Source organism: Jeotgalibacillus salarius (assembly GCF_004405125.1).
GTDB lineage: Bacteria > Bacillota > Bacilli > Bacillales > Jeotgalibacillaceae > Jeotgalibacillus > Jeotgalibacillus salarius.
This window is the reverse complement of the sequence record NZ_SORX01000002.1, coordinates 288,358-510,094: the sequence shown is the minus strand read 5'-3', so window position 1 is coordinate 510,094 and position 221,737 is coordinate 288,358. Positions and strand designations below refer to the sequence as shown.

The 221,737-nt window shown below is 39.7% G+C and carries 231 protein-coding genes, 1 other RNA gene, 1 riboswitch and 3 other annotated features (1 of these 236 cut by a window edge); of the genes, 200 read left to right on the top strand and 32 right to left on the bottom strand.

All coding sequences use genetic code 11. The features are described 5' to 3' along the window. The first annotated feature begins 226 nt into the window (after positions 1–226). The 13 genes from nusB (at position 227) to E2626_RS05040 (ending at position 13,615) form a co-directional block, all read left to right on the top strand. Complete coding sequence (gene nusB, locus E2626_RS05100; RefSeq protein ID WP_134380336.1) at positions 227–628, top strand: transcription antitermination factor NusB; 402 nt, start codon at positions 227–229, stop codon at positions 626–628. A 19-nt stretch (positions 629–647) separates the two neighbouring features. Beyond that, positions 648–1,493: a bifunctional methylenetetrahydrofolate dehydrogenase/methenyltetrahydrofolate cyclohydrolase FolD gene (gene folD, locus E2626_RS05095; RefSeq protein WP_134380334.1), complete on the top strand. Its 846-nt coding sequence runs from the start codon at positions 648–650 to the stop codon at positions 1,491–1,493. Between the two features lie 69 nt (positions 1,494–1,562). After that, positions 1,563–2,924 (top strand): exodeoxyribonuclease VII large subunit, encoded by a 1,362-nt coding sequence (gene xseA / locus E2626_RS05090; RefSeq protein ID WP_134380332.1) that lies wholly within the window; start codon positions 1,563–1,565, stop codon positions 2,922–2,924. Beyond that, entirely contained in the window at positions 2,911–3,144 is a 234-nt protein-coding gene (xseB, locus tag E2626_RS05085; protein WP_134380330.1) for an exodeoxyribonuclease VII small subunit, read from the top strand. Before xseA ends, xseB begins: the two co-directional genes overlap by 14 nt. Continuing rightward, a complete protein-coding gene (locus E2626_RS05080; RefSeq protein ID WP_134380328.1) occupies positions 3,141–4,019 on the top strand; it encodes a polyprenyl synthetase family protein in 879 nt (292 codons plus the stop codon). The genes xseB and E2626_RS05080 overlap by 4 nt, the downstream gene beginning before the upstream one ends. 661 nt (positions 4,020–4,680) lie before the next feature. Continuing rightward, on the top strand, positions 4,681–5,274 hold the full coding sequence (locus E2626_RS05075; RefSeq protein ID WP_134380326.1) for a hypothetical protein: 594 nt from the start codon (positions 4,681–4,683) through the stop codon (positions 5,272–5,274). A gap of 69 nt (positions 5,275–5,343) precedes the next feature. Continuing rightward, entirely contained in the window at positions 5,344–7,236 is a 1,893-nt protein-coding gene (gene dxs, locus E2626_RS05070) for a 1-deoxy-D-xylulose-5-phosphate synthase (RefSeq protein ID WP_134380324.1), read from the top strand. Positions 7,237–7,238: 2 nt separating this feature from the next. Then, on the top strand, positions 7,239–8,081 hold the full coding sequence (locus E2626_RS05065; protein WP_134380322.1) for a TlyA family RNA methyltransferase: 843 nt from the start codon (positions 7,239–7,241) through the stop codon (positions 8,079–8,081). 182 nt (positions 8,082–8,263) lie between these two features. Further along, positions 8,264–8,713, top strand: a complete 450-nt coding sequence (ahrC, locus tag E2626_RS05060) for a transcriptional regulator AhrC/ArgR (RefSeq protein ID WP_134380392.1) — start codon at positions 8,264–8,266, stop codon at positions 8,711–8,713. 16 nt (positions 8,714–8,729) lie between these two features. Beyond that, positions 8,730–10,424, top strand: a complete 1,695-nt coding sequence (recN, locus tag E2626_RS05055) for a DNA repair protein RecN (protein WP_134380320.1) — start codon at positions 8,730–8,732, stop codon at positions 10,422–10,424. Between the two features lie 96 nt (positions 10,425–10,520). Continuing rightward, positions 10,521–11,510 carry a SpoIVB peptidase gene (gene spoIVB, locus E2626_RS05050; protein WP_134380318.1) on the top strand — a complete coding sequence of 330 codons (990 nt, stop codon included), beginning with the start codon at positions 10,521–10,523 and terminating at the stop codon, positions 11,508–11,510. Positions 11,511–12,037: 527 nt separating this feature from the next. Beyond that, entirely contained in the window at positions 12,038–12,814 is a 777-nt protein-coding gene (spo0A, locus tag E2626_RS05045) for a sporulation transcription factor Spo0A (RefSeq protein ID WP_134380316.1), read from the top strand. A 75-nt stretch (positions 12,815–12,889) separates the two neighbouring features. Beyond that, positions 12,890–13,615, top strand: a complete 726-nt coding sequence (locus tag E2626_RS05040; protein ID WP_134380314.1) for a glycerophosphodiester phosphodiesterase — start codon at positions 12,890–12,892, stop codon at positions 13,613–13,615. Between the two features lie 6 nt (positions 13,616–13,621). Here E2626_RS05040 and E2626_RS05035 read toward each other — a convergent pair whose 3' ends face one another. Further along, a complete protein-coding gene (locus E2626_RS05035) occupies positions 13,622–13,864 on the bottom strand; it encodes a DUF2627 domain-containing protein (RefSeq protein WP_134380312.1) in 243 nt (80 codons plus the stop codon). Positions 13,865–13,997: 133 nt separating this feature from the next. Here E2626_RS05035 and E2626_RS05030 point away from each other — a divergent pair, with 133 nt between their 5' ends. From E2626_RS05030 to E2626_RS04955, 16 genes are all read left to right on the top strand, one after another. Then, positions 13,998–16,013 (top strand): sigma 54-interacting transcriptional regulator, encoded by a 2,016-nt coding sequence (locus E2626_RS05030; RefSeq protein WP_134380310.1) that lies wholly within the window; start codon positions 13,998–14,000, stop codon positions 16,011–16,013. A gap of 1 nt (position 16,014) precedes the next feature. After that, positions 16,015–16,920, top strand: a complete 906-nt coding sequence (yqiS, locus tag E2626_RS05025) for a phosphate butyryltransferase (RefSeq protein WP_134380308.1) — start codon at positions 16,015–16,017, stop codon at positions 16,918–16,920. 18 nt (positions 16,921–16,938) lie between these two features. Then, positions 16,939–18,036, top strand: coding sequence for a branched-chain amino acid dehydrogenase (bcd, locus tag E2626_RS05020; RefSeq protein WP_134380306.1), 1,098 nt, complete (start codon positions 16,939–16,941; stop codon positions 18,034–18,036). A 43-nt stretch (positions 18,037–18,079) separates the two neighbouring features. Continuing rightward, positions 18,080–19,183 (top strand): butyrate kinase, encoded by a 1,104-nt coding sequence (gene buk, locus E2626_RS05015; RefSeq protein ID WP_424955114.1) that lies wholly within the window; start codon positions 18,080–18,082, stop codon positions 19,181–19,183. Positions 19,184–19,194: 11 nt separating this feature from the next. Then, on the top strand, positions 19,195–20,616 hold the full coding sequence (lpdA, locus tag E2626_RS05010) for a dihydrolipoyl dehydrogenase (RefSeq protein ID WP_134380302.1): 1,422 nt from the start codon (positions 19,195–19,197) through the stop codon (positions 20,614–20,616). Positions 20,617–20,640: 24 nt separating this feature from the next. Continuing rightward, a complete protein-coding gene (locus E2626_RS05005; RefSeq protein WP_134380300.1) occupies positions 20,641–21,639 on the top strand; it encodes a thiamine pyrophosphate-dependent dehydrogenase E1 component subunit alpha in 999 nt (332 codons plus the stop codon). A gap of 14 nt (positions 21,640–21,653) precedes the next feature. Next, entirely contained in the window at positions 21,654–22,637 is a 984-nt protein-coding gene (locus E2626_RS05000; protein WP_134380298.1) for an alpha-ketoacid dehydrogenase subunit beta, read from the top strand. A gap of 47 nt (positions 22,638–22,684) precedes the next feature. Beyond that, complete coding sequence (locus E2626_RS04995) at positions 22,685–23,980, top strand: dihydrolipoamide acetyltransferase family protein (protein WP_134380296.1); 1,296 nt, start codon at positions 22,685–22,687, stop codon at positions 23,978–23,980. 123 nt (positions 23,981–24,103) lie between these two features. Then, on the top strand, positions 24,104–25,732 hold the full coding sequence (locus E2626_RS04990; protein WP_166786741.1) for a methylmalonyl-CoA mutase family protein: 1,629 nt from the start codon (positions 24,104–24,106) through the stop codon (positions 25,730–25,732). Next, complete coding sequence (gene scpA / locus E2626_RS04985) at positions 25,722–27,875, top strand: methylmalonyl-CoA mutase (RefSeq protein ID WP_134380292.1); 2,154 nt, start codon at positions 25,722–25,724, stop codon at positions 27,873–27,875. The genes E2626_RS04990 and scpA overlap by 11 nt, the downstream gene beginning before the upstream one ends. Continuing rightward, positions 27,868–28,884, top strand: coding sequence for a methylmalonyl Co-A mutase-associated GTPase MeaB (gene meaB / locus E2626_RS04980; protein ID WP_244094241.1), 1,017 nt, complete (start codon positions 27,868–27,870; stop codon positions 28,882–28,884). The genes scpA and meaB overlap by 8 nt, the downstream gene beginning before the upstream one ends. 212 nt (positions 28,885–29,096) lie before the next feature. Next, positions 29,097–29,534, top strand: a complete 438-nt coding sequence (locus E2626_RS04975) for a BrxA/BrxB family bacilliredoxin (protein ID WP_134380288.1) — start codon at positions 29,097–29,099, stop codon at positions 29,532–29,534. Positions 29,535–29,796: 262 nt separating this feature from the next. Further along, the gene (locus E2626_RS04970; RefSeq protein WP_134380286.1) at positions 29,797–30,582 is read left to right on the top strand and encodes a transporter substrate-binding domain-containing protein; all 786 of its coding nucleotides are present in this window, start codon (positions 29,797–29,799) and stop codon (positions 30,580–30,582) included. Between the two features lie 217 nt (positions 30,583–30,799). Next, on the top strand, positions 30,800–31,453 hold the full coding sequence (locus E2626_RS04965) for an amino acid ABC transporter permease (protein WP_134380284.1): 654 nt from the start codon (positions 30,800–30,802) through the stop codon (positions 31,451–31,453). Next, positions 31,446–32,168 carry an amino acid ABC transporter ATP-binding protein gene (locus E2626_RS04960; protein WP_134380282.1) on the top strand — a complete coding sequence of 241 codons (723 nt, stop codon included), beginning with the start codon at positions 31,446–31,448 and terminating at the stop codon, positions 32,166–32,168. Before E2626_RS04965 ends, E2626_RS04960 begins: the two co-directional genes overlap by 8 nt. Positions 32,169–32,295: 127 nt before the next feature. Then, a complete protein-coding gene (locus E2626_RS04955; protein WP_134380280.1) occupies positions 32,296–33,270 on the top strand; it encodes an aromatic acid exporter family protein in 975 nt (324 codons plus the stop codon). Between the two features lie 47 nt (positions 33,271–33,317). On the opposite strand, the gene prli42 is transcribed toward E2626_RS04955, so the two are convergent. Continuing rightward, positions 33,318–33,416 (bottom strand): stressosome-associated protein Prli42, encoded by a 99-nt coding sequence (gene prli42 / locus E2626_RS17165; RefSeq protein WP_152614722.1) that lies wholly within the window; start codon positions 33,414–33,416, stop codon positions 33,318–33,320. 125 nt (positions 33,417–33,541) lie between these two features. Here prli42 and mce point away from each other — a divergent pair, with 125 nt between their 5' ends. From mce to E2626_RS04920, 7 genes are all read left to right on the top strand, one after another. Further along, entirely contained in the window at positions 33,542–33,964 is a 423-nt protein-coding gene (gene mce, locus E2626_RS04950; protein ID WP_134380278.1) for a methylmalonyl-CoA epimerase, read from the top strand. Then, entirely contained in the window at positions 33,957–35,507 is a 1,551-nt protein-coding gene (locus E2626_RS04945) for an acyl-CoA carboxylase subunit beta (RefSeq protein WP_134380276.1), read from the top strand. The genes mce and E2626_RS04945 overlap by 8 nt, the downstream gene beginning before the upstream one ends. Before the next feature lie 54 nt (positions 35,508–35,561). Then, on the top strand, positions 35,562–36,683 hold the full coding sequence (locus E2626_RS04940; RefSeq protein WP_134380274.1) for a M20/M25/M40 family metallo-hydrolase: 1,122 nt from the start codon (positions 35,562–35,564) through the stop codon (positions 36,681–36,683). Positions 36,684–36,806: 123 nt separating this feature from the next. Further along, positions 36,807–37,286: a chemotaxis protein CheW gene (locus E2626_RS04935; RefSeq protein ID WP_134380272.1), complete on the top strand. Its 480-nt coding sequence runs from the start codon at positions 36,807–36,809 to the stop codon at positions 37,284–37,286. A 109-nt stretch (positions 37,287–37,395) separates the two neighbouring features. Further along, positions 37,396–38,625 (top strand): DNA polymerase IV, encoded by a 1,230-nt coding sequence (locus E2626_RS04930; RefSeq protein ID WP_244094240.1) that lies wholly within the window; start codon positions 37,396–37,398, stop codon positions 38,623–38,625. 83 nt (positions 38,626–38,708) lie between these two features. Further along, a complete protein-coding gene (gene gndA / locus E2626_RS04925) occupies positions 38,709–40,121 on the top strand; it encodes an NADP-dependent phosphogluconate dehydrogenase (RefSeq protein ID WP_134380389.1) in 1,413 nt (470 codons plus the stop codon). A gap of 54 nt (positions 40,122–40,175) precedes the next feature. After that, positions 40,176–40,523, top strand: coding sequence for a DoxX family protein (locus E2626_RS04920; RefSeq protein ID WP_134380268.1), 348 nt, complete (start codon positions 40,176–40,178; stop codon positions 40,521–40,523). 33 nt (positions 40,524–40,556) lie between these two features. Here the strand turns inward: E2626_RS04920 and zwf are convergent, their stop codons facing one another. After that, entirely contained in the window at positions 40,557–42,050 is a 1,494-nt protein-coding gene (zwf, locus tag E2626_RS04915; RefSeq protein ID WP_134380266.1) for a glucose-6-phosphate dehydrogenase, read from the bottom strand. Between the two features lie 227 nt (positions 42,051–42,277). On the opposite strand from zwf, the gene rnz reads away from it, so the two are divergent. Next, entirely contained in the window at positions 42,278–43,195 is a 918-nt protein-coding gene (gene rnz / locus E2626_RS04910) for a ribonuclease Z (protein WP_134380264.1), read from the top strand. Between the two features lie 60 nt (positions 43,196–43,255). Here rnz and namA read toward each other — a convergent pair whose 3' ends face one another. From namA to proC, 3 genes are all read right to left on the bottom strand, one after another. Next, the gene (gene namA / locus E2626_RS04905; protein ID WP_134380262.1) at positions 43,256–44,278 is read right to left on the bottom strand and encodes an NADPH dehydrogenase NamA; all 1,023 of its coding nucleotides are present in this window, start codon (positions 44,276–44,278) and stop codon (positions 43,256–43,258) included. Between the two features lie 63 nt (positions 44,279–44,341). Then, the gene (locus E2626_RS04900) at positions 44,342–45,481 is read right to left on the bottom strand and encodes a glycosyltransferase family 2 protein (protein ID WP_134380260.1); all 1,140 of its coding nucleotides are present in this window, start codon (positions 45,479–45,481) and stop codon (positions 44,342–44,344) included. 60 nt (positions 45,482–45,541) lie between these two features. Beyond that, the gene (proC, locus tag E2626_RS04895) at positions 45,542–46,348 is read right to left on the bottom strand and encodes a pyrroline-5-carboxylate reductase (protein WP_134380258.1); all 807 of its coding nucleotides are present in this window, start codon (positions 46,346–46,348) and stop codon (positions 45,542–45,544) included. Positions 46,349–46,390: 42 nt separating this feature from the next. Then, positions 46,391–46,600, bottom strand: a binding site (T-box leader). A 128-nt stretch (positions 46,601–46,728) separates the two neighbouring features. Between proC and E2626_RS04890 the strand changes: the two genes are divergently transcribed. From E2626_RS04890 to E2626_RS04880, 3 genes are all read left to right on the top strand, one after another. Beyond that, positions 46,729–47,697 (top strand): MBL fold metallo-hydrolase, encoded by a 969-nt coding sequence (locus tag E2626_RS04890; protein WP_134380256.1) that lies wholly within the window; start codon positions 46,729–46,731, stop codon positions 47,695–47,697. Then, positions 47,694–48,482: an SDR family NAD(P)-dependent oxidoreductase gene (locus E2626_RS04885; RefSeq protein ID WP_134380254.1), complete on the top strand. Its 789-nt coding sequence runs from the start codon at positions 47,694–47,696 to the stop codon at positions 48,480–48,482. The genes E2626_RS04890 and E2626_RS04885 overlap by 4 nt, the downstream gene beginning before the upstream one ends. Positions 48,483–48,609: 127 nt before the next feature. Then, a complete protein-coding gene (locus tag E2626_RS04880; protein WP_134380252.1) occupies positions 48,610–49,890 on the top strand; it encodes a Y-family DNA polymerase in 1,281 nt (426 codons plus the stop codon). Between the two features lie 64 nt (positions 49,891–49,954). Here E2626_RS04880 and E2626_RS04875 read toward each other — a convergent pair whose 3' ends face one another. Continuing rightward, positions 49,955–50,170 (bottom strand): CDGSH iron-sulfur domain-containing protein, encoded by a 216-nt coding sequence (locus tag E2626_RS04875; RefSeq protein ID WP_134380250.1) that lies wholly within the window; start codon positions 50,168–50,170, stop codon positions 49,955–49,957. Between the two features lie 117 nt (positions 50,171–50,287). On the opposite strand from E2626_RS04875, the gene E2626_RS04870 reads away from it, so the two are divergent. After that, the gene (locus tag E2626_RS04870; RefSeq protein ID WP_134380248.1) at positions 50,288–50,614 is read left to right on the top strand and encodes an iron-sulfur cluster biosynthesis family protein; all 327 of its coding nucleotides are present in this window, start codon (positions 50,288–50,290) and stop codon (positions 50,612–50,614) included. Positions 50,615–50,642: 28 nt separating this feature from the next. On the opposite strand, the gene E2626_RS04865 is transcribed toward E2626_RS04870, so the two are convergent. Then, positions 50,643–51,560: an alpha/beta hydrolase gene (locus E2626_RS04865; protein WP_244094239.1), complete on the bottom strand. Its 918-nt coding sequence runs from the start codon at positions 51,558–51,560 to the stop codon at positions 50,643–50,645. A 15-nt stretch (positions 51,561–51,575) separates the two neighbouring features. Then, positions 51,576–52,478, bottom strand: coding sequence for a hydroxymethylglutaryl-CoA lyase (locus tag E2626_RS04860; RefSeq protein ID WP_134380246.1), 903 nt, complete (start codon positions 52,476–52,478; stop codon positions 51,576–51,578). Between the two features lie 132 nt (positions 52,479–52,610). On the opposite strand from E2626_RS04860, the gene E2626_RS04855 reads away from it, so the two are divergent. Genes E2626_RS04855 through E2626_RS04845 form a run of 3 tightly spaced genes read left to right on the top strand, consistent with a single transcriptional unit; the run spans position 52,611 to position 54,216 of the window. Further along, the gene (locus tag E2626_RS04855) at positions 52,611–53,318 is read left to right on the top strand and encodes a CoA transferase subunit A (protein WP_134380244.1); all 708 of its coding nucleotides are present in this window, start codon (positions 52,611–52,613) and stop codon (positions 53,316–53,318) included. Beyond that, positions 53,311–53,973 (top strand): 3-oxoacid CoA-transferase subunit B, encoded by a 663-nt coding sequence (locus E2626_RS04850; RefSeq protein ID WP_134380242.1) that lies wholly within the window; start codon positions 53,311–53,313, stop codon positions 53,971–53,973. The genes E2626_RS04855 and E2626_RS04850 overlap by 8 nt, the downstream gene beginning before the upstream one ends. A gap of 15 nt (positions 53,974–53,988) precedes the next feature. Continuing rightward, a complete protein-coding gene (locus tag E2626_RS04845) occupies positions 53,989–54,216 on the top strand; it encodes a YqkE family protein (protein ID WP_134380240.1) in 228 nt (75 codons plus the stop codon). 43 nt (positions 54,217–54,259) lie between these two features. On the opposite strand, the gene E2626_RS04840 is transcribed toward E2626_RS04845, so the two are convergent. Next, positions 54,260–55,177, bottom strand: coding sequence for an aldo/keto reductase (locus E2626_RS04840; RefSeq protein ID WP_134380238.1), 918 nt, complete (start codon positions 55,175–55,177; stop codon positions 54,260–54,262). A 110-nt stretch (positions 55,178–55,287) separates the two neighbouring features. Here E2626_RS04840 and E2626_RS04835 point away from each other — a divergent pair, with 110 nt between their 5' ends. The 15 genes from E2626_RS04835 to E2626_RS04765 all read left to right on the top strand — a co-directional run bounded on the left by E2626_RS04835 (position 55,288) and on the right by E2626_RS04765 (position 68,096). Further along, entirely contained in the window at positions 55,288–55,842 is a 555-nt protein-coding gene (locus E2626_RS04835; protein ID WP_134380236.1) for an NUDIX hydrolase, read from the top strand. A 45-nt stretch (positions 55,843–55,887) separates the two neighbouring features. After that, positions 55,888–56,484 carry a stage II sporulation protein M gene (locus E2626_RS04830; RefSeq protein ID WP_166786740.1) on the top strand — a complete coding sequence of 199 codons (597 nt, stop codon included), beginning with the start codon at positions 55,888–55,890 and terminating at the stop codon, positions 56,482–56,484. A gap of 110 nt (positions 56,485–56,594) precedes the next feature. Further along, positions 56,595–57,032 (top strand): ferric iron uptake transcriptional regulator, encoded by a 438-nt coding sequence (gene fur / locus E2626_RS04825; RefSeq protein WP_134380232.1) that lies wholly within the window; start codon positions 56,595–56,597, stop codon positions 57,030–57,032. Positions 57,033–57,157: 125 nt separating this feature from the next. After that, positions 57,158–58,045: a site-specific tyrosine recombinase XerD gene (gene xerD / locus E2626_RS04820; protein ID WP_134380383.1), complete on the top strand. Its 888-nt coding sequence runs from the start codon at positions 57,158–57,160 to the stop codon at positions 58,043–58,045. Positions 58,046–58,149: 104 nt separating this feature from the next. Continuing rightward, on the top strand, positions 58,150–59,337 hold the full coding sequence (gene deoB / locus E2626_RS04815; protein ID WP_134380230.1) for a phosphopentomutase: 1,188 nt from the start codon (positions 58,150–58,152) through the stop codon (positions 59,335–59,337). Positions 59,338–59,426: 89 nt separating this feature from the next. Beyond that, positions 59,427–60,734, top strand: a complete 1,308-nt coding sequence (locus E2626_RS04810; protein ID WP_134380228.1) for a pyrimidine-nucleoside phosphorylase — start codon at positions 59,427–59,429, stop codon at positions 60,732–60,734. 93 nt (positions 60,735–60,827) lie between these two features. Continuing rightward, on the top strand, positions 60,828–61,973 hold the full coding sequence (locus E2626_RS04805; RefSeq protein WP_424955113.1) for a D-alanyl-D-alanine carboxypeptidase family protein: 1,146 nt from the start codon (positions 60,828–60,830) through the stop codon (positions 61,971–61,973). Positions 61,974–62,094: 121 nt separating this feature from the next. Beyond that, a complete protein-coding gene (spoIIAA, locus tag E2626_RS04800) occupies positions 62,095–62,448 on the top strand; it encodes an anti-sigma F factor antagonist (RefSeq protein WP_134380224.1) in 354 nt (117 codons plus the stop codon). Next, positions 62,445–62,885: an anti-sigma F factor gene (spoIIAB, locus tag E2626_RS04795; protein WP_134380222.1), complete on the top strand. Its 441-nt coding sequence runs from the start codon at positions 62,445–62,447 to the stop codon at positions 62,883–62,885. The genes spoIIAA and spoIIAB overlap by 4 nt, the downstream gene beginning before the upstream one ends. A gap of 11 nt (positions 62,886–62,896) precedes the next feature. Continuing rightward, a complete protein-coding gene (gene sigF, locus E2626_RS04790) occupies positions 62,897–63,640 on the top strand; it encodes an RNA polymerase sporulation sigma factor SigF (RefSeq protein ID WP_134380220.1) in 744 nt (247 codons plus the stop codon). 17 nt (positions 63,641–63,657) lie between these two features. Further along, the gene (locus E2626_RS04785; RefSeq protein WP_134380218.1) at positions 63,658–64,221 is read left to right on the top strand and encodes a stage V sporulation protein AA; all 564 of its coding nucleotides are present in this window, start codon (positions 63,658–63,660) and stop codon (positions 64,219–64,221) included. Between the two features lie 3 nt (positions 64,222–64,224). Then, positions 64,225–64,650: a stage V sporulation protein AB gene (locus E2626_RS04780; protein ID WP_134380216.1), complete on the top strand. Its 426-nt coding sequence runs from the start codon at positions 64,225–64,227 to the stop codon at positions 64,648–64,650. 5 nt (positions 64,651–64,655) lie between these two features. Continuing rightward, the gene (locus E2626_RS04775; protein ID WP_134380214.1) at positions 64,656–66,110 is read left to right on the top strand and encodes a spore germination protein; all 1,455 of its coding nucleotides are present in this window, start codon (positions 64,656–64,658) and stop codon (positions 66,108–66,110) included. A gap of 82 nt (positions 66,111–66,192) precedes the next feature. Then, positions 66,193–67,521 carry a diaminopimelate decarboxylase gene (gene lysA, locus E2626_RS04770; RefSeq protein ID WP_134380212.1) on the top strand — a complete coding sequence of 443 codons (1,329 nt, stop codon included), beginning with the start codon at positions 66,193–66,195 and terminating at the stop codon, positions 67,519–67,521. Between the two features lie 215 nt (positions 67,522–67,736). Beyond that, on the top strand, positions 67,737–68,096 hold the full coding sequence (locus E2626_RS04765) for a GNAT family N-acetyltransferase (protein ID WP_134380210.1): 360 nt from the start codon (positions 67,737–67,739) through the stop codon (positions 68,094–68,096). Between the two features lie 58 nt (positions 68,097–68,154). Here E2626_RS04765 and E2626_RS04760 read toward each other — a convergent pair whose 3' ends face one another. The 6 genes from E2626_RS04760 to E2626_RS04735 form a co-directional block, all read right to left on the bottom strand. Beyond that, positions 68,155–68,691: a DUF309 domain-containing protein gene (locus E2626_RS04760; RefSeq protein ID WP_134380208.1), complete on the bottom strand. Its 537-nt coding sequence runs from the start codon at positions 68,689–68,691 to the stop codon at positions 68,155–68,157. Between the two features lie 37 nt (positions 68,692–68,728). Beyond that, on the bottom strand, positions 68,729–69,271 hold the full coding sequence (locus E2626_RS04755) for a spore maturation protein (protein ID WP_134380206.1): 543 nt from the start codon (positions 69,269–69,271) through the stop codon (positions 68,729–68,731). Next, positions 69,268–69,858 (bottom strand): nucleoside recognition domain-containing protein, encoded by a 591-nt coding sequence (locus tag E2626_RS04750; protein ID WP_134380204.1) that lies wholly within the window; start codon positions 69,856–69,858, stop codon positions 69,268–69,270. The genes E2626_RS04755 and E2626_RS04750 overlap by 4 nt, the downstream gene beginning before the upstream one ends. Further along, the gene (locus E2626_RS04745) at positions 69,852–70,919 is read right to left on the bottom strand and encodes a D-alanyl-D-alanine carboxypeptidase family protein (protein ID WP_134380202.1); all 1,068 of its coding nucleotides are present in this window, start codon (positions 70,917–70,919) and stop codon (positions 69,852–69,854) included. The genes E2626_RS04750 and E2626_RS04745 overlap by 7 nt, the downstream gene beginning before the upstream one ends. A 74-nt stretch (positions 70,920–70,993) precedes the next feature. Next, positions 70,994–71,584, bottom strand: coding sequence for an SMC-Scp complex subunit ScpB (gene scpB, locus E2626_RS04740; RefSeq protein ID WP_134380200.1), 591 nt, complete (start codon positions 71,582–71,584; stop codon positions 70,994–70,996). Beyond that, on the bottom strand, positions 71,571–72,329 hold the full coding sequence (locus E2626_RS04735) for a segregation/condensation protein A (protein ID WP_134380198.1): 759 nt from the start codon (positions 72,327–72,329) through the stop codon (positions 71,571–71,573). The genes scpB and E2626_RS04735 overlap by 14 nt, the downstream gene beginning before the upstream one ends. Positions 72,330–72,500: 171 nt before the next feature. Here E2626_RS04735 and E2626_RS04730 point away from each other — a divergent pair, with 171 nt between their 5' ends. The 8 genes from E2626_RS04730 to E2626_RS04695 all read left to right on the top strand — a co-directional run bounded on the left by E2626_RS04730 (position 72,501) and on the right by E2626_RS04695 (position 81,362). Next, positions 72,501–73,226: a pseudouridine synthase gene (locus E2626_RS04730; RefSeq protein ID WP_134380196.1), complete on the top strand. Its 726-nt coding sequence runs from the start codon at positions 72,501–72,503 to the stop codon at positions 73,224–73,226. Positions 73,227–73,327: 101 nt separating this feature from the next. Then, positions 73,328–73,882 (top strand): thiol-disulfide oxidoreductase ResA, encoded by a 555-nt coding sequence (gene resA, locus E2626_RS04725; RefSeq protein WP_279587248.1) that lies wholly within the window; start codon positions 73,328–73,330, stop codon positions 73,880–73,882. Further along, entirely contained in the window at positions 73,879–75,561 is a 1,683-nt protein-coding gene (locus E2626_RS04720; RefSeq protein WP_134380192.1) for a cytochrome c biogenesis ResB family protein, read from the top strand. The genes resA and E2626_RS04720 overlap by 4 nt, the downstream gene beginning before the upstream one ends. After that, entirely contained in the window at positions 75,536–76,723 is a 1,188-nt protein-coding gene (gene ccsB, locus E2626_RS04715) for a c-type cytochrome biogenesis protein CcsB (RefSeq protein ID WP_134380190.1), read from the top strand. The genes E2626_RS04720 and ccsB overlap by 26 nt, the downstream gene beginning before the upstream one ends. Before the next feature lie 61 nt (positions 76,724–76,784). Continuing rightward, a complete protein-coding gene (locus E2626_RS04710; protein ID WP_134380188.1) occupies positions 76,785–77,498 on the top strand; it encodes a response regulator transcription factor in 714 nt (237 codons plus the stop codon). Further along, entirely contained in the window at positions 77,495–79,264 is a 1,770-nt protein-coding gene (locus tag E2626_RS04705; protein WP_134380186.1) for an ATP-binding protein, read from the top strand. The genes E2626_RS04710 and E2626_RS04705 overlap by 4 nt, the downstream gene beginning before the upstream one ends. Before the next feature lie 329 nt (positions 79,265–79,593). Beyond that, on the top strand, positions 79,594–80,115 hold the full coding sequence (gene sigX, locus E2626_RS04700; RefSeq protein ID WP_134380184.1) for an RNA polymerase sigma factor SigX: 522 nt from the start codon (positions 79,594–79,596) through the stop codon (positions 80,113–80,115). After that, positions 80,112–81,362, top strand: coding sequence for a hypothetical protein (locus E2626_RS04695; protein WP_134380182.1), 1,251 nt, complete (start codon positions 80,112–80,114; stop codon positions 81,360–81,362). Before sigX ends, E2626_RS04695 begins: the two co-directional genes overlap by 4 nt. A gap of 35 nt (positions 81,363–81,397) precedes the next feature. Here E2626_RS04695 and E2626_RS04690 read toward each other — a convergent pair whose 3' ends face one another. After that, positions 81,398–81,646, bottom strand: a complete 249-nt coding sequence (locus E2626_RS04690; RefSeq protein ID WP_134380180.1) for a ferredoxin — start codon at positions 81,644–81,646, stop codon at positions 81,398–81,400. A 192-nt stretch (positions 81,647–81,838) separates the two neighbouring features. On the opposite strand from E2626_RS04690, the gene E2626_RS04685 reads away from it, so the two are divergent. The 8 genes from E2626_RS04685 to E2626_RS04650 all read left to right on the top strand — a co-directional run bounded on the left by E2626_RS04685 (position 81,839) and on the right by E2626_RS04650 (position 89,460). Next, positions 81,839–82,969, top strand: a complete 1,131-nt coding sequence (locus E2626_RS04685) for a YpbB family protein (RefSeq protein ID WP_134380178.1) — start codon at positions 81,839–81,841, stop codon at positions 82,967–82,969. Further along, the gene (locus tag E2626_RS04680) at positions 82,891–84,339 is read left to right on the top strand and encodes a RecQ family ATP-dependent DNA helicase (protein ID WP_134380176.1); all 1,449 of its coding nucleotides are present in this window, start codon (positions 82,891–82,893) and stop codon (positions 84,337–84,339) included. The genes E2626_RS04685 and E2626_RS04680 overlap by 79 nt, the downstream gene beginning before the upstream one ends. Next, positions 84,329–84,898, top strand: a complete 570-nt coding sequence (locus E2626_RS04675) for a CPBP family intramembrane glutamic endopeptidase (RefSeq protein WP_134380174.1) — start codon at positions 84,329–84,331, stop codon at positions 84,896–84,898. Before E2626_RS04680 ends, E2626_RS04675 begins: the two co-directional genes overlap by 11 nt. Before the next feature lies 1 nt (position 84,899). Then, a complete protein-coding gene (locus E2626_RS04670; RefSeq protein WP_134380172.1) occupies positions 84,900–85,595 on the top strand; it encodes a LysM peptidoglycan-binding domain-containing protein in 696 nt (231 codons plus the stop codon). A gap of 81 nt (positions 85,596–85,676) precedes the next feature. After that, positions 85,677–86,309: a CBS domain-containing protein gene (locus E2626_RS04665; RefSeq protein ID WP_134380170.1), complete on the top strand. Its 633-nt coding sequence runs from the start codon at positions 85,677–85,679 to the stop codon at positions 86,307–86,309. Between the two features lie 338 nt (positions 86,310–86,647). Further along, entirely contained in the window at positions 86,648–87,400 is a 753-nt protein-coding gene (locus E2626_RS04660) for a metallophosphoesterase (protein WP_134380168.1), read from the top strand. 89 nt (positions 87,401–87,489) lie between these two features. Continuing rightward, a complete protein-coding gene (locus E2626_RS04655; RefSeq protein WP_134380166.1) occupies positions 87,490–88,401 on the top strand; it encodes a MerR family transcriptional regulator in 912 nt (303 codons plus the stop codon). A gap of 99 nt (positions 88,402–88,500) precedes the next feature. Then, complete coding sequence (locus E2626_RS04650) at positions 88,501–89,460, top strand: YpdA family putative bacillithiol disulfide reductase (protein ID WP_134380164.1); 960 nt, start codon at positions 88,501–88,503, stop codon at positions 89,458–89,460. 303 nt (positions 89,461–89,763) lie between these two features. Here E2626_RS04650 and E2626_RS04645 read toward each other — a convergent pair whose 3' ends face one another. Further along, positions 89,764–90,735, bottom strand: coding sequence for an asparaginase (locus E2626_RS04645; RefSeq protein WP_134380162.1), 972 nt, complete (start codon positions 90,733–90,735; stop codon positions 89,764–89,766). Between the two features lie 84 nt (positions 90,736–90,819). Here E2626_RS04645 and prsW point away from each other — a divergent pair, with 84 nt between their 5' ends. From prsW to E2626_RS04465, 36 genes are all read left to right on the top strand, one after another. Next, on the top strand, positions 90,820–91,485 hold the full coding sequence (gene prsW, locus E2626_RS04640) for a glutamic-type intramembrane protease PrsW (protein ID WP_134380160.1): 666 nt from the start codon (positions 90,820–90,822) through the stop codon (positions 91,483–91,485). A 170-nt stretch (positions 91,486–91,655) separates the two neighbouring features. Continuing rightward, entirely contained in the window at positions 91,656–92,426 is a 771-nt protein-coding gene (gene sleB / locus E2626_RS04635; RefSeq protein WP_134380158.1) for a spore cortex-lytic enzyme, read from the top strand. A 16-nt stretch (positions 92,427–92,442) separates the two neighbouring features. Further along, positions 92,443–93,753, top strand: a complete 1,311-nt coding sequence (gene ypeB, locus E2626_RS04630) for a germination protein YpeB (protein ID WP_134380156.1) — start codon at positions 92,443–92,445, stop codon at positions 93,751–93,753. Positions 93,754–93,843: 90 nt separating this feature from the next. Continuing rightward, complete coding sequence (locus tag E2626_RS04625) at positions 93,844–94,476, top strand: flagellar brake protein (protein ID WP_134380154.1); 633 nt, start codon at positions 93,844–93,846, stop codon at positions 94,474–94,476. Between the two features lie 132 nt (positions 94,477–94,608). Next, a complete protein-coding gene (cmk, locus tag E2626_RS04620; RefSeq protein WP_134380380.1) occupies positions 94,609–95,289 on the top strand; it encodes a (d)CMP kinase in 681 nt (226 codons plus the stop codon). After that, entirely contained in the window at positions 95,286–95,867 is a 582-nt protein-coding gene (locus E2626_RS04615) for a lysophospholipid acyltransferase family protein (RefSeq protein ID WP_134380152.1), read from the top strand. The genes cmk and E2626_RS04615 overlap by 4 nt, the downstream gene beginning before the upstream one ends. Before the next feature lie 126 nt (positions 95,868–95,993). Beyond that, complete coding sequence (gene rpsA / locus E2626_RS04610) at positions 95,994–97,139, top strand: 30S ribosomal protein S1 (protein WP_134380150.1); 1,146 nt, start codon at positions 95,994–95,996, stop codon at positions 97,137–97,139. A 14-nt stretch (positions 97,140–97,153) separates the two neighbouring features. Next, positions 97,154–98,203, top strand: a complete 1,050-nt coding sequence (gene fni, locus E2626_RS04605) for a type 2 isopentenyl-diphosphate Delta-isomerase (protein WP_134380148.1) — start codon at positions 97,154–97,156, stop codon at positions 98,201–98,203. Positions 98,204–98,379: 176 nt separating this feature from the next. Continuing rightward, a complete protein-coding gene (gene der, locus E2626_RS04600) occupies positions 98,380–99,696 on the top strand; it encodes a ribosome biogenesis GTPase Der (protein WP_134380146.1) in 1,317 nt (438 codons plus the stop codon). A gap of 33 nt (positions 99,697–99,729) precedes the next feature. Continuing rightward, positions 99,730–100,776 (top strand): NAD(P)H-dependent glycerol-3-phosphate dehydrogenase, encoded by a 1,047-nt coding sequence (locus tag E2626_RS04595; RefSeq protein ID WP_279587250.1) that lies wholly within the window; start codon positions 99,730–99,732, stop codon positions 100,774–100,776. Positions 100,777–100,942: 166 nt separating this feature from the next. Then, positions 100,943–101,146, top strand: a complete 204-nt coding sequence (locus tag E2626_RS04590) for a DUF2768 domain-containing protein (RefSeq protein WP_134380142.1) — start codon at positions 100,943–100,945, stop codon at positions 101,144–101,146. A 16-nt stretch (positions 101,147–101,162) separates the two neighbouring features. Then, a complete protein-coding gene (locus E2626_RS04585; protein ID WP_134380140.1) occupies positions 101,163–101,882 on the top strand; it encodes a hypothetical protein in 720 nt (239 codons plus the stop codon). An 81-nt stretch (positions 101,883–101,963) separates the two neighbouring features. Next, positions 101,964–103,442: a stage IV sporulation protein A gene (spoIVA, locus tag E2626_RS04580; protein WP_134380138.1), complete on the top strand. Its 1,479-nt coding sequence runs from the start codon at positions 101,964–101,966 to the stop codon at positions 103,440–103,442. A 471-nt stretch (positions 103,443–103,913) separates the two neighbouring features. Further along, a complete protein-coding gene (locus E2626_RS04575; protein WP_039809415.1) occupies positions 103,914–104,186 on the top strand; it encodes an HU family DNA-binding protein in 273 nt (90 codons plus the stop codon). Between the two features lie 152 nt (positions 104,187–104,338). Beyond that, positions 104,339–104,953 carry a GTP cyclohydrolase I FolE gene (folE, locus tag E2626_RS04570; protein WP_134380136.1) on the top strand — a complete coding sequence of 205 codons (615 nt, stop codon included), beginning with the start codon at positions 104,339–104,341 and terminating at the stop codon, positions 104,951–104,953. Between the two features lie 17 nt (positions 104,954–104,970). Beyond that, positions 104,971–105,201: a trp RNA-binding attenuation protein MtrB gene (mtrB, locus tag E2626_RS04565; RefSeq protein ID WP_134380135.1), complete on the top strand. Its 231-nt coding sequence runs from the start codon at positions 104,971–104,973 to the stop codon at positions 105,199–105,201. 242 nt (positions 105,202–105,443) lie between these two features. Next, positions 105,444–106,220 (top strand): heptaprenyl diphosphate synthase component 1, encoded by a 777-nt coding sequence (locus E2626_RS04560; RefSeq protein ID WP_134380133.1) that lies wholly within the window; start codon positions 105,444–105,446, stop codon positions 106,218–106,220. Positions 106,221–106,222: 2 nt separating this feature from the next. After that, on the top strand, positions 106,223–106,936 hold the full coding sequence (locus E2626_RS04555) for a demethylmenaquinone methyltransferase (RefSeq protein ID WP_134380131.1): 714 nt from the start codon (positions 106,223–106,225) through the stop codon (positions 106,934–106,936). Between the two features lie 11 nt (positions 106,937–106,947). Beyond that, positions 106,948–107,910, top strand: coding sequence for a heptaprenyl diphosphate synthase component II (gene hepT / locus E2626_RS04550; RefSeq protein WP_134380129.1), 963 nt, complete (start codon positions 106,948–106,950; stop codon positions 107,908–107,910). Positions 107,911–108,002: 92 nt separating this feature from the next. Further along, positions 108,003–108,449 (top strand): nucleoside-diphosphate kinase, encoded by a 447-nt coding sequence (gene ndk, locus E2626_RS04545; protein ID WP_134380127.1) that lies wholly within the window; start codon positions 108,003–108,005, stop codon positions 108,447–108,449. A 99-nt stretch (positions 108,450–108,548) separates the two neighbouring features. After that, a complete protein-coding gene (locus tag E2626_RS04540) occupies positions 108,549–109,322 on the top strand; it encodes a CheR family methyltransferase (protein ID WP_134380125.1) in 774 nt (257 codons plus the stop codon). A 91-nt stretch (positions 109,323–109,413) separates the two neighbouring features. Then, entirely contained in the window at positions 109,414–110,586 is a 1,173-nt protein-coding gene (aroC, locus tag E2626_RS04535; protein ID WP_134380377.1) for a chorismate synthase, read from the top strand. A gap of 1 nt (position 110,587) precedes the next feature. After that, positions 110,588–111,664, top strand: coding sequence for a 3-dehydroquinate synthase (gene aroB, locus E2626_RS04530; protein WP_134380123.1), 1,077 nt, complete (start codon positions 110,588–110,590; stop codon positions 111,662–111,664). Beyond that, entirely contained in the window at positions 111,661–112,044 is a 384-nt protein-coding gene (gene aroH / locus E2626_RS04525) for a chorismate mutase (RefSeq protein ID WP_134380121.1), read from the top strand. The genes aroB and aroH overlap by 4 nt, the downstream gene beginning before the upstream one ends. Then, on the top strand, positions 112,044–113,126 hold the full coding sequence (hisC, locus tag E2626_RS04520; RefSeq protein WP_134380119.1) for a histidinol-phosphate transaminase: 1,083 nt from the start codon (positions 112,044–112,046) through the stop codon (positions 113,124–113,126). The genes aroH and hisC overlap by 1 nt, the downstream gene beginning before the upstream one ends. Positions 113,127–113,139: 13 nt before the next feature. Continuing rightward, complete coding sequence (locus tag E2626_RS04515) at positions 113,140–114,243, top strand: prephenate dehydrogenase (RefSeq protein ID WP_134380117.1); 1,104 nt, start codon at positions 113,140–113,142, stop codon at positions 114,241–114,243. A gap of 24 nt (positions 114,244–114,267) precedes the next feature. Then, on the top strand, positions 114,268–115,560 hold the full coding sequence (gene aroA, locus E2626_RS04510) for a 3-phosphoshikimate 1-carboxyvinyltransferase (protein ID WP_134380115.1): 1,293 nt from the start codon (positions 114,268–114,270) through the stop codon (positions 115,558–115,560). A 370-nt stretch (positions 115,561–115,930) separates the two neighbouring features. Further along, positions 115,931–117,184: a tetratricopeptide repeat protein gene (locus tag E2626_RS04505; protein WP_134380113.1), complete on the top strand. Its 1,254-nt coding sequence runs from the start codon at positions 115,931–115,933 to the stop codon at positions 117,182–117,184. Then, positions 117,177–117,737, top strand: coding sequence for a ReoY family proteolytic degradation factor (locus E2626_RS04500; RefSeq protein ID WP_134380111.1), 561 nt, complete (start codon positions 117,177–117,179; stop codon positions 117,735–117,737). The genes E2626_RS04505 and E2626_RS04500 overlap by 8 nt, the downstream gene beginning before the upstream one ends. A gap of 76 nt (positions 117,738–117,813) precedes the next feature. Beyond that, positions 117,814–118,275 (top strand): YpiF family protein, encoded by a 462-nt coding sequence (locus E2626_RS04495; protein ID WP_134380109.1) that lies wholly within the window; start codon positions 117,814–117,816, stop codon positions 118,273–118,275. Positions 118,276–118,424: 149 nt separating this feature from the next. Next, on the top strand, positions 118,425–118,934 hold the full coding sequence (locus E2626_RS04490) for a Rieske (2Fe-2S) protein (protein ID WP_134380107.1): 510 nt from the start codon (positions 118,425–118,427) through the stop codon (positions 118,932–118,934). A 17-nt stretch (positions 118,935–118,951) separates the two neighbouring features. Continuing rightward, positions 118,952–119,626: a menaquinol-cytochrome c reductase cytochrome b subunit gene (qcrB, locus tag E2626_RS04485; RefSeq protein ID WP_134380105.1), complete on the top strand. Its 675-nt coding sequence runs from the start codon at positions 118,952–118,954 to the stop codon at positions 119,624–119,626. Positions 119,627–119,662: 36 nt separating this feature from the next. Beyond that, positions 119,663–120,427 carry a menaquinol-cytochrome c reductase cytochrome b/c subunit gene (locus tag E2626_RS04480; RefSeq protein ID WP_134380103.1) on the top strand — a complete coding sequence of 255 codons (765 nt, stop codon included), beginning with the start codon at positions 119,663–119,665 and terminating at the stop codon, positions 120,425–120,427. A 114-nt stretch (positions 120,428–120,541) separates the two neighbouring features. Beyond that, positions 120,542–121,156 carry a lipoprotein heptaprenylglyceryl N-acetyltransferase LhaT gene (gene lhaT / locus E2626_RS04475; protein WP_134380101.1) on the top strand — a complete coding sequence of 205 codons (615 nt, stop codon included), beginning with the start codon at positions 120,542–120,544 and terminating at the stop codon, positions 121,154–121,156. Between the two features lie 23 nt (positions 121,157–121,179). Next, positions 121,180–121,335, top strand: a complete 156-nt coding sequence (locus tag E2626_RS04470) for a sporulation protein YpjB (RefSeq protein WP_134380099.1) — start codon at positions 121,180–121,182, stop codon at positions 121,333–121,335. A 56-nt stretch (positions 121,336–121,391) separates the two neighbouring features. Beyond that, positions 121,392–122,069, top strand: a complete 678-nt coding sequence (locus tag E2626_RS04465; RefSeq protein ID WP_134380097.1) for a zinc metallopeptidase — start codon at positions 121,392–121,394, stop codon at positions 122,067–122,069. A gap of 37 nt (positions 122,070–122,106) precedes the next feature. Here E2626_RS04465 and E2626_RS04460 read toward each other — a convergent pair whose 3' ends face one another. Then, positions 122,107–122,952, bottom strand: a complete 846-nt coding sequence (locus E2626_RS04460) for a YitT family protein (RefSeq protein WP_134380375.1) — start codon at positions 122,950–122,952, stop codon at positions 122,107–122,109. 104 nt (positions 122,953–123,056) lie between these two features. On the opposite strand from E2626_RS04460, the gene E2626_RS04455 reads away from it, so the two are divergent. The 18 genes from E2626_RS04455 to E2626_RS04370 all read left to right on the top strand — a co-directional run bounded on the left by E2626_RS04455 (position 123,057) and on the right by E2626_RS04370 (position 138,858). Beyond that, entirely contained in the window at positions 123,057–123,395 is a 339-nt protein-coding gene (locus tag E2626_RS04455) for a nucleotide pyrophosphohydrolase (RefSeq protein WP_134380095.1), read from the top strand. Position 123,396: 1 nt separating this feature from the next. Then, positions 123,397–124,197 carry a 4-hydroxy-tetrahydrodipicolinate reductase gene (gene dapB / locus E2626_RS04450; RefSeq protein WP_134380093.1) on the top strand — a complete coding sequence of 267 codons (801 nt, stop codon included), beginning with the start codon at positions 123,397–123,399 and terminating at the stop codon, positions 124,195–124,197. Positions 124,198–124,209: 12 nt separating this feature from the next. Next, positions 124,210–124,593, top strand: coding sequence for a methylglyoxal synthase (gene mgsA / locus E2626_RS04445; protein ID WP_134380091.1), 384 nt, complete (start codon positions 124,210–124,212; stop codon positions 124,591–124,593). After that, positions 124,586–125,293: a bacillithiol biosynthesis deacetylase BshB1 gene (bshB1, locus tag E2626_RS04440; RefSeq protein WP_134380089.1), complete on the top strand. Its 708-nt coding sequence runs from the start codon at positions 124,586–124,588 to the stop codon at positions 125,291–125,293. Before mgsA ends, bshB1 begins: the two co-directional genes overlap by 8 nt. Next, entirely contained in the window at positions 125,290–126,435 is a 1,146-nt protein-coding gene (bshA, locus tag E2626_RS04435; RefSeq protein WP_134380087.1) for an N-acetyl-alpha-D-glucosaminyl L-malate synthase BshA, read from the top strand. The genes bshB1 and bshA overlap by 4 nt, the downstream gene beginning before the upstream one ends. Beyond that, entirely contained in the window at positions 126,428–127,615 is a 1,188-nt protein-coding gene (locus E2626_RS04430; protein WP_166786738.1) for a CCA tRNA nucleotidyltransferase, read from the top strand. Before bshA ends, E2626_RS04430 begins: the two co-directional genes overlap by 8 nt. After that, on the top strand, positions 127,600–128,574 hold the full coding sequence (locus E2626_RS04425) for a biotin--[acetyl-CoA-carboxylase] ligase (RefSeq protein ID WP_134380083.1): 975 nt from the start codon (positions 127,600–127,602) through the stop codon (positions 128,572–128,574). Before E2626_RS04430 ends, E2626_RS04425 begins: the two co-directional genes overlap by 16 nt. A gap of 220 nt (positions 128,575–128,794) precedes the next feature. Next, entirely contained in the window at positions 128,795–129,634 is an 840-nt protein-coding gene (gene panB / locus E2626_RS04420; protein ID WP_134380081.1) for a 3-methyl-2-oxobutanoate hydroxymethyltransferase, read from the top strand. Continuing rightward, positions 129,631–130,476 (top strand): pantoate--beta-alanine ligase, encoded by an 846-nt coding sequence (gene panC / locus E2626_RS04415; protein WP_134380079.1) that lies wholly within the window; start codon positions 129,631–129,633, stop codon positions 130,474–130,476. Before panB ends, panC begins: the two co-directional genes overlap by 4 nt. 2 nt (positions 130,477–130,478) lie before the next feature. Then, positions 130,479–130,865, top strand: coding sequence for an aspartate 1-decarboxylase (panD, locus tag E2626_RS04410; RefSeq protein WP_134380077.1), 387 nt, complete (start codon positions 130,479–130,481; stop codon positions 130,863–130,865). Between the two features lie 25 nt (positions 130,866–130,890). Continuing rightward, positions 130,891–133,656 carry an ATP-dependent DNA helicase DinG gene (gene dinG / locus E2626_RS04405; protein WP_134380075.1) on the top strand — a complete coding sequence of 922 codons (2,766 nt, stop codon included), beginning with the start codon at positions 130,891–130,893 and terminating at the stop codon, positions 133,654–133,656. Positions 133,657–133,711: 55 nt separating this feature from the next. After that, complete coding sequence (locus E2626_RS04400; RefSeq protein WP_134380073.1) at positions 133,712–133,882, top strand: YpmA family protein; 171 nt, start codon at positions 133,712–133,714, stop codon at positions 133,880–133,882. 12 nt (positions 133,883–133,894) lie between these two features. Then, positions 133,895–134,362: a hypothetical protein gene (locus E2626_RS04395; RefSeq protein WP_134380071.1), complete on the top strand. Its 468-nt coding sequence runs from the start codon at positions 133,895–133,897 to the stop codon at positions 134,360–134,362. Positions 134,363–134,374: 12 nt separating this feature from the next. Beyond that, on the top strand, positions 134,375–135,568 hold the full coding sequence (locus E2626_RS04390) for a pyridoxal phosphate-dependent aminotransferase (protein WP_134380069.1): 1,194 nt from the start codon (positions 134,375–134,377) through the stop codon (positions 135,566–135,568). A 74-nt stretch (positions 135,569–135,642) separates the two neighbouring features. Next, on the top strand, positions 135,643–136,935 hold the full coding sequence (asnS, locus tag E2626_RS04385) for an asparagine--tRNA ligase (RefSeq protein WP_134380067.1): 1,293 nt from the start codon (positions 135,643–135,645) through the stop codon (positions 136,933–136,935). Between the two features lie 65 nt (positions 136,936–137,000). Then, positions 137,001–137,684, top strand: a complete 684-nt coding sequence (locus E2626_RS04380) for a DnaD domain-containing protein (protein WP_134380065.1) — start codon at positions 137,001–137,003, stop codon at positions 137,682–137,684. A gap of 14 nt (positions 137,685–137,698) precedes the next feature. Further along, the gene (gene nth / locus E2626_RS04375) at positions 137,699–138,361 is read left to right on the top strand and encodes an endonuclease III (protein ID WP_134380063.1); all 663 of its coding nucleotides are present in this window, start codon (positions 137,699–137,701) and stop codon (positions 138,359–138,361) included. Further along, positions 138,361–138,858, top strand: a complete 498-nt coding sequence (locus E2626_RS04370) for a YpoC family protein (RefSeq protein ID WP_134380061.1) — start codon at positions 138,361–138,363, stop codon at positions 138,856–138,858. Before nth ends, E2626_RS04370 begins: the two co-directional genes overlap by 1 nt. Positions 138,859–138,877: 19 nt before the next feature. Here the strand turns inward: E2626_RS04370 and E2626_RS04365 are convergent, their stop codons facing one another. Continuing rightward, positions 138,878–141,607: a PBP1A family penicillin-binding protein gene (locus E2626_RS04365; RefSeq protein WP_134380059.1), complete on the bottom strand. Its 2,730-nt coding sequence runs from the start codon at positions 141,605–141,607 to the stop codon at positions 138,878–138,880. Beyond that, the gene (gene recU / locus E2626_RS04360; RefSeq protein WP_134380057.1) at positions 141,600–142,235 is read right to left on the bottom strand and encodes a Holliday junction resolvase RecU; all 636 of its coding nucleotides are present in this window, start codon (positions 142,233–142,235) and stop codon (positions 141,600–141,602) included. The genes E2626_RS04365 and recU overlap by 8 nt, the downstream gene beginning before the upstream one ends. A gap of 147 nt (positions 142,236–142,382) precedes the next feature. Between recU and E2626_RS04355 the strand changes: the two genes are divergently transcribed. From E2626_RS04355 to E2626_RS04305, 11 genes are all read left to right on the top strand, one after another. After that, on the top strand, positions 142,383–142,757 hold the full coding sequence (locus tag E2626_RS04355; RefSeq protein WP_134380055.1) for a YppE family protein: 375 nt from the start codon (positions 142,383–142,385) through the stop codon (positions 142,755–142,757). 30 nt (positions 142,758–142,787) lie between these two features. Beyond that, on the top strand, positions 142,788–143,003 hold the full coding sequence (locus E2626_RS04350) for a hypothetical protein (RefSeq protein WP_134380053.1): 216 nt from the start codon (positions 142,788–142,790) through the stop codon (positions 143,001–143,003). 57 nt (positions 143,004–143,060) lie between these two features. Continuing rightward, positions 143,061–145,352, top strand: coding sequence for a DEAD/DEAH box helicase (locus E2626_RS04345; RefSeq protein WP_134380051.1), 2,292 nt, complete (start codon positions 143,061–143,063; stop codon positions 145,350–145,352). Further along, the gene (locus E2626_RS04340) at positions 145,339–146,583 is read left to right on the top strand and encodes a ribonuclease H-like domain-containing protein (protein WP_341785727.1); all 1,245 of its coding nucleotides are present in this window, start codon (positions 145,339–145,341) and stop codon (positions 146,581–146,583) included. Before E2626_RS04345 ends, E2626_RS04340 begins: the two co-directional genes overlap by 14 nt. Positions 146,584–146,974: 391 nt before the next feature. Next, the gene (locus E2626_RS04335; RefSeq protein WP_134380047.1) at positions 146,975–147,535 is read left to right on the top strand and encodes an SLOG family protein; all 561 of its coding nucleotides are present in this window, start codon (positions 146,975–146,977) and stop codon (positions 147,533–147,535) included. 60 nt (positions 147,536–147,595) lie between these two features. Next, the gene (gene gpsB / locus E2626_RS04330) at positions 147,596–147,919 is read left to right on the top strand and encodes a cell division regulator GpsB (protein WP_134380045.1); all 324 of its coding nucleotides are present in this window, start codon (positions 147,596–147,598) and stop codon (positions 147,917–147,919) included. Positions 147,920–147,977: 58 nt separating this feature from the next. After that, positions 147,978–148,356, top strand: an RNA gene (gene rnpB, locus E2626_RS04325) — RNase P RNA component class B. 137 nt (positions 148,357–148,493) lie between these two features. Then, positions 148,494–149,636 carry a THUMP domain-containing class I SAM-dependent RNA methyltransferase gene (locus E2626_RS04320; protein ID WP_134380043.1) on the top strand — a complete coding sequence of 381 codons (1,143 nt, stop codon included), beginning with the start codon at positions 148,494–148,496 and terminating at the stop codon, positions 149,634–149,636. Positions 149,637–149,648: 12 nt separating this feature from the next. Continuing rightward, positions 149,649–151,559 (top strand): ATP-dependent DNA helicase, encoded by a 1,911-nt coding sequence (locus tag E2626_RS04315; protein WP_134380041.1) that lies wholly within the window; start codon positions 149,649–149,651, stop codon positions 151,557–151,559. Positions 151,560–151,696: 137 nt separating this feature from the next. Beyond that, the gene (locus tag E2626_RS04310) at positions 151,697–153,220 is read left to right on the top strand and encodes a carboxypeptidase M32 (RefSeq protein ID WP_279587249.1); all 1,524 of its coding nucleotides are present in this window, start codon (positions 151,697–151,699) and stop codon (positions 153,218–153,220) included. A gap of 11 nt (positions 153,221–153,231) precedes the next feature. Further along, positions 153,232–154,002 (top strand): SDR family NAD(P)-dependent oxidoreductase, encoded by a 771-nt coding sequence (locus tag E2626_RS04305; protein WP_134380037.1) that lies wholly within the window; start codon positions 153,232–153,234, stop codon positions 154,000–154,002. A 199-nt stretch (positions 154,003–154,201) separates the two neighbouring features. Here the strand turns inward: E2626_RS04305 and E2626_RS04300 are convergent, their stop codons facing one another. Further along, a complete protein-coding gene (locus E2626_RS04300; RefSeq protein ID WP_166786737.1) occupies positions 154,202–154,654 on the bottom strand; it encodes a chemotaxis protein CheX in 453 nt (150 codons plus the stop codon). A gap of 259 nt (positions 154,655–154,913) precedes the next feature. Between E2626_RS04300 and E2626_RS04295 the strand changes: the two genes are divergently transcribed. From E2626_RS04295 to E2626_RS04275, 4 genes are all read left to right on the top strand, one after another. Beyond that, on the top strand, positions 154,914–158,489 hold the full coding sequence (locus E2626_RS04295) for a dynamin family protein (protein WP_134380033.1): 3,576 nt from the start codon (positions 154,914–154,916) through the stop codon (positions 158,487–158,489). 175 nt (positions 158,490–158,664) lie between these two features. Then, the gene (locus E2626_RS04285) at positions 158,665–159,528 is read left to right on the top strand and encodes a sulfurtransferase (RefSeq protein ID WP_134380029.1); all 864 of its coding nucleotides are present in this window, start codon (positions 158,665–158,667) and stop codon (positions 159,526–159,528) included. Between the two features lie 35 nt (positions 159,529–159,563). After that, positions 159,564–160,430, top strand: a complete 867-nt coding sequence (locus E2626_RS04280) for a 5'-3' exonuclease (protein ID WP_134380027.1) — start codon at positions 159,564–159,566, stop codon at positions 160,428–160,430. Then, on the top strand, positions 160,427–160,696 hold the full coding sequence (locus tag E2626_RS04275) for a DUF6123 family protein (protein ID WP_134380025.1): 270 nt from the start codon (positions 160,427–160,429) through the stop codon (positions 160,694–160,696). Before E2626_RS04280 ends, E2626_RS04275 begins: the two co-directional genes overlap by 4 nt. 13 nt (positions 160,697–160,709) lie before the next feature. Here E2626_RS04275 and E2626_RS04270 read toward each other — a convergent pair whose 3' ends face one another. After that, positions 160,710–161,108, bottom strand: coding sequence for a reverse transcriptase-like protein (locus tag E2626_RS04270; RefSeq protein WP_134380023.1), 399 nt, complete (start codon positions 161,106–161,108; stop codon positions 160,710–160,712). Positions 161,109–161,200: 92 nt separating this feature from the next. On the opposite strand from E2626_RS04270, the gene E2626_RS04265 reads away from it, so the two are divergent. Both E2626_RS04265 and E2626_RS04260 read left to right on the top strand, forming a co-directional pair. Further along, on the top strand, positions 161,201–161,869 hold the full coding sequence (locus E2626_RS04265; RefSeq protein ID WP_134380021.1) for a reverse transcriptase-like protein: 669 nt from the start codon (positions 161,201–161,203) through the stop codon (positions 161,867–161,869). Then, positions 161,862–162,047 (top strand): zinc-finger domain-containing protein, encoded by a 186-nt coding sequence (locus tag E2626_RS04260; protein WP_424955112.1) that lies wholly within the window; start codon positions 161,862–161,864, stop codon positions 162,045–162,047. Before E2626_RS04265 ends, E2626_RS04260 begins: the two co-directional genes overlap by 8 nt. Positions 162,048–162,133: 86 nt before the next feature. Here the strand turns inward: E2626_RS04260 and cspD are convergent, their stop codons facing one another. Next, a complete protein-coding gene (gene cspD / locus E2626_RS04255; protein WP_134380017.1) occupies positions 162,134–162,337 on the bottom strand; it encodes a cold-shock protein CspD in 204 nt (67 codons plus the stop codon). Positions 162,338–162,635: 298 nt separating this feature from the next. Between cspD and mntR the strand changes: the two genes are divergently transcribed. The 8 genes from mntR (at position 162,636) to E2626_RS04215 (ending at position 170,409) form a co-directional block, all read left to right on the top strand. Continuing rightward, a complete protein-coding gene (mntR, locus tag E2626_RS04250; protein ID WP_134380015.1) occupies positions 162,636–163,055 on the top strand; it encodes a transcriptional regulator MntR in 420 nt (139 codons plus the stop codon). An 85-nt stretch (positions 163,056–163,140) separates the two neighbouring features. Continuing rightward, complete coding sequence (locus E2626_RS04245; protein ID WP_134380013.1) at positions 163,141–164,826, top strand: formate--tetrahydrofolate ligase; 1,686 nt, start codon at positions 163,141–163,143, stop codon at positions 164,824–164,826. 172 nt (positions 164,827–164,998) lie between these two features. Then, positions 164,999–165,490, top strand: a complete 492-nt coding sequence (locus E2626_RS04240) for a hypothetical protein (protein ID WP_166786736.1) — start codon at positions 164,999–165,001, stop codon at positions 165,488–165,490. 1 nt (position 165,491) lies between these two features. Beyond that, positions 165,492–166,106, top strand: a complete 615-nt coding sequence (locus E2626_RS04235; protein WP_134380009.1) for an HD domain-containing protein — start codon at positions 165,492–165,494, stop codon at positions 166,104–166,106. Then, positions 166,103–167,977 (top strand): ABC-F family ATP-binding cassette domain-containing protein, encoded by a 1,875-nt coding sequence (locus E2626_RS04230; RefSeq protein WP_134380007.1) that lies wholly within the window; start codon positions 166,103–166,105, stop codon positions 167,975–167,977. The genes E2626_RS04235 and E2626_RS04230 overlap by 4 nt, the downstream gene beginning before the upstream one ends. 72 nt (positions 167,978–168,049) lie before the next feature. Then, positions 168,050–169,186 carry a conserved virulence factor C family protein gene (locus E2626_RS04225; RefSeq protein WP_134380005.1) on the top strand — a complete coding sequence of 379 codons (1,137 nt, stop codon included), beginning with the start codon at positions 168,050–168,052 and terminating at the stop codon, positions 169,184–169,186. Positions 169,187–169,190: 4 nt separating this feature from the next. Beyond that, positions 169,191–169,625 carry a BrxA/BrxB family bacilliredoxin gene (locus E2626_RS04220; RefSeq protein ID WP_134380003.1) on the top strand — a complete coding sequence of 145 codons (435 nt, stop codon included), beginning with the start codon at positions 169,191–169,193 and terminating at the stop codon, positions 169,623–169,625. A gap of 10 nt (positions 169,626–169,635) precedes the next feature. Further along, positions 169,636–170,409 (top strand): class I SAM-dependent methyltransferase, encoded by a 774-nt coding sequence (locus E2626_RS04215; protein WP_166786735.1) that lies wholly within the window; start codon positions 169,636–169,638, stop codon positions 170,407–170,409. Between the two features lie 234 nt (positions 170,410–170,643). Here the strand turns inward: E2626_RS04215 and E2626_RS04210 are convergent, their stop codons facing one another. Then, entirely contained in the window at positions 170,644–171,219 is a 576-nt protein-coding gene (locus E2626_RS04210; protein ID WP_134379999.1) for a YpjP family protein, read from the bottom strand. A 583-nt stretch (positions 171,220–171,802) separates the two neighbouring features. Here E2626_RS04210 and E2626_RS04205 point away from each other — a divergent pair. Next, on the top strand, positions 171,803–172,744 hold the full coding sequence (locus E2626_RS04205; RefSeq protein WP_134379997.1) for a thymidylate synthase: 942 nt from the start codon (positions 171,803–171,805) through the stop codon (positions 172,742–172,744). 11 nt (positions 172,745–172,755) lie between these two features. Next, on the top strand, positions 172,756–173,238 hold the full coding sequence (locus E2626_RS04200) for a dihydrofolate reductase (protein WP_134379995.1): 483 nt from the start codon (positions 172,756–172,758) through the stop codon (positions 173,236–173,238). Between the two features lie 66 nt (positions 173,239–173,304). Here E2626_RS04200 and trhA read toward each other — a convergent pair whose 3' ends face one another. After that, positions 173,305–173,943, bottom strand: coding sequence for a PAQR family membrane homeostasis protein TrhA (trhA, locus tag E2626_RS04195; RefSeq protein ID WP_208528126.1), 639 nt, complete (start codon positions 173,941–173,943; stop codon positions 173,305–173,307). A gap of 244 nt (positions 173,944–174,187) precedes the next feature. On the opposite strand from trhA, the gene E2626_RS04190 reads away from it, so the two are divergent. The 16 genes from E2626_RS04190 (at position 174,188) to E2626_RS04115 (ending at position 187,914) form a co-directional block, all read left to right on the top strand. Next, on the top strand, positions 174,188–175,009 hold the full coding sequence (locus tag E2626_RS04190; RefSeq protein ID WP_244094238.1) for a DegV family protein: 822 nt from the start codon (positions 174,188–174,190) through the stop codon (positions 175,007–175,009). A gap of 153 nt (positions 175,010–175,162) precedes the next feature. After that, positions 175,163–175,966 carry an SGNH/GDSL hydrolase family protein gene (locus E2626_RS04185; protein ID WP_166786734.1) on the top strand — a complete coding sequence of 268 codons (804 nt, stop codon included), beginning with the start codon at positions 175,163–175,165 and terminating at the stop codon, positions 175,964–175,966. Between the two features lies 1 nt (position 175,967). Next, on the top strand, positions 175,968–176,543 hold the full coding sequence (locus E2626_RS04180; RefSeq protein ID WP_166786733.1) for a YpmS family protein: 576 nt from the start codon (positions 175,968–175,970) through the stop codon (positions 176,541–176,543). A gap of 63 nt (positions 176,544–176,606) precedes the next feature. After that, positions 176,607–177,095, top strand: coding sequence for a peptide-methionine (S)-S-oxide reductase MsrA (msrA, locus tag E2626_RS04175; protein WP_134380373.1), 489 nt, complete (start codon positions 176,607–176,609; stop codon positions 177,093–177,095). Continuing rightward, the gene (msrB, locus tag E2626_RS04170) at positions 177,092–177,514 is read left to right on the top strand and encodes a peptide-methionine (R)-S-oxide reductase MsrB (RefSeq protein ID WP_134379985.1); all 423 of its coding nucleotides are present in this window, start codon (positions 177,092–177,094) and stop codon (positions 177,512–177,514) included. The genes msrA and msrB overlap by 4 nt, the downstream gene beginning before the upstream one ends. 94 nt (positions 177,515–177,608) lie before the next feature. Next, positions 177,609–178,109: a PTS sugar transporter subunit IIA gene (locus tag E2626_RS04165; protein WP_134379983.1), complete on the top strand. Its 501-nt coding sequence runs from the start codon at positions 177,609–177,611 to the stop codon at positions 178,107–178,109. A 143-nt stretch (positions 178,110–178,252) separates the two neighbouring features. Beyond that, positions 178,253–178,471 (top strand): YozE family protein, encoded by a 219-nt coding sequence (locus tag E2626_RS04160; protein ID WP_134379981.1) that lies wholly within the window; start codon positions 178,253–178,255, stop codon positions 178,469–178,471. Between the two features lie 98 nt (positions 178,472–178,569). Beyond that, positions 178,570–179,274, top strand: coding sequence for a purine-nucleoside phosphorylase (gene deoD / locus E2626_RS04155; RefSeq protein ID WP_134379979.1), 705 nt, complete (start codon positions 178,570–178,572; stop codon positions 179,272–179,274). Between the two features lie 160 nt (positions 179,275–179,434). Next, positions 179,435–180,928 (top strand): S41 family peptidase, encoded by a 1,494-nt coding sequence (locus E2626_RS04150; protein ID WP_134379977.1) that lies wholly within the window; start codon positions 179,435–179,437, stop codon positions 180,926–180,928. 65 nt (positions 180,929–180,993) lie between these two features. Beyond that, on the top strand, positions 180,994–181,908 hold the full coding sequence (locus E2626_RS04145; protein ID WP_134379975.1) for a CobW family GTP-binding protein: 915 nt from the start codon (positions 180,994–180,996) through the stop codon (positions 181,906–181,908). Beyond that, positions 181,908–182,162 carry a hypothetical protein gene (locus E2626_RS04140; RefSeq protein ID WP_166786732.1) on the top strand — a complete coding sequence of 85 codons (255 nt, stop codon included), beginning with the start codon at positions 181,908–181,910 and terminating at the stop codon, positions 182,160–182,162. Before E2626_RS04145 ends, E2626_RS04140 begins: the two co-directional genes overlap by 1 nt. 299 nt (positions 182,163–182,461) lie before the next feature. Beyond that, positions 182,462–183,280 (top strand): CAP domain-containing protein, encoded by an 819-nt coding sequence (locus tag E2626_RS04135; RefSeq protein ID WP_134379971.1) that lies wholly within the window; start codon positions 182,462–182,464, stop codon positions 183,278–183,280. Between the two features lie 120 nt (positions 183,281–183,400). Next, positions 183,401–184,903: a spore germination protein gene (locus E2626_RS04130; protein ID WP_134379969.1), complete on the top strand. Its 1,503-nt coding sequence runs from the start codon at positions 183,401–183,403 to the stop codon at positions 184,901–184,903. Continuing rightward, positions 184,890–185,972: a GerAB/ArcD/ProY family transporter gene (locus E2626_RS04125; RefSeq protein WP_134379967.1), complete on the top strand. Its 1,083-nt coding sequence runs from the start codon at positions 184,890–184,892 to the stop codon at positions 185,970–185,972. Before E2626_RS04130 ends, E2626_RS04125 begins: the two co-directional genes overlap by 14 nt. Continuing rightward, positions 185,969–187,063, top strand: a complete 1,095-nt coding sequence (locus E2626_RS04120; protein ID WP_134379965.1) for a Ger(x)C family spore germination protein — start codon at positions 185,969–185,971, stop codon at positions 187,061–187,063. Before E2626_RS04125 ends, E2626_RS04120 begins: the two co-directional genes overlap by 4 nt. A gap of 74 nt (positions 187,064–187,137) precedes the next feature. After that, the gene (locus E2626_RS04115; protein ID WP_134379963.1) at positions 187,138–187,914 is read left to right on the top strand and encodes an SDR family oxidoreductase; all 777 of its coding nucleotides are present in this window, start codon (positions 187,138–187,140) and stop codon (positions 187,912–187,914) included. Positions 187,915–187,922: 8 nt separating this feature from the next. Here E2626_RS04115 and E2626_RS04110 read toward each other — a convergent pair whose 3' ends face one another. Beyond that, entirely contained in the window at positions 187,923–189,284 is a 1,362-nt protein-coding gene (locus tag E2626_RS04110; protein ID WP_134379961.1) for an MATE family efflux transporter, read from the bottom strand. 103 nt (positions 189,285–189,387) lie between these two features. Between E2626_RS04110 and E2626_RS04105 the strand changes: the two genes are divergently transcribed. The 6 genes from E2626_RS04105 to E2626_RS04080 all read left to right on the top strand — a co-directional run bounded on the left by E2626_RS04105 (position 189,388) and on the right by E2626_RS04080 (position 195,305). Next, positions 189,388–190,140 carry a carotenoid biosynthesis protein gene (locus E2626_RS04105; RefSeq protein WP_134379959.1) on the top strand — a complete coding sequence of 251 codons (753 nt, stop codon included), beginning with the start codon at positions 189,388–189,390 and terminating at the stop codon, positions 190,138–190,140. Further along, a complete protein-coding gene (locus E2626_RS04100; RefSeq protein WP_134379957.1) occupies positions 190,137–190,841 on the top strand; it encodes a lysophospholipid acyltransferase family protein in 705 nt (234 codons plus the stop codon). The genes E2626_RS04105 and E2626_RS04100 overlap by 4 nt, the downstream gene beginning before the upstream one ends. A 29-nt stretch (positions 190,842–190,870) precedes the next feature. Next, positions 190,871–191,959, top strand: coding sequence for a glycosyltransferase family 2 protein (locus E2626_RS04095; RefSeq protein WP_134379955.1), 1,089 nt, complete (start codon positions 190,871–190,873; stop codon positions 191,957–191,959). Beyond that, positions 191,956–193,428: a phytoene desaturase family protein gene (locus E2626_RS04090; protein ID WP_134379953.1), complete on the top strand. Its 1,473-nt coding sequence runs from the start codon at positions 191,956–191,958 to the stop codon at positions 193,426–193,428. The genes E2626_RS04095 and E2626_RS04090 overlap by 4 nt, the downstream gene beginning before the upstream one ends. 53 nt (positions 193,429–193,481) lie before the next feature. Continuing rightward, the gene (locus E2626_RS04085; protein WP_134379951.1) at positions 193,482–194,558 is read left to right on the top strand and encodes an undecaprenyldiphospho-muramoylpentapeptide beta-N-acetylglucosaminyltransferase; all 1,077 of its coding nucleotides are present in this window, start codon (positions 193,482–193,484) and stop codon (positions 194,556–194,558) included. 99 nt (positions 194,559–194,657) lie between these two features. Continuing rightward, positions 194,658–195,305 carry an SDR family oxidoreductase gene (locus E2626_RS04080; RefSeq protein ID WP_134379949.1) on the top strand — a complete coding sequence of 216 codons (648 nt, stop codon included), beginning with the start codon at positions 194,658–194,660 and terminating at the stop codon, positions 195,303–195,305. A 32-nt stretch (positions 195,306–195,337) separates the two neighbouring features. Here E2626_RS04080 and E2626_RS04075 read toward each other — a convergent pair whose 3' ends face one another. Next, positions 195,338–195,889: a GNAT family N-acetyltransferase gene (locus E2626_RS04075; protein WP_134379947.1), complete on the bottom strand. Its 552-nt coding sequence runs from the start codon at positions 195,887–195,889 to the stop codon at positions 195,338–195,340. Between the two features lie 285 nt (positions 195,890–196,174). Continuing rightward, complete coding sequence (locus tag E2626_RS04070; protein ID WP_134379945.1) at positions 196,175–197,296, bottom strand: amidohydrolase; 1,122 nt, start codon at positions 197,294–197,296, stop codon at positions 196,175–196,177. A 150-nt stretch (positions 197,297–197,446) separates the two neighbouring features. Beyond that, positions 197,447–197,581: riboswitch (FMN riboswitch) on the top strand. 152 nt (positions 197,582–197,733) lie between these two features. On the opposite strand from E2626_RS04070, the gene ribD reads away from it, so the two are divergent. From ribD to E2626_RS04045, 5 genes are all read left to right on the top strand, one after another. Then, positions 197,734–198,825 carry a bifunctional diaminohydroxyphosphoribosylaminopyrimidine deaminase/5-amino-6-(5-phosphoribosylamino)uracil reductase RibD gene (gene ribD, locus E2626_RS04065; protein ID WP_134379943.1) on the top strand — a complete coding sequence of 364 codons (1,092 nt, stop codon included), beginning with the start codon at positions 197,734–197,736 and terminating at the stop codon, positions 198,823–198,825. Further along, positions 198,826–199,461: a riboflavin synthase gene (gene ribE, locus E2626_RS04060; RefSeq protein WP_134379941.1), complete on the top strand. Its 636-nt coding sequence runs from the start codon at positions 198,826–198,828 to the stop codon at positions 199,459–199,461. A 23-nt stretch (positions 199,462–199,484) separates the two neighbouring features. Further along, a complete protein-coding gene (locus E2626_RS04055; RefSeq protein WP_134379939.1) occupies positions 199,485–200,678 on the top strand; it encodes a bifunctional 3,4-dihydroxy-2-butanone-4-phosphate synthase/GTP cyclohydrolase II in 1,194 nt (397 codons plus the stop codon). Positions 200,679–200,690: 12 nt separating this feature from the next. Beyond that, on the top strand, positions 200,691–201,161 hold the full coding sequence (gene ribH / locus E2626_RS04050) for a 6,7-dimethyl-8-ribityllumazine synthase (protein ID WP_134379937.1): 471 nt from the start codon (positions 200,691–200,693) through the stop codon (positions 201,159–201,161). 213 nt (positions 201,162–201,374) lie between these two features. Beyond that, positions 201,375–202,664 (top strand): NCS2 family permease, encoded by a 1,290-nt coding sequence (locus E2626_RS04045; RefSeq protein ID WP_134379935.1) that lies wholly within the window; start codon positions 201,375–201,377, stop codon positions 202,662–202,664. Positions 202,665–202,732: 68 nt separating this feature from the next. Here the strand turns inward: E2626_RS04045 and E2626_RS04040 are convergent, their stop codons facing one another. Beyond that, a complete protein-coding gene (locus E2626_RS04040) occupies positions 202,733–203,008 on the bottom strand; it encodes a hypothetical protein (RefSeq protein WP_134379933.1) in 276 nt (91 codons plus the stop codon). Positions 203,009–203,100: 92 nt separating this feature from the next. Here E2626_RS04040 and dapF point away from each other — a divergent pair, with 92 nt between their 5' ends. From dapF to odhB, 12 genes are all read left to right on the top strand, one after another. After that, positions 203,101–204,087 carry a diaminopimelate epimerase gene (gene dapF / locus E2626_RS04035; RefSeq protein WP_134379931.1) on the top strand — a complete coding sequence of 329 codons (987 nt, stop codon included), beginning with the start codon at positions 203,101–203,103 and terminating at the stop codon, positions 204,085–204,087. An 89-nt stretch (positions 204,088–204,176) separates the two neighbouring features. Then, positions 204,177–204,406, top strand: a binding site (T-box leader). Between the two features lie 26 nt (positions 204,407–204,432). Beyond that, positions 204,433–204,618 (top strand) — a binding site (T-box leader). 41 nt (positions 204,619–204,659) lie between these two features. Beyond that, complete coding sequence (trpE, locus tag E2626_RS04030) at positions 204,660–206,063, top strand: anthranilate synthase component I (RefSeq protein WP_341785728.1); 1,404 nt, start codon at positions 204,660–204,662, stop codon at positions 206,061–206,063. Further along, on the top strand, positions 206,060–206,641 hold the full coding sequence (locus tag E2626_RS04025; protein WP_134379927.1) for an anthranilate synthase component II: 582 nt from the start codon (positions 206,060–206,062) through the stop codon (positions 206,639–206,641). The genes trpE and E2626_RS04025 overlap by 4 nt, the downstream gene beginning before the upstream one ends. After that, positions 206,642–207,661 carry an anthranilate phosphoribosyltransferase gene (gene trpD, locus E2626_RS04020; RefSeq protein ID WP_134379925.1) on the top strand — a complete coding sequence of 340 codons (1,020 nt, stop codon included), beginning with the start codon at positions 206,642–206,644 and terminating at the stop codon, positions 207,659–207,661. Beyond that, positions 207,662–208,438 (top strand): indole-3-glycerol phosphate synthase TrpC, encoded by a 777-nt coding sequence (trpC, locus tag E2626_RS04015; protein ID WP_134379923.1) that lies wholly within the window; start codon positions 207,662–207,664, stop codon positions 208,436–208,438. Then, positions 208,428–209,027 (top strand): phosphoribosylanthranilate isomerase, encoded by a 600-nt coding sequence (locus E2626_RS04010; protein ID WP_134379921.1) that lies wholly within the window; start codon positions 208,428–208,430, stop codon positions 209,025–209,027. Before trpC ends, E2626_RS04010 begins: the two co-directional genes overlap by 11 nt. 1 nt (position 209,028) lies before the next feature. Continuing rightward, positions 209,029–210,228: a tryptophan synthase subunit beta gene (trpB, locus tag E2626_RS04005; protein ID WP_134379919.1), complete on the top strand. Its 1,200-nt coding sequence runs from the start codon at positions 209,029–209,031 to the stop codon at positions 210,226–210,228. Beyond that, the gene (gene trpA / locus E2626_RS04000; protein ID WP_134379917.1) at positions 210,228–211,004 is read left to right on the top strand and encodes a tryptophan synthase subunit alpha; all 777 of its coding nucleotides are present in this window, start codon (positions 210,228–210,230) and stop codon (positions 211,002–211,004) included. The genes trpB and trpA overlap by 1 nt, the downstream gene beginning before the upstream one ends. An 82-nt stretch (positions 211,005–211,086) precedes the next feature. Continuing rightward, complete coding sequence (locus tag E2626_RS03995; protein ID WP_134379915.1) at positions 211,087–211,758, top strand: response regulator transcription factor; 672 nt, start codon at positions 211,087–211,089, stop codon at positions 211,756–211,758. Between the two features lie 47 nt (positions 211,759–211,805). Further along, positions 211,806–213,155 (top strand): HAMP domain-containing sensor histidine kinase, encoded by a 1,350-nt coding sequence (locus tag E2626_RS03990; RefSeq protein ID WP_166786731.1) that lies wholly within the window; start codon positions 211,806–211,808, stop codon positions 213,153–213,155. Between the two features lie 200 nt (positions 213,156–213,355). Further along, positions 213,356–216,175 carry a 2-oxoglutarate dehydrogenase E1 component gene (locus E2626_RS03985; RefSeq protein WP_134379911.1) on the top strand — a complete coding sequence of 940 codons (2,820 nt, stop codon included), beginning with the start codon at positions 213,356–213,358 and terminating at the stop codon, positions 216,173–216,175. 14 nt (positions 216,176–216,189) lie between these two features. Beyond that, positions 216,190–217,491: a 2-oxoglutarate dehydrogenase complex dihydrolipoyllysine-residue succinyltransferase gene (gene odhB, locus E2626_RS03980; protein ID WP_134379909.1), complete on the top strand. Its 1,302-nt coding sequence runs from the start codon at positions 216,190–216,192 to the stop codon at positions 217,489–217,491. A 112-nt stretch (positions 217,492–217,603) separates the two neighbouring features. On the opposite strand, the gene E2626_RS03975 is transcribed toward odhB, so the two are convergent. After that, the gene (locus tag E2626_RS03975; protein WP_134379907.1) at positions 217,604–217,738 is read right to left on the bottom strand and encodes a sporulation histidine kinase inhibitor Sda; all 135 of its coding nucleotides are present in this window, start codon (positions 217,736–217,738) and stop codon (positions 217,604–217,606) included. A gap of 162 nt (positions 217,739–217,900) precedes the next feature. Between E2626_RS03975 and E2626_RS03970 the strand changes: the two genes are divergently transcribed. The 3 genes from E2626_RS03970 to E2626_RS03960 are packed head-to-tail and all read left to right on the top strand — an operon-like array spanning position 217,901 to position 219,669. After that, positions 217,901–218,989, top strand: coding sequence for a C45 family autoproteolytic acyltransferase/hydrolase (locus tag E2626_RS03970; protein ID WP_244094236.1), 1,089 nt, complete (start codon positions 217,901–217,903; stop codon positions 218,987–218,989). Positions 218,990–219,046: 57 nt separating this feature from the next. Then, entirely contained in the window at positions 219,047–219,250 is a 204-nt protein-coding gene (locus E2626_RS03965; RefSeq protein ID WP_134379905.1) for a DUF6501 family protein, read from the top strand. A gap of 14 nt (positions 219,251–219,264) precedes the next feature. Beyond that, positions 219,265–219,669, top strand: a complete 405-nt coding sequence (locus E2626_RS03960; protein ID WP_134379903.1) for a Rok-like winged helix domain-containing protein — start codon at positions 219,265–219,267, stop codon at positions 219,667–219,669. Positions 219,670–219,678: 9 nt separating this feature from the next. On the opposite strand, the gene E2626_RS03955 is transcribed toward E2626_RS03960, so the two are convergent. After that, positions 219,679–220,467, bottom strand: coding sequence for an ion transporter (locus tag E2626_RS03955; RefSeq protein WP_134379901.1), 789 nt, complete (start codon positions 220,465–220,467; stop codon positions 219,679–219,681). A gap of 132 nt (positions 220,468–220,599) precedes the next feature. On the opposite strand from E2626_RS03955, the gene E2626_RS03950 reads away from it, so the two are divergent. Then, positions 220,600–221,463, top strand: a complete 864-nt coding sequence (locus tag E2626_RS03950; protein ID WP_134379899.1) for an ATP-binding protein — start codon at positions 220,600–220,602, stop codon at positions 221,461–221,463. Between the two features lie 9 nt (positions 221,464–221,472). Then, positions 221,473–221,737, top strand: partial view of a vWA domain-containing protein gene (locus E2626_RS03945; RefSeq protein ID WP_134379897.1) — the 5' portion only. It continues 1,649 nt past the right edge of the window; only the first 265 of its 1,914 coding nucleotides appear in the window; its start codon is at positions 221,473–221,475; its stop codon lies off the right edge, out of view.

The following is a 221,737-nucleotide window of genomic DNA, read 5'->3' as shown; positions in this document are numbered from 1 at the left end:
CGTCCGCGGAAAGCGAAGGAATGATCCGGCACGGCTTATGAAATTCAACAACCTGAAAAGACAACAGCTGAAAAAGCTGTTGTCTTTTTTAATGTTGTCGTGTAAGCGTATACCATTACTGATTTTTTAAATTCCTCTTATGTTGAGTTAGTAGGAAGCCTCATTTTATGCTATGATCTTTTTATGACATGGATATAATGCAAATAGAGAAGGAGTTTAACCTGAAATGAAAAGAAGAACGGCCAGAGAGAAAGCGCTGCAGGCGTTGTTCCAAATGGAAATGAATGAAATGACGCCGGAGACAGCGATTGATAATATTCTGGAAGACGAAAAGCACGATGATTATTTAACAGACCTGGTAGAAGGTGTGAGCGGCCATCTTTCTGAGATTGATCAGGTCATACAGAACCATCTAGAGAAATGGAAGATCGAGCGCCTTGCAAGAGTAGACCGCAACATTCTGAGAGTTGCGCTATATGAGCTTTTATATAAAAAAGATGATGTGCCTCATAATGTGGTTCTGAATGAAGCGGTTGAAATTTCAAAGCGTTTCGGTGATGAAAAATCAAGCAAATTCGTGAATGGACTTCTATCGAAGGTAGTTTCCAATTTACATTCACGTGATTGAATCACGGGAGGAAATTTGAATGTCAGCTGAAATGATTGATGGTAAAAAAATTGCTCAGGAAATGAGAGAGCAGCTTAAAGACAGAATTGCACAATTACAGGATCTAACACCGGGGCTCGCAGTTATACTTACTGGAGATAATCAAGCTTCAAAAACTTATGTCTCAATGAAACAGAAGGCTTGTGAAGCACTGGGAATCTATTCTAAATTAATTGAACTGCCCGATACTGTTACACAGTCGGAGCTGCTCAAGGTGATCCATGAATTAAATGACGATGCTAAAATTCATGGCATTCTGGTTCAATTACCACTGCCTGATCATATTAGTGAAACATCAGTCATCGAAGCGATACACCCTTCAAAAGATGTTGATGGTTTTCACCCGATCAATGTTGGAAGACTTCAGACCGGAGGAGAAGCCTTTTATCCTTGTACACCTAATGGGATTATGAAAATGCTGGAATATCAGAATGTGGACCCTGCCGGAAAACATGCAGTAATCGTGGGAAGAAGCAATATTGTTGGTAAACCGATGGGGCAGCTGTTATTAAAAAGAGGTGCGACAGTGACATATTGTCACTCTAAAACAGCTGACCTTGCAATCCATACTAAACAGGCTGATATATTAGTCTCAGCAGTTGGTGTGAAAGATTTGATTACAGCTGACCATATTAAAAAAGGGGCAGTTGTCATTGATGTCGGGATGAACCGCAATGATGAAGGCAAGCTTTGCGGAGATGTTGATTATGAAGAGTGCAGCATGAAAGCTTCAGCCATTACCCCTGTTCCAGGCGGTGTTGGTCCGATGACGATTACCATGCTGTTGTTTAATACAGTTGAATCAGCTGAGCGTTTTTCAAGATAAAATGAAGCTTCAGCTTAGCGGTTCCGGCTCAGACCCTGGAACCGCTTTTGCTTATTTGGGAGTGTTAATATGTCAACATTACGATATTTAACTGTCAGTGCACTGACAAAATACATAAAAAGAAAGTTTGATGCTGACCCTCATTTGTCCGGCGTTTTAATTAAAGGTGAAATTTCAAATTTAAAACAACCATCCAGCGGTCATATTTATTTCACTTTAAAAGACCAGAAAACCAGGATCAGTGCAGTCATGTTTTCTTCTGCATCAGGGACTTTAAAATTCAAACCGGAAAATGGAATGGAAGTGCTGCTGCAGGCAGATGTTTCTGTTTTTGAATCCAGTGGACAATACCAGCTCTATGTTAAGAAGATGGAACCTGATGGTATAGGGGCATTATACCTGGCTTATGAACAATTAAAAGAAAAGCTTCAAAAAGAAGGGTTGTTTAACGAAGAAAAGAAAAGACCACTTCCTCCGTACCCTGAAAATATTGGTGTAATTACTTCTCCATCCGGCGCAGTGATCAAAGATATTATGACAACTGCACAAAGAAGATATCCAATTGCTGCAATTCGTTTGTATCCCTGCTCTGTTCAGGGTGAAAAAGCTGTGCCTTCAATATTGGAAGCACTTGATTCAGCGAAAAAAGACAGTTCGCTTGATGTCCTGATTATTGGACGTGGCGGTGGTTCCATTGAAGAATTATGGGCGTTTAATGATGAGCAGGTAGCAAGGGAGATTGCTGCATTCCCAGTTCCGGTCATTTCAGCTGTTGGACACGAAACTGATGTGACAATTGCTGACTTTGCTGCTGACTTGCGTGCACCTACACCAACAGCCGCTGCTGAGATGGCAGTTCCCCACATTGAAGAAGTAAGAGAAAGAATTATGAGTATGCAAGTGAGAACACACAGAGCAGTAACACAGCTGATTCAGTTCCAAAAACAGCAGTTGAAAAAGCAAACAGACTCTGTGGTTTTCAGAAAGCCTGAAAAAATGGTTGAACCTCATGCTCAAAATTTAGACAGACTTAATGAACGATTATACAGGGTGAGTGCATTAACTGTTCAGAAAGCCGAGTTAAAAAGAGAGCGGCTTCATGAAAGATTAGTCAGACTAAATCCAGTAGATCAAATTGATCGAAAAAGAAGTAAGCTTGACCGTTTATCAGAAAAACTTGAAAACACGACTGCAAAAAAAGTGACCGCCGGAAGGCAGAGGTTTGTTCAGGCGACGGCTTCGCTTGAAGCATTAAGCCCGCTTAAAATCATGGGCAGAGGCTACTCGCTTGTGTTCGATCATTCCAATGAACTTATTAAAAGTAGCAGTCAGGTTGAAGCTGGAGATAAAATAACAGTATCACTTCAAACGACAGATTTAGTCTGTACAGTGAACCAAAAGGTGGAGCGTGATAATCATGGAGAAAAATAAAAAAGTTTCATTTGAAGAAGCGATGGAAAACCTTGAAGAAATCGTTGCAAAATTAGAAGAAGGGGACGTGCCTCTTGAGGAAGCAATTGATTACTATAAAAAAGGTGTAGAGCTCTCGAAGTTGTGTCACGATAAATTGCAAAGTGCAGAAAAACAATTAGCTGTGATGATGACTGAAGATGGGGAAACACCTATCGATCCAGAGGGGTCATCTGAATGAATACGCTAGAACAATTTAGCAGCACTCAAAAAAGTTTGATAGAAGAAGAGCTTATATCTGCAATTAAATCTCTTGAAACGCCAGCCAAGCTTAAGGAATCGATGCTGTATTCAGTCAAAGCAGGCGGGAAAAGAATCCGTCCATTATTACTTCTTGCGGTCATAAAAACGTTTGGACAGGATACAAAAAAAGGATTGAAAACAGCAGCAGCACTTGAAATGATTCACACATATTCACTTATCCATGATGATTTGCCGAGCATGGATGATGATGATTTAAGAAGAGGCCTTCCAACAAATCACAAGGTTTTTGGTGAAGCAGTTGCGATCCTGTCGGGTGATGCTTTATTAACAAAAAGTTTTGAACTAGTAGTCGACTCGCCTATAGCTGATCAATCTAAAGTCAAGATTATTGCGATGTTGGCAAATGCTGCTGGTGCAGAAGGTATGGTTGGCGGTCAGATGGCAGATATCGAAGGAGAAAACGCATCACTTTCCTTGGAGCAGCTTGAATCTGTCCACAGGCGAAAAACGGGCAGACTGCTGGAATTTGCAGCAGCAGCAGGAGGGGTCATCAGCGGTTTAAATGAAGATGAATTAAAAAAACTTCGAATGTATGCTGAACATATTGGGCTTGCATTTCAAATCAGAGACGATATTTTGGATGTAGAAGGAAATGAAGAAGAAATTGGTAAGCCCGTCGGTAGTGATGAAAGCCGGCAGAAAAGTACGTATCCCTCAATTCTTGGTATGGAGAAAGCAAAAGAAAAGTTGGCTTTCCACTTAACTCAAGCAAGAAAAATACTTAGAGATCTGCATCAGGAACCTGCACTGCTTGTGGACTTGGCCGATTTAATTGCTAAACGCAAAAACTGAGTATATTGCAAGACAGCAGAAAAATGAATATGTTATACTTCCCTAAATGGGTGGTGCAGTATTCTAGTCAGTCCGCCGATTCCGAAGGTGGGCCTAAAAATCCACTAAAGGGCATATCGATGAAGTTCCTGGTTTAGGCTTGAGGCGCCCAGCTTTGGGCTTTTTCTGGGAGTAAGGTTTGCGGGCGATCCACAATGGCATGTGGGCGTTGACCCGCTTACCGCGGAGGCTTTCGCTTTCGGCTGGCATAAAGCATATGCACGAAGGTGATTGTATGAACCTGTGGAAGTGATGACAATCAGCCACAGCGTAGCCTGCCTTGCGTGGAAGATGAGGGGATTATGGTTACAAAGAACACATTAGTTGGCCATTAATATGTTCTTTTCAGCCCATATGAAAGCACTTCTGCAAAAGAGGATAAGGAATCTGGATCAGGGCTGCCGAGGAAATCTCCTAGACTGTAAGTAAACGTGCTCAGGGGATTATAGTGCGGACTAAGTGGTAATCCAGTCCGGCAGCGGGTGACTCTGCCGAATTCGATTTAATGGGAAACCGCCAGTATGGCAACAGCTGGTATTGAATTGGGAAAACCTACTGGACCTAAGCCGTAATTTTAACTCTGAACATGACCACCCTTTATTTTTGTTAGGTGTGATAAAACTTGAAGAATTTCTTACATAAAACAATAAAATGGAGTGTTACGATAGCCGTTATCACAGGAGTGTTAGCGGCTATTTTTTCACTTTTATCTACAAGTATACTTAATCAGGTGAACTGGACAATTGGCTTAATTGTCGTCTTGATCATCGTCATTATCGGTGTGTTTTTCGACATGCTTGGGATTGCAGCTGCAGCAGGTGAAGAAAAACCTTTTCACGCGATGGCTGCGAAAAAAGTGTATGGGGCTAAACACGCCATCAGAATTGTCAGAAATGCAGATCGGTTTGCGAGTTTTTGTAACGACGTAATTGGAGACATAGCCGGAATTATTAGTGGTGCGGCTGCAGCAATCGTCATTATTCAGCTGGCAAATGAAATGCAGCTGGGACAGGGTTCTCTGATTGAAAGTTCAATTAATGTAGGACTGACTAGCCTGATCGCTGCTATAACTGTAGGCGGGAAGGCTATGGGGAAGTCTCTGGCGATTACATTTTCCAAAGATATCATATTCCGTGTAGGAAAAACCCTACAATTTCTTGAGGAAAAACTACACCTTGTTATAATTAAAGATACAAGGAAGATGAAAAAGAATTAATTCGGGGAATACCGGATCATTTGCACAGTAAATGACCGATATAACCTCAGACGAAAGTGAGTGATCCGGTTGGACATTAATAATATTGAAGACCCTCGTTTTTTAAAAAACTTAACGAATGAACAGTTAATCGAATTCAGTGAGGAAATCCGTACATTTTTAATCGAAAAACTATCAGCTACGGGTGGTCATATCGGACCAAACCTAGGGGTAGTTGAATTAACGCTGGCACTTCATAAGCATTTTGACAGTCCGGCAGATAAGTTTCTCTGGGATGTCGGGCACCAGTCCTATGTACACAAAATCTTAACAGGCAGAGCAGATCAATTTGATACGCTCCGTCAGTATAAGGGGCTTTGCGGTTTTCCGAAAACGATAGAGAGTGAACATGATGTGTGGGAAACCGGTCATAGCTCAACGTCACTGTCGGCAGCAATGGGCATGGCGATTGCCCGGGATATTAAAGGTGACAGTAATTATGTGGTTCCGATCATCGGTGATGGTGCATTAACCGGTGGAATGGCACTTGAAGCATTGAACCATATCGGTCATGAAAAGAAAGATATGATTGTCGTACTGAATGACAATGAAATGTCTATCGCACCGAATGTTGGCGCTCTTCACAGCGCGCTCGGCCGTATGAGAACGGCAGGAAAGTACAATAAAGTGAAAGATGATTTAGAATATCTGTTAAAAAAGGTTCCTGCAGTAGGAGGAAGATTAGCCTCAGCTGCAGAGCGAGTAAAAGACAGCCTGAAGTATCTGTTAGTAAATGGTATGTTTTTCGAAGAGCTTGGATTCACGTACCTCGGACCCGTTGACGGTCACAGCTTTGATGAATTAGACGAAAATATTAAATATGCGAAGAAAACGAAAGGTCCTGTCATTCTGCATGTGATCACGAAGAAAGGGAAAGGATTCCATCCAGCAGAAAATGACACAGTAGGTACATGGCATGGAACCGGTCCTTACAAAATCGATACAGGAGACTTAATCAAATCTTCGGCAAAAGCACCAGGCTGGAGTGCTTTAGTAGCTGATACCGTGAGAAGAGAAGCGAGAACTGATGAACGGATTGTTGCAGTAACTCCTGCTATGCCTGTTGGATCAAAGCTTGAAGGATTCGCAAGTGAGTTCCCTGACAGAATGTTTGATGTAGGGATTGCTGAACAGCATGCAACCACTTTGTCAGCAGGACTGGCTACTCAAAAAATGAAACCATTTCTGGCTATTTACTCAACATTCCTGCAGAGGGCGTATGATCAGGTAGTGCATGATATATGCCGTCAAAACCTTAACGTCTTTATCGGAATTGACCGTGCAGGGTTAGTTGGAGCAGATGGTGAAACACATCAGGGCGTATTTGATATTGCTTTCCTGAGAAGCCTTCCGAACATGGTGGTCATGATGCCAAAAGATGAAAACGAAGGCCAGCATATGGTCCATACAGCGATCAAATATGATGATGGACCAATTGCAATGAGATACCCAAGAGGAAATGGACTGGGTGTGCAGATGGACGATGAGTTAAAACAAATTCCAATCGGAAGCTGGGAAGTGTTGACTGAAGGATCTGATGCTGCAATACTTACTTTCGGAACGACTATACCAATGGCACTTGAAGCTGCAAGACAGCTTGAGAATGAAGGCGTATCAGTAAAAGTAATCAATGCAAGATTTATAAAACCTTTAGATGAAGCAATGATGAAGGATCTTCTATCATTAAATATGCCAATCCTAACAATAGAAGAAGCAGTTCTGCAGGGTGGTTTTGGCAGTGCAATGTTGGAATTTGCTCATGATCATCAGTTTTCACAAGCTAAGATTGAACGAATGGGCATACCTGACAAATTCATTGAACACGGAAATGTAGATCAACTGCTAGAAGAAATTGATCTCACTATGGAACAGGCAGTGAAGGTCATCAGATCAATCGTTCCCATGAAAGAGAAAAGAGTCTGAACATGAAAATAAAAAAACAAAGAGTTGATATTCTGCTTGTCGATCAGGGGCTTGCAGAAACACGTGAAAAAGCTAAAAGAGCCATTATGGCAGGATTAGTCTTTCATAATGAGACAAGACTTGATAAGCCTGGTGAAAAAATTCCAGAAGATGCTGTTCTGACGATTAAGGGCAAAGTCATGCCTTACGTCAGCAGAGGCGGATTAAAGTTGGAAAAAGCGCTGCAGGAATTTAATATTGATGTGAAAGATAAGTGTATGATTGATGTCGGGTCTTCAACCGGTGGGTTTACTGATTGTGCATTGCAAAACGGTGCGAGACAGTCCTATGCAGTCGATGTAGGTTACAACCAGCTTGCCTGGAAATTAAGACAGGATCCACGTGTAATTGTAATGGAGAGAACGAATTTCAGATACTTGACGCCTGCCGATTTAACTGAGGGGTTACCCGACTTTGCATCAATAGATGTATCATTTATTTCTTTAAAAATTATACTTCCTGTATTGAAGACATTACTCAAAACGGATAGTGATGTTCTTGCTCTGGTCAAACCTCAATTCGAAGCTGGACGAGACCAGGTGGGTAAAAAAGGAATTGTCAGAGATCAGAAGGTCCATCTGGAAGTAGTACGTAAAATTTCAGACTTTGCAGTTGGACAGGGTTACAATGTATTAGCTGCTTCTTTTTCACCGATCACAGGTGGTGACGGGAATATTGAATTTCTTCTGCATCTTCGTACGACTGAAGCTGAACAGGGTATGATTGCAGATCATATCAGTATTGAAAATCTTGTATCAAAAGCACATGAAAATTTCAAAAAAGTAAAAACAGAGGATAGCCAGTAGGCTGTCCTCTGTTTTGGTTTAGTGTAATTGAAGAATCCTGTTTGATGTTTAGTATAGAATCTTGTTTCATCACTCTTTTGAAAGCAATTTGACTTCATGAGTTAGTGTACAAAATGAGTTATGTACGATAAGATAACTGTATATTAAAGCATAAATATTCATACAGACGGAGTGAAGATATGATAAATAAAGGTCAACGACATATTAAAATCAGAGAAATTATTGTTAATAATGATATTGAAACGCAGGATGAACTGGTAGATGAGCTGAAAAATGCGGGGTTTCCCGTGACACAGGCGACGATTTCAAGAGATATTAAAGAGCTACACTTAGTAAAAGTACCTTTACATGATGGAAGATATAAATATTCTCTGCCTGCTGATCAAAGATTCAACCCGCTTCAAAAATTAAAAAGAACGCTGACAGACGCTTTTGTCAGAATTGACGGCGCTGGTCACCTATTGGTAATGAAAACATTGCCCGGCAATGCAAATGCGATTGGTGCATTAATAGATAATCTTGATTGGGATGAAATTCTCGGTACGATTTGCGGGGACGATACGTGTTTAATTATTTGCAGGACAGAAGATGAAGCATCAATTATTTCAAAACGCTTTATCGATATGCTTTAAACAGGGGTGATGTCATTTGTTACAGGATCTATCAATTCGTAATTTCGCCATTATAGATGAACTGTCTTTATCTTTAGAAGAAGGCTTAACGGTTTTAACCGGTGAAACCGGTGCGGGTAAGTCGATCATAATTGACGCTGTACAGTTGTTAGTAGGTGCAAGGGGTTCAGCTGAATTCGTTCGTCACGGGGAAAAGAAGGCTGAAATAGAAGGCGTTTTTTCAGCTCCTGATGGTCATGCTGTATTTAATAAATGTGAAGAATTTGGTATCGAAATTGAAGATGAAATGGTTTTGTTGAAGAGAGATATTTCAGCTTCAGGTAAAAGTTCATGCAGAATTAACGGGAAACTTGTTACCATATCTATCTTGAGAGAAGTTGGAGCGGCGTTAATTGATATTCATGGGCAACATGAAAGTCAGGAATTAATGGATGAATCTGCACATATCAATTTACTTGATCAATTTGGTTCTGAAGAAATTGCTGAAGCAAAAAGAAACTACCAGGATGTATATAGAGTTTATGATGACCTGAGAAAGCAAATCCGGTCCTTATCTGAAAACGATCAGCAAATGGCTCACAGGCTTGACCTGATACAATTCCAATATAAAGAAATTGAGGAAGCTGACCTCTCCATTAATGAAGACGAAGAGCTGATGGAAGAAAAAACAAGGCTGTCAAATTTCGAAAAGCTGTTTGAATCCCTTCAAACGGCTTATGAAGCGCTTCAAGGAGAACAGCGTGGACTTGATTGGACAGGACTTGCTATGTCTAATATGGAGCAGGCAGCTGATATTGATGCAGAATTAAAACAGGTGAGTGATACGATCAGCAGTCAGTTTTATTTACTTGAGGATTCTGCGAGAGAAATCAGACAGCACCTTGATGGACTTGAATTCGATCCGGAACGTCTTCAACTGATTGAGGACAGGCTTAATGAAATCAACCAGCTGAAAAGAAAATATGGCGCATCAATTGAAGAAATTATGGAGTATTTCTCCAGTATAGAAGAAGAAATTGAAGCGATCACAAATAAAGACTCGTCATTAGAGGATTTGAAATACAGACTTGAGTCTGTTGAAAAAGACTTGAACATTGAAGCAGATCATTTATCTGCAGTCAGAAAAAAATGGGCAGATATTCTGACAGAAGCGATTCATGGAGAACTAAAAGCCCTGTATATGGACAAGGCAGTTTTTCAGGTTCATTTTACTGAAGGAAAACCCGGTCAATATAAATCCAACGGGATCAATGAAATTGAATTTTACATTTCAACTAATCCGGGAGAGCCATTAAAACCGCTCATTAAAGTAGCATCTGGCGGTGAAATTTCCAGGATGATGCTTGCTCTGAAAACAATTTTTTCTCAGCATCAGGGAATAACGTCGATTATATTTGATGAAGTGGACACTGGTGTCAGTGGTCGTGTTGCTCAGGCAATCGCGGAGAAAATTTATTCTATTTCATCTCACTCACAAGTGTTGTGCATTTCTCACCTCCCGCAGGTTGCGGCAATCAGCGACCGTCATTTATTTATATCCAAAGAAGTTAAGAACAACCGAACTCATACGAGCGTTTTACCACTTGTTAAAGAAGAAAGAGTGAAGGAGATAAGCAGGATGATCTCGGGAGTTGAGATTACTGATCTTACCATCAGTCATGCAGAAGAGTTGATTGACCTTGCACACGCAATAAAAAAATCAGCTGTGTAAAAGCTATCCAATAACGGATGGCTTTTTTCTTTTGAGTTGCTGATATTTTTCTTCATTACGCTCAAATTATATATACAGTGGAAAGGAGGGAAGGAAATGATCAAAAGGCTGATTCTTGTCTTGTTTATATTAGGCTTTGTTCCGGCGCAGCTTTGTGCGGGTATAGAGCTGATACCTGGCGGACATTCAATTGGTATTGTTCTTGAAACAAACGGTGTTCTTGTAACAGGTTTTTATTCTCCGGAAAACGAAACATCCCCGTCAAAAAGTGCTGGAATTAAAATTGGAGACAGGATCAGCAGTGTCAACGGTACAAAAGTTCATACGGTAGATGATTTGAATAAGATCATTAGTAAGGCTGAAGCATCTGTCAACCTTGAAGTAATAAGGGATAAATCAACATTGATCAAAAGTGTGCAACCGATCAAAAAAGGGAATGGTCACTCGCGGTTAGGCTTTTATGCAAAACATGAAATACACGGCGTTGGGACATTGACTTACATTAATCCTGATAATTTAAAGTTCGGTGCATTAGGTCACATTGTTTCTGAGCAATATACAAAACAACCGGTAGAGATGAAAAAAGGAAATGTGAAATCCGCGCTTATCCGTGATATTCAAAAAAGCAGAGCTGGCAGTCCTGGTGGAAAAATTGCTTATTTTAACGATACAAATAGCATGCTCGGTGATATAAAAAAGAATGCATCAACAGGAATATTTGGTGAGCTTTACAGTATGCCTGAAAAAAGCAAGTACAGAAAAGCACTTCACACTGCAGAAAAATCAGAAGTAAAAAAAGGACAGGCAAAAATTCTGACAGTATTAAGTGGTGAAGTAATTGAAGAATTTGATATCGAAATACTGGAAACAAACGCAGAAATTCCAAGCGGTGGCACAGGAATGAAAATCCGGCTGTCAGATCCTCAGTTAGTTGAAAAGACCGGCGGCATTATTCAAGGAATGAGTGGAAGCCCGATTATACAAGGGAATCAGCTCGTTGGTGCTGTATCACACGTCATGATTCATCAACCGAACGAAGGTTATGCGCTTTATATAGAGGATATGTTAAAAGAACAGGCTTCTTAGTCTGTCAGCTTGTAGAAAATCATTGTGATTTTTTTCGAGGTTACTGAAAATATTGTGAAAAAAGTACGGTTCATTTCCGTTTCAGGCAAAAGCTTTCCGGATGTGGACCGTTTTTGGTCCCATCAGGCCGCTTTGTTTTCGACAACGGGGTATCACGGAATCCACGCTTGCACTAAAAACGAACCTGGGTTTTCCTCCAAGCAGCATGTAATGAAATGAAGATGACGCTCAGGAATCATCAGTGAGCGTCATCTTTTTGTATTTTGCTTTTCTTAAAGCATTCCTTGAATGCGGTTTTATTCAATTCAGTGTGTTCTCCAGTGATTTTGGTTTTAGTGAAGTCCATGTTAACATAAGTACATATTCGACAATATGTCAGTTATTGTTGAAATATATCGAAAAACTTAGCATTTTAGAGTATTCAAAAGAAAACTTGTTAAAATTTAAAAAAAGTCTTACAATAAGAAGGGAATTAATTCCGGGTGTCGAATACATTAAGTGAGAAATCATGATGGGGAGGAATTACAGTGGATAAAATTAAAGTTTGCATTATTGATGATAATAGGGAATTAGTATCGACGTTAGAGGCTTTTATTAACAGTCAGCCTGACATGGAGGTAGCAGGTACCGCGTTTAATGGACAGGAGTTCCTAAACATGGTTGAGGATACTGAAGTGGATGTATGCTTGTTGGATATTATTATGCCTCACATTGATGGTTTAAACGCACTGGAAAAGATGAAAGAGCTTGAACTTGAAAAAAATCCCCACGTGATCATGCTTACTGCATTTGGCCAGGAGGATGTGACTACAAAAGCACTTGAACTTGGTGCTTCATATTTTATTTTAAAACCTTTTGATATGGAAAACCTGCTGCAGGTTATCAGACAGGTCCTGGGTAAAAAAGAACGTCCACTGAATTATGCTACAAAAAGAGAGAAGACAAAAAAACCGAACCTTGATGCCAGTATTACGAGTGTGATTCATGAAATAGGTGTACCAGCTCACATTAAAGGGTACATGTATTTAAGAGAAGCGATTTCAATGGTATATCATGATATTGAACTGCTGGGCTCTATTACCAAAATCCTATACCCGGATATTGCGAAGAAATTTAACACAACCTCTTCCCGGGTTGAAAGAGCAATCCGTCATGCAATTGAAGTTGCGTGGAACAGAGGTAACGTTGATGCGATCACAAACATGTTCGGATACACAGTTTCGGCTGTAAAATCCAAGCCTACAAATTCAGAGTTTATTGCGATGGTTGCAGACAAGCTCCGCCTGGAACATAAAGCAAGCTGACAATAGGAACGACGAGCGCCGGTAACTGAACTGGCGCTTTTTTCATAGATTATTTTAAAGTGAGAGGTGATCTTCATGTCAAATATATTTGCACACAGAGGCAGTTCAGGAAAATATCCTGAAAATACGATGCTGGCATTTAAAAAAGCTGAAAAAACAGGCTGTTATGGCATTGAACTTGATGTACAAATGTCAAAGGATCGTGAATGTTTTGTCATTCACGATGAAACAGTAAATAGAACAACAAATGGCAGAGGATATATTAAGGATAAAACCTTAAAAGAAATAAAAAAATTTTCAATTAAAAGCGGTTGGCTGAAAAAAGAAAGAATCCCACTTCTGGATGAAGTGCTTGAATGGGCGCAACATAACAGCCTGATCATCAATATTGAATTAAAAAACGATAAAATCCGTTATGAAGGAATGGAAGAACTAGTTGTGCAAAAAGTTGCAAAATTTAACCTGGAGGAAAGAGTCATTTTTTCTACGTTTAATCTTCAAAGTGTCAGAAAGCTGAAAGAACTGACAAATAGTGAGGTTGCTGCTTTGTACTCAAAGAAAGGGACTAACCCTCTTTTATTGGCACAATCGACTGGCGCAGATGCAATACATGCAAATCAGCGTGTAATGACGGAAAAACTGATGAAAGATTGTCAGCAGAATGGAGTTCCGGTAAGGCTTTATACGCTGAACAAACCGGTTGCAATCGAAAAGTGGATACAAGCAGGATTAAACGGGGTTATTACCGACTATCCGGAACTGGCAGAGCAATTGAAAAAGAAAAGAGCAGTAAAAGCATAATTGCTTTTACTGCTCTTTTCTTTTAAAACGCTGCTGTACTTTGTTTTTTTTGCGATCCCTGTGAAGAAGAAATCCTCCAATAAAGCTGAGTCCGGCAAGGAACATAATCAGTCCAAGAAAAAATTGTATTGCCAGTGATGGCAACCATGCTGCCTGAAGTCCAAAAAACATATCTCTCATAAGCTTAATACCATATGCGGCAATGACGCCAGGGATTAATAAGATAATTAACGCAATTATACGTGCCATAATCTAACTCCTTAAAACGATAAGTATGTACAAACTATGCGATTAATAAAAATCATTGTCAAGGAAAAGGCTTTCATGTACAATGTAAGAGGTTGCAAGATATTGCGCGATAGATAAGGAAGGATGAAATAAATTGCAAAAAGTGCTGATTGTCGGAGCTGGGCGTGGAGGTGTCGCCTTGCTGCAAGTGATGGCTGAAAGTGATGCTTTTCAAGTGTATGCAGTTGTCGATCACGATCCGCAGGCGCCGGGTCTCACATTGGCACAGTCACTGAACATCGAAGTCGGACAGGATTGGAAAAAATACTTAAGTGATCATACAGATATTATTATAGATGTGACAGGTGATGAAGAAACATTTAATCAGCTGCGTGAAGCCAGATCCAGAAAAACTGTCTTAATTCCTGGCAGTGTAGCATCTTTAGTATATCAACTTCTGACAGAAAAAGAATCACTGATCTCTCATCTTGAACATGACTCTTACATAAGAGAACTCGCAATGAATTCTACTCATGATGGCATGATTGGGATTGACTGCGATCAAAGAATTATTTTATTCAACGACAGAGCCGCCGAGATGATTGGTATAGATAAAGAAAAAGCGCTTCATCAATCCATTTACCAAGTTGTTCCGCTCAGCGGACTTCCCAGGATCATTGAAACAGGCCGTACTGAAAATAATCAGGAACTAATGCTTGAAAATGGCACCAAGGTCGTAACGACAAGAATTCCGATGGTAAATGAATCTGGGGAGGTAATAGGTGCATTTGCCGTTTTTAAGGATATTACTGAAGTAGTCAATCTTGCTGAAGAAATGACGAACTTGAAAGAAATCCAAACGATGCTGGAAGCGATTATACAATCGAGTGATGACGCAATATCAGTTGTAGACGAGCAGGGTCGTGGACTGATGATTAACCGTGCATACACCAGGCTGACGGGTCTGTCGGAGGCAGAGGTTATCAATCAGCCAGCAGAGGCGGATATATTTGAAGGCGAGAGTATGCACATGCAAGTGTTGAATACACGCCGTCCGGTACGTGGTGTCAAAATGATCGTTGGTCCAAATAAGAAAGAAGTAGCAGTTAATGTTGCACCAATCATTGTAAACGGACAGTTGAAAGGAAGCGTTGGCGTCATCCATGACCTTTCTGAAATTCATCAGCTGACATCAGAACTTGATCGTGCAAGAAGAATTATCCGGTCACTTGAGGCAAAGTATACTTTTGAAGACATTCTTGGTAACTCTGATGACATTCAATTAGTAACTGAGCAGGCGAAGGTCGCTTCAAAGACAAACACAACAGTTCTTCTGAGAGGTGAACAGGGTAGCGGAAAGGAATTGTTTGCCAATGCCATACACAATGGAAGTGACAGGAAATATAATGCCTTCCATAGAGTGAACTGCGGCAGTATGCCAGCCGCCTTTTTACTTGAAACGCTATTCGGAACCGAATCTTCTCCAGGACTTTTTGAACGGGCCGGGGATGGGACAGTGTTTCTTGATGAAATTGGTGAACTGAGTCTTGAGGCGCAGGAGAAAATTCTTGAAGCACTCAAGTCCAGACAAATATTGAAAATAAACAGTGAAGAAACGATACCGTTTAATGCGAGAGTGATCACAGCTTCACACATCAATCTGGAACGTGCAATCGCAAAAGATCAGTTTATGGAAGAACTATATTATTACTTATCCCGGCTGACCCTTCAGTTGCCGGCACTCAGATCGCACAAACAGGATATTCCGGCAATTTGCGAAAGACTGATACTGAAATTAAATCAGTCGTTTGGAAGAGTTGTAAAAGGGATCTCAAAAGAAGCACTTGAACAATTAATGGATCATAATTGGCCAGGGAATGTCCGGGAACTTGAAAACGTGTTAAGCAGAGCGATGATTTTTATGGATCAAAAAGAAGAAATCATTGAGCAGAAGCATTTAATCCCGCTTCAAACAGAGCGTTCATTTAAGCGTGAAATGAACGGACCGCTGGCTGAACAGCTGGAAAATGTTGAAAAAGAAATCATTGAACAAACATTGAGAAAGCACGGTGGGAACAAAACCGCAACCGCAAAGGAACTTGATATTTCAATCAGGAATCTCTATTACAAGATTGAGAAATATCAGGTTGAAATTGAAAGGAGTGGATAGGTTGGTTAGCTTTGATGACATTATTAAAAAAGCGGAATCTGCAGCTGGTGCAACTGTAGCTGTTGCCTCATCAGAAGATCAGGAAGTCTTAAAAGCAGTGGATATGGCAGTTGAAAGACGATTAGCTAATTTTATTCTTGTTGGTCATGAGTCAAAAATCAACGCGATGATTGAACAATCTTTTCCGGCATTGCATCGCCATGAATCAGTGAGAATTCATCATGCTGAAAACGTACATACTGCTTCACTGGAAGCTGTTAAGCTTGTAAGCTCGGGACAAGCTGGTGTGTTAATGAAGGGTCATGTTGAAACGAGTGTGTTGCTGAAAGCAGTGTTAAATAAGGAAGTCGGGTTAAGAACTGGAAACGTCCTTTCACATGTTGCGCTATTTGAAGTACCTTCTATTAAAAGAAGTATTTTTATCACTGATGCTGCGATGAATATTGCACCAGATCTAAATCAGAAGGTTCAAATTATTAATAATGCGGTAAAAATCGCTCATGGTGCAGGATTGGAAAATCCGTCTGTAGCACCTTTAGCCGCTGTAGAAACAATTAATCCCGCCATGCAGGCCACACTTGATGCAGCAGCATTAACTCAGATGAACCGCAGGGGTCAGATTAAAGGGTGTGTGGTGGATGGACCGCTAGCGCTTGATAATGCGGTTTCTGAAAAAGCTGCAGCACATAAAGGGATTACCGGTCCGGCCGCAGGGAATGCAGATATCCTGCTCGTACCTTCAATTGAAGCAGGTAACATTTTATATAAATCTTTAATGTATTTTGGCAACAGCAAGGTCGGAGCAGTCATTTCCGGCGCGAAAGCACCAATTGTATTGACTTCAAGAGCTGATACAGCAGAAAGCAAGCTGTACTCACTTGCGCTTGCAATATGTACTTCATATTAAATTTAGGGGGCACTAACAATGGAACTATTTACTTACATGGAAAAATATGATTATGAGCAGCTTGTATTCTGTCAGGATAAAAATTCAGGGCTAAAAGCAATTATTGCGATTCATGATACAACACTTGGACCAGCATTAGGTGGAACAAGAATGTGGACGTATGATACAGAGGCAGATGCGATTGAAGATGCGCTGCGTCTTGCAAAAGGAATGACTTACAAAAACGCTGCTGCCGGTCTGAATCTTGGCGGGGGTAAAACAGTGATTATCGGAGATCCGCTTAAGGATAAAAATGATGAGATGTTCCGTGCATTCGGCCGTTATATTCAAGGATTGGCAGGCCGATATATTACAGCTGAAGACGTTGGTACAACTGTAAAGGATATGGACCTGATTCATGAAGAAACAGACTATGTAACCGGTATTTCTCCAGCATTCGGTTCATCAGGCAACCCGTCACCTGTAACAGCTTACGGTGTATACCGTGGAATTAAAGCTGCAGCAAAAGAAGCTTATGGAAGCGATTCTCTGGAAGGTAAGACTATTGCTGTTCAGGGTGTAGGGAATGTAGCATTTACACTTTGCCGCCACTTACACGAAGAAGGGGCGAAACTCATCGTTACAGATATCAACAAAGAAGCTGTTCAGCGTGCAGTTGATGAATTTGGAGCAAAAGCAGTTGAAATCAACGAAATTTACAGTGTGGAATGTGATATTTTTGCACCATGTGCACTTGGCGCAATTATCAATGACAACACGCTTGAAGTTTTGAAAGCAGACGTTATTGCGGGTGCAGCAAATAACCAGCTGAAAGAAACAAAACATGGTGATATTCTTCATGAGCGCGGGATCGTATACGCACCTGACTATGTAATCAATGCAGGTGGTGTAATCAACGTAGCTGATGAACTGAATGGATATAATCGTGAACGAGCAATGAAAAATGTAGAAAAAGTATATGATAATGTTTCACGTGTATTTGAAATTGCTAAACGTGATGGCGTTCCGAGTTACCTTGCAGCTGACCGTATGGCTGAAGAACGTATTGAAAGCATGGCGAAGTCAAGAAGTCAGTTCCTTCGCAGTGAGCACAACATTTTAAGCAGAAGATCATAATTGAATAAACCAATGCACCTGTCTGACAGGTGCATTGGTCTGTATGTCTGGAGGGAATATCGTGCAGGATCAAAATTACCGTATATTAGTCATCAACCCAGGTTCAACTTCAACAAAGATTGGCATCTTTGACAGTGAAACTGCAATTTTAGAAAAAACGATTCGTCATGATTCAGCTGTGATTGATCAGTTCGATAAAATTATCGATCAATATCAATTCAGGAAAAAAACGATACTTGAAGCGCTTGATGAAGAAGGTATGAATGTATCAAAGCTCGATGCGGTTTGTGGAAGGGGAGGCCTTCTCCGACCGATTGAAGGTGGAACATACAGTGTGAATGATGCAATGTTAAAAGATTTGAGACAGGGGTACTCTGGTCAGCATGCATCTAATCTTGGCGGCATTATCGCTTATGAAATTGCCCAGGGATTAAACATACCGTCATATATTGTTGACCCTGTTGTAGTAGACGAGTTGTCTGATACAGCAAGAGTTTCAGGGTTTTCTTTAATCGAACGCAAAAGTATTTTTCATGCATTGAATCAAAAAGCAGTCGCTCGGCGTGTGGCGAAAGAGGTTGGCAAGCCTTACAACGAATCAACTTTTGTTGTTACACACATGGGCGGAGGTATCACTGTAGGAGTTCACCATAATGGCCGGGTGATTGATGTGAACAACGGACTGCACGGGGATGGGCCATTCAGTCCGGAGCGGGCAGGAACCGTGCCGGCTGGAGACTTGGTCGAACTTTGTTTTTCAGGGGATTATTACAGAGATGAAATCATGAAGATGCTCGTTGGACAGGGAGGACTTGTCGGTTATCTCGGTACGAACGATGCAGTGAAAGTTGAACAGATGATTCAAAATGGAGATGCTAAAGCAAAACAAATATATGAGGCGATGGCTTATCAGGTTGCAAAGGAAATCGGTGCTGCCGCTGCTGTAGTCAGTGGAAAAGCAGACGCGATTATACTAACCGGTGGTCTCGCTTATGGTAAAGAATTTGTTGGACTTATTAGTAAACGGGTGGACTGGATCGCAGATGTCATTGTCCAGCCAGGAGAAAATGAACTTCAGGCACTTGCAGAAGGTGCTTTGAGAGTACTTAGAAAAGAAGAATCCGCAAAAATATATTCAGTGAATTAGGAGGAACGACCATGGCAGAAGAATATGATCTCGTCATACTCGGTGGAGGCACGGGCGGTTATGTCGCAGCAATAAGAGCTTCACAGCTGGGTTTGAAGACAGCGATTGTTGAAAAAGGAAAAATAGGCGGAACGTGTTTACACAGAGGCTGTATACCGAGTAAAGCACTTTTAAGAAGTGCGGAAGTATACGCCACTGCTAAAAATGCAGATGAATTCGGCGTCGAAATCAATGAAGCAGTGTTGAATTTTACAAAAGTACAAAAACGTAAACAGTCAATTGTGGATCAGCTTCATAAAGGTGTGCAGCACTTGATGAAGCAGGGAAAAATTGATGTCTTTGACGGTTTTGGAAGAATTCTTGGACCTTCTATTTTCTCACCAATGCCGGGTACGGTTTCTGTTGAAATGACTGATGGCACTGAAAATGAAATGCTGATTCCTAAAAATGTCATCGTTGCAACAGGCTCGAGACCACGTTCTTTGCCAGGCCTTGAAATTGATGGAACACACATTCTCAGTTCAGATGAGACGTTAGAGCTTGAAGAGCTGCCAAAATCAATCATCATTGTTGGTGGTGGTGTAATCGGGATCGAATGGGCTTCGATGCTGTCCGATTTTGGTGTAGAAGTTACGGTGCTCGAGTACGCGGACCGTATAATCCCTACAGAAGATGCTGATGTATCAAAAGAAATGGAAAAGCTTCTTAAGAAAAAAGGGATTACGATAGTAACAAATGCGAAAGTAGATCCTGCAAGCGCTGAAACTGGTGCATCAGTTGCGATTTCAGCGGAAGTAAAAGGTGAAACTGTAGAATATAAAGCTGAAAAAATTCTTGTGTCAGTCGGACGGAGTGCCAATACTGAAGGAATTGGCCTTGAAAACACTGATATTCAAGTTGAGAATGGTTTCATTAAAGTAAACAGCAAACTGCAGACGAAAGAATCTCACATTTATGCAATCGGTGATGTGATCGGCGGACTGCAGCTTGCCCATGTAGCATCTCATGAGGGCATTCATGCAGTTGAGCATATTGCAAATCTGGAAGTTGAGCCGATCGATTACAGCCTCGTTTCCAAATGTATTTATTCCAGTCCCGAAGCTGCCAGTGTCGGGCTTACAGAGCAGCAGGCAAAAGATGCAGGCCATGACGTAAAAATTGGGAAATTCCCGTTCAAAGCAATTGGTAAAGCATTAGTGTTTGGTAAGTCAGATGGCTTTGTGAAAATCATTGCTGATAAAGCTTCAAATGATATTTTAGGTGTGCATATGATTGGACCTCATGTAACAGATATGATTTCTGAAGCGGGACTTGCCCGTGTACTGGATGCAACACCTTGGGAAGTTGGTCAGACAATTCACCCTCATCCGACACTCAGTGAAGCGATCGGTGAAGCGGCTTTAGCTGTAGATGGAAAAGCAATTCATTCTTAAAGCATACAGGAGGCGAACAGAACAATGACTAAAACACGTCATGAAGAACTAGGTCTGACGAATGAAGACGTACTGAATATTTATGAAACAATGCTGATGGCAAGACGGATTGATGAGCGTATGTGGCTGTTAAACCGCTCAGGTAAAATTCCATTTGTGATCTCCTGTCAGGGACAGGAAGCGGCACAGGTTGGAGCTGCTTATGCCCTTGATATAGAAAAAGATTTTGCACTTCCTTACTACAGAGATATGGGCGTAGTCCTTCATTTCGGAATGACAGCACGCGAACTGATGCTTTCCGGTTTTGCTAAAGCTGAAGATCCAAACTCGGGCGGGCGTCAGATGCCAGGGCATTTTGGCCATAGAGAAAAAAGAATCGTAACTGGTTCTTCACCTGTTACAACTCAGGTTCCTCATGCTGTAGGTCTTGCACTTGCAGGAAAAATGGAGAAAAAAGATCTTGTCACTTTTGTTACTTTTGGAGAAGGATCTTCTAACCAGGGTGATTTTCATGAAGGTGCAAACTTTGCAGGCGTTCATAAACTGCCGGTCATTTTTATGTGTGAAAATAATAAATACGCAATTTCTGTACCGATTGAAAAACAGCTTGCATGTGAAAATGTATCAGACCGCGCTATAGGTTATGGCATGCCTGGCATTACGGTGGACGGAAACGATCCATTAGAAGTATATAAAGCTGTCAAAGAAGCAGCTGACAGAGGTCGAAGAGGAGAAGGACCTACACTTGTAGAGACTGTATCTTACCGATTGACTGCCCACTCTTCTGATGATGATGACCGAGCTTACCGTTCACCTGATGAGGTAGCGAAAGCAAAATCTCTTGATCCAATCATTACATTCGGTGCCTACCTGAAAGAAAACGGTGTTCTGAATGATGAACTTGAAAAAGAGATTAACGACCGTATTATGAAAGAAGTAAACGAAGCGACAGATTACGCAGAGCAGGCACCATACGCAGAGGCGGAATCTGCATTAAAATACGTCTACGCAGAACAAAACTAAGGGAGGATAAACCGATGCCGGTAATGTCATATATTGACGCTGTTACATTAGCAATGAAAGAAGAAATGGAACGGGATGAGCGCGTGTTTGTCCTTGGTGAAGATGTAGGAAAAAAAGGCGGGGTATTTAAAGCCACACACGGTCTGTATGATCAGTTTGGAGAAGACCGTGTCATTGATACACCACTGGCTGAATCAGCAATTGCAGGTGTTGGAATTGGAGCTGCAATGTATGGAATGCGTCCAATTGCAGAGATGCAGTTTGCAGACTTTATCATGCCTGCTGTCAACCAGATTATTTCTGAGGCAGCAAAGATCCGTTACCGCTCTAATAACGACTGGAGCTGTCCGATGGTCATCCGCGCTCCTTATGGCGGAGGCGTTCACGGAGCGCTTTATCACTCCCAGTCTGTTGAAGCAATATTTGCAAACCAGCCAGGATTGAAAATTGTGATGCCTTCAACACCGTATGATGTTAAAGGGCTGTTAAAGGCAGCAATTCGCGATGATGATCCTGTTATGTTCTTTGAGCACAAGCGTGCATATCGTCTAATTAAAGGTGAAGTGCCTGAAGAAGATTATACAATCGAAATTGGTAAAGCAGACGTTAAGCGGGAAGGTGAAGATATCACAGTCATCACTTACGGCTTATGTGTTCACTTTGCACTGCAGGCTGCGGAACGTCTTGCTGAAGATGGCTTCAGTGTACACGTGCTGGATCTGCGTACCATTTATCCGCTAGATAAAGAAGCGATTATTGAAGCGGCGTCAAAAACAGGGAAAGTACTCCTTCTGACTGAAGATACAAAAGAAGGAAGCATTATGGGTGAAGTTTCTGCGATTATCGCTGAGAATTGCCTGTTTGACCTAGATGCGCCGATTATGCGTCTTGCAGGACCTGATATTCCGGCAATGCCATATGCACCGACTATGGAGAAGTACTTTATGGTTAATCCTGACAAAGTTGAAAAAGCTATGAAAGAACTCGCTGAATACTAATCATTAAGCAATTTTAACAGAGCAAAACAATAAGGGAGGCAATTTACTTGGGTATTGAAAAAATGACGATGCCTCAGCTTGGTGAATCCGTTACTGAGGGTACGATTGAGAAATGGCTCGTGCAGCCTGGTGACACGGTCAATAAGTATGATCCAATTGCTGAAGTGAATACTGATAAAGTAAATGCAGAAGTACCATCTTCATTTACAGGTGTGATTAAAGAGCTGATTGCCGGAGAAGGAGATACGCTTGAGGTTGGTGAAGTGATCTGCTCGATTGAAGTTGAAGGCGGGGGAGCTTCTGAAGAATCCTCTGAAGAGACTTCTGACCAAAAAGTAGAGCCGGCAGAAAACCGCAATGCAGAAGAAAAGAAAACATCAGATGAGAAGAAATCAGCGCCTAAAAATACAAATGCCAGATACTCTCCGGCAGTGATGAGAATGTCTCAGGAACACGACATTGACCTGTCACTTGTTGAAGGATCAGGTAAAGAAGGAAGAATTACCAGAAAAGATCTGCAAAAGATCATTGATTCAGGTGAAATTCCGACAGCCGATTCAAAACAGCCTGAGCCGCAAAAAGTTCAGGAGCAGCCGTCACCGTCTAAACCTGCAGCTCCAAAACAGGACATTCAATCTGCACCTGGTGATGTGGAAATTCCGGTTACAGGTGTGAGGAAAGCAATTGCTGCGAATATGCTGAAGAGTAAGCATGAAGCGCCTCACGCATGGACGATGATGGAAGTGGACGTCACAAATCTCGTTCAATACAGAGATTCAATTAAAGGTGAGTTCAAACAAAAAGAAGGCTTCAATATTACTTACTTTGCATTCTTCGTTAAAGCTGTAGCTCAGGCTCTTAAAGAGTTCCCTCAGATGAATTCAATGTGGGCTGGAGATAAAATTATTCAAAAGAAAGACATTAACATCTCAATTGCAGTCGCTACTGATGACGCACTATTTGTTCCGGTCATTAAACATGCGGACGAAAAAACGATCAAAGGGATTGGCCGTGAAGTGAATGAACTTGCCGGAAAAGTCCGTGCGGGTAAATTAAAATCTGAAGAAATGCAGGGTGGAACGTTCACTGTTAATAACACAGGTTCATTCGGCTCTGTGCAGTCAATGGGGATCATTAATCATCCGCAGGCTGCGATTCTGCAGGTTGAATCAATTGTGAAGAGACCGGTTGTGATGAATAACGGCATGATTGCCGTTCGTGATATGGTTAATCTTTGTCTATCTCTTGATCACCGCGTTCTTGATGGTCTGGTATGCGGACGTTTCCTGCAGCGTGTGAAAGAAATTCTTGAAAATACTTCTGAAAACACATCTGTATATTAATAAAACACGGCCGCCAGTATAATGCTGGCGGCTCTCTTTTCATTCAGGCGTCTTTTCTTTATACTGGTATTAAAAGAATTGAAAACGATTACAAAGGGGAGGGAGCTGCTTAGCAGCATCACTATGACATTAAGAAATTCTGAATTTCCTGCCTCAACCTACGATGGATGGGTAGCGCAGGTTGAGAAAGTTTTAAAAGGTAAATCGATTGAAACATTGAATATAGAGTCACTTGAAGGAATTACATTAAAACCGCTTTATACTAATCGTCCGGAAACCGGAGACAAACATGTGTCAAGAGGTTGGAAATCAAAACCTGATTGGAAAATTTCACAACATGCTCAAGGTAAAGATCCTGATGAGTTGATACTTTTTACTAAAGAAGAATTAGACAGAGGATCAGAAGTAGCCGCATTAAGCGAAAAAGCAGCCGGTCTTTTTAATGAAAAAAAAGCAGCTGAATTTTTAACGCTTGAAAACAACTTACATATTTACATAAAACATTCAAATGGAGAACCGTGGATCAATGCCCTTCAAAATAAGGATGTGCGTGGTGTATTGGGAAGAGACTGGGGAAGTCCGGATAATCAAACGGATAAATGGTTTGCAGAAGTGATGGACATTGACAGTAGCCACCCTGAATTAAAAAGTATTATTCTTTCCAGTGTCTCTATTCACCAGAAAGGAGCCAATGCGATTCAGGAATTGGCTTATGTGATTGCCCAGGCAAGTAATGTCATTCAAGTCGCTGAGAAAAATGGATGGAGTGCGGAAAAAGTTATATCTAAAATGCATGTTGAATTTGCAGTCGGATCAGACTTTTTCCTGGAAATTTCTAAGCTGAGAGCTTTCCGTGCAGTTTGGCGCCATTTTGCTTCTTACTATCAAGTGGATACTCATGTTTCAATCGGAACTGAGACGGCTCAATTTACTAAACTCACTCAGGACGAACACACAAACATGCTGAGAAGTGGAAATGAAGCTTTTGCAGCTGTGCTTGGAGGAGCGGACTACATTTATGTCAGGCCATATGACTGCTTTAAAGATCAGCCGTCCAGACAGGCAGTGCGGGCTGCAAGAAATATTTTGCTGATTTTAAAAGAAGAAATGTTTTTACAAAAACTGATCGATCCTGCGGGCGGCTCTTATTACATTGAACACCTAACGAAGGATATTGCAGAAAAAGCCTGGGAAAAATTTTGTGAGATTGAAGAAGATGGCGGTATTACAAAAGCACGCAATGTCTTCATGGCTGAGGTACATGAGATTTGGAACAGGCGTGATCAGGATGTAAGGACGAGAAAGAATTCTCTTGTAGGTATGAATAAATACGCACCTGCACAAAAAACGACCACTGAGGATATTCCTGAAACAGCAGGTTTCTCCTGGGACCGTCTGATTCAAAAAGTGAAAAACAATGAGATCGCTAAAGTCGAGCTGCTCACTGTTGGTGAATTGAAAGACTATAAACCGCGTGCAGACTTTGTAAAAGGTGTGTTTGCAGCAGCTGGTGTTGTGCTGAATTCAAATGTGAAAGATGCAGAGGTAGTGATTGTTTGTGGTTCTGATGAAAGTTACGTTCAGAATTTGCCTTCAATCATTCAAATGAAGAAACCTGAACAAAAGGTGATCACCGCTGGTAAATTTCAGTCTGATGATATAGATGGCTGTTTATACGACGGAATGGATATGGTGTCATTTTTAGAAGATGTGTTATTCAGTCAGAAGGGAGTCAGCAATCATGAAGCCTGATTTTAAAAAGCAGTCATTTAAGTGGTCTGATTATAAAAAAGATAGTGAGATTGAAAATGAAAATGTGATGACAAACGAAGAGATTGAAATAAAGTCATTCTATACTGCTGAAGATATTCAACATGCAGAACACCTGAATGATCTTCCTGGTGCTGCTCCTTATACACGCGGTCCTTATCCGACCATGTATACGACAAGGCCATGGACAATCAGGCAGTACGCCGGTTTTTCAACAGCTGAAGAAAGTAATTCATTTTACCGCAGAAACCTTGAGATGGGGCAAAAAGGGCTTTCAGTAGCATTTGATCTCGCTACGCACCGGGGATACGATTCCGATCATCCAAGAGTTACGGGAGACGTAGGAAAAGCCGGTGTTGCGATTGACTCGGTGGAAGATATGAAAATTCTGTTTGATGGCATTCCGCTTGATAAAATGTCAGTTTCAATGACGATGAATGGTGCTGTTCTTCCGATTATGGCTTTTTATATTGTAGCAGCTGAAGAGCAGGGTGTTTCTCCCGAAAAGCTCTCAGGTACAATCCAAAATGACATTTTAAAAGAATACATGGTAAGAAATACGTATATTTATCCGCCTGACATGTCAATGAGAATCATTGCTGATATTTTTTCTTATACAGCACAGTCAATGCCGAAATTTAATTCAATTTCAATTTCCGGCTATCATATTCAGGAGGCGGGTGCACCCGCTGATGTTGAGCTCGCTTACACATTGGCAGATGGACTTGAATATGTCAGAACCGGATTAAAAGCCGGTATCCATATTGATAAATTTGCGCCAAGATTATCATTCTTCTGGGGTATCGGCATGAATTACTTTATGGAAGTGGCAAAAATGAGAGCGGCCAGAAGAATGTGGGCATCGCTGATTCAGCCATTTAACCCTGAAAACCCAAAATCTCTGGCACTGCGTACGCATTCTCAAACATCCGGTTGGTCGCTGACTGAACAGGATCCATATAACAATGTAATGAGAACACTGATGGAAGCACATGCTGCCGCAATGGGACATACCCAGTCGCTTCATACAAATGCATTAGATGAGGCAATCGCACTGCCTACTGATTTTTCTGCACGAATCGCACGCAACACACAGCTGTATCTGCAGGAAGAAACAGGCATTACAGATGTGATAGACCCATGGGGAGGTTCATATTATGTAGAATCTCTTACACAGCAGATCATGGAGAAAGCGTGGGCTCATATTGAAGAAATTGAATCTCTTGGCGGAATGACGAAAGCAATAGAAACAGGTCTTCCAAAAATGAGAATTGAAGAAGCAGCAGCTAAAAGACAGGCTAAAATTGATTCCGGCAAAGAAGTGATTATTGGTGTGAACCGTCACAGATTAGATCGGGAAGATGAAATGGATATTCTTTCAATTGACAACGAAAAGGTACGCCTGGGGCAAATTGAAAGAATTAAGCGCATGAGGGACACTCGTGATGAAGAGGCAGTCAGACAAGCGTTGAAAGCGATCACTGAAGCAGCGTCTGACTCGGGAAATCTGCTTGAAAAAGCAATTGAAGCTGCACGCCTGAGAGCAACGCTTGGAGAGATTTCTGATGCGATTGAAGAGGTGAGCGGCAGACATCAGGCTGTTATTCGCTCAGTCAGCGGTGTGTACAGTGATGCATATACAGATGTGAATGCGATTGAAAATGTGCGTGAAATGACTCAGGTATTTATGGACAATGAAGGCAGAAGGCCGCGAATTCTCATTGCTAAGATGGGCCAGGATGGTCATGACCGGGGAGCTAAAGTAATTTCTACAGCATTTGCTGACCTTGGATTTGATGTCGATATTGGTCCGCTGTTCCAGACACCGGAAGAAACGGCTGCACAGGCAGTTGAAAATGATGTGCATGTCATCGGAGTCAGCTCACTTGCAGCAGGACATAAGACGCTTGTACCGGCACTCATGAAAGAACTGAAAAAATGGGACCGGGAAGATATTATGGTCGTGATCGGAGGCGTCATTCCGGCACAGGATTATTCATATCTTCTTAATAATGGTGCTTCTGCTATTTTTGGGCCTGGTACGGTGATCCCAGCAGCTGCTGAAAAGGTAATTGAAGAAATTTATCACCGCTTAGGTTATGAGGAAGTTTCCCAGGATGAATAATCCGATTAACAGGAGAGTGTTTAAGAAAAAAGTCCAGGAACAAATTGATGTGAAACAAATAGCAGATAAAATTATTTCGGGAGACAGGGGATATTTATCTAAAGGCATTACGTTAATTGAAAGTAACGCCAGTCACCACAGACAATCTGCAAATGAACTGATTCAGCACATACTGCCTCATATCGGAAAGAGTGTAAGAGTTGGTATTACAGGTGTTCCAGGTGCCGGGAAAAGCACGTGGATTGAAGCTTTTGGTAAAACTGCTGTCAGTAAAAATTATAAAACAGCAGTCCTCGCTGTTGATCCGAGTTCTTCGCTGTCCGGAGGAAGTATTCTTGGAGACAAAACACGCATGGAATTTTTAGCGCATCATCCTGATGTATTTATCAGACCATCACCCTCTTCAGGAACACTTGGCGGTGTAGCCAGAATGACGAGGGAAACGATCCTGCTTTGCGAAGCTGCGGGATATGACCTTATTCTCGTTGAAACAGTAGGAGTAGGGCAGAGTGAAGGGATTGTCAGAGGAATGACTGATTTCTTCCTCCTGCTTTCTCTTACAGGAGCCGGTGATGAATTACAGGGAATGAAGAAAGGCATTATGGAGCTTGTGGATGCAGTTGTCATCAATAAAGCAGATGGTGCCAATAAAGAACAGGCGATGAAAACGATGCATGATTATAATCAGATTTTACGTTTTCTTACCCCTGCCACTAAGGGATGGAAGCCAAGAGCATATACGTGTTCTGCATTATATAATAGCGGCATTGAAGAAATATGGGATCTGATTTTTAGTTTTATCAGCGAAACGAAAGAAAGTGGAGAATTTCAAAAAAGGCGCAGCAGACAGGCTGTTGACTGGATGAACCAGCTGGTACAGATCCGGCTGAATGAAACTTTTTTCATAGAAGAGAAAAAAAGACAAATGAAAAATCTTGAAGAAAAAGTCAGACAACATGAGCTGTCTCCATCAGAAGCTGTAGATCTGCTTTTTGAAAAATATCAATAAACATAAAAAAGGACGGCAGATATATCTGCCGCCAAAGAAATCTAGGGAGTTTAGGGGTTAAATCTAGATCCTAGTCATTATTATTCCACCAAATTAAAATTATAAACCTGGTTAAAAATTTTTTTGATGAATATTTGAAATGCAGATAGTTGATAAAGATGTCCTGGTCATCTATGATAAACCTGTAATAACCTTTAAAGGAGAGTCGGATTATGAGCATGGATTTTAATATTTTTATGAATGATGTTGTCCGTCAGGCGAGAGAAGAAATTGAAACTGCAGGGTATCAGCAGTTGACTACACCTGAGGAAGTAGAAGAAACGCTTGAAAAAGAAGGTACGACTCTTGTAATGGTTAATTCGGTTTGCGGTTGTGCAGGCGGTATTGCACGCCCTGCTGCAGCTCATGCGATCCATTATGATAAGCGCCCTGACCGTCTGGTAACAGTTTTTGCCGGACAGGATAAAGAAGCGACTGCAAAAGCGAGAAGTTACTTTGAAGGATATCCGCCTTCATCACCTTCATTTGCATTGCTGAAAGACGGTAAAATTATTTCGATGGTAGAGAGACACGAAATTGAAGGGCATGACCCGATGTCAGTCATCGCAAATATTCAGAGCTTATTTGAAGTTCATTGCAAAGAAGTATAATCATGATTCAAAGGCCGTGCAAATGCACGGTCTTTTAAATTTTATTATCCATAATAAAATGCCTGACCATTAAGCAGACTTCTGCGAAATGATCAGGCATTTTTTTCATTAAACGCACAGAATGTATTAATAGAAAAGTCTGAATTATTTTATATTTATTCATTTTATAAAAAACTGTTGCATGTTTATAAGTTGATGATAGAATAAAAACATAATAAATATACAAAAAGTTGTATTAAAATTCGTTTTAGGGGGAACCATTATGAAAAAATTATTATTTGTATCAACACTGACAGGCGCACTTGTATTATCTGCCTGCGGCTCTGAAGAGGAACAGACAGGAAGTTCTTCAGAAGACAAACCACAATTGGTAATGGGAACATCAGCAGATTACAAACCTTTTGAATATGTAGACACAGCAAATGGAGAAGAAATTATTGGCTATGATGTAGACCTTGCCAACCTGATCGCAGATGAACTCGGCTTTGAATTCACGATTCAGGATATGGAGTTTAGCGGACTTATTACAGCACTGCAAAATGAACAGGTAGATTTTGTACTTGCTGCGATGACACCAACAGAAGAAAGAAAAGAAAATGTTGAATTCACAGATGTATATTATGTGGCACAGGATATGATTATCTCACTTGATGGTAGCAACATTACATCACCTGAAGACCTGGATGGTAAAACAGTTGGCGTTCAGCTTGGCTCCATTCAACAGGAATACGTAGACGGGCTGGCAGAGGACATGGATATTACAGTTGAAACGAGAAATCGTATTCCAGAGCTGATGCAGGATGTTGTAAACGAAAGATTTGACGCGATTATCGTTGAAAACACGGTTGCCGAAGGTTATCTGAACAACAGCGAAGAATTAACAGGTAATACAATCGAGGTTGAAGAACAGGAAGCAGGTTCTGCAGTTGCACTTCCACTGGGCAGTGAATGGACAGAGCAGTTTGATGAAGTGCTTGATGAACTGGAAGAGTCAGGTGAACTTGAAAAGCTTGCTGAAAAATGGTTCGACGCAGAAGCGTCTGAATAAAATTCTAAAAAGAGTGCTGCAGAAAAAAGCACTCTTTTGTTTTTTTAAAGAATTAGCTATGTTAAAATCCAACGTTGTTTAAGCACAACTGGTGGTTGGAGCATAAGGCGGTGACTCCTGCGCCCGGCCGCGGAAAGCGTCCGCCTGAAGCAGAAATCAACAGCCACCTTTAACAGAGTCAAAGAATGAAAGAAGTCGTCAGGAGGAACAGGCAATTATGAACTTCGAACAAATTATTCCTTCAATGCCCTATATTCTGCAGGGGATCTGGGTCACATTACAGATTGTCCTGATTGCAGGGTTACTGGGTTTTGCTATCGGTATACTATTATCTTTTTTTAAGATCGGAAGAGTTCCATTCTTAAGATGGTTTGCAGACGGTTATACATCTATATTCAGAGGAACCCCTCTTGTTCTGCAGCTGATGATCATTTATTATGCTTCTCCGCAGCTTTTTGGCGTACAGATTGATGCATATACTGCTGCTATATTATCTTTTGCCTTGAACTCAGCAGCTTATATTTCAGAAATTATCCGTGCAGGTATTCAGGCAGTTGATAAAGGTCAGAGAGAAGCAGCGATGGCGCTTGGTGTGCCTTACAATAAGATGATGAAGGATGTCATTTTGCCTCAGGGCATGAAAAATATCTTACCGGCTTTGATGAATGAATTCATTACTCTTACCAAAGAGTCGGCAATTGTGACAGTAATAGGCGTTACTGATATCATGAGAAGAGCTTATATCGTCGGAAGTGACAAGTTTTCATTTCTTGAGCCGCTGTTATTTGCCGGACTCATCTATTATTTAATGGTACTTGTTCTGACGTTTGCCGGTAAATGGGTTGAAGGGAGAATGAGAAGAAGTGATTAAAGTAGAAGGATTATATAAATCATTTGGTAAACTGGAAGTATTAAAGGATATCAATGCAGAGATTAATGAAGGTGAAGTTGTTGTCGTAATTGGACCATCGGGCTCAGGAAAGTCAACTTTTCTCCGTTGCCTCAACCTTCTTGAAGAGCCTACATCCGGTAAGATTGTAATCGGAAAAGATGAAGTAACAAGTAAAAAGTTTAATCCACAAAAGCTTCGATCAGAAGTAGGGATGGTTTTTCAGCACTTTCATTTATTTCCACACATGACGGTGCTCGGAAACGTTACTTATGCACCTTTAAAAGTGAAGGGTACAACCAAAGCGGAAGCTGACAAGCTTGGTAAAGAATTGCTGGCTAAAGTTGGCCTGTCTGATAAAGCAAACGAGTTCCCAAACAGATTATCGGGAGGACAGAAACAGCGTGTTGCGATTGCGAGAGCACTGGCAATGGAACCTAATGTCATGCTTTTTGATGAGCCGACTTCAGCACTTGATCCGGAAATGGTTAAAGAAGTGCTGGATGTAATGAAGTCACTCGCTAAAACCGGCATGACAATGATGATCGTGACGCATGAAATGGGCTTCGCACGTGAAGTGGCTGACCGTGTGATCTTCATGGATGAAGGGATGCTTGTCGAGCAGGCTGATCCAATCGAATTTTTCAAAGCACCATCCACAGAAAGAGCGCAGGATTTTCTGCAAAAGGTGTTATAATAAATCATGTTATTTTACCCAAAGTATCGATATACTTTGGGTTTATTATTTATTAACACGCTGTTATTCATTTTCTATTCAGGTTCAACTTACATTCATTCTATTTGTTAAAGGAAAGGAAGAAATAATGTTTCGTATAGGTTACCGTACTATAAAAACGGCCGTTGGTACTGCAGCTGCTATCGGTGTTGCCAGTATGCTCGGGCTGGAGAATTATGCGTCTGCAGGAATTATTGCGATTTTATGTATTCAGAATACGAAAAGAAAGTCAGTGAAAGTGTCCTGGAGCCGAATCGCAGCTTGTATCATCGCAATGGCATTTTCCTATATATTTTTTGAAGGTATTGCTTATCATCCAATTACAATTGGCCTTTTAATTTTATTTTTTATACCAACAGCTGTAGCGTTAAAAATAAAAGAAGGGATCGTAACAAGCAGTGTGATTATTCTTCATCTTTTTACAAGCAATCACATCACATTTTCATTAATTGGGAATGAATTGATGCTTCTGTTAATTGGTATCTCTACAGCGCTGATCATGAACTTATACATGCCAAGTGTTGAAAGTAAGATGGTCAATATGCAGACGCAAATTGAAATACAGTTTAAAGAAATATTTGAGCAAATGTCATCTTATTTAAGAGATACTCACTCTGAATGGAATGATGGACTTTTAATAGAAACAGAAAAATTGATTAAAGAAGGGAAAACAATCGCCTTTCAGGATGTTGAGAACCATTTTTTGCGAAATGAAAACACTTATTACTTATATTTCACAATGAGAGAAAAACAGTTTGTGCTAATTAACAGGATGCTGCCATTGCTTCAGAGCCTGAATTTCGAAGCGGAACAGAGGGAAATGATCGCTGAATTTGTTGAAGATCTGAGTACCCATATTCACCCTGGTAATACCGCTCTACTGTATTTGAAAAAGCTGTATGATATGAAGCTGATTATTGAGGAAATGCCGATGCCTAAGGAAAGAGAAGAGTTTGAAACGAGGGCAGCTCTATTTCAGTTTATTAGAGAAATGGAAGAGTATCTGCAGTTGAAGCAGTCTTTCAGAGGGATTCCTTCATCTAAAAGAAGGGCTGTAACATAAAGGAGCAGTGGAAAACCGTTCAAACGGTTTTCCACTGCTCCTGCGTTTTAAAATACAACCATTGATAGTCCGATTGCAAGCGTTGAAGCCAGCATCGCAAAAATCATCAGGTAAACGATAAAAGTTCTGAACTTGCGGTTGCGCAAAATGATTCGCTCCTTTTACAGCATATTGATTTTATTGTACACGGATCCTTGATCCTTCGCAAGTAGTGGTCAATTAAAGCTGATATCGTTACAATAGAAAAGTAGCCGTTGAAAGGAGAATGAAAATGAAAAAGACCGATCATATAGGAGTAGCTGTGAAATCAATAGAGCAGGCACTGCCATTTTACACTGAAATGTTAGCGCTTACTTTAATAAAAGAGGAAACCGTAGAATCCCAGGGAGTGAAAGTTGCTTTTCTGGATGCGGGAAATATAAAAATTGAGCTGCTTGAGCCAACTCGCAGTGACTCTCCAATTGCTTCTTTTATAGAAAAGAAAGGTGAAGGGATACACCATGTGGCTTTCGGTGTGAATCATATCGATGAGCGCATTGAAGAACTGAAATCAAAAGGACTGAAGTTTACGTCAGATGCTTCTAAGCCCGGAGCCGGCGGAGCGCAGGTAGCTTTCCTTCATCCTAAACAGGCTCACGGAGTGCTTTATGAACTTTGTGATCATTCTTATAATGGAGGCGATCAACATGAGTGATATGTTCAAGAAAATTAATGAATTATATGACAGAAGAAGAGAAATAGAGCTTGGCGGGGGTGATGAGCGTATTGAAAAGCAACACGAAAAAGGAAAGCTCACTGCGCGTGAAAGGATTGACCTGCTTTTAGATGAGGGTTCCTTCGTGGAATTAAACCCATTTATAGAGCATAGGTGCGGGGACTTTGGTATGGATGCCCAAAAAGGACCTGGTGATGGTGTTGTAACAGGATATGGAAAAGTAAATGGTCGCCCAATATATTTATTTTCTCAGGACTTTACAGTGTTCGGTGGAGCGCTGGGTGAAATGCATGCAGCGAAGATTGCGAACGTGATGGATCTTGCGGCTAAAAACAGGGCACCTTTTATTGGTCTGAATGATTCAGGTGGAGCCCGTATTCAGGAAGGGGTCGTCTCTCTGGATGGGTATGGCCAGATCTTTTACCGGAACTCGATTTATTCAGGCGTGATGCCACAGATATCTGTCATCATGGGTCCTTGTGCCGGTGGAGCGGTTTACTCTCCTGCGATTACTGATTTCGTATTTATGGTTGATAAAACGAGTCAGATGTTTATTACAGGACCTAAAGTAATTGAAACCGTGACAGGTGAAAAAATTTCCTCAGAAGATTTAGGCGGATCAAAAATACATAATTCTATTAGCGGTAACGCTCATTTCCGTGCTGAAACTGAACAGGAAACACTTGAACAGGTCAGACAGCTTTTAAGCTATCTGCCACAATCTAATGAAGAACAGCCTCCAATTGCTGATATTCCGGAAGATTCTGATGACAGACCTGATCTGGCGGATGCCATACCTTTTGATCCGCTGCGTCCATATGATGTGCGACTGGTTCTTGACCATGTTGTTGATAAAGGCACATTTATGGAAGTGCAAAAGGAATTTGCACGCAATATTGTCGTCGGTTTTGCAAGAATAAAAGGCGAAACGGTTGGTCTTGTCTGCAATCAGCCTAAAGTGATGGCAGGCGGTTTGGATATTGATTCAAGTGACAAGGCATCAAGATTTATCCGCTTTTGTGATTCATTCAACATTCCAATCATTACATTTGAGGATGTAACAGGCTTCTTCCCGGGAATTAAACAGGAGCATGGCGGTATTATCAGGCACGGGGCGAAGATTTTATACGCTTATTCCGAAGCTACTGTGCCAAAAATGACTGTTATTCTGAGAAAAGCATACGGCGGCGCATATGTAGCGTTAAACAGTAAATCAATTGGAGCCGATCTGGTTTTTGCATGGCCAAATGCTGAAATTGCAGTAATGGGTCCTCAGGGAGCTGCCAATATTATTTTTTCAAAAGAAATTGCCGGAAGTGACGACCCTGAAGCAACCAGAGCTAAAAAGATTGAAGAATACCGTGAAAAATTTGCGAATCCGTTTGTTGCTGCTTCAAGAGGAATGGTCGATGATGTGATTGATCCGAGGGAAACGCGCATCAAACTCATCCAGGGGCTTGAGATGATGAGAAATAAGCACGAGGAACGTCCTAAGAAAAAGCATGGGAACATACCGCTGTAATTAGAGGTCACTCTTCGTTATACTTATAACTTAGTATTAGATTCTGGAGGTTTTATGATGAATAAAGAAAGAGTAGTGAATCAGTTTATCGAATTAGTAAAAGTAGATTCAGAAACAAAATTCGAATCAGAGATTTCCACAGTATTAAAAAAGATTTTTGAAGAGCTTGGCTGTGAAATTGAAGAAGATGACAGCATGAATGAAACAGGCCATGGTGCAAATAACCTGATCATCACGCTAAAAGGTGATGATGCGTCAGCAGATACGATTTATTTCACATCCCATATGGATACTGTGACACCGGGTAAAGGAATTAAGCCGGAAATGAAAGACGATGGTTATATTTACTCTGACGGCTCAACCATTCTGGGTGCGGATGATAAAGCGGGAATCGCTGCCATGATTGAAATGATTCATCAGTTAAAAGAACAGAACATTCAACATGGTGACATTCAATTCATTATTACTGCAGGTGAAGAATCAGGATTAGTCGGTGCAAAAGCGCTTGACCCGAAATACGTAAAAGCAAAGTACGGTTATGCAGTTGACAGTGATGGCAAGGTAGGAAATATTATCGTCGCTGCGCCAACGCAGGCAAAAGTTAAAGCTGTGATTCATGGTAAAACCGCTCACGCAGGTGTTGCACCTGAAAAAGGAGTTTCTGCAATTACAATCGCTTCAAAAGCAATTGCTAATATGGAGCTGGGACGTCTGGATGAAGAAACAACTGCCAATATTGGACGATTTGAAGGCGGAAGTGCAACGAATATCGTATGTGACCGTGTTGACGTTTTAGCTGAGGCGAGATCACTCGTTCCTGAAAAAATGGAAAAGCAGGCTGCAGCAATGAAAAAAGCGTTTGAAGATGCTGCAAAAGAAATGGGTGGCAGTGCAGATGTTGAAATCCAGGTAATGTACCCTGGGTTCAAATTCAGTGAAAATGATCACGTCGTTCAGCTCGCACAGAAAGCTGCATCAGCAATTGGCAGAACTTCTGAATTATTAACAAGCGGCGGAGGCAGTGATGCGAATGTGATTGCCGGAATGGGTGTCCCGACTGTCAATCTTGCAGTTGGATACGAAGAAATTCATACAACAAATGAGCGTATGCCGGTAGACGAACTAGTTAAACTAAGTGAATTACTCACTCAAATCGTGAAAGAAAGCAATCGATAAAAAGCAGGGATTCCTGCTTTTTACTTTTATCAATCATAATATTATTATGTAAACTAAAATCAGTTGTTGGAATGACTCGCTTTATGGTACATTAGTATTACTAGTTAAAGGGGGATATATGATATGGATGACGGACAAAAAGTAGTCGTATTTGAATGCGGAAATGAAGAATATGCAATTTCAATTCATTCAGTTATATCGATAGAAAAAGAAGAGAAAATTACAGCAGTTCCTCACCTGCCTGCATATATGCCTGGTATTACAGAAGTGAGAGGTGAGCTGGTGCCGGTGCTGGATTTTGAGCAGATTCTATATAATCGATCACTCGTTGCCGAAGAATCAAAAATGCTGGTCTTGAAAACGGAACAGCTTTCATTAGCAGTCCGTGTAAGAGATGCAAAAGAAATTCTCGACATTCCTTCTGAACGATTTAAAGAAATAGGCCTTGCATCATATAAAAAAACGGAATATTTCACAGCAGTAGCTCAGCTGGAAAATCGTTTAATCACAATGATTGACCCTGAAATACTGACTGAAAGTCTTGAAGGAATGAAAGAAATCAGAGATTATATGCTTCAGACAGCGTCTCACGAAACAGTTTAAATTTGATGTTACGTTATATGATTACGTGTTCCTTTTACAGGAACATTTTTTTTTACGCTTTTTTCATGTAAAATTTGAGATGAACAGATTAATTGGAAGGACTGAGTTGATGAGTAAAAGCGGGAAAGTAATTCTTCATATTGATATGAACAGCTTTTATGCTTCTGTTGAAGCTGCTCATCAGCCTGAATTAAAGGGAAAGCCTATTGCAATAGCCGGTAATCCCGAAGAACGCAAAGGAATCGTCGTTACCTGCAGCTATGAGGCGCGTGAAAAAGGTGTAAAAACAACGATGCAGGTTCATGAAGCGCTTAAGTTGTGTCCGGAACTGTTGATTCTGAGACCTGATTTTACACGATACAGACAGGCTTCTAAAGCAATGTTTGATATATTAAGGTCATATACCGAAATGGTTGAACCGGTTTCAATTGATGAAGGATACATGGACATCACTGAAATAGAAGGAAATCCGATTGAACTGATCAAAGAAATCCAGGACAGAATTTTGAGGGAACTGGATTTACCATGCAGTATCGGCGTATCACCAAACAAGTTTCTTTCAAAGATGGCATCAGACATGAAAAAACCGATGGGCATCACAGTGATCCGAAAAAGGGAGATTGCCGATAAGCTCTGGCCACTTCCAATCAGAGAGATGCACGGGGTAGGTGAAAAAACCGCTGAAAAGCTCTCAGCGCTATCAATTTTGACAATCGGCGACCTGGCAGGAACCGAAGAAATGAAACTGAAATCTCTGCTCGGAATTAATGGACTTAAACTGAAGAGCAGGGCAAATGGCATTGATACAAGAAAAGTGGATCCCGAAAGTGTCTATGATTTTAAAAGTGTAGGAAACTCAACTACACTGCCACGTGACTTGACTAATCAGAAAGAACTCTTAAAAGTCATAGATAAACTGTCGGTCAAAGTAAGTGAAAGATTAAAGTCGAAACAAATGCTCGGGTATGGATTGCAAATCATGATCCGTTTCAAAAACAGAAAAACGATTACGAGAAGCCTTACACTCAGTCATCCATTATATGATCAGCAGCATATTGCAGAGCACGCCAGATCATTGTTTCTTAAACACTGGAACGGCACCCCGGTCAGGCTGCTTGGGGTAACGGTACAGGATCTTGCAGATAAAAGTCATGCCTATAAACAAATTAACCTTTTTTCATATGAAGAGGATGTTAAATATGAGCCCTTGGAAAAAGTGATGAGAGAAATTGAAGAAAAGCATGGAAAAGGAATTCTGACAAGAGGTCTGAAGAGTGCAAAAAGTCATCAGAACGCAGAAACGAGTTTCAGTAAAGATTTTTTAGATGATCATGACTAAGAGATCTTAATTAGATTTTTCAGCGTTTAATGATACAATAGTTTAGGATCAAAGGGAGAACGATTATGGAAAGGAAGTTGATTATGTCAAAACACCAGTTTGGCGTTGTTGGTTTGGCGGTAATGGGTAAAAACCTTGCATGGAACATTGAAAGCAGAGGTTTTTCAGTAGCCGTACACAACCGATCTTCTGAAAAAGTTGATGATATGTTAAAAGAATCTGAAGGCAAGCAGATCCACGGTACATATAGCCTGGAAGAGTTTGTGGATTCTCTGGAAACACCAAGAAAAATTATGTTGATGGTTAAAGCAGGTCCTGCAACTGACGCAACAATTTCTGGATTGCTGCCACTGCTTGATAAAGGAGATATTCTGATTGATGGCGGAAATACTTTTTACCGTGACACGATTCGCCGTAACAAAGAGTTAAGTGAGTATGGCGTTCATTTTATCGGTACAGGTGTTTCAGGCGGAGAAGAAGGCGCGCTTACCGGACCATCCATTATGCCGGGTGGACAGAAAGAGGCGTATGATCTTGTTGCGCCAATTTTTAATGAGATTTCTGCAAAAGTAGATGGTGAAGCATGCAGCACTTACATTGGACCGGATGGCGCAGGTCATTACGTGAAAATGGTGCATAATGGCATCGAATATGCAGATATGCAGCTGATCGGAGAATCTTACTTCTTAATGAAGCAGGTGCTCGGTCTGGATGCAAAAGAATTACAGGAAGTGTTTACTGAATGGAATAAAGGCGAACTTGACAGCTACCTGATTGAAATTACTGCTGATATTTTTAATAAGTATGATGAAGAGACAGGAAAGCCGATGGTTGACGTAATTCTTGATAAAGCGGGACAAAAAGGGACTGGGAAATGGACAAGCCAAAGTGCTCTTGATCTTGGAACACCGCTTCCGATTATAACGGAGTCTGTATTTGCCAGATTTATTTCTGCACTCAAAGATGAGCGTGTGAAAGCGAGCGAATTGCTCAATGGACCAACGCCTCAATTACCTGAGGAAGATAAAGCAGAATGGGTTGAAGCGATCCGACGTGCGCTTTATATGTCTAAAATCGCCTCTTATGCACAAGGATTTGCACAAATGCGAGCTGCTTCTGAAGAATACAACTGGGATCTTAAATTTGGAGAAATTGCGATGATTTTCCGCGGGGGCTGTATTATCCGTGCACAATTCCTTCAAAAGATCAAAGAAGCATATGACAGAGATCCGCAGCTGATGAACCTGATGCTTGACGATTATTTTAAAGAAATCGTTGAAAATTACCAGAGCGCATTACGTGAAGTCATTTCACTAGCTGTGAAAAACGGTATTCCGGTACCTGGATTCTCAACTGCACTGTCTTATTATGACAGCTATCGTACTGCAGTTCTGCCGGCTAACCTGATACAGGCTCAGCGTGACTATTTCGGCGCTCATACTTATGAGCGTGTTGATAAAGAAGGAACATTCCATACTGAATGGATTGAAGACTAAAATTCTGCCCGTCTCGCTTGATGCGAGGCGGGCATTGTAGGATGGGGAGATAAGATGAAGAGGATATACGGTGCAATTGTGTTTTACGCTGGTATTATGCATTTTTTGAAAGAAAGAAACTTCAGAAAAATTGTACCGGCATTTCTTCCGTTTAAAAAAGCCATTGTTTATATTTCAGGAGTAGTTGAAATCGTTTTGGGTGCGATGCTTGTCCTCAATAAAGGTACTAAAATAGCGGGGAAAGGGCTTGCCTTGTTTTTGGTTGCTGTATGGCCGGCAAATATTTATATGGCTCAGAAAAACTTCCCGATTGCCGGTAAAAGAATGCCTGCCGCACTCTGGGGAAGAGTGCTGTTTCAAATTCCACTGATCAAATGGTCGCTGAATATAGCAAAAAAGTAAGGCGGATTTTTCCGCCTTACTTTTTTAATCTCATTATTCTTCTACATCAAGCTCACCGATTGGCCACCATTCAAAGCCTTCTTTTTCAAGAAGCCAGTCGCTTCTCTCCGGTCCCATGGTCCCGGCAGAGTAGTTAGGGAAAGATGCATCTTTTGTTTTTTCCCAATGATCTGAGATTTTGTCAACAAAACTCCATGAATGTCTGACCTCGTCCCAATGGGTAAAGTTAGTTGCATCACCCAGAATACAGTCTAAAAGCAGTTTTTCATATGCTTCAGGTGTGTTAATTCCATCAACGCTGCTTGCCGAATAACTGAGCTTTACGCTGTCAGTGTCAATTCCCTGTGCAGTCTTCTTAGCGTTCAGGTGCAGCGTGATTCCTTCATCTGGCTGTATGTGAATGACAAGCAGGTTCGGATCAAGTGAATGTTCTTTATTATAGTATAGGTTCATTGGGATATCTTTGAACTGAACAACAATTTTAGTCGATTTAACAGTCATGCTTTTCCCTGTACGGATATAAAATGGCACGCCTGCCCAGCGGAAATTATCGATCATTACTTTTCCTGCGACGTATGTTTCAGTATTAGAGGCGGGATCTACATTAGAATTTTCGCGATAGCCTTTTTGTTCACCATTTTGATCCGGTCCATACTGGCCTCTTACAAAGTAATCATCTACATCTTTACCTTCGACAGGTCTGAGAGCTCTTAGAACCCTTACTTTCTCGCTTCTGATCTCATCAGTGCTAAGGCTGATTGGAGGCTCCATTGCCAGCAATGCAACCATTTGCAGCATATGGTTTTGAACCATATCTCTCAAAGCACCGCTTTTTTCATAATAACGACCCCGTTCTTCAACACCGAGAACTTCTGAAGAAGTAATTTGGATGTTTGAAATAAAGCGGCTGTTCCATAATGGTTCAAATAATGCATTGGCGAATCGGATGACTTCAATATTTTGAACCATTTCTTTACCGAGGTAATGATCAATACGGTAAATTGATTTTTCCGGGAATGATTGTCTGATCTGATCATTCAGGATATTAGCTGAAGGCAGGTTGTGCCCAAATGGCTTTTCAATGACCAATCGGCAGAAGCCCTTATTGTCAGTTAAGCCTTCCGATTTCAGATGGTCTGTAATGGTGCCGAAAAATTCCGGCGCCATTGCAAGATAAAATATTCTGTTACCCTGCAAATTAAACTTCTCATCCAATTCATCTGCTTTATTTCTGAGGTTTATGTATGATGAGGAGTCTTCCACATCATGAGATTCATATACACAATGTTCAATAAATGATTCAATATGGTCATGGTTACTTGAAGCAGTCATAAGTGAATCGCGAATATGCTGAATAAACTGTTCATTTGACCATTCACGGCGTCCGATCCCAAGCACTGCAAATTGTTTTTCCAGACTACCTTTCAGATAAAGCTGGTATAATGAAGGATACAATTTGCGTTTAGCAAGGTCTCCTGTTGCGCCAAATATCATAATTAAAGTTGGTGGTGTAGATGTCTGTTTCACTTTCAGGACCTCACTTTTTCTTTTCAATTCGGCTTTAAGCCGGCTGTACAATATCTAAATTGTATAGCGGCTTAAAGACAGATGCAACCTTTACGCAATACTTGAACATACATGCAGGCAGTTTTTTATGGTCTTCTGATCATCCTGTTCACCTGTAAGAAGCAAAGTCACTGCTGCGAAGGACAGCGGCTTATAACAGTGTCTTAAAATTCGGAGGTTATTTTACTATGCGTTTGCATTTTTTAGGTACCGGTGCCGGTGTGCCCGGCAAAGAGCGTAATGTTTCTTCGCTCGTTTTAAAACAGATGAATAAAAATGGTGATATATGGTTATTTGACTGCGGAGAGGCCACACAGCATCAAATTCTGCATACATCAATTAAACCGAGAAGAATCAAAAAAGTTTTCATTACCCATTTACACGGGGATCATATTTTTGGTCTGCCTGGTTTTCTCGGCAGCCGCTCTTTTCAGGGAGGGACTGAGCCGCTGACAGTGTATGGACCAGCAGGCATTGAAGAGTATATCACTACTTCTCTGCGGTTGAGCAGAACATATTTAAAGTATGATCTGAAAATTGTTGAAGTGAGTGATGGAAATATATTTGAAGAGGAAGACTTTACAATCAGTGTTAAACAGCTTGATCATGTCATCCCTTCATTCGGCTACAGGCTGGAAGAGAGAGAGAGGCCTGGCAGACTAAATGCTGAAAAGCTTAAGGAATCAGGCATTCAGCCTGGTCCGTTATATAAGAAGCTTAAAAACGGAGAAACGATTGAGTGGGCTGGTGAATGGATCAATGGCAAAGACTTCATTGAAGAGCCGGTAAAAGGAAAAATAATTGCTGTTGCAGGAGACACGAGAAAATGCGGTGCTGCGATTGAATTGGCATATGAAGCAGATCTGTTCATCCATGAGGCAACGTTTGGAAGCGAGAACGAAGAGATGGCATATGATTATTATCACTCCACATCAGTGCAGGCTGCTGAGATTGCTAAGGAAGCAGGGGCAAAATTACTGTGGCTCACACATATTAGTTCACGTTATTCAGGCGGATCCGAAAATGACCTTCTTTTGCAGGCAAGAACAATTTTTCCAAACAGCTTTATTGCACAGGACCTGCTCGAAACTGATTTAGAAAAATAGTGATCTAACACATACACCCGGATGAACATTGAGCTCATCCGGGTGTAACTGGTAACAGATTTAAAAAACCCAGCCGCGCTTATATTGTTCCGGCGGCTCAATTGAAGTGCCAAGTTCAAGTGCAGCATTTCTTGCCCAGTAGGGGTCTCTTAAAAGTTCCCGTGCAATAAAGATCAAATCTGCACGCTTATTTTGAAGAATTTCTTCTGCCTGCAGTCCACTCGTGATCATTCCGACAGCTCCGGTATCAATATTGCCCATATGCTTGATTGTTTCAGCCATTGGTACCTGGTAACCGGGAAAAACATGAATGGCAGCAGGAACCACAGCGCCTGAGCTGACATCAATTAAGTCAACGCCCTGCTGTTTCATCCATTTTGCGTATACAGCATAGTCTTCAGGCACTAAACCTTCTTCATGCCAGTCACTCGCGGAAACCCTTACAAACAAAGGACCCGTCCATACCTCATTAACAGCATCTATCACTTCTTTTAAAAATCTGTAACGGTTTTCATTCGAACCGCCGTATTCGTCAGTACGGTAATTTGATAGTGGAGATAAAAATTCATTAATCAGATAACCATGTGCCCCGTGTAACTCAATCATATCAAATCCAGCTTCTTTGGATCTTCTTGCACCATCTTTGAAGGCAGCAATGGTTTGCCTGATTTGTTCAGTCGTCATTTCTTCAGGCTGTTTCATTTTTTCGTTAAACGGGATGGCAGAAGGCGCGATAATCGGACCGTCAGTCATTGACTTTCTTCCTGCGTGTCCAAGCTGTATGGCTGTTTTAGCCCCGTTTTCTTTAATTAAATCTGTCAGTTCCTTCAGGCCATGTATATGCTCATCACTCCAAATACCGAGATCTTCATTCGATATCCTGCCCTGTGGGGTAACTGAAGTGGCTTCGAGCATAATTAATCCGGTTTGACCTGCAGCTCGCGATGCATAATGCACTTTATGAAAATTTGTCACTATACCATCCTGCTCGTGGCAGGAATACATACACATCGGTGCCATCACAATTCTGTTTTTCAGTGTGACCTCTTTTACTGTATAGGGTGAAAATAAAGCTGTACTCATTCAACAACCTCCTGTATTTACATTCCATCCCAGTATAACACCATTAAAAAAAGAGCTGAATTTTCAGCTCTTTTTCTTCAGCTCTTTAATTGGATAAATCGTTCCGCGCCACTTTACACCGCCTCTGATCAAAGTCAGCATAGCAGCTCTGATGACTGCGAAGATAAATAGAATCGCTGAAACAGGGAATAACACAGCATGCCAGCTCGAATAAGTTGTCAGCTTTCTCGTGAGTGGAATATAAACCGCCATAATGGCAGTAATCACAACCCATGCCATTGCAGATGTATAGAAGTCTGAATGAAATACAGCGATAAAAGGGAGTACCTGAGAGATGAATACACCTGTCATTGCAGCAAATGTAAACGTGTAACTGTAGTGCAATCCTGCAAAAGCGTTCTTTTCCAGCCCTTTCAAGGCCTCTTTCAAAGTAGGATACCACTCAACCCTGAGCATCGTTTTAGCCGTTGCCATTCTTTGAGAGAGGCCATGTCGTTTAACCAGCATGCCCAATTGAAGGTCATCATCCGGACGCAGCCTGATTGCCTGGTGTCCACCGGTTTTTTTATAAGCCTCTTTTGTAATCATGTTAAAAGCGCCAATACCCATCCCGCTTTTTGATTTATCCCGATTCGCTGACCACGGCCTTTTGTAATAAGAAAAGCCGAATAAGAAAAAAGCGACAAATCCTTTTAATAAAAAACTTCTGGATTGAAGGTCCGGTGAAACAGTCAGGTGATCAATCTTTACCCGATCCATATATGATACTGCTTTGGCAATCAGATCAGGTTCATATATCACATCAGCATCAGTAAACAGATATGTGTGCCCGGCAGCTGCCTGTGCCCCTTTATACAGCGCGTAATTTTTGCCAAGCCAGCCATCAGGCAGTTTGCTGATATGGATCACTCTGACTCTCTGATCCTGTGCAGCCAGTTTTTCCATCATCTTACCTGTCTGATCCGTAGAGCGGTCATTGACAAGTATCCATTCAATTTGCTGATAGGTTTGACTCAGTTGAGAACGAATACTTTTTTCTATATGTGTTTCTTCATTTCTTGCCGGTACGATCACACTGATCATACCGCTTGAACTTAATGTTGCTTCCTTTTCTAAAGCGGGCAGAATCATCAGCCCGCGATACGTATCGACTGCTATAACCATCCAGAAAAGAGCCGTTAGTGAAAGCAGTAGGAAGAGCATATTCACAGCTCCTTTTCCTCAATCGTACATAAAATTTCCAAAGTACTGCAAGTTTTAAAATCAGTGGATCTGCTCAAATTGTCTGCGCAGTCTGCCTGAATGGTCAGTTGCTTCTTTAATACATTCTGCGAAGGCATCTTTTACATGTCGGCTTTCGAGTTGTGCAATACCCGCTTCTGTCGTACCGCCTTCACTTGTAATCGCTTTTCTCAAATCTTCCGGAGAAAGATTGGATGTTTCGAGCATATGTGCAGCACCTTTTAACGTTTGAATAATAAAAGGCATTGCATCCTCCCCAAGCTCCGAAGCCGCTTTTTCCATCGCTTCCACTATATAGTAAATGTAAGCGGGACCACTTCCTGAAAGGCCTGTGACAAGATCAAGGCGGGCTTCTTCCACGCACGTAACAGAACCAATTGCAGAGAAAATAGAAAGCACTGTCACACGCTGTGAGTCTAGAATATGATCGTTAAATGAAAGTCCTGTTGCAGACTGACCGATCATAGCAGATGTATTTGGCATCGCACGTGCAATTGCAGCTTCCCCGATGATATTCTCTATAAAGCTGATTGACAGTCCAGCCAAAACAGATATAATCAGCTGTTGACGCAAGTGGGGTTGAATGGAGGCCAGTGCCTCTTTTGCATCTTTGGGCTTCATCGCTAAAATAACTACGTCTGCTTCATCCAGCAGGCTGCTTAAATCGTAACTTCTGTGTACGCCATATTTTTCAGAAAGCAGTTCAAGTCTTGCGCTGTCATTCTTATTTGTCACCCACAACTCATCATGTTCAAAGCTGCTTGCATTCTTCATTCCTTTTATCATCGCTTCCGCCATCGAACCGGCGCCAATAAACACAATTTTCATTGAGCATTCCTCCCTGTAAACATTAAAAAACCCTTCCTCCTGTAAAAGGACGAAAGGGTTCTTCCGTGGTACCACCTTAATTTGCAGACTGATCCGCACACTCTTAAAGCCGCTAACGCAGGCAAGGCGGACAGATTTCATGTCACTCCTAGGGCAGGTTCAGCGGGAAGGGAAGCTGCAGAATTTTTCAGCCGGTGAACTCTGCTCTCTATAGCGCCTGTTCCGCTTACTATTCCTTGTCATCGATTTTATTTATTATTGAGATTATGCTTAGTTTATGAAAGATTGTCAAGTCATTTTTTCTTTCACTTAACAAAGAAGCGAAAAAAGGCTACACTAGTAAAAAGTGAATAGTTATTCATTTCAGGAGGTTAATAAAAATGAAAGATCCGTTCATCCATCAGCTTACAATACCTACGCCATTCGCAGTAGGAGACGTGCATACTTATGTGTTGATCGGTGACGCGGTAACACTCGTTGATACCGGTCCCGACACTGCAGAAGGAAAAGAGGTTTTAATTACAAAGCTGAAGGAGATTGGACTTCAGCCGGAAGATATTGATCAGGTTGTATTAACTCATCATCATCCCGATCATGCCGGCCTGTCAGAGTTTTTCAGCGGTGCCAGACTATATGCTCACAAGGATGGAGAGCGCTTTTTGACCAGGAGCGCATCCTTCATGCAGTTACATGACTTTTTTTATACAGAGTTTTTCAAACAGGCGGGTCTTCCCGAACATTATTTTATATTAATAGAAAAAATGAAAGAAACGTTAAAGGCCATGGGGAGAAGACCTGCTGATTCATATTTGTCAGAGGGTGATTTGATTCCTGGGCACGGGGACTGGAAGGTGATGGAATCACACGGTCACTCCCAGGGACACATTTCACTTGTGCATGAGAGCAGTGCCGTCATTGGTGGAGACCTGCTGATTCAGCATATATCCTCTAATCCGCTGATAGAGCCGCCTTTTGGCATCAACCAGCCACGGCCGATTCCCCAGCTTCAATATAACGAATCGCTCAGTAAGCTTGCAGCTCTTCATCCTGATGTCGTTTATCCAGGGCATGGAACACCGGTATATCAGGCGTCTGAACTGATTACGGAAAGATTGAAAAAACAGCATGAAAGAGCACTTTATGTGAAATCACTTATTCAAAATGAGGAGACAACGGCTTTTGAAATCTGCAAGCAGCTGTTTCCGAAAATTTATAAAAAGCAGCTTGGTCTGACGCTGTCAGAAACAATGGGACAGCTGGATTACCTGATGGCAATTGGGGAAATTAAAGCAGCTGATATGAAAGGCCCGGCGATCATTTATAGGGCTGAAAGTGGAGTGAAGCTATGAAAAAATTAACCGGAAAAAAAGTGTTAATTACCGGTGCGTCCGGGGGACTTGGACGGGCAATTGCAGAAGAAGCAGCCAGGATGGGAGCGGACCTCATTTTAATTGCAAGAAATGAACGGAAGCTGATTCAGACGGGAGAGAGATGCCGGCAGTTCGGTGCGGGAACCATTGTGATTCGTCCGTTTGATTTGAATGAAGTAGAGGGTATTCCCATTTTTATGGAGCAGGTGCTTTCAGAAAGTGGAGGCGCTGACGTGCTCGTTAATAATGCCGGGTTTGGATTATTTGAAAAACTGGAAAATACCCCGGATGAAACAATCATTTCAATGATCAATGTAAATGTAGTGGCTTTAATGCTCATAAGTAAAGCTGTGATACCACACATGAAAGACAGCGGCGGACATATCGTGAACATTGCCTCCCAGGCCGGCAAACTTGCTACACCAAAATCTTCTATCTATTCTGCTGCAAAGCATGCTGTACTCGGATTTTCGAACAGTATCAGAATGGAAGCGGCTGATGATCACATTCTTGTCACAACGGTAAATCCGGGTCCGATTGAAACGGATTTCTTTGAAACGGCTGATACGTCAGGGCGTTATGCATCCAGTGTAAAAAGGTGGATGCTCTCACCACAGATGGTTGCGAAGAAAACCGTGGATGCTTTTTATTCAGATAAGAGAGAAATTAACCTTCCAGGCTGGATGAATATGGCTTCTAAAGCATATTCTTTAGCACCCGGAATGATCGAGCGTCTGGGCAAAAAAGGCTTTAACCAAAAATAAGCGCCGTGGCGCTTATTTTTTTGTGATTTTTTTCATGATTTTTTATGAAATGGAATAGTTTAGTTATTGTCACAAAAGGGAATCACTGCTATTATAAGAACAAATGTTCGATTTGGTGGTGTGTAAAATGGATTATGCATCTGAAAAACATCAGCGGATTTTGTGTGTAGATATGAGAAGTTTTTATGCAAGCTGTACAGCTGTTGAAACGGGGCAGGATCCTTTAAAGTGTAAAATTGCTATCGTAGGTAATCAGGAACAAAAGGGCAGTGTTATCCTGGCTGCTTCTCCGCTTGTAAAAAAAGAATTTGGTGTAAGAACAGGTTCAAGACTCCATGAAATCCCGAACAGAAAAGATATTCAGCTGATAGAGCCGGACATGGGAAGGTATCTCCAGCTTTCGACTGAAATTACCAAGCTGTTCTCAAGATATGTGCCAAAGGAAGCAATTCACGTGTACAGCGTAGATGAAAGTTTTTTGCAGATTGATGGAACATCGCGTCTCTGGGGGGATGCCAGGGAAATCGCAACACTTATTGCGGATGATATGATGAGGGAATTTGGTCTTCCTTGCGCAGTCGGGATCGGACCCAATATGCTCCTTGCAAAACTGTGTCTGGACATGGAAGCTAAAAGAAAAGGTGTAGCCGAGTGGACCTATGAAGATGTTGAGACGAAACTGTGGCCTGTTTCGCCGCTTTCTGCAATGTGGGGAATTGGCAGCAGATTAGAAAAGAAACTGAATCGGATGGGTATTTTTTCAGTGGGGGATCTCGCTGCTTATGACCTTGAACGGCTGGAAGCTGTATTTGGCGTCATGGGCAACCAGCTTTATTATCATGCCCACGGAATTGACCGATCCGAAATCGGTGCGCCAATTCTAAAGGGGCAGGTGAGTTACGGTAAAAGCCAGATTTTAATGCGTGATTACACAGACAGAAAAGAAATAGAAGCAGTACTGCTGGAAATGTGTGAGGAAGTGGCAAGAAGAGCAAGACGCCATTTCCTGGCTGCACGCACAGTACACTTAGGCGTCGGTTACAGTAAACGGGCACCTGTGCCTGCGTTTCACCGTTCTCAATCCATAGAAAAACCTACTGCAATTACGATGGAATTATATAAAGTCTGCCTGAATCTTCTGGATCAGCATCTCGCGCCGTATCCCGTACGTAAAATATCTATTTCTCTGACGAATCTCTCTGATGACAGTACGCTTCAGCTGGACTTATTTAACCCGCGAAAAAAAGAACTTCACATGCTGGGCTATGTAATGGACAGCATCAGAGAGCGCCACGGCTCAGCTTCTCTTTTAAGAGCCGTTTCATATACAGATGCCGGTACTTCCAGACGCAGAGCTGCGCTCATCGGCGGGCATAAATCCAAACAGAGAAAAAAAGCCGGAGAATAACAGCCGGCTGAATTCCGGAAAGCACTTTTCAAGATTTTAAAAGCATTTACAGAACAGGAAAGGTTTATTCCTCCAGCACTTTTTCAGCGCGCACGCAGGATTCAAATACGCCTTTATGTGAAGCGTCACAAAACGGCATTCTTTTAGAGTGACCGCATCTGCACAAAGAAAATACCTGCTTAACAGGAAATTGATTACCGTCCATGTCCACTAATTCGACATCACCCGTCACTTTTAAAGAACCATTATCCATTACTTTAATTTGCACTTTTTTCTCCATTAAAACCCCTCCACAAACGTTTATCGTAATTGATGCTACTTGAAAAGTCTGCTAAAAGCAAGATGGCGGTAGAATCGAAACAGAGATGCTATACTGAAGGAACAGGAGGCGGTTCACATGAAAATTGAAATCACAAAAATAGCGGCAGAAAAAATTGCGGACAAGATTCCGGATGAATCGGGTTATTTAAAGCTGAAATATGACACTGAAGGTACAGGCTGCGTATTAAATGGTGTTCCGATTCTCTGGTATGTGGATGAACCTGAAGAGGAAGATCAGCTGGTTGAGACAAATGACCGGCCAATATTAATAGAACCATCAAAAACAGTCTTTTATGATAAGAGTCTGAAAATTGATTACGCTGAATCGGCAGGCATGTTTCAGCTGAAGAGTCCTGGACAAACAATTAACGGGCGAATGAGTTTTAAAAATATGGTCAAATAACAAAAGCGCCTGAGCTCAGGCGCTTTTGTTATTTCGAATAAAAATGTTCCTGAAGAAAGCGATCAATCTCTTTACTGTATACTTCGGGGTTAGCCGGGTAAGACTGGGCATGACCTCCTTCTTCAGGAATGAAAAGCTTTTTAGGACCAGGTTTTAATTCATATAAAGTTTCTGTCATGTGGGATGGGATAAAACTGTCATTTCTGCTGTGGATAAAAAGAATGGGCTTGTAAATGTTGCGAACCGCAGCTTTGGGAGATACACCTTTAATAAAATAACGGTCTCTGAAAAAAATAAAGGTTCCAGCCAGGTTCAGTGCCATGTTAGAGAGAACAGCAGGGCGTGATGACTTAGTCATTAGAAAAGCCAGCTGCTCTGTCAGGTCTGAAAATGGACAATCCGCTATATAAAAAGCTGCCCGGTCCTCGATACTGCCTGCATATAAAAGCATTGTAACGGCGCCCATCGATTCACCGTGAATGCCAAAAACCGTTTGAGAACCTTCTTCCTGAAGAAGACGGTCAATCACCGCTTTCAGGTCAATTTTTTCAAAGTGACCATAGCTGGTGCTTTTTCCACCGGAGCTGCCGTGACGTCTATGATCGTAAATGACAGCATTAAAACCTTTTTCCATAAAAAGATGTACATATTTAAGAGAATTAATCTTTGTTTCTGTAACGCCATGGCAGAAAATCACAAATGGTGCATTATCGTACTTCTTAATAAAAACAGCGTGTATGTCATATCCTGCAGGAGAAGGAATATAAAACTCCTTTTTAGGAAGGCGGTCATATCCATCGGGATCAAAGTATCCTGCTTCACGCTCCCGCACTTCGATTTCAGCAGGATCTTTCAGTTTCATAAACATAATCTTATTAGATAAATAAATGCCCAGTGCTCCAATTCCCGTGGCAGCTGAAATCGCTGCAATGCTGCTTTTCTTCAAAAAGATCCCTGCTTTCTAGGAGAGTTGCTGTTTCTTATATGACTGATAATACCAGCTTGTGAGTTCACGCGATACGTGAGGCTCTACAACATCAATTGCTTTTGCAAGCTGAGTCAGGTCAATCCCTGTGTCGATCCCCATCCGATTCAGCATGTAAACAACATCTTCTGTGGCTGCATTCCCGCTGGCACCTGGCGCAAAAGGACAACCTCCGAGTCCGCCGGCAGACGTGTCAAACCTGGTGATACCGGCACATAAAGCTGCATAAATATTGGCGAGTGCCATTTTTCGGGTATCATGAAAATGCGCAGCAATTAATACTTCGGGCAGCTCTTTTTTCAACATACTGAAAAGAGCAAAAGATTCCTTTGGTGTAGCCTTTCCAATCGTGTCTGCAACACTCAGTTCATCAACTCCGCCGTCTGTCAGTGTTTTACACAAACTGAGTGTATCGGCAGGATTGATTTTCCCTTCATAAGGACAGTGAAATGCTGTAGAGATGCAGGCTCTGACATAAATGCCATCCTGCTTTAACGCCTGAATATGCGGCAGCAGATTTTCTACTGCATCTTCTGTCGTTTTATTAATATTCTTCTGGTTAAAAGTAGAGCTTACACCAATAAAGATTGCTACCGCTTTTGCGCCTGAGTCCAGTGCGGCATCAATGCCGCGTTTATTAGGCGTCAGGACGAGCGTGCCAGGGCGTTCTCCGGCAAGTCGCATCACATCTGCTGCATCCCCCATTTGTGGTACCCATTTAGGTGACACAAAAGAGGTCACTTCCATTTCCTTAAAACCTGCTTTCCATAACGCTTCTATAAATTCAACCTTTGTTTGCGTAGGTACAAAATTTGATTCATTTTGCAAGCCATCTCTGGGACCAACTTCAATTACAACTGCAGATTGCGGCAAATCCATATTTTACATCCCCTTTAAAAGTCATAGTTCCACTTTATCAGAAAAAAAGAAAGTGAAAAAGAAGGAATTGAAGCGCTTACATAGAAGTGGTACAGTATGACAATTTTTTTAGCCATGAAAGGGGTATACACAATGAAAAGAATTTATCAGTCAGCATCTGATGCTGCTGCTATTTTAAAAGATGGAGATACATTAATGGCAGGCGGATTTGGCCTGTGCGGAATTCCGGAAAAACTGATCCTGGCGATCAGAGACAGTGGAGTGAAAAATCTGACTGTCATTTCGAATAATTGCGGAATCGATGACTGGGGATTGGGTCTCCTGCTGCACAATCACCAGATTAATAAAATGATTGGATCTTATGTGGGTGAAAATAAAGAGTTTGAGAGGCAGGTTCTGTCAGGTGAACTTGAAGTAGAGCTAGTACCACAGGGAACATTAGCTGAAAGAATCAGAGCCGGGGGCGCTGGAATCCCGGCATTTTTTACACCGGCAGGCGTGGGCACACCAATCGCTGAAGGAAAAGAAATCCGTACTTTTGAAGGAAAGGAATATGTGATGGAGCGGGCTTTAAAAGCCGATGTAAGCATCGTAAGGGCGTGGAAAGGCGATCACATGGGGAATCTTGTATATAGAAAGACAGCACGAAATTTTAATCCAATGATCGCAGCAGCCGGTAAATTTACAATTGCAGAAGTTGAAGAGCTGTTTGAAACCGGACATCTTGACCCTGATCATATTCACACACCAAGCATTTATGTGCAGGGTCTATTACAGGCCGATCAGGAAAAAAGAATTGAAAGAAAAACAGTTTCTGCCGGAGGTCAAACAAATGGATAAGCAAAAAGTGAGAGAAACAATTGCAAAACGTGCCGAAAAAGAAATTAACAATGGTGATTACGTGAATCTGGGCATCGGTATGCCCACATTAGTAGCAAATCATTTATCCCAAGGGAAAGAGGTCGTTCTCCAGTCTGAAAATGGCCTGCTGGGTATTGGTAAGTATCCAACAGAAGAAGAGTTGGACCCTGATTTAATTAACGCTGGAAAAGAAACTGTTACTGCGATTAAGGGTGCTGCTTTTTTTGACAGTGCAGAGTCTTTCAGTATGATCAGAGGCGGCCATGTTGATGTGGCAATATTGGGCGGCATGGAGGTATCTGAAAATGGAGATTTGGCAAACTGGATGATACCGGGTAAAATGATCAAAGGTATGGGTGGCGCAATGGATCTGGTTCACGGTGCGCGAAAAATTATTATCATCATGGAACATGTCAGTAAAAATGGAAGTCCTAAAATTCTGAACGAGTGTTCTTTACCACTGACTGGTAAAGGTGTGGTGGACCGGATTATAACAGAACGTGCGGTAATAGAAGTTACCTCATCAGGATTAGAACTGACAGAGGTTGCTGAAGGTTTCACAGTTGATGATATTATACATTCCACTGAACCGGAGCTTCGCATTGCTGAAAATCTCAAAATGAATGCCTTCTAAGCGGGAGGGAAACGAATGAAAAAAAATAAGAATGACAGGGAAGCTGTCTTGAAAGACGCTCTGAATGAACAGACGCTTGAAAAACTGAAAATGCTTAAACAAAGTGCTGTTGAAACAGAAGAACAAAATAAAAAAGAAGCAATAGCAAAAAAAGAAGAAGATAGAAAATTGCGTGAGAAAAACAAATCATTTGAGGACTTGCTGAACGAAAGCAGCCTTGACTGGAAGAACTATAAAAAATGAGGTGCAGCTGCACCTCATTTTTTATCGTCTGTGACGCACATGATCACCTGTGTTCTGTGTACCCATCTGCTTTAGTGAAAGACTTTAACATTTCCAATTCTTCTCTTGAAAGCGGGGACTGATTCATTGCTTTAATGTTATCAATCACCTGCTCAGGAGAACTTGCTCCGGCAATAATTGTAGAAACTTCCGGATGGGCTGCATTAAATTGAAGTGCAAGTTCTGTCAAAGAACGGCCGTGAAACTTTTCAGTTAACGCAGTTAACAGTTCTTCCAATTCAGCATTGGAATAATGAACAAAACCATCCTTACCGGGACCGGCAAGCTTGTCTTTATAGTTAGGTGATAGCAATCCTTTTGCAAGAGGACCTCTTGTGATGACCGATACGTCATTTTCATTTAATACTTCAAAAGCCTGCTCTTCCGGTCTGCGGTCAAGCAGGCTGTATTGCATCATGTTGGAGACAGCAGAAGATCTTGGTGCGTACTCTCTGATCACGTTAGGTCGTATGGAAGAGAAACCGTACGCTCTGATCAGACCTTCCTGCTTCAATTCATCAAATGCTTCAATTGTTTCATCTATCGGATCGTCGAGTGTCCCGCCGTGCAGCTGGTAAAGGTCAATATAGTCCGTCTGCAGTCGCTTCAGGCTGTTCTTAACCTGTTCCTTTATGTAGAACTTGGATGGATCCCAGAACCAGCCGCTTTTATCGTCATTCGCCCGGTTTCCAACCTTGGTCGCAATAAGGACTTCACTCCTGATTGATTTTAAAGCCTGACCAACGATTTCTTCGTTGGTGCCGTAATCATATAAATCAGCTGTGTCAAAATAATTGATCCCGTTGTCATAAGCTGTTTTAATAATCTTTTCCGCATTTGCAGCATCATTCCCTAAAGACATACAGCCGAGACCGAGCAATGAGCTTTCAAGCGGTGAGTGTCCAATTCTTCTTTTTTCCATTATCATTCTCCTCTCTCTAATCATATTCTCTAATTTATCCCCATTCAAACAATGCATAAAGCAAATGCCTCTAATCATTGTTACAATACAATAAAAGAGGAGTGAATAAGGTGAAAAAATTCGAAGAAAAAACAATCTCAAACAATGTGTTATTTGAAGGGAAAATTATCAGCTTACAAGTCGAAGACGTAGAGCTGCCAAACGGTAAAACATCAAAAAGAGAAATCATCAAACATCCGGGGGCAGTTTGTGTCATTGCAAAAACGGAAGATAATAAGCTGATTATGGTTGAGCAATACCGGAAAGCATTAGAACGTTCTATCGTTGAAATTCCAGCCGGTAAACTTGAGCCCGGAGAAATGCCGGAAGTAACTGCAGAAAGAGAGCTCGAGGAAGAAACGGGTTATGGATGCAGTGAACTGACTCACTTAATTTCTTTTTATACTTCACCTGGATTTGCTGACGAGTTAGTGCATGTGTATAAAGCAGAGGGGCTTTATAAGATTGAGGATGCTCATGATACAGATGAAGACGAATTCGTTGAGTTATTGGAAGTAACGCTGGAAGAAGCAGAGGAAATGGTGCTGGATCAGCGAATCTATGATGCTAAAACGGCTTACGCTGTACAATATTTGAGACTGGAGCAATTGAGAAAACTTACATAGAGATTAACTTCCTGCATACAATGGATGTGCAGGGAGGGAAGCCGCATGAAGACCAATATCAGCAGCGCAATTTTACACTATATTTCAAAACACATGGCTTACTATACGTTTATTTTGATATTACTTTCAGGCGGGACAGCAGCAGGTGCACTTCTGGTTAACATCTATGCTCCTTTGAATATTATGCCAGCTGTTCATCTTGATACCCAGCTGAATGGTCAGATCTTTAGTGCGCTAATGATAGATTTAGTGCTCCTGTTATTTATATGGACTTCCGGTTTTACGTTGGCCGGTTTACCGATTGCATGGTTTTTAATTTATATGAAAGGCTGTCTCTTTGGGTTTGCATCTGGCATGTTGTTATATGAAAAAGGTCTCTCCGGGCTGGGACATGCTGCCATTATATTGCTTCCTCACAATATGCTGATGATGTCTGTCTATGTTGTACTGGGAGCGGAGTCATTAATATTAGCTGGCCAAATATGGAAAGGCATTGGTGCAAGGCAGCCATTCGTTTATACCATTCGTAATATGGGGACCGCATACTTGTTTTTATTGGGCGTATCAATTGCAGCTGCCGGTTTTGCTGGGATGATAGAATATTATGTTCCAGGCTTCTTAATTAAAATATTTATTACATAATAATAAGTATTTTATAATAAAGGTATAGTGTATTAATTAATAATGATTATTGTTTGCAAATAAAGAACCGTTTGATATAATATTGATGATATTGTGAGGGAGGGGTAAGCGTGGAAAACAGGATTGACAGAATTAAAAAACAACTTCATTCAGCAAGCTACAAATTAACCCCTCAGCGTGAAGCGACACTCAGGGTGCTACTTGAAAACGAAGCTGATCACCTCAGTGCAGAAGATGTCTATCTATTAGTGAAAGATAAAGCGCCTGAAATAGGGCTCGCTACTGTATATCGAACACTTGAACTGTTGTCGGAATTGAAAGTGGTCGATAAAATCAATTTCGGTGATGGTGTTTCCAGATACGATTTACGAAAGGAAGGTGCAGCACACTTTCATCATCACTTAATCTGTTTGGAATGTGGTGCTGTTGATGAAATTCAGGAAGATTTACTTGAAGATGTCGAAGAAATTGTAGAGCGTGACTGGAAATTTAAAATTAAAGATCACCGCCTGACATTCCACGGTGTTTGTCATAGATGTCAGGAATAGAGACGAAACCATGCCTTATTGCATGGTTTTTATTTATTTTTAATATAAGTATTTGTTTTTTTCCAGTTCATAAGATGACTTTGCATCATCTAACCATTAAAATAAAAGTGAAGCGGGGTGAGGGAATGAAAGAGCATCTGCAGGATTTTATACAATATATGATCGTTGAAAAAGGTTTGTCTAAAAACACGATTCAATCCTACGATAGAGATTTGAAGAGCTACATTGAATACTTAATGAAAGTTGAACAGCTTCATGGGATCTGTGATGTTCAGAGGCTGCATGTCCTTCAATTTTTTCAGCATTTGAAACAGCATGGGAAATCAGCAAAAACGATCGCAAGACATACTTCTTCAATCAGGTCGTTTCATCACTACCTTATGCGTAACAGAATATGTACACAAGACCCGACAGAGCACCTGAATACCCCGAAATCCGAAAAGACATTGCCGAAAGTGCTGAATATTGAAGAAGTGGAGGCTCTGCTGGAAAGCCCTGATATGACGAAAAAAAGCGGCTTGAGGGATAGAGCAATGCTTGAAGTGCTCTATGGAACAGGTATGCGTGTAAGTGAACTGATCAACCTGAATGCGGATGACGTGAACCTTCAAATGGGGTTTGTAAAGTGCAGAGGGAAAGGGAATAAAGAGAGAATTATTCCGATTGGTAAAACTGCATCAGAAGTCATTGAACAGTACATTCAGCAAGCCAGAAATAAAACACGCAAGCCTGGTGAACAGGCATTGTTTCTTAATCATCATGGGAAAAGACTAAGCAGACAGGGTTTCTGGAAAATTTTAAAAGGTCTTACGGATAAGGCAAGAATTGAAAAAGACCTTACACCTCATACACTCAGACATTCATTTGCAACACATTTGCTTGAAAATGGAGCAGATCTGAGGGCTGTACAGGAAATGCTTGGGCATGCAGATATTTCAACCACACAAATATATACACATGTTTCTACTAAAAGGATAAGAGAAGTTTATTCTCAGTTTCACCCGCGCGCTTAATGCCCGGTAAAATAAGTTGTCAGACTTCAGACGTATCTCTTGTCACGTTAGACATAGTATAGGTACAATAAATATAGTTAAAGTTATCGAAGGAGGAAGATTTGATGAAGGATATTCGATTTAAGCGTGTTCATCTGGTAGTAATGGACTCAGTAGGTATTGGTGAAGCACCAGATGCGGAGGCATTTAATGATAAAGGTGCTCATACGCTTGGACACATAGCAGAGCATATGAATGGGTTGAAAATGCCTAATATGGCAAAGCTTGGACTATCAAATATTGAAGAAGTTAAAGGTATTGAACCTGCTTCAGAGCCACTTGCAAAATATACTAAAATGCAGGAAGCGTCTGTCGGAAAAGATACCATGACAGGGCACTGGGAGATTATGGGTTTAAATATTGATACACCATTTAAGGTTTACCCTGAAGGATTTCCTCAAGAGCTGATTCAGGCGCTTGAAGAAAAAACCGGACGTAAGGTAATCGGTAACAAGCCGGCAAGCGGGACAGCAATCCTGGATGAGTTGGGCGAAGAACATATGAAAACCGGTGCTTTAATTGTCTATACGTCAGCCGATCCGGTTCTGCAAATTGCTGCACATGAGGAAATTCTTCCAATTGAGGAGCAATATAAGATTTGTGAAATTGCACGGGAACTGACGCTTGATGAAAAATATCTGGTCGGCCGGATTATTGCTCGACCATTCGTTGGAAAGCCTGGGGCATTCAAGCGTACATCGAACAGACATGATTATGCTTTAACACCTTTTAGTCGTACTGTTATGAATGAACTGAAAGACGAGAACTATGATGTGATCGCGATTGGTAAAATTTCTGATATTTATAATGAAGAAGGTGTGACAGAATCGATCCGTACTTCAGATAATATGGACGGTATGGATAAGCTGATTCAAACTTTCGATAAAGACTTTACAGGCTTGAGCTTTTTAAACCTTGTGGATTTTGATGCACTGTTTGGCCACCGACGTGATCCACAGGGGTATGGTGAAGCACTGGAAGAGTACGATCAGAGACTTACTGAAGTATTTGAAAAAATGACAGATGATGACCTGCTGATTATCACGGCTGACCATGGTAACGACCCGATCCACCACGGCACCGACCATACGCGTGAATATGTTCCATTACTTGTATACTCACCTTCAATTGAAAAAGGTGGGGAAATTCCTTTACGTGAAACATTCGCAGATATCGGCGCAACAATTGCTGAGAACTTTCAGGTGAAAGCGCCAGAGTTTGGCAAGAGCTTTTTAAATGATTTATTAAAATAAATTCCTCGTCATTCTGCATTCAGGGCAGCTGAGTCCCATAACGGCTGTCCTGAACGCTGACAAATAAAATTGAAATGAGGCAGCATAATATGAGAATGGTAGATATTATTGAAAAGAAAAGAAATGGTGAAGAACTCTCTACAGAAGAAATCAAATATGTCATTGACGGCTATACGAACGAATCAATTCCTGACTATCAGGTAAGCGCTCTATTGATGTCGATCTATTTTGAAGGTATGTCACAATCTGAACGTGCTGATCTCACCATGGCAATGGTAGAGTCCGGTGATCAGATTGACTTATCTGCTATTGAGGGAATTAAGGTAGACAAGCATTCAACTGGCGGTGTGGGTGACACGACTACATTAATTCTCGGACCTCTTGTTGCTGCAGTAGGTGTACCTGTTGCGAAAATGAGTGGACGGGGTCTGGGACATACAGGCGGCACGATAGACAAGCTTGAAGCAGTACCTGGTTTTCATGTTGAATTAACAAGCGAGGAATTTACCCGTCTTGTCAATGAAGAAAAACTGGCTGTCATTGGCCAGAGTGGAAACCTGACACCGGCTGATAAAAAGCTTTATGCACTTCGTGACGTGACGGCGACTGTCAATAGCATTCCGCTTATTGCTTCATCAATTATGAGTAAAAAAATTGCAGCCGGTGCAGATGCGATCGTACTTGATGTAAAGACTGGCGCAGGAGCGTTCATGAAAGATGAAGCTCAGGCAAGAGAGCTTGCAGAAGCAATGGTTAAGATCGGCAACAATGTTGGTCGTCAGACGATGGCCGTTATTTCTGATATGAGTCAGCCGCTTGGGTTTGCAATTGGAAATGCACTTGAAGTAAAAGAAGCAATTGATACGTTGAAAGGTGAAGGACCTGAGGATTTAACAGAGCTTTGTTTAGTGCTTGGAAGCCATATGGTTGTGCTTTCAAAGAAAGCCGAAACGCAGGAAGAAGCCAGAAAAATGCTTGAAGATGCGATTGAAAGTGGAGAAGCTCTGAATCGTTTTAAGGCATTTCTCTCCGGACAGGGCGGCGATGCTTCTGTCGTTGATGATCCTGCAAAACTTCCACAGGCAGCGCACAAAATCGAACTTCCTGCTAGAGAAAGCGGCCAGGTCAGCCGAATCATTGCTGACAACGTTGGTACTGCAGCGATGTGGCTTGGGGCAGGGAGAGCGACAAAAGAAAGCGAAATCGACCTGGCAGTCGGCCTGATGCTTAAAAAGAAAGTGGGAGATGACGTAAAAGAAGGTGATTCTCTCGTAACGATCTATGCAAATGACTTAACAGAAATTGAAAAAGTAAAAACAAAATTATACGAGAGTATTGAAATTTCTGCTGAAGGTAAAGCTCCGGCATTAATCGTTGATCAGGTTACAGGTAAATAAGAATGAATGTCGCAGCCCAGGCTGCGGCTTTTTTTTATGTATAAAAATAGCAGGAAATAGCAATCATAATAAAAACCTTTAAAGGGCGTGTGTGTGTTGAAGAAATTATTATGTCTGTCTTGCTTTATTATGTTTTTTTGTCTTCATTCACAATCCAGTGCTGCTGAACTTAACCTGGAGGATGTGAAGTCAGGCATTTTAGTAGACGCTGATACCGGGATGGTTTTATTTGAACGAAGCAGTAAAGAACAGCTACCGCCGGCATCTATGACTAAAATCGGAACACTGCTTCTCATAATGGAAGAAATAGAGAACGGCAGACTGACCTGGGAGGAAGAGGTTACAACAAGCAGCTTTGCAGCTGGAATGGGCGGCTCACAGATTTATTTAAAACAAGGCGAAAAAATGACAGTAAAGGAATTAGTTAAAGCGATCTCAATTGCTTCCGCAAATGATGCGTCAGTTGCAATGGCAGAACATATTTCAGGAACAGAAGAAGCTTTTTTGAAGCAGCTGAATAATAGAGTAAGCGAGCTGGGATTAAAGGACACACAGTTTAAAAACGTAACAGGATTACCTGAGGAAGGCCATGTAAGTTCTGCTTATGATATGGCAATGCTTGCAAGGGAATTGCTTGAATATGAAGAAATCACTGATTTTACAGGCACTTATGATGATTATTTAAGACAGGAGACAGACCCTTTCTGGCTCGTAAATACGAATAAGCTGATTAAATCTTATCCAGGTGCAGATGGATTGAAAACTGGCTATACAAGCGAAGCAAAATATTGCCTGACTGCTACAGCGAAGAGAGGGGACATGCGTCTGATCACCGTTATTTTTGGTGCACAGTCTTCACAGGAAAGGAATCAGCTGACAGCAGAAATGCTGAATTACGGGTTTACAAATTATGTAACGAAAACGTTTAACAAGCAAGGCGAAAAACTGGCAGAAGTCATTGTAAACAAAGGTACACCTGAAAAAATTGAAGCTGTACTCGAAAATTCATTGCAAGTCGTTGAGAAAAAGAATGAAAATGCGACGTATAACAGAAAAGTCGTCATGCAAAAAAATTTGAAAGCACCTTTAAAGCAAAGTGAAATTATAGGCTATGTAAAGGTCCTAAAAGATGATGCTGAAGTTTCGAGGGGGTTATTAGTTTCGAAGCAGCCTGTTGAAAGATCATCCTGGTCAGCATTATTTATGCGCACATGGAAAAAATCATTTTTTGCAAATTAAGTCGAAATACTACTTCTTTTTACTAGTATTGTCACCTTGCAGGATTAACAGGGTTCAATCGTGAATACTCCGGATTACAGCTGTTGGAAAAAGTTGAACAGCTGAAGAAGGAGGAGTAGTAATGGCATGCAGAGTTGAAGCTGAGGTCAAGGGAAGTGTATTACTGCTAAGGATGAGCGGGGAACTGGACCATCATGAAGTTGGGCCTATACGTAAGGAGCTTGCCGATCTTATGGAGAGTGATTCTATCAGGCATATCATTTTGAACCTGGCAAAACTTGAATTTATGGATAGTTCAGGTCTCGGCTTAATACTGGGAAGGTATAAGTATTTACAAAAAATAGGCGGAAATATGGTGCTGTGTGCGGCTACACCGACAGTAAAGCGTCTATTTGAAATGTCCGGAATGTATAAAATCCTGATGGTTGAAATTTCTGAAGAGAGAGCACTGTCAAGATTGGAGGCAGTTCAATGAAAAACAAACTGACGTGTAATTTTTCGTCTATTAGTGAAAATGAAGGGCTTGCAAGAATGATTGCTGCGTCTTTTATCGCTCAATATGATCCAACACTTGGGGAGTTGAGCGATATTAAAACTGTAGTGTCTGAAGCTGTCACGAATGCAATCATCCACGGCTATAACGAGGAAGGATTCCATGAAGTTTGTATGAGGCTTTCAATTGACAATAGAATTCTCACAATCGAAATAGAAGATCAGGGGAAAGGGATTAATGAAGTCGACCAGGCGATGCAGCCCCTATATACGTCAAGACCAGATATGGAAAGATCAGGTATGGGTTTTACGATCATGGAACATTTTATGGACAAAGTGGAAGTGCATTCATCTCAAAGTCGCGGGACTGTCGTAAAAATGGTGAAACAGCTTTCCGCTGTTAAAGCCAATTGTATGTAGGGGACCCCCGGATGAGTGTAAATTCTATTAATCATGATGAGGTTCGTGAGTGGATTAGACAGAGTCAAAGTGGAGATCAAAAAGCAAGAGACAAAATGGTCGAGCAAAATGTAAGGCTGGTCTGGTCGGTTGTTCAGCGATTTCAGCATCGTGGATATGAATTGGATGACTTGTTTCAAATCGGAGCAATAGGTCTTTTGAAAGCAGTTGATAAATTTGATCTTTCTTATAATGTGAAGTTTTCCACTTATGCTGTTCCAATGATCATTGGAGAAATCCAGAGATTCTTAAGAGATGACGGAACAGTTAAAGTAAGCAGGTCAATCAAAGAGCTTGGATACAAAGTAAGAAAAGCCAGAGAACATTTATCAGCCACCTTAAATAAAGTGCCATCTCTATCAGAAATTTCAACCTATCTTGAGGTGCCTGTTGATGACATCATTTTAGCTCAGGAGGCTTCCAAAGCGCCTTCATCAATACATGAAACTGTGTATGAAAGTGAAGGTGATCCAATTACACTTTTAGATCAGCTTGCTCAGCAGGATGACGAGTGGTTTAATCACATTGCGCTTAAAGAAGCATTGATGACATTGGATCACCGGGACAGAATGATCATATTTTACAGATATTTTAAAGACTGGACGCAATCTGAAGTGGCGAAAGAGCTGGGGATATCTCAGGTCCAGGTCTCACGTATTGAAAAAAAGGTGCTATCTACTATTAAAGAATGGCTGGAAGAAGAACAGAAGGTGTGAGAAAGGAGTTGAAGAGCGTGAAGGCTTATATTGAAATGAAATCGAAAGCATCATTGGCTGATGGTTCAATTAAACTCAGTGATATTGCAGATGTCTGGGCTTCTCCTGACCTCAAGGAAGCCCTGGAAAAAGAAGTGGTGCGACATGGGATAGACGGGCGATATTCAATCGTGACCAGTACTGATATTCAGCGGAAATATGAACTGATGTATCCTGAAATTGTCGTAACAGGCAGCACGTATACGGTCATAGAAAGAATAGAGTCAACACGCTCTTCAATCCTGCTATTAGGGCTGGTATGGATGCTGTTATTTACAGGCGCAGCATTGACAATCATGTATTTCCATGAAGATGTCAGCATGGCCGAAACACAGCTGGTCATTGTTAATATGCTTGGTACCAGTAACCCAAACTGGTTCCATATCCCTTATTCAATCGGAATTGGAGCAGGTATGCTATTGTTCTTTAACAGACTTTTAAAGAAGCGATTTAATGATGAACCGAGCCCTCTTGATATAGAAATTTTTAAATACGAAAAATCAGTTGAGGATTTCGTCAGATCCTCCGATGAAAAATTTTAAACAATGATCTCCAATGTTCTTGCTGCTTTTATTGGGATAGCGGCAGGTTTTGCAGTAGGCGGCGGATTTGTTGCTTTTATTTCAGTTCTCGGTGTATTGCCAAGAGTCATCTTATTATCATCACAAAAATCCAGGTTAAGAGTGATAGAATGGGCCCTTATAACTGGAGCGCTGTTCGGAACTTCAGTCATGTTCGTGCCCATCACTTTAAATGCTGCTATATTAACGCCTGTAGCTGGACTGTTTTCAGGAATATTTATTGGAATGATGGCAGCAGCGTTGACTGAAGTGTTAAATGTCATACCACTGATAACAAGACGTTTGAAAATTTCAGGAAGTCTTGAGTTGATTATCACGGCAATTATCGCGGGGAAAGTAGCCGGTTCGCTATTTTACTGGCTGATCTTTTTACCGGTATGGAAGGGTTGAATATAATGAATAAACTCCCTAAAAAAAATCGGGAATTAGACAGCAGGTTAAAAGAAGCCGGACTTGGTATCAGTTTTGATTTTATCGTCAGAAAAATAGATTTTGGCGATCATAGTATTAATATTTATGCGGTTAATGGATTGTGTGAAACCCGTTTTATTATGAAGGTGCTTGATGAATTAAGTGCTTTACATGAAGTTGATCGCCGGAAGAACTTCAAAGCACTTGTTGACCAACGAATCATTCATCATTCAGTGGAAGTTACGGACAAAGAAGATGAGTTAATCAGACAGGTTTTTTCAGGGTTAATTGCACTTAAAATTGATGGGGAAGAAGAATGCTTTCTCATCGATGTCAGAAGTTATCCGGGAAGGCAGCCTGAAGAGCCGGATACAGAAAGAGTGGTGCGTGGATCCAGAGATGGATTTGTGGAAAATATTATTGTTAACACTGCTCTGACTCGCAGGAGAATCAGGGATAAAGGCATGAGGTTTGAAATGCTGGAGATCGGTGAAAGGTCAAAAATGGATGTAGCAATCGGTTATATTGAGGGGATTGCAAATAAAGAGCTTGTCGATATAATCAAAAAAGAAATTGAACAAATTCATACAGACGGGTTGGTAATGACGGATAAATCTCTGGAAGAATACATTGTGAAACAGGGGTTCAACCCATACCCATTAGTACGTTTTACTGAAAGAGCGGATATCGCGGCAGAACATCTGTTAGAAGGTCATATTTGTATTTATATTGATACGTCCCCGAGTGTCATCATTGCCCCTTCTACATTCTTTCATCATGTTCAGCATGCTGAGGAATACAGGCAGTCCCCTGCAGCAGGTACAATGTTAAGGCTGCTAAGGTTTAGCGGGATTGTGGCATCACTTATTTTGCTCCCACTCTGGTATTTATTAGCGATTGACCCTTCGTTAAAGCCATTAGAATTGTCATTTATCGGTGTAAGGGAAGAAACTGCAATCCCTCTGATATTGCAAATTCTGCTGGCCGATATTGGTCTTGAATTTTTAAGGATGGCTGCAATTCATACGCCTACCCCTTTATCTACCGCAATGGGATTAATCGCGGCTGTATTAATCGGACAGATTGCAATTGATGTAGGTTTGTTCGTTCCTGAGGTTATTTTATATGTAGCGATTGCAGCGATCGGAACATTTGCGACACCGAGTTATGAATTGAGCATTGCGAATAAAACCGTACGAATATTGTTACTCATTCTAGTAGCTTTTTTTCATGCAAGTGGATTAGTAATAGGCATAACGGTTATGATCCTGTTCTTAGCACAAATGAAAGTATTTACTGTGCCGTATCTCTGGCCGCTTCTTCCGTTCAGACCTCTGGCTCTGCTGCAGATTATTACCAGAGTCCCGGTCACAAGTTCTGTACTGAGACCGATGGTAGTAAAAGCAGAGGATCGCATCAGACAAAAGCGAACCAACTAATGCATTGCATAAAAACGCTTTACTGTGGTAATGTACTTACTATCTATCAATGATATTCTGCAGTAAAGAAGGGATTAGTAGCATGCATTTTTATGGCACATCATCAGTAAATGAAAAAGGGCACTTAACCATTGGCGGCGTAGATACAATTGATCTGGCAAAAGATTTTGGTACTCCTCTGTATGTATACGATATTCATCTGATTCGTCAACGGGCGCGCGGATTTAAAGATACGTTTGAACGTCTTGGGGTATCTTCTCAAGTGGCTTATGCAAGTAAAGCATTTTCATCTATTGCAATGATTCAGCTTATTGAACAGGAAGGGCTTAGCCTGGATGTTGTGTCAGGAGGGGAATTATATACGGCACTAAAAGCCGGTTTCAATCCTGAAAAAATACATTTCCATGGCAACAACAAAAGTCCGGAAGAAATAGCTATGGCGTTAGATGCTGACATTGGCTGTTTTGTTGTGGATAACTTTTATGAAATTGAACTCCTTTCACGCATATGCAAAGAGAAAGCAAAACAGGCATCAATTTTGCTGCGTGTGACACCGGGTATCGAAGCTCATACGCACGATTATATTTTGACAGGTCAGGAAGATTCAAAATTCGGGTTCGACCTTCAGAATGGACAGGCTGAAGAAGCACTGCAAAAAACACTTGATGATCAAAGTTTTAAAGTACTCGGCTTACATTGTCACATTGGTTCACAAATTTTTGAAACAACAGGGTTTATCATGGCGGCAGAAAAAATGATTGAAAAAATGGCTGACTGGAAAGTGAAGTATCACTTTAGTGCTGAAGTATTAAACCTCGGGGGCGGTTTTGGCATACGATATACGAAAGAAGATGAACCATTGGCTCCCGCTAAGTACGTGGAAGATATCATTACAGAAGTAAAAATGCTAATGGATAAGCACCAATTAGCAATGCCTGAAATCTGGATAGAGCCAGGACGATCACTTACAGGTGATGCAGGCACAACACTATACTCAGTCGGATCATCAAAACATGTTCCTGAAGTCAGAAACTATCTGGCAGTTGACGGAGGAATGAGTGATAATATTCGCCCGGCCTTATACAATGCCAGATATGAAGCGGTTATAGCAAATCGTCCGGATGCAAAAGCTGAAACAGTTGTTTCAATTGCCGGAAAATGCTGTGAATCAGGAGATATGCTCATTTGGGATCTGCCGATTAGTGAACACCAGCCAGGTGACGTTCTGGCTGTATTCTGTACAGGGGCTTATGGATATGCGATGGCGAACAATTATAATCGAATTCCCCGGCCGGCAGTTGTATTCGTGGAGGATGGTCGCGCTGAACTGGTGATAGAACGTGAAAGCTATGAAGATCTTATTAAGCATGACCGTTCATTATCAAGATTTAAAGAAGGTTCGGAACGATGAAAAAGCAAAATGCAATGACCTTTATCTTTCTATTGATCGCGGCTGTTATATGGGGAATTATCTATTGGGTGTTTATAGTCTGAGGACAAAATTGAAAAGTTCTGCTACATTTAGTATGATATGAAACGGTGTAAGTACAAAATTAATTGAACCGGATCAACTGTTGTAAGAAGTTTTGCAGCAGGTTATTATTACAACTTGGCGAGGAGTACTTTATGTTAATTCGTTATAAAAAGTCCTTTGAGAAAATTGCGATGGGCCTGATGTCTTTTATGCCAACAGAAAAAGACATCAAACAATTACAGCAATCGATGAAGCAGTATGAGGAAGAGCGAAACTTTCAACTGTTTCTATGGAAGGAAGAAGACCTGATTGGGCTGACAGGTGTGGAGATTGAGGAACATAAGATTATACTGCGTCATATCTCAGTAAATCCTTCTCACCGTAATGAGGGGGTAGGACACCGCATAGTTGCGGCGCTAAAAGAAATGTACAGTGATAAAGAATTAGTCAGCACTTCTTATACAGAAGGATTTCTTCAAAAATGCAAAGACAGTGAAACCGCAGCCGAATAGAGCTGCGGTTTTTTTATGTTTCATGTCCATCAAGCTTCATAATTGTCTTAAAACACCGCTATTTATTAAGCTTTGACTTCATTAATAGCGCATTTTTTCTTAAAGAAATCACATCTGTACGGTCTCGCAGTCTGTGTCTGTCAACAAGTGCCTTATTTTGAGTGTTGCTGGCATCTCCCCAGTTAAATCCCCTCTTTGAACATTCTTCACTGCAAATTTTAATCAGTTTCTTGTCACTCAATGGGAGCATGACACTCTGGTAAGGGGACTCTGATAGAATTGCGCCTTCAATTTCGCTAATCATTTTTAACAGTTCATCTGTATCCAGAGATAATGCTTGAGCTTCATTAGTAAAACTGAGGATTTTTTGTTTTGATTGCTTAATCATCGTAGATGCGCCTTTAAAATTAGCTCTCCGATGATGATAGAGTGCTACAGCAAGCTGGATTAAGCCCACCCACACCGAATTTTTTTCTCCGGAGGTATGTTCCTTCCAATAATCCTCCAGAATTTCATGACATTCAAAATAGTCACGGTCACCGTGAAAGTGTACGAGGAAATTAATATAAGATTCAGGATAAGTGCTGATGACCATCACCTCCAATTTTAGTTTAGCCTACCATATCGTGTTTTCAGCTCCAAATATTTTGAAAGTACCAAACCGTAATCACCACTGCAATAATCATTCCGGTTAAATCTGCTAATAATCCAACCACTAATGCGCGGCCCATTTTTTTAATTCCAACCGCGCCGAAATATACGGTTAGTATATACAGTGTTGTATCAGTACTCCCCTGAATGACAGCAGCAAGCCGCGCAATCAAATGTTCAGGGCCAAATGTATGGGTCAAGTCTGCGGTAATACTGAGCGCAGCTGTTCCCGATATAGGACGAGTCAAAAAAAGCGGGAACAGTTCTGCGGGGACATTAAAATACAAGAAAAGAGGTGAAACAATATTTGTGATCCACATTAATAAGCCTGATGATCTCAGTACACTAATTGCAGCCATCATGCCAACCAAAAAAGGAAGAAGACTTGCAGCCATCTGCAATCCTTCTTTACCGCCGCTCACAAAAGCATCATACGCATCCGTTCTGGTTACTAATGCAGATATTAATATTGTCAGAATTAACAACGGCAATATTAACTTTGATATTAACACTACATCAATCATTTTGACTTGCCCTCAACCAATTTCCAACTGATTCTGTCATACAGAATTGCAGCTGAACAGGAGAAAATCGTTGCTATGAATGCAGGAACAACGATGTCGAGTGGATCAACGGCACCCTCAGACAGACGCATTGAAACAATTGTTGCAGGGAAGAAAGTAATTGCAGCGGTGTTCAAACATAAAAAAGTAACCATCGACCTGCTGGCCTGTTCAGGTTTAGTGTTGATTTGCTGAAGTTCTTTCATTGCTTTTACACCAAAAGGAGTAGCAGCGTTACCAAGACCAAAAAAATTTGCAGATATGTTCGTCATGATATAACCGGAAGCAGGATGATTCTTTGGCAGATCAGGAAACAGTTTTCTTATAATAGGATAAAACAATTTTGTGACCAGAGACAATAAACCTGCACGGTTCGCGATTTCCATCATTCCGAGCCACAGTGTAAAAATTGCCGCGAATCCGATTACTAATTCGACAGCCTGTCCTGCAGAGTCAAACAATCCTTTATTAACTTCATCTATTGTGCCATTAAACATACTGAAAATAATTCCGGATAGCAGCATGAAAATCCAAATTAAATTTACCATTCGAAAAGCTCCTTCATTTTCCGGATCAGGTTCTCATAAAAAGAGGGAGGCTCATAAGTAACTTTTTTTAGAGCATGATTGCTAATCATCTCATCCTGAATATACACTTTTAAACGCGGGTCAGTTCCCGGTACAATTTCATGGACGATTTTTTGACGTTCTTCATCAGTCAATGGGTACTTAATTTCTTCTTCTGATATGTATTGTATATTTGATGGTAATCCAGGAATGTGGGGAAGAGGACCCCTGGATACAATTTCGTACAAGTGATAATGATTAAAACCATTTTCGAAAAGAGAGATATGATCGTTCCAGTCGTCCGGTCCGTTAATTGTAACTGCTATAAAGGTCAGGTTTTCTTTTTTTGCAGTTGTTACAAGTGTTCTTCCAGCTTTTTTTGTATAACCTGTTTTCCCGCCGTTAGCGTGCGGATAAAGCCCTGTCACGAGACGATGCTTATTCGACCATGGATAAGCATTTTCCATTGAAGAAGTATAAGTTTTTGAAGAGAAAATCTCCCGGAATTTCTTGTTCTGAATTGCATATTGAGTCAACAGTGCCATATCAAGAGCGGTGGAGTAATGTTCATCATCCGTGTCAAGACCATGCGGGTTTGAAAAATGTGTTTGCGTCATATTAATATGAGCAGCCTCTTTATTCATTAACTTAGCAAATTTTTCAACAGATCCGCTGATATGTTCTGCAATCGCTACGGCGGCATCATTTCCTGATCTGAGTAGTAAACCGTAGAGCAGATCTTCCAATGTAATGGTATCGCCAGCTTTTAAATAAATACTGGAACCTTCAGTTGAGGAAGCTTCATTTGAAATTTTTACTTTATCACTTAATTTTCCATGAGTAAGCGCTAAATGGGCAGTCATTATTTTGGTGATACTGGCAATTTTCATTTTTTCATTTTCATTTTTACCAAAAATAACTCTGCCGCTTTCTGCTTCAATAAGAATTGCTGATTCTGCAGATACATCAATCGCGTATGCAGGTTTATACACGATAAAAAAGAGTAGGACAACTATAAGTAATTTCTTTATCAGAACCACCACCTTTTAATGTATCATTATGAAATAAAATTAAAAAAAGACCTGAACAAAAAAACTGACACGTGCTTTAGCACATGTCAGTTTTTTTGTTCTAGTCCATTTTTCAATGATTCAAAAAACAAATCGCTATCTTCTTTTTCATCTTCTTCTAGATCTTCAGGTAACGGTGGGAGCTGTGATAAATCTTTTAAACCGAGGTAGTCTAAAAATTCGTCAGTCGTTCCGTAAAGTATGGCTCTTCCTGCCCCCTCATTCCTGCCAACTTCCTTTATCAGTCCTCTCGCAAGGAGTGTATGAACAGGGCCGTCAGTTTTAACGCCCCTGACTTCTTCGATTTGAACTCTCGTTACAGGTTGTTTGTAGGCAATGATTGCCAGTGTCTCGAGCCCTGCTTGAGTTAACGAGGAAGGGGATGGCGAGTCAGCAAGAAGTTTAATATAATCAGATAAATCTTTTTTTGTAACGAGTTGATATTTTTCAGCAAAAACAGCGATTTCTATGCCGCGTGAATCATCATTCATATATTGTTCCTGTAAGGTTGACATTAAGTCAGTCGATTCAGAATCCGAAAGGTTTAATGCCTCTGAAATCTGATCTCTGGATAAACCGGCATCTCCTGCTGTGAATAAAAGTCCTTCTACGATTGCTTTTTGTTTATGGCTGTCCAACTAATGACACTCCTTCAGTACTTTTCACCATAATTTCTGAAAAATTATGGTCTTGCATAATATGAATCTCCTGCCTTTTGACTAACTCCAGCACTGCCAGAAATGAAACGACCATATGAGGTTTTTCTGCAATAGGAAATAACTCAGAAAAAGATCTGGGAGTTTTGTGTGACTTGATTGTCGTCAGGATTTCATTCATTCTTTTCTCGATAGATATTTCCTGTCGCGTGATTCTGGTCGACATCGGTTTTTTTATTTTTTTGCGCCTCATCAGTTTATTAAAAGCGCCGATTAGGTCATGCAAATCTATCTGTGTTTTTTCACCGGTCTCTACAGGCTGAGAGAATGTACTCAGATCTTCAGGCGGCTTCGTGTAATGTAAACTTCTTTCACTTTCTTTTTCTTTTAAATCAGTGGCTGCTTTTTTATATTTTCTATACTCAATCAGTTTTTCAACCAGCTCTTCCCTGGGATCATCCTCGAATGGCTGATCTTCTTCCCATTGTTCATCCTGTTTTGGCAGAAGCATTCTGCTTTTAATTGACATCAGCGTTGCAGCCATCACAAGGTATTCACTGGCAGTATTCAGCTCAAGAACACTCATCGCTTTAATATATAAAGTGTACTGCTCAGAAATATCGGCCATGGGTATATCATAAATGTCGATCTCCAGACCCTGAATTAGATGGAGAAGAAGGTCAAGTGGTCCTTCAAAAGCATCGAGTTTAACTGTGTATTCCATTATATCACCATTTTCTTAAAACAATTCTGCTGAGAACACTCAATACTGCTAATTATATCTGAACAAAACACGACTTCCAACAGTAAATCATTGTTTTACACCGTCCTCATTTGCTTTTGGCGATTTATATGACATAATGCTGTAAGAAGCAGAACATATAAAGAGGTGTAACAGATGGAGAGATTGCAAAAAGTGATTGCGCACGCTGGTGTGGCATCAAGAAGAAAAGCTGAAGAATTAATATTAAAGGGTAAAGTAAAGGTAAATGGAAAAACGGTGACAGAGTTGGGAACGAAGGTAACTCCTTCAGACAAAATAGAAGTAGAAGGCATTAAAATAGAACGTGAAAACAAAGTGTATTATCTGTTCTATAAACCCCCTGGTGTAATTTCGGCAGTGAGTGATGATAAAAACCGTAAAGTAGTGACAGATTATTTCGGTCATGTTCAGGAGAGAATTTATCCGGTAGGCAGACTCGATTACGACACTTCAGGCTTATTACTGTTGACCAATGATGGTGAATTTGCAAACCTGCTGACTCATCCTAAATATGAAGTTCAAAAAACTTACGTTGCAAGAGTTAAAGGACTTGTAAAGAGAGAAGATATCAGAAAGCTTGAAAAAGGAATGAAACTTGAAGACGGAATGACAGCTCCAGCGCGTGTAAAGGTCATTTCGGCGGATAAACATAAAGATAAAACGATCATTGAGATGACGATACATGAAGGACGTAACAGACAAGTACGAAGAATGCTGGAAGCAATAGGGCATCCAGTTCAAAAACTGAAGAGAGAGAGATATGGCTTTTTGCACCTGACAGGTTTGAATGCCGGTGAATCCAGAGAATTAACACCTCATGAAGTGAAGCAGCTGAGAGCTCTTGCTGAAAGTGGTGCTTAATACCTGATAAGTTTCACAGTTCATTCAAATACTGCACTCTAGCGGCATTGTTGTGAATGCTATAATGACAGTGAATGACCGCTTTAAAGGGGGTAGCAAATGTGAGTGATAGAAAAAAGAAGAGGCTGATCATGCGAGTCTCAATTCTTGCAGTTCTGCTGGCAGCAATATCATATACAATATACTCCAGTGTGGCTGGAGATGAAAGACTGTTAGTTAAAGCTGGTGACCAGGCACCTGATTTTAAGCTGGAAGATTTAACTGGTGAATCTCATCAGCTCTCAGATTATCAGGGGCAGGGAGTATTTTTAAACTTTTGGGGCACATGGTGTAAGCCTTGTGAAAAAGAGTTTCCGTTTATGCAAAATCAATATGAGGTTTATCAGGACCAGGGAATTGAAGTCATTGCTGTTAACGTAGGGGAGTCAGAATTCAAAGTGTCTAACTTTGCGAATGAATATGGTCTCACATTCCCTGTTGTTAGAGATGTTAACAAAGATGTTATGGATGCCTATTCAATTGGACCGCTTCCTACAACAATGTTAATCAGTCCTGACGGAGAAATTATTAAAGTGATTAAAGGTGAAATGACCGAAGAGATGGTCGCTTCATACATGGAAATGATTAAACCTGAAAGTCAGGAGTCTTCTGAATGAGTAAAATTATCTGCCAATGCGGCCATGAAAATCCTGAAGGATCAGAACTATGTCAGGCCTGTGGGAGAACGCTGACAGAAGCAGCCGCGAAAAGAAAAACGCACGATGTAATGCGATACGAAGGAATGGCCAGAAGATCACAAACGTACCATTCCTCAATCATTGATAAAATATGGAACTTTTTTTCATCAGTCAAGGTTGGAGTAACATTAATTTTCATTACATTAGTTGCTTCAGCAATCGGTACAATATTTCCTCAGGAATTCTTCATCCCTCAGAATATTCCTGCAGTTGAATATTACGAAAGCCGATATGGGATAGCTGGAAAAATCTATTACGTACTCGGCTTCCATGATTTATATGGTTCCTGGTGGTTTATGCTGTTAGTAGCAGCGATCGGGACTTCTATTATCATTGCAAGCCTGGACCGTGGTATTCCACTCTACAAAGCGTTGAAGAAACAGCGTGTAGAACGACACGACTCTTTTCTGAAGAGGCAGCGTATTTATACTGCTTATGAAGGAAATGCTTCTGATGACGTAATTGAACGTATCGGTGAAGGGCTTCGTAAAAGGCGCTATAAAGTAAAAGCTGAGAATGGACATCTTCTAGCGGAGAAAAATCGATTTTCAAGATGGGGTCCGTACATTAATCATGTTGGACTAATCATCTTCTTAATTGGTGCAATGCTCAGATTTGTGCCGGGAATGTATGTTGATGAAATTCTGTGGATTCGTGAAGGAGAAACGCGCTCAATTCCCGGTACGGAACAGGAATACTTTTTAAAGAATGATGGTTTTACTCTTGAAACATACCAGGAAGGCGATTCTGAAGTGTTTGATCAGACAATCCAGCGTACTGGTGCAATTGCGAAGAACTTCCAGACTGATGCAATTCTCTATAAAAGAGATGAAAATGCAGTAGCGGGTTCACAGGATGAATTAACGGAAGTTGATCATCATGCAATTCAAGTGAATGTACCAATGAAGTTTGATCAATTTGCCCTTTATCAAACTGATTACATTGAAAATGAACTTTATAAAATGAATTTTACAATGGATAACAAAGAAACGGGTGAGCCAGTGGGTGCTTTTACTGTAGACCTCTTTAATCCTGAAACATCAGGTGTATATGAGCTTGAAGAGGGTTACTCAGTAGAACTAACCGGCTATTACCCTGATTTCAGCGGCTTTGAAGATGGTGAACCGCAATCCGATTCTCCACTTCCTAATAATCCTGCATTTCTATTTAACATGGTCTCACCTGAACATCCGGATGGGGAAGTTGCGTTTGTGGCGATTCAACAAAACCTTGAGCCACTTGGCCCGAATGAATATGAGATCAGTTTTAATGGGATTGAAACAAGAGATCTTTCAGGTTTAACTGTGAGAAAAGATTTAACGCTGTGGATTCTTGCCTTAGGCGGAGCTATTTTCATGTTTGGTGTCGTCATAGGTGCATATTGGAATCACAGAAGGGTCTGGATCAAAAAAGGCCCGGATTCGATTTTGTATGCAGCAGGACATACAAACAAAAACTGGTATGGATTGAAAAAGGACATTGCTCCGGCATTTGAATATGCAGGACTCGATCAGCCAATGGACCATCAGGAGCTGAAAGAATCCGATAGCAGTGCGAAGGAGGAAGAAGAAAGTGGCACAACTCGCCAGCATAAGTAGCACACTGCTTTATATAGCTTTTCTACTTTATTTAGTAGCAACTGTATTTTTCGCAGGCTCCATTAAATCAAAAAAACATACAAATCAAACAGGGAAGAACAGATGGGCTACAATCGGTATTACGATTACTTTAATCGGATTCGCTTCACAGCTGGGTTACTTCATTACCCGCTGGATTGCCTCCGGTCACGCACCAGTGAGTAATCTTTTTGAGTTCATTACATTCTTTGCCATGATGCTGGTTGCATCTTTTATCATTATTTATTTCATCTACAGGTTACACATACTTGGCGTATTTGCACTGCCAATCGCATTGTTAATTATTGCATATTCAAGTATGTTTCCAAGAGATATTTCTCCATTAATCCCTGCATTGCAAAGTGACTGGCTGGCAATTCATGTATCAACAGTTGCAGCAGGGGAAGCAATTCTGGCAATCAGCTTTGTAGCAGGGCTGATCTTTCTGTTAAAAGATATTGACTTGTCTAAAGGTGGAAAACAGGCATTCTGGCTTGAGTCTGTTCTCTTCGGTATCATCCTGGTTTTAGGCTTTGTTCTTAGTGCAACAGCATTTTCGGTTGCAGGCTACGAATCAGAATTTACGTTTGTAAATGCTGATGAAGAAGAGACAACTGTGCAATATGCAATGCCTGCTCTGGTAACGCCTAATGAAGGTGAATTATTGACTGAAGGGGCATTTTCTACCGGTCTTGAAATGCATGAATTAGTAAATGCACCGAGACTGAATACAGTAATCTGGTCGATTGGTGTAGGTGCTATCCTTTATCTGTTAATCAGATTGATCACTCGAAGAACAGTCGCTGCATTGTTTCAGCCGCTTGTGAAAAAAGCCAATCTCGATATGCTGGATGAAATCGGCTATCGTTCAGTGTTAATCGGATTTCCTGTGTTTACACTTGGTGGATTGGTTTTTGCGATGATTTGGGCTCAAATCGCATGGACGCGTTTTTGGGGATGGGACCCTAAAGAAGTCTGGGCGCTTATCACCTGGCTTTTCTATGCTGCTTTTCTGCACCTCAGACTATCGAGAGGTTGGGAAGGAAACCGTTCAGCCTGGCTTGCAGTAATAGGTTTTGTTATTATTATGTTTAACCTTGTAGCAGTCAATTTAATCATTGCTGGACTGCATTCTTACGCCTAACCAATGCCCTCACGTGTAAGTGAGGGCTTCTTTTAAATACATATTTCAAGGAGGATCTTCAATGAGTGAACTTGGTCATATTCTCGTAGTAGATGATGAAGAAAGAATCCGCAGGCTGTTAAAAATGTATCTGGAGCGTGAAGGATACACAATTGATGAAGCTGAAGATGGTGAAATAGCGCTAAAAAAGGCCCTTGAAGAAGACTTTGATTGCATTTTACTTGATCTGATGATGCCTGGTAAAGATGGTATAGAAGTATGTAAAGAACTCCGTGAAACAAAAACCACACCGGTTATTATGCTGACTGCTAAAGGTGAAGAAGCAAATAGAGTTCAGGGGTTCGAAGTCGGAACAGATGATTATATTGTGAAGCCATTCAGTCCCAGAGAAGTCGTGCTCAGAGTAAAGGCACTGTTGAGAAGAACTGCAACAAGCAGCTTCGTAAACACTGATACGAAGGCTAAAGACATGATTGCCTATAACCATTTAGTCATTGACAACGATGCTCACAGAGTAACTGCTGATGGCCATGAGGTTACGTTAACGCCTAAGGAATATGAATTGCTGCTATTTCTTGCTAAAAGTCCGGATAAAGTATACGACAGAGAACAGTTATTAAAAGAAGTATGGCATTATGAATTTTTCGGCGATCTCAGAACGGTTGACACACACGTTAAAAGACTGCGGGAAAAACTGAACAGGGTTTCAGAAAAAGCCGGAAAAATGATTGTGACTGTATGGGGAGTAGGATATAAATTCGAGGTTGACGAATGAGAATCTGGAGAAGCGTAGTAGGCAAGCTGTGGATGACAATTCTGCTGCTTGTCTCCTTTGTTTTATTTATCCTGACAATACTGCTACTTGAGTTCTTTCAGAATTATCATGTGGAAGAGGTAGAGGAATCGTTAAGGTATAACGCTCAGAAAGCTGCGAGTATCATAGAAGATCATGCAGATATAAACATGAGTATTGAAATCGTGTCAGAGATATTAGATGACCCGGTTCATTCATTGGTAGAGATGGATGATGAAGTAGTTTTCTACTCAGATGAATTGAATTATCAGAGCATTCAGTCTGCTATTCAAAGCAGTAGTACCCTGAGTAATGTACAGACGGAGGAAAGAATTGTTCAGGATGAATTTTCGTCAGGTGAAGATTTCGACAACCGTTACAATAACATCATGATTGTGGGTGCACCTGTAAATGGACAGGATGGACAGGCATTGGGGGCCGTATACGTTTATCAGTCCCTGGAAGCAATTCAGGAGACTACTGAACAAACGACACGGCTCATCGTATTAGCTGCAGCAATTGCAATCATTCTCACAACAATTTTTGCTTTTTTCCTTTCTACAAGAATCACTGCACCACTCCGTAAGATGAAAGAAGGGGCATTCGAAGTAGCTCGTGGGAAGTTTGATACGAAAGTTCCTATTCTTTCAAATGATGAGATCGGGGAACTTGGTACAGCATTTAACCAAATGGGACGTCAATTGAAACACCATCTGGACGCACTAAGCCAGGAAAAAGAGCAGCTTTCAAGTGTTCTCAGCTCAATGGCTGATGGTGTCATTACGTTTAATAAAGATTGTACTGTGCTGGTTTCGAATCCTCCCGCTGAAAGGTTTTTGAAAAATTGGTACGATGAACAGGAAGGTTATACCAAGCTGGCATTGCCACCTACACTGGAAGAATTAATCATAATGGTCATGCAAACAAATGAAGAAAAAATTGGAGAACTGGAAGTGAATGGCCGTTCTTATGCAGCGATCATTAGCCCTCTATATAGCGGTCAGTCTGTAAGGGGTGTGGTTGCTGTTCTTCGTGATATGACAGAAGAAAGAAAACTTGAAACGCTGAGAAAGGATTTTATTGCCAACGTTTCCCACGAGCTGCGAACACCCATTTCAATGCTTCAGGGTTATAGTGAAGCGATTATTGATGATATTCCACAAAGTGATGAAGATAGAAAAGAAATTGCTAAAGTGATCTATGATGAGTCTTTAAGAATGGGCAGGCTTGTGAATGAACTGCTGGATTTAGCAAGAATGGAAGCTGGACACATCGTTTTAAATAAGGAAGAAGTTCTGGTGAATGAATTTTCCAAAAGAGTGTTATCTAAGTTTAAACTCGGAATGAATGACAGCGATATCCATTTACATTATCAAACTGAGCTGGATGATCATGTGAATATTAATATTGATCCCGACAGAATTGAGCAGGTGCTTACCAATTTGCTGGATAATGCAATACGACATACAAAAATTGAAGGTGAAATTACAATCAAAACAAAAAAAGATCATCATTTTATCCGTTTTGATGTCATTGATAATGGAGTAGGTATACCTGATAAAGACCTGCCGTTCATTTTTGAACGCTTCTATAAAGCGGATAAAGCCAGAACGAGAGGAAGAGCAGGTACGGGACTGGGTCTCGCGATTGTTAAAAACCTGATAGAGGCGCACAATGGTAAAATCAAAGCCGAAAGTAAGTTAGATCATGGGACCGTATTTTCTTTTTACCTTCCATATCAGCTTTGAAAAAATGATATAAAATTTAAACCATAAGATTGGCAGACGTAATGCTTCATCAGTAAATGAACCTGTATGATAAAGATTTTGAACTTTATGTCATACAAATCATTTCAGAGAAGCATACGCCTGCCTTTTTTGTATGATACCTGTTTATTATTTATTTTCACGACAGGCTTTAATCAGTATGTAAGGTCATGTAAAATGAATATGTGAAAAATATGGCTGAATTTGAACCTGGAATCTTCAAGCAGCCGCTCATAAAAAAGATCATTTTATTATAGAAACTTTTTCAGTTCAATTACGACTAATGTTATGAACGGGGGAGGAGACGGTTAATGGACTCCGTTTTTCAGAGACTTTATAAGGATTACCAGCAGGATGTTTTTCAATTTTTAATATATATGGTTAAAAATAGAGATACTGCTGAAGATCTGCTTCAGGAAGTGTTTATAAAAGTGATGAATTCTTATCACAGGTTTGAAGGTAAAAGTTCAGAAAAAACCTGGTTATTTTCTATCGCTAAAAATGTTACGATCGATTACTTCAGAAAACAAAAAACAATAAGAAACAGGGTTATGGAGCATTTTGACTGGGGAGAAAGAGAGATCTCTACAGGAGAAGCTTTACCCGAAGAAATTGCACAGCAAAACGAACAGGTTAAAAAGTTATACAGCTGTCTTGATTTTTGTACGACAGATCAAAAAATGGTGATTGTTACAAGATACATTCAGGATTTAAGCATCGTAGAAACCGCTGAAGTTCTGGGATGGTCTGAAGGTAAAGTGAAAACGACACAACACAGGGCCATTAAAAAATTAAAAGAATTAATGTCGGATGAGGAGGAGGGAGTTAAATGACCAATCACAAATGGACAGAAAAAGAGATCGAAAGTGAATTAAGGAAAATGCCCGTTATTGAAAATCAAATAAACGCAGAGGAAATTTACCAGCATGTGAAATTAAGAAAAAAAACTGGTAAGCCCTTTCCGTGGATGCCTGCTGCTGCAGGAACGGCTGCTGCAGCTCTCATGCTGATCCTGGCGCCGGGGCTCTTTAATCAGGATACTCCCTCCAGTGAACAATCATCCTCTGATATTGCTCTCACAACTTCAGAAGAGTCAAATGAAGAGTCTTCACAACAGGAACCAGATCGGGAAGAGTCATCAGAAGATCAAAGTGCCGAGGTTTTTGACTCATCCGATGCAGAAACTTCTGAAGAAAACCCTGTAGCTGAAGAAGAACAGGATTCTTCGGAAAGTAATGAAGCAGATAGTGAAATAATGACTGTTCCGCTTGAAAATGAGAATGAATCGGGCATTCTTTTTGAAAGTGACCTTAGTAACAACCAGTACTTCGAAGCCGGCCTAATAACAGAAGATGCATATGTGATACCGTTTACAATTGTTGTTTCTGATGATGACCAGGAACAATCTGCAGCTGCTTTGTATCAGCAGTGGGCTGATAAAATTGATGAGCAGGCACAAGGGTTTATCGAATATCATCCTGTCAGCAGCGATATTTCAGAAGAAGAAAACAATCTTACAGGAATGATTAACGGCCTTGAAAATAAAACCCAGGGTGCTTCAGCAGCAATTTTAATCGATGTCCTCAGAGAAACGTTTGGATCTTTTTATGATGAATTCAGAATCATAGATGAAAATAATGAAACAGCGCAGGTAGGTGAGTTTGGCGCGGTGGAGTCATATTCATTAAAGAATGATCAGAGAGGTTTTTATATATATGAAAACGAAGATGGTAGTTATTATTACGTAAAGAGCTACGAGGATTTCAATACTCCAGAAGAAGCACTGTTTGCAATTGAAGAGCAGAATCCAAACGACCGGTATTCTTCACCAGTACCAGAGAATATAGACATCCAATCTGAAGTTGCTGGCAATGAAATGATGATTTCGTTCGACGGTGAAACGAATGAACTGTCAGAAGAAGATAGAAGGCAGCTGGTTGAATCAATTTTACTGACAGCAGAATCATTTTCTATTGCCACAGTACTATTTGAAAACCTGGATCAGGATTTTTTAGAAGGCTATGATTTCGCCAATCCGATCACAGTACCGATTGGTGCAAACACTGCTTATTTACAGTAAAAAAAAGCTCCGTTTTGAGTAAACGGAGCTTTTCTTTATTCAAATTTTAATGCATCGCCATCGAAAGGCTCGTCAGCAACTTTAATCGAATCAGTAGGGCAGCCTTCAAATGCATCCAGCATATCATCATAAAGTACATCAGGTACCTCTACAGTACCATCATTGTCATCAAGAACAACGAATGCAATGCCTTCATCATCATAATCATAAATGTCAGGAGCTGCAGCACCACAAGCACCACAAGCAATACATGTATCTTTATCTACGATCGTATATTTAGCCAATTGGATTACCTCCTTGTTAAAGCATTTAAATACTGAAAAAATGTCCAATCTTTATTTTACTCGTACACGTTTTGATTTTCAATACTGAAGGGCACTTATTTTCATAATACCCGCATCCAGGACGAAGAAAACTGTTATATATTGTTGTAGAATGTTAATATAAGTCTACCAACAAAACGAAGGAGATTCTCTATGAATTATTTTGATTCTAATGCACTCGTTGGCCTCGATTTGATAAATGGCGAAAGAACTCAATCCTCTATCTATCATCTTCTCAAAGGAAAAAAAACTTCCCAGACAATTCAGGATGCACAATTGTTTGGAATTTCCCCTTTATTTCAAACTTATCCATCACTTTCAAGGGAAATCTATGATCATAAAATAAACCATCTTGAAAAAAGCGGATTAATCAAGGAGATTGAACAATCCAAATATATTGTTACCCAGAAAGGCAAAGAACAATTAATCAGGTTTTTTTCTGAGAAACAATTCATGTTTTTTTTAAATGGGTGGAAATACCACGAAATCACTTTATTATTTTGGAATAGATTAACCCTTATGGTGCAAACAACTTCAAATCTTATTCACCAGGAATTTCAGTTTTTACCGATAAACCGGGATGTTCAGTCCCAAAATTGGGTCAGACATAAGATAAGGGAATATGGTAAAGATTTATCCAATTATGCATCCGAATTACATAAAGAGCTGACCAATCTGTTAAGCGACAACTATCCGGATACACCGGAACTGATCGTTCAAAAACTATCTGGTTACGGAATGATTGGGTTAACGAATAGACAGCTTGCTGAAAAAATGAATTGTGAAATCGATGAAATTCATATGAGATTTGTGAATGGACTTCATTTTATCTTTGCTATCATTGAAAAAAATCGTGATCATTACCCGCTATTGTTCAACATGATGGAACTTCAGGTTGAAAAAGCCATTCCATACACTAAATCGACTTTAGAAACGAAAAAATATTTGTCAAAAAACTTTTCAATAGATAGAATCTCTGCAATTCGAAATTTAAAAAGAAGTACAATTGAAGATCATGTTCTTGAAGTTGCGTTATTAGATAAAAATTTCGAGATCGATCCTTATGTTCCTAAAGAAACCGCAGAGCGGATTAATGCTGTACAATCCGGAAGTAACCGCTTGAAGTATATTAAAGACGCCGTACCCGAGGCGGAGTATTTTCAAATCAGATTGGTGCTGGCCAAAACAGAAAGGGATGGACTCGCATGGAAAAACTACTTGCAGAAAAATTTGGGTATCGTTCATTCCGAACAGGACAAAAAGAAATTATACAATCAGTTTTGAATCGTCAGGATACAATTGCAATGTTACCTACTGGAACAGGTAAAAGTCTTTGTTATCAATATCCTTCTTATGTAAACAATGAGCGGGTTTTAATTATTTCACCATTGTTGTCATTAATGCAGGACCAAGTGGATCAGATTAAACTGCGCGGCGAAAAAAGAGCTGCAGCATTAAATTCTTTTTTGTCTTTTAAAGAAAAGAAATTTCTGATAGATCGTCTGGAAGCTTTTCGTTTTATATTCTTATCACCTGAAATGCTGAATTCGAAGGAAGTTTTACATAAAATTAAAGAAATCGGAATAGGCCTTCTGGTAATTGACGAAGCGCACTGTATCTCACAGTGGGGTCCTGATTTCAGACCTGATTATCTAAAGCTTGGTGAATTAAAGCGTACGTTAAACAATCCCTGTACACTTGCACTAACTGCAACTGCTACAAATGAAATCAGAAAAGATATAGCTGAAAGATTAAATTTATCGGGATGGAAAGAATGGGTTTTTTCAGTTAACCGGCCAAATATTTCTTTAGACGTTGTCAAACTGTCGAGTGTGGAAGAAAAAGAACAAAAACTGCTATCCATTGTATCAAAAGAACCATCGCCGGGGATCGTTTTTTTCTCAAGCAAAAAGAAAGCGGAGGCCCTTCAGGCTGCAGCTTCGGAACAAAATATCCGTTCAGCAGTCTATCATGGAGATATTGAAAATGACCAGAGAATTCTTATACAGCAGCAGTTCATAGCTGGTCAACTGGATTGGATATTTGCGACAAATGCTTTTGGAATGGGTATCAATAAAGAAAATATTCGCTCTGTCGTGCATTTTCATATGCCTTCTTCCATTGAGAATTTTCTTCAGGAGATTGGCAGGTCAGGCAGAGACGGGGAGCCGGCTCAATCTATATTGTTATACAGTGGCAATGATGAGTTTATTCCTCTCCAGCTTGCTGAAATAGAGAAACCGACGTTGGACCAGATTAGAGAATTTTATGTTCAATTCAAAAGGGGTAAGCCTTTTGAATTGATTCAACAGGAGCTAATGCTGTCAGATACACAACTCAGAGTATTAACATATTACGCAGAAAATCAATCAGGTACAGAGTGGGAAAAAGAAATAGATCGTGCACTTGAAAAAAGAATTGTTAGTAAGCGCCAAAAAGTAATGGAAATGAAAAGCTATATAGACACAGAATATTGCAGAAGAGAAAAACTTCTTTCTTTTTTTCAGGAGACACTCTTCGTTAATCATAATAACTGCTGCGATCTTTGTGGGCTGACTAAAATTTCTGTGTCTGAACAAAGTCAACAACAAATTAATTTCAGCTGGAAGGAAAAGCTGGATAAGCTTTTTGCAGTAAGAACAAATGACACATGATATTGAAAATTATCCGTGTCACTTATTAAAACTTGCTGTTCTTTATACGCAAATCATGTTGCTTGCACTCTCGGTATTACTGGGACTTATATTATTTGGTCAGTTATCTGACTTTACTTTAATATTTAAATTGAACAGCAAAGTAGTATTGACCGGTTTTATGATCGGTGTGTTTTGCGTTGCTGTTGATCTGATACTGATGAAATATCTTCCCGAAAAAGCGTTTTATGATGGTGGTATTAATATCCGTCTTTTTAGCTGTCTGTCCCCGACACAAATATTATTTGTCACTATGCTGATCGCGTTTAGTGAGGAATTGCTTTTTAGAGGTGTGATTCAGACACACTTTGGAATCCTGACTGCAAGCATTGTATTTATCGCTGTTCATGTACGATATTTGAAAAATATATTTTTGTTTATAAATGTTGCTATATTAAGTTTTCTTTTGGGTTTTGTGTATGAATATACCGAAAGTCTATGGTCAGTTATCATCATTCACTTTATAATAGACTATATATTAGGTATTTATATTCATTATTCTTATAAAGAAGGGGTTTAATATGAAAAGAGATCCTTACAGAGACAGGGCTGAAAAAGACCGTAAAGAAATATTGGCTTCAAAAAAAGATGATGCCCGTGAAGACAGCAATGTTAAATCCAGATTGGAATTGCACAGTAAGAAGAGAGAAGAAAAAAAATCAAACAAAAAACCGTTCCCTTTAATCGGACTTTTGCTGGCATCATTTGTCCTGCTGCCTTTAACTGTTGTATTAGTATCAATTTTTCTTTTCTCAAACAATGAGTCGAGTATTACAAATGCCACATTAGAAAATTCAAATGAGTTTCAGATCGAAAAAAATAGAGAAACCGCTTTAAGTGATAAAGCTGAACCAGTATTAGCGGGTACCATCAGCAATGATGACAATCAAGAAGGTGTTCCGGCTGAAGAAGCTGAAGAAGAGCCGCTTGAGGAAACAGTAGAAGAAACGGTTGAAGAACCGATTGAGGAGCCTGCTGAATCACCTGAAGCACCTGCAGAGGAGGAGCCGGTTGAAGAGCCAGTGGAAGAACCTCAGGATTCTTCAAATGAAGCAGGGTCGCCATCAGGTAGTACACATACTGTTCAGGCAAACGAGACATTATATCGAATATCGGTTAATTATGGTCTCGGACCTGACGGGGTTGAACAATTAAAGCAGCTGAATGGACTGGGTGACAATGAAATATATGTTGGACAGGTTTTGCAGTTACCTTAATTGGATAAAGGGTTTTATATATAAGTTATAGAATAACTATATAGACAGCTAAGCTGTAATTAATCAATTGGGGTGAATGAAATGTTTGTAAAAAGTGCGATGGTACCTGCATCAAAATGCTACACTGTTCAAGCTGATGAGTCGATTGAACGAGTAATAAATTTACTTGAGGAAAAAGAAGTGGATGCGCTTCCTGTTCTAAACGGTGATACATATGAGGGAGTTACAACCAGATACCACATTTATCAGGCGTTCTTTAAATCAGGTAAAACAAAAGAAGAATTCTATGAAACAAATCAGGCAGGAGATATTTTAACACACCAGGATAACTATTTGCAGGGAGACGAAATTTTTGAAACAACATTGTATCAGTTAAACGATTTCCCTCTCATGTCAGTAGTGGATCCTGATAGAAGATTTAAAGGAATTGTAACGAGATACGATGTTTTTAATCAGTTTAGAAGTGCATTCGGGATGCACAAAAACGGTGTGCGTATTGCATTCACTTCTGTAGAAACTGAAGGCAGAATCTCACGTCTTGCGGAAATTATCCAACAATTTCACGAATCAGTTATTTCCCTTGTCACGTTTGATGAAACTGATAAGCTTGTAAGAAGAATCGTTTTAAAAATAGAGAAGAAAGATAACTTGGAGAAGTTTTTAAAGAAACTCGAAAAATCCGGTTTCAGAATTCTTGATATAAAGGAAGATTAGTACTTAATCATTTTCCCGTCAGACGGGAAAATGATTTTCTTTTTCGCTCTGCAAAAACTGGATGCTGATTAACATTTCTGACTTACGCGCTTGCGAATCTCAAACGCCCGACAATTAGTCCCCTGCTACCTTAAACACAATTGGCGGCTGTAAAGTACAAAGGAATTCATCTAAACTTCATTTCTAAAGTCAAAGGGTTTCTGATGGAATCCTTTCTTACGTCTACAGAACTGCGGGGGTTATATGAAGACTGGACAAAATAAATGTCGTTTTCTATCTGCATCATATATAATTAGAAAATGTGTAAATTGATTTGGAAGTGAATTCAGGAGGTAAAGATGAAGTACGTATATACTGCGGCAGGTTTTTTTATTGCCATCGGGCTACTCATGATAAAAAGAGCTTTTGAAAATAACCTGGTTACCCACAAAATAAAAATTTGTGAAGAACCACTTAAACAACCTTTAAAAGTATTGTTCATATCAGATATTCACCGTCGTAAAATCTCTGCTCAATGGTTTTCATCCTTACCTGAAGTAGACATTGTGCTGATCGGGGGAGATATTACTGAAAGAGGTGTTCCTTACGAAAGGGTCAGACATAATGCGGCACTCCTGTCTCATGCAGGAAAAGCATATTTTGTTTTTGGAAACAACGATGAAGAAGTGAATAAGAACAAGCTGACTTCAATTCTTGAAAAAGAGGGCATTGTGGTACTAGAGAATGATTCAATTGAAATTGAGAGTCATCAACATATCAGCATTGCCGGTGTTGGAGATGTTAATTATCAGCAAGATAACCTGAACCTGGCTTTAAACGATATTAAAGGTGAAAACATTATTCTGTTAAGTCATGATCCCAGGATCACGCGAAAACTGACCAACGTTTCTGAAGCATCTAAGGTGAGAGTCGTATTATCCGGTCATACTCACGGAGGGCAGATCAGGTTTTTTGGATTTGGTCCTTATGACAAAGGCGGTCTTGTACACCATCATCAATTCAGTCAATTAATCAGTAACGGGTACGGTACTACATTGATCCCGATGAGGCTTGGAGCAAAATCAGAGATACACCTGATTCACTTTATTTGATATAGTTATATAAAACCTATACAGATTTTACATCTTTGTATAATAAATATATAATTAATTATCAAACAGTCTGGATCAGGAGGTTGGCCATGAAAGCTGAAGAAGGAAAATATAACATAAAAGCTGTGTCAAATATGATTGGTATACAACCTGGTACGCTGAGGGCCTGGGAAAGGCGTTATCAAATGATTGCACCAGTTCGTAATGACTCAGGGCACAGGCTTTATACAGATGAACATATCAGAAAACTTAAATGGCTGGTTTCGAAAGTAAATGCAGGATTCACAATTAGCCAGGCTGTAGCACTTTCTGATCAGGAACATGAAGAAATAACAACTATAGATAAAAACGAAAATCAGTTAACTTTGTTAAGAGAGGATTTATTAAGGGCATTAATGAAGTTTGATGAAAGTAAAGCTCATGACCTGATTAACGAAGCTTTTTCGCTTTACACCGTGGATAAAGTACTGGTTGATATTTTAGGCAGTATTTTAATTAAAATCGGACTATTATGGGAAGAGGGAAGAATCACGACGGCACACGAACATTTTGCTACTTCCATTTTAAGATCGAGAATTGGGATATTAATGCATTCTTTCCCGCAGAATAATTTTCTCCCTAAGGTAGTTGCGGTATGCTCTCCGGATGAATGGCATGAACTGGGACTATTAATTTTCACGCTCTTTATCCGTCGCAAAGGTTTCAATGTAATTTATCTGGGTTCCAGTATTAAAGAGGGAGATATTCAAACAGTTCTTGATACTGTAGAACCAAAATTTTTATTTATGTCTTGTACGCTAAAAGTAAACCTTCCGAGAGCAAAGGATCTGATAAGAGATCTGGAAAGTGAATATAAAGAGCTTGTAATTGGTTTAGGCGGACATGCAGTGAATTCAATGGATGAAGATGAAAGAGATGGTTTTGAAAAAAACCTGGTCGGTCTGAATAAAGAAGATTGGGAAGACTGGATAAGCAAATCTTTAAACATGCCTGCAAATTAATTGTGTAGTTCGTCAAAAACTCCTATTATTATAAAATAGGAGTTTTTTTAATAATCGGTTGTCATGATTATGACAGGTTTACATTGAGGAGTGAAATAATTGAAAAATGAACAAATAATCGTCATTGGTGGTGGTCCATGTGGATTGTCTGCGGCGATTGAGCTTAAAAATAAAGGTTATAATCCGCTTATTATTGAAAAAGGAAACATTGTGAACGCAATTTATCATTATCCTACTCATCAGACGTTTTTCTCATCCAGTGAAAAACTTGAAATAGGAAATGTACCTTTTATTATTGAGCAGCACAAGCCTAAACGAAATCAGGCTTTAGTTTATTACAGAGAAGTTGCATCAAGGCATGACCTAAGGATTAATCGATTTGAAAAAGTTGAGAGCGTGACAAAAGAAGGTGACTTGTTTTCAATTCAGACTGATAAAGAAAAGTATACTGCTGAAAAAGTTGTTGTTGCAACAGGATATTATGATCATCCAAATAAACTGACTTGTCCGGGCGCAGATTCAGAAAAAGTTTATCATTACTTCAAAGAAGCACATCCATTTTTTGATATGGATGTTGTAGTGATTGGCGGGAAAAACTCTGCTGTGGATTCAGCTATAGAACTCCAAAAAGCCGGTGCAAGAGTGACAGTGTTATACAGGGGAAGTGAATATTCACAAAGTATAAAACCCTGGATTCTTCCGGAGTTTGAAGCGTTAGTTAAAAACGAAGCGATTACAATGATCTTTAATGCTGAAGTAAAAGAAATAAAAAGTAAGTCATTAATTTACAATGACGGCTTCAAGGATATATCCATAAAAAATGATATTGTATTTGCGATGATCGGCTACCACCCTGATCATTCTTTAATTGAAAAGATGGGTGTTGATATTGATTATGAAACAGGCCGTCCATTATTTAATCCGGAAACAATGGAGACTAATGTGCCGGGAATATATATCGCAGGTGTAATTGCCGCCGGTAATAACGCGAATGAAATTTTCATTGAAAATGGAAGGTTTCATGGCAGACAAATTGCAGAATCAATTGAAGTCAAATAAAAAGATCCTGTGTCAAACGACACAGGATCTTTTTATTTGATTCGATTATAATTAAGGCTTTGTTAAAGTCCAGAGTGGATATTGCACAGCTGATGATTGGAGCGTAAGCCGGTGACTCCCTGCTGCAGGAAGGGACAGTCGGAACAGGCGAAGCCTGATGGCTCAGTATCCAGCCGCGGAAGCATCCGACAACTTTAAAAGAGCAAAAATTACAGCATTTTTTAAGGCTGTAAAATCCGGTATGGTGTTAATTTTTGCAAAATCCTAAGAAGATATTCGAAGTACGGCAGTGATTTACAGATGCTATTTAAACATCGCAGCAATATACTCCGGGTCATCCGACTGCGCAAGGCCAATCATCAGTTTTAAACGCGCTTTTTGGCCATTTAATCCATTTGAAAAAATGACACCCATTTTTTTCAGCTGACGACCGCCGCCTTCATAACCGTAAACATCCTGTGCAATGCCATTAAAACATCTTGAAACCAAAACAACAGGAATGTTTTTTTCTATCAAATCCTGTATTCCGCTAACGGTGCCTGGAGGTAGATTTCCCTGACCGAGTGCTTCGATAATGACACCATCAAAATTCAGGTCTGCTAAAGCACTAAAAAGTCTTGAATCCATACCTGCATAAGCTTTAATAATTGCTACATTTTTACTAAGCTCTGAAATCGAGTATTTCAAATCCAACTTAGGGGTGTGATGAAATAGAACAGCGTTTTTTGTTACAATCCCAATCGGTCCATATTGAGGACTCTGGAAAGTGGATACATTACTTGCATGCGTCTTCGTAACGTTGACGGCTGTATGAATTTCATCATTCAGCGCAACCAAAACACCTTTTCCAAAAGCTTCGTCTGAAGTAGCTACTCTTACTGCGCTGATTAGGTTATATAAACCGTCAGCACCAATCTCGTTAGATGATCTCATTGCGCCTGTGACAACAATCGGAATTGAGAGTCTTAAAGTTAAATCAAGAAAATATGCTGTTTCTTCCAACGTATCTGTACCATGCGTTATCACTGCACCATGGATACCTTTTTCCAGGTAATATTTTTCAATGATCTTTTTTAACTCCAGCATATGGTCAGGGGTGATATGGGGTGAAGGCAAGGTAAAAGGTGCCTCAACAAAAAAGTCTGCATAATCATTTAAGTTAGGTGTATGCCTCATCAGCGGATTTTCACCCTCCGGTTTTACTGATCCCGACTCATCTTCTGACATAGATATTGTTCCACCTGTATGAATAAGTAATAATGTTTTTTTTGACATATGATCCCTCCGGAACAGTTAAGTATGTAATTAGATTCTTTTACATGATACGATGAGAAAAACGGATTGAAAAGAGGCAACATGATGATCGCTCTTATTTCAGCTGCGATAGCACCCGGATTGGCTCTGCTAAGTTACTTTTATCTCAAGGATCAATATGACTCAGAGCCAATCAGAGTTGTGTTCAGAGCATTTATTTTAGGGGTTGCTGTAACGTTTCCTGTAATGTTTTTACAGTATGTCATTGAAGTGGAGACTGACTTTCAACATATGTTCTTACAGTCCTTTTTAACGTATGGACTGTTAGAAGAATTTTTTAAATGGTTTATTCTCTATTTTTTTATTTTTCATCTGGTGGAATTTGATGAACCTTATGATGGAATTGTTTATGGGGCAGCAGTCTCTTTAGGGTTTGCGACGCTTGAGAATGTGTTGTATCTGGCTGCATATGGTTTGGAAACTGCTGTTGGCCGGGCTTTACTGCCTGTTTCAAGTCACGCATTATTCGGTGTGGTAATGGGATATTACATAGGAAAAGCAAAGTTCAACACAAAAAAACAGCTATTTGTCATCGTCTCATTAATATTACCGATTATTCTTCATTCTACATATGACTTTATTTTAATCAGCAGCCGGAATTGGATCTATTATATGGTGCCTTTTATGTTGTTTCTCTGGTGGTTCGGTCTATGGAAAGTAAAAAAAGCGCATATTTTGACAGATGCACACCATAATACGAGGATATCTTAAGGACAATTAAAGCATGCGGATGCATGCTTTTTTGTTTGCCATAAAATGTGTTGAATATGACTGTTGTTGTGTATTTGATCAGGACCTTCATCCTCTAATTCAACAATATTTGAATAGTTTAATTAAATTAGATCAGATTAATATTAATCAGCATGACAGGAGGTAATGGTATGAGGAGAAAAGCTTGCTTAATGGTTCTTGTATGTTCAATTGTTTTTGGGAATGCAGCAAGTACAGGTGCTTTCAGTGGACAGGTTATTCAAAAAGGAGCATTTGGTGACGATGTGATTGAGCTTCAGGCACGGCTTCAGTATATAGGATATTACAAAGGTGAAATTGACGGTGATTTCGGATGGGGTACTTACTGGGCATTGAGAAACTTTCAGAATGATTACGGAATGGAAATCGATGGACTTGCAGGTCCGGAAACCCGACAAAAACTGATTAACGCGAGTGATTATAACGAATCTTTTGTTCAGGATAACCTGAAAAAAGGAGTAAAGTTTTCTCATTATGGCGGGACCCCTCTGGAAAATCAAGTAAAAGAGGAAGCTTCACCTAAAAAGTTACGACTGCCGAGTGGGTACTCAGAAAATGATATAAAACTAATGGCTAATGCTGTGTATGGGGAAGCACGTGGAGAACCTTATGAAGGACAAGTTGCAGTAGCAGCTGTTATTTTAAATCGAATCGAAGATGAAGCTTTCCCTAATACTGCTTCAGCAGTTATTTTCGAACCGCTGGCTTTTACAGCGGTAGCGGATGGACAAATCTGGCTTACACCAAATGACCAGGCCAGACGTGCAGTGTTAGATGCAATTAACGGATGGGATCCCTCTGAGAACGCACTGTACTATTTTAACCCTGTAACAGCTACAAGCAAATGGATCTGGTCAAGACCACAAATCAAAAAAATTGGTGAGCATATATTCTGCTTATAAGTAAGGAGAATGACGAATGAACTGGAAAAAATCGATTCTTATCCTATTGTTTTTATGTGCTTTTTCAGCCGCTGCATTTGCAGCCTATCAAAAAGGACAAACGAATGCTTTGCAAACGCATATGGAAAATCAGTATCAGCGTGCTTTTCATGAAATGACTTTTCAAATGGATCTTTTACATGATGAAATCGGCTCAACTTTAGCAATGAATGGCGGCAGAACGCTTTCCCCGGCTCTGACAGAAGTCTGGAGATTAACGTCTATGATTCATTCTGATATTGGACAGCTTCCGCTGGGGATCCTTCCATTTAGCGAAATGGAGAAGTTTTTGATGAGCATTGGTGAATTCAGCTTTCGAACCTCTGTTAGAGATCTTTCTTCTGAACCGTTAACAGATGATGAATATGAAAAGCTGGAACAGTTATATAGCCAATCGGCAGATATTCAGAACGAATTGAGAAATATTCAAAGTAAAATACTTGAAGAAAAATTAAGCTGGCTCGATCTTGAAGAGCTTATGGCAACTGAAGATGCTAAAGCACAGCCAGTCGTTGATGGATTTGCTAAAGTGGATGGAGCAGTTAAAGGATATGCTTCTGAAACATTTGCACCGACAGAACAGGAGACGGCTTCAGAACGCAGAAGACAGCTTGAGCATTTAGAGGGTGAAAAAATCACGGATAAAGATGCATTAAAAATTGCTGCGCAGTTTTCAGGAAACAAAATGGAAAATGCAAATGTCTCGCACAGTCTGGAGGGGTCACCTTATCCGTTTGTTACAGTAACCATGCCTGAATCAACATTTTCAATGGATATATCTTCAAAAGGCGGATATCCATTGTATATGATTAAGGACCGGAACATTTCAAATGCAACACTCAGCTTAAATGAAGCTGTAACTGAAGCTGAGAAATTTCTCATCAAGAATCAGTTAAAGGATTTAAAACTTGATAAAAGCCAGCAGAACGACCATAGTGCCTCACTTACTTTTTCCAGATATGTGAGTGAAGAAGATGTTTGGATATTAGATGACTCAGTGTATTTAAAAGTTGCGCTTGATAATGGTGAAGTATTAGGTTTCACGGGTTATGATTATTGGGCGGGGCACGGAGAGATTGAGATTCCGGAAGCGGAAATAACAGAAGATGAAGCGTTGGATCTGCTGCATTCTAAATTCAAAAATGAGGAAACCAGAATGGTGTTAATCAGAAACGAATTGGATGAACATGTATTCTGTTATGAATTCACAGGAATGACAAATAGTGAAACGTTCAGAATTTATATTAATGCGATTAATGGGCAGGAAGAGAAAGTGGAAAAACTTTAGAAAAACCTTCCTTTTTACGTAAAAAGGAATTGAAAATGTACTGTTCCATGAGATAATACCTATATAGTGTAGTTTAGGCGGGTGTTTTTGATGAAAATTGGAACAGTATTAACGATTGAACCGATGCATGCTTCTCAAAATGATAAATACAAAAGCAGGCTGGTTGAAATTAGTGGAGGAAAACTTTATATAGACTACCCAATCAGTATCTCCACTAATAAAACTGTATTTCTAATTGATGGAATGCAGCTGAGAATTAGTTATACAGATGATAAAAATGATGCTTTCACTTTTGAAACCGAAGTGAAAGGGAGAAAAAACGCGAATATACCAATGATTGCTTTAGAGGAACCGGTTGATGAAGATGTAGTGAAAATTCAACGCAGACAATTTGTCAGGGTGAACGCTTCAATTGATTTATCAATTAAAACGGATTCTTTGAAGTTTGTTACTGTAACTGAAGATATTAGCGCAGGTGGACTTTCTTTTATAATGAAAGAAGGCATGAACTTTCATAGTGGTGACGATCTTGAGCTTTTTCTGGTGCTTCCGATGAGAAATGGTGATACGCAATATTTAAAAGTAGCTGGAGAAATCACGCGTACTAAACAAGTAGATCGTATTCATATTGGAATGGTGAAGTTTAATGACCTCACAGCCATTGAAAGACAGCTTTTATTAAGATACACATTTGAATGCCAGTTAAAAATGAAGGAAAAATAATTTGTGTGAAGCGCTCTTTTTGGCTAAATATGCTGAAAAGAGTGCTTTTATCGTTCTGTACCCATCAGAGAATGGGTCGATTATGATACAATAATTGTGATTAAACTAGATTGAGGAGAATCGCCTGTGACTATCAAAAAAAATATACGGATTGCACTAGATGGGCCTGCGGCTGCCGGGAAAAGTACTGCAGCTAAAAAAATTGCTGAAAATTTAGGTTTTATTTATATTGATACGGGAGCGATGTATCGCACACTTACTTATAAAGCAATAAAAAATAAGGTTGACCCAAAGAATGAGCAGGAATTATATAACCTTTTAATGAATACAGTAATAGAGCTGAAACCAGGAAAAGAAGGACAACTCGTATTCCTTGATGGACAAGAAGTGACAGCAGAAATCAGACAGCAGGAAATCACAAAAAATGTTTCTGATGTAGCACTTCACAAGTTGGTTAGAAGTGAAATGGTTAGAAGACAGCAGGAACTTGTTAAAAACGGCGGCATCGTGATGGACGGCCGTGATATCGGGACAGCAGTTATACCTGATGCAGAGTTAAAAATATTCATGTCTGCTACTGCAGATGAGCGCGCAAGAAGGCGATTTGAGGAACATAAAATACAGGGGATCACATCAGACTTCGAGCAGCTTAAAGCTGAGATCGAAAAGCGGGATCATATCGATTCAACCAGAGCTGTTTCCCCTTTGATTAAAGCAAAAGATGCCATAGAACTGGACACTACTCATATGAGCATTTCAGATGTAGTAAAAAAAGTAATGACGCTAGCAGCTGATCGGAGGTCACAGTCGTGAATTTATATTCATTTGCAAGAGGGTTGGTAAAAACAGTACTTACACCTGTATACAGAATTCGTATCGTGGGTAAAGAACATATACCGGATGAAGGCGGCGTGTTAATTTGTACGAATCATATAAACGTACTTGATCCGCCAGTAGTGGGAATCACGTCCCCTCGACCTGTTTCATTCATGGCGAAGGAAGAGCTGTTTAATGCACCGGTTTTGAAAAACCTTCTTCCAAATCTTAACGCATTTCCTGTCAAAAGAGGGATGAGCGATCGTGAAGCACTCAGAAGGGGGCTTGCACAACTGAAGGATGGCAAAGTAGTAGGTCTTTTTCCGGAAGGCACCAGAAGTAAAGACGGAACAATTGGCAAAGGGCTTGCAGGAGCAGGATTTTTCGCTTTAAGATCAGATGCAGCAGTTGTACCATGTGCAATCATTGGACCTTACAAATTTGCTAAAAGACTGAAAGTAGTTTACGGGAAGCCGATTAATATGACCGAATTAAAAGAAAGAAAAGCATCTGCAGTTGAAGTGACCGAAATCATTATGAATGAGATAAAAACACTTTCCGACAATCATCGCTAAAAGTTCTCGCTTGACAAACAGGGCTATTTATTAGAAGTTAGTAGTATATTCTGAATTTATCATTAAACTGTGAATCTTTTCACAATTGATATAATTTCAGCAGTCTTGGATTAAGGAGGAGTACATATGACAGAGGATATGAACAACATCGAAGTAAACTCACTAGAGGTAGGAAATCGGGTTACCGGCACTGTAACCAAGGTGGAGGAAAAACAGGTTCTTGTAGATGTGAAAGACAGCAAGATTGATGGTATTATTCCGATTTCAGAACTTTCGAGCCTCCATGTAGAAAAAGCCTCTGACGTGGTTAAAGAGGGCGATGAGCTTGATTTAATCGTAACCAAAGTAGAAGAAGAATTACTCGTTTTATCTAAGCGAAAGGTTGAAGCAGAAAAAGCCTGGGAAGAAATGAAGCGCAGATATGAAACAGAAGAAGTTTTTGAATCAGAGGTCAAAGACGTTGTCAAAGGTGGACTCGTTGTTGATCTCGGTGTAAGAGGATTCGTACCAGCTTCACTCGTTGAAGACTATTATGTTGAAGATTTTGAAGATTACAGAGGAAAATCTTTAACATTTAAAATTGTTGAGCTTGACGAGGAAAAAAATCGCTTAATTCTTTCTCATCGTGCAGTGATCGAAGGAGAAAAAGCTGAAAAGAAAAAAGAGCTGCTTGAGAAAATACAGGCTGATGATGTGTTGGACGGTACAGTTCAGCGAATAACAGATTTCGGCGCATTTGTTGATATTGGAGGCGTGGATGGTCTGGTCCATATTTCTCAACTGTCACACCAGCACGTAGAAAAACCTTCTGATGTGGTTGAAGAAGGACAGAAAGTGCAGGTTAAAGTGTTATCTGTTGACCGTGATAATGAAAGAATTTCATTATCAATTAAAGAAACTTTACCGGGACCCTGGTCTGATATTGAAGAGAAAGCTCCAAGAGGTGCTGTATTGGACGGAAAAGTCAGACGACTTGTTTCTTACGGTGCATTTGTAGAAGTGTTCCCGGGGGTTGAAGGACTTGTTCACATCTCCCAAATCTCACATCAGCATATCGGTACTCCGCATGAAGTGCTTGCGGAAGGTGAGCAGGTGCAAGTGAAAGTGCTGGATGTAAATGTTAATGACCAGAGATTGTCTCTTTCGATTAAAGAATTGAAAGAAGACAAGGGTTCATCAGGTCATCATTATGATATGCCTGAGGAATCTTCAGGATTTCAGCTAGGTGAAATGATCGGCGATAAGTTAAAAGATTTAAATAATGATAAATAATTAGGTGAATAATTGTGAGTAGAGCGAAAAGAAAACTGGATCATATTCAATATGCTTTATCTGATAAACAATCAGGTGCAACAGGTTTTGACGATATCATTTTAGTCCACCAAAGCCTGCCTGATTGCTCTATGGATGATGTTTCTCTTCACTCTGAAGTAGGCGGACTTAAACTGAGTTCGCCTTTTTTTATCAACGCAATGACAGGTGGAGGCGGAGAGAAGACTTCCCAGATAAATGCAGCACTAGCCAGAACGGCAAGAGAAACAGGCATTGCTCTTTCTGTCGGTTCTCAAATGTCTGCAATTAAAGATAGAGATGAGCGTCATACGTATAGTGTCGTGCGCAAAGAAAATCCAAATGGCCTTATTTTTGGAAATATTGGCAGTGAAGCGACAGTTACACAGGCAATTGAAGCTGCTGAAATGATAGAGGCTGATGCGCTTCAAATTCATCTGAATGTCATTCAGGAGCTAGCAATGCCTGAGGGGGACAGGGATTTTAATGGCGCATTAGAAAGAATTTCCCGAATTTCAGAAGAACTTCATATCCCTGTGATTGTCAAAGAAACTGGTTTTGGAATAAGTAAAGAAGCAACTCAGAAACTCAATCAAACTTCTGTTGCGGTCATAGATGCAGGCGGCTATGGAGGAACTAATTTTTCCAGTATTGAAAATAACAGACAGACCAGGAAGAAGCTATTTTTCAACGAATGGGGTGTACCGACAGCAGCTTCAATCGTTGAAACAGCCAGTTCCACAAATAAAGATATAATCGCATCGGGAGGCATCCGTTCAAGTATGGATGTATTAAAAAGTTTAGTGCTTGGCGCTTCTGCAGCGGGTATTGCAGGATCTTTTCTGAAGATTTTGTCTGAACAGGGTGAAGCTGCTTTGATAGAAGAAATAAAATTTTATCAGGAAGACCTGGTCATGATGATGACAGCTTTGGGTTGTAGAAATGTACGATCTCTACATCATGCACCTGCAGTGATCACCGGAGATTTATACCACTGGCTCAGTGTACGCGGGCTTGAACCTGAAAGTTTGAGCAGAAGAATCTGATGTTGATTTTTACAAGTGTTCAACAGCAAAAGCTGATTTCCTTAAAAAGAAATCGGCTTTTGTTTGTACGGACAGTTATTGTGCATTAAATTAAATACTGATACAATGGTTCAGTCTGTATAGAACGAATAAATTGAAAGTGCACTTAAGTCAAGTGCGTAGAAGGGGTGAACGTCATGGCAAAAGCAAAGCCGGTCGTTGCGATAGTTGGTCGCCCAAATGTAGGGAAATCCACTATTTTTAACAGAGTTGTAGGAGAAAGGGTATCTATTGTGGAAGATACGCCTGGTGTAACAAGAGATCGCATTTACAGTTCAGCTGAATGGCTGAATCATGATTTTAATATTATTGATACTGGCGGAATTGATATTGGAGACGAGCCGTTTCTTGAACAGATCAGACAGCAGGCAGAAGTAGCAATAGATGAAGCTGATGTCATTATTTTTATGACTAATGGCCGTGAAGGTGTAACTTCTGCGGATGAACACGTGGCTAAAATATTATTTAAATCAAATAAACCGGTCGTTCTGGCCGTTAACAAAGTAGATAATCCCGAAATGAGAAATCAAATTTATGATTTCTATTCTCTTGGATTTGGTGAGCCTTTCCCTATTTCCGGTTCGCATGGTCTTGGGCTGGGTGATTTGCTCGATGCCGCAGCAGAGCACTTTGATAAACGTGAGATCGAGGATTATGGTGAAGAAGTGATTAAGTTTTCTTTGATTGGAAGACCTAACGTAGGGAAATCTTCCCTTGTTAATTCTTTACTTGGAGAAGAAAGAGTCATCGTAAGTGATGTTGCCGGAACGACAAGAGACGCTGTTGATACGCCTTATAAGTATGATGGACAGGAATATGTCATTATTGATACTGCGGGTATGCGTAAAAAAGGTAAAGTGTATGAATCAACAGAAAAGTATAGTGTACTGCGTGCGCTGCGTGCAATAGAACGTTCTGATGTAGTTCTCGTATTAATTGATGGCGAAGAAGGCATCATAGATCAGGACAAGAAAATTGCAGGATATGCTCATGAAGCAGGCAGAGCAGTTATTATTGTTGTGAATAAATGGGATGCAGTTGAAAAAGACGAAAAAACAATGGACAAGTTTGAAAAGTCGATCAGAGCACATTTCCAATTCCTTGACTATGCACCGGTTGTTTTCGTATCGGCGCTGACTAAGAAACGAATTCATACTTTACTGCCTGTTATCAATATGGCAAGTGAAAACCATTCAATGCGTGTTCAGTCCAGCATATTAAATGAAGTTGTAATGGATGCAGTGGCAATGAATCCAACGCCAACCGAGAACGGCAGAAGGCTGAAAATATTCTATGCCACTCAGGTAGCAGTCAAGCCTCCGACATTTGTTGTCTTTGTGAATGAGCCTGAACTGATGCATTTCTCTTACGAAAGATTTTTAGAAAACAGAATCAGAGAAGCGTTTGGTTTTGAAGGTACACCGATCAGATTAATTGCCAGAGCACGAAAATAATTAATTGTAAAGGAGCGGACTGTATTGACAAAGCTGAATATTGCAGTATTGGGAGCCGGCAGCTGGGGCACAGCATTGGCACTGGTATTAGCAGATAATCATCATGACGTAAAGCTCTGGACTCACAGAGAATCTCAGGCCGACCAGATTAATGAATCTCATTCAAATGAGAAATATCTGCCCGGTGTTACCCTGGCGGATGAAATAACAGCATTTTCAAATATCAGAGACGCTATTGATTCCACTGATATGATTGTTTTTGCCGTTCCTGCAAAAGCGACTCGTGAAGTTGCAGAACAGGTGAATCAGGTATCTGAAAATCCTGCTGTTATTGTGCACGTAAGCAAGGGGATTGAGCCCGACACCCATTTAAGAATATCTCAAATTCTTGAAGAAACCCTCACTCCCGAAGCGATGTCAGATCTGGTTGTATTATCAGGTCCCAGTCATGCTGAAGAAGTTGTTAAGCGACACCCGACAACTGTGACTGCAGCATCAGAAAACATTGAGGCTGCAAAAAAAGTGCAGGATGCGTTTATGAATCAGCACTTCAGGGTCTACACGAACTCAGATGTGATTGGCGTTGAGGTTGGAGGAGCACTGAAAAATATTATTGCGCTCGCAGCAGGCATTACAGACGGTTTAGGGTACGGTGATAATGCTAAAGCCGCCCTGATTACACGTGGTCTGGCAGAAATTGCACGATTGGGTGTAAAGTTAGGGGCAAAACCGTTAACTTTTTCAGGTTTAACTGGTGTTGGTGATTTAATCGTAACTTGTACCAGCATTCATTCAAGGAACTGGAGAGCAGGCAATATGCTTGGTAAAGGGCACAAGCTTGATGAAGTGCTCGAAAGCATGGGTATGGTAGTGGAAGGTGTGAGAACAACTAAGGCGGCCTATCAGCTCGCTAATAAGTACCACGTTACTATGCCGATCACCAGTGCGCTCTATCAGGTTCTGTTTGAAGGGGTACACCCAAAAGAAGCTGTTGATCAATTAATGACAAGGGTTAAAACGCATGAAATGGAAGACTTGGTGAACATTTTAGAAGATCAGGGAGAAAAAACCGGGGAGTAATCCCGGTTTTTTCTATTTGATCAGTTATTTGTAAACAGTGTGACAGGCAAGCAAAACCTTTGTTTTCAAAACTTGAACTTTTTCTGAAACTTATCACGGCCATCGATTGAATGTGGAAGAACTATGCTATAATATAACGGCACGTTTTGTGAAAGGGTGAGCTTAAATGGATGCATTAACTAAGATGTGGGTTTCTTTTGGTTCGATGGGATTTATGTTTTTAGCTATTATTATTATTTATATCAGCCGCTATAAAATTTCAAATAAAGTAATCAAATTTATTACTGCATTCGCAGCGTATATCTTTATGATACTTGCAGGATTAATCATGCTTTGGGTCGTTTTCAGCGGTCCTACAATGGAAGTTTGATTCGGAGGGGAAATTTATGAATAAACGTCTGGTTGTGATCATAGCAGCCATTTCAATATTTTTAACAGGGTGTATGTTTCCTTCTGAAGATAGAGCGGGGAATGAGATTGCGTATGAAGACCAGATTGAAAATGTTCAATCAGCTGTAGATCAGTATCAGGAGAACACGGGCGGGCTTCTGCCGATTAAAACGGTAGAAAATGACACGCCTGTATATCGAAAATATCAAATTGATTTTTCGATGTTGAAACCCAGATTCATGCCTGATCTGCCCGGTAATGCGTATGAAAATGGGGGAGTCTTTCAATATACACTTTTAAATGTCGAAGAAGATCCTACAGTATACGTTTTTGATCTCAGAGTAGCAGAAACGATCAGGTCGCTGCAAATCAGAATACAGGCTAACAGAGGTATTCCGTTTAAGGAGCAGATTGGGGATAATATGTACACCGTTGACTTTTCTAAGCTCGGCTATGAAGAAGATCCTGCAATAAAAAGTCCTTATACCGGAAACGAGCTCCCGCTTGTAGCAAGGGGAGATGGAACAATTTATGTTGATTACATCACAGATTTATATCAGTTGACTCAGGATAGAGACATGTCATCTTTACAGAATGAAGAAGACTTGCGGCCGATATTATTTGAAGATTCAAGTGTAGTCCCTGCTTACAGTGTTCCATATTATGTTGGGGACGACGGGGAAATTAAATACGGTAAAGAAGATGCTGGTTCTTAAAATGAAACAGTTTTTTTGTTCTTTTTGCAGCATGTCCTCATAGACTATTAGTGCGTGATGCTGAAATAGGGGGGCTTGCAGATGGAAAAACAAAACGTATTTGAACATATTGCTGAAAGAACTGGAGGAGATATTTATATTGGTGTAGTTGGTCCTGTCAGAACGGGGAAGTCCACTTTTATCAAAAAAATGATGGAACTTGCTGTTATCCCTCATATGAAAAACGCTGCAGAAAGAGAACGGGCACAGGATGAATTGCCTCAAAGTGCAGCAGGACGAACGATCATGACAACCGAACCAAAGTTTATTCCTAACCAGGCTGTAAAAATTACTGTTTCTGATGGGCTGGAAGTTAACGTGAGAATGGTTGATTGTGTTGGTTACACAATACCAGGTGCTAAAGGGCATGAAGACGAATATGGTCCCAGAATGGTCCATACACCCTGGTATGAAGAGCCAATTCCTTTTGATGAAGCGGCGGAAGCAGGTACAAGAAAGGTCATTCAGGATCACTCGACAATTGGTGTAATGATTTCCACGGATGGGACAATTGGTGAGATTCCGAGAGAAAGCTATGAAGAAACAGAAGAAAAAATTATTGCAGAGTTAAAAGAAGTGGGGAAACCATTCATCATGGTACTTAACAGTGCCAGACCACATCAGGAACAAACAGAGAATTTGAGAAAAGAGCTTCAGCTGAAATACGATATACCGGTCATCGCAATGAGTGTGGAAAGTATGAGAGAAGCGGATGTAATGATGGTTCTCAGAGAAGCGTTGTATGAATTTCCGGTATTGGAAGTGAATGTTCAGCTTCCGGGGTGGGTGATGGTCCTGGATCAGGAACACTGGCTGAGATCTCACTTTGAAACAGCAATCGGCGATGTTATACATGATATCAGAAGAATCAGAGATGTAGACAGAGTGGTTAGACAATTTGAAGAATTTGATCATGTAGACACTGCCCAATTATCAGGCATGGATATGGGTGGTGGAATTGCCAATATAGATTTACATGCTTCGGAGGATTTATACGACCAGGTGATAGAAGAGCTAATTGGAGAGCGTGTAACCGGTAAAGATCACTTTTTATCTTTAATTAAAGATTATACTGCAGCAAAAAAGGAGTATGATCAATTTTCCGAAGCGTTAAAAATGGTGCGACAAACAGGATATGGTATCGCGGCACCGGTGCTGTCAGATATGAGTCTTGATGAACCTGAAATCATTCGTCAGGGAGCCAGGTATGGCGTCAGGCTAAAAGCTGTAGCACCGTCAATACACATGATTAAAGTGGATGTTGAATCCGAATTTTCGCCTATAATAGGAACTGAAAAACAGAGTGAAGAACTTGTGCATTATTTGATGCAGGATTTTGAAGATGATCCGTTATCGATTTGGAGTTCAGATATATTCGGCAGAAGCTTAAGTTCTATTGTAAGAGAGGGGATTCAGGCTAAGCTCGCGATTATGCCAGAAAATGCTCGTTATAAGCTTAAGGAAACCTTGGAAAGAGTAATTAATGAGGGTTCTGGCGGGATGATTGCTATCATCCTTTAAGCTGAAAAACTAATACATCGATCATCTGCAGCCCGGTTTTAGGGCTGTTCTTTTGTTTATTTAAATATTATTCATGTTTGCTGCAGCGGTTATATTAAACAAATTTTTCTAATAAGTAGCGCTTCATGAACTTAAGTGTTATGATGCACTTCTGATATAGTGCAGCTTTCCTTATGATCATCTTTATTCTTTAAAAGTTGAAATAAATACAAAAACCTTGAAATCAGAGTGATTTCAAGTGTTAAAAAGGTTTATTTACCTTAAAAGAGGAGATAATAAGAAGAGATTGCCAAAAATTATCGTATTATTCTTGCTAATGTATTTTTAATATGATAATCTTTTAACAGAATTGATCTAAAACATTGATTCTATGGGCTTTTTAGCGATTATTTTAAAATCGTGAAAATGCTTTTCAATGTTCACTAAGTAACAGAGACTTGCCCATAACTTTTTTGGGAGGAGGTGAATGACGTGAACAAGACTGAACTAATTAATGCAGTTGCTGAATCTGCTGAACTTTCTAAGAAAGATGCAACTAAAGCAGTTGATGCAGTATTCGATACAGTACAAGACGCACTTGCTAAAGGTGATAAGGTACAACTGATTGGTTTTGGTAACTTTGAAGTACGCGAACGTGCAGCCCGTAAAGGCCGTAACCCGCAAACTGGTGAAGAAATCGAAATCTCAGCAAGCAAAGTGCCTGCTTTTAAACCAGGTAAAGCGCTAAAAGATGCTGTTAAATAATACATATCTTTAGCGTAAAAAACCGCACAATTTTGTGCGGTTTTTTATATGATCAATGCCTGGCGCACATTTACTGAGCAGTTGCCTTTGCGCCTCTCAAAGCCGTTGTGCTAATATGAAGTGAAATAAATGCAGCGTGGGAGGATTCAATAATGGATCATACAACTGAACAGTTAACAACTTTGACTGAAAATAATACTGGCCGGGTTGACCGGGAAAAAATAGAAACAGCAATTACAATGCTGTTAGAAGCAGTAGGTGAGGATCCTTCAAGAGAAGGTTTACTCGATACACCTAAACGTGTGGCGAAAATGTATGAAGAAATGTTCTCCGGACTCCATAGTGATCCTAAAGAGTATTTCAAAACCGTTTTTAATGAAGATCATGAAGAACTGGTGTTTGTAAAAGATATACCTTTTCATTCAATGTGTGAGCATCACCTTGTTCCTTTTTACGGCAAAGCACATGTTGCTTACCTGCCTAAAGATGGTAAGGTTACAGGGCTTAGCAAGCTTGCCAGAGCTGTTGAAACTACAGCAAGAAGACCTCAGCTTCAGGAAAGAATTACTTCTACAGTTGCCGATGCAATAATGGACATGCTCTCTCCACACGGAGCTTATGTGATTGTAGAGGCAGAACACATGTGTATGACGATGAGAGGCATTAAAAAGCCAGGTGCCAAAACAGTAACAACTGCAGCACGGGGAGTTTATGAAACTGATCATGTTTTAAGAAATGAAGTCATGACATTGTTGAAAATGGATTAATAAAGGAGTGTAACACATTGAGTGACCAAGGAAATTTCATTACAATAAAAGCGCTTGAAGATGGTGTGAATGTCATCGGGTTGACCAGAGGAACAGATACAAAGTTTCACCATTCGGAAAAACTCGATAAAGGTGAAGTGATGATCGCGCAGTTCACTGAGCACACTTCTGCTGTTAAAGTGAGAGGCAAAGCGTCTATCCTAACAGCTCATGGCGAAGTATTGAGCGATGAAAAAATAAAAAAATAATTTAAATCGTTGAAGCCGGCGAGTGCTGGCTTCTTTTGTCTTAGCAACGCGTTCGATTCTTATGCTATAATAATAAGGGTTTAACGATTTCACTGGTATTGATCCGGGAACTTAAATTTGGGTGTAAATGATCGTTCAGGAAATGATGATCTTTTTTTTCACTACATAATGTTATGATACTATTATTCGCTTTTTCTACATCAAATGTATTACATATGAACTAAAGAAACGGGGAGAAAACGATGAACTTTAAACAATCTGAACGCTGGATGAATGAAACAGTCCAGCATATATTAGACCAAATTCATCACCCGTATCTTCATGCAGCGATCGGGCAGCCGGAAATTGATATGGATAGACTGTCATTGCTTTTACTCCCCTTTTATCTGAAAAATAAATATACAGAACTGGATCAATCATACGTATCAACTGCTATTTTAATTCAACAAGCACTTGATACACATGAAAAGGTATCGTCAAACAGTGAATCTCACCGTATAAAACAACTGACTGTTCTTGCAGGAGATTATTATAGCGGTCTGTACTATAAAATCTTATCTGAGATTCCTGATATTGAGCTGATCAGAAAAATCGCTCATTCAATTGAGGAAATTAATGAACACAAAATTGAAATATCTTCTGCGCATTCATTATCCGAAAATGAATTTTTACGAAGTCTCACTAAGATAGAATCCTCAATTATTGCAAGTCTATTTAAGCATTTGGGATTCGAAGAAATGGTGCCGCTTGCAGAAAAGCTGTTGTTAATCCAGCGATTAAAGCAGGAAGAAGTTATGTTTTCAGATGGGAAATATTCAAGTCTGTTTGATTTTTTCAAACACGGAAAAAACCACATTAAATCTTCAGATTATCTTATAACATATAAAGTTTTACTGAAACAGATTTCGGGTGATATTGAATACCTGGTACAGGACCTTAAACTGCCATCATCAGTTAAAAACCTGCCCATTTTCAGTTCTTTTTATGAGAAATCGATCATTTATGCAGAGGAAGGGTAATTATGCAAACGGAAAAAGAGCAGAAAGTGCACGGTGTATTTGAAAAAATACATGGGCGCTATGACAAAATGAATTCAATTATCAGTTTCCAGCAGCATGTCCGCTGGAGAAAATATACGATGACAAAAATGCAGGTTGAACCTGGATCAAGAGCACTCGATGTTTGCTGTGGGACTGCAGACTGGACAATTGCACTAGCGGAAGCTACAGGTGCTGAAGGAGAAGTAATTGGGCTGGACTTCAGTAAAAATATGTTGAAAACAGGTCATGAAAAGGTAAAGAGCTACCCTCAGATCTCTTTAATACATGGAAATGCAATGGCATTACCCTACGAAGATAACTCGTTTGATTATGTCACGATCGGCTTCGGACTGAGGAATGTCCCTGATTATTTACAAGTATTAAAAGAAATGAACAGAGTTCTAAAACCTGGAGGGATGGCTGTTTGTCTTGAAACCTCCCAACCTACACTTCCCGGATTCAGACAACTTTACTATGCGTATTTTAAATATGTCATGCCGGTATTCGGAAAGCTTCTGGCCAAAAGTTATAACGAATATTCATGGCTGCAGGAATCAGCTAAAGATTTTCCTGGCGCAAAAAAATTAGCAGAACTATTTGAACATGCAGGGTTCACAAGTGTAGAATTCAAACCATTCAGCGGTGGCGCAGCTGCAATGCATATAGGTTATAAAAAAGCTCAAAATGTAAATTAGGTGGAACCATAATGAAATTAACCATGCTCTATTCGTTTTTGAAAACGGATATAGAAGAAATAGAAAAGGAATTAAGCCAGGCGATTCATTCTGATACGATACTGTTAAAAGATGCATCGCTTCACTTGCTTCAGGCCGGAGGAAAGAGAATCCGACCTGTTTTTGTACTGCTCTCTGCAAAGACTGGTCAATACGATATTCACCGCGTTAAAAATGCCGCTGTGGCACTTGAACTTATTCATATGGCTTCCTTAGTGCATGATGATGTGATTGACAATGCAGATATGCGAAGAGGAAGAACGACTATTCAGGCTGAGTGGAGTAATCAGGTCGCGATGTATACTGGGGACTATATGTTTGCGAGAGCATTAAATTACATGACAGTGATTCAGGATTCTACTGCCCATAGAATTTTATCAGACGCTATCGTGGAGCTATGTATTGGAGAAATTGCACAGATACAGGATAAATACAGATTTAATCAGAGTGTAAAAGATTATTTCCGCCGTATTAAAAGAAAGACCGCATTACTCATTGCTGTCAGTTGTCAGCTCGGTGCAGTAGCGGGGGAAGCAACACCTGATATTCAAAAGAAACTTTACCGTTTCGGTTATTATGTAGGAATGGCCTATCAAATAACTGATGATATACTCGATTTCACCAGCACTGAAAAAGAGCTTGGAAAACCTGCCGGAGGAGATCTTTTGCAGGGGAATATAACACTCCCGGTATTTTACGCGATGGAAAACCCTGAGTTAAGTTCGAAGATTAAAAAAGTTCATGAAGATATGTCTGATGAAGACATGCAGCATATTATCGGTGAAATACTAAAAACCGATGCGATTAAACGCTCATCAGCAATCAGTCAGCGTTATCTGGTTAAAGCACTGGAACAACTCGATGCTCTTCCTATGTCAAAAGCTAAAAAGTCCCTTAGAGACATTGCTCTTTTTATTGGTAAAAGAAAATATTAATATAGAATGAAAACGTTGCCAAAAGATGAAATGAGTGATAATCTTTTAAAGGGTCTTCTAAAGACCGACATACATAGTTGGGGGAATATGAGATGGAAAAAACTTTTTTAATGGTCAAACCAGACGGTGTACAAAGAGGGTTAATCGGTGAAGTGATCAGCCGATTTGAAAGAAAAGGTTTTAAATTATCAGCAGCTAAGCTAATGGTAATTTCTGATGATCTTGCAAAAAAACATTACGGAGAACATGCCGATAAGCCTTTCTTCGGAGAACTTGTAGATTTCATCACTTCAGGTCCAGTTTTTGCAATGATCTGGGAAGGCGAGGACGTTGTAAAAACTGCCCGCCATATGATGGGTGCTACAAAGCCTAGTGAAGCTGATCTTGGGACAATCCGAGGCGACTACGGCTTAACGGTTGGAAAAAACATGATTCACGGTTCTGACTCTCTTGAGAGTGCTGAGCGTGAAATGAATCTTTTCTTTGGGGACAATGCAGCCCTTGAGTATAAAAAATCTGTAGATGAATGGGTATATTAATTTTTGAAAAGCACCTGAGCAGGTGCTTTTTTTTATAGCATTATTTATGATGTTTTTATATAGTAGCTTATAATAGCTTTAATTGAATGAGGTGTACATATGTCAAATGATTATGCAGGTTTTGTAACTTATATCAAAGATAAAACAGGAATTGATCTGTCACTTTATAAAGAGGCACAAATGAAGAGACGCCTGACTTCTCTTTATGAGAAAAAAGGATTTATCTCATTTAAAGATTATTCAACAGCACTATCTTCCAAACATGATCTGATGGATGAGTTTCTGGATAGAATGACTATTAATGTTTCGGAGTTTTACAGAAATCAAAAAAGATGGGAAGTCTTAGAGAAGAAAGTTCTCCCGGACCTGCTGAAGAATCATTCGCAATTGAAAGTGTGGAGTGCAGCATGCTCTACAGGAGAAGAACCGTATACCCTGGCAATGGTCTTGAACAAGATGCAAAAAGGCAGCCCTGTGAAAGTACAAGCAACAGATCTAGACCGGCTTGCGATTGAAAAAGCGAAAATTGGTTTGTATGCTGAAAGAGCTTTGGCTGAAGTACCCAATGAAATAAAAAAAGAGCATTTTACTCAGCAGGGATCATTTTATAAGGTTTCAGATCAAATTAAAAAAAACGTTACATTTAAACAGCAGAATTTGCTGAATGATCGTTTTGATTCAGATTATGATTTAATCGTTTGCCGTAACGTCATGATTTACTTTACTGAGGAAGCTAAGGATGAGCTTTACCATAAATTCAGTAAAGCATTAAAGCGCGGTGGGGTGTTGTTTGTAGGCAGTACGGAACAGATTTTTAATCCGGGGAAATATGGTTTTGAATCAATCGAAACTTTTTTTTACCGGAAAATTTAAATTTGCCGGATAATTTCACTACATACGTTTTAAAAAATATGTTAGACTGTACAAATATTACTTTAGCGAGTTGAAGGGGGAAAGCGTTATGATGAGATATTTAACAGCAGGTGAATCCCACGGGCCACAGCTGACAACAATTATTGAAGGTCTTCCTGCCGGATTAGAAATTAAAGCTGATGATATTGACGAACACTTAGCCAGAAGACAAAAAGGTTATGGACGAGGAAGAAGAATGCAGATAGAAACTGACAGAGCACAGATTTTGAGTGGGGTAAGACACGGCAAAACGCTGGGTTCACCTATTGCACTGGTAGTTGAAAATAAAGATTGGACACATTGGACAAAAATTATGGGTGCAGAGCCGCTGACCGATGAAGAGGAAAAAGAAGTAAGAAGGAAAATTACACGTCCAAGACCGGGTCATGCAGATCTGAATGGCGGTATGAAATACGGTCACAGAGACATGAGAAATGTTCTTGAAAGATCTTCTGCAAGAGAAACGACTGTTCGGGTTGCTGCAGGGGCACTTGCACAAAAAATCCTTAAAGACCTGGGCATTAATATTGCCTGTCATGTCAGAGAAATCGGCGGCGTAATTGCTGAAGAATTCAAGGAATTGACAGCTGCTGAGATACGTGACAAATCTGAACAGAGTGAAGTCAGATGCGTGGATCCTGATGCATCGGAAAAGATGAAAGATGCAATTGATGCCGCTAAGAAAAACGGTGATTCGATCGGTGGAGTCGTCGAAGTCGTGATTGAAAATGTACCTGCCGGATTAGGGAGCTATGTACACTACGATAAGAAGCTGGATGCAAAGATTGCAGCTGCGATCATGAGTATCAATGCATTTAAAGGCGTGGAATTTGGATTAGGATTTGAAATGGCAAGACTCCCCGGCAGCAAAGTTCATGATGAAATTGCATGGTCTGAGGAGAGAGGGTACTATAGAAAGTCGAATCGTCTAGGTGGATTTGAAGGGGGCATGACTACAGGTATGCCAATTGTTGTAAAAGGTGTAATGAAACCAATTCCAACACTTTATAAACCGCTTGAAAGTGTTGATATTGATTCCAAAGAGCCTTTTAGTGCAAGCATCGAGCGTTCAGACAGCTGTGCAGTGCCTGCAGCTGCTGTAGTTGCGGAAGCTGTAGTAGCATGGGAAATCGCAGCCGCAATCTGTGAGAAGTTTGACAGCGACCGTTTTGACCAGTTAAAAAATGCTGTTGAAGAACATAGAGCTTACACGAAGGAATATTAATATGGAGCAGCTGACAATCCGAACAGGTACAGAATATCCTGTGTTCATTGGAGAAGATGTTCTTAAAGAAACTGGTCGAGTGATTGAAGCGATGCAACCGGCAGTCACATCAATTTTACTGTTGGTGGATTCGAATGTTTATGAATTACACAAAACGAACATTCATGACCATATCAGTTTTGATGCTTTGTTTATTTTACCCGCTGGAGAAAAAGCAAAGTCTTTTAGCGTGTATGAAGAAGCCATTGGTGCTGCCCTGGAGGCGGGTCTGGACCGGCACTCACTGATTATCGCATGTGGCGGGGGAGCGACCGGAGACCTTGCAGGCTTTACGGCGGCAACATATATGCGCGGTATAAGGTACATTCAGGTGCCTACAACAATTCTTGCTCACGATAGTGCTGTAGGGGGTAAAACGGCCATTAACCATCCCCTGGGTAAAAATATGACTGGCTGCTTCCATCAGCCTTCAGCTGTTCTTTATGACAGTATGTTTCTCAAAACACTGCCATTAAGAGAAATCAGATCAGGCTTTGCAGAGGTCATTAAACATGCATTAATTGCAGACAAAGAATTTTTAAAAGAGATCATGGAAGAAGTAAAAGATCTGGGTTCATTGAATGATGATTTTCTCCAATATGCATTAAAAAGAGGTATACAAATAAAAGGAGAGATCGTGCAGAAAGATGAACGTGAACAAAATATCCGTGCTTATTTAAATTTTGGACATACATATGGTCACGCAGTTGAAGCGTGGTCCGGTTTTGGAAAAAAACTGCACGGGGAATGTGTCATGATCGGGATGATCTATGCATTGCACCTGAGCAACAAAAAAACCGGCTTAAATATGTCTATGTCAGATTTTATAAGCTGGGTTCATTCACTTGGTTATGACATCCACACTGATGCTCCTTTTGCAGATCTGCTTGCACTCATGAAAAAAGATAAAAAGAACTTAAATAGAGAAATCCGGTTTGTCTTATTAGAGTCAATTGGAAATCCGGTTATTATGAATGCTGCACCAGATGAATTAAACAATATTCACGATACATTAAAGCGAGAGGGGGAAATATTGTGATCCGCGGTATTAGAGGAGCTACAACAACCGAAAATGACCAGGAAGAAAATGTTATCCATGCTACATTAACACTGATTGAAGACATGATTAATAAAAATAACATCGAACCTGAAGAAACTGCTTCAGTTTTTATTTCTACTACTGATGATTTAAAATCCGTATTTCCTGCAAAAGCTTTAAGAAAAATCGCAGGGTGGGAATACGTGCCTGTTATGTGTATGCAGGAAATCCCTGTGGTAGATGCGCTGCCGCAATGCATAAGGGTAATGGTTCATGTGAATACGGAGAAGAAGCAGAAAGAGATTCAGCACATATACCACCAGGAGGCTGTAAAACTGCGTCCTGACCTTATGGAAGCGCTCAGAAAGGTGGATAATTAATGTATATTAAAGATCAAGTGAAAAAACTCACTCCTTACAAGCCCGGAAAAACAGTTGATGAAGTAAAAAAAGAACTGGGTCTTAGCGAAATCATTAAGCTGGCTTCAAATGAAAATCCATACGGCTGCTCAAAACGGGTTGGTGACGAACTTAAAAATTTGTCTGATTATGCAATTTATCCGGATGGGGGCGGCTCTGTATTAAGAAATTCTCTGACTGACTTGTACCAGCTTGCACCTGAACAATTTATTTTGGGTAATGGATCAGATGAAGTGATTCAGATGATCTCAAGAGCAATGTTAGACTCCTCGAAGAACACTGTTATGGCTACTCCAACTTTTCCACAGTACAAGCATAATGCAGTCATTGAAGGCGCTGAAGTAATTGAAGTGCCTTTAGTAGAAGGGCACCACGATCTTGACGCCATGGCACGCGCAGTGAACAAAGATACTGCTGTTGTATGGGTTTGCAGTCCAAATAACCCAACAGGTGTCAGTATCAGCGAGAAAGATTTAAAAGGTTTTCTTGATCAAATACCGGACAGTGTGCTCGTCGTGCTCGATGAAGCTTACTATGAGTATGTAACTGCTGAGGATTATTACGATTCATTAAAGCTGATTGAATCATATTCAAACCTGATCGTAACAAGAACTTTTTCTAAAGCATATGGTCTTGCGGGCTTCAGAGTGGGTTATGGTATCGCACAGCCTGAATTAATTCAATCTCTGGAACCGGTACGTGAACCGTTTAATACAAATTCTCTTGCGCAGCGTGCAGCTGCAGCGGCGTTAAAAGATCAAAGCTTTATTCTTTACTGCAAAGAACAAAATAGAATAGGAATAGAAAAATTTGAAAGGTTTTGTAAAGAGTATGGCCTGAATTTTTTTCCTTCACAAGGCAACTTTATTCTTGTGCATTTTAACCAGGATGCAGATGAATTATTTGAAGCATTGATGAAAAAAGGGATCATTACCAGAAGTGGACAGGCTTTGGGGTATCCAAAGAGCTTGAGAATTACAATAGGTACTGATGAACAGGTGGATAAAACGTTAAAAGCAATTAGTGAGATCATTTCGCATTAAAGGTTGTGAAGGTATGAAAGGAAATGTATTCATTATAGGTCTTGGGCTAATTGGCGGATCAATTGGGTTGTCTATTATAAAAGAACATCCAGACGCAACAGTGACAGGGTTTGATCTGAAAGAAGAAGAGGTCAGGCTCGCAAAAGCACTAAGCGCAATAAACAAGACATCTGTGTCTTTAAAGAATGATGCAGAAGAGGCTGATTTAATCATCATTTGCACGCCTGTCAATGAAACAGAGAATCTGATGAAAACACTGGCAGGATTTAATCTGAAGTCAAGTGTCATTATCACTGACGTTGGGAGTACAAAGAAAAATATAATGGAAGCCAGCTCAGTTTTAACAAATAAAGGATATACTTTTATAGGCGGACACCCGATGGCTGGTTCACATAAGAGCGGCGTATCAGCGGCGAAGGCTTTTCTGTTTGAAAATGCATTTTATCTGCTTACCCCCGGTGATCATACTGAAAAAGAAGCGGTTGATCTGCTTAAAACATGGCTTAATGGAAGTAAGGCGAAGTTTCTTGAAGTGAAACCGGAAGAGCATGATCATATTACTGGAACGGTCAGTCATTTTCCACATATTATTGCTTCGTCTCTGGTTCATCAGGTGAAAAATAACTATCAAAAACAACCGTTAATTTCAAGTCTCGCAGCAGGGGGTTTTAGAGACATATCCAGAATTGCATCTTCTAATCCGTCTATGTGGAGAGATATCACGATTCATAATATCGATATGCTGAAAGACCTTCTTACTGAATGGCAGCAGGAAATGAATCATGTAGTCGAAATGCTTGATAAGAATAACGCACAGGATATTTATCGCTATTTTGAGGAAGCAAAGACATTCAGAGATTCCATGCCGATACTTCAAAAAGGTGCAATCCCATCCTTTTATGATTTATTTGTAGATGTACCTGACTATCCTGGGGTTATTTCTGAAATAACGGGGCTTTTAGCTAAAGAAGAAATCAGCATTGTGAATTTGCGAATCATGGAAACAAGAGAAGATATATACGGCGTTCTGACAATTAGTTTTCAAACTGAAGAGGATCGGAAACGTGGAGCTGACTGTATTTCTTCAGTAACAGATTTTGAAGTGTTTACTGTTTAATTCAATTTGCGAGGAGTTTTTACTATGAAGAATCTTCAATTTGAAAGCCCCTCTTTAAAGGGTGAAATAAACGTTCCGGGTGATAAGTCTATATCTCACAGGTCAATCATGTTTGGTGCGATCTCACATGGTGAAACAAGAGTGACGGGATTTTTAAAGGGAGACGACTGCCTTAGTACAATTGACTGCTTTCGAAAAATGGGTGTTCAGATTATTGAAAAAGAAGATGAGATTCTAATTGAAGGAAAAGGTTTTGAGGGGCTGCAGGAACCTTCAGAAGTTCTCTATACAGGTAACTCCGGAACGACAACAAGACTGCTTCTTGGCATCCTGGCAGGACAGCCCTTTCATTCTGTGATTACTGGTGATGAGTCGATTGCTAAACGTCCGATGAACAGAGTCACTGCCCCGTTAAAACAAATGGGTGCTGTAATCGATGGAAGAGAGGATGGTAACCTGACTCCAATATCGATAAGAGGCGGTAAGCTCAAATCCTTTCATTATAAGCTGCCTGTGGCCAGTGCGCAGTTAAAATCAGCATTAATCCTTGCAGGTTTGCAATCAGACGAGGAAACAGTCATTGTTGAGCCTGAAAAGACCCGTGATCACACTGAAAAAATGATCAGGCACTTCGGGGGGAGTATTCAAAGAGATGGACAAAAGATAATCGTCAATGGCAATCAGCCATTTACCGCAAAAGATGTTCATGTACCCGGGGATATTTCGTCAGCTGCATTTTTTCTGACAGCTGCTGCGATCACAAAAAATAGCAGCCTGCTTCTAAAAGGTGTCGGATTAAATGAAACAAGAACCGGTATTCTTGATGTTTTGAAAAAGATGGAAGCTGATTTTGAAGTGACACAGACCAATGCGGATGAAGAACCTGAAGGGCAGATTAAAATCAATAGCAGCATCCTTAAAAGCTGTGAAATCGGCGGAGAATTAATTCCGCGGCTGATTGATGAAATACCAATTATTGCACTGCTTGCTACACAGGCAAACGGACAAACAGTCATCAAAGATGCAGAAGAACTGAAAGTGAAAGAAACAAATCGTATAGATGCTGTAGTAGAAGAATTAAAGAAGTTTGGTGCAGACATACATGCAACAGAAGACGGAATGATCATTAATGGACCGACTTTACTGCATGGTGCAGAAGCTGACTCCAGGGGCGATCACCGGATCGGCATGATGCTTGCAGTAGCAGCCCTCATATCAAAAGGGCAAGTGAAAATTAACAATCCTGAATGTATAAGTGTTTCATATCCTTCATTTTTTAATGATCTTGATGCAGTCATACATCAAAATAATGTTTAAAAAGAAGCTGAGACAAAAAATCTCTTTTTTTAAGTTAAACAATATTTTTATTAAAATTTAAGTGCAGCGGAGCGTAAGGCGGTGACTCCAGCGCGAAGAGACGGACAGGTGAGACCCCGCAGACGCGAAGCGTTGAGGAGGTCAAATGGGGCCACAAAACGGCCCACGCGCGGAAAGCGTCCAGCCTGAAGCGCAGCGAAACGAGTAAGAGGATGAGACAGCTTTTTGTTCCATCCTCTTTTTAAATTGGGAAAAAGGGATTTGAAAAGATTTATCGAATAGTTCATTTATAAGAGGTTATATTTGAATCTGACCTCCAGTTCTCTTATTCTTTTATGAGGAATAAACGTAAACGAAAAGAGGGTTTTACATGAATCGGATACAAGAGATGATTGAACATCTTCATGCAGGAAATCTCGAAGATGCAATGAAAATATATGCCGAATTAAAAAGAACAGGTACAGATGATGAAAAATATGAGGCTGCTGAGGCTTTGTACAGTTTGGGATTCCAGGAAAAAAGTATTGAACTGTATGAAGATTTAATTGAGCTTTATCCTGAAGAAACCGAGTTGGTTATGCTGAAAGCAGAAGCTCATGCAGAACTGGATCAAATTGAAGAATCGATGGTGTTGCTTGAAGAAATAAATGAATCAAGCGAATTTTACTCGCGTGCCATGCTGTTATCTGCAGATCTTTATCAGATGCAGGGTTTACATGAGGTCAGTGAGCGAAAACTTCTTCAGGCTTATGAAGCTGAGAAAAACGAAGAGATTATCCAATTTGCGCTTGCGGAGTTTTATATTCAACAGGGCAGATTTCTTGAAGCAATCAGATTTTATAAAATGCTCTCTTCGGAGGAAATAGCTGGTGTACTGATCTGTAAGCGGCTGGGAGAATGCTACAGTGCCGGTGGTTCGTTCGAAGATGCACTTCCTTATTATGAAGAATCACTGGAGCATGAAAGAGATGCTGAAACACTTTTCCAGTATGGATTTACAGCTTCTCAGGCAGGTCATCATAGCACAGCCTCAGAAGTGTTCGAAGAGCTGATTGAAGTTGACGCTGAATATCATTCAGCATATCAGCTTCTTGCAAAATCTTATGAACATGAAGAACAAATTGATAAAGCACTTGAAGCAGCAGAAAAAGGTTTGAAAAGTGATCCGTTTAATAAAGAACTGTTTCTGACTGCAGGTAAATTAGCATTAAAATCAGGTAATGAACAAAAAGCTGAAGAATATTTAAGACAAGCAGTTGCGATCGACCCGGACTATCTTGAAGCGGCTCTGGTATTAAATAAAATCCTGTTAAGACAGGAAAAACCTGACGACTGTCTTGATGTCATCAGTACTGTCAGAGAGTCTGGAGAAGATGATCCTCAATTTTTGTGGGATGCAGCCAGAGCCTTTGAAATGAGAGAAGACTTTTCTCAAGCATTCGAAGAATATAAAAAAGCTTATGTGGTATATAATGATCATAGTGATTTTCTCGAAGATTACGGAAAATTTCTTGTTGAAGAAGGCAGACAAAAAGAAGCGCTTGAAATCTACCTTAAGCTGACTCAAAAAGATCCTACGAATGAAGTGTGGCAAATGAATGTTGAACACTTAAGACATGATTGAAGGAGGGATTGGCTTGGCCCCATCCATTTCAGCAGATGAAAAAAAAGACTTTATCAAATGGTTTTTACAGAATTATCAATTAAAAAAACGTGAATCAGTCTGGATTATGAATTATTTGCTGAGCCATGACCAATTAATAGAGAATCTGCACTTTGTAGAAGATGCACGGTACTGTCCGAGAGGAATCGTGATGTCTGCATCATGTACTGATGAAGTGCCATTCAGGTTTTACAAAGGCCATGTGATGACAACAGATGCTGAGAAATCTTTTCATGATATCCGTTTGCATCGGGATGAGGATTTATATGTTCAGCTGAATTTTGATTCATCATATTCTTCTTATCAATATGCAGCAGTATTGGAAGAGAATCCTTTTACGCCTAAAGAGATTCACCTGACTGAAAGAGAAAAAGAAATGGCAGAGCAATTTCTCTCGGACAGTATTGCTGAAAACCAGCGATCCCAGCTGATGAAAAAAATTGATGAAGCGCTAGATCATCAGGATAAAGATCAATTCCGACAGCTGACAGAAATGCTAAAAAGCCTTTCCTGAAAATATAGACAGCTTCTGCTGTCTATATTTTTTATGCTACAATTTATTAGCAATTATATAAAAAGGAGTGAATTGTGTGATTTGGAATACTAAAGATATTACTTTGTTCTTTCAGGAACAAAAATATATAGATACAGCAGTGGTGCCTCTCCTTCCTGTAAGTTTTGGGGATCAGGCTAAACAGGAAGCTGATCAGGCGGAATTTATTCCTTTGGTAACAGCACTACTTGAAAAGCAATTCAAAGGCCGCATGATGCTTTTACCGCCATTTACTTACTTCTCGAATGAAAGCACTGACCTGAAACTGCAGCGGATGAAACAATGGTCGGAAACGTTGAAGGAAAAAGGTTTCGAGCATGTTTTTCTCATTACATCAGACCCTTTTTGGAGAGAAGTCGAAAAAGAAATAAGTGCGGATTTAATTTGGCTGCCGTCTATCCCGATGGAACATATGGACGGGAAATACAAACAAAAAATCATAGAGGATCAAGTAAGCCAGCTCTTGAAAATTGTAGTCGGAAAATGGCAAACGAACTAACGTTCAAAAAAACTTCACATACTTGAAATGAAAAGGTTTAACGGATTATTGACCTTGATAATATATTGATATATCATGAATATGTCCTAGTTATATATTTGTGCGAAAAATGTCCGAAGGACTGACCTGATGGAAGAGGGGGGAAATAAATGAGTAATCAGCGTGTTTCACGTCGTCAATTTTTAAACTATACATTAACTGGTGTAGGCGGTTTCATGGCGGCAGGAATGCTCATGCCTATGGTGCGTTTTGCAATTGATCCTGTTCTAACTGCTGAAGCTGGAGGGGATTATATCTCAACTGGTACTTCAATTGATGAATTGAGTGATGTTCCAACTCGCGTAGATTTTTCTTACGAACAGAAAGACGCATGGTATACGTCTGAAGTAACTCAGACTGCATGGGTTTATCTGGATGAAAACCAGGAAGTTGTTGCACTTAATCCAACGTGTAAGCACTTAGGCTGCACGGTAAACTGGGAAGGAAGAGAAAGTGATCCTAACAGATTCTTCTGTCCTTGCCATAACGGTTTGTATGAAAAATCCGGTAAAAATGTACCGGGAACGCCACCGACTGCTCCTCTTGACATGTTCGAGACTAGAGTATCTGACGATGGCATTTTGCAGCTTGGACAAGTTGTTCCAAACACAATTGCATAGTAAAGGAGGCGTAATGGGTGCTAAATAAGATTTATGATTGGGTAGATGAGCGGTTAGATATCACCCCAATGTGGCGTGACATTGCTGATCATGAAGTTCCTGAGCACGTTAACCCTGCTCACCACTTCTCAGCTTTCGTTTACTGCTTCGGCGGATTGACATTTTTCGTAACCGTTATACAAATCTTATCCGGAATGTTTTTGACCATGTATTATGTACCGGATATTGAAAATGCATGGCGTTCTGTTTATTACCTACAAAATGAAGTAGCCTTCGGCGTAATTGTTCGGGGGATGCACCACTGGGGAGCCAGTCTTGTAATTGTCATGATGTTTCTTCATACTTTACGGGTATTCTTCACAGGTTCCTACAAAAAACCGCGTGAACTTAACTGGGTTGTAGGCGTACTTATTTTCTTCGTTATGCTTGGTCTAGGTTTCACTGGTTACCTTCTGCCTTGGGATATGAAAGCATTATTCGCAACTAAGGTAGGTATTGAAATTGCTGCTGCGACACCACTTATTGGTGAGCAGATCCGTACTCTATTAGCAGGAGATCCAAACATACTGGGTGCACAGACATTAACAAGATTCTTTGCGATTCACGTATTCTTCCTGCCGGGTGCACTGCTTGGTCTGATGGCAGCCCACTTTATCATGATTCGTAAGCAGGGTATCTCAGGACCACTGTAAAATAGCAAATCACCTGGAACAAAAGGAGGGAAAACTATGCATCGTGGAAAAGGGATGAAGTTTGTCGGAGACTCTCGTGTACCGGCAAACCGTAAACCGAATATTCCAAAAGATTACTCAGAGTTTCCTGGAAAGACGGAAGCTTTCTGGCCAAACTTTCTACTTAAAGAATGGCTTGTGGGTGCTGTATTCTTAATTGGTTTTTTATCATTGACTGTAGCTCACGAACCACCGCTTGAGAAAATTGCCGACCCGACGGATGCAGGATATATTCCTCTTCCTGACTGGTATTTCTTATTCTTATATCAACTGTTGAAATATGACTTTGCATCTGGTCCTTATAATGTAATTGGTGCTTTCGTTATTCCTGGTATCGCATTCGGTGCTTTACTGCTGGCGCCATTTATTGACCGCGGACCGGCACGCCGTCCTGGTAAGCGTCCGCTTGCTACAGGATTTATGCTGCTTGGTGTAGCTGCAACGATCTTCCTTACTTGGGAGTCTGTTGCATATCATGACTGGGAAACACAGCGCAGTCAGGGTGAAATTGTTGCTGAAGTTGAGGTTAATACTGAAGCAGAGGGTTACGCGATTTATGAACAACAAGGCTGTATTAACTGTCACGGTGAAAACCTGGAAGGTGGAGCAGGACCTGCTCTTGCTGATACAGGACTTTCGGCTGAAGAAATTGCTGAGATTGCCGTAAATGGACAAGGCGACATGCCTGCAGGCTTATTTGAAGGTTCTGATGAAGAATTACAGCAGCTTGCTGAATATCTGACAGATCCTGCAGCTGAATAATAGTAAAAGAGCCGGATATTCCGGCTCTTTTTTACTAGGTATGAAATCATAAAGTGTTAAACCGTGTGTTACGGTTCTACAAAACCCTTATTCAATCTTAGCAGAGGTGAACAAATGGTAGAGTATATTTTTTCGTGGCTGACAAATCGTTATTTTTTATGGATTTTATTTATTGTGAACTTATTTGGCACGATTTACGGATACTATTGGTATAGATTTCAGCTGGCTGACACAGAGCCTATTTTTTTAATATTTGTACCAGACAGCCCAACTGCCAGTTTGTTTTTTACAATTGTTATTTTTGGTTATTTAATAAATAAGCAATGGCCCCTGATCGAAGCACTCGCAATCATCACTTTATTCAAGTATGGAATATGGGCTGTTGTCATGAATTTTCTGACATGGGGAGTGACTGGACAGATGTCAGCTGTTGCATGGATGCTGGTTATTTCACATGCTGCCATGGCTTTACAGGGAATTCTTTATTCATCCTTTTTCAGAATAAAATACTGGCACATACTTGTTGCGGCATTATGGACTTTCCACAATGATGTAATTGACTATGTATACATGCAATATCCTGTATACTCCAGACTGTCTGAAAAGATAGAACACATCGGTTATTTTACGTTCTGGTTAAGTGTGGCATCGATCTTAGTCGCATGGTATTTTTGTATTCACCGAAAAGATTGGCAGAGAACACTACATATGAAGGGTTTTTCGGCATAGCATAGGTCAAGGAGGAATGACTTATGCAGCTGGTAATGTTATTTGTAAAGGTAGATGTCTCATTTATCCTGCTTACATTTTTTACGGCATGCTCAATCATATCAGTCCTCAGCTATGTTTCATGGCGAAAATATGACAAAGAAAAAAAGAAAGCATCTGACCGTGAACGTAACAATTGACAGTGAATTTAAATCAAAGGTAAAATTTAATCAAACAATCGTATTGGAGGGTCTGAATGGAAATCCTGATTTATTTTGCGCTAATTTTAATCCTGCCTTTATGGGCAAACAGCCGTGTTAAAAAGACTTATAAGAAATATTCTAAAGTCCAGACAACGGCGAATATGACAGGGGCCGAAGTAGCAGAAAGAATTTTGCATGAGAACGGCATATATGATGTGTCGGTCAGACCTGGAAAAGGCTTCCTCAGCGATCATTACAATCCGAAAACAAAAGAAATTGTTTTATCTCCGGACAATTTTCATGGTATGTCAGTAGCAGGAGCTGCTGTAGCAGCCCATGAAGTTGGACATGCAATACAGGATGCAGAAAGTTATGCATTTTTAAGACTTCGCCATAAACTTGTACCGGTTGCAAATTTAGGCTCAAACTTTTCATTTATCCTGATTATAGCCGGCATGCTGTTAGGTTCAATGGAATTCATGCTTGGGGGAATCATCTTCTTTGCAGCTGCAGTTTTATTTCAATTTGTTACGCTGCCGGTAGAATTTGACGCTTCATCCCGTGCAATGAATCAGATGGTGAGCACTGGACTTATCAGAAATGATGAAGAACCTCATGCCAAAAAAGTTTTAAATGCTGCGGCATTGACTTATGTAGCAGCTGCATTAGTAGCTCTTCTTGAACTAATGCGATTTATTCTGATGTTTATTGGGATGAATGGAGACGATTAAACATAAAAACCGGAAGCTGATTTACAGCTTCCGGTTTTTATGATTCTATCGGTTTTTTATTTTCGTCAAGTGTGAATCCTTCTCCCATGACATCATGAACATCTGTGACAGATACAAATGCATGAGGGTCAACAGCTGTGATGATGTTTTTTAATCTGACTAATTCATTTCGCCCGACCACACAATAAAGCACATCACGTTTTTCTTTTGAAAAATGTCCATATCCAGTCAGTACTGTTACACCACGATCCATTTCTACAGTAATCTGGTCAGCGATTTGTTTTTGATGTGGTGAAATAATCATAGCACCCCGAGCTGTATAGGCACCTTCCTGCATAAAGTCGATTACTCTGGCCCCCACAAATACAGCTACTAATGTATACATTCCTTCACGGTAATTCAGGTAAGTGACAAGGGAAAGAAATATAACTGCGGCGTCAAAAATAAACATCGTTCGACCCATGCTCCAACCTGCATATTTTTTTACCAGCCTTGCGATAATGTCCACTCCGCCAGTCGTGCCCCCATAGCGAAAAATGATCCCAAGACCGACACCGATAAAAGCACCGGCGAATAGCGCTGCAAGAAACAAATCGTTGGAAAGTGGGATCGAGAATTGATATATATAAAATAATTCTAGAAAAAGTGATACACTTAGTGTTCCGAGCAGTGTATACAAAAATGATCTTAATCCAAGCAGTTTCCAGCCAACAATAAAGACAGGTATATTCAACAATAAATTCGTTACAGAAGGCTTGAAATCGAAAATAAAGTATAATAATAGCGTAATACCTGTAAAGCCGCCTTCGGCTAAATTATTCTGAATGTTAAAATGGACAATACCAAAACTGAATACTGCAGCACCAAAGACAATAAAAAACATGTTTTTAATCTTTAATCCAAACAAATCAACACCACCTTTTTTTACATACGTTCAACATTATATGCCAGTAAACAATATATTAGCAATAACCTGGAGGGTAACAAATGGACCATAATGAATTTACGATAAAAGATATGCAGAAAGATGTTGACCAGTACATCAGTCAATTTAAAGAAGGATATTTTCAGCCATTAACGATGCTGGCAAGAATGACCGAAGAACTGGGTGAGCTCTCAAGAGAGATTAATCACAATTACGGTGAAAAACCTAAAAAGAATTCAGAAGATGACAGTACGATTGAAGAAGAGCTTGGTGATCTGATGTTTGTACTTGTCTGCTTTGCGAACGAGCAGGGAATCAGCCTGGAACAAGCACACAAAAAAGTCATGAATAAGTTCAGGACACGGGATAAAGATCGTTGGACTAAGAAGGAGGAACGATAGAATGGAGCAGGTAATTTCAGTTGTCATCGCAGGACCACGCGGGAAAATGGGTAAAGAGGCAGTAAAGCTTGTTGAAAATACACAGGGCATGAAGCTTTCGGCAGTTATTGACAGAAAGTATAATCATCAAAAACTTTCCGATATCGAAGGTTTTTCAAGTGATTCACGTATTTATACAGACCCTGAAGAGTGTTTTAAAGCAGAGCAGCCTGATGTGTTAATCGATTTAACAACGCCGGAAACAGGATACCTGCATGCTAAAACCGCTTTATTAAACGGCGTGCGTCCGGTGATCGGTACAACAGGGTTCACACAGCATGAATTGAACGAACTGAAGGATCTGTCAAAAAGCAAACAACTTGGGACAATCATCGCACCAAACTTTGCGATTGGCGCCATTTTAATGATGAAGTTTTCTCAAATGGCTGCTAAATATTTTGAAGATGTTGAAATTATAGAAATGCATCATGATCAAAAACTTGATGCCCCATCGGGAACCGGTCTGAAAACTGCTGAAATGATTCAGGAGCAGCGGAAAAGTAAACCACAGGGCCACCCGGATGAGAAAGAGACAGTTGCGGGATCAAGAGGTGGGGATATTGATGGAATCCGCATTCACAGTGTCAGACTTCCCGGTCTTGTTGCACACCAGCAAGTAATGTTCGGAGGAGATGGACAGCTGTTGACAATTAAACATGATTCTCACGACAGGGGTTCTTTTATGTCAGGTGTTAAGCTGTGTATTCATTCAGTAATGAACCTGGAAGAGCTAGTATATGGTGTGGAAAATATTATTGATTAAGGAGCTGAACTCATGAATATTGCATTAATTGCACATGATGAAAAAAAAGAAGAACTATTAAAATTTGTTGATGAATACAAAGAAGAATTTGCAAAACATGAGTTGTTTGCGACCGGCACAACCGGTTTAAGGGTTTCTGAACTAACTGGTCTTTCTATATTCCGTTTTAAGTCTGGTCCGCTCGGCGGCGATCAGGAAATCGGAGCAAAAGTTGCAAATCAGGAATTGGATGCTGTGTTCTTTTTTCGGGATCCATTAACTGCCCAGCCTCATGAGCCTGATGTATCAGCTCTCGTGCGTCTTGGTGATGTCTACAATATTCCAATGGCTACAAATATCGGCTCAGCCGTTATTCTAATCAAAGGAATTATCAGAGGAGACCTTGACCATGAATGAAACAAATATAAAAGCTGATTTTCTGGCATTTGGTGCTCATTCTGATGATGTTGAAATCGGAATGGGTGGTTCGTTGGCAAAATGGCTGAATGAAGGAAGGTCTGCAATTATTTGTGATTTAACAAAAGCGGAATTATCTTCAAATGGCACACCGGAAAATCGACTAATTGAAGCAGATCATGCAGCAGAAATACTCGGAATTCAGAAAAGGTTGAATCTGAATCTTGGGGACCGGTGTATCATCACTAATCAGGACTCAATTGAAAAAGTCGTTCGAGTGATCAGAGAAGTAAAACCTCAGGTTATCTTTTCGCCTTATTACAAAGACAGACACCCGGACCATGAGAATACTGCGAAATTAATCATCGAAGCAGTATTTTCAGCCGGAATCAGAAAATACGATACCGGCCAGGATCCTCATAAAGCGATTCATTATCATTATATGATCAATGGTATACATAAACCTGACTTCGTAGTAGATATTTCAAACTGGCAAGAACAGAAAACTCGGGCATTATCTGCTTACAAAAGTCAATTCACTCCTGAAAACGGAATCAGTACGCCTCTGACTGATGGCTATATTGATGCAGTCCTCGCAAGGGATAAAATCTTTGGCAAAGAAGTAGAAGTTTCAGCAGCAGAAGGTTTCAAGAGTGATAAGCCGTTATTATTAAATAAAGATATTACAGGTGTGCGATGAAGAAAATGAAAATTGGTATTACATGCTATCCCACTGTAGGCGGTTCAGGTGTAATTGCGACTGAACTTGGAAAGCTGCTTGCAGAAAAAGGGCATCAGATCCATTTTATAACATCGAGTATTCCTTTTCGTTTAAATAAAATGTATTCAAACATTTACTTTCACCAGGTAGAAGTAAATCATTATTCAGTTTTCCAATACCCGCCATATGATATCGCACTGGCAAATAAAATGGCTGATGTGATTGAACGGGAAAACCTCGATATCCTCCACGTCCACTATGCGATTCCTCATGCTGTGTGTGCAATTATGGGGAAGCAGATGACAAATAAGGATGTTAAGATTGTGACGACATTACACGGCACTGATATTACCGTCCTGGGTGTAGACGACAGCCTCACGAAAGCAATAAAGTTTGGTATTGAAAAATCTGACCGTGTAACAGCTGTTTCAAAAGCACTGGTAAATCAAACAAAAGAGTTGATCGCACCTGAAAAAGAAATCGATGTATTATATAATTTTCTTGATGAAAGAATCTATAGGAAAGTTCAATCAGACTATTTAAAAAAAGACTATGATATTAAAGATGACGAAAAAGTAATCATTCACGTTTCCAACTTCAGAAAAGTGAAGAGAGTGCTTGATGTCATTTCAGTGTTTGCACATATCAGGGAACGAATGCCTGCTAAACTGATCTTAGCCGGTGATGGACCGGAGATGTCAGCCGTCATAAAAAAGGTAGATGAGCTGGGCATTAAGCAATCTGTTTTATTTCTGGGTAAACAGGATAATCTCGAAGAATTGTATTCAATCAGTGATCTGATGCTTTTATTATCAGAAAAAGAAAGTTTTGGTCTGGTAGCACTTGAAGCAATGGCGTGTGGCGTGCCTTGTATCGGTACTGATGCTGGAGGCATTCCCGAGGTTATTATGCATAACAAGAATGGATTTACTTTTCCTGTTGGGGATACAGTTTCAATGGGAGAAGCAGCTGAAAAGCTTTTAAGAGATGAAGAAATGCATTCAGCTTTTTCGAGGCAGGCAGTTGTAACAGTTCAAAATGATTTCCATTCCAGTAAAATTATCAGACAATATGAAGCAATGTATTACGAGCTATTAAATGAAGGTGAGCAGAATGAATGAAATATTTCAACAGGCTCTGCCGGTTTTAAAGGAAATTGAAAGTCACGGTTTTGAAGCCTATTTTGTTGGCGGATGTGTCAGAGACTATTATTTGAATAGAGACATTAACGATATAGACATTGCGGTTTCAGCAACACCGGAAGAAATTAAAAAAATTTTCAAGCAAACGATTGATGTCGGTATTGATCATGGAACGGTACTTGTAATTCATGAAACAGGTCATTTTGAAGTAACGACTTTCAGAACAGATGGTGAATACTCCGACAGCAGAAGACCTGATCAGGTAAGCTTTGTACGATCACTCAAAGAGGACTTGAAAAGAAGAGATTTCACTATGAATGCGATGGCGCTGTCTTCGTCTTTTGAGCTGACGGATTTATTCAATGGACGCAGAGATATTAAGAATAGGGAGATCAGAACTGTAGGGTCTCCGCTTGAAAGATTTAATGAAGATGCATTAAGAATGTTGAGGGCGATCCGCTTTGTTTCCCAGCTTGACTTCAATATAGAAAAAGATACCTACCATGCTATCAGTGCATCTTCTTCAGCATTGTCAAATGTTGCAGTAGAAAGAAAAGCTGCAGAGGTAGAAAAGCTCTTAATCGGACAGGCAATGGATCGATCCTTAGCCTATGCAGTAGATACAGGATTATCAAATTTTATGCCTCCACTGATAAATGCAGAAATTACCAGGCAACTGAAAGGGAAAAAATGGATTGCGCTAAACTTTCATGAACGCATGGTACTAATTTTAATCATTGGTCACTTTAGTTCCCTTAGAGAATGTCTTTCGAAATGGAGATTTTCAAATAAACGGATTAAACTTTTAATGTTAATTCACGAATTGGTCATGATCAGGCAACAGAGAGAGTTTCTGAAAACTGATATTTATTACATTGGTAAAGAAAACGTTGAGGCGGCTGAGAAAGTGTATGCAGTGCTATCAAATCAACCGGTTAACACTGATCATATTAGTGCATGTTATTCTTCAATGAAAATAAAGAACAAATCAGATCTGGCTTTTAAAGGGACCCATCTAATCAAATGGACTGGATTAAAAGGCGGGCCATGGGTGAAAGCATGCACAAATCAAATTGAGACATTGATATTATCTGAAGAACTGGAGAATGAAGTAAGTGAAATTAAAAAGTGGGTGCAAACAAAATGGCTTCAAAAATAAGAGAATCTTTATTAGCAGCACTGTCTTCAGCTGAAGACAGTTATTTTTCAGGTCAGGAGCTCGCAGATCAGGCGGGTTGTTCAAGGACAGCAATATGGAAACATATAGAAGATTTAAGGGCATCTGGTTTTATGATTGAATCCAAACGGAAAAAAGGATACAGGCTGCTCGGTAAAGCTGATGAGTTAAATGAAAATAATTTGCTGGTAGGATTACAAACAGACAGGCTTGGAAGATCCGTTCACTATTTCGAGTCAGTAGACAGCACACAAAAAATTGCTCACAGTCTTGCTCAGGAAAATGCGCCTGAAGGATCGCTTGTCATTGCTGAGGAACAGCTGTCAGGCAGAGGACGTATGGCGCGTTCATGGCACTCTCCAAAAGGGACAGGGATCTGGATGAGTCTTTTACTGAGACCTTCTCTACAGCCTCAGAAAGCGCCTCAATTTACGCTGATCGCTGCTGTCGCAATTGTTGAAGCCATAGAGAAAACATGCGAATTGAAAGTTGATATCAAATGGCCGAATGATTTACTCATTGATGGGAAAAAAATCACAGGCATTTTGACTGAACTTCAGGCCGACAGTGAACAAATTCATTCACTGATTATCGGAATGGGTATTAATGTGAATCAGTGTGCTGAAGATTTTTCAGACGAAATACGTAAAATTGCAACTTCTCTCCACATCGAAAGTGGAAAAACATTTTCAAGAGCAGGTATCGTACAGCAAATTCTGCTGAATCTAGAGAAGTACTATCATATTTATATAAACGAGGGGTTCGAGCCGATTAAGGTGATTTGGGAAAAATATGCGATTACAATCGGACAACATATTACTGCCCGGACATTCAATAAAGAAATTAAAGGTTTGGCTTCTGGAATTACGAATGAAGGTGTATTAAAACTGATCGATGAAAATGGGGAAACACATCTGATTTACTCCGCTGATATTGAGTAGTTTTTATAGCTGAGACACTTTGTCATCTGTTATAATGTTTGTGGGCAGTATCTAAATTGAACTGCACCCTGAATTCTTTGAAATTGCACCATTCTGCCTTGATCCATTATGTGACAGGGACAGAGGACCGGAATAAACTGCGGTATCCTTCTGTCTTTCAGAAGGTTTTATTTATGTCTGCAGAGATTTCGCTTCCCTCTGAAATGAAGGAGGAGAAATAATGAAAACGACAACGGATTTTGTAAAAATGAAAAAAAACGGCGAAAAGATTACGATGGTCACTGCTTACGATTTTCCATCCGCCAAAGCTGCTGAAGAAGCCGACACGGATATGATTCTTGTAGGGGACTCTCTGGGGATGGTCGTGCTCGGTTATGATTCAACGGTTCCAGTCACAATTGATGATATGGTTCATCATGCCAAAGCAGTCAGACGGGGAGCACCAAATACGTTTGTTGTAGTTGATATGCCATTTATGACTTATCATCTCTCGCGTGAAGAGACTTTGCGATCTGCAGCCAGAATCATGCAGGAGTCAGGTGCTGACGCTGTTAAGGTTGAAGGTGCAGGAGGCGTTATACCAATGATTGAAGCATTGGTTGAAAGTGGTATACCTGTAATGGCTCACCTGGGATTGACTCCTCAAAGTGCAGGAGTACTTGGAGGCTTTAAAGTGCAGGCTAAAACTGCAGAACAGGGCAAGCAGTTAATTCTGGATTCAATCGCATGTGAAAAAGCAGGTGCATTTTCAATTGTGCTTGAATGCATCCCTCAGCAGATTACTGAAAAAGTATCAGCAGAGTGTCAGATTCCAACGGTCGGAATTGGTGCCGGCGTGCAGGCAGACGGACAAGTGCTCGTTTATCACGATCTGATTGGCTATGGTGATCATCGTGTCCCTAAATTCGTGAAAAAATATACAGATGTTTATCCTGAGATCATTCATGCAATAAAAAAATATAATGCTGAAGTAAAAAATCATGAGTTTCCTACTCCTTCACATTCATTTAATTTAAAAGAAGAAGAAAGAATTTCTTTGTATGGAGGATCAGGCTCTTGATTACAGTCACAACAGTAAAAGAAATGCAGCAAATTACTGAGAATTTAAAACAACAGGGCAAAAAAATTGGATTTGTTCCTACGATGGGATTTCTCCATGAAGGACATATGTCGCTAGTTAATAAATCCGTTGAACAAAGTGATGTCACAGTCATGAGTATTTTTGTCAATCCGCTCCAGTTTGGACCGGGAGAGGATTTTGACCGCTATCCAAGAGATATTGACAGAGATAAAAAGCTTGCGGAGGAATCGGGCGTAGACATCCTGTTTAATCCTGTGGTAAAAGAATTATATCCTGCCGAACCCTCTGTAACAGTTAAAGCCGTTACCCGTTCAGATGTCCTTTGCGGGGCATCCCGTCCAGGCCATTTTGATGGTGTTGTAACAGTATTATCTATATTGTTCAATATTGTATCGCCTGATAAAAGCTTCTTCGGTCAGAAAGATGCACAGCAGGCAGCCATTGTTGACGGTTTAGTGAAGAGCCTTCATTTTTCAACAGAAATCATTACTGTTGAAACAGTCCGTGAAGAAGATGGATTAGCTAAAAGTTCCAGAAACGTCTATTTAAATGATAAAGAACGAAAAGAAGCACCAGCCATTTATCAGGCGTTAAAAAACAGTTCAAATATTTATATTAAAAGCGGAAAAGAGCGCGCTGTTGAAATGTTTAAAAAGCATATTTCATCCCTTAACGGGGAGTTGGATTATATAGAAATCCTCACATACCCTGAATTGCAGGAGCCGAAAGATTCAGATCATCGGCTGATTGCAGCAGCAGCAGTGAGGTTTGAGCGGGCAAGATTGATTGATAATATTATTTTTACGACTGAGGAGGTATGAGTATGTTCAGAACAATGATGAGTGGGAAAATTCACAGAGCAAGAGTAACAGAAGCGAATCTGAATTATGTTGGCAGCATTACAATAGACGAGGATATTCTGGATGCAGTGGGTATGTATCCAAATGAAAAGGTACAAATCGTCAACAATAACAACGGTGCGCGTTTTGAGACATATATCATTAAAGGTAAGCGTGGCAGCGGCGTCATGTGTGTGAATGGTGCAGCAGCAAGGCTTGTTCAGGAGGGTGATGTGATTATTGTCATCTCTTATATGATGGTACAGGATGAAGTGGCAAAACATCACCAGCCAAAAGTGGCAATCATGAATGAGCATAATGAAATTGTTGAAATGATCAACCATGAACCTGAAGCAACAATTATGAGCTAGAAAACATATAAAGGCTGTGAAAGGTATGAATTCAACAAAAATAGCAGTGGTGGATATTGAAACGACAGGGAACTCCTATAAAAGAGGCGACCGCATTATACAAATTGCGGTCGTTCTGATTGAAGGCAAGCGTATTAAAAAAACGTATTCATCATTTGTAAATCCGATGCAGCCTATTCCTCCGTTTATTACGGAGCTTACAAAAATAACTGAACAGGACTTAGATGGTGCACCTGTATTTTCAGACATCGCTCCCGACATCTCAGAGATGCTGAAGGGGGCTGTTTTTGTTGCACACAATATTCAGTTTGACCTTCCATTTTTAAATGGTGAATTAACCAATGCAGGATATCGTGAATTTTCAGGAGCTGCCTGGGATACAGTAGAGCTTTCACGTGCTTTAATGCCAGAAGCAGCAAGCTTCAAACTCGGGGACTTAACTGAAGATCTTTCACTTGATCATGATCGGCCCCATCAGGCAGACAGCGATGCGGAGGCAACTGCAGAACTATTAATGAGGTTACATAAAAAAGTAATGGACCTTCCACTTTTGACTGTTGAGCAGCTTTATGAGCAGGCAAAATATTTAAAAAGTGACCTAGAGCTGTTTTTTGCAGAATGTATGAATGAAAAGAAGAATAACCTTTCTGATTTAAAACAGGACCTTGAAGTTTTTCGGGGGATCGCACTTAAAAAGAAAAAACCTATAGATTCAAAAACGTATCCTGAGTTCAATATAGAGATCGAATCTTTCATTCAGCAACTCGTTCCCGGTTATCAAAAAAGAGACGCCCAGCTTGAAATGGTCGACGATATATTGAACGCTTTCAACAACAAGCAGCATGCGATTATTGAAGCGGGGACAGGTGTTGGTAAAACGCTTGGATTATTAATACCTGCTGTGCTGAAGGTTTCTGAAGGAAAAAAGGTACTGATATCTACTCAAACCTTACAACAGCAGGAGCAGCTGCTGGTTAATGCTGAAAAAATCAATGCATTACTGGATGATGCCATATTAACTACTGTGCTGAAAGGCAGAAGTAATTACATTCATATGCTGAAATTTGAACAGTCTTTAAAAGATGCAGACCGGCAGTATGATACAGTTTTGGCGAAAATGCAGCTTTTAACATGGCTGACAGAAACAGAAACCGGTGATATTGATGAACTGAACCTGTCAGGCGGAAGTTTACTGTATTGGAATCGTATACGCCATAGTGGCTGGTATTTAGAGAAAAATCAGGACCCCTGGGCAGAAAGAGATTTTTACAGCCAATCACTTCTTAAGGCTGAATACTCTGATATTGTAATTACAAACCATGCGATGCTGGCAGCTGATAAAACAAAAGAAAAGCAATCTTTTCCAGCCTATGATTATCTATTGCTGGATGAAGCTCATCATCTTGAAGAGACGTGCAGAAAGCAATGGGGAGTAAGAGTCGACTACATGAAAGTCAAGTTTGCCATTAATCGTTTAGCAGGAAGTAATGAGGATGGTCTGGCAGAAAAACTTGAAATGATTCTCAGAAAATATTCGATCGATGCACAATTGTTAAATCCTGATAATTGGGAGCGGCTCCATCAGGAATCCGATTCATCCTTTTATCAGCTTGGTCATTATTTTAAGAATAATGTGAAGAGACAAAAAGGAATTCAAAAACATTCACTTCTCCTGAATGATGTGGATCAGGGCGGTTGGCAACATGTTAAATACAGCTTTGAACGCCTGCTGGCTGAACTGAAAGCATGTTTAAAAATCATATCAAATCAGCTTGAACAACTTGGGAAAAAGAAAAACAAACTAACTGTTCAGGAAAAAGCAGTCATTGAGGATGCAGGTTCACTTTGTATGGAATGGGAACGGATAATTGAAATGATCAGAATGCTTTTTATCAGAAAGCACGAACAACATGTTAAATGGATTGAAGGAGATTTAAGGTCAGTGCCCGGCAGCTTGATCATCGTTGCGAATGAAATGGATATAAGCAATAAAATCCAGCAGTCATTCTTTTCAAATCAATTTCCTTCTGCAGCAGTTAGTGCAACACTGGCAGTAAACGGATCTTTCAGACATTTTATTGAAGCAGCAGGGTTACGTGAATCTGCGCTTATTGTAAAACAATATGAATCGCCATTTGATTATAAAAAAAATGTCAGACTGATGGTCCCTAACGATTTGCCTGATATTAAATCTGTTACTGCTGAGGAATATGTTGAATGGATCACGGGTCATTTAGCAGTTATTGCAGAAGCTACATCTGGCAGAATGCTTGTGCTATTTACTTCCCATGAGATGCTGCGAAATACGTATGAGCTCATTAAAGAAAGCCAGCAAATGGAGGATTTCGTATTAATTGCACAGGGTATTTCAGCCGGCAGCAGAACCAAGCTTTCTAAAAACTTCCGGAAATTCGATAAAGCTGTTTTATTTGGAACGAGCAGTTTTTGGGAAGGTCTTGATATTCCAGGCGAGGACTTGTCATGTCTTGTCATGGTAAGACTGCCATTTTCCCCTCCCGATGAACCGCTGATAAAAGCACAATGGGAAAAGGCAAGAAGTGAAAACAGAAATCCTTTTCAGGAAGTCTCATTACCTAAAGCTGTGCTTCGCTTCAGACAGGGCTTTGGCAGATTAATTAGACATGAAAATGATCGTGGGATTTTTATGGTGTTTGACAGGAGACTGATCAGTACTTATTATGGCAAAGCATTCACAGAATCAATTCCTAAGCTCCGGGTAGAAGAAAAAAACCTGGATGAATGTATCTTTGACATTGAAGAATGGTTGTAGAGTGAATAAACCTGTTATACTGTTTAAGATAAAACTGAAGAAAGAAGTGAAGTAGATGGGGGATAAAATAGAAATCATTTCTACTGTCACAGTAGATCACTCAAAAGATTTATACAAAATCGTAGATACTTTAAATCGCTCTCTGAAGCGGGATGATTTAATGTTTGGTCTTGCACTTGATAAAGAAGACCAGTCAAAAGCTGTGTTTACGATTTACCGGACATAAGCGAGGGAAATTATGAAAAAATGGATGATTTTAATAGGAACTGTAATCGCTGTTTTTATCACTTGCTTTATTTTGATTTTCATGACCGCAAAGCAGCAGATTAATTCAGATTTACAAAAAGCTGAAGCGGCGGCTGAAACAGAGGGATTAAATGTACAAAACAGTTATCACTACCATGGCAGTGAGGTCTATTACGTAGTCGAAGGGACATTGGAAGGTAAAGATCAACTATTCTTTTTCCCTGAAAACCAGGAAATAGAGCCAGTTATGATAGATGCTGATAGTGGAATAAGCGAATCACAAGTATTGGAAATGCTTAACGATGATGATCAGCCTCATAAAATACTTTCTTCAAAAATTGGCATGGAACCCGTCGGACCAGTTTGGGAAATTGTTTATAAAGATGAGGATGAGCTGTTAAACTACTATTACGTAAAATTCGATAGCGGTGATTGGTGGAGAACAATCCGCAATCTATAAGGAGTGTATAATATGAAAGAATTACTTGCTAACAGAGTGAAATCATTAACCCCGTCGACGACCCTGGCGATTACTGCTAAAGCCAAGGAACTCAAGGCGGAAGGGAAAGACGTAATAGGACTCGGAGCAGGTGAACCTGATTTCAATACGCCTGATCATATTATAGAAGCTGCATACGAGTCAATGAAAAGCGGCGAGACAAAATATACGCCGGCTGCTGGTACAGTTGCTTTAAAACAGGCAGTAGCAGACAAATTAGAAGAAGATCAGAAAATTACATACAACCTTTCTGAAATATTCGTCGGCAGTGGTGCGAAACATGTTCTTTACTGTTTATTTCAAGCTATTTTAAATGAAGACGACGAAGTCATCATTCCAACTCCATACTGGGTGAGCTATCCTGAACAGGTTAAACTTGCTGGAGGCAAACCGGTTATTGTAGAAGGAAAAGAAACGAATCATTACAAAATTACAGCCGATCAAATCAAAGAAGCGGCAGGTCCCAAAACAAAGGCAGTGATTATTAACTCACCAAGTAACCCTACTGGTATGGTCTATTCCAGTGAAGAACTGGAAGAAATCGGACGTGCTTGCCTGGAAAAAGATCTGTTAATCGTCTCGGATGAAATTTATGAAAAGCTTCTGTATGGAGGAGCGGTCCATACGTCAATCGCTGAAATATCTCCAGCGTTAAAAGAGCAGACGATCATTGTAAACGGTGTTTCCAAGTCTCATTCCATGACAGGCTGGAGAATCGGGTACGCAGCTGGGAGACAGGATGTAATCAAAGCGATGACAAATCTGGCCAGCCATTCTACGTCAAATCCGACAACGACAGCCCAATTCGGTGCATTGGCTGCTTATAAAGGTCCTCAGGACGCAGTTGAAAAAATGAGATCAGCTTTTGAAAGCCGATTAAATAAAGTCTTCGATCAGGTCAACAGTATCCCAGGATTCCGTTGCATTAAGCCTCAAGGTGCATTCTATCTGTTTCCTCATGTAAAAGAGGCTGCCAAAAATTGCGGCTTCGATTCAGTTGACGATTTTGCTAAAGACTTATTGAGTAAAGCAAACGTTGCAGTGATCCCGGGTTCAGGATTTGGCTCACCGGATAATCTCCGGTTGTCATATGCGACAGATTTGGAATCTCTTGAAAAAGCAATTTCAAGAATCAGCAGTTATGTGGAAAATAAAAACGCAGATTGAACGACAAACCTAACAACTGTATAATACGTAAAGTATGAAACAATTGATATTAAATGTTCCTGGAGGGAAATCGAGTGAAAACATCTATAACTCAAGCCGGCAGTCATGTTGGAGAAGAAGTAACAATCGGTGCATGGCTGGCAAATAAACGTTCAAGCGGAAAAATTGCATTCTTACAGCTGCGTGACGGTACTGGATTTATTCAGGGCGTCGTTGTGAAAAGCGAAGTCGGAGAAGAAATTTTCCAAAAAGCTAAGTCATTGACACAGGAATCTTCAATTTACGTAACAGGTGTAATTAAAGAAGATACACGTTCACCTTTCGGATATGAAATGGAAGTAAATGATTTAACGATTATTCATGAATCAGTTGACTACCCAATCACGCCTAAGGAGCATGGTACAGAATTTTTGATGGACCATCGCCATTTATGGCTTCGTTCAAATCGTCAGCATGCAGTCATGAAAATCAGAAATGAAATCATTCGTGCTACGTATGAATTTTTTAATCAGGAAGGCTTTGTGAAAGTTGATCCGCCTATATTAACCGGCAGTGCGCCTGAAGGCACATCAGAGCTGTTCCATACGAAATACTTTGAAGAGGATGCATATCTCTCGCAGAGTGGTCAGCTGTATATGGAAGCTGCAGCAATGGCTCTTGGTAAGGTATTTTCATTCGGACCAACTTTCCGTGCAGAAAAATCAAAAACACGTCGTCATTTAATCGAATTCTGGATGATTGAGCCAGAAATGGCGTTTTATGAATTTGACGATAACCTTGAAGTTCAGGAGCAATATGTATCATTCGTCGTTCAGTCTGTCCTGAAAAATTGCCAGCTGGAACTGACACGTCTGGGAAGAGATACTTCAGTATTAGAAAAAATTCAGGCACCGTTTCCTCGTATTACTTACGATGATGCGCTTAAATTCCTTCATGAAAAAGGATTTGAAGATATTACATGGGGAGATGATCTTGGAGCACCCCATGAAACAGCAATTGCTGAAAGCTATGATAAGCCGGTCTTCATTACACATTATCCAACAAGTCTGAAACCTTTTTATATGCAGCCTGATGCTGACAATGAAGACGTTGTATTGTGTGCGGACTTAATTGCACCTGAAGGATACGGTGAAATCATTGGAGGGTCAGAACGTATTCACGACCTTGCCTTACTTGAACAAAGAATTACTGAACACAAACTCGATCCTGAAGCCTACAAATGGTACACTGAACTGAGAAAGTACGGTTCTGTACCGCACTCCGGATTTGGACTGGGACTGGAGAGAACAGTCGCTTGGATCAGTGGAGTGGAACACGTAAGAGAATCTATTCCATTCCCAAGACTATTAAACAGACTATACCCTTAACTCATAATGACCGAATAAGCGATACTTGCTTTTCGGTCATTTTTCATCAGAAAGGCGGGCAAACAATGACACATCAACTTCCAGTACAAACATGGATCAGAGAAGGCTATACGGCAATTCCTGTGATGCTGCTGAAATATTATAAAAAACTGAATTTAACAGAAACGGAGTGTATGCTGCTCATTCAGCTTCATACGTTCATTGATAAAGGAAATTTATTCCCAACCCCAGATCAAATAGCTGAAAGAATGACACTAACATCATCTGAGTGTCTTAAAATTATTCAAAAGCTCATGAAAAAAAATCTGCTTGAAATTAACGACGGGGAAGAAGAAATTAAAACAGAACATTATTCAATGGACTCCTTATGGCATGCCATCTTGACGTTAGCCGGTCAGGAGAAGTTTCAGGAAACCGTCGAACAAACAATGTCTCAGCAGACAGATCTATATACAATGTTTGAACAGGAATTTGGCAGACCTTTATCGCCGCTGGAATGTGAAACACTGGCCATGTGGATAGATCAGGATGGTCATACACCTGACATTGTTAAAGCAGCATTAAAAGAGGCTGTTATATCCGAAAAGCTGAACTTCAGATATATAGACCGTATCCTGTTCGAATGGAAAAAGAAAGGAATTAACACAGCTGCTGATGCAAAAAAGCAGGGTGAACAATTCAGGAAACCAAAACAGCAGGCTGAAAAACCTCATGAACCTGCACCTTTTTTTAATTGGCTTGAAAACTGATAGGAAGTGACTAAATGCTGACGAAAGCTCAAATCAGAGAATGTCTTGATGAAATGGAAAGCATGTTTCCGGATGCTCACTGTGAATTAAATCACGAAAATGCATTTGAACTGACGATCGCTGTTTTGCTATCTGCTCAGTGTACGGATGCTCTGGTAAATAAAGTGACGAAAGATTTGTTTCAAAAATACAAGGATCCGGAAGACTATCTGAATGTTACGCTCGAAGAACTACAAAGTGATATTCGTTCTATCGGGTTATACAGAAATAAAGCGAAGCACATACGTAATTTGTGTGAAAGGTTAATTGAACATTATAACGGAGAAATTCCTGCAGACCATAAAGAATTAACGACATTGCCGGGAGTAGGACGCAAAACTGCAAATGTTGTCATGTCAGTGGCTTTTAATTGGCCTGCTATTGCTGTTGATACACACGTCGAACGTATATCGAAAAGACTTGGAATATGCCGGTGGAAAGATTCAGTGCTGGAGGTCGAACAGACTTTAATGAAGAAAGTCCCGAAGGATGAATGGTCTGCTACACACCACAGGATGATCTTTTTTGGGCGTTATCACTGTAAAGCTCAGAGACCGGATTGTCCGAACTGCCCGCTTTTGTACTTGTGCAGGGAAGGTAAGAAAAGACAAAAGAAAGTAAACCAGGGGGTTTCATGATGAAAATTAAACTGCCTGATCAATATAAGCATCCTTTATTTTATTCTGGAGATATCAATGATATAGAATTAAATGATGATGATTTATTTTCACCTCTATATGCGGCTGATATCTTATCGTTGAATAATCAGCACAAACCATGGGAAGAAATGGAAAAGTGGATTCCGTTAATTCTGGAAGAGTGGCAAACATTATCAGAGGAAATGAAGCCTTTGTTTGAGGGAAATGCGGACCAAACATACGAGCCCATGATTAAAGGCATTTCCTTATTCTTCACGCTGCTTTACTGGACAAATGAAAAACATGTATCAGCAGTGTCGTGGGAAACTGATGTGAAAGATTTTGACGTATCTATTATGAATGCATTCGAAAGAATTCCGTTCATTATGAAACGTCCAGCCGTTTATTTTTCTTATATTCAACTGGATGAAATGTTTAAAGAACTTCATAAAACAGCAGCTAAACATGATGCAATAAAAAAAAGAAAGCGCGGTTAAACTTCCGCGCTTTCTTTTTTTATTCTCCTGAACCTTCATCAGTGGTGTTATCTGACGCACCTTCTGCCGGTTCATCCTGATTTTCGTCACCTGTATTTTCTTCAGTCTGACCGGAGTCTTCGTTACTGTTGCCTCCGCCATTACCGTTGTTATTTCCTTCGCCGTTATTGGGTTCGGCTTCTTCTTCACTGCTTTCAGTATTCTCTTCTTCAGAATTCTGATCACCCTGATTTTCATCAGTGTTTTCTTCAGTTACATCTTCATTTTGTTGTTCTTCATCTTCTTCAGTTTCTTCATCTTCCTGCGCTTCATCTTCAGATCTTACTATTTCAATATTTGTGTTTGCTGAACTGCTGCGTTCTTCATCAGCAATCGCTGTGACAGTGAACGTATATGAAGAGCCTTCCTGTACCTGTTCAATGTTTAAGCCATTTTGAGAAGTTACAGCCAGTTCACTTTCTTCTCCACCGTCGATACTCACAAGTACTTCAAACTCAACATCCCTGTTATCATTTTCATCCTGATTGTGATCCCATGTCAGCTGAATTGTGCCATTTTCTTCATTGTATTCTGCTGATAGGTTAGAAGGAGACTGAAGGTCAGGTACTACAAATTCTTCTGATACAGAAGTAGGTTCAGTTCCTCTGATAAATAATTCCACAGATTTTTGATCAGCCGGTGTATATTCACTGGCCAGTTGAACAGGGGAAGTACCTTTTTCAATTTCTACTTCCACAACACTTTCAGGCTTTTCAAAGTCTGGAGTTTCAATTCCTTCATGTACACCTCTCATAATATCTCTGAAAATATACTGTGATACCCAGCGATCTTGAGGTGATAGGTAGTTCTCCGCCTGGTTTTCTTCATAGCCTAACCAGACTGCTGCAGTATATTGAGTTGTATAACCCGCAAACCAGGAGTCAGGTGCACCATTAGAAGGTATATTGCCTGCACTTAATTGTTCTGCAGTATAATTCGTCGTTCCGGATTTACCAGCCATAGGCAGTCCGTTCACTTGAGCGAGTTCACCAGTTGAACCCGGCTCCAACACATCTTTCAGCATATCAGACATCATATATGCTGTTGAATCCTTCATTGCAACGTCTGATTCAGCCTCCAGGTTCATAGAGGAGCCATCTCTGAATTCTATGCTTGTAATTGAATGAGGTTCGTTATAGACACCTTTATTGCCAAATGCAGCGTAAGCGCCTGCCATTTCAAGTGTATTTGTTTCAGGTTCACCACCAATTGCTGCACTCTCACACAACACACCACCACAATTGTCAGCTTCAAAGTCCCAGCCAAGTTCTCTCAGGAACTCAGTACCCTGTTCCTGACCAACTTCCATGTAAGCTTTGATGGCTGTGATATTTCTTGAATCAGCCAATGCTTCTCTCATTGTCATTGGTCCTTTGAATTGGCCGTCATAGTTGTTCGGTGCAAACCCATTTGAATATTCATACGGTTCATCGACAATCGTTTGAGCAGTAGACCATTCCAGGAATTCGATAGCCGGTGCATAATCCAGCAGTGGTTTAATCGCCGATCCGGGTTGACGGGTCTGGTCTGTTGCATAGTTAAAACCCCGTTTCACTTCGTCTCCGTAACCTCGGCCACCACCGATCGCTCTGATTGCACCAGACTCAGTATCAAGCAGAGTGACTCCTGCCTGAGCCATGACACCATCCATATCAGCCGGGAACTGAATACTGCCATCGTTTAAAGTATTCTCAACAACTGTTTGTGCATTAGGATCAAGTGTTGTATTAATTTTTAATCCATCTTCATAAGGATTAACATCGTCAAGATCTTCAATTTCATCAAGTACAACATCTACAAAAGCATCGTATTTTGATTCCTCTGCAGAAAGCTGCTGCCTTGGATTACCTGATTCTTCACTGCGATCAACAACGCCATCCATAATATCGGTTTCAATTGCCTGACTCATCTCTTCTTCAGATATCTTACCGTGATTGTGCATTTGTCGAAGTACAATATCACGGCGTTCTTTAGCCAAATCAGGATTTTCATATACATTATAAGCATTAGGACGCTGAGGAAGTCCGGCTAAATATGCAGCCTGATGAACCTGCAGCTCAGAAAGGTCAGCATCGAAATAATACTCAGATGCTGTACGGATGCCGTATATTCCATCTGAATAAAAAATCTTATTAACATACATCTCAAAAATATCTTCTTTTGAGTAGTCCTGTTCCAGCTGGTAAGCAAGCCACGCTTCCTGGGCTTTACGCTCTAAAGATTTCTCCGGTGTTAAAACTGACTGTTTTATCACCTGTTGGGTCAGCGTACTTGCTCCTTCAGCGCCAAATCCCTCGGTAATATTCGCGAGGACTGCACCCATTAATCTGAGAAAATCCACTCCCTGATGCTCATAGAAACGGTTATCTTCAATTGCCAAAACTGCGTTTTCAACGAGTGGTGGAATTTCATTGTAATCAACAAATTCTCTATTTTCAGCGCCTATTCTGGCAAATACATCGCCATTCACATCCAGTATTTCAGTTGTAATCGGATCAACGAAATCCTCTTCATTAAGTTCTGGTGCCTGTGATGCATAATAAGCAAATAGGCCTCCTCCGAATAAAAGTCCGGCTAGCCCAACGATCAATACTGTAATGATAATCTTTTTAAAAATTGACCCTTTTTTCTTTTTTGTTGTTTTTTTAGAAGTCTTTTTAGAAGCCTTTTGAGCATTCCTTTTTTCTTCACGTGATTTATAATCAGCCATTATGATTCCTCTCTTTCAAAAGCTCTATAAGCAAATGATCTATAATTTTAAGATAATCTATTCTTGGTTGCAAGCCTAAAGGAATAGAATGGGAAGATGTCTCTATTTCATCTTTAGTCATGGATTTTCTCCCGCCTTGTAACATCCTTTCCCAATATCGTTTTAGATGTTCATATGGCATCAGGAAAATCTCTTCTGTGGCAGAAAATCTGATGATCACAAATGCAATGCCTTTTTGAGCAGTGACCTGGTCCATATGATCAAGCTGGTGCTGATGGAAATTTTGAAGTGGGAAAGAGGTCCGGTTTCTCGTTTCTTTTGCTTCAAAATCAATGTAATAACCGTTATAAACCCCGTTATAATCCGTGGTTGAAGCCTGTTTGAAATAAGCTTCTTTTATAACAGCTGCGCTTCTTTTTGGATAGTCCACTGTGACGATCTGAACGGGTACTGGTTTTTTATGAATGACAGCTTTGCCAGTCTGAATATAATAGTCATTCGTTTCATTTAAATCTTCTTCGAGGGTCATTCCGCGTTTACCGTGTGAAAAAGATTTTTCTTTTTTCGTTTGACTGTTTTTATTTGATTTCGGACTGAATTTTTTACCGTTAGGATAATGAAATTCCATGTGTAACACCTCACCTGAACATCATACCACAAGCGCAGTTTGCTCAAACCGTTAAGGTCTGACAATTAGACGAAGAGACTTCAATTAAAGTTACATTTCTACTGACGTTTGTTAAAATATCAGGATAAGAGGATTGAGGTGTAATAAATGACAACGGAAAACATATTGAAAATGACGATAGAACTTATTAACATCACTAACCAGGCTGATGAAGAATATAACAAAAGAAGAGAAAGTGGATTAAAAGGTGACTTTTTTAATGAAGTAAAACCATTTGCCGATCACGCAAACCTGATCGTACAAGAATGGAAATCAGCGGCTGCAGATTTTTTGATTGAATATCCAAAGAAAAACATCCATCAAAACCAGATCTTCGCTACGGCTGAAAATATGGAACTGATTGTAGTGCAGTGTTTTTTCCCTGAAACGAGCTATAAGCGGTTTAAAAGTTATATTCAGTCAAGCTTATATGTACTTGAACAATTGAAACTAATTTTAGAGAATCACTCATTGATCGAGTAGGCATATGCTATTTAAAAAAGGGGAATGCATATGTACTTCTGTCCATATTGTGGGAAACCTTTCTACTTTCAGGATGATCAGCGCCCGCATTATTCAAAAGTTAATCAGGAATACGCTAAGCCTGAAAAAGGAAATAAACCAAGGGTTGACGTTAATAATATTATGTCAACTTGTAACCAGGTAGTGAATACAGTCAGTCAGGCAAATCAATTGATATTATCTATTTCAAAAGCAGTAAAATTCTAACAGCCTTATTTGCGCTAAAGAATATATGTTCGTATAATAAGGTCGTGAGGTGATTGCATGCGTAAAAAAACGCTTAGTGAAATCGCAGAAAACTTTAAAAATAATAAAGAAATTTCAGACCAGATTATAAAATGGCATACAATTGAACCTAAGGAAGCGGTTTATGCACCGCTTCCTTCAAGTGTTCACCCAGACCTGATTAAGGCACTGGAACGAAGAGGGATCGGTCAGCTTTATGCTCATCAGGCTGAAGCCTATGAAGCTGTCATGAAAGGTGAATCAATTACTGCTGTAACGCCAACAGCTTCAGGGAAAACACTTTGTTATAATCTCCCGGTGATCCAGCAAATTATGAATGATCATCATAGCAGAGCTTTATATATTTTTCCGACGAAAGCGTTAGCACAGGATCAGAAAACAGAGTTAAATGAGCTGCTGGAGTTGGCAGAAGCATCTATTAATTCTTATACCTATGATGGTGATACACCTGCTGGCATCAGACAAAAAGTAAGAAAAGCGGGACATATTGTTATAACAAACCCCGATATGCTTCACTCTGCTATATTGCCTCATCATACGAAATGGGTATCTTTATTTGAGAATTTAAAATATGTGGTCATTGATGAACTTCATATATACAGGGGGGTGTTTGGCAGTCATGTAGCAAATGTGATGAAAAGACTCAAAAGAATATGCAAGTTTTATGGCAGTGATCCTATTTTCATCTGTACTTCAGCCACGATCGCAAATCCTAAAGAATTGGCTGAAAAACTTACAGGTAACCGTATGCAATTAATTGACCGGAATGGCGCTCCATCTGCAAAAAAACATTTTGTTTTTTATAATCCTCCCATCGTTAATCATCAAATGAATATTAGGCGGAGTGCAACGCTTGAGGTCAGAAGAATTGCCGGCATACTGCTGAAAGAGAAGATACAGACGATTGTTTTTGCCAGAAGCCGTGTAAGGGTAGAGATCATTCTTACATATTTGCAGGAGCTGGTTAAAAATGAACTTGGACCTAAATCTATTAGAGGATACCGTGGCGGTTACCTGCCTACGCAGCGGCGTGAAATTGAAAAGGGATTAAGAACGGGTGATGTGTATGGTGTAGTCAGTACGAATGCGCTTGAGCTTGGGGTAGATATTGGTCAATTGCAGGCGTGTGTCATGACAGGCTATCCAGGAACGATTGCGAGTGCCTGGCAGCAGGCCGGCAGAGCGGGCAGAAGGCAGGGTGAAGCATTGATTATCATGGTAGCGAGCTCCAGCCCGCTGGATCAGTTCGTGATTCAGCATCCTGACTATTTTTTGGAAGCTAGTCCTGAAACTGCAAGAATTAATCCTGAAAACATTATTATTATGCTGGACCATTTAAAATGTGCAGTATTTGAACTTCCTTTTGAAAGAGACGAGCTTTTCGGGGATATTGATCCTGTCGATCTGCTGGAATACTTAACGGAAGAACGTGTGCTGCATTTTTCATCTGACAGATGGCACTGGATGAATGATGCATTTCCAGCACATAACATCAGTCTGCGTTCAGCTTCACAGGAAAATGTGGTGATCATTGACCAGTCTCAAACGGCTGCACATAAAGTACTTGGAGAAATGGACAGGTTCAGTGCAATGACACTGCTGCATGATGAAGCGATCTATCTTCATCAGGGCGTGCAGTATCAGGTTGAATTTCTTGATTGGGAAGAAAAGAAAGCATTTGTAAGAGAAGTTGAAGTCGATTACTACACTGATGCAAATCTTGCGGTACAATTATCAGTTTTAGAAGAAGATAAGAGTGCAGAAACAGAAAGCGCAATTGCCTCTTACGGCGATGTTTCAGTAAGAGCAATGGCAACAATATTTAAAAAGATCAAGTTTGATACGCATGAAAACATTGGTTCTGGTCCGATTGATCTCCCTGAAGCAGAGCTGCATACAAGTGCTGCCTGGTTTTCATTGAAAGAAGAACTTCATGATATGACTGATGAAAGAATTGAACAAGGGTTAATTGGTGCAGCACATGCATTAAAAGCAATTGTTCCGGTTTATGTAATGTGTGACCCTCAGGACATCCAAATCACACCACAGGTAAAAGCAGTTCACAATCAGTTGCCAACGATTTTTGTATATGATCGTTACCCGGGTGGCATTGGTCTCAGTGAGAAAGTGTATGAATCCGGCAGCAATTTAATAGATGAAGCTGCCATGCTTGTCAGCGGATGCCGGTGTGAAAACGGGTGTCCTTCATGTGTTGGCACAGAAATTTCCTTTACCGGAGGAAAAAAAGACGCGTATGCGTTACTAAAACTATTCTCTGAGGCGATGGAGCGTAAACATGATGAGTCTTAAAAAAAAGTTAGACAGGATGAAACCTCATCTGAAACAACAACACGCTGATAAACCGGTTCAAGGGACAGATGCATTACCGCATATGGATTTATGGAAAAGTAATGATACCGATCTATTTGTTTCAGGGGATCAATACTGTTTAATCAGAGAAGTACACTTTCCGCTGGATTATAAGCATGGACATTATAAGCTTGAAGCTTTTAAACATGCTGTGGAAGCATGGAATAACGTCAACTTTAATCATTCACTTTCAGCTAAGGGATTTGCTGCTGAGGACCTGTTCTTTTTTGATACTGAAACGACAGGATTAAGCGGAACGGGCACTTCAATTTTTTTGCTCGGTTATGCCAGAGTTGATAAAGATAAAATCATAGTAAAACAGCATATACTGACAGACCCGGCGAATGAAGTAGCGCTGTATTTAAGCTTTTTGGAAAACGTCGATTACGAAATGCTCGTAACATTTAACGGCAAATCTTTTGACTGGCCACAAGTTAAATCCAGACATACGCTCATTCGCAAGCACGTGCCCAAACTACCTGAAACAGGCCATTTTGATTTATACCATGCTTCAAAAAGATTATGGAAGAGCAGTTTAAATTCTTTAAAACTCAAAAGCATCGAGGAAAAAAAGCTTGGATTTGAAAGAAAAGATGATATTCCCGGATATCTGGCGCCTGCGATTTATTTTGACTTTGTAGAAAGAAAGCACCCTGAGGGAATGTTAAAAGTCCTTGAGCATAATGAGAAAGATATTCTTTCATTAATCACTTTATATACGCACATCAGCTTTCAACTGCTCGGTACCGATGAAAGTCAGAACAGTAAAGAAAAACTCGAAACCGGAAAGTGGTTTAAAAAAGAAGGAGTAAGCAATCTGTCCGAAAAATATTTAACAGATTCTTACGAGATGGATCAGAACCCTTCAGCTGCATTCCACCTGGCGTTTGAACATAAGAAGCAGCATCAGTATCCACAAGCGATTACACTTTGGGAAATTTCACTTGAAAAAGGATTGCCAAAAGAACAGAGAGAATCTGCGATTGAAATCGCAAAATTGTATGAGCATCATTTAAAAGACTTTAAAAATGCATACTTATTTGCGATGCAGGCGATAAAAGCCCTTGATACAGAAGACTTAAAGAATGAGAGAAAACAGAAAATTCTTGGTCAAATTAAACACAGGCTTAATCGGATTTCCCGGAAAATGAGCGGAAATAATCCCAAGTAATATTTCCCGGGCAAGCGCATAAAACGACTGATTACGTTAATAATTTGAGCTGTAATATGACTAAATTCAACAAACAATTCTCTGTTCTGTCACAAAATAGACAAAAAACGATGTTTGATAGGTGGTTGTATCATTTTCAAAACAATTGTACTATTAAATTATTGAAACTATTTGGGGTTGAAAGTATGAGAAAATTACTGTTACTGTTGTTTTTCTTTGTGATTGGAGCTACTGCTTACGTTTTCTCAGCAATCGGAGATCAGCTTACTACATTATAATAAGTGATTTTGATCAGGTAAATCAGCTGAGCAATAAGCATCTGAAAGCGGCAGGATAAAAGATCCAGCCGCTTTTTTTTAAGATTAATGTATAATAAATTTGTGGTGATTATATGAAAACACTTGTCATATCAGGTTATAAAGCCCATGAAATCGGAATCTTTAAAGCGGATGATCCGGCTATCAGAATTATAAAGAAATCGATCAGGCAGCATATCATCCCTCTCATTGAAGAAGGGCTGGAATGGGTGATCGTGTCCGGATCATTGGGCATTGAACAATGGGCAGCAGAAGAGGTAATAAAATTAAAAGCTGATTATCCTGCTATTCAATTGGCTATTATTACCCCATTCTTAAAGCAGGAAGAGAAATGGAACGAAGTGAACCAGGAAGCATATAGGAACATTTTGGGGGAGGCTGATTTTGTCGCCTCTGTCTCAAATAAACCATATACAGATCCGTCTCAATTTAAGAACAGAGATGATTTTTTGCTTAACAAAGCAGATGGTTTACTTGCCATATATGATGAGGAAAAGAAAGCCTCCCCATCATTCTTTATAAAAAAAGCTGAACAGGTTCAGGAAAAGAAACGACTGGAACTAATCAGGATAAATTTTCAGGACCTGCAATGGATTGCTGATGAAGAAGCATTAAGTGATGCAGATCCTGATTGACAACTGTCATGCTTTTTGAAAAAATAAGACTACTGGATACGATAGCCGAGGTGAAAAATGATGAAGAATGATGTTGCACAATTAAGCGCAAAAGAAATACTTGAGCGGGAATTCAAAACAGCAATGAGAGGTTATAAGCCTGAAGAAGTAGACGCTTTTCTTGATCAGATCATTAAAGATTATGAAGCATTTGCTGAAAGAATTGAAACGCTTGAAAGCGAATTGAAAAAAGCGCAAAGAAGCACAGAGCCTCAGCGCAGATCCACAGTTCAGCAGACTCAGCCGCAACCAACAGTAAGTGGTACAACGAACTTTGATATATTAAAAAGACTTTCCAACCTTGAAAAAGAAGTGTTTGGAAGAAAATTATATGAAGACAGATAAAGCTGCTTGCTAATCGGCCTGTTTCACTGTATAATTTGAACTTGGCGAAACCGGTTAATTGGTCGGGCAATTGCTGCTTTACGCAGAGGAAAGTCCATGCTCGCACGGAGCTGAGATGCCCGTAGTGTTCGTGCTTCGCGAAAAAATAAGCGAAGGCAGTCTGAGTGATCAGACTGACGGCAGAGAGGATACCTAAGTCTCTTGATATGGTATGCATCTCTTGAAAGTGCCACAGTGACGAAGTTCTGTCAGAAATGACAGAAGTGGAACGAGGTAAACCCCGCGAGTGAGAAACTCAAACAATGGTAGAGGCACTTTCCCGGAGGAAATGAACGAAGGGGAAGGTCGGCATTTTGCCGGCAGATAGATGATTGCCGCTTGTCGTACGAGCTTAACAGGCGCTTGCAGTACGCTTGAACAAAACATGGCTTACAGACCATTAGCTGGTTGACCAATTTTATAAAGAGATACAAAAGGCATGACCATAAACAGGAGGTCTGCCTTTTTTCTTTCGAGCAGGATTAAATGAACAATAGAGCGAAATGATAATAAATAAACTGTATGAGGTGAAACCATGGCTACTTATAAACTTATTGCTACAGCAGCAATGGGACTTGAGTCCATCGTTGCGAGAGAAGTGAAAGATCTCGGCTATGAAACAACAGTCGAAAACGGAAAGATTTTCTTTGAAGGTGATGAACTTGCCATCGTACGGGCAAACATGTGGCTGCGGACCGCTGACCGTGTGAAAATCGTGATGGGTGAATTTAATGCCTACACATTCGATCAGCTGTTCGAAGGGACTAAATCTATTCCCTGGGAGACTTTGATGCCTGTGGATGCTGCTTTTCCGGTATCTGGTAAATCGGTGAAATCAAAGCTTTACAGTGTACCTGACTGTCAATCAATTGTTAAAAAAGCGATTGTTGAAAGAATGAAAGCTGCATATAAAAGAATGAGCTTTCTTGACGAAACCGGACCGACGTATAAAATCGAGGTTGCGATCAGAAATGATAAAGTAACGTTAACTGTGGATACAAGCGGTGCTGGACTCCATAAAAGAGGGTACCGTACTGGTCAGGGTGAAGCGCCACTTAAAGAAACAATGGCTGCAGCGTTAATTAAATTAACCAACTGGCGTCCTGACAGACCTTTTCATGATCCATTCTGTGGTTCTGGAACGATTCCAATTGAAGCAGCTTTAATTGGACAAAATATTGCTCCCGGTTTCAACCGTGAATTTATTTCGGAAGAATGGCCGATCATTCCTGCATCGTTGTGGGAAAAAGTAAGAGTAGATGCTGAAGAATCGGCGAACTATGATCAGCATCTGGAAATTTACGGTACTGATGTAGATCATAAACTGATTGAAATTGCGAAAGAAAATGCAATCGAAGCAGGCCTTGGTGATTTGATTCAATTCAAGCAAATGCAGGTAAAAGATTTTTCAGCTTCTTCAGATTCAGGCGTCATTATTGGAAATCCTCCATATGGGGAACGGATTGGTGAAGAGGAAGAAGTAGAAGAAATGTATCGTGATATGGGGCAGGTTTTTGAGCAGTACCCAACATGGTCTAAGTATATTATTACCTCTCATCCGGAATTTGAAGATCTGTACGGAAAGAAAGCAACTAAGAAACGCAAACTCTTTAACGGATTTATCCGCACTGACTATTATCAGTATTTTGGTCAGCGGCCAAAGCGTAAAAATGATTAAAGGAATGATTGAATGAATACGAAAAGTCTTCCGTTCCCTATAACGAGTGATCAGTCATTTTATGAAGCACTAGGCGACTGGATTGGAGACGTTTTTTACGACATCCTGCCTGAAAATGGGCTCGAATTGCGTGATGAACAGATTTTTATGGCGTTTCAGCTTGAACAGGCATATAAAAACAAATCTGTTATATTTGCCGAAGCTGGCGTGGGTACTGGTAAAACAATTGCATACCTGCTCTACGCAGTAGCTTATGCAAGATACACAGGAAAACCTGCCATCATTGCATGTGCAGATGAAACGCTGATTGAACAATTAGTAAAGCCCACAGGAGATATAAAGAAAATTGAACAACTGCTTGACATGGAGATTGATGTAAGACTTGCTAAATCAAGAGAGCAGTACTTATGCTTGAAAAAACTTGATGAAGCAGACAAACGGACTGAAGATGAAGCAATTGAAGATATTTATCTCCAGCTCCCTGAATTTGTTTTCGGAGCAGGGTCTATGTCTTCTTTCTACCCTTACGGAGATCGGAAAGAGTACCCTTATTTGGACGATGAGCAATGGCAGGCTGTTAATTATGACTCCCTGCAGGATTGTCTAAGCTGTGATGTAAGACATCGCTGTGGTCAGACACTACACAGAGAATACTACAGGCAGGCAGGAGATTTAATTGTTTGCTCACATGATTTTTATATGGAGCATATATGGACCAAAGACTCCAGAGTCCGGGAAGGTCAGCTTCCACTGTTGCCTGAAGCAAGTTCAGTTATATTTGATGAAGGTCACCTGCTTGAATATGCAGCACAGAAAGCATTGACGTATAAAACATCACTTCAGTCGATGGAAAAGATCATTTCTAAACTCTCCGGGAATGATGTAAGAGAAAAAACTTTACTGCTTATTGATACAATCCTGGAAATGCACGATGACTGGTTTTCATTAATCAGCCGGAGTGCAGACCGGAGTTCTGAACGAATGAAAATAAATAAATCCAAAGAGCTGATTGATGCTTCTGCTAAATTGAAACAGGCAATTGATCAACTGCTTGAAGAGCTGGTCTTTGAATCTGAAATGTATGTAATCGATGAATACGATTTAAAAATTTCGGAAGAATATCTCGAAACTGTTCTGTTTTCGTTAAAGCTTCTTGTAGAAGATGATAATGCGATTATTTGGCTTGAAGAGAACTTTGACGACGAAAGACTGGTCATCATGCCACGTATGGTTGAGGAAATATTAAGAGAAGAAGTATTTTCTAAGAAACTTCCTTTTATTTTTTCTTCAGCAACGCTTTCAGTCAACGAAGATTTCTCATACTTGGCTGATAGTCTCGGAGTGGATGATTATTCTTCCTTTACGGTAGCATCACCGTACGAATATGACGACGTAATGACAATACAGATTAAAGTAATGGATGATCATGAGAAAGCAGCGGCGATATCTGATATTGTCAATCATAATGATGGTGGTTCTCTCATTTTATTTAACAACCATGAGAACAAAGATATTTTCAGATATACAAATCTGATTGAAAATAAACAGGTGCTCTATGAAGGTGACGAAGAAATCAGTTCTCTTGTTGAAAAATTTCAGGAAGATACTGCATCCGTTCTTTCATCAATTAATCTTTGGGAAGGTTTAGATGTACCGGGTTTAAGCTTGAACAATGTCATCATCGAATCGCTTCCATTTCCGCCGGATGACCCGGTGTTTGAAGCAAAGAGAAATCATTCAGCGGATCCTATGAATGAAGTGGATTTGCCTTATATGCTGCTCAGGCTGCAGCAGGGAGCAGGCAGGTTAATCCGCTCTTCAGATGATCGTGGAAATATCACCATATTTATTTCACAGGAAGAAGAAAAATGGATTCCTGAAATTAAAAAAATACTCCCGGTAGAACCAACGGTAATTAAATAAAGCAAGTATGATTAAATTCGTATTCTTAACATAGAGAATACGAATTTTTTTTTGGTCATTTATTTCAATTTCCGAAACAAATACATTATTTTTTCAGAAAAATATGATAAAATGAGTATTGATCATTGACTGGAGGGATTAGCTTGACATTAGAAACAGTAAAACAAGACTTTAAATCACACCTTAATAAAATTTCCGCATACCAGGAAGCATTAGGATTGATTTTTTGGGATTTAAGAACCGGCGCACCAAAAAAGGCCATTGAAAATCGTTCGGAAGTAATTGGAATACTTTCATCTGAAGTATTTAATTTGTCAACATCAGATAAAATGGCGGAATACATAAACGAACTCAACGCAAATAAGAGTGAACTTGATGAACTGACTGTAAAAATGCTTGAGGAGTGTCAAAAAGAGTTTGACCGAAATCGCAAAATACCTGAGGATGAATTCAAAAAATATGTCATTCTGAAATCAAAATCAGAGAGTGTATGGGAAGAAGCACGAGAGAAATCTGATTTTTCACTGTTTGAACCATATTTAAAAGAATTGGTTGAGACGACTAAGCGATTCGTAGGCTATTGGGGGTATGAAGGAAATCCTTATAATACACTGCTGGATATGTTTGAGCCAGGCGTAACAGTAAAAGACCTGGACCAGGTTTTCGGAAGTGTACGGGAAGCCATTGTGCCGCTTGTTAAAGGAATTGAAAAGTCAACGGTTAAACCGGACACAGGTTTCGTATATAAGCATTTTCCTAAAGCTTCACAGCGGGAATTCAGTGTGCATGTTTTAAAAGAACTCGGATACGATTTTGATGCCGGAAGACTGGATGAAACTGTACATCCGTTTGCAACCGGATTAAATACAGGGGATGTAAGAATTACGACACGCTACGATGAAAATGATTTCAGAGGTGCTGTGTTTGGTACGATTCACGAATGCGGACATGCATTGTACGAACAAAATATTGATCCGGCGTTAACAGGCACTCCATTGAGTGGCGGTACATCAATGGGTATACATGAATCACAATCATTATTTATGGAAAATTTCGTGGGACGGCACCCGGAATTTTGGCGTCGACATCTGCCTGCTTTAAAAGAGTATTCTCCTGAACAATTCAGCGATGTTTCAGTTGAAGATTTCATCGCCGGGATTAACGAATCAAAACCTTCACTCATCAGAGTAGATGCTGATGAACTGACCTATGCTCTGCATATAATGATCAGATATGAAATTGAAAAAGGACTTTTCAATAATGAATTCGAGGTAAGTGAATTACCGGAAGTATGGAACAAAAAATATAAAGAGTATTTGGGTGTTGTCCCTTCAAATGATGCTGAAGGTATTCTTCAGGATGTACATTGGTCGGGAGGCTCATTTGGCTACTTCCCATCGTATGCACTGGGGTATATGTATGCTGCGCAATTTAAACAAGCTATGTTGAAAGATCTTCCACAGTTTGATGAATACATTGCAAATGGGGATATTGCACCAATCAAAAATTGGATGACTGAAAAAGTACACCGTTTCGGTAAGACAAAAAAACCGCTTGAAATTTTAAAAGAAGCTACAGGCGAGGGTTTAAATGCTGAACATCTGATTAAGTATTTAGAAGACAAATACTCAGCACTTTATCAACTGGAGCGTGCTAAATAAGGAGGGTACCCATGTTACTCCCATCATTCAGACTGGATGGTAAAAAAGCAATTATAACCGGAGCCGGAAGAGGAATCGGCCGTGCATTGGCACTTGGTTTCTCTGAAGCGGGCGCAGAAGTCATTCTGTGCTCCCGGACAAAATCTGAACTTGAACAGGTTAAAGCAGAAATTGAAAGCCGTGGAGGCAGTGCAGCTGTCTTTCCGATGGATGTCACAAGTACTGAAGAAATTAAGCAGGTTGTGGCCGAAATTTATCAGACGTATCATCAAATCGATATATTAATCAATAATGCTGGTATGAATATACGTTCTAAAGCAAGTGATGTAACTGAAGATGAATGGGTAAGAATAATGGATACAAATGTGAAGTCAGCTTTTATGATGTCACAGGCTGTCGGGACCCGTATGCAGGAAAATAATGGGGGCAGTATCTTATCAGTGTCATCTGTTGCAGGTCATGTCGCCTTGAAAACAGGAGTCGTTTACGCTGCATCTAAAGCTGCGATGATACAAATGACAAAAGTACTCGCTTATGAATGGGGAAGCAGTGGTGTAAGAGTGAATTCAATTGGCCCCTGGTACTTTGAAACACCTTTAACGAAGCATTTACTTGAAGATGAAAACTATTTAAATGACATTCTTGCGGTAACCCCATTAAAAAGAGTAGGACAGGTAGAGGAGTTAATTGGACCGGCGTTATTCTTATCTTCTGAAGCCGGCAGTTATGTGACAGGTCAGACACTCTTCGTTGATGGAGGCATGACGATTAATGGGTTTTAAAGAGTAGGGGAAACGTTCGAAATCGGTTCATGTGCGAAGGCAGTTTTTATTCTTTAAGATTTGCTTAAGAATATAGCATATTATTAAAAATTTGCCGGATCATTTCGAAGACTTATGAGAGTGATAAGAAATGGTTCGGTAAGAAAGATTGGTTTTAACCATAGTAAAAAACAGAATTCTATCAAAAGAATTCTGTTTTTTACTGTTGAATAGATACCAGGATTGAAAAATTCCCAACGCCTTCTGCTTTAAAAGGAAGGTGGATGGCCTGGGCATAGTTATGAAGCGTCGTAGATCCTGACATAACAGAGGGTGGTGTAATATCCATCTCAACTCCTTCTGAAGATATATAAGTTGTCAGGTTACCGGCAATCATATTGCCAATTTCCCCGATAAAAGAGATCAGCATATCATCTTCAAGATACATTCCATACATCGTATTACCCAGACTGCTGAAATGCTGCTTTTCCCCATCTATTAGGATATTTCCTTTAAGTTGTCCTGTCATCCCTATTAATACAGCGATTTGTTCCTGTTCATATGGTTTCGTTAATACTGATGGGTTGCTGTGTTCTATATGCACCGGCATCACCTTGCGTATAGAATGTACCATCCCATTTAACAGTTCAGTTACTACCTTTGAAGTACTCATTGTGACCTCCAACATTCATAATAGATCTATTATACCATTACTTTATGCTTATGATAGGAGAATTTCAAAAATTCTTTATACAAATATTAAAATTTATTATGGAGGCAGCCAATTATTCGATACAATATAGAGTAGAGAATATAGTTGAAAGGTTTATTTAATGATTTGTAGCTGAAGGTTTGGAGCCCGTGCTGTGAAACCCCGAAGCATAAACCTGTAACATACGTAACGCAGTAAAGAATAAAAGGGGACGGTTTAGTTGAACACACCGGATTTCATTTTACATAAAACTGAATTGATGTCGGAATTAACAGGGTTTTATAGAAAAGCGATAGATATAGGAGATCAGGAAAGAGCTGATAAGATACTTAAGCTTGCTGAAAAACTGTACCGTGAAGAAATCGTGATTGCATTTTGCGGTCATTTTTCTGCAGGTAAGTCTGCCATGATCAATCACTTAACAGGAGAAGTTATATTGCCGTCAAGCCCGATTCCAACCAGTGCTAACCTTGTTGCACTGCATGCTGGTGATGAAAAGCCGGTCAGAGTTACATTGGCTGACGATCAAATCTATGAACTTGAACCTCCTCTGGATGAAAAAGCAATAATCAAACTGGGTAAAGAAGGATTAAAAATTAAAAGGATTGATATTTGGAAAAATTCAGAGTCTATGCCTGAAGGTGTAACATTGCTGGACACACCAGGTATAGATTCTGTTGATGATGCTCACAAAAGGTCTACTGAATCAGCAGTCCACCTTGCCGATCTGCTGTTTTATGTCATGGATTATAATCATGTACAATCAGAAATGAATTTTGAATACATAAAAAATATGTCTCAGCATAATCGAAAAATATATGCAGTCATTAACCAGATTGATAAACACCGGGATGAAGAACTTACTCTCAGTACATTCAAGAATTCTGTAGAAAAAGCCTTCTATCAATGGGGAGCTTCACCTGAAAAATTCTTTTATACGTCACTCAAATATCCTGATCATGGCGAAAATCAAAGTCAACAACTAAAAGATGAAATTTCACAGATGACACGTAACAAAAAGAAACTTTTAGTTGACTCTGTATCAAGCTCTTTGGATGTACTTACATCAGAAATGCGTTCCTATCTGGAGGATGAACTGGAAGATATAACTGATGCGTACTCTACAATCATTGATGAAAAAGATGTTGAAAATAAGGAATCTTTGTATCATCAGGCTGAGAGTATAAGTGAACAGGATGTTTATTCTCTGAATGAATGGTCTGAATCCTTTGATAATGAAATGAATAAAATGCTTAAGGCCAGCTATTTAATGCCTTCAGAAGTGCGTACAAAAGCTGAATATTATCTTGAAGCGATGCAGAAAGACTTTAAAAAAGGGCTATTATTTTCAGGCAAAAAGACGCAGCAGGAAAGAGAAAACAGAGAAAATGATTTTAAAAAGAGTCTTATAGTTGTCATTGATGAGCAACTAATCTGGCATAGTAAATCACTTATTTACAGATTTTTAGAAAATGCTGGAACTGACCGTTCAGACTGGAGCGGAATAATTGAAAAAATTTCTGTAGATGACCCAGTTTCATTCATACGCAGAAATGTAAAAAGTGGAGCTGGCTTTACAGGAGAAGCGCTATTAAATTACTGTGAATCGTTAGCCGAGGATGTTAGAAGAGAAATAAAATCGCAAATGCTTCATATTAAAAATGAAATGATTCAAACGCTCGATGATGTGATTGAAGAAAATACAGTGAGAAGATCTGCAGAACATGATGCTATTATGAAAAAAGTGAATGTGCTCAAACAGTTGGAACGTTTGGAAAAACAATTACATGAACTGGAAGAGATAAAGCCTGATCAGGATTTAGAGGATAAGTGGGTGGGAAATTGGAGTGAGGAAGAGAAATCTTTTGAAACAATTTCCCGCCTTGACGGCGTATTAACAGAGACAGATCAAGAAAATGCAGCACCTGAAACATCCTATCATTTAAATTCATCAGATATTGATGAGATTCAGCTATTCCAGAACAGCCAACAGTTAGCACACGAAATAAGTAATATTAAAGGGTTTGAACAACAATCTAACATACTTTTTGAACAGTCAGAACGCTTAAAAAACAAAAAATATACCGTTGCATTGTTCGGAGCTTTCAGCGCAGGTAAATCCAGTTTCGCAAATGCGTTGCTTGGTCATAAGGTTTTGCCTGTATCTCCAAATCCGACTACTGCTTCAATCAACAGAATTTTTCCACCTGATACAGAGAATCCGGATCAGACAGTAATCGTACACTTCAAACAAGAATCAGAACTGCTTATGGATCTTCAGGAAGCATCTCAATTGAAAAACATTCAAACATTAAGTGAAATGAATGAAAAATTACCTGATGTTTTAAAGAAAAATCATGATTTAACTGAATCAAGAAAGAGTTTTATACGTGCTTTTCTTGAAGGATGGCCTGATTACAGGAATGATTTAGGAAACAAAAAATCGGTGGCTTATGAAGAATTTCAAGGGTTTGTCTCAAATGAACATCAATCATGTTTTGTTGAGGCGATTGATCTATATGCGAGTTCGTCGGTATCCGAACAGGGGATCACGCTGGTTGATACCCCGGGAGCCGATTCAGTAAATGCGCGTCATACTGATGTCTCATTCGATTATATAAGAAATTCGGATGCTATATTATTTGTCACTTATTTCAACCATGCTTTTGCCAGAGCAGACAGAGAGTTTTTGATCCAGATGGGCAGAGTTAAAGAAAGCTTTGAACATGACAAAATGTTTTTTGTTGTAAATGCGGTTGATCTTGCAGAAAATGAAGATGAAAAAAACGATGTTATTCATTACGTGAAAACACAGTTAAAGTCCTTTGGCATCAGCCACCCAAAAATTTTCGGGGTATCAAGTCTTAATGCTCTAAAGCAAAAAAGGAATTCCGGACTGCAGGAATTCGAAGACGAGTTCACTGCGTTTATTGATCAGGAACTGGATTCGATTGTAAAGAAAAATACGGCTGATTATTACGAGCAGACGATTAATCGAATGACTGCTTTACTAGAACAGTCGAGGGCTAATGAACAGGATAAAGAAAGAAGAAAGGCAGCTCTCGAACAGTTAGCCGAGGAGCTGGACAGCCATTTTGAAGCGTCTAATCTCCAAGCAGTGGAAGCGCAAGCCAGCCAGGAATTAAAAGAGTTATTGTATTATGTAAACCAGAGAGTGTTTTACAGGTTTTCTGATTTCTTTAAAGAGGCGTTTAATCCGGCTGGTTTTCACGGACAATCCAATAAAGTCGCATTAAAACAGGCAGTTGATGAACTGATCACAATGCTTTCATTTGATTTCTCACAGGAGTTTAAGGTAGTAAATTATAGACTTGAACAGCTTATTTTCCAGTCGTTTAAAACTGAGTTGAATCAGAAATGGGATGAGATCAGAAAAGTTTTTCCGGAGGGTATTAAACCTGATACTGAGATAGCGCCCGCAGATCTGCTAACGTTTAATTATACATTCGAGCAGTTAAATGAATTGGATTTTAGTAACGAAAAGTCCATTTTTAAAAACACAAAATCTTTTTTTGAAAAAAATGAGAAAAAACTGATGCAACATGCTTTAGAAGAAAAGCTTAAAAAAGTAGCAATAACTGAGCTTGAAGAAGTTTCAAATCAGCTGACGTTCTGGATGACAAATGAAATGAAGAGAGTTCAATCCATTCTGTATGACAGATGGCAAAAAGAATTGTCTTCGCAAATCGATTCAGCTATCACGAACCTAAATTCAGAAGAATATGCGACAGAGCTCGAAAAAGCTTTAAAAAGTGTGAATGCTTATGCATCATAATCCATATCATGTTTGTGCCACCTGTATTCATTTTAAATCGATAAAGATGCAGCCTGGGGAAATGATTTACTTTTGCAAACGGCTTAAATATGAAACGCAGCCACATTATACATTTAATTGCTGGGAACCTAAAGACCACGTAAAAAAACTAATGCAGAAAAGGCGGGGATTATAAATGCAGGCAGCTGTCTCACCAGAATGGTTATTCGAACAAATAGAGTTGAATCGTCCCATTTCTTTGATTGATTGCAGGTTTGATCTGATGAACCCTGATTCAGGCAGAAAACTGTATAATGAAAATCATTTGCCTAGGTCCGTATATTTTGGGTTGGATCAAGATTTGTCAGGAGGAAAACTTGTGCACGGTGGCCGTCATCCACTTCCTGATATGATAGAATTTAAAAAGAAAGTTGAAGAGGCGGGTATTTCAAATGATCAGCCGGTTGTCGTTTATGACGATGGAGAGGGAGCATTTGCAGCGCGTGCATGGTGGTTACTAACCTATGCGGGGCACAAGCAGGTCTATATGTTAAATGGTGGATACAGTGAATGGATAAGCAGACATCTTCCGGTTACCAATGTCGTCCGTGATCAGCAAAAAGGAAGATTTCAACTCGATCTTCAGGATCACCTTGTAGCAGATACTGCTGAAATAGAGAATATCGTATCCGGGAAACAATCAGCTTTACTCATTGATTCCCGGAATTATTCGAGGTATCTGGGGGATCATGAACCGATTGATCGAGTTCCAGGACATATACCAGGAGCAATTAACAGTGAGTGGATAAACAGTTTCGAAAATGGCTGGCTGCTCGATGAGGAAATGCAGGCTAAACGATTTTCTGAATGGGATAAAAATCAGCCGCTTATTGTTTATTGCGGGAGTGGTGTAACTGCATGTCCAAATTTTATTGCGTTAAAGCAAGCAGGGTTTACGAATGTTAAATTGTACCCGGGCAGTTACAGCGATTGGGTATCTTATGATCACCATGAAATTGAGTTGGGGGATTCAACCCATATGAAAAAAACGCGTAAATAATTAACTGTTACAAACTGAAGAAAAAGGTGATAACAATGAAACATGTACTATTAATCGACGGAATGGCACTGTTGTTCAGGTCATTTTTTGCAACCGCAGTGACCAATCAATTTATGTATAACCAAAAAGGGTTGCCAACCAACGGAGTTCAGGGTTTCATTAAGCATTCTGTAACCGCTGCAAATATGATTCAGCCATCGCATGTTGCAATATGCTGGGACATGGGGAAAGAAACGTTTCGAAATGAAGCTTTTTCGTTATATAAATCAAACCGAAATGCCCCGCCTGAAGAGCTGATACCTCAATTTGATCTGGTGAAAGAAATTGCAAAACAACTTGATTTTCATAATGTTGGAGTTAAGGGTTATGAAGCGGATGATTGTATTGGCACAATTGCAAGGGGAGAATCTGAGGGTAAAGTTAGCATTGTCAGCGGTGATAAAGATCTTCTTCAACTGTTATCACCAACAGTCGATGTCTGGTTAATAAAAAAAGGATTTGGAACCTATGATACATACAACCTGGACAGGTTCATTACAGAATATGAAATTACGCCAAAACAGTTTATTGATGTCAAAGGGTTAATGGGTGATACGAGTGATGGATATCCAGGAGTAAAAGGAATTGGTGAAAAAACTGCATTTAAGTTAATTCGGGAATTTGGATCAATTGAACAAATATTAGAGAATATTGATCGTCTGACACCGGGTCAACGAAATAAAATAAAGGAAGATCAACAAATGCTTCACGTATCAAGAAACCTTGCTGAGATACATTGCGATGTTCCGATCGAAGGTGCCTTTACGAAAGAGTGGAACGGGCTGCCTGAACACGCAAACGATGTGATCGAAGAACATGGGTTGAGGTCAGTTAAAAGATTTATGGAGCAAATGGCTAAATGAATCAGACATTGGATGATTTTGTTGCTGATCTTCATGCCAGAGGTTTCAAGCTTGATGATGAAGCGATTGGCTTTATATACTTCGGAAAAAAATTTACCGGTGCACAAGACCCCCTGATTAAAATGGCAATCGAAGCAACGCTGAAATGCCAAAAACGTTTCGATTCAAGTTTTTACATGTCAGTCTTAGAAGAACTCTCAAGTGAAAAATTAAAGAGTAAAAAAGAAATGACTGAGCACCTTAAATCTAAAGGGGTGCCTCTGTAAAAAGAAGAGCGCTTCAGCTCTTCTTTTTTTGGTTTAAAACCGCCTGTCTGGCAAGTTTGTCAGCAACAGTATTCTCTTTGCCTGGAATCCATTTAATAAAAAACAGATCAAATTCATCGAGCAGTTTATTCATCTCAGGTAAATAATGGGCATATTTTTTATTCTTAATGTATCTTTTTTCAACTGCTGCATAAACAGCCTGAGAATCAGTTTTACAGGAAACAATTTGATTTTTATAGGGAAGACATTTTTCAAGGCCAATAATTAAAGCCTCATACTCTGCTTCATGATTAGTCATCTCTTTCAGGGGAATGGAAAATTGAAGACTATCGTTGCCGTTTTTTACAAAAATACCTGCGCCGCTTATACCGGGATTGCCGGCACTTGCACCATCTATATACAATTCAATCATGTTTTAGCCTCCTTAATTGAAGTGTATCAGCAGTTGCGCAGAGGGACAATTCAATTGTACAATTAAGAGACTGAAGGAAAGGGGAGAGATGTATGAAGATATATTTTACTGCACTATACCATCATCCTTCAGGCGCAAAGCTTTCATTTCAAAGTAATTGGATAGCTGATAATCAGGCACTTTTATTCATTTCAGATTTTGAAAAAACGGGAAGATTTTTCAATATAACTGTTCATGATGATCTTGGCCAGCAGTGGAATATAAAAGAGTTCAAAAAAATAATGACTAAAACAGCCGGTTCAGCAAAAGATATTACTATCCATTTTGATGCTGCTTTTAATAAGTCTGATCAAGCAGCGGGTCTCGGGTGGGTGATAGATTATAACCGGGATGATGAATCGTTTGTTGAAAAGAATAACAAACAGTTAAACGGAATTACTTCTAATAACGAAGCAGAATACGCTGCATTGTACTATTCAATTGAACATGCGTTAAAAATAGCTGATGGCAATATGCAGGTTATTCGATGCAGTGGTGACGCTCTGACAGTAATCAATCAAATGAAGGGTGAATGGCCCTGCTATGACCTTGATTTAAACACGTGGGCAGAGAAGATTGATCGGCTGCTATCGTCAGAAGGTATGACTTCTATCTATTTTCACATAACTAGAAATCAGAATAAAAATGCTCATAAATTAGCTGAACAGGCAATCAATCATACAGATATAAAAAGTCTGAATAAGACTGGTAAGGATGATTAAAATGGAAAAAATGACTGCAATTTCTGAATTAGATGAGTTGATGAATACTTATTGCACAGAATGCCCGGTTAAAAAAGAGCTCAGATCCGAAAAAGGGAAGTTATATGCGCATAAATTTTGCATTTCTGAATGTTCGATAGGGCTGAAACTTAAAGAAATAGGCCGGCGGTTATCTTAAAGGCAGAGACGGCTATTTTATTAAGCCTTGAAATGTCTGCTTCACAGAAAGAAAAAATAAAAAAGCCGGCAGCTGCCGGCTTTATATTATTCCTTTTTAGTCACATTAGCGGCCTGTGGTCCACGATTTCCTTCTATAATTTCAAAAGAAACTTCCTGGCCTTCCTCTAGGGATTTGTAGCCATCACCCTGCACGGCTGTAAAATGTACAAACACATCATCGCCACCTTCAACTTCCAAGAATCCGTAGCCTTTTTCGTTATTGAACCATTTTACTTTGCCATTATGCATTTGATTTCCTCCCTGCTATTTCCCTAAAGAGATTTGCATTCAACTCCATCTCACCATCGAATGCTATTTTTACTATACACATCATTAAAAATTCAGTCAACAACAAGATTGAATTTTCAAAAATCATTCATTGACATGACAAAATTACTTGCCTGAACGCGAAACGTGTATTTGTTCAGGATGTATTATAACGTTACATTGAATCATATTTGCAAACTTGAATACAGTTGTTTCAATGAAGTCCTTATAGTACACTTTACAAGTAGAAAAAATGGTTTTATTGAGGAGGGGTCCCCGCATGCCAACGCCCAGCATGGAGGATTATATCGAACAAATTTACTTATTAATTGATCAAAAAGGGTATGCAAGAGTTTCTGACATTGCCGAAGCATTGTCGGTCCATCCATCCTCTGTTACTAAAATGGTACAAAAACTGGACAAGGATGAGTACCTGATTTATGAAAAATACCGAGGGCTTGTTTTAACCAAAAAAGGTAATAAAATAGGTAAAAGACTCGTTTTCAGACATGAACTGCTCGAGCAGTTTTTAACTGTCATAGGTGTGAAAGATGAAAACATTTATAATGATGTAGAAGGAATCGAGCATCATTTAAGCTGGAATTCGATAGACCGGATAGGAGATTTGGTTCAGCTGTTTGAAAATGATCCTGAGCTGATTCAAAAACTTAGAAAGTTACAGGAGAAAGAAGACCAATAAACCGCTGATTTAGCGGTTTTTGTTTGTTTTAAAATCATGACGACGTGTTATAATTAATGCATTACATATATAGTGGAGGCTTGTTATGACGACAAAAAAAACTGTTCCTTCAGACATTGATATTGCTCAGGCTGCATCGATGATGACGATTACTGATATCGCTGCAGGTGTTGGCCTGACTGATGAAGATATAGAAATGTATGGTCAATACAAAGCTAAAATCAAATTTGATACAATTGACAGATTAAAAACAGCTAAGGATGGCAAGCTGATTCTTGTTACATCAATTAATCCAACCCCTGCCGGAGAAGGGAAGTCTACAGTGACTGTCGGTCTCGCTGATGCGCTTAAAGCTTCCGGTAAAAATTCTATGGTTGCTTTAAGAGAGCCATCTCTTGGGCCTGTAATGGGTGTTAAAGGTGGTGCTACCGGTGGAGGTTATGCTCAGGTGCTGCCTATGGAAGATATTAACCTGCATTTCACAGGAGATATACATGCAATCACAACTGCCAATAACGCATTATCAGCATTTATAGATAATCATATTCACCAGGGAAATAAGCTTGAAATTGATCCGAGAAGAATTCTCTGGAAGAGAGTTATGGATATGAATGACCGTGCGTTAAGACAAATTGTTGTGGGGTTAGGTGGTCCTGCAAGGGGAATACCAAGAGAAGATGGATTTGACATTACTGTAGCGTCAGAAATAATGGCAGTGCTGTGTTTATCGTCATCCCTTAAAGATATGAAAGCCCGCTTATCCAATATTGTCATTGCCTATACATACGAGAAAGAGCCTGTCACTGTGGCTGACCTCGATGTTCAGGGAGCACTGGCTTTACTTCTCAAAGATGCATTGAAACCAAATATCGTACAAACACTTGAGCATACACCAGCACTGATTCATGGAGGGCCATTTGCTAATATTGCGCACGGCTGTAATTCTGTACTGGCTACTAAAACAGCACTTAAACTTGCAGACTACGTTGTAACGGAATCCGGTTTTGGTGCAGACCTGGGTGCAGAAAAATTCTTAAATATTAAGACGCGAACAACCGGTAAACATCCTGATGCGGTTGTGATAGTAGCAACGATCAGAGCTTTAAAAATGCACGGTGGAAAGCCTAAAAATGAATTAACTGATGAGGATGCAAAAGCGTTAAAGCTGGGATTGGCAAATCTCCAAAAACATTTGGAAACAATTCATCAATTCGGTTTACCTGCTGTAGTTGCAATTAATAAATTTCATACTGACACTGATGCAGAAATAAAAATATTGGAAGAATTCTGCCAAAATCAGGATGTTCCTTTTTCGTTAACTGAAGTGTGGGAAAAAGGCGGGGAAGGTGGCAGAGATTTAGCTGCAAGAGTGATTGAAGCAATTGAAGGACCTGCTGATTTTTCTTATCTCTATCCTCTTGATCTTCCTGTTAAAGAAAAGATTAATTCAATCGTACAAAAAGTTTATGGCGGGTCTGAAGCAGTCTTTTCGAAGAAAGCAGAGGCTCAAATTAAACAATATGAGGAATATGGCTGGGACAGCTTACCTGTCTGTATGGCTAAAACTCAGTATTCACTATCTGATGATCCATCGCTATATGGCAGACCTGAAGGGTTTAAAGTTTCAATCCGGGAGGTTGTACCAAAGCTTGGAGCAGGGTTTTTAGTTGCATTAACCGGAGATGTCATGACGATGCCGGGGCTTCCGAAAAACCCGGCAGCTCAAAAAATGGATGTTACAGATGATGGAAAAGGTGTCGGGTTATTTTAAAGTTATGTCAAAAGCATCCCCAAAAAGGATGCTTTTGTTTTTCCGGGGTTCTGTTTAAGTTCAGTGCCAGTTTGTAGTATAAATTTAAGGATTTAGATTTCATAAAAGTTTAATTAAATCGTTTAGTGATAATCAATATGCTATGATGACGAAAAAAGATTGTGGGGATATGATGTTTGATCCAACTGCGTTTGATAACTTAAAAACTGTACTGGAAGGTACTGTTTACGATCGTGATATAGATGGAACGATTAAAATCACTTCTCGTACAGATCAGATTGATATCGCAACCCTGTGCAGAAATTTCAATCTTACATTCCATGTAAATGAACATTCCTATGAAGCTGATATGAACCTTTATGCAGATCTCAGGAAACTTTCAGCTGAACTGCTGACGACAAATGATAGCGAAGCGGGTGCAGTCATCTCAATTATTTTTAGAAAGCACAGTGAAGAATGGACTGATAGGGATTTGAACATTCTCTCTCAACAATGGGGGGAGAGCAGGTGCTATGATATTAGAAAAATCTCTTCAAGCAGAAACCCGGATTTTTGTGAAGCCGTAGTCAGGTTTGAAAGAACGATTACTGAGGAAATGATAAGAGATATTGAGGACATGGTCTATTTTGTCATAGAAACGCTTGATTTTCTGGAGGAAAAGTAAAATGATTTCAATTTCCAATGAGCAGTTAAGGCTGACTAAAAATCTGGTGATCGGATTCTATCAGGAAGACCGGACAGGACATGACTGGGATCACATCATGCGTGTGAAGAATCTTGCTTTGAAAATTGCTGAAATTGAAGGAGTAAATAATCTTCACCTGATAGAAATGCTTAGCTATCTCCACGATGTCGGTGATAATAAACTACATTCCAGTGAACAAAAAGCTAATCATTTTTTACAGCAAACAATAGAAAAGATAGGATTTTCTGAACGTGAAATGGAATATATATTACTTCAGGTAAAGTCGGTAAGCTATCGGAACAGAGGCATTTACAATGGAAATGATGAAAGTAAAATTGTTGCTGATGCTGACAGACTTGATGCCATTGGAGCTATAGGAATCGCACGCGCTTTTACATATGGGGGAGCCAAAAGCCAAAAGCTTCACAGCCGCAAAAATAACGATGATACTGTGATCTCACATTTTTATGATAAACTTCTGAACCTGAAAGATGAGATGCATACTAAAACTGCATATAAAATAGCACTTGAACGGCACCGGTTTTTAGAAATCTTTACAGATCAATTTCTGAATGAATGGAATGGTAAAAAATGAAGCAGTGTAAAATATTAAATATCACAAAGTCTTACGGCGAAAAAAACCTGTTCCAGGACTTGTCATTCACCATTACAGACTCAGATAAAATAGGTCTGATCGGAGTAAATGGTACAGGAAAATCCACGTTGATGAAGTTAATTACTGGAGTAGAATATCCGGATGAAGGCATCATCGAACGACCTAAGAATTATACGATTAAACTGCTTGACCAGGAACCTGAACTTAATGGTGAACTGACAATAATGGAAACGATTTTTGAAAGTGATGCTGAAATTACAAAATTAATGAATCAGTATACTGCGATTATGAAAAAATATGAACTTAAACCGGAATCGGCTGAAATCCAATCTGAAATGCTCAGTATTCAGCAGAGAATGGATGAAGAAAATGCTTGGGATGCAGCTTCTAAAGCAAAGTCAGTTTTATCAAAATTAGGAATTCAAAATACGGAAATGAAACTGAAACAGCTCTCAGGGGGACAAAAGAAAAGAGTTGCGCTTGCGCAAGTCCTGTTAGAAGAACCTGACTTGCTTCTGCTTGACGAGCCTACGAACCATCTGGATTATGAAGCGATCCTTTGGCTTGGTCAGTATTTGCAAAAATACCCCGGTTCTTTATTGTTCGTCTCACATGATCGATATTTTATTGATCAGGTTTCTAATTCAATGTTGGAAATTGATAAAGGTAAGGCTTATAAATATAAAGGGAATTACCAGCGATTTATTGAAGCGAAAGCTGAACGAGAAGACCAGGAAGCTTCTGAAGAAAGAAAGAAAACAAATTTATATAAGAACGAATTAGCCTGGATGCGCAAAGGAGCAAAGGCGCGTACAACAAAACAGAAAGCGAGAATCCAGCGGTTTGAAAATCTTGAAACGTCGATGTCGAAAGAAGATGACAATGAATTAAATATTGGTGCCTTAAGCAGCAGGCTTGGCAAACAGGTAATAGAATTAAAAAATGTTTCAAAGAAGTATGATCGGGTTTTATTTGAGAATTTTAGTTTACTGGTTATTCCTGGTGACAGGATTGGGATAGCAGGGTCAAATGGCAGCGGAAAATCTACTTTAATGAACATGATCGCAGGACGTGTGAAACCTGACAGTGGGTCAGTGGAAATTGGGCAGACTGTAAAAATTGCTTATTTTTCGCAGGAGATTGAGGAAATTGATCAGCAGTTGAGAATGATAGAGTATATTAGAGAATCAGCTGAAGTTGTTGAAACAGCAGAAGGTACAATTTCTGCTTCTCAAATGCTTGAACAATTTTTGTTTCCTCCTGAATCCCATGGTACCCCAATCTATAAATTGTCCGGTGGAGAAAAGAGAAGACTGTATTTATTAAAGTTGCTGATGAAACAGCCTAATGTTTTGATGCTGGATGAACCGACCAATGATCTGGATACACAAACGCTGACTGTGCTTGAAAATTTCCTGGACATTTTTGGCGGAGTCGTAATCACCGTATCCCATGACAGATACTTTTTAGATAAAGTTACAGATAAACTGATTATATTTAAAGAGTCCGGGCCACCGGAAGTAACGCTGGATGATTATTCTACCTATTTAGAAAAGCAATTGAATCTACCTGCAGATGAGCCGGTCAAAAATCCGTTGAAAGAACAAAATACGGCAGAAACTAAAAAAGAGAAAACAAGATTATCATATAAAGAAAAATTAGAATGGGAAGAGATCACTTCTTCAATAGAGAATATCGAAGGAAAAATAGAAGCGCTTGAGCAAGAGTTAAATGAAACAGGTAGTGATTTTGTAAGAGCAGAAGAAATTAATGCAGAGCTGGTATCACTTAATGACAAATTAGAAGAATTGATTGAAAGATGGAGCTACTTATCAGAATTTGCTGAGTAAGCCCTTTTCTTCAAGTGAAAATTCTATTGTGATACAATGCAACTAGATTTGGACATAATCGGAGGGGTAAAGTTGAAAATACTTTCTATAGAACCAACACCAAGTCCGAATACAATGAAGGTCATTGTGGACGAGGCATTAGCAGGCGGTAAGAGTAATAATTACAAAAAAGATGATGCTGAACAGGCACCTGATAAAATTAAGCAACTTCTGGAGATAGATGGTGTAAAAGGGATCTACCACGTGGCTGATTTCCTTGCTGTTGAAAGACATCCAAAGGCAGACTGGGAAGCTGTCTTGCCAGAGGTGCGCTCTGTATTCGGTGAGGATGCGGAGAATGAAACAAAGGAACAAACTGTCGATGAGCATTACGGCGAGGTAAATGTTCAAGTGCTTCAATTTAAAGGTATTCCTTTGCAGATCAAACTGCTGAGTGGAGATGAAGAAAAAAGATATGGATTGCCTGATTATTTTGCTCAGGCTATGAGTAACGCGCAATTAGAAGGTGACAATGTAGTACTTCAAAGGAAATGGAAAGACTTTGGTGTAAGATATGGAGATCTGGATAAAATCGCAAATGAAGTGTCAGAAGAGATTCTTGCTTCCTATCCATCTAGCAGGGTGCAGGCAATTGTAGAAGCTTCAAGGGAAGCCGGCAGCGCACCTGTTCAAACGAGAGAACTGAAGAAAGTAACTGTAGAAATGTTAAAAGCGTGTGACAGCTGGCAGGAAAGATATCAGCTGCTGGAACAGATACCTGAACCATCTGTTGATGATATTCCAATGCTGAATGTTGCACTTGAAGATGAAAAAGTTTCAGTCAGAAGACTTGCTGTTATTTATCTGGGAATGATCGAAAATGAAGAAGTGCTTCCTTCACTTTACAAAGGGTTAACCGATAGAAATGCGTCTGTCAGAAGAACTGCTGGGGACTGTTTATCCGACTTAGGTTTCCCTGCAGCTGAAAGAGAAATGATGAAAGCTCTGGGCGATAAGAATAAACTCGTTCGCTGGAGAGCTGCAATGTTTTTATATGAAGCTGGTACTGAACAATCACTTCAGACATTAAAAGAAGCAGAAGAAGATCCTGAATTTGAAGTAAAACTTCAAATTAAAATGGCTATCGAGCGGATTGCAGGCGGGCAGGAAGCTAAAGGATCTGTGTGGAAACAAATGACCGAGGCAAGAAATCAGAGAATGGAGGAATAAATTAATGTCGATGGCTTATGAAGAATATATGCGACAATTAGTAAAACCGATGAGACAGGAACTCACACAAGCAGGGTTTCAGGAACTCAGAACTGCTGAAGAAGTTGAGTCATTTATGGAAGAATCAAAAGGTACTTCTCTTGTGGTCATTAACTCTGTCTGTGGATGTGCAGCAGGTCTTGCACGACCTGCAGTCACACAGGCACTGATTACACATGACAAAGAACCTGATCATCTGGTGACAGTTTTTGCAGGACAGGACAAAGAAGCGACTGCTAAAATGCGCGCACAATTTCCTGACTTTGAACCATCTTCACCTTCAATTGTATTATTAAAAGATAATGAAGTAGCACATTTTATTCCACGGGAAGAAATTGAAGACCATGATGTAGAAGAAATTGTAGATAACTTAAAAACTGCAATGGATAAATATTGCTAAGGGATCAGCTGTGATCATTACTACGTCCGGAAGACCCGGAGAAATCACGTATCTGAATGTAGTCAAAGCGCAACAATTTTTTTCTGATGCGATATTTATAGAAAGAGATAAGAGATCTATAAAACAATTGCAGGAGCAGTTTAAAGACTTAATTCTTGTTGCCGGTGAAAATAGATTTGAACTATATACGATGGAATCCAGTGATCCATTTTTTTATCATCCTAATTCAGCATCATTCAGAATTAAAAGAATGATCAAAGGTGAAAAAGATCCGCTCATAGAAGCAGCGGATCTTTTGCCTGAAGATCGTTTTCTGGACTGTACGGCAGGTTTGGCGTCAGATGCACTCGTTGCATCCTGGTTTTGCAATCAGCCAGTAACGGCAATTGAATCGAAAAGAGAAATTGCATTTATAACTGCTCAGGGTTTAAAGTGCTTTCAGCATAAAATTGATGATATTAATGCTGCCATGCGTAAAATAAATATACATAATGAGCATGCAGACTCCTATTTGAAAAACTGTCTTAGTGACAGCTTTGATGTCGTTTATTTTGACCCGATGTTTCATGAAGCAATACAATCTGAAGGGCTTTCGCACATGAGGGAATTAGCTGATTACGACGATGGACACCTATATGATAGCGTTCAGGAGGCAGTTAGGGTTGCAAGAAAAACTGTTGTGTTAAAAGATCATTTCCGGTCAAATCGATTTCATCAGCTCGGCTTTGAACGAATCATCAGACCTTCAACAAAACAGCATTACGGTGTGATATCAGTAAAATAAAAAAGAGGCTGAGACAAAAACAAACTTTTTTGTTGAGTTAAACAATATTTATATTAAAATCTAAGTGTAGCGGAGCGTAATGCGTGACTCCAGCGCGAGGAGACGGACAGGTGAGACCCCGCAGGCGCGAAGCGGTGAGGAGGCTCACCGCCGGCCGCGCGGAAAGCGTCCGCCTGAAGCGCAGCGAAACGAGTAAGAGGATGAGACAGCTTATGTCCCATCCTCTTTTAAAAGTTAATGTATTTGTTCTGATCCAAACTTTGCCGGGGTATCTTTACCCCAGTAAACATCTGCCAGTTCATGGTGAGTTTCAAAACCATCTTCTGCAGTGTGATAGTGGAAGTTAAATGTATAGCCTTCGAGGGGAGGGCGGTCTTTTCTTACATGAAAATATAAAATTTCATCATTGGATTTCAAATCCATAATATGAAAAATTCTTTCCCCTTCACCCTTGCCAATTACAGGAGATATGGCTAAATCAGCAATTTCTTCTTCAGGATATGTATGTACAAGATCCAAAATGATTTCTTCTATTTTCGGCAGCACTTCTGATTCAAAATCAGTTTCAATTCTTGGAAGAATTCTGTCACCCAGTTTCGTAGCTGTAATTTCCCTGGCTTGCGCAATTAATTGTTCTGCTGATTGTTCTCTGTTTAGTGCAGGAATCGTGGTGATTTCCAGCATATCTGTTGAGAGTTCGTGGTTTTCTGATTTTTGTGTATTCCAGGCAAGTAAATCCTGTGGAGATATCAGTCCGAAAGTAAGGATTGATATAAAAACGACGAATGATTTTTTAATCCAGTTAGGCATTTCACTTTTCCTTTCAATAAAGAATTCGCTAAATCAAGTTCTGCGATGGACTACTAAAGTTAAATCAATTATACTAGAATACGAAAAGAAAAGCTCTAGATTTCTAAATATTTTCCTTAGGGGGTAAATGCTGTGGAAGAAATTATGATCGGACTCGGATTTCTATTAATGCTTGCATACTTCGTATACTTACAATTTGCTGAATAATAAAAAGCTGGCCAATGCCAGCTTTTTGTTTATATTCATGACGATACTATATTCCGGTGTTGTCTATGCACTGTTGGTGATTGTAGCGTAAGGCGTTGACCCCTTGCGCCAGGCCGAAGCAAAATCAATAGCAAATTTTACTGAGCTATTTAAATAAAAGCTATGTTAAAGTCCAATGTTGTTTTAGCACAGATGGTGATTGCAGCGGAAGGGGGACGACTCCAGCAGGATAAGCGTGACAGGTGAGACCCCGCAGCGCGGTACGCGAGGAGGCGAGGGTGGCGCCATAAAACGGCGCACCTGCGGAAAGCGTTCCCCCAGCAGCGGAAATCAACAGCCACCTTTAACAGAGCTTAAATTAAAGGAGAGCTTTCAGATGAAACAGTATCATGAATTACTGGAACATGTACTAAAAAGTGGCACTGAAAAAAGTGACAGAACCGGTACAGGCACATTTAGTTCATTCGGACATCAAATGAGGTTTAATCTTCAGGAAGGCTTTCCGCTTGTCACGACAAAAAAAGTGCCATTTAAACTCATTGTCAGTGAATTGCTGTGGTTTATTAAAGGAGATACGAATATTAAGTATCTTTTAAAACATAATAACCATATTTGGGATGAGTGGGCTTTTAAAAAATGGGTGGAATCCGATGTTTACAACGGTCCGGATATGACTGATTTTGGTTTGCGGAGCTTGAAAGATGAAGAGTTCAAAGAAATGTATAAAGAACAAATGAATATTTTTCAGAAAAATGTATTAAATGATGAACAATTTGCAAACAGGTTTGGAGATTTAGGGTCTGTTTATGGAAAACAGTGGCGCGAATGGAATAAATCGAATGGGGAAACGATTGATCAACTTCGGGAAGTGATATCATCTATTAAACATTCTCCTGATTCGAGAAGACATATAGTAAGTGCATGGAACCCTGAAGATGTTCCAACAATGGCACTGCCTCCATGTCATACTTTATTTCAATTTTATGTTGCAAATGGTAAATTATCTTGTCAATTGTATCAAAGAAGCGGGGATTTATTTCTTGGTATCCCATTTAATATCGCCAGCTATGCGCTGCTGACTCATCTTGTCGCGAATGAATGCGGATTAGAGCCTGGAGAATTTATTCATACAATTGGTGATGCACATATCTATTCCAATCATATCGATCAGGTACAAACACAGCTCAAAAGGGATTTCAAAAAATTGCCATCTCTTAGTATCACTGATGACAAGTCAATTTTCGATCTGGAACCTGAGGATATAAAAATTAAAAACTACAATCCGCATCCAGCCATTAAAGCGCCAGTAGCCGTATAAGGAGGAAAAATATGATTTCAATGATCAGCGCACACGATTTAAACAGAGTCATAGGCAAAGATGGTGAAATGCCCTGGCATTTGCCGGATGATTTGAAATATTTTCAAAAGACTACGTCTGGTCACAGTATTCTGATGGGCCGAAAAACGTTTGAATCAATGAACGGTCCATTAAAAAACAGGAAAAATATTGTTCTGACCAGGAACAGTGATTGGAGTCATGAGGGAGCAATAGTTGTTTCTGAATTAGAAGATGGATTAAAACTGCTGAATGAGGCCGATGAAGGCTTTGTGATCGGCGGCGGTGAAATTTATAAGATGGCGCTTGCAAAAGCAGATAGGTTATACATTACACTCATTCACGAAAAATTTGATGGTGACACTTATTTTCCGGATTACTCAGATGATGAGTGGGAATTGATTTCAAATGTGAAAGGTGAAAAAAACGAAAAGAATCCTTACACGTATGAGTATAGAATTTATGAAAGAACATAAAAAAACCTCCGGAAAATGCTTCAAAAGTCAAATTTCAAGACTTTTTTCGCAATTCCGGAGATTTTTTTAAGCATAAAAGTATACGCAGAAATACATAAAAGCACTGCCTGCTATAACGAATAAATGCCAAATCGCATGATTGTAAGGCAGTTTTCTCCACACATAGAATATGGCACCGATTGAATAAAATAATCCGCCGGTAAGGAGTAATCCAAACCCTGCAGGAGAAAGTTCATTGTATAAGGGCACTGCCGCAATAATAATTAACCAGCCCATTAATACATAAAACAGTGTTGAAATAATCTGGTAGCGGTCAACAAAGTAGCATTTAAAAACAATACCGGCTGCAGCTAAGCCCCATACCAGACCGAAAATCGTCCAGCCGAGCGGGTCACGAATCGTAACGAGTACGAAAGGTGTGTAGGTTCCTGCAATCAGGAGGTAAATGGCTGAATGGTCCATAATGGCGAACAAACGCTTTAATTTCTCTGAGCGTACACTGTGTAATAATGTTGAGCATAAATAAAGTATGAGCATCGTTGAACCGAAAATCGCAAAACTGACGATGTGCCAGGCCGTACCTCTTTCAACAGCTGCTAAAATAATCATTACGAGAGCAGGGATTGACAGCAAAAAAGCTGCTCCATGTGTAATTGCATTCCAAAATTCTTCTCTCTGGTCTTTAAAGTCAAAAGTATCCAATATCTTTCTCACCTCGAATGTAACTGTTTATGTTATTGTACTTCTATAATAATATTCAATCAATGACAAATGGTTTTACTAAAGTTAATTATAAATATTGTTTCTGTAAAATAGTGTTTAAAATCGCTTCGCATCAACTCGATATGACAATTGTCACTAATTTATAAAAAATACTTTAAGTATTAGGATATTCAACTAATAGTTTGTATAATAATACTTAAGATATCAATGGATGAGGGGTAATTTGATGATTAAAATTGTAACTGATACAACTTCAGATTTAACTAATGATGAAATAGAAAAGTATGGTATTACAGTCGTTCCGTTAACTTTATTAATTGATGGTGAATCCTATTTGGACAGGTTTGAAATCTCACCTTCAGAATTTATGAAGAAGATGGCGAATTCTAAAGAATTACCTAAAAGTTCTCAGCCTTCAGCAGGAGCATTCAAAGAGGTTTACGATCAGCTTAGTGAAGATGGTTCCGAGGTGATTTCCATTCATATGACCGGAAAGATGAGTGGGACTGTCAGGTCTGCGGAAAGTGCAGCAGAATTAACAGATACGAAAGTAACTGTGATTGACTCAGGTTTTATTTCAAGAGCGCTTTCCTATCAGGTTTTAGAAGCAGCAGAAGCAGCCGCTCAGGGGAAGTCAGTGGAGGAAATCCTGGAAATAGTGAAAAAAGTAAAAGAGAATTCTTCACTCTATGTTGTAGTCGATACATTGGATAACCTGGTGAAGGGAGGAAGAATAGGGAAAGGCAGAGCGTTTTTAGGATCACTTCTAAATATCAAGCCTATTGCTTCACTCGCTGGCGGAGAGTATACTCCTGTATCAAAAGCCAGGAATCATACACAGGTTGCAAAGTATTTGAGTTCTCAATACGAACAGGAAACACAAGGTAAGATAGTGAAGGAAGTCAGCATTGTCCATGCAGACGGCATGCCACTGGTTGAAAAGGTGAAAAGTAAAATTAGTCAAGATCCATTTGTCAGTGAAACTACACCGGTCATTTCAACTCATACCGGTAAAGGTGCTATTGGTTTTATGTTTTATTTTGAATAAATGTAATCTTTTATCATCAAAACTTAATATTGTTCAATATGAACTGTGTCCGGAAGGCGGGCACAGTTTTTTAACAGTTCAAGTGAGTGCGAATTGTTTGAACCTGTTTTTGTAGTGATATAATGTGAGTAGAGTATGAGGCAGGTGTATATGATGAATAAAAAGATTTTTGTAATCTTCAGCGTTGTTTTTTTATTAATATCCGGATGCAATAATGTGTCGTCTGAACAGAATGTAAGAGAAATAAAACTGGATGACAAAATTATGCCCGACGATGAATTTTTTCCGCAACCACTTAAAATTGTGTCTTTAGGAGATTCGTTGACCCAGGGTGTAGGGGACAGCCAAAAATCCGGGGGGTATGTCCCTTTATTAGAGACACGCCTTGAAAGTAAAAAAAATATAGGAGAAGTTGACATCCTTAATTTTGGTAAAAGAGGGAACCGCTCAGATCAGCTTTTATCAAGAATTGACAAAGAAAATGATATTCAAAATGCGATTGCTGCATCTGATGTTGCGATCATTACAATTGGTGGTAATGACGTGATGAAAGTTGTGAAATCAACTTTTCCTTCATTAACTTTTGAAAATTTTGAAGGCGCAAGACTGAGCTATGAAGAAAATCTTACTGAAATACTATCAAACATAAGAGAAATCAATCCCGAAATATCAATTGTTCTTATGGGCATATATAATCCATTTTTTATTTTTTCAGCAGACGTAAAAGAAATGAAAATGATTGTTGATACTTGGAACGATTCAGGTAAAAACATAATAAACGATTATGATCAAACTAATTATGTTGATGTAGCCGATATATTCAGACAGTCTGACCAGAACTTATTGCATACTGATTATTTTCATCCGAATGATGAAGGATATTCATTAATCGCTGAAAGAATAGAGATGGGCGTCTTGGAGGTATTAGATGCGGACAGCAGTCAAGGAGATGAATAACATGAAAAATCTTTGGAAAGTTTTGTTTTTTAGCCTGCTATTACTTGTATTAGCAGGTGCAGCCGTTTTTGTATTCTTATTGTTTAGGCCGGTAGATGGGGAACAGGCGAATGCAACGCCTGCTGCTCCCCCTGAATCAAGAGCTGAATTTGAAGTCATAACAAATAGAGAAGATTTAACTATTGTAGCTAACAGGTTTATCCAAGAAGAACTGGGTGGGTCCATCGATTATTCAGTATTATTTGATGAACGTGTTAAGCTTAATGGAGAAATTCCAATCTTCAGTACGAGTATAGACTTTCAAATGTCTTTTGAAGCTAATGCCCTTGAAAATGGGAATTTACTATTAACTCAAGAAAGCCTTTCGCTTGGCGCAATTGATCTTCCAGTATCCAGTGTTTTAAAATTTATTGACGATTCATATGAATTCCCAGAATGGGTTGTGATGGAGCCTCAAAACCAACAGATTGTGGTTCAAGTTACTGAAATCGATGTTGCACAAGGATTAAATGTGAAGACTAATCAATTTAATCTGGAAGAAGATGAAATTTCATTTTCAATTTATGTACCACAATAATAGGAGTGATCATAAGTGACTAACTATGAAAAAGCAACTTTTGCAGGAGGGTGCTTCTGGTGCATGGTAAAACCATTTGATCAGGAACCCGGCATACATTCTGTAACCTCAGGATATACTGGCGGTCATACAGAAAATCCGACGTATAAAGAAGTTTGCAGTGAAACTACTGGACATCGTGAAGCTGTGCAAATTATTTTCGATCCACAGGTTTATTCATACGAAAAGCTATTGGAGATTTTTTGGGTACAAATTGATCCAACAGATGAAGGTGGACAATTTTTTGACCGGGGAGAATCTTATAAAACAGCAATATATGTTCACACTGAGAAACAAAGATTACTTGCAGAAGCTTCAAAAAATGAACTTGAACAAAGTGGAAAATATAACAAGCCGATTGTAACTGATATTTTTTCTGCATCTGAATTTTACCCTGCCGAAGAATCTCACCAAAATTATTACAGTAAAAATCCAGGTCACTACCAGGCTTACTATACTGGATCGGGTAGAAAAAGAATGGTAGAGCACAATAAGGAGAGATTTAATCAATGAAGAAAAAACTAAACGAATTAAATAAAATGCAGCTTGAAGTCACTCAAAACAATGGAACAGAACCTCCTTTTAAGAATGAATACTGGGATGAATTCAATGATGGCATCTATGTAGATATCATATCCGGTAAACCATTATTCAGTTCAAAAGATAAATACGATGCAGGTTGTGGCTGGCCGAGCTTTACAAAACCAATTGACCTGAATGACATTAGAGAAAAAAAAGATACGAGTCATTTTATGGTTCGGACTGAGGTCAGATCAAATGAAGCTGATTCACATTTAGGTCACGTTTTTAACGATGGACCCGGTCCTGACGGTTTAAGATATTGCATCAATTCTGCAGCAATGAAATTTGTTCCGGTTCATGATCTGGAGAAAGAAGGATACGGAGAATATAAAAACCTTTTTGAGGAATAATACTTGTGAATATATGAACAATTTGATAGACTGCTTTATGCGAAAGTTTAGTGGGAAGGTATTTTGTCTATATATACATGAGGAGAGTGATTAGATGTTAAAAAAATTATTTGGTAAAAAAGAAGAAGCACCAATAGACGTTGAAATTAAGTCTCCGATTACAGGTAATCTTTTATCCCTAGAAGAGGTGCCGGATCCTGTATTTTCTCAGAAAATGATGGGAGACGGCGTAGCAGTTGAACCAACCGATGGAAAAGTCGTATCTCCAATTGACGGGGAAGTGGTTCAGGTATTTCCAACAAAGCATGCAATCGGTTTGAAAGCCAAAAATGGAGCAGAAATTCTGATTCATATCGGACTGGAAACTGTTTCGATGGATGGAAAAGGGTTTGAAGCGCATGTGACTGAAGGTTCGAAAGTAAATGCTGGCGATCCGCTCGTTACATTTGATCTTGAACTAGTACGTTCAGAAGCTAAAAGTATTATTACACCGGTGATTATTACGAATGGTGATGACCTGGCAGGTATCGAAAAGCATTCAGTAGATACTGTCCAGGCTGGTCAGGACACAGTTTTGACCGTTTCATCTAAATAAGGTACAGGCTGTTCCTCAATTTATGGGGAACAGCTTTTTTAAGTGAATTGGCGGGATCATACTTGTTTCGACTTAACCATACATGTTAAATACCGATTAATAGAATAGACTAGCAGATTCCATGACGAATAGGAGGGAGATAGGTGAGAACGTTTTATCATTTTGTATTAAAATACAGAGAACCTGCACCAAGAAATAACAAAGAAACATTGGCAAATAAAATATACGAAGATAACAGTTTTCCGAGAAGATCAAGCGATTACAACGAAATTAGTCAGTACATCGAAACGACAGATGATTATTTTTCCCTGGCTGTGGTCTTTGATGATTTGTGGGAAGAATATCGAACAGTTATTAAGTAGAAAAAAACTTAGTAGCAACTCCGAATCATAATAAAAAGTTGAAATGTAGAATAAAAAAGGCTACAATAAGGCTTCATAAAGGATAGGGAGGAAATAACATGAGTATTCATATTGGTGCAAAAAAAGGCGATATCGCTGAAACTGTATTATTACCTGGTGACCCATTAAGAGCCAAATATATAGCAGAAACTTTTCTTGAGGACGTAACATGCTATAACGAAGTGAGAAATATGTTCGGTTACACAGGTACATATAAGGGACATAAAATTTCAGTACAAGGTACTGGAATGGGTGTACCTTCAATTTCGATCTATGCAAATGAGCTGATTGAAGAGTATGGAGTTAAAAACCTGATTCGTGTAGGTACTTGTGGCGCTATTCAAAAGGATGTTAAAGTACGTGACGTCATTCTTGCAATGACTGCTTCAACTGACAACAATATGAATCAAAGAACGTTTAAAGGTGTTGATTATGCACCAGCAGCTGATTTTGGTTTACTAAAAAATGCTTTTGATGCAGGTTCTGAAAAAGGCCTTAATCTTAAAGTGGGTAACGTATTTACTGCTGATATTTTTTATGATGATAACGCAGAACATGAAAAATGGGCACAATACGGTATTTTAGCAATTGAAATGGAAACATCAGCTCTTTATACGCTTGCTGCTAAGCACAATAGAAAAGCACTTTCGGTACTTACTGTAAGTGATCACATCCTGACTGGTGAAGCTACATCTTCTGAAGAACGTCAGGTAACGTTTAACGATATGATTGTTGTTGCATTAGACGCTGCAATCGCAGAATAAACTTTTACCGGCTGTGCAATGGCGCAGCCGGTTTTATTTCCCTATTCAAAATACAAGGAATCTAATTTCGACATATTTTTGAAAGTTTATATTTTGCTTTTACTGAATACATAAAGCTGTTAAGATAAAATAGGCGGTTTGATCAGAAAGTGGTGAAAAAATGGATAACGAGCATCAAGATGTAACGAAAGAAGAAGCAAAAGAAACATTGTCTAACTATGTAAACATAAAAAAATTTCATTTCGTGATGCTGCTATTCTTCACTGTCTTAGCAACTGCAGGAATCTCTATTTTTGCATTATCATTTGGGGATGAAAAAGCAGTTACGGTAGGAGTGCAGGAACGAACTGAATTTAATAAACTTTATGAAGCATATGATTCGATTCAGGAAGATTACTTCCTTGAGTTTAATGAAGACGACCTGATTAATGGTGCCATTAATGGGATGGTAGATTCACTTGGCGACCCATATTCAGATTATATGAATCAGGAAGAAACAGCTCAATTTAATGAGAATATTACTTCAAGTTTTCAAGGAATCGGGGCAGAGATTCAATCAATGAATGAACTCATAACGATTGTTTCGCCAATTAAAGGATCCCCGGCAGAAAGAGCTGGTGTATTACCTAATGATAAGATTCTTGCTGTTGACGGAGAAAGTATTCAGGGTATGAGCGCCTCTGAAGCAGTCATGCTGATCAGGGGAGAAAAAGGTACTGAGGTTACTCTGACGATTCAGCGTCCTGGCGTTCAGGAAACAATTGACCTGACAATTACCAGAGACGATATTCCATTAGAAACTGTTTATTATGAAATTGACGATCAAAATGTCGCAACAGTTCAATTGACAAGTTTTTCAGAAACGTCTTTTGATGAGCTGACTGAAGCACTGCAGGACTTAGAATCACAGGGTATGGAAGCACTTGTTTTAGATCTCAGACAAAACCCGGGTGGACTGTTACCTCAGGCGATTTCTGTAGCTAATCTATTTGTGCCCGCAGGTGAGACAATTGTTCAAATAGAAGAAAAGAATGGCGAAAAGCAGGTGATTGCTGCACAGGAAGGCGATAAAGTAGAAGTGCCAACTGCAGTAATCATTGATGAAGGAAGTGCAAGTGCTTCAGAAATTGTAGCAGCCGCGGTAAATGAAACAGCAGACATTCCTTTATTCGGTAAAAATACTTTCGGTAAAGGTACCGTTCAGACTGCAGAAGATTTTACGGATTCTTCTAATATGAAAATTACAACAGCACGTTGGTTAACTCCAAATGATAATTGGGTTCATGAAGATGGTGTTGCTCCGACCACTGAAGTGGACATGCCGGATTATGCAAGCTTACCTTATTTAAATATCGATACAGCGCTGGAAGAATCAATGCTTTCAGAAGAAGTGAAAACTGCAGAACAGATGTTAAAAGCGCTTGGATTAAATCCCGGTAACATTGATGGATTATTCGACGAAGATACAGTCAACGCAGTTGAGACGTATCAGGAAGAGAATGAGCTGGAAGTAACCGGTATAATTAATGCTGAAACATCTTCTTCTATCATGCTTAGCTTACGCGAGCAATTGGAAGAGGAAGATCCTCAGGTTAACAGTGCAATCGAGTATTTGATTGAAGAAGCGAATATCCAAACAGATGAAGCTTCCTAAAAAGTAAGTGAAAAACTTTAAAAACCTGGCCATCAATGGCCAGGTTTTTTTGAAGGGATGATTAGATGAACAAAAAAATTCCAGTATACTTATTATCAGGTTTTCTAGGCAGCGGAAAAACAACTTTATTAAAAAGATTGATTCAATTTGAAAAAGAGGAAGGCAGGACACCTGCAGTATTGATGAATGAAGCCGGAAAAGTCTCGATCGACTCTGAAGAAATGGATAAAGATATCCCTTTAGCAGAGCTTTTAGATGGCTGTATTTGCTGTACCATTCAGGACAAATTAGAAAGTCAGCTGCAGCAGCTTTTATTCAATGGTGGCTTTGACACACTGATAATCGAAACGACAGGCGTTGCTCATCCCGTAGAAGTAGTTGATTCAGTTTTATCTCCATTGTTTGCCGATAAATTTGATTTTAAAGGCATTATAACGACTGTTGATGCGCTTCAATGGGAAAAAAGAGACCAGCTCTCTATTCAGGCTTTACAGCTCTTAAGAGAACAGATTAAATTCGCAGGTCTGATTCTATTAAATAAGACAGATTTAATTTCAGAGAATAGAATTCCATATATATTAAATGAAATTCAATCGATCAGTTCCTCAAAAATTTTATTGACCCAGCAGGCAAAAATAGATCAGGAGACTCTTAAACAGCTGACTATTAAGGATCAAAGCGGTGCCTCTAAAGTCAGGGTTAACCAGGAACTTGATTTATCAGTAGTCGTTTATACATTCTCAAATAAAATTGATCGGGCAGCTTTTGAAGAGTGGATGAGAGATCAATCTTCTTATGTTTACCGGATGAAGGGTTTTATTCCTTTCAAAGATGAGTATTATCCGACATTGGTCCAGTATTCATATGGAATGCCACTGTTTTTTGAACAGGATATCAAAATGACACCAAATTTTGTTGTTATTGGAGAAAATTTAGATAAAGTTCAAATAGAAAATGGTTTAAGGGCACTAGAAAATTGATGAATAAGCTTTCATTGTTCACTCTGTATTCTTCTCTTTGGTCAAATAGGACGTTTAAAACATTTGAACATATGGAAAAGACCATTATCAGTGAGTGGAACGATGAGAACACTCATCCGCGTGTGAGAAGGAGGCCTGAAGAAAAATATCAAATTACTATTCAGCTGATCAGGCAATCTGATCTTAATGAAGAAGAACAATATGTACTGATTGATTATTTGGACATGCTTTTTCAACAGAATTTTAACAATTGAAAAGAATACGTCATAAACGTTAAATAAACGTAGATCAATGATCTTGTCAATCATATTATATATGTAATGATTTCCGCTAATACGGCCTGGATAGCAATCTTACCATAAGATGCTAATCAGGCTGTTTTTTTAAAAACCTTTACTTCACAAGGTTTTATCTGAAAACAATAGAATATGGATTTGATAATTTGGAAGATTCTTCTTTTAACACTAGACTTCCATTTGCTTCCGTAATTGTTACAGCTGATCTGATGGTAAGATGATTGTGTCGAGAGACAAAACATTTTTGGAGGGATATTATGTTTGGTAAAGTATTAGTATCAGCAGCAATTATTTTCTCACTGTTTCAGGTTCCAGCAGGAACTGCCAGTGCACATTGGGAAAAATTCTCTTATTATGACTTCTTTGAGGATTTTATGAAGCAGCATAATATAAAAGTGCAAGATCAAAAGATTTATATATACCATAATGGGGAAGTATTGAAGCAGGAAGAAGCCGCACCGGTTGAAACTTCACCCGAAGTAACACCTAAAGAGTCAGATGACAGTGTAAAGGTACCTGAAAAAGAGAGCACACCAGCTGAAGCACCAGAAGCGGAAGAAGTGACTCCAGTTGAACCTTCACCTGAAGCAACAACTCCAGACAGTGAGGAAGTAAATGTTCCAGAACAAACAGAAGAAGAGAATACACAAGCTGACACAGCAGTCGAAGAAACTGGCACACCTGCTGTTCAACAGGAGCTTGGCAATTTTGAAGCACAAGTAGTTGAATTAACGAACCAGGAAAGAAGTAAATATGGTTTGCCTGCGCTAAAAGCGGATGTTGACCTGTCTGCGGTAGCGGAAGAAAAGTCTGCCGATATGGCAAGAAATCAATATTTCTCACACACAAGCCCGACGTATGGTTCTCCATTTGATATGATGAAATCATACGGTATTGACTACCGTTCTGCAGGAGAAAATATTGCAATGGGTCAGCGAACGCCTGAACAGGTCGTACAAGCATGGATGGATAGCGAAGGTCACAGACAAAACATTTTAAGCACATCATATACACATATTGGTGTTGGACATGTTGAAAACGGTAACTACTGGACTCAGATGTTTATCGGTAAATAAGTCGAATTTCACCATAGGTAATGACAATATATTACTCCAAACAAAAAACTCTCCATTTTTGGAGAGTTTTTTGTTTAATTTTTTCAGCTATAGACATACTAGCTTCAAGGATGTGTCTATATGAAAAAAGATCAAAAAAGGTTCAAAAAACTACAGAATATTAACCAATGTAAATCTTTTAATGAACTAATAGAACAAATCGATTTCAGTTCAGGTAATTCTGATGATTTAACGACAATCGTTTTAGATTATCTGGATAAACAGACCGTTCTGCTCTATTATGAATCACTTGTAGATACGAATAAACAGAGTAATCTACTTGAATGGATCAGTGAGATGTTCTGGAAAACTGATGAATTTCCGGATACGATTGATGTGAAAATTCAACCATCGGATCTTTCATTTACTGAAGCGATAGAATTCCTTCTAGATGGGGAAACTCTGTTGATATCCGATGATTCCGGGATATGGAATATAACCAGTATAAAATCGTTAAAAGTTTTTCAGCGTTCAATCCAGGAACCTAAAAATGAACAAATAGTAAGAGGGTCCCACACAGGGTTTAATGAAAATTTAATTGTTAATTTAAATCTGGTCAGAAGCAGACTAAAAAGTCCTCATCTGATCATAAAGTATTTTTCAATTGGTTCTCATTCTCATAGAAAGACCGCATTGATATATTTAAACGATCTTGCAGATCCTATGCTTGTTGAGGAATTTACGATGAGACTTAATGCAGTAGATGTAGATCTTGCATTTAGTGTTGGTTATATAGAAGAGTTCATTGAAGACAGCAACTACTCTCCGTTTCCACAGTTTTTGAATACAGAAAAACCGGAACGTACAGCTGCTAACTTAATGGAAGGAAGAATTGCCTTCATGATGGATGGTTCACCTACCTGTCTAATTGCTCCTGTTAATTTTTTTACTTTCTATCAGTCTCCAGATGATTATAACGGGCGATTTCTTGTAGGAACCTTTTATCGATTGTTAAGGATAGCCAGCTTTTTAATTGCATTATTACTACCGGCAATTTATATTGCTACAATCAGTTTTCACTTTGAAATAATACCTGAGGATCTCACCTTACCTGCAAAAAGAGCTGTACAAGACATCCCGTATCCACCACTGTTTGAGGCCTTAATACTGGAACTGACAATTGAATTAATACGGGAAGCAGGAATCAGGCTGCCAAATCCAATCGGACAGACCATAGGCATCGTTGGAGGTCTTGTAATCGGAGATGCGGTAGTCAATGCTGGGTTTATTTCAAACCTGATGGTCATTGTCGTTGCATTAACAGCTATTTCTTCTTTTGTAGTACCTTCTGTAGAAATGAATACTGCAGTCAGAATATTAAGATTTCCATTTATGATATTAGCATCATTGTTTGGGTTTACAGGAGTTGCAGCAGGGATAATCATACTCATCGTACATCTGATTAAGCTGGAATCTCTTACAACTCCTTATTTATCGCCAATCGCCCCTTTTCACGTGTCGGGTATTAAGGATACATTTATCCGGCTTCCCGGATCAAAACTGGATACAAGATCTGCAGATGCGCATCCATTAAATCGCAAGAGATTTGGAAGAAACCGGTGGTGGAAGCATGCAAAAAAATAAAATAACGGGATGGCAATTGTGTTTCTTAACATTACAAACCCAATTAGGGATTTCTGCTTTATCCATGCCAACCGACATCGCTGCTGAAGCCGGACAGGATGCCTGGATTTCAATGATACTTGGCGGATTGACTGTACAAGGAATCATTATCATTTATATATGGCTTATAATGAGATGCAAAACCGTTTCTTACTTTGATTTTTTATCGATGGTATATGGGAAATTTCTCGGAAAAATGCTCCTGTTATTCACAATTCTTTATTTGATATTTATGCTCTTAATGGTTATTTCATCGTTTCAGCAATTGATTACAGACTGGATTAATATTTTCACGCCGACATGGATGATCTTATTGTTATTACTCATTCCATCACTGTATTTGGCGATAGACAATATCACACTGATTGCCAGGTTTTCAATGCTGATCTCTTTTTTTATTCCAGTGTTATTGATTGTTATCCTTTTCGTATATGCAGCGCCTCAGTTTCTATATTTACTACCAGTGGGGTCAGAAGGATATAAAGCGATAATTAAAGGTGTTGTTCCAGCAGTAGCTGCATTATCAGGATTTGAAATGATATTGTTTTTCTCGCATTATATTAAAGAAAATAAAAGATCAGAGTTAAAAAAAGGATTGATTGGTTCCGGTATCGTTACATTCATTTACATTTACCTGATCATATCAGTTCAAGTGTTTTTTTATATTGATGAATTAAAAATTGTTCCTTACCCGGTTCTTTATATCATGAAAGCATTGAGCCTCATGATTATAGACAGAGTCGATATTTTATTTCTGACCTTCTGGATTATTATATCAACTGCAGTGTGTATAAATTACCTATTTGTAACGGGAACAGGTGTTCAATCGCTGTTGAATTTAAAAACCCATAAATACGCTGTAGTGGCGATCACTTTTATTGTTTTTGTCATTTCAATTTTTATAGAATCTAAAGTGGAAATCAATATGATCCAAAATCAATTATTTTCTATGCTCTTGGTTTTTGCGGTTTTAATACCAACACTTACACTTATGGTCAGTTTTTTGAGAAAGAAGGTAGGAGATAGTTGAAAAGATGCGTGTTTCTATTAGGATGTATTTTTCTGCTGACTGGTTGCTGGGATCAGAATTTACTTAAAGATGTACAACTAATTTATACAGTTGGCTATGATGTATTGGAAGACGGATCAGAACAGACTACTACAGTAGCGCCACCTGTTGACGAGACGTCTGAAGAAGTAAATATTATAACAACAAATAATCATACTGTCCGGGATAGCAGATATCATGTGGATACAGTCGTGGCAGAGCATGTAGATTTTTCGAAGCTCCAGGTTGTAATATTAGGAAAAGATTTAGCGGCAGATGACATTTATCCATATATAGATGTTATTTTCAGAGATCCAAAGCATCATCTCAATGCAAGAGTAGCAATGACAGATACATCTGCAAAAGAATTACTGAATTATCCTGTTGAGTCTCAAAAAAACAAGTCTGAATATTATGCTGGACTGCTGGTGAGCTCAGAAATTATTGATGTTATTCCCAAGATGACTTTACAGAATGCATGTACAATATTGTTTGATCCAGGTATAGATTTATTTATGCCGATGCTGATTTACAGAGAAGAATTAAAAAGGGTAGAGGCAGTGGGTACATCACTTTTCAGTAAAGATAAATATACCGGGGTTTATATGGACCAGGAACAAACCACTTTGTTCAATGTATTGAGAAATAAAACTGACAGAATCGTGCGTCTGACTAAAAGATATACAGATGATCAAAAGCCTGAAGTCTCCAATTGGATGACCCTTGAATTCAAAAATACGAAGAGTAACCTAAAGCTGAAGCAAAACCCATTCAGTCTTTCTGTAGAAATAAAGATGAATGGAGCAGTTGCAGAGTACGGGCCTGATCATCTCGTCGGAACAAAAAAATTAGAATCTATTGAAGCATGGTGGGAAAAAACAATAAAAGAAGATACAGAAGCTCTATTTGTATTGCTGCAGGAAAATAAATCAGATGTTTTGGGACTCGGTAGAATGACGGCTGCACTAATGCCTGAAGAGTGGGAGGAAAAAGAATGGCATCAAAAATTCTCAGAACTGCCCGTCCAGGTCGAAGTTGACGTTTCTTTATCCAGTACTGGTATTATCGATTGAACGTGTTAATAGTTGCTTTCCCTTTTCTTTTGCTCTTACAATGATGATAAGAATCTTGTGTGGAGTTGAAGCCAATGGAGAAAACAGTATTAATTACAGGTGGGTCTAAAGGGATCGGAAAATATACAGCCAAGCATTTGGCTTCAAAAGGGTACAGAATTATTATTAATTACAGATCCGATACAGATCAGGCAGAAAAATTCGCAGAAATTTTAAGCACAATCAGTAAACAGGACTGTGTAGCAATTCAATCAGATATTGCCTCTAAAGAAGGAAGTCTTTTATTAATCCAAAAAATCAAAGAAAGACAAATTGAAAAAATCGATATTTTGATTCACAATGCAGGTCCATATATACCTGAGAGAAAGAAAATGACAGATTATTCTTTTGAAGAATGGGATCATATGATCAATGGAAATTTAAACGCTGTATTTTATCTTTCAAAATACATTGTTCCTATGATGCGCGAAAATCAGTGGGGAAGAATTATTACTTATGGCTATGACAGAGTAGACAGTGCGTCCGGATGGATGTATCGATCAGCATTTGCATCTGCAAAAAGCGGTCTGGCTTCATTTACAAAAACGATCTCATTAGAAGAGGCAGAAAATGGCATTACAGCTAACATGGTTTGTCCTGGTGATATTGAAGGATCATGGAAAGAACTGAGCATTAGTGATGCAACTGGATCGGATGACCATGAAAATCCTGTTGGCAGACCGGGAACCGGTGAGGATATTGCAAGAGTCATTTCATTTTTAATTGAAGAAAATTCAGGATTTATGACTGGAGCGATCATTCCGGTTACAGGAGGAAAAGATGTATTAGGAAAAATTTTTCGACAGCAATAAGCTCCCGGTTATAAACCGGGAGCTGTGTTCATTTTTTTGCGCTGAATAATCGTCATTCGAATCGTTAATGTGATTGCACCTGCTGTAAGGCCTGCAATTAACCCAATCCAATAGCCAAAGTAAGTCCACTCTGTATAATTTGCTAGCAGGTAACCAACAGGAAGTCCGATGACCCAATAAGAGATCATGGTCATAATCAGTGTGATATTAACATCTTTATACCCTCTTAATACGCCTTGAACCGGTGCCTGGATGGCGTCAGATAATTGAAATAGTACGGCAAATATTAAAAACTGCGCTGTCAGGTTAATGACTTCCTGATCCGTGACATATATACTTGCAACAGAGTCTTTAAATACATAAGTTAAGATACCACCTGAAGCAGCAATTAATACTGCTACAGTTACACCCAAATAGCTGTATGTTCTGGCATCTTTCATTCTTCCTGCACCAGCTTCAAAGCCTACTACAATTGTTAACGCCATTGAAATACTGAGAGGGATCATGTAAAGAAATGATGAGAAATTCAAAGCAGCCTGATGTGCAGCTATAACTTCAGTTGAATAAACACTCATGAGTAGCGTTACTGCAGAAAAAATACTCGTTTCAAAGAAAATGGCAAAGCCGATCGGAATCCCGATTAACAGGATTTCCTTCCATTTTGAGTAGTCAAATCTGGATTTTTCGCTAAATACCTGATATTTATTAAATGGCCGGTTTCGATGAACGATCACAATTGAAATTGCACAAATCAACCAGTATGTAATGGCTGATGCGATCCCTGCACCAACCCCTCCTAAAGCTGGCAGGCCAAGCTTTCCAAATATTAATATATAATTAAAAACGACATTGATTGGCAGTGACATTAGCGTTACATACATGGTGACACGCGTAAATCCGAGTGCATCTATAAACGATCTTAAAACATTGTAAACAAAAAGCGGAACGATCCCAACGGATAATGCTGCAAGATATAGTCCCGCAACTCTCCTAACTTCGCTATCAATATTCATAAATGAGAGAATGGGACCTACCAGGAAGATGCCGATGATTAAAATAATGACCGCCATAATGACTGCCAAATACACGCCTTGAATCACTGTGTTTTTAACATATTTTTCTTTTTTAGCACCAATGAGTTGCGCAACAATTGGGGTCACTGCGAGCAGAATGCCTGATAAACCTGTGAATACAGGCATCCATAGAGACGAACCTATTGCAACGCCTGCCAGGTCTGCAGTTGAATATTGCCCCGACATAATCGTGTCGAAGAAATTCATTGCGAACAAGCCTAGTTGAGTGACCAGAATTGGAATCAGTATGATTGAAAATTGTTTAAGTTTTTGTTTGAGACTATAAGTTTGCTCCATAAAGACCCAGCTCTCTTTCTACTTCACTTTAAATTAACTATTAGTGACTAGCTCAGAGAATTATAACATAACTATTTATATAACAGTTTCGGAAGGTGATGTCATGAATCGTGTATGGAAAATATTTTTACTCTGGTACGCAATCGGAGTCATTTTAGTTGCTTTCGACTTGTTGCCTCCATTTTTAGAATGGGCGAATGCAGTGTTTTTATATCTTGCTGGAATTCTGGCTATTTATTATTCAACAAAAGTAATGGGGACAGTCAGAGGACTGACAATAAGTGCTTTAATCATGGCATTTACAATGTGGGCTGAGTCACTTGGAGTTAAGTATGGGATTGTGTTTGGAGCTTATCATTATGAGCAGGACTTCGGAATTCAGGTTTTTGGTGTTCCTCTTACGATCGGGTTCGCATGGGTAATGGTCATATTTACTTCACTCAGCTTAATGATCAGGCTTCTTGGCAAACCTAAAAGTCTGATGAAAGCATTATTTTTTGCTTTTATGACGTCGCTTCTGGCTGTATGTATGGATTTGATCATAGACCCTGTTGCTTATCAGGCGAAACAGTATTGGGTGTGGGATGATACAGGGCCATATTATGATATTCCAACTCAGAATTTTATCGCGTGGTTTTATGTTTCTTTCATAATACAATTTATTGTTTATTTTCTGGCTGTTGATAAATCGGACGAGCTTTGGACAAAAAGGACAAAGTGGCTTTATTTTATGATGATCATCATGTTTGTGATTACAGCACTCGCTTACCAGCTGTTCTTAGCAGTGATTTCAACGGCGCTCGGATTACTGGTAACCTATCTTGTTTATTTATTTTTCATCAGGAGGATCCGATGAACAACAAATCTAATAAAACAGAACTGCTACTCGGAAACTATTTGACCTGGCAATTAAAAAAACATTTTTATAGAGTGTATATGAAAGATCATCAAAAAAGGTCGACAGCTGCTAAGCTTTATATTATGAACCACTCCAGCTGGTGGGATGGACTAATTGTATTTTATTTAAACAGATATTATTTAAAAGAAGATGCGTATGCGATGATGAGTAAAGATGGGATTGAGAAGTTCTCATTTTTTTCAAGGATCGGGGCATTTGCGGTTGATCCTGATTCACCGAAATCTTTAATTAAAAGTCTGCAGTTTGCTGATCAGAAATTAAAACAGGAGAAATCCATCTGGATATTTCCTCAGGGAAAAGAAGAGCATTTGGAAAAACGCCCTATTTCTTTTATGAATGGTCCTGCCTATCTTTTAGATAAAAATCAGCATGTGGAAATTATTCCGGTCGCTGCATATTATACTTTTCGTCATGATCAGCGCCCGGAGTTATTTATTTCAATTGGAAGCTCTATAGATCCGAATGAGTTAAAAGGGATGGACAGAAACGAGAAAAGTCACTATATGCGTTCTTGCTTAGAAGAATCTATTAATGAAGTTAAAAAAGATGTGATTAATGAAGAAATTGACCATTATAATATTTTCATGAAAGGTTTTAAAACCTCCAGTGAGTGGTTTGAAGTATTGAAAAGAAAATAAAGGCGGTCATCTGCAGGAAGGTTGAAAACATGATTGTACTCATACTTATATTAACGTTTTTTCTATTTATGACCATCATTAATATTTTTACCATGCCTCGTTTAAACCGACATTTAAATGATCATTCAACTAAAATATCTTTTTTGTTACCGATGAGAAATGAAGAGACAAATGCTGAAGAGGTCATAAAGTCTATACTGGCCTCTTCACACACGAATAAAGAGATCATTGTATTGAATGATCAATCAGAGGACGAGACTGCGAAGATACTTGCAAAATTCGATGATCAAATCAAAGTGATAGAAGGAAAGCCTCTTCCGGAAGACTGGGTCGGAAAAGTTTTTGCATGTCATCAGCTGAGTGAAGAAGCTTCAGGTGATTATTTCTGCTTTATTGATGCAGATGTAAGATTGCATCCCAATGCGATTTCACAGGCACTAAATATATTGAACAAGAGGGGTGCATCGCTTATTACTGGTTTTCCTCAATTTCCGACTAACTCTTTATTAGCTAAGCTGCTTGTTCCTCTGCAACATTTTTTTGTGTTCTTTCATCTGCCCAACATAGTCGCCAATCATACAAAAATACCTGCTTTTACAGCCGCGCATGGTGCATTCATGTTATTTGAAAAAGAAGCATATTTAAATTCAGGTGGTCATAAAGCTGTCAAGAATTCACTTGTAGAAGATATTCATATAACGAGGACACTAAAAAAAAATGGCTATAGATGCATTTTGAGTAACATTTCAAATGGTGTTACGTGTGATATGTATGATACGAATAAAGAAGTATGGGAGGGTTTTTCAAAAAACATTTTCACTGGACTTGGCCGATCATTAATGGCTTCAATCGCTGTCTCTTTGTTTTATCTGTGCTTTTATTTCTTGCCACTGCCACTTGCAATCATCGGTCTCATTAATGGGGATTGGATATGGATATTGCCTCTTCTAATTATATTCTTACAAACTTTTCTGATCGATTCAGCAACCGGGCAATCTAAGGTCCATTTTATATATATGCCTGTATCTGCAATTGCTTTAGTCATCCTGCTCATATCATCAATCATTAAGAGCATAAATGGAAGCGGATATACGTGGAAGGGGAGAATCTACCGTTGAAAAACATTTGTATAATAGGGGCCGGTCTGGGTGGACTGGCATGTGCGATCAGACTTCAATCCAGTGGATTTAATGTAACGTTGATCGAAAAGAATCAGCATCCTGGTGGTAAAATGATGCCCGTCAAGCTTGGTGAATACCGTTTTGATTTTGGCCCCAATACAATCACGATGCCATGGGTTTTTGAGGATGCGTTGAAGAATACCGGCTTTGATTTAAAAGATTACTTGACTTTTATCAGACTGGAAAGACATACAAAAAATATATTTCCGGATGGAACTGAGTTTATCCAGTCGGTTCATCCTGATGAAGTGATAAAGCAACTTAAGACGCTTGATCCCTATGCGGCTTTGCATTACTGGGATTACCTGAAAGAGATTGAAAGGCTCTACAAGCTCTCAGAGAAAGCTTTTTTTCCTAAAGCGATTACCTCTCTATCTGACTTTCTCGATCCAGCGATGGCAAATGCATTTATGAGAGTCAGACCCTTTGAAAAAATGTGGCGATTTAATCAAAAATACTTTTCAAACTCAAACATACAGAATGTCTTTAATCGCTATGCTACATATATCGGTTCATCACCATATCAGAGTCCTGCTACTTTCTCTATGATCGGCTACCTGGAAATGGTATCAGGTGTTTTTACCGTAAAAGGAGGAAATACGAAAATCGCTGAAGCATTTGAAGATGTATTTAAACGTCTCGGCGGTAACATTTCTTATAATGAAGAGGTAATGGAGATATTAATAAAAAATAACAAAGCATATGCGCTTCAAACTCAAAATGGTAAAATGCATCACTTTGATCAGGTTGTCGTAAATGGGGATTATGTCACTTCAACTAAGAATCTCATTAAAGAAAGTGACAGACCCGGACTTTCAAATCAAAAACTTGATCACTTTGAGCCATCGATTTCTGCATTTGTCATACTGGTGGGTCTCAAAACATTTCAGGATAATATTCACCATCACCAGGTTTATTTCCCTGTGGATTATCGCAAAGAATTTGAAGATATATTTGTTCATAAAAAAATGCCTGAGGATCCTACAATTTATATTAGCCATAGCGCATATACAGATAAGAACATTTCAAAAGGAAGTAATTTATTTATTCTGGTAAATGCGCCAGCTAATCACATTGAAAACGTTGACTCATATAAAGAGAAGATTTACCGTACACTTGAAGCAAAAGGAATTCCAATTACTGAGCAGTTGGAAGCTGAAAAAGTTTTTACACCAGACTCATTAAAACACCTCTTTCACGCATACAAGGGATCAATTTACGGCATTTCATCAAATTCGATGAAAGATGCTTTTTTGAGACCGGGAAATAAAAGTACAATCATAAACAACCTATATTATACTGGCGGTTCTACTCATCCTGGCGGGGGGTCACCAATGGTTGTAATGAGTGGGCTGAATGTAGCAGATTCTATTATTAAAGCCGGAACCTCTTTTCGTTCTGAGTGATTCAGGTATAATAGAAAAAGTAACAAATTTTCAGATTGGAGTAACATAATAAAATGAAGAAAATATTATTTACCGGTGGAGGTTCAGCTGGACACGTTTCAGTGAATACTGCACTCATTCCGGAATTTTTAAAAAACAATTGGCAGGTATCCTACATTGGTTCACATGATGGGATAGAAAAAGATATTATTACTAAAAAATTCTCTGAAGTTCCTTACTACAGTATAGCCAGCGGAAAACTCAGAAGATACTTTTCGGTTAAAAATTTTACAGATCCTTTCAGAGTGTTGATAGGGACTTTACAGGCGTACTTGAAGATTAAAAAAATCAAGCCTGATGTGATTTTTTCTAAAGGTGGTTTTGTATCAGTACCGGTTTTACTGGCAGCGAAAATGGCGCGGGTGCCAGTAGCGATTCATGAATCAGATGTAACACCGGGACTTGCTAATAAGCTGGCCATGCCATTTGCAACGAGAATCTACACGACCTTCAAAGAGACGCTTCAGTATGTGCCGGAAGAAAAATCAGCATGTGCAGGTGCGATTATCCGCGAGGAACTTTTTCAGGGAACAAGAGACAAAGGAATTGCTTTTTCAGGTCTGGATCAGACAAAGCCAATTATTTTAGTGATGGGAGGAAGTCTGGGGGCTAAAGGAATAAATACGACTGTACGTAATGCACTTGATGAATTAACCGGGCATTACTCTGTCATTCATTTATGCGGAAAAGGAAATGTGGTTGAAAACCATAATCCTGATTACATACAATATGAATTTGTTTCAAATGAGCTTCCGGATTTGATCGCGGCATCAGACTTAGTTATCTCCCGTGCAGGTTCAAATTCTATTTTTGAATTTCTTGCATTAAAAAAACCTATGATTCTCATCCCGCTTTCCAGAGAAGCCAGCCGGGGTGATCAGATTCTTAACGCCAATTCATTCGTACAGCAAGGTTTTGCTTTGAAGCTTGAAGAAGAAAATTTAACAACAGAAAGCCTGTTGACTACTGTAAGACAACTAAGAGATCAGCAGTGGGAGATGATTGAAAAAATGGAGGCAGCACCTCCGTCATATACAATTACTCAGATGGCAGAGGAAATTTCTCAGCTTGCTAAAAACAACGGACGTTAATTAGTCCGTTGTTTTTCAATTATCCTATTATTTTCGACTCGTTTATCCGGTTTCAGAAAGGGAAAAGGATAGCATTAAGAAAATCGGAGGAGATTTTAAATGGATGTTTTAGTAATTGGAGCAAATGGAACAACTGGAAGACTGACAATTGATAAATTGGCGAGAAAAAATAAGTACTACGCAAGGGGAATGGTTAGAAAAGAATCACAATTTGAAGAAATTGAAAAATTGGGTGGGCTCCCGGTACATGGAGATCTGGAAGATGACTTTACAAATGCTTATGATGAAGTAGATGCTGTCATTTTTGCAGCCGGATCGGGTGGGCACACAGGACCTGATCAAACAAAAGCAATTGATGAAATAGGCGCAATAAAGGCGATTGATCTAGCAGTCGAAAAAGGAATAAAGAAGTTTGTTATGTTAAGCGCAATCGGTGCAGGAGATCTATCTTCAATGGATATCGGCGATGACATGAAAGCTTATTATGAAGCAAAACATGCTGCAGACAAGCATCTTGAAAAGAGTGGATTGAATTATTCAATCATCAGACCAGGTCTTTTAACGAATGAACAGGAGACCGGGAAAATTAGAGCAGCTGAAATGCTCGAAAATCGTAATGGTGAAATCACACGTGGTGATGTGGCTGCAGTACTAGTATCCGCGTTGGAACATGAAAACTTGATAAACAAAGCAGTTGAAATATTGAACGACGAAGAAGATATGATTACTGCTCTCAATAGGTCATAAAAAAAATCACCGGGATTAATTCCGGTGATTTTTTATGCTTCGAGCGCATTTTCAGCTTCATCCTGATTGCGCATATGAACGAGCGTATATAAATCTTTCGTAATGACATATAAATTAAAAAGATTCTCTTCTTTATTGATTTCATCATACAGTGTTTTATTTGTCTCATTAGCAGAAACAACATAAGGTAGTTTTTCTGCAGCTTTCTGAGATCTGACATTGGCTTTTCTAATACGAAGATAAATATTTTCAATTCCTAAGTCATAAAAAAGCTCACTAAAAAAAGCTTCTTTTGCTGCTTGGTTGTAACCAAGTCCGTGATAAGGTTTGCCGAGCCAGGTGCCAAGAAAACCACTATTATTTTGCATATCAAATAGACTGATCGTACCTGCAGGACAGCTCCATTCGTCTAAAATGGTTCGGGAAATGATCTCACCACGTTCTTCAGCTTCAATCATCTGTTTGATCATGAACATGAGTTCTTCTGAAGAAGATGCTTTTTGTCTGACATAAGGATATACGTCGGGATGCGTCATCAGTTCGAAAAGCGCCTGGCTTTCGTGTACGTCTCGCTTTTTTATCATGGTTGTGCCCTCCTAAAAAAGGGCAGTATCCTGAACGGATCTGTGGTATACCACCCTCGAAATTTTTCATTGCGTTCATAAAAAATTCCGGGGTGGGAATCGAACCCACTAGAACCAGTTTAACAACTGGTGGCGCACCATTTGCCTTCCCTCCATAATAGACTCCTGTGACAGTCTTATGGCATCTTTGTATCGTATGCTTCTTCTACATCTTTGCATTTAAATCATACAAAATAATTTACAGTTTGAGAATAGTTTTTTTGCCTTATTTCAAAAAAAATTTTTTCAATTTTGGTAGACTATTTCACCTTTAATCATTGTGAAAACGGGCGCGGCCATAAAGTGAAGAGGATGCTGACTCCAGAGAACTAAATCTGCTTCTTTTCCAGGTTCGATACTGCCGGTTTTCTGATCAATTCCCAGGTTTCGTGCCGGGTTTATGGTGATCGCCTCCAGAGCTGCCTGAATCGATAACCCTTCTCTGACTGCGATGGCAGCACATACATTCAAATATTGAATCGGTGTGTAAGGATGATCCGTCGTGATTGATACTTCAATATCTGCATCAGAGAGAACCTGATAAGTCTTCCAGGATTTATTTCTCAATTCAACTTTAGATTTCCTGGTGAATGTTGGACCAACACAAACCTTTGCACCTGACCTTTTAACCTCTTCAACAATTAAATGTCCTTCGGTACAGTGCTCTATGCGTAAGTCCAGATCAAACTCTTCTGCCAGGCGGATCGCTGTCACAATATCATCTGCACGGTGAGCATGTATTCTTACTGGTATTTCTTTGTTTAGCGCTTTTTGAAGTGCACTCAGACGCAAGTCATTTGTACCGTCAAAGTTTTTGGCTAAATAGAGCTGTTCTCTCAGCATACCCATGATTCCCATCCTGGTAATTGAGTCATTGGATCCATTAGAATGCATACGCTTAGGATTTTCACCCAGCGCCATTTTTAAGCCTGACTCAGGGTTAACAATCATGGATTGAACAGTTTTCCCATTCGTTTTAATAATAGCGGTGATTCCTCCAATTACATTCGCACTTCCCGGCAGCACATTTACCGTTGTAACTCCATGAGATCTGGCATTCACAAAACCTTCATCCAACGGGTATACACCGTCAATTGCCCTGATGTGAGGTGTCATAGGTTCTATCGATTCATTTGCATCATTACCAGCCCATCCAGTCCCTTCATCATACAGTCCGAGATGCGTGTGGACGTCTATTAATCCGGGTGTTAAATGCTGTCCTGAACAATCGATTACTGTTGCGTCCGCGTGACCTTGAATCGTTTCGCTAACTTCTTTTATGATTCCATCCTCAATTAACACATCTCCATATTGAATCATTGCAGAGGTGATTGGATATACGACTGCATCCTTTAATAAGGTTTTCATCGGACAGCCTCCTTTTAAAATTATTCGTAATCTAATATTACTTTAAGAATTTATAGGAGAAAAGAATTTTCAGAAAGAATCATTGAAAAGAACACTGTTTACTTTACAAATGTAAGAGATATCCGACATAATAGTAAGACAATCGAATATCGTACCTTTCGGGGCAGGGTGGAATTCCCTACCGGCGGTGATGAGAGAATGCTCTTAGTCCGTGACCCGGTGTTACCGGTGGATTTGGTGAAACTCCAAAGCCGACAGTTAAAGTCTGGATGGGAGAAAGGAAATGCGTTTAAACGAACAATTTGAACGCTTATTTCGTTATGACTCAAACTCCCTGAAAATCCGGGAGTTTTTTTATATTCATTTATCGATCATTAAAACTTATGACTTCTGATTGAACGTTCATATACAGGTTTTATTTACGGGAGTTGATTTTTTTGCATGAAAAATGGATGAATACTGCGATCAATCTTGCTAAAGCTGCACAGGGACAAACATCACCCAATCCGGCTGTTGGCAGCGTTGTCGTTAAAAATGGCAGAGTGGTTGGAATGGGTGCTCACCTTAAACCCGGAGAAGCTCATGCTGAAGTTCACGCCCTGACTATGGCTGGTGATCTTGCTGAAGGAGCAACAATTTATGTAACACTTGAACCATGTTCTCATCACGGGAAAACCCCGCCTTGTGCAGACCTGATTATTGAAAAGAAACTGAGAAAAGTCGTGATTGGCAGTGTTGACCCCAACCCTAAGGTAGCGGGTGACGGGATAAAAAAGTTAAAAAACGCAGGAATCGAAGTTATGACAGGTGTCTGTAAAGATGAAACGGATCAGTTGAACGAGTATTTTTTCTATGCGATTAATGAAAAGAAACCTTTCATCACATTGAAGACAGCGATGTCTCTCGACGGAAAAACTGCATCTAATAGCGGGCACAGTAAATGGATTACGGGCCCTGAAGCTAGAGTTGATGTTCATCGAGATCGCCATCTGCATGATGCGATCCTTGTTGGCGTAAATACCGTAATTAAAGATGATCCTTCACTTACTGTCAGGCTGATTGAGGGTGGAATCTCCCCAATAAGAGTCGTGCTGGATACAAACTTATCAATTCCAGCGAATGCCGGATTACTGCACGATTCAGCAGCACCCGTTTTCATCATTTGCGGTAAAAATGCTGATGTGAAAAAAGAAGAATATTTAAATAATCTGAACGGCGTAACTGTAAATAAACTGAATACTGAAGCAGTTGATATTAAAGATGTTTTGACATCATTGTTTAATTCCGATATTCATTCAGTATATGTTGAAGGCGGAAGCGAGGTGCACGCTTCTTTCATTCAGGCGAGAGCAGTAAACAGAATGGTTACTTATATTGCGCCAAAAATGATAACCGGCCGTCTTGCTAAAGGTGTCGTAGGAGGCAGCGGCATTGAAACGATGGAAGACGCTTTCGAACTGAAAATTGACAGTGTTGAAATGGTTGGGACTGATATGAAGGTAATTGCTACACCTAAGGGAGATGAATAAATGTTTACAGGTTTAATTGAGGAAGTAGGAACAATCCATAACCTTCAAAAAGGTAAAAATTCGATGATATTAACGATTACCTGCAGTAAAGTGATAAAAGATGCGGGGATTGGTGACAGTATATCGATTAATGGCGTGTGCCTTACTGTAACCGAACTGGCAGATCATCGATTCTCAGTTGATGTAATGCCTGAAACGATGAAATCCACTACGCTGCATGAATTAACAAAAGGCTCAAAAGTAAACCTTGAACGTGCCATGGCTGCAGGTGGACGATTTGGAGGCCACTTTGTATCAGGCCATGTGGATGGAACAGGTATCATACAGTCAATGAAAAAAGAAGAGAATGCCATTTATATATACATTCAGGCACCGGACGAATTGATGAAATATTTTATGATGAAGGGATCTGTTGCAGTAGATGGTACATCATTAACGATATTTGATGTTAAAAACAATGCGTTTATGATTTCCCTTATACCTCAAACAGCAGAGGACACGATTATCGCTTCTAAATCCCCCGGCAGTAAAGTTAATATTGAATGCGATATGATCGCTAAATATGTACAAAATCTAATGCAGCCTCAGCAAAGCGGTATTGATGCAGCATATTTAAAAGAAAATGGGTTTATGTGAGTGACATAGTAGGAGGAAGAGACATGTTTAACACAATAGAAGAAGCATTAGAAGATTTAAGAATTGGAAAGCCGGTCATTGTAGTAGACGATGAAGACCGTGAAAATGAAGGAGATTTTATCGGTTTATCGGAAAAAGCGACTCCTGAAATGATTAACTTCATGATCACCGAGGGACGTGGCCTTGTATGTACACCTATTACGGAAGAACGGGCTGAAGAACTGCAGTTAAAACCTATGACTGATACAAATACTGATTCCCACGGCACTGCTTTTACTGTCAGTGTGGATCATAGAGACACGACTACGGGGATCAGCGCCCCTGAACGTGCGCTGACTGTTAGAGAATTAATTAACGAGAAGGCCAACCCGGCAGACTTTAAAAGACCTGGGCATATCTTTCCGCTCGTGGCAAAAAAAGGCGGGGTGCTGAAACGTGCAGGACATACAGAAGCTGCTGTTGACCTGGCATTACTCAGTGGTTCAAAGCCGTCTGGTGTCATTTGTGAAATCATTAATGAAGATGGCACAATGGCAAGAGTACCTGAATTGCAAAAGATCGCGAAGAAATTTGATCTTAAAATGATTACGATTGAAGACTTGATCGCATTTCGAAGAATGAAAGAACAGCTTGTAAAAAGAGAAGTTGAGACATTTATGCCGACTGAATTTGGTGAATTTCAAGCTGTAGCCTATACTGAAATCCTGACCGGTCAGGAGCATGTTGCCCTTGTAAAAGGTGATATTAAAGCCGGTGAACCGGTTCTGGTAAGAGTGCACTCAGAATGTCTGACTGGTGACGTGTTCGGATCAAACCGCTGTGATTGCGGACCTCAGCTTTATGCTGCACTATCTCAAATTGAGCGTGAAGGCAATGGTATCCTGTTGTACATGAGGCAGGAAGGACGCGGGATCGGACTTGTCAACAAACTGAAAGCCTATAAGCTTCAGGAAGAAGGTCTTGATACGGTTGAAGCAAATCATAAGCTCGGGTTTGCTGCAGACCTTAGAGACTATGGTATAGGCGCACAGATTTTGAAGGATCTCGGCGTTACAAAAATGCGCTTATTAACAAACAATCCAAGAAAAATTGCAGGAGTAAGAGGATACGGACTTGAAGTAGCAGAACGTGTAGCAATACAAATGCCAACTAAAGAGCAAAATGCGAAATACTTAGAAACAAAAAAATCTAAACTTGGACATATGCTTAATTTATAGGAGGAATTTATGATGAAAAAAGTTTACGAAGGACATTTATCTGGATCAGGACTGAAAGTAGCAATTGTAGTGAGCAGATTCAATGAATTTATTACAGGCAAACTACTAAGCGGTGCTGAAGATGCGCTTAAAAGACATGGTGTAGAAGAATCAGATGTATCAGTTGCCTGGGTACCAGGTGTATTTGAAATTCCGGTTGTAACACAGCGACTTGCTAAGTCAGGAAAATACGATGCAGTCATTACACTAGGTACAGTTATCAGAGGAGCTACACCACATTTTGAATACGTGAGCAGTGAAGTATCAAAGGGTGTTGCTAAAGTCGCACTTGATGAAGGTATGCCAGTGATTTTTGGTGTACTGACAACTGATACAATTGAACAGGCGATTGAACGTGCAGGTACAAAAGCCGGTAATAAAGGATGGGAAGCTGCCACTGCGGCAATTGAAATGGCAAGCTTGTTCAAAAGAATGGACGTATAAATCATATTTATCAACCGTGCAGGACCATTTCTCCGCTTTCCGCGAAATGGTCCTGCATTTTTATAATGTCGTCAAAACAGGGCTAAAAATTTTATTGCATAAGTGAATAAGTGATGACAGATAGCTGAATCCGTCGTATAATGTACACTTGTGGCTCGCCGTTTTGCGGTTTGAGCGGGTAGGGAGAGGGCGCTTGCAAAGGCAGGCTATATAATGAAATCAGGAGGATTTTTCGAGTTAGAACAACATGGCACTTCAGTAAGAAAAGAAGTGACAGCAGGTGTGATCGGATTTTTTACAATCGTGTATATCGTAGCAGTAAATGCACTGATTTTGTCTGAATCCGGGATGCCTTTTGAAGGCGCTGTGATCGCGACGATTGCGGTAAGTGCATTGGGATGTATTCTCATGGCGGTGATTGGAAAGGCACCAATCATCCTTGTTCCGGGAATGGGAATCAATGCAATGTTTACTTACACCCTGGTCCAGTCAATGGGCTTTACGTGGCAAGAAGCATTGACCATCGTTACATTTTCAGGAATACTTTTTATTGCAGTTGCCTTCACGAAACTTTCAGGAGTGTTGAGCGAAGCAATTCCCCAGTCGTTAAAAGATGCAATTACAGTAGGACTTGGTTTCTTCCTATTGCTCATTGGGCTTGAAAAAGGAGCTTTGGTCATTCAGGGAGAAAATTCGATTCTGGCTATTGGTCATTTTAATGAACCCCAGGCGCTGGCGACGATTATTACGCTTTTATTCGCTCTCGTACTATTCATCAAGAATGTACCCGGTCATTTTCTGTGGACGATTCTTTTCGGGACCGGTCTTGCTTTTATCATGAACATTACACCTGATAGTGCGGGCAGTTCGAGTATAACAGCGGACTCTGTAGTCTGGTTCCAGCTATCATTTGAAAGCTGGCTTCAAATTCCATTTTGGATTGCAGTTTTTTCCATGACAATGGTTCTTGTATTTGAAAACATTGGTCTGGTCCATGGACATACTGCATTTATTAAGAGACCTGAAAAATATTCAGGTGCACTGAAAGCCAATGCATTATCTGCATTCAGCTCAGGGCTTCTTGGGTCAAGTCCAACAGTTTCAACGGTTGAATCAACTGCAGCAATGGCAGCAGGCGGTCGTACGGGGTTAACATCGCTTACTGTAGGTGTATTATTCATCGCATCTGCAGCGTTTATTCCTTATATGGGATATATTCCGGATCATGCAATCGCACCTATCCTGATGATTATCGGGATTCTGATGATACAACAGATGAGACATATGAATATGGAAGATTTCACTGAATCCATTCCATCGATTATGCTGATCGTCATGATTCCCTTTACTTACAGTATTGCGGATGGTATCGCGATTGGTTTCATTCTTTATCCACTATTAAAATTTGTGACTGGCAGATGGAAAGAAATCACCACGCCACTACTCATTATCTCAATTTTATTCCTTGTGTATTTTATTCTTCATTTCTTACCGGGAATTTGATAAAATATAGATCATTAACGGGGCTGTCATTTGACAGCCCCGTTAATTTAGCTAATGAATAAAATTTATCATTCAGCAAGCTCCGGTATAAACTTCTTCTGGATTTTAATATATCTTTTCATTTCAGCTCCAAGTTTTCCTCTGATCCCTTTATACGGCGACGCAGCTGCAAGATGAGCCGGAGATGGAAAAATGCCAATGTCGTTCATTTCAACATCAACCACGCCAAGATAAACTATTTCTTTTAGCCATCTGATTTGAACTTCTACACTGATCAGATAACCTCTTTCTATTTTCGTTACTTCTATCAATTCAAATCGAAACTTCACATCATCCTGATTCAATCATGATCCTCCTCGCACCGAACAAGACTGATTGCATGAAAACGCAATTTATGGCATTGTATTTAAAACAATGTATTTAAGGAGTTGTCGTGATGATACCAGCAATTCAGTCTCATGGTTCTAAAAACAATTTTATCATAATAGATGAAAAAGATATTCCATTCCAGACCTCAGATCTTTTAAGAGAGAGCTGGACAAAAATATTATGTGAAGATACGCAAACAGATGGTATTCTGTTTATTTCAGATAGTTTGAGCGCACAAGCAAAAATGAGGGTATTCAATTCAGATGGATCAGAAGCGTCGATGTGTGGGAATGGACTAAGATGTGCAGCGAGATATATTGCCGAACGGGATCAGTTAGACTCTTTTCAAGTAGAAACGATGAAAGCACACCTTCGTGTCGAACAGGTCGATGAGTTATATGGTGACATACCAACTTACTCAGTAGAGATATCACCTATTCTATTTAACCTTGATTCACTGCCGCTTCGCCTCGAAGAGAAAAGCGAGTTAGTGCTTGAGCCGGTTCCAGAGTGGGAAAAGGATTGTCTTTTTACAGCTCTTGCTGTACCAAACCCGCATATTATTACAAATGTTCCAGTAGATTTAATTAATTCCGATCATCAGGAGAAGCTTGCTTCGTCTTTCAATCACAACAATCAGTGGTTCTCTGATGGTGTAAATGTCAGTTACGTAGTAGAACTGGATGAAGGAGAATTTTTTGTCAGAACTTTTGAACGCGGTGTCGGGTTTACGAATGCTTGCGGTACTGCGATGTCTTCTTCAAGTCTGGTCCAGGTACTTGCCGGTAAATGGGAACCGGGTGTCCCGATCAATATTTTCAATGATGGAGGCCGCGTGAAATGTGTGATTCATAAACAAAATGACCATTATGACCATATTGATTTAATCGGAAATGCAACATTTACTCATCATATGAAGTTAAAGCTTACAGATACAGGGGAAGCTTATCTTCAATCAATCACAGAAACGGGCGAAGATCATTTGTATGAAAAAATGGCAGAAGCGTCCAGAGACTATTTAAAAAAGAAAGCTCCGGCACTAAACATTCGCTAAAACGAACAATTCAGATTTGTGAAAAAAGTCGACACTTTTGGGTTGACTTTTTTTCTAATCACCTTTATTATCAAAAACAATATCATTTGTTTAACGCGATGAAGGAAAGTAGTAACACTGATTTCTTTTCAAGAGAGCTGGTGGTTGGTGAAAACCAGTAAAGAAAAAGTGCGAATGGATTCCCGAGCACCTGTCTGAACAATAAGTAGGAACAGGCGGTTCGTCACCGATAGCTGACGGCGGAGACATAACGTCCCGCAACGAGTGGGTTTCTTATTGAAATCAATGAAGGTGGTACCACGGGCTTCCCGTCCTTTTTTACAGGACAGGAAGCTTTTTTATATGGGGAAATCGATGATCAGGAAGAGTATGCAGTGAGCACAGAACAGAGAGCCTGCGGCTGGTGGAAGCAGGACTGTAGCACTGTCAGAATGGACCTGTGAGTGAATACGGCTGATGCCCGATACAGCATAATGAGAGGGAGTATACACTCCAAAAGAGGTGGCACCGCGGTTATGAACCGTCCTCCGTACAGATTATTTCTGTGCGGAGTTTTTTTATTCTTAGAAGAGGTGAGAGAGTTGAGAACAGAAGAGAAGAGATATGCAGTAAAAACAATTGCAGGAGACGCATTGACGCCAATTTCAATTTTCCAAAGCATACATGGCAGAAAAAAATGTTTACTGGAAAGTTCATTAAAACATGAGGAATCAGGTAGATACTCATTTATTGCCGCAGATCCATTTGCTGAGTTAATAGGGATCAATGGCCAGGCGATATTTGAGTACCCGTCTAATAAACAGAAGCCTTTTGATGGAAAGCCAGTTTCTCTGTTAAAAGAGCTAATTGAACAATATAGAATTGATACGAACGAAAGCCCGGTAGCCGGTGGTGCGATTGGTTATATCGGTTATGATGAGGCTGCATCGTATGAAGATGTAGGAAAAACGCCTGCTGATAAACTGAACATGCCGGACACACACTTAATGTTATACAGCACCATTATCAGTTACGATCATAAAAGACATGAAGTGACGATCTTTACGTTTGATCCTGATCAAAGAAATTCAGCTGATGAATTGGAAACAAAAATAGATGAGCTGGTCAGCCAGATTTTTGATTTCAGCAGAGTCAGTCTGCAGCCTGAGCAAACTGAAATTTTGCATTATCAATCCAATATGGCAAAAGAAACGTATGAAAAACATGTAGAAGAAGCAAAAGAATATATTCGTGCGGGTGATATTTTTCAAATTGTACTTTCTCAAAGGCTGAGTGCACCCTTTAACGGATCGCCATTTTCATTTTATCGGAATTTAAGAAAAGATAATCCTTCGCCTTATATGTTTTATATAGATTTTGAAGATTATATTGTGTTAGGTGCGTCACCTGAAAGTTTAATAAAAGTGAATGACAAACATGTAACAACAAACCCGATTGCCGGAACCAGAAAAAGAGGCAAAACCGAACTGGAAGACCAGCAGCTTGCAGAAGAACTATTAAATGACGAAAAAGAATGTGCTGAGCATAAAATGCTCGTAGATTTAGGAAGAAATGATCTTGGCAGAGTTTGTGAAACAGGGTCAATTACACTGTCGAAATTTATGGTCATTGAGAGATATCAGCATGTCATGCATATTGTGTCAGAAGTAAAAGGAATTTTAAAACCTGAGATAAATGGTTTAGACGCACTAATCGCCGCTTTACCGGCAGGTACTGTTTCGGGAGCACCTAAGATCCGTGCGATGCAGCTGATCAATCATTTTGAACCGGTAAAACGAGGCGTATACGCTGGAGCTGTCGGATATGCAGGCTTCAATGGCGCACTTGACTTTGCGCTTGCAATCAGAACCATGGTCATTAAAGATCAGACAGCACATGTACAGGCAGGGGCGGGTATTGTGTATGATTCAGTGCCTGAAAGTGAATATGAGGAAACATTAAATAAAGCAAAATCGCTGCTGGAGGTGGGACGATGATTGTGTTAGTTGATAATTATGATTCGTTCACTTATAACCTCTACCAGTATTTAAGCGAATATGATGAGGTAAAAGTCATTAGAAATGATCAGTTTACAATAGATGAGCTCAGAGCTTTAAACCCGGATTTAATTGTCCTTTCACCAGGACCCGGACACCCGGATGAAGCCGGAAACTGTATTGAAACAGTTAAAGTACTGGGACCAAAGATCCCAATTATCGGTATTTGTCTCGGACACCAGGCAATTGGTGCAGCATATGGCGCGAAAGTGATCAGAGCTAAAAATATTATGCATGCGAAAGAGTCAGTCATTCAACATGACAGAACAGATATCTTTGGTCAGGATGAAGTCATTCGTGTGATGAGATACCATTCTTTAGTGATTGAACAGGAAAGCTTGCCTGATTCGCTAAAACCGATTGCTTTTTCAGCAGACGATCAGGAAATTATGGCGGTGATTCATCATACTGACCCTGTATTAGGTCTTCAATTTCATCCGGAATCAATTGGTACTGATCACGGTAAGAAGTTGCTGAAACAATGCACAGATTTTATTACAGCGAGGGAGAGAGTTTAGATGAGACAGTATATTGAGCTAGCAGAGCAGAGCATTCACTTAACCGAAAGTGAAATGATAGAAGCAGGAAGACTGATGTTTGATCATGAAACGAACCAGGAAGACATTCAGCGTTTTCTGCTGGCATTGAAAGAAAAAGGTGAGACTTCTGATGAGATCAGCGGACTTGTGATGGCAGTGAAAGAAATCGCAGGCTCTTATGAAACAACAGCAGAAAATATTATTGATAATTGTGGTACCGGTGGTGATGGATCGCAAAGTTTTAATATTAGTACATGTGCTGCATTTGTGATCGCCGGTGCTGGGATTCCTGTAGCAAAACACGGTAATAGAAGCATTTCGAGTAAAACGGGAAGTGCGGATGTGCTTGAGCATCTCGGTGTAAGACTTGATTTTAATAAAGAAGAAGCAAAAGAATTGCTTGAAAAATATCAGATCACTTTTCTATTTGCACCACATGTACACAGTGGAATTAAAAATGTAATGAAAGCCAGAAAAGCTCTAGGTGTTCCGACGATATTTAATTTGATCGGTCCATTGACGAACCCGGTAAATCTGTCTTCTCAAATGATTGGAATATATCGTAGAGATATGATTCATACAATGGCGCTTGCGATGAAGAAAACCGGAAGAAAACGAGGCGTAGTTTTAAACGGTGCCGGCCATATGGATGAAGCATCTCTTGCGGGGACGAACTACCTTGCACTACTGGAAGGTGATGAAATAAACGAATTTACACTACACCCTGAGGAGCTGGGCCTGTCAGTCATTCCGAATGAAGAAATTAAAGGCGGAGATTCAAAAGAGAATGCTGAAATTTTGTTATCTGTGCTGTCGGGAGAAGACTCAGTTTACCGACAGACAGTCGTGCTTAATGCAGGGATCGCTTTATTTGCATCTGGAAAAGTAAAGTCGATTAGAGACGGGATCACAGAAGCAGAGAAAAGTATTGATTCAAAATCAGCATTGGATAAGTTAAACAAGCTGATCGATTTCAGTAAGAAGAAAGCGGTGGTCTAATTGACAATTCTGGATACAATTATCGAAAAAAAGAAAGAAGAACTAAAAGATTACCCGTCAGTTTATTCGACTGACCATATAAACCCGCTCCCATTTCATATTCATAACAAGGATTACATGGGTGTCGTTGCAGAAATCAAAAGGGCTTCCCCATCAAAAGGACTCATTAATCCAGATATGGATCCGGTTGTCCAGGCAAAAATTTACGAGGAAAATGGCGCGTCTGCCATCTCGGTACTGACAGATGAATCCTTTTTCCAGGGTTCTTTTGATGACTTGAAAGCTGTTGCTGAAGCGGTTAATATTCCGGTTCTTTGTAAAGACTTTATGATTGATAAAAAGCAGATTGACAGAGCAGCAAATGCCGGTGCATCGATCATCCTGCTCATTGTCGCTGCATTAACAGACGAGGAGTTAAATGAACTATACCAGCACGCTAAGTCATTAAAATTATCCGTGCTCGTAGAAGTTCATAATCAAGATGAACTTCAGCGTGCTCTTCGTGCGAATGCAGAAATTATTGGTGTAAATAACCGTAACCTTAAAACGTTTGAAGTAGATCTGAAAATAAGTGAAAAGCTCGGAGAAATCATTACTGAAGCTGGATTATCTTTTGTCAGTGAGAGTGGAATTTTTTCATCTGAAGATGCAAAAAAAGCTGCAGATACAGGTGCATCAGCTGTACTGGTAGGCGAGTCATTAATGAAAACAGATAAACCTGGAGATTTGCTGAAATCTTTACAGGTTCCACTGAAGCGTGATCTGCATGCTCGTTAAAATATGTGGACTGATGAATCGTGAAGATGTTGATGCAGCAGTCAAGAGTGGTGCAGATTATGTAGGCTTTATATTTGCTGAAAGTAAACGAAAAATATCATTTGAACAGGCTGCTCATATAAGCAAGGATGTTCCACCTTCCGTGTTAAAAGTTGGAGTCTTTGTTAATCCAACACTTGATGAAATTCAGCAAGCTGTTGAAACAGTAAAGCTGGATCTGATTCAACTTCACGGAGAAGAAACACCGGATTTTTGCGACTCAATGCCAAGACCTGTTATAAAAGCTTTCAGCATAAGAGACCAATCGGATATTGTCAGCATGCAATTGTATCAGGTGAAGCATATTCTGGCAGATGCACCGGGGGCGGATTACCGGGGAGGAAGCGGCCACACATTTGACTGGTCAATTCTAAAACAGACTGATCAGCAATTTATTCTTGCCGGGGGATTAACACCGGAAAATGTTTCAAAAGCTATCAGTGAAACATCACCCATTGGTGTTGATGTCTCGAGCGGTGTAGAAACGAATCTTCAAAAAGATCATTCAAAAATACATGCATTCATAAAAGAAGCAAAGAGGAGCTGTTAGCATGACAACTTATACTCAGCCGGATCTCAATGGACAGTTTGGACAATTTGGCGGTCGTTTTGTACCTGAAACACTGATGCAGTCAGTCATTGACCTTGAACAGGCATACAGAGATGCAAAAGAAGATCCTGATTTTCAAAAAGAACTGAATCACTATTTGAAAGACTATGTTGGCAGAGAAACGCCGCTTTATTATGCTGAAAATCTGACAAAAAAAATAGGCGGTTCTAAGATTTATCTTAAAAGAGAAGATTTAAATCATACCGGTGCGCACAAAATTAATAACACAATCGGTCAGGCGCTTCTGGCTGTTAAAATGGGGAAACGGAAAATTGTCGCTGAGACAGGTGCAGGGCAGCATGGCGTTGCAACTGCTACCGTATGTGCCCTGCTTAATTTAGAATGTGTCATTTTTATGGGAAAAGAAGACATTAGAAGACAGGAATTGAATGTCTTCCGAATGGAGCTGCTCGGCGCTAAAGTCGAATCAGTTTCTCAGGGAAGCGGGACATTAAAAGACGCTGTCAACGAAGCAATGAGATACTGGGTCGCAAACGTTGAAGATACACACTATATCATCGGTTCTGTGCTGGGACCTCATCCATTTCCTGAAATGGTACGTGATTTCCAGAGTGTAATTGGAACTGAAACAAAAAAACAGATCATTGAAAAAGAAGGACGACTCCCTGATGAAATCATTGCCTGTATTGGTGGTGGAAGCAATGCGATCGGGATGTTTTACCCATTTATTAATGAGTCAGATGTTAAATTAACAGGTGTTGAAGCTGCAGGTTCGGGTGTTCATACGAATAAACATGCTGCAACGCTTACTGCCGGCGAAGTTGGCATTTTGCACGGATCAATGATGTACCTGCTGCAAAATGAAGATGGACAGATACAGGAAGCACATTCAATATCTGCCGGCCTTGATTATCCGGGCGTTGGTCCTGAACATAGTTATTTACATGAAATTAAAAGAGTGAAATATGAGTCAATCACGGATGATGAGGCTCTTGAAGCACTTCAGCTGCTCTCAAAAACGGAGGGAATTATTCCTGCACTAGAGAGTGCTCATGCCGTATCAGAGGCTGTTAAGAAAGCAAAAAATGGCAGTGCTGAAGACATCATTGTGATTTGCTTATCAGGACGCGGGGATAAAGATGTTAATACAGTTAAAGCAGCGCTGGAGGATGAAAAATAATGGGAAAAACGGATATCAAACATGCAATTGAACAAATCAATGAACAGGGATCTAAAGCATTTGTTCCTTATATTATGGCCGGTGATCCCTCAATTGAGGAATTGAAAGACCAATTAATCTTTTTGCAGGAAAGCGGTGCTACTGTCATAGAACTTGGTATCCCTTTTTCAGATCCTGCAGCCGACGGCCCTGTTATACAGGAAGCCGGGAAACGGGCATTGAAGAACGGAGCCTCACTTCATAAAGTTCTCGAGGCACTGACTTCATTAAAAGATGTACTTACCGTTCCAATCGTTTTAATGACGTATATTAACCCTATGTATAAATACGGCTTAAATAAAGTCTTCACTGATATTGAACAGGCAGGAGTATCAGGCTTAATCATACCTGATCTGCCTTATGAGCAGAATTCCCTGATCAGTCAATATATCAGTCAAACTGACCTTGCATTGATTCAGCTTGTTACTTTAACCAGCCCGGAATCCAGGATTAAAACATTAGCAGAAGCTTCGGAAGGCTTTCTTTATGCAGTATCCGTTACGGGGACCACTGGAGAGCGCGCAAATATTAGTGACAAACTTGAGAACTTTATTAAACGGCTTAAAAACTACAGCTCAGTACCTGTCCTGGCAGGATTCGGGATTTCAACTCCTGAACAAGTAAAGGAAATCTCTTCATTTAGTGATGGTGTCATTGTTGGCAGTAAGATTGTTGATTTGCAATTTAAAAAACAACAGAAAGATATAGAAAAACTGATACATGCAGCAGTTAAATAAAGAACATTAACCGGTTTCCTGTGAGGAAACCGGTTTTTGATATAGAATAGAATGTACAATCACTTTAAAAGGTGGCGGTCAGATGGAAAATCGTATTTTAGTTATAGAAGATGAAAAGAACCTGGCAAGGTTTATTGAGCTAGAATTAAAGTATGAAGGATATAAAGTTGTAACAGAGTATGATGGAAGAGACGGATTAAACAGAGCGCTCACTGAATCATTTGATTTGATTCTGCTGGATTTGATGCTTCCGTCACTCAGCGGGATGGAAATCTGCAGAAGAATCAGGCAGTCTGAAGATATGCCAATTATAATGATTACAGCTAAAGACGGTGTCATGGATCGGGTATCGGGTCTGGACAGTGGAGCAGACGATTATATTGTGAAGCCGTTTGCGATAGAAGAACTGCTTGCGAGGATGCGTGCGTTAACCAGAAGAACAGGAAAAGATACTCAGGATACTCTGAATCATAAGGACCTGATCTTAAAATCAAAATCATACAAAGTGGAAAAAGACGGTGAAGAGATTCCTTTAACAAAAAAAGAATTTGATCTTTTAAAAATGCTGCTTGAAAATAAAGATATTGTCCTGACGAGGGACAGGATCATTGAAAAAGTATGGGGCTATGATGCCGATGCCGAAACAAATGTTGTCGATGTTTATATTAGACACCTAAGAAATAAGATTGACCCGGATCGGCCTTCTGAATATATTGAAACTGTTCGTGGAACCGGTTACGTGATAAGAACATGAATAGACTAAGTGTTAGTTGGAATAAACTATCTATCAGGTGGAAATGGATGCTATCAGCTTCAGCAACAATTTTTCTTGCATTCACATGCTTCAGTGTCATATTAATTGTCGCGATGAGTCAGTGGATGATTCAGGAGGAAAGAAATACGCTGACAGAGGTTCTGACAGATTTGAAAGATTTTTATGAGAATAGAAACCCTCTCGTTACAACTAACGAAATTAACGAAGGGAGAGAACTGGCAGAACAAATTTATGAAAGAGGTCAAGTCATTCATTTTTATAATGAGGATGGTTTTGAAATCTATCAGATTCAGCGTTCTGAAACAAACCTCTCAGTCCCTTTCATCCGGGTATCAGATACAGATATTTCCAGAGAAAGACTAAATGGCACTTCAGCTTTGGTAGGCAGAACGCCTGTAAACTCTAATGGGTTTAGTGGATATATTGAAATTATACATCCACTGAATGCGTATACAGCTCAATTAAACTACATGATTTTTTTATCAATGATTCTTCTGATTGCGGCTCTCCTATTCAGCTCATATGCTGCATATCTTCTATCAGGTTCTTTCATCAAGCCGATTACACAGCTCGGGAGAACGATGAAAAAAACACAGGAAGAGGGTTTTCAGCGCCAGCTCCCAGAACCTGCTTACCAGGATGAAGTAGGAGGGTTAATCGAAATATTTAACGATATGATGGCAGAACTTGAAAAAAACTTTATCAAACAAAAACAGTTCACTGAAGACGCTTCACACGAAATGAGAACACCTCTGCAAATTATTGAAGGTCATTTGAACCTCATTCAGCGATGGGGAAAAAAGGATCCGGATATACTCGAAGAATCGCTGGAAATATCTTTGCAGGAAATAAATCGTATAAAAAAATTAGTAAGTGATCTGCTGATGTTGTCCAGGGCAGACAGAGAGCTGCAGCTTGAAGAAGTAGTACCTGCCGATTGTGACAAAGTGATCATGGAAACTACGAATAAAATGAAGGCAATATATGAAAATCGTGAATTTGTAGTAGAAACAACCAAAGGACAAGCGTCTATAGAAGCCGGACATCTCGAACAAATATTAATTATTTTTATTGAGAACGCGGTTAAATATTCTTCTCAAGATAAAAAAGTATTGGTAACAGGTATTAAAAAAAGTGAGAAATATGAGATTACGATTGAAGATTATGGAGATGGCATACCCGAAGAAAACCTTCCATTTATTTTTGACAGATTCTACAGAGTTGAGAAGTCACGAAGCCGTGATATGGGTGGTAATGGGTTAGGATTATCTATCGCTAAAAGATTGCTCGAAATGTATGGAGCAGATGTTAAAGTTGATAGTAAGCCTGGACACACTGTCGTAAAATTAAGTATTTTGTCAGCTGAAGAGGGGTGAAAAGCTCCTCAATATCGAGTTTGTATTCATTTTTTAATGCATAAAATTTTGAAAAAATCGATCGAAACGCTTTAACTCGTTCCTTTACAGTGATAAAATGGCTCTGTAAGCGTTTTAGCTCTCTATAATTACTATATTTACATAGCAAATCCCCTTATGACGATTAAGGTGATTTGTCCAATACGTTGGAGGTTTTCAAAATGAGAAAACAGTCGGAGCAGCAGAATCCATCAGAGTTAACTTTTTCAGGCCCAAACCTGGGCTATATGATGGAAATGTACGACCTTTATCAAGAAGACCCATCTCTTGTTGATGAAGAATTACAGCAATATTTTAAAGAAAATGGCTCTCCGTACAAAGAGAAGTCGAAACAATCCGAAGTAGCGATTGAAGGAACTGATTACAGCAAAGTAATTGCTGCAGTTCAGCTTGCAGAAAATATCCGTTCTTACGGACATCTTGCTGCTGATATAAATCCGCTTCATGACAAGAAGAAAGACACAGAAAGAATTGACCTGGAGAGTCACAACCTGACTAAGGAAGACTTAGAGAAAATTCCGGTTGATGTTCTGATTGAAAATTCTACTGATGAAGTAACGAATGGATATGAAGCCATTGAATATTTAAGAAAAATGTACACGAAAACAATTGCTTTTGAATATTCACATGTCCATGATCGAAAAGAGAAAAAATGGCTGAAAAATTACATTGAATCCGGTTCACTGGACGCAAAGATTCAGGATGAAAAGAAAAAAAGTATCTTAAAAAGACTTGTAGAAGTAGAAGGATTTGAAAGTTTCGTTCACAAGACGTTTGTCGGACAAAAACGTTTTTCTATCGAAGGTTTGGATACAATGGTTCCACTGCTGGATGAGATCATTCAATTTACGGTCGAAAAAGGTGCATCATCTATTAATATTGGTATGGCACACCGAGGCCGTTTGAATGTACTTGCTCACGTACTGGAAAAACCTTATGAGATGATTTTTGCTGAGTTTCAACACGCTCCAAGTAAGGATTTGATTCCGTCTGAAGGCTCTACCGGCATTACATACGGTTGGACAGGAGATGTGAAATACCACCTTGGAGCTGACCGGAATGTCAGCAAAGACGAAGCAAAAACGCGTGTAACTCTTGCAAACAACCCGAGCCACCTTGAAGTAGTAAGTCCAATTGTAGCGGGGTATACAAGAGCTGCTCAGGAAACTCGCACGAGTGCAGGGATACCTGATTTGGAAGAACAGGCTTCTTTGGCTATTATGATTCACGGGGATGCAGCATTTCCTGGACAGGGTATAGTTGCAGAAACACTGAACATGAGTCAGCTGAGAGGCTACCATACAGGCGGATCGATCCACATCATTGCTAATAATATGATTGGTTTTACAACTGAATCATTTGATTCGAGATCTACAAGATATGCCTCTGATACTGCAAAAGGTTTTGAAGTACCGATTATCCATGTTAATGCTGATGATCCTGAAGCATGCCTGGCAGCAGCCATTATGGCAAGTAAATATCGAGCGGAATTTGGTAAAGACTTTGTAATTGACCTGATCGGCTACAGACGTTTCGGTCATAACGAAATGGATGAACCAATGGTCACAAATCCTGATTTATATCAGTATATTAAAACACATGATAATGTTCGTAAACTGTATCAGGAAAAATTAATTTCTAATCAGACTCTGTCTGAAGATGAAGCTGAAAAAATAATCGAAGAAAATACAGCTAAACTGCAAAAAGCTTATGATACAGTACCTAAATCAGAAAAAGATCCGGATACTGATATGAACCCTCCTGAAGATGTACAATCTATGCTTTACGATATTTCAACAGCTGTCGAATACGACAGGCTGAAGAAACTGAATGAAGACTTATTAAATTTCCCAGAAGGATTTAATATCTTTAAAAAGCTGGAAAAAATTCTTCAGAGAAGAAATGATCCTTTTGAAAAAGATGGTAAAGTTGACTGGGCACATGCAGAAACTTTAGCTTTCGGAAGTATTATTCAGGATGGTACACCAATCCGTTTAAGCGGACAGGATTCCCAGCGCGGTACTTTTGCGCACAGACACCTTGTTTTACATGATGAAAAAAATGGAGAAGAACTAACACCGCTTCATCATATTTCTGATGCAAATGCTTCATTCTGTGTATACAACAGCCCGTTAACTGAGGCTGCAGTCGTAGGGTTTGAATATGGATACAACGTATTCTCAAAAGAAACACTCGTTCTGTGGGAAGCCCAGTACGGCGACTTTGCGAATATGGCACAGGTGATGTTTGATCAGTTTGTATCATCAAGCCGTGCTAAATGGGGTCAAAAATCCGGTCTAGTCATGCTGCTCCCACACGGCTATGAGGGTCAGGGTCCTGAACACTCTTCAGGAAGAATGGAAAGATTTTTGACACTAGCTGCAGAAAACAACTGGACAGTTGCAAACCTGACAAGTTCAGCGCAATATTTCCATATTCTTAGAAGACAGGCTGCGATTCTTAAAAAAGAAGAAGTCCGGCCGCTAGTCATCATGACGCCAAAAAGCCTGTTGAGACATCCAATTGTATCACGGAGTGTTGAAGAACTTTCTGAAGGCGGTTTTTCACCTATTTTAGAACATCCTTCACTTGGTAAAAAGGAGGATGCCGTAGAAAGAGTTGTCCTTTCATCCGGTAAAGTAGGTATCGATTTAATTGAACGCGCAGAAAAAGAAGACAATAACGACTGGCTACATCTGGTTCGTGTTGAAGAACTCTATCCATTCCCAATGGAACAGCTTGAAGAAGTCTTCAGCCGTTATAAGAACTTAAAAGAAATTATCTGGGTACAAGAAGAACCAAAGAACATGGGGGCATGGACATTCGTAGAGCCGCGCCTGAAAGATCTTGCACCAGAAGGATCTGAAGTATCTTATATAGGCAGACGCCGCCGAAGCAGCCCAGCTGAAGGCGACCCGACAGTACACAAAAAAGAACAGCAGCGTATACTTGAAAAATCAGTCGTAAAAGGGAAAGAATAGAGGAGGAAGACACAGTGGCAGAAATTAAAGTTCCAGAATTAGCAGAATCAATTACAGAAGGTACCATTGCACAATGGCTAAAACAGCCAGGTGATGAAGTTGAAAAAGGTGAATACATCGTTGAACTTGAAACCGACAAAGTTAACGTAGAAGTAATTTCTGAAGAAGCGGGCGTCATAAAAGAACTAAAGGCTGAAGAAGGCGACACTGTTGAAGTTGGACAGGTAATCGCGATTGTTGAAGCTGGAGAAGGTGGCGGAGATACATCTTCAGAAGATAAAAAAGCTGAGGAATCTAAGTCTGAAGAAAAATCTAAAGAAAAATCTGAACCTGAAGAAAAGCAAGAGAAGGAAGAGAAATCTTCAGATGAGAAAGAAAAACAACAAGATGAAAAACAGGAAAGTACTGGCAAAAAAGAACGTACAATTGCTTCACCTTCAGCCCGTAAGCTTGCCCGTGAAAAAGGAATTGACTTGTCTGACGTTTCAACTGTTGATCCAATGGGACGTGTCAGAAAACAGGATGTTGAAGCGCATGGATCTGAAAAGCAGGAGAAAAAACAGGAAGCTGCACCTAAAAAACAGGATGCACCCGCTGCGAAGAAAGATGACGGTAAGCCAGTGACCAGAGAAAAAATGTCACGCAGACGTAAAACAATTGCAAACCGTCTGGTAGAAGTACAACAGACAGCTGCTATGCTGACGACATTTAATGAAATCGACATGACGAATGTGATGGATCTTAGAAAACGTAAAAAAGATAAGTTTAATGAAACACATGATGTGCGACTTGGATTTATGTCATTCTTCACGAAGGCAGTTGTGGCAGCACTTAAGAAGTATCCTTATGTGAATGCAGAGATTGATGGTGAAGAAATTGTATTGAAGCACTATTATGATGTTGGAGTTGCAGTATCTACTGAAGATGGTCTGGTCGTTCCTATTGTTAGAGACTGTGACCGTAAAAACTTTGCAGAGATTGAACAGGAAATTGTTAATCTTGCAAAAAAAGCAAAAAATAAAAAGCTTCAGCTGAGTGATTTACAGGGTGGCTCATTTACGATCACAAATGGTGGCGTATTCGGTTCATTGCTGTCGACCCCGATCCTGAATGGTCCACAGGTAGGTATTCTGGGTATGCATACAATTCAGCTTCGGCCAGTAGCAATTGATGCAGAAAGAAGCGAAAACCGTCCAATGATGTATATTGCGATGTCTTATGATCACCGTATTATTGATGGTAGTGACGCTGTAGGTTTCCTTAAAATGGTGAAAGAACTATTAGAAAACCCTGAAGACCTATTACTAGAAGGTTGATTATATTAGAAAAAGGTTTGTCCAATCAGTTCTTGGACAAACCTTTTTTTATCAACAGGCTCAGTGAAACAAAGAAGAACACGCAGTATTTGAAGCTGCGTGTTCTTCATACCTATTTTCGATGTCTGCCGGCGAATATGCCTCTTTTTTGAATTTCTTTTTTTAAAATCACCTGTGTATCGTGTTCTCCATGTTTCTCAGCGTCCCGATAAGCAGAAATAAGCTGTTCGTTACTCAAAATTTTCAATGGATAGAACCTCCTTAGTGATTACTTTAATGGAATATTCTAAACTTTCCATTAACGATATTATACTTGCTACATATATGATCTTCAACATAAAATCAGAGATGTTATCCAATTGTTATATTTCCGTATTGAAACTGGAAAGAAACTTCGAGCTGAATCATAATGAAGCTAAAAGGACATGGTGCTGTTATGCAGAAATTTCATATTGACGTGATTAAGGGAAAAGGATCTTATTATCAGCTGGGCCAGAGAGCAGGGGCACTTTTTCAACAGACTCCACTCTATCAAACTCATTTAAAAAGAAGAGAAAGTTCAAAAAAAGCATATCAGCTTGACAGGATAAAAGCTGAATCATATATTAAAGCATTTGCTCCGGGTTTGTGGGATGAACTATACGGACTAAGCAGTGAATTAAAATGGCCTTTTGAAGATGTAGTTCACGAGTACTCGGGGTGGCAACAGGATTGGAAAAAGTCAGGCTGCTCAGTCCTGATGAAAAATGGTTTCTTTGTCAGAAATTATGATTATCACCCTAAGACTTATGAAGGACGGTTAATGATCTGGCAGCCGGATAATGGTTATGCTTCAATTGGAGTAGCAGGAAGAATGATCGGCAGAATAGACGGGATGAATGAAAAAGGTCTGTGTGTGGGATTCCACTTTGTTAATCGAAAAAATCCAGGTGAGGGTTTCACCTGTTCAGTCATTGCAAGATTTCTTCTGGACAGTTGTGCTACTACTCAGGAAGCTGTAAGTATGTTGAAAGAAATTCCTCATCGTCACGCTTTTAACTATACTGTTTTTGATGCACAAGGTAATCACGCAATCGTTGAAGCTTCACCGCTTGGAGTTGCAATAAGACCTCAGATCACAGATATCGCCTGTACAAACCATTTTCAAACAGCTGAGAAAGTGAATGAAAACCGGTATCAGCTGAAAGAATCTAAAGCAAGGCTCCAAAACATCTATGATCAATCAGCATTCACAGATACGGCGATAGAAGCTTTTTATCGTTTTAATGATCCAACGTACGGAATTTTTAAAAAGAATTACGGCAGCTGGTCTGGAACCATTCATACAGTTGTGTATGATCCGATCCATTTGAATGTGATCTTTGGGGCGGGAGAAAATGCAGTTCCGCTTACAATTAATTTTAAAGACTGGCTTGCAGGAGAAAGATATCCTGTTACGAAGATCTTTGGAGAAGTTGATACCGGGGAGCAGTTCAGTCATGTGAATAGAAGTTCTTAACATTCACCAATTTTAGCGATATACTAGCAATAAAGATAAATGAAAGGGGTTTGATCCATGATTCATCTAGATTGGGAAAACCGGGAGACAATTAAACAAGTTAAGTGTGTACATGACAATGCAGCGAAATATGTTGTTAACAATGTACTGACAGTCGGTAAAACGTATGAAGTTAAAAATGAGACTGAAGAGTTTATTTTTATTATTGACAACACTGGAAAAGTAGGCGGCTTTTATAAAGACTACTTTGAAGAGGCTTAAGGAGATCACAGCAAATGTTTGATGAAAGAGCAGCTTTAAAAATTCGCCTTGAACAAATGGCAGATTCAGAATTAAGAATTCTTCAGGAATTCAAAAATGAACGAGAAAACATTTTGCAAAGGCTGAGAGAGTTAGATCAATCAGCAACTGTTAATATGACTGATGCTGATCAACCTATTAATCAAGCTAAAATTCCTAAACCTATTAACGTCGGTAAATCTAAAAAAATGCATGCAGCCGCTCTGGAAATTCTTCAAAATCAGCTGGAACCGGTAAAGGGTACGGATATACAGAAATTTGTAGAAGATAAAACCGGTTACAAAGTTGCGAATATGACAACTTTCATGCGAACGATTCAACGAAAGTACCCTGACGTTAGAAAATTGGATAGAGGGCTGTATATATACGAAAAAGAGTAAGGCTGAGCCTTACTCTTTTTGACTTTTAATTAAAGCTTTAATTTCTTCGAGTTCTTTTTGGACCTGTGCTAACTTTACTTCTTCCGGTGAAGGTCTGTTTTCTTTATCTGCTTCTTCAACGTTATTTACGACGACCCCTACAAAAAGATTAAAGATCACAAATGTTCCTATCAAAACGAATGTGACAAAATACCACCAGGATGTAGGATCTTCCGCAAGTATCGGTCTCATAACTCCACTGGCCCATGACTCAAGTGTAACGACTTGAAACAGGGTTAAGAAAGAGCTGTGAAGGCTTCCAAAATATTCAGGTGCTATTTCACTATATAACATAGTTCCAATAACCCCGTAAATATAAAAGAAAATACCGAGCAGCAACAGAATTGTCCCCATAGAAGGTATTGTCATCAAAAGGGCATTAACCATTTTTCTGAGAGAAGGAATAACTGAGATCGTTCTGAGGACTCTTAAGACACGCAGAATACGCAGCACTGTCACATAATGTCCACCCGTGATTAAGTGTCCGCTGGCTACTATGAGAAAATCGAAAACGTTCCATGGTTCTTTGAAAAACTGTTTCAAAGAAGGGGCAGCGATTAATCTGATTATTATTTCTATCGTAAAGAGCCACAAAAGAACTCTGTCAGCCGCAATAAAAAGATCAGTGTAGGTGTTGAATATAGAAGGGTAGGTTTCAAGACCAATTAATACTGCATTAAATAGGATTAAACTGATAATCACCGCATTAAATAAACGATGCTCAGCTACTGAGGCAAGCCGAGACTTCATTTGATTCATCTATGTATAACTCCTTTCACTCCAGTCTCCATTTTACATATTCTTTTTAAATGTGTCTAACCTCAAGAGTTGATTAACAAACAAAAAGAACGATACAATTAGATATTGAAGTCAAAGAAAAGGATGATTCAAATGCAACTTTCAGAAAATATTAGACATTTAATAGAAAGCAGCCCCAAAGGAGATCCCGATCAACAAGGAAGAATCGGGTCCGGAGGCTATACTGCAGAAGATGATACTGTATTTCAAGATGTAATGATCGGTCTATCCCTTCAAAAAAACATTTTACTGAAAGGGCCAACCGGCTCTGGTAAAACAAAGCTTGCTGAAAGTGTCAGCTATACTTTTAAACAGCCAATGTACAGCATTAATTGTTCGGTTGATCTTGATGCTGAAGCCATGCTTGGGTTTAAAACTATTGAGCAGATGGACGGTCAAACTGCTATCACATTTGTAGAAGGACCAGTTATTCAGGCAATGAAAAAAGGTCACATCCTCTATATTGATGAAATTAACATGGCCAAACCGGAAACACTGCCAATATTAAACGGAGTACTTGATTACCGCCGCACAATTACGAACCCGTTCACAAACGAAGTAATAAAAGCCGCTGACGGATTTAAAGTGGTTGCTGCAATTAATGAAGGTTATATAGGGACAGTTCCTTTGAATGAAGCGCTAAAAAACAGATTTATAGTCGTAGATGTTCCCTATATTAAGGGAGAAACATTAAAGAGCGTATTAATTGAACAAAGCTCATTAAAAGATGAAGTTATCATTGACCAGTTCGTACAGTTATCAGCAGATCTTTTTACACAAGTACAAAATGGACAGGTTTCAGAAGAGGCTGCTTCTATCCGTGCGCTGCTGGATACGTGCGATCTGTCTATATACATGCCCCCTAAAAGAGCAATCCAGAGAGGTATTATTGATAAGCTTGAAGATGATAGAGAAAAATCTGCTGTAAAAAATATCGCTGAAACAATCTTTGAGTGAGGTGATTAGATGCAGCGCTTTATACAGTTTAACGATGAACAGGTGAATTCATTCCGGTTAATGCAGCTGATCGATCTTGCAAAAACACTGACTAAAGAGAAAGAAATGACAGTCGAGTACAGTCCGATGAACTACCTGGACGTACCTGGAAACACTCTTTTCGTCAGTCACTTTTGGGATCACCGGTCTGAATTAGAAGAGTGGCACGGTCTAATTACAGATGTTTTTTTAAGAGCTGAAGGTGCTTATAAACATTCAGATCCTATAGAAATTC

What these genes read in the sequence shown, in the direction of transcription:
- nusB (WP_134380336.1), top strand. Translation starts at nt 227, where the DNA reads ATGAAAAGAAGAACGGCCAGAGAGAAAGCGCTGCAGGCGTTGTTCCAA.
- folD (WP_134380334.1), top strand. Translation starts at nt 648, where the DNA reads ATGTCAGCTGAAATGATTGATGGTAAAAAAATTGCTCAGGAAATGAGA.
- xseA (WP_134380332.1), top strand. Translation starts at nt 1,563, where the DNA reads ATGTCAACATTACGATATTTAACTGTCAGTGCACTGACAAAATACATA.
- xseB (WP_134380330.1), top strand. Translation starts at nt 2,911, where the DNA reads ATGGAGAAAAATAAAAAAGTTTCATTTGAAGAAGCGATGGAAAACCTT.
- E2626_RS05080 (WP_134380328.1), top strand. Translation starts at nt 3,141, where the DNA reads ATGAATACGCTAGAACAATTTAGCAGCACTCAAAAAAGTTTGATAGAA.
- E2626_RS05065 (WP_134380322.1), top strand. Translation starts at nt 7,239, where the DNA reads ATGAAAATAAAAAAACAAAGAGTTGATATTCTGCTTGTCGATCAGGGG.
- spoIVB (WP_134380318.1), top strand. Translation starts at nt 10,521, where the DNA reads ATGATCAAAAGGCTGATTCTTGTCTTGTTTATATTAGGCTTTGTTCCG.
- E2626_RS05040 (WP_134380314.1), top strand. Translation starts at nt 12,890, where the DNA reads ATGTCAAATATATTTGCACACAGAGGCAGTTCAGGAAAATATCCTGAA.
- E2626_RS05035 (WP_134380312.1), bottom strand. Translation starts at nt 13,864, where the DNA reads ATGGCACGTATAATTGCGTTAATTATCTTATTAATCCCTGGCGTCATT.
- bcd (WP_134380306.1), top strand. Translation starts at nt 16,939, where the DNA reads ATGGAACTATTTACTTACATGGAAAAATATGATTATGAGCAGCTTGTA.
- buk (WP_424955114.1), top strand. Translation starts at nt 18,080, where the DNA reads ATGTCTGGAGGGAATATCGTGCAGGATCAAAATTACCGTATATTAGTC.
- lpdA (WP_134380302.1), top strand. Translation starts at nt 19,195, where the DNA reads ATGGCAGAAGAATATGATCTCGTCATACTCGGTGGAGGCACGGGCGGT.
- E2626_RS05005 (WP_134380300.1), top strand. Translation starts at nt 20,641, where the DNA reads ATGACTAAAACACGTCATGAAGAACTAGGTCTGACGAATGAAGACGTA.
- E2626_RS05000 (WP_134380298.1), top strand. Translation starts at nt 21,654, where the DNA reads ATGCCGGTAATGTCATATATTGACGCTGTTACATTAGCAATGAAAGAA.
- E2626_RS04990 (WP_166786741.1), top strand. Translation starts at nt 24,104, where the DNA reads ATGACATTAAGAAATTCTGAATTTCCTGCCTCAACCTACGATGGATGG.
- scpA (WP_134380292.1), top strand. Translation starts at nt 25,722, where the DNA reads ATGAAGCCTGATTTTAAAAAGCAGTCATTTAAGTGGTCTGATTATAAA.
- meaB (WP_244094241.1), top strand. Translation starts at nt 27,868, where the DNA reads ATGAATAATCCGATTAACAGGAGAGTGTTTAAGAAAAAAGTCCAGGAA.
- E2626_RS04975 (WP_134380288.1), top strand. Translation starts at nt 29,097, where the DNA reads ATGAGCATGGATTTTAATATTTTTATGAATGATGTTGTCCGTCAGGCG.
- E2626_RS04970 (WP_134380286.1), top strand. Translation starts at nt 29,797, where the DNA reads ATGAAAAAATTATTATTTGTATCAACACTGACAGGCGCACTTGTATTA.
- E2626_RS04965 (WP_134380284.1), top strand. Translation starts at nt 30,800, where the DNA reads ATGAACTTCGAACAAATTATTCCTTCAATGCCCTATATTCTGCAGGGG.
- E2626_RS04955 (WP_134380280.1), top strand. Translation starts at nt 32,296, where the DNA reads ATGTTTCGTATAGGTTACCGTACTATAAAAACGGCCGTTGGTACTGCA.
- mce (WP_134380278.1), top strand. Translation starts at nt 33,542, where the DNA reads ATGAAAAAGACCGATCATATAGGAGTAGCTGTGAAATCAATAGAGCAG.
- E2626_RS04945 (WP_134380276.1), top strand. Translation starts at nt 33,957, where the DNA reads ATGAGTGATATGTTCAAGAAAATTAATGAATTATATGACAGAAGAAGA.
- E2626_RS04940 (WP_134380274.1), top strand. Translation starts at nt 35,562, where the DNA reads ATGATGAATAAAGAAAGAGTAGTGAATCAGTTTATCGAATTAGTAAAA.
- E2626_RS04935 (WP_134380272.1), top strand. Translation starts at nt 36,807, where the DNA reads ATGGATGACGGACAAAAAGTAGTCGTATTTGAATGCGGAAATGAAGAA.
- E2626_RS04930 (WP_244094240.1), top strand. Translation starts at nt 37,396, where the DNA reads ATGAGTAAAAGCGGGAAAGTAATTCTTCATATTGATATGAACAGCTTT.
- gndA (WP_134380389.1), top strand. Translation starts at nt 38,709, where the DNA reads ATGTCAAAACACCAGTTTGGCGTTGTTGGTTTGGCGGTAATGGGTAAA.
- E2626_RS04920 (WP_134380268.1), top strand. Translation starts at nt 40,176, where the DNA reads ATGAAGAGGATATACGGTGCAATTGTGTTTTACGCTGGTATTATGCAT.
- rnz (WP_134380264.1), top strand. Translation starts at nt 42,278, where the DNA reads ATGCGTTTGCATTTTTTAGGTACCGGTGCCGGTGTGCCCGGCAAAGAG.
- namA (WP_134380262.1), bottom strand. Translation starts at nt 44,278, where the DNA reads ATGAGTACAGCTTTATTTTCACCCTATACAGTAAAAGAGGTCACACTG.
- E2626_RS04900 (WP_134380260.1), bottom strand. Translation starts at nt 45,481, where the DNA reads ATGCTCTTCCTACTGCTTTCACTAACGGCTCTTTTCTGGATGGTTATA.
- proC (WP_134380258.1), bottom strand. Translation starts at nt 46,348, where the DNA reads ATGAAAATTGTGTTTATTGGCGCCGGTTCGATGGCGGAAGCGATGATA.
- E2626_RS04890 (WP_134380256.1), top strand. Translation starts at nt 46,729, where the DNA reads ATGAAAGATCCGTTCATCCATCAGCTTACAATACCTACGCCATTCGCA.
- E2626_RS04885 (WP_134380254.1), top strand. Translation starts at nt 47,694, where the DNA reads ATGAAAAAATTAACCGGAAAAAAAGTGTTAATTACCGGTGCGTCCGGG.
- E2626_RS04880 (WP_134380252.1), top strand. Translation starts at nt 48,610, where the DNA reads ATGGATTATGCATCTGAAAAACATCAGCGGATTTTGTGTGTAGATATG.
- E2626_RS04875 (WP_134380250.1), bottom strand. Translation starts at nt 50,170, where the DNA reads ATGGAGAAAAAAGTGCAAATTAAAGTAATGGATAATGGTTCTTTAAAA.
- E2626_RS04870 (WP_134380248.1), top strand. Translation starts at nt 50,288, where the DNA reads ATGAAAATTGAAATCACAAAAATAGCGGCAGAAAAAATTGCGGACAAG.
- E2626_RS04860 (WP_134380246.1), bottom strand. Translation starts at nt 52,478, where the DNA reads ATGGATTTGCCGCAATCTGCAGTTGTAATTGAAGTTGGTCCCAGAGAT.
- E2626_RS04855 (WP_134380244.1), top strand. Translation starts at nt 52,611, where the DNA reads ATGAAAAGAATTTATCAGTCAGCATCTGATGCTGCTGCTATTTTAAAA.
- E2626_RS04850 (WP_134380242.1), top strand. Translation starts at nt 53,311, where the DNA reads ATGGATAAGCAAAAAGTGAGAGAAACAATTGCAAAACGTGCCGAAAAA.
- E2626_RS04845 (WP_134380240.1), top strand. Translation starts at nt 53,989, where the DNA reads ATGAAAAAAAATAAGAATGACAGGGAAGCTGTCTTGAAAGACGCTCTG.
- E2626_RS04840 (WP_134380238.1), bottom strand. Translation starts at nt 55,177, where the DNA reads ATGGAAAAAAGAAGAATTGGACACTCACCGCTTGAAAGCTCATTGCTC.
- E2626_RS04830 (WP_166786740.1), top strand. Translation starts at nt 55,888, where the DNA reads ATGAAGACCAATATCAGCAGCGCAATTTTACACTATATTTCAAAACAC.
- xerD (WP_134380383.1), top strand. Translation starts at nt 57,158, where the DNA reads ATGAAAGAGCATCTGCAGGATTTTATACAATATATGATCGTTGAAAAA.
- deoB (WP_134380230.1), top strand. Translation starts at nt 58,150, where the DNA reads ATGAAGGATATTCGATTTAAGCGTGTTCATCTGGTAGTAATGGACTCA.
- E2626_RS04810 (WP_134380228.1), top strand. Translation starts at nt 59,427, where the DNA reads ATGAGAATGGTAGATATTATTGAAAAGAAAAGAAATGGTGAAGAACTC.
- spoIIAA (WP_134380224.1), top strand. Translation starts at nt 62,095, where the DNA reads ATGGCATGCAGAGTTGAAGCTGAGGTCAAGGGAAGTGTATTACTGCTA.
- spoIIAB (WP_134380222.1), top strand. Translation starts at nt 62,445, where the DNA reads ATGAAAAACAAACTGACGTGTAATTTTTCGTCTATTAGTGAAAATGAA.
- sigF (WP_134380220.1), top strand. Translation starts at nt 62,897, where the DNA reads ATGAGTGTAAATTCTATTAATCATGATGAGGTTCGTGAGTGGATTAGA.
- E2626_RS04780 (WP_134380216.1), top strand. Translation starts at nt 64,225, where the DNA reads ATGATCTCCAATGTTCTTGCTGCTTTTATTGGGATAGCGGCAGGTTTT.
- E2626_RS04775 (WP_134380214.1), top strand. Translation starts at nt 64,656, where the DNA reads ATGAATAAACTCCCTAAAAAAAATCGGGAATTAGACAGCAGGTTAAAA.
- lysA (WP_134380212.1), top strand. Translation starts at nt 66,193, where the DNA reads ATGCATTTTTATGGCACATCATCAGTAAATGAAAAAGGGCACTTAACC.
- E2626_RS04765 (WP_134380210.1), top strand. Translation starts at nt 67,737, where the DNA reads ATGTTAATTCGTTATAAAAAGTCCTTTGAGAAAATTGCGATGGGCCTG.
- E2626_RS04760 (WP_134380208.1), bottom strand. Translation starts at nt 68,691, where the DNA reads ATGGTCATCAGCACTTATCCTGAATCTTATATTAATTTCCTCGTACAC.
- E2626_RS04755 (WP_134380206.1), bottom strand. Translation starts at nt 69,271, where the DNA reads ATGATTGATGTAGTGTTAATATCAAAGTTAATATTGCCGTTGTTAATT.
- E2626_RS04750 (WP_134380204.1), bottom strand. Translation starts at nt 69,858, where the DNA reads ATGGTAAATTTAATTTGGATTTTCATGCTGCTATCCGGAATTATTTTC.
- E2626_RS04730 (WP_134380196.1), top strand. Translation starts at nt 72,501, where the DNA reads ATGGAGAGATTGCAAAAAGTGATTGCGCACGCTGGTGTGGCATCAAGA.
- E2626_RS04720 (WP_134380192.1), top strand. Translation starts at nt 73,879, where the DNA reads ATGAGTAAAATTATCTGCCAATGCGGCCATGAAAATCCTGAAGGATCA.
- E2626_RS04710 (WP_134380188.1), top strand. Translation starts at nt 76,785, where the DNA reads ATGAGTGAACTTGGTCATATTCTCGTAGTAGATGATGAAGAAAGAATC.
- E2626_RS04705 (WP_134380186.1), top strand. Translation starts at nt 77,495, where the DNA reads ATGAGAATCTGGAGAAGCGTAGTAGGCAAGCTGTGGATGACAATTCTG.
- sigX (WP_134380184.1), top strand. Translation starts at nt 79,594, where the DNA reads ATGGACTCCGTTTTTCAGAGACTTTATAAGGATTACCAGCAGGATGTT.
- E2626_RS04695 (WP_134380182.1), top strand. Translation starts at nt 80,112, where the DNA reads ATGACCAATCACAAATGGACAGAAAAAGAGATCGAAAGTGAATTAAGG.
- E2626_RS04685 (WP_134380178.1), top strand. Translation starts at nt 81,839, where the DNA reads ATGAATTATTTTGATTCTAATGCACTCGTTGGCCTCGATTTGATAAAT.
- E2626_RS04680 (WP_134380176.1), top strand. Translation starts at nt 82,891, where the DNA reads ATGGAAAAACTACTTGCAGAAAAATTTGGGTATCGTTCATTCCGAACA.
- E2626_RS04675 (WP_134380174.1), top strand. Translation starts at nt 84,329, where the DNA reads ATGACACATGATATTGAAAATTATCCGTGTCACTTATTAAAACTTGCT.
- E2626_RS04670 (WP_134380172.1), top strand. Translation starts at nt 84,900, where the DNA reads ATGAAAAGAGATCCTTACAGAGACAGGGCTGAAAAAGACCGTAAAGAA.
- E2626_RS04665 (WP_134380170.1), top strand. Translation starts at nt 85,677, where the DNA reads ATGTTTGTAAAAAGTGCGATGGTACCTGCATCAAAATGCTACACTGTT.
- E2626_RS04660 (WP_134380168.1), top strand. Translation starts at nt 86,648, where the DNA reads ATGAAGTACGTATATACTGCGGCAGGTTTTTTTATTGCCATCGGGCTA.
- E2626_RS04655 (WP_134380166.1), top strand. Translation starts at nt 87,490, where the DNA reads ATGAAAGCTGAAGAAGGAAAATATAACATAAAAGCTGTGTCAAATATG.
- E2626_RS04645 (WP_134380162.1), bottom strand. Translation starts at nt 90,735, where the DNA reads ATGTCAAAAAAAACATTATTACTTATTCATACAGGTGGAACAATATCT.
- prsW (WP_134380160.1), top strand. Translation starts at nt 90,820, where the DNA reads ATGATCGCTCTTATTTCAGCTGCGATAGCACCCGGATTGGCTCTGCTA.
- sleB (WP_134380158.1), top strand. Translation starts at nt 91,656, where the DNA reads ATGAGGAGAAAAGCTTGCTTAATGGTTCTTGTATGTTCAATTGTTTTT.
- ypeB (WP_134380156.1), top strand. Translation starts at nt 92,443, where the DNA reads ATGAACTGGAAAAAATCGATTCTTATCCTATTGTTTTTATGTGCTTTT.
- E2626_RS04625 (WP_134380154.1), top strand. Translation starts at nt 93,844, where the DNA reads ATGAAAATTGGAACAGTATTAACGATTGAACCGATGCATGCTTCTCAA.
- rpsA (WP_134380150.1), top strand. Translation starts at nt 95,994, where the DNA reads ATGACAGAGGATATGAACAACATCGAAGTAAACTCACTAGAGGTAGGA.
- der (WP_134380146.1), top strand. Translation starts at nt 98,380, where the DNA reads ATGGCAAAAGCAAAGCCGGTCGTTGCGATAGTTGGTCGCCCAAATGTA.
- E2626_RS04590 (WP_134380142.1), top strand. Translation starts at nt 100,943, where the DNA reads ATGGATGCATTAACTAAGATGTGGGTTTCTTTTGGTTCGATGGGATTT.
- E2626_RS04585 (WP_134380140.1), top strand. Translation starts at nt 101,163, where the DNA reads ATGAATAAACGTCTGGTTGTGATCATAGCAGCCATTTCAATATTTTTA.
- spoIVA (WP_134380138.1), top strand. Translation starts at nt 101,964, where the DNA reads ATGGAAAAACAAAACGTATTTGAACATATTGCTGAAAGAACTGGAGGA.
- folE (WP_134380136.1), top strand. Translation starts at nt 104,339, where the DNA reads ATGGATCATACAACTGAACAGTTAACAACTTTGACTGAAAATAATACT.
- E2626_RS04560 (WP_134380133.1), top strand. Translation starts at nt 105,444, where the DNA reads ATGAACTTTAAACAATCTGAACGCTGGATGAATGAAACAGTCCAGCAT.
- E2626_RS04555 (WP_134380131.1), top strand. Translation starts at nt 106,223, where the DNA reads ATGCAAACGGAAAAAGAGCAGAAAGTGCACGGTGTATTTGAAAAAATA.
- hepT (WP_134380129.1), top strand. Translation starts at nt 106,948, where the DNA reads ATGAAATTAACCATGCTCTATTCGTTTTTGAAAACGGATATAGAAGAA.
- ndk (WP_134380127.1), top strand. Translation starts at nt 108,003, where the DNA reads ATGGAAAAAACTTTTTTAATGGTCAAACCAGACGGTGTACAAAGAGGG.
- E2626_RS04540 (WP_134380125.1), top strand. Translation starts at nt 108,549, where the DNA reads ATGTCAAATGATTATGCAGGTTTTGTAACTTATATCAAAGATAAAACA.
- aroC (WP_134380377.1), top strand. Translation starts at nt 109,414, where the DNA reads ATGAGATATTTAACAGCAGGTGAATCCCACGGGCCACAGCTGACAACA.
- aroB (WP_134380123.1), top strand. Translation starts at nt 110,588, where the DNA reads ATGGAGCAGCTGACAATCCGAACAGGTACAGAATATCCTGTGTTCATT.
- hisC (WP_134380119.1), top strand. Translation starts at nt 112,044, where the DNA reads ATGTATATTAAAGATCAAGTGAAAAAACTCACTCCTTACAAGCCCGGA.
- E2626_RS04515 (WP_134380117.1), top strand. Translation starts at nt 113,140, where the DNA reads ATGAAAGGAAATGTATTCATTATAGGTCTTGGGCTAATTGGCGGATCA.
- aroA (WP_134380115.1), top strand. Translation starts at nt 114,268, where the DNA reads ATGAAGAATCTTCAATTTGAAAGCCCCTCTTTAAAGGGTGAAATAAAC.
- E2626_RS04505 (WP_134380113.1), top strand. Translation starts at nt 115,931, where the DNA reads ATGAATCGGATACAAGAGATGATTGAACATCTTCATGCAGGAAATCTC.
- E2626_RS04500 (WP_134380111.1), top strand. Translation starts at nt 117,177, where the DNA reads ATGATTGAAGGAGGGATTGGCTTGGCCCCATCCATTTCAGCAGATGAA.
- E2626_RS04490 (WP_134380107.1), top strand. Translation starts at nt 118,425, where the DNA reads ATGAGTAATCAGCGTGTTTCACGTCGTCAATTTTTAAACTATACATTA.
- E2626_RS04480 (WP_134380103.1), top strand. Translation starts at nt 119,663, where the DNA reads ATGCATCGTGGAAAAGGGATGAAGTTTGTCGGAGACTCTCGTGTACCG.
- lhaT (WP_134380101.1), top strand. Translation starts at nt 120,542, where the DNA reads ATGGTAGAGTATATTTTTTCGTGGCTGACAAATCGTTATTTTTTATGG.
- E2626_RS04470 (WP_134380099.1), top strand. Translation starts at nt 121,180, where the DNA reads ATGCAGCTGGTAATGTTATTTGTAAAGGTAGATGTCTCATTTATCCTG.
- E2626_RS04465 (WP_134380097.1), top strand. Translation starts at nt 121,392, where the DNA reads ATGGAAATCCTGATTTATTTTGCGCTAATTTTAATCCTGCCTTTATGG.
- E2626_RS04460 (WP_134380375.1), bottom strand. Translation starts at nt 122,952, where the DNA reads ATGTTTTTTATTGTCTTTGGTGCTGCAGTATTCAGTTTTGGTATTGTC.
- E2626_RS04455 (WP_134380095.1), top strand. Translation starts at nt 123,057, where the DNA reads ATGGACCATAATGAATTTACGATAAAAGATATGCAGAAAGATGTTGAC.
- dapB (WP_134380093.1), top strand. Translation starts at nt 123,397, where the DNA reads ATGGAGCAGGTAATTTCAGTTGTCATCGCAGGACCACGCGGGAAAATG.
- mgsA (WP_134380091.1), top strand. Translation starts at nt 124,210, where the DNA reads ATGAATATTGCATTAATTGCACATGATGAAAAAAAAGAAGAACTATTA.
- bshB1 (WP_134380089.1), top strand. Translation starts at nt 124,586, where the DNA reads ATGAATGAAACAAATATAAAAGCTGATTTTCTGGCATTTGGTGCTCAT.
- bshA (WP_134380087.1), top strand. Translation starts at nt 125,290, where the DNA reads ATGAAGAAAATGAAAATTGGTATTACATGCTATCCCACTGTAGGCGGT.
- E2626_RS04430 (WP_166786738.1), top strand. Translation starts at nt 126,428, where the DNA reads ATGAATGAAATATTTCAACAGGCTCTGCCGGTTTTAAAGGAAATTGAA.
- E2626_RS04425 (WP_134380083.1), top strand. Translation starts at nt 127,600, where the DNA reads ATGGCTTCAAAAATAAGAGAATCTTTATTAGCAGCACTGTCTTCAGCT.
- panB (WP_134380081.1), top strand. Translation starts at nt 128,795, where the DNA reads ATGAAAACGACAACGGATTTTGTAAAAATGAAAAAAAACGGCGAAAAG.
- panD (WP_134380077.1), top strand. Translation starts at nt 130,479, where the DNA reads ATGTTCAGAACAATGATGAGTGGGAAAATTCACAGAGCAAGAGTAACA.
- dinG (WP_134380075.1), top strand. Translation starts at nt 130,891, where the DNA reads ATGAATTCAACAAAAATAGCAGTGGTGGATATTGAAACGACAGGGAAC.
- E2626_RS04400 (WP_134380073.1), top strand. Translation starts at nt 133,712, where the DNA reads ATGGGGGATAAAATAGAAATCATTTCTACTGTCACAGTAGATCACTCA.
- E2626_RS04395 (WP_134380071.1), top strand. Translation starts at nt 133,895, where the DNA reads ATGAAAAAATGGATGATTTTAATAGGAACTGTAATCGCTGTTTTTATC.
- E2626_RS04390 (WP_134380069.1), top strand. Translation starts at nt 134,375, where the DNA reads ATGAAAGAATTACTTGCTAACAGAGTGAAATCATTAACCCCGTCGACG.
- E2626_RS04380 (WP_134380065.1), top strand. Translation starts at nt 137,001, where the DNA reads ATGACACATCAACTTCCAGTACAAACATGGATCAGAGAAGGCTATACG.
- nth (WP_134380063.1), top strand. Translation starts at nt 137,699, where the DNA reads ATGCTGACGAAAGCTCAAATCAGAGAATGTCTTGATGAAATGGAAAGC.
- E2626_RS04370 (WP_134380061.1), top strand. Translation starts at nt 138,361, where the DNA reads ATGAAAATTAAACTGCCTGATCAATATAAGCATCCTTTATTTTATTCT.
- E2626_RS04365 (WP_134380059.1), bottom strand. Translation starts at nt 141,607, where the DNA reads ATGGCTGATTATAAATCACGTGAAGAAAAAAGGAATGCTCAAAAGGCT.
- recU (WP_134380057.1), bottom strand. Translation starts at nt 142,235, where the DNA reads ATGGAATTTCATTATCCTAACGGTAAAAAATTCAGTCCGAAATCAAAT.
- E2626_RS04355 (WP_134380055.1), top strand. Translation starts at nt 142,383, where the DNA reads ATGACAACGGAAAACATATTGAAAATGACGATAGAACTTATTAACATC.
- E2626_RS04350 (WP_134380053.1), top strand. Translation starts at nt 142,788, where the DNA reads ATGTACTTCTGTCCATATTGTGGGAAACCTTTCTACTTTCAGGATGAT.
- E2626_RS04345 (WP_134380051.1), top strand. Translation starts at nt 143,061, where the DNA reads ATGCGTAAAAAAACGCTTAGTGAAATCGCAGAAAACTTTAAAAATAAT.
- E2626_RS04340 (WP_341785727.1), top strand. Translation starts at nt 145,339, where the DNA reads ATGATGAGTCTTAAAAAAAAGTTAGACAGGATGAAACCTCATCTGAAA.
- E2626_RS04335 (WP_134380047.1), top strand. Translation starts at nt 146,975, where the DNA reads ATGAAAACACTTGTCATATCAGGTTATAAAGCCCATGAAATCGGAATC.
- gpsB (WP_134380045.1), top strand. Translation starts at nt 147,596, where the DNA reads ATGAAGAATGATGTTGCACAATTAAGCGCAAAAGAAATACTTGAGCGG.
- E2626_RS04320 (WP_134380043.1), top strand. Translation starts at nt 148,494, where the DNA reads ATGGCTACTTATAAACTTATTGCTACAGCAGCAATGGGACTTGAGTCC.
- E2626_RS04315 (WP_134380041.1), top strand. Translation starts at nt 149,649, where the DNA reads ATGAATACGAAAAGTCTTCCGTTCCCTATAACGAGTGATCAGTCATTT.
- E2626_RS04305 (WP_134380037.1), top strand. Translation starts at nt 153,232, where the DNA reads ATGTTACTCCCATCATTCAGACTGGATGGTAAAAAAGCAATTATAACC.
- E2626_RS04300 (WP_166786737.1), bottom strand. Translation starts at nt 154,654, where the DNA reads ATGAGTACTTCAAAGGTAGTAACTGAACTGTTAAATGGGATGGTACAT.
- E2626_RS04285 (WP_134380029.1), top strand. Translation starts at nt 158,665, where the DNA reads ATGCAGGCAGCTGTCTCACCAGAATGGTTATTCGAACAAATAGAGTTG.
- E2626_RS04280 (WP_134380027.1), top strand. Translation starts at nt 159,564, where the DNA reads ATGAAACATGTACTATTAATCGACGGAATGGCACTGTTGTTCAGGTCA.
- E2626_RS04275 (WP_134380025.1), top strand. Translation starts at nt 160,427, where the DNA reads ATGAATCAGACATTGGATGATTTTGTTGCTGATCTTCATGCCAGAGGT.
- E2626_RS04270 (WP_134380023.1), bottom strand. Translation starts at nt 161,108, where the DNA reads ATGATTGAATTGTATATAGATGGTGCAAGTGCCGGCAATCCCGGTATA.
- E2626_RS04265 (WP_134380021.1), top strand. Translation starts at nt 161,201, where the DNA reads ATGAAGATATATTTTACTGCACTATACCATCATCCTTCAGGCGCAAAG.
- E2626_RS04260 (WP_424955112.1), top strand. Translation starts at nt 161,862, where the DNA reads ATGATTAAAATGGAAAAAATGACTGCAATTTCTGAATTAGATGAGTTG.
- cspD (WP_134380017.1), bottom strand. Translation starts at nt 162,337, where the DNA reads ATGCATAATGGCAAAGTAAAATGGTTCAATAACGAAAAAGGCTACGGA.
- mntR (WP_134380015.1), top strand. Translation starts at nt 162,636, where the DNA reads ATGCCAACGCCCAGCATGGAGGATTATATCGAACAAATTTACTTATTA.
- E2626_RS04245 (WP_134380013.1), top strand. Translation starts at nt 163,141, where the DNA reads ATGACGACAAAAAAAACTGTTCCTTCAGACATTGATATTGCTCAGGCT.
- E2626_RS04240 (WP_166786736.1), top strand. Translation starts at nt 164,999, where the DNA reads ATGTTTGATCCAACTGCGTTTGATAACTTAAAAACTGTACTGGAAGGT.
- E2626_RS04235 (WP_134380009.1), top strand. Translation starts at nt 165,492, where the DNA reads ATGATTTCAATTTCCAATGAGCAGTTAAGGCTGACTAAAAATCTGGTG.
- E2626_RS04230 (WP_134380007.1), top strand. Translation starts at nt 166,103, where the DNA reads ATGAAGCAGTGTAAAATATTAAATATCACAAAGTCTTACGGCGAAAAA.
- E2626_RS04220 (WP_134380003.1), top strand. Translation starts at nt 169,191, where the DNA reads ATGTCGATGGCTTATGAAGAATATATGCGACAATTAGTAAAACCGATG.
- E2626_RS04210 (WP_134379999.1), bottom strand. Translation starts at nt 171,219, where the DNA reads ATGCCTAACTGGATTAAAAAATCATTCGTCGTTTTTATATCAATCCTT.
- E2626_RS04205 (WP_134379997.1), top strand. Translation starts at nt 171,803, where the DNA reads ATGAAACAGTATCATGAATTACTGGAACATGTACTAAAAAGTGGCACT.
- E2626_RS04200 (WP_134379995.1), top strand. Translation starts at nt 172,756, where the DNA reads ATGATTTCAATGATCAGCGCACACGATTTAAACAGAGTCATAGGCAAA.
- E2626_RS04190 (WP_244094238.1), top strand. Translation starts at nt 174,188, where the DNA reads ATGATTAAAATTGTAACTGATACAACTTCAGATTTAACTAATGATGAA.
- E2626_RS04185 (WP_166786734.1), top strand. Translation starts at nt 175,163, where the DNA reads ATGAATAAAAAGATTTTTGTAATCTTCAGCGTTGTTTTTTTATTAATA.
- E2626_RS04180 (WP_166786733.1), top strand. Translation starts at nt 175,968, where the DNA reads ATGAAAAATCTTTGGAAAGTTTTGTTTTTTAGCCTGCTATTACTTGTA.
- msrA (WP_134380373.1), top strand. Translation starts at nt 176,607, where the DNA reads ATGGTAAAACCATTTGATCAGGAACCCGGCATACATTCTGTAACCTCA.
- msrB (WP_134379985.1), top strand. Translation starts at nt 177,092, where the DNA reads ATGAAGAAAAAACTAAACGAATTAAATAAAATGCAGCTTGAAGTCACT.
- E2626_RS04165 (WP_134379983.1), top strand. Translation starts at nt 177,609, where the DNA reads ATGTTAAAAAAATTATTTGGTAAAAAAGAAGAAGCACCAATAGACGTT.
- deoD (WP_134379979.1), top strand. Translation starts at nt 178,570, where the DNA reads ATGAGTATTCATATTGGTGCAAAAAAAGGCGATATCGCTGAAACTGTA.
- E2626_RS04150 (WP_134379977.1), top strand. Translation starts at nt 179,435, where the DNA reads ATGGATAACGAGCATCAAGATGTAACGAAAGAAGAAGCAAAAGAAACA.
- E2626_RS04145 (WP_134379975.1), top strand. Translation starts at nt 180,994, where the DNA reads ATGAACAAAAAAATTCCAGTATACTTATTATCAGGTTTTCTAGGCAGC.
- E2626_RS04140 (WP_166786732.1), top strand. Translation starts at nt 181,908, where the DNA reads ATGAATAAGCTTTCATTGTTCACTCTGTATTCTTCTCTTTGGTCAAAT.
- E2626_RS04135 (WP_134379971.1), top strand. Translation starts at nt 182,462, where the DNA reads ATGTTTGGTAAAGTATTAGTATCAGCAGCAATTATTTTCTCACTGTTT.
- E2626_RS04130 (WP_134379969.1), top strand. Translation starts at nt 183,401, where the DNA reads ATGAAAAAAGATCAAAAAAGGTTCAAAAAACTACAGAATATTAACCAA.
- E2626_RS04125 (WP_134379967.1), top strand. Translation starts at nt 184,890, where the DNA reads ATGCAAAAAAATAAAATAACGGGATGGCAATTGTGTTTCTTAACATTA.
- E2626_RS04115 (WP_134379963.1), top strand. Translation starts at nt 187,138, where the DNA reads ATGGAGAAAACAGTATTAATTACAGGTGGGTCTAAAGGGATCGGAAAA.
- E2626_RS04110 (WP_134379961.1), bottom strand. Translation starts at nt 189,284, where the DNA reads ATGGAGCAAACTTATAGTCTCAAACAAAAACTTAAACAATTTTCAATC.
- E2626_RS04105 (WP_134379959.1), top strand. Translation starts at nt 189,388, where the DNA reads ATGAATCGTGTATGGAAAATATTTTTACTCTGGTACGCAATCGGAGTC.
- E2626_RS04100 (WP_134379957.1), top strand. Translation starts at nt 190,137, where the DNA reads ATGAACAACAAATCTAATAAAACAGAACTGCTACTCGGAAACTATTTG.
- E2626_RS04095 (WP_134379955.1), top strand. Translation starts at nt 190,871, where the DNA reads ATGATTGTACTCATACTTATATTAACGTTTTTTCTATTTATGACCATC.
- E2626_RS04085 (WP_134379951.1), top strand. Translation starts at nt 193,482, where the DNA reads ATGAAGAAAATATTATTTACCGGTGGAGGTTCAGCTGGACACGTTTCA.
- E2626_RS04080 (WP_134379949.1), top strand. Translation starts at nt 194,658, where the DNA reads ATGGATGTTTTAGTAATTGGAGCAAATGGAACAACTGGAAGACTGACA.
- E2626_RS04075 (WP_134379947.1), bottom strand. Translation starts at nt 195,889, where the DNA reads ATGATAAAAAAGCGAGACGTACACGAAAGCCAGGCGCTTTTCGAACTG.
- E2626_RS04070 (WP_134379945.1), bottom strand. Translation starts at nt 197,296, where the DNA reads ATGAAAACCTTATTAAAGGATGCAGTCGTATATCCAATCACCTCTGCA.
- ribE (WP_134379941.1), top strand. Translation starts at nt 198,826, where the DNA reads ATGTTTACAGGTTTAATTGAGGAAGTAGGAACAATCCATAACCTTCAA.
- E2626_RS04055 (WP_134379939.1), top strand. Translation starts at nt 199,485, where the DNA reads ATGTTTAACACAATAGAAGAAGCATTAGAAGATTTAAGAATTGGAAAG.
- ribH (WP_134379937.1), top strand. Translation starts at nt 200,691, where the DNA reads ATGAAAAAAGTTTACGAAGGACATTTATCTGGATCAGGACTGAAAGTA.
- E2626_RS04045 (WP_134379935.1), top strand. Translation starts at nt 201,375, where the DNA reads ATGAAATCAGGAGGATTTTTCGAGTTAGAACAACATGGCACTTCAGTA.
- dapF (WP_134379931.1), top strand. Translation starts at nt 203,101, where the DNA reads ATGATACCAGCAATTCAGTCTCATGGTTCTAAAAACAATTTTATCATA.
- E2626_RS04025 (WP_134379927.1), top strand. Translation starts at nt 206,060, where the DNA reads ATGATTGTGTTAGTTGATAATTATGATTCGTTCACTTATAACCTCTAC.
- trpD (WP_134379925.1), top strand. Translation starts at nt 206,642, where the DNA reads ATGAGACAGTATATTGAGCTAGCAGAGCAGAGCATTCACTTAACCGAA.
- E2626_RS04010 (WP_134379921.1), top strand. Translation starts at nt 208,428, where the DNA reads ATGCTCGTTAAAATATGTGGACTGATGAATCGTGAAGATGTTGATGCA.
- trpB (WP_134379919.1), top strand. Translation starts at nt 209,029, where the DNA reads ATGACAACTTATACTCAGCCGGATCTCAATGGACAGTTTGGACAATTT.
- trpA (WP_134379917.1), top strand. Translation starts at nt 210,228, where the DNA reads ATGGGAAAAACGGATATCAAACATGCAATTGAACAAATCAATGAACAG.
- E2626_RS03995 (WP_134379915.1), top strand. Translation starts at nt 211,087, where the DNA reads ATGGAAAATCGTATTTTAGTTATAGAAGATGAAAAGAACCTGGCAAGG.
- E2626_RS03990 (WP_166786731.1), top strand. Translation starts at nt 211,806, where the DNA reads ATGCTATCAGCTTCAGCAACAATTTTTCTTGCATTCACATGCTTCAGT.
- E2626_RS03985 (WP_134379911.1), top strand. Translation starts at nt 213,356, where the DNA reads ATGAGAAAACAGTCGGAGCAGCAGAATCCATCAGAGTTAACTTTTTCA.
- E2626_RS03970 (WP_244094236.1), top strand. Translation starts at nt 217,901, where the DNA reads ATGAAGCTAAAAGGACATGGTGCTGTTATGCAGAAATTTCATATTGAC.
- E2626_RS03965 (WP_134379905.1), top strand. Translation starts at nt 219,047, where the DNA reads ATGATTCATCTAGATTGGGAAAACCGGGAGACAATTAAACAAGTTAAG.
- E2626_RS03960 (WP_134379903.1), top strand. Translation starts at nt 219,265, where the DNA reads ATGTTTGATGAAAGAGCAGCTTTAAAAATTCGCCTTGAACAAATGGCA.
- E2626_RS03955 (WP_134379901.1), bottom strand. Translation starts at nt 220,467, where the DNA reads ATGAATCAAATGAAGTCTCGGCTTGCCTCAGTAGCTGAGCATCGTTTA.
- E2626_RS03950 (WP_134379899.1), top strand. Translation starts at nt 220,600, where the DNA reads ATGCAACTTTCAGAAAATATTAGACATTTAATAGAAAGCAGCCCCAAA.